This window comes from Streptomyces sp. NPDC102283 (assembly GCF_044766265.1).
GTDB lineage: Bacteria > Actinomycetota > Actinomycetes > Streptomycetales > Streptomycetaceae > Streptomyces.
This window is the reverse complement of sequence record NZ_JBIWLQ010000006.1, coordinates 128,387-359,072: the sequence shown is the minus strand read 5'-3', so window position 1 is coordinate 359,072 and position 230,686 is coordinate 128,387. Positions and strand designations below refer to the sequence as shown.

The 230,686-nt window shown below is 70.0% G+C and carries 179 protein-coding genes, 5 tRNA genes, 1 pseudogene and 2 riboswitches (1 of these 187 only partly in view); of the genes and pseudogenes, 76 read left to right on the top strand and 109 right to left on the bottom strand.

Features of this window, described 5'->3' with window-relative positions:
* Together ACIRJT_RS15045 and ACIRJT_RS15040 are read left to right on the top strand one after the other, a co-directional pair.
* Nucleotides 1–649, top strand: the 3' portion of a protein-coding gene (locus tag ACIRJT_RS15045) for a glycosyltransferase family 2 protein (RefSeq protein ID WP_403908745.1). 1,079 nt of this gene lie to the left of the window's left edge; 649 of the gene's 1,728 nt are visible here — the last part of the coding sequence; its start codon lies beyond the left edge, outside the window; its stop codon occupies nt 647–649.
* A gap of 23 nt (nt 650–672) precedes the next feature.
* Nucleotides 673–3,720 carry an SGNH hydrolase domain-containing protein gene (locus tag ACIRJT_RS15040; protein WP_403908969.1) on the top strand — a complete coding sequence of 1,016 codons (3,048 nt, stop codon included), beginning with the start codon at nt 673–675 and terminating at the stop codon, nt 3,718–3,720.
* Between the two features lie 54 nt (nt 3,721–3,774).
* On the opposite strand, the gene ACIRJT_RS15035 is transcribed toward ACIRJT_RS15040, so the two are convergent.
* Nucleotides 3,775–4,344, bottom strand: a complete 570-nt coding sequence (locus tag ACIRJT_RS15035; RefSeq protein ID WP_403908742.1) for a TetR/AcrR family transcriptional regulator — start codon at nt 4,342–4,344, stop codon at nt 3,775–3,777.
* A 105-nt stretch (nt 4,345–4,449) separates the two neighbouring features.
* Here ACIRJT_RS15035 and ACIRJT_RS15030 point away from each other — a divergent pair, with 105 nt between their 5' ends.
* A complete protein-coding gene (locus ACIRJT_RS15030; protein WP_403908740.1) occupies nt 4,450–5,361 on the top strand; it encodes an NmrA family NAD(P)-binding protein in 912 nt (303 codons plus the stop codon).
* A 73-nt stretch (nt 5,362–5,434) separates the two neighbouring features.
* Here ACIRJT_RS15030 and ACIRJT_RS15025 read toward each other — a convergent pair whose 3' ends face one another.
* Nucleotides 5,435–6,100, bottom strand: a complete 666-nt coding sequence (locus tag ACIRJT_RS15025; protein ID WP_403908737.1) for a GPP34 family phosphoprotein — start codon at nt 6,098–6,100, stop codon at nt 5,435–5,437.
* A gap of 113 nt (nt 6,101–6,213) precedes the next feature.
* Nucleotides 6,214–6,831, bottom strand: coding sequence for a TetR/AcrR family transcriptional regulator (locus tag ACIRJT_RS15020; RefSeq protein WP_265601486.1), 618 nt, complete (start codon nt 6,829–6,831; stop codon nt 6,214–6,216).
* A 139-nt stretch (nt 6,832–6,970) separates the two neighbouring features.
* Here ACIRJT_RS15020 and ACIRJT_RS15015 point away from each other — a divergent pair, with 139 nt between their 5' ends.
* Genes ACIRJT_RS15015 through ACIRJT_RS15000 form a run of 4 tightly spaced genes read left to right on the top strand, consistent with a single transcriptional unit; the run spans nt 6,971 to nt 12,693 of the window.
* Complete coding sequence (locus tag ACIRJT_RS15015; protein WP_403908734.1) at nt 6,971–8,593, top strand: carboxyl transferase domain-containing protein; 1,623 nt, start codon at nt 6,971–6,973, stop codon at nt 8,591–8,593.
* A 7-nt stretch (nt 8,594–8,600) separates the two neighbouring features.
* Entirely contained in the window at nt 8,601–10,544 is a 1,944-nt protein-coding gene (locus ACIRJT_RS15010) for a biotin carboxylase N-terminal domain-containing protein (protein WP_403908731.1), read from the top strand.
* A complete protein-coding gene (locus ACIRJT_RS15005; RefSeq protein WP_403908728.1) occupies nt 10,541–11,518 on the top strand; it encodes a hydroxymethylglutaryl-CoA lyase in 978 nt (325 codons plus the stop codon). The genes ACIRJT_RS15010 and ACIRJT_RS15005 overlap by 4 nt, the downstream gene beginning before the upstream one ends.
* 8 nt (nt 11,519–11,526) lie before the next feature.
* Entirely contained in the window at nt 11,527–12,693 is a 1,167-nt protein-coding gene (locus tag ACIRJT_RS15000; RefSeq protein ID WP_403908725.1) for an acyl-CoA dehydrogenase family protein, read from the top strand.
* 84 nt (nt 12,694–12,777) lie between these two features.
* Here the strand turns inward: ACIRJT_RS15000 and ACIRJT_RS14995 are convergent, their stop codons facing one another.
* Nucleotides 12,778–13,470 carry an alpha/beta hydrolase gene (locus ACIRJT_RS14995; RefSeq protein ID WP_403908723.1) on the bottom strand — a complete coding sequence of 231 codons (693 nt, stop codon included), beginning with the start codon at nt 13,468–13,470 and terminating at the stop codon, nt 12,778–12,780.
* Nucleotides 13,471–13,659: 189 nt separating this feature from the next.
* The gene (locus ACIRJT_RS14990) at nt 13,660–14,202 is read right to left on the bottom strand and encodes a DUF1707 domain-containing protein (protein WP_403908720.1); all 543 of its coding nucleotides are present in this window, start codon (nt 14,200–14,202) and stop codon (nt 13,660–13,662) included.
* Nucleotides 14,203–14,350: 148 nt separating this feature from the next.
* On the opposite strand from ACIRJT_RS14990, the gene ACIRJT_RS14985 reads away from it, so the two are divergent.
* Nucleotides 14,351–14,743, top strand: coding sequence for a DUF6281 family protein (locus ACIRJT_RS14985; protein WP_403908717.1), 393 nt, complete (start codon nt 14,351–14,353; stop codon nt 14,741–14,743).
* 38 nt (nt 14,744–14,781) lie between these two features.
* On the opposite strand, the gene ACIRJT_RS14980 is transcribed toward ACIRJT_RS14985, so the two are convergent.
* A complete protein-coding gene (locus ACIRJT_RS14980) occupies nt 14,782–15,225 on the bottom strand; it encodes a winged helix-turn-helix transcriptional regulator (protein WP_403908714.1) in 444 nt (147 codons plus the stop codon).
* A 216-nt stretch (nt 15,226–15,441) separates the two neighbouring features.
* On the opposite strand from ACIRJT_RS14980, the gene ACIRJT_RS14975 reads away from it, so the two are divergent.
* The 12 genes from ACIRJT_RS14975 to glmS all read left to right on the top strand — a co-directional run bounded on the left by ACIRJT_RS14975 (nt 15,442) and on the right by glmS (nt 29,908).
* On the top strand, nt 15,442–16,848 hold the full coding sequence (locus ACIRJT_RS14975; RefSeq protein ID WP_403908711.1) for an MFS transporter: 1,407 nt from the start codon (nt 15,442–15,444) through the stop codon (nt 16,846–16,848).
* Nucleotides 16,849–16,983: 135 nt separating this feature from the next.
* Nucleotides 16,984–17,634, top strand: a complete 651-nt coding sequence (locus ACIRJT_RS14970; RefSeq protein ID WP_403908709.1) for a GNAT family N-acetyltransferase — start codon at nt 16,984–16,986, stop codon at nt 17,632–17,634.
* Between the two features lie 120 nt (nt 17,635–17,754).
* Entirely contained in the window at nt 17,755–19,191 is a 1,437-nt protein-coding gene (locus ACIRJT_RS14965; protein ID WP_403908705.1) for an FG-GAP and VCBS repeat-containing protein, read from the top strand.
* 119 nt (nt 19,192–19,310) lie between these two features.
* Nucleotides 19,311–20,213 (top strand): siderophore-interacting protein, encoded by a 903-nt coding sequence (locus ACIRJT_RS14960; protein WP_403908702.1) that lies wholly within the window; start codon nt 19,311–19,313, stop codon nt 20,211–20,213.
* A gap of 709 nt (nt 20,214–20,922) precedes the next feature.
* Nucleotides 20,923–21,474, top strand: coding sequence for a hypothetical protein (locus tag ACIRJT_RS14955; RefSeq protein WP_403908699.1), 552 nt, complete (start codon nt 20,923–20,925; stop codon nt 21,472–21,474).
* A 93-nt stretch (nt 21,475–21,567) separates the two neighbouring features.
* On the top strand, nt 21,568–23,016 hold the full coding sequence (locus tag ACIRJT_RS14950; protein ID WP_403908696.1) for a pyridoxal phosphate-dependent decarboxylase family protein: 1,449 nt from the start codon (nt 21,568–21,570) through the stop codon (nt 23,014–23,016).
* Nucleotides 23,000–24,277, top strand: coding sequence for a lysine N(6)-hydroxylase/L-ornithine N(5)-oxygenase family protein (locus tag ACIRJT_RS14945; protein ID WP_403908693.1), 1,278 nt, complete (start codon nt 23,000–23,002; stop codon nt 24,275–24,277). The genes ACIRJT_RS14950 and ACIRJT_RS14945 overlap by 17 nt, the downstream gene beginning before the upstream one ends.
* Nucleotides 24,274–24,858 carry a GNAT family N-acetyltransferase gene (locus ACIRJT_RS14940; RefSeq protein WP_403908690.1) on the top strand — a complete coding sequence of 195 codons (585 nt, stop codon included), beginning with the start codon at nt 24,274–24,276 and terminating at the stop codon, nt 24,856–24,858. The genes ACIRJT_RS14945 and ACIRJT_RS14940 overlap by 4 nt, the downstream gene beginning before the upstream one ends.
* Nucleotides 24,855–26,633 carry an IucA/IucC family protein gene (locus ACIRJT_RS14935; protein ID WP_403908687.1) on the top strand — a complete coding sequence of 593 codons (1,779 nt, stop codon included), beginning with the start codon at nt 24,855–24,857 and terminating at the stop codon, nt 26,631–26,633. Before ACIRJT_RS14940 ends, ACIRJT_RS14935 begins: the two co-directional genes overlap by 4 nt.
* Before the next feature lie 117 nt (nt 26,634–26,750).
* A complete protein-coding gene (locus ACIRJT_RS14930; RefSeq protein WP_403908684.1) occupies nt 26,751–27,641 on the top strand; it encodes a DUF4429 domain-containing protein in 891 nt (296 codons plus the stop codon).
* A gap of 86 nt (nt 27,642–27,727) precedes the next feature.
* Nucleotides 27,728–28,003, top strand: a complete 276-nt coding sequence (locus tag ACIRJT_RS14925) for a hypothetical protein (RefSeq protein ID WP_003968990.1) — start codon at nt 27,728–27,730, stop codon at nt 28,001–28,003.
* 75 nt (nt 28,004–28,078) lie between these two features.
* Nucleotides 28,079–29,908, top strand: coding sequence for a glutamine--fructose-6-phosphate transaminase (isomerizing) (gene glmS, locus ACIRJT_RS14920; protein ID WP_403908681.1), 1,830 nt, complete (start codon nt 28,079–28,081; stop codon nt 29,906–29,908).
* Between the two features lie 125 nt (nt 29,909–30,033).
* Here the strand turns inward: glmS and ACIRJT_RS14915 are convergent, their stop codons facing one another.
* Complete coding sequence (locus ACIRJT_RS14915; RefSeq protein WP_026290787.1) at nt 30,034–30,555, bottom strand: universal stress protein; 522 nt, start codon at nt 30,553–30,555, stop codon at nt 30,034–30,036.
* 1,039 nt (nt 30,556–31,594) lie between these two features.
* Here ACIRJT_RS14915 and ACIRJT_RS14910 point away from each other — a divergent pair.
* The 5 genes from ACIRJT_RS14910 (at nt 31,595) to ACIRJT_RS14890 (ending at nt 34,737) form a co-directional block, all read left to right on the top strand.
* On the top strand, nt 31,595–32,812 hold the full coding sequence (locus ACIRJT_RS14910; protein ID WP_371623592.1) for a helix-turn-helix domain-containing protein: 1,218 nt from the start codon (nt 31,595–31,597) through the stop codon (nt 32,810–32,812).
* Between the two features lie 10 nt (nt 32,813–32,822).
* Nucleotides 32,823–33,428, top strand: a complete 606-nt coding sequence (gene orn / locus ACIRJT_RS14905) for an oligoribonuclease (RefSeq protein WP_403908678.1) — start codon at nt 32,823–32,825, stop codon at nt 33,426–33,428.
* Between the two features lie 120 nt (nt 33,429–33,548).
* Nucleotides 33,549–33,621, top strand: a tRNA-His gene (locus tag ACIRJT_RS14900).
* 112 nt (nt 33,622–33,733) lie between these two features.
* On the top strand, nt 33,734–34,084 hold the full coding sequence (locus ACIRJT_RS14895; protein WP_403908676.1) for a hypothetical protein: 351 nt from the start codon (nt 33,734–33,736) through the stop codon (nt 34,082–34,084).
* Complete coding sequence (locus ACIRJT_RS14890; protein WP_403908674.1) at nt 34,054–34,737, top strand: hypothetical protein; 684 nt, start codon at nt 34,054–34,056, stop codon at nt 34,735–34,737. The genes ACIRJT_RS14895 and ACIRJT_RS14890 overlap by 31 nt, the downstream gene beginning before the upstream one ends.
* A 300-nt stretch (nt 34,738–35,037) precedes the next feature.
* On the opposite strand, the gene ACIRJT_RS14885 is transcribed toward ACIRJT_RS14890, so the two are convergent.
* The 8 genes from ACIRJT_RS14885 to ACIRJT_RS14850 all read right to left on the bottom strand — a co-directional run bounded on the left by ACIRJT_RS14885 (nt 35,038) and on the right by ACIRJT_RS14850 (nt 47,516).
* A complete protein-coding gene (locus ACIRJT_RS14885) occupies nt 35,038–36,309 on the bottom strand; it encodes a valine--pyruvate transaminase (RefSeq protein ID WP_403908672.1) in 1,272 nt (423 codons plus the stop codon).
* A gap of 799 nt (nt 36,310–37,108) precedes the next feature.
* Complete coding sequence (locus ACIRJT_RS14880; RefSeq protein WP_403908670.1) at nt 37,109–38,272, bottom strand: acyl-CoA dehydrogenase family protein; 1,164 nt, start codon at nt 38,270–38,272, stop codon at nt 37,109–37,111.
* Nucleotides 38,269–39,243 (bottom strand): alpha/beta fold hydrolase, encoded by a 975-nt coding sequence (locus ACIRJT_RS14875; protein WP_403908668.1) that lies wholly within the window; start codon nt 39,241–39,243, stop codon nt 38,269–38,271. Before ACIRJT_RS14875 ends, ACIRJT_RS14880 begins: the two co-directional genes overlap by 4 nt.
* 51 nt (nt 39,244–39,294) lie before the next feature.
* The gene (locus ACIRJT_RS14870; RefSeq protein WP_403908666.1) at nt 39,295–40,701 is read right to left on the bottom strand and encodes an amino acid adenylation domain-containing protein; all 1,407 of its coding nucleotides are present in this window, start codon (nt 40,699–40,701) and stop codon (nt 39,295–39,297) included.
* A 2-nt stretch (nt 40,702–40,703) separates the two neighbouring features.
* Nucleotides 40,704–42,431 carry a non-ribosomal peptide synthetase gene (locus ACIRJT_RS14865; protein ID WP_403908664.1) on the bottom strand — a complete coding sequence of 576 codons (1,728 nt, stop codon included), beginning with the start codon at nt 42,429–42,431 and terminating at the stop codon, nt 40,704–40,706.
* Nucleotides 42,432–42,499: 68 nt separating this feature from the next.
* Nucleotides 42,500–43,639, bottom strand: coding sequence for a cytochrome P450 (locus ACIRJT_RS14860; RefSeq protein WP_403908662.1), 1,140 nt, complete (start codon nt 43,637–43,639; stop codon nt 42,500–42,502).
* Between the two features lie 1,101 nt (nt 43,640–44,740).
* Entirely contained in the window at nt 44,741–46,780 is a 2,040-nt protein-coding gene (locus ACIRJT_RS14855) for a condensation domain-containing protein (RefSeq protein WP_403908660.1), read from the bottom strand.
* 31 nt (nt 46,781–46,811) lie between these two features.
* Complete coding sequence (locus tag ACIRJT_RS14850; RefSeq protein WP_403908658.1) at nt 46,812–47,516, bottom strand: thioesterase II family protein; 705 nt, start codon at nt 47,514–47,516, stop codon at nt 46,812–46,814.
* A 560-nt stretch (nt 47,517–48,076) separates the two neighbouring features.
* On the opposite strand from ACIRJT_RS14850, the gene panD reads away from it, so the two are divergent.
* From panD to ACIRJT_RS14810, 8 genes and pseudogenes are all read left to right on the top strand, one after another.
* Nucleotides 48,077–48,493, top strand: coding sequence for an aspartate 1-decarboxylase (panD, locus tag ACIRJT_RS14845; protein WP_018958626.1), 417 nt, complete (start codon nt 48,077–48,079; stop codon nt 48,491–48,493).
* Nucleotides 48,494–49,034: 541 nt separating this feature from the next.
* On the top strand, nt 49,035–49,331 hold the full coding sequence (locus tag ACIRJT_RS14840; RefSeq protein WP_403908656.1) for a hypothetical protein: 297 nt from the start codon (nt 49,035–49,037) through the stop codon (nt 49,329–49,331).
* Between the two features lie 826 nt (nt 49,332–50,157).
* Complete coding sequence (locus ACIRJT_RS14835) at nt 50,158–51,774, top strand: ABC transporter ATP-binding protein (protein WP_403908654.1); 1,617 nt, start codon at nt 50,158–50,160, stop codon at nt 51,772–51,774.
* Nucleotides 51,771–53,531, top strand: a complete 1,761-nt coding sequence (locus ACIRJT_RS14830) for an ABC transporter ATP-binding protein (RefSeq protein ID WP_403908652.1) — start codon at nt 51,771–51,773, stop codon at nt 53,529–53,531. Before ACIRJT_RS14835 ends, ACIRJT_RS14830 begins: the two co-directional genes overlap by 4 nt.
* 118 nt (nt 53,532–53,649) lie before the next feature.
* The gene (locus ACIRJT_RS14825) at nt 53,650–54,813 is read left to right on the top strand and encodes a pyridoxal-phosphate dependent enzyme (protein WP_403908650.1); all 1,164 of its coding nucleotides are present in this window, start codon (nt 53,650–53,652) and stop codon (nt 54,811–54,813) included.
* Nucleotides 54,814–54,907: 94 nt separating this feature from the next.
* Nucleotides 54,908–56,386 (top strand): annotated as a pseudogene (locus ACIRJT_RS14820) (type I polyketide synthase); the annotation flags it as partial.
* Between the two features lie 117 nt (nt 56,387–56,503).
* Complete coding sequence (locus ACIRJT_RS14815; RefSeq protein ID WP_403908965.1) at nt 56,504–59,569, top strand: SDR family NAD(P)-dependent oxidoreductase; 3,066 nt, start codon at nt 56,504–56,506, stop codon at nt 59,567–59,569.
* 46 nt (nt 59,570–59,615) lie between these two features.
* Nucleotides 59,616–60,224, top strand: coding sequence for a hypothetical protein (locus tag ACIRJT_RS14810; protein ID WP_403908648.1), 609 nt, complete (start codon nt 59,616–59,618; stop codon nt 60,222–60,224).
* Between the two features lie 256 nt (nt 60,225–60,480).
* Here the strand turns inward: ACIRJT_RS14810 and ACIRJT_RS14805 are convergent, their stop codons facing one another.
* The 23 genes from ACIRJT_RS14805 to ACIRJT_RS14695 form a co-directional block, all read right to left on the bottom strand.
* Nucleotides 60,481–65,004 carry an amino acid adenylation domain-containing protein gene (locus tag ACIRJT_RS14805; protein ID WP_403908646.1) on the bottom strand — a complete coding sequence of 1,508 codons (4,524 nt, stop codon included), beginning with the start codon at nt 65,002–65,004 and terminating at the stop codon, nt 60,481–60,483.
* A gap of 5 nt (nt 65,005–65,009) precedes the next feature.
* The gene (locus ACIRJT_RS14800; RefSeq protein WP_403908644.1) at nt 65,010–68,159 is read right to left on the bottom strand and encodes a condensation domain-containing protein; all 3,150 of its coding nucleotides are present in this window, start codon (nt 68,157–68,159) and stop codon (nt 65,010–65,012) included.
* A 1-nt stretch (nt 68,160) separates the two neighbouring features.
* Nucleotides 68,161–69,366, bottom strand: coding sequence for a hypothetical protein (locus tag ACIRJT_RS14795; RefSeq protein WP_403908642.1), 1,206 nt, complete (start codon nt 69,364–69,366; stop codon nt 68,161–68,163).
* Between the two features lie 98 nt (nt 69,367–69,464).
* Nucleotides 69,465–69,716 carry an acyl carrier protein gene (locus ACIRJT_RS14790; protein ID WP_018958616.1) on the bottom strand — a complete coding sequence of 84 codons (252 nt, stop codon included), beginning with the start codon at nt 69,714–69,716 and terminating at the stop codon, nt 69,465–69,467.
* A 28-nt stretch (nt 69,717–69,744) separates the two neighbouring features.
* Entirely contained in the window at nt 69,745–70,590 is an 846-nt protein-coding gene (locus ACIRJT_RS14785) for a 3-hydroxyacyl-CoA dehydrogenase family protein (protein ID WP_403908962.1), read from the bottom strand.
* 91 nt (nt 70,591–70,681) lie between these two features.
* A complete protein-coding gene (locus ACIRJT_RS14780; protein WP_403908640.1) occupies nt 70,682–75,265 on the bottom strand; it encodes an SDR family NAD(P)-dependent oxidoreductase in 4,584 nt (1,527 codons plus the stop codon).
* Nucleotides 75,258–78,470: an amino acid adenylation domain-containing protein gene (locus tag ACIRJT_RS14775; protein WP_403908638.1), complete on the bottom strand. Its 3,213-nt coding sequence runs from the start codon at nt 78,468–78,470 to the stop codon at nt 75,258–75,260. Before ACIRJT_RS14775 ends, ACIRJT_RS14780 begins: the two co-directional genes overlap by 8 nt.
* Nucleotides 78,471–78,472: 2 nt before the next feature.
* Nucleotides 78,473–79,246 (bottom strand): hypothetical protein, encoded by a 774-nt coding sequence (locus tag ACIRJT_RS14770; protein ID WP_403908636.1) that lies wholly within the window; start codon nt 79,244–79,246, stop codon nt 78,473–78,475.
* Between the two features lie 42 nt (nt 79,247–79,288).
* The gene (locus ACIRJT_RS14765; protein WP_158688612.1) at nt 79,289–81,151 is read right to left on the bottom strand and encodes a CocE/NonD family hydrolase; all 1,863 of its coding nucleotides are present in this window, start codon (nt 81,149–81,151) and stop codon (nt 79,289–79,291) included.
* A gap of 53 nt (nt 81,152–81,204) precedes the next feature.
* Nucleotides 81,205–84,726 (bottom strand): amino acid adenylation domain-containing protein, encoded by a 3,522-nt coding sequence (locus ACIRJT_RS14760; RefSeq protein ID WP_403908634.1) that lies wholly within the window; start codon nt 84,724–84,726, stop codon nt 81,205–81,207.
* A 118-nt stretch (nt 84,727–84,844) separates the two neighbouring features.
* Nucleotides 84,845–85,600 carry a thioesterase II family protein gene (locus ACIRJT_RS14755; RefSeq protein WP_403908632.1) on the bottom strand — a complete coding sequence of 252 codons (756 nt, stop codon included), beginning with the start codon at nt 85,598–85,600 and terminating at the stop codon, nt 84,845–84,847.
* Nucleotides 85,597–85,809, bottom strand: coding sequence for an MbtH family NRPS accessory protein (locus ACIRJT_RS14750; protein WP_018958608.1), 213 nt, complete (start codon nt 85,807–85,809; stop codon nt 85,597–85,599). Before ACIRJT_RS14750 ends, ACIRJT_RS14755 begins: the two co-directional genes overlap by 4 nt.
* Nucleotides 85,810–85,904: 95 nt before the next feature.
* Nucleotides 85,905–92,669 carry an SDR family NAD(P)-dependent oxidoreductase gene (locus ACIRJT_RS14745; protein ID WP_403908630.1) on the bottom strand — a complete coding sequence of 2,255 codons (6,765 nt, stop codon included), beginning with the start codon at nt 92,667–92,669 and terminating at the stop codon, nt 85,905–85,907.
* 356 nt (nt 92,670–93,025) lie between these two features.
* Nucleotides 93,026–96,148 carry an amino acid adenylation domain-containing protein gene (locus ACIRJT_RS14740; RefSeq protein WP_403908628.1) on the bottom strand — a complete coding sequence of 1,041 codons (3,123 nt, stop codon included), beginning with the start codon at nt 96,146–96,148 and terminating at the stop codon, nt 93,026–93,028.
* A 43-nt stretch (nt 96,149–96,191) separates the two neighbouring features.
* Nucleotides 96,192–96,824 (bottom strand): helix-turn-helix domain-containing protein, encoded by a 633-nt coding sequence (locus tag ACIRJT_RS14735; protein WP_403908626.1) that lies wholly within the window; start codon nt 96,822–96,824, stop codon nt 96,192–96,194.
* A gap of 210 nt (nt 96,825–97,034) precedes the next feature.
* Nucleotides 97,035–97,694 carry a 4'-phosphopantetheinyl transferase gene (locus tag ACIRJT_RS14730; protein ID WP_403908624.1) on the bottom strand — a complete coding sequence of 220 codons (660 nt, stop codon included), beginning with the start codon at nt 97,692–97,694 and terminating at the stop codon, nt 97,035–97,037.
* Nucleotides 97,691–98,539 (bottom strand): metallophosphoesterase family protein, encoded by an 849-nt coding sequence (locus ACIRJT_RS14725; RefSeq protein ID WP_403908622.1) that lies wholly within the window; start codon nt 98,537–98,539, stop codon nt 97,691–97,693. The genes ACIRJT_RS14730 and ACIRJT_RS14725 overlap by 4 nt, the downstream gene beginning before the upstream one ends.
* 1,633 nt (nt 98,540–100,172) lie before the next feature.
* On the bottom strand, nt 100,173–100,763 hold the full coding sequence (locus tag ACIRJT_RS14720; protein WP_403908620.1) for a lytic polysaccharide monooxygenase: 591 nt from the start codon (nt 100,761–100,763) through the stop codon (nt 100,173–100,175).
* A 225-nt stretch (nt 100,764–100,988) separates the two neighbouring features.
* Nucleotides 100,989–102,026: a LacI family DNA-binding transcriptional regulator gene (locus ACIRJT_RS14715; RefSeq protein WP_403908618.1), complete on the bottom strand. Its 1,038-nt coding sequence runs from the start codon at nt 102,024–102,026 to the stop codon at nt 100,989–100,991.
* A 171-nt stretch (nt 102,027–102,197) separates the two neighbouring features.
* Complete coding sequence (locus ACIRJT_RS14710; protein WP_403908616.1) at nt 102,198–103,667, bottom strand: GH1 family beta-glucosidase; 1,470 nt, start codon at nt 103,665–103,667, stop codon at nt 102,198–102,200.
* A gap of 132 nt (nt 103,668–103,799) precedes the next feature.
* Nucleotides 103,800–104,720, bottom strand: coding sequence for a carbohydrate ABC transporter permease (locus ACIRJT_RS14705; protein WP_403908614.1), 921 nt, complete (start codon nt 104,718–104,720; stop codon nt 103,800–103,802).
* A 14-nt stretch (nt 104,721–104,734) separates the two neighbouring features.
* On the bottom strand, nt 104,735–105,733 hold the full coding sequence (locus tag ACIRJT_RS14700) for a carbohydrate ABC transporter permease (RefSeq protein ID WP_403908612.1): 999 nt from the start codon (nt 105,731–105,733) through the stop codon (nt 104,735–104,737).
* Between the two features lie 168 nt (nt 105,734–105,901).
* Nucleotides 105,902–107,224, bottom strand: a complete 1,323-nt coding sequence (locus ACIRJT_RS14695; RefSeq protein ID WP_403908610.1) for an extracellular solute-binding protein — start codon at nt 107,222–107,224, stop codon at nt 105,902–105,904.
* Between the two features lie 362 nt (nt 107,225–107,586).
* On the opposite strand from ACIRJT_RS14695, the gene aspT (ACIRJT_RS14690) reads away from it, so the two are divergent.
* The 3 genes from aspT (ACIRJT_RS14690) to ACIRJT_RS14680 are packed head-to-tail and all read left to right on the top strand — an operon-like array spanning nt 107,587 to nt 112,644.
* Nucleotides 107,587–109,263: an aspartate-alanine antiporter gene (gene aspT, locus ACIRJT_RS14690; protein WP_403908608.1), complete on the top strand. Its 1,677-nt coding sequence runs from the start codon at nt 107,587–107,589 to the stop codon at nt 109,261–109,263.
* 1 nt (nt 109,264) lies between these two features.
* A complete protein-coding gene (aspT, locus tag ACIRJT_RS14685) occupies nt 109,265–110,968 on the top strand; it encodes an aspartate-alanine antiporter (RefSeq protein ID WP_403908606.1) in 1,704 nt (567 codons plus the stop codon).
* Nucleotides 110,969–110,991: 23 nt separating this feature from the next.
* Nucleotides 110,992–112,644 carry a bifunctional aspartate transaminase/aspartate 4-decarboxylase gene (locus ACIRJT_RS14680; protein WP_403908604.1) on the top strand — a complete coding sequence of 551 codons (1,653 nt, stop codon included), beginning with the start codon at nt 110,992–110,994 and terminating at the stop codon, nt 112,642–112,644.
* Nucleotides 112,645–112,921: 277 nt separating this feature from the next.
* On the opposite strand, the gene ACIRJT_RS14675 is transcribed toward ACIRJT_RS14680, so the two are convergent.
* A complete protein-coding gene (locus tag ACIRJT_RS14675) occupies nt 112,922–114,355 on the bottom strand; it encodes an ATP-binding protein (protein ID WP_403908602.1) in 1,434 nt (477 codons plus the stop codon).
* Nucleotides 114,352–115,089, bottom strand: a complete 738-nt coding sequence (locus tag ACIRJT_RS14670; protein ID WP_403908600.1) for a response regulator transcription factor — start codon at nt 115,087–115,089, stop codon at nt 114,352–114,354. The genes ACIRJT_RS14675 and ACIRJT_RS14670 overlap by 4 nt, the downstream gene beginning before the upstream one ends.
* Nucleotides 115,090–115,242: 153 nt before the next feature.
* On the opposite strand from ACIRJT_RS14670, the gene ACIRJT_RS14665 reads away from it, so the two are divergent.
* Entirely contained in the window at nt 115,243–115,815 is a 573-nt protein-coding gene (locus ACIRJT_RS14665; protein ID WP_403908598.1) for a hypothetical protein, read from the top strand.
* 21 nt (nt 115,816–115,836) lie between these two features.
* Here the strand turns inward: ACIRJT_RS14665 and ACIRJT_RS14660 are convergent, their stop codons facing one another.
* Nucleotides 115,837–116,802 (bottom strand): spermidine synthase, encoded by a 966-nt coding sequence (locus ACIRJT_RS14660; protein ID WP_403908596.1) that lies wholly within the window; start codon nt 116,800–116,802, stop codon nt 115,837–115,839.
* Nucleotides 116,803–116,878: 76 nt separating this feature from the next.
* On the bottom strand, nt 116,879–117,247 hold the full coding sequence (locus tag ACIRJT_RS14655) for a hypothetical protein (protein ID WP_403908959.1): 369 nt from the start codon (nt 117,245–117,247) through the stop codon (nt 116,879–116,881).
* Nucleotides 117,248–117,540: 293 nt separating this feature from the next.
* On the opposite strand from ACIRJT_RS14655, the gene ACIRJT_RS14650 reads away from it, so the two are divergent.
* Complete coding sequence (locus ACIRJT_RS14650; RefSeq protein WP_403908594.1) at nt 117,541–119,037, top strand: tetratricopeptide repeat protein; 1,497 nt, start codon at nt 117,541–117,543, stop codon at nt 119,035–119,037.
* A 294-nt stretch (nt 119,038–119,331) separates the two neighbouring features.
* Here the strand turns inward: ACIRJT_RS14650 and ACIRJT_RS14645 are convergent, their stop codons facing one another.
* Nucleotides 119,332–119,928 carry a histidine phosphatase family protein gene (locus tag ACIRJT_RS14645; protein WP_403908592.1) on the bottom strand — a complete coding sequence of 199 codons (597 nt, stop codon included), beginning with the start codon at nt 119,926–119,928 and terminating at the stop codon, nt 119,332–119,334.
* Nucleotides 119,929–120,174: 246 nt separating this feature from the next.
* Between ACIRJT_RS14645 and ACIRJT_RS14640 the strand changes: the two genes are divergently transcribed.
* The 7 genes from ACIRJT_RS14640 to ACIRJT_RS14610 all read left to right on the top strand — a co-directional run bounded on the left by ACIRJT_RS14640 (nt 120,175) and on the right by ACIRJT_RS14610 (nt 126,889).
* Nucleotides 120,175–121,188, top strand: coding sequence for a phosphatase PAP2 family protein (locus ACIRJT_RS14640; protein WP_403908590.1), 1,014 nt, complete (start codon nt 120,175–120,177; stop codon nt 121,186–121,188).
* Between the two features lie 106 nt (nt 121,189–121,294).
* Complete coding sequence (locus ACIRJT_RS14635) at nt 121,295–122,329, top strand: hypothetical protein (protein WP_403908956.1); 1,035 nt, start codon at nt 121,295–121,297, stop codon at nt 122,327–122,329.
* The gene (locus ACIRJT_RS14630; RefSeq protein WP_403908588.1) at nt 122,320–123,939 is read left to right on the top strand and encodes a hypothetical protein; all 1,620 of its coding nucleotides are present in this window, start codon (nt 122,320–122,322) and stop codon (nt 123,937–123,939) included. Before ACIRJT_RS14635 ends, ACIRJT_RS14630 begins: the two co-directional genes overlap by 10 nt.
* Nucleotides 123,940–124,006: 67 nt before the next feature.
* Nucleotides 124,007–125,341: an AAA domain-containing protein gene (locus ACIRJT_RS14625; protein WP_403908586.1), complete on the top strand. Its 1,335-nt coding sequence runs from the start codon at nt 124,007–124,009 to the stop codon at nt 125,339–125,341.
* A gap of 133 nt (nt 125,342–125,474) precedes the next feature.
* On the top strand, nt 125,475–125,816 hold the full coding sequence (locus ACIRJT_RS14620) for a hypothetical protein (protein ID WP_403908584.1): 342 nt from the start codon (nt 125,475–125,477) through the stop codon (nt 125,814–125,816).
* A 313-nt stretch (nt 125,817–126,129) separates the two neighbouring features.
* Nucleotides 126,130–126,825, top strand: coding sequence for a bifunctional DNA primase/polymerase (locus tag ACIRJT_RS14615; RefSeq protein ID WP_403908582.1), 696 nt, complete (start codon nt 126,130–126,132; stop codon nt 126,823–126,825).
* A tRNA-Lys gene (locus ACIRJT_RS14610) sits at nt 126,816–126,889 on the top strand. The genes ACIRJT_RS14615 and ACIRJT_RS14610 overlap by 10 nt, the downstream gene beginning before the upstream one ends.
* Before the next feature lie 68 nt (nt 126,890–126,957).
* On the opposite strand, the gene ACIRJT_RS14605 is transcribed toward ACIRJT_RS14610, so the two are convergent.
* Entirely contained in the window at nt 126,958–128,199 is a 1,242-nt protein-coding gene (locus ACIRJT_RS14605; protein ID WP_403908953.1) for a M6 family metalloprotease domain-containing protein, read from the bottom strand.
* 386 nt (nt 128,200–128,585) lie between these two features.
* Here ACIRJT_RS14605 and ACIRJT_RS14600 point away from each other — a divergent pair, with 386 nt between their 5' ends.
* Nucleotides 128,586–130,532, top strand: coding sequence for an EAL domain-containing protein (locus tag ACIRJT_RS14600; protein WP_403908580.1), 1,947 nt, complete (start codon nt 128,586–128,588; stop codon nt 130,530–130,532).
* Between the two features lie 90 nt (nt 130,533–130,622).
* Here ACIRJT_RS14600 and ACIRJT_RS14595 read toward each other — a convergent pair whose 3' ends face one another.
* Both ACIRJT_RS14595 and ACIRJT_RS14590 read right to left on the bottom strand, forming a co-directional pair.
* A complete protein-coding gene (locus ACIRJT_RS14595) occupies nt 130,623–131,789 on the bottom strand; it encodes an LLM class flavin-dependent oxidoreductase (protein ID WP_403908578.1) in 1,167 nt (388 codons plus the stop codon).
* A 122-nt stretch (nt 131,790–131,911) separates the two neighbouring features.
* A complete protein-coding gene (locus ACIRJT_RS14590) occupies nt 131,912–132,676 on the bottom strand; it encodes a decarboxylase (protein ID WP_403908576.1) in 765 nt (254 codons plus the stop codon).
* Nucleotides 132,677–132,921: 245 nt separating this feature from the next.
* On the opposite strand from ACIRJT_RS14590, the gene ACIRJT_RS14585 reads away from it, so the two are divergent.
* From ACIRJT_RS14585 to ACIRJT_RS14550, 8 genes are all read left to right on the top strand, one after another.
* Nucleotides 132,922–133,896, top strand: a complete 975-nt coding sequence (locus tag ACIRJT_RS14585; RefSeq protein ID WP_403908574.1) for a D-2-hydroxyacid dehydrogenase — start codon at nt 132,922–132,924, stop codon at nt 133,894–133,896.
* A gap of 227 nt (nt 133,897–134,123) precedes the next feature.
* Nucleotides 134,124–135,026 (top strand): ectoine/hydroxyectoine ABC transporter substrate-binding protein EhuB, encoded by a 903-nt coding sequence (gene ehuB, locus ACIRJT_RS14580; protein ID WP_403908572.1) that lies wholly within the window; start codon nt 134,124–134,126, stop codon nt 135,024–135,026.
* A 22-nt stretch (nt 135,027–135,048) separates the two neighbouring features.
* The gene (ehuC, locus tag ACIRJT_RS14575; RefSeq protein WP_403908570.1) at nt 135,049–135,780 is read left to right on the top strand and encodes an ectoine/hydroxyectoine ABC transporter permease subunit EhuC; all 732 of its coding nucleotides are present in this window, start codon (nt 135,049–135,051) and stop codon (nt 135,778–135,780) included.
* Nucleotides 135,777–136,418 (top strand): ectoine/hydroxyectoine ABC transporter permease subunit EhuD, encoded by a 642-nt coding sequence (gene ehuD / locus ACIRJT_RS14570; protein WP_403908568.1) that lies wholly within the window; start codon nt 135,777–135,779, stop codon nt 136,416–136,418. Before ehuC ends, ehuD begins: the two co-directional genes overlap by 4 nt.
* A complete protein-coding gene (gene ehuA, locus ACIRJT_RS14565) occupies nt 136,408–137,265 on the top strand; it encodes an ectoine/hydroxyectoine ABC transporter ATP-binding protein EhuA (protein ID WP_403908566.1) in 858 nt (285 codons plus the stop codon). The genes ehuD and ehuA overlap by 11 nt, the downstream gene beginning before the upstream one ends.
* A gap of 167 nt (nt 137,266–137,432) precedes the next feature.
* Nucleotides 137,433–138,191: an IclR family transcriptional regulator gene (locus ACIRJT_RS14560; RefSeq protein ID WP_403908564.1), complete on the top strand. Its 759-nt coding sequence runs from the start codon at nt 137,433–137,435 to the stop codon at nt 138,189–138,191.
* Nucleotides 138,192–138,257: 66 nt separating this feature from the next.
* Entirely contained in the window at nt 138,258–138,800 is a 543-nt protein-coding gene (locus tag ACIRJT_RS14555; protein ID WP_403908562.1) for a hypothetical protein, read from the top strand.
* Between the two features lie 136 nt (nt 138,801–138,936).
* Nucleotides 138,937–139,010 (top strand) — tRNA-Lys (locus tag ACIRJT_RS14550).
* Nucleotides 139,011–139,065: 55 nt separating this feature from the next.
* On the opposite strand, the gene ACIRJT_RS14545 is transcribed toward ACIRJT_RS14550, so the two are convergent.
* From ACIRJT_RS14545 to ACIRJT_RS14530, 4 genes are all read right to left on the bottom strand, one after another.
* Complete coding sequence (locus ACIRJT_RS14545; protein WP_403908560.1) at nt 139,066–140,718, bottom strand: AMP-binding protein; 1,653 nt, start codon at nt 140,716–140,718, stop codon at nt 139,066–139,068.
* Between the two features lie 26 nt (nt 140,719–140,744).
* Nucleotides 140,745–141,335 carry a lytic polysaccharide monooxygenase gene (locus tag ACIRJT_RS14540; protein WP_403908558.1) on the bottom strand — a complete coding sequence of 197 codons (591 nt, stop codon included), beginning with the start codon at nt 141,333–141,335 and terminating at the stop codon, nt 140,745–140,747.
* Between the two features lie 238 nt (nt 141,336–141,573).
* Complete coding sequence (locus ACIRJT_RS14535; protein ID WP_403908556.1) at nt 141,574–143,835, bottom strand: SPFH domain-containing protein; 2,262 nt, start codon at nt 143,833–143,835, stop codon at nt 141,574–141,576.
* A 29-nt stretch (nt 143,836–143,864) separates the two neighbouring features.
* Nucleotides 143,865–145,157: a peptidoglycan-binding protein gene (locus ACIRJT_RS14530; RefSeq protein ID WP_403908554.1), complete on the bottom strand. Its 1,293-nt coding sequence runs from the start codon at nt 145,155–145,157 to the stop codon at nt 143,865–143,867.
* A 192-nt stretch (nt 145,158–145,349) separates the two neighbouring features.
* On the opposite strand from ACIRJT_RS14530, the gene ACIRJT_RS14525 reads away from it, so the two are divergent.
* The 3 genes from ACIRJT_RS14525 (at nt 145,350) to ACIRJT_RS14515 (ending at nt 149,821) form a co-directional block, all read left to right on the top strand.
* Nucleotides 145,350–145,423: transfer RNA gene (locus tag ACIRJT_RS14525), tRNA-Lys, on the top strand.
* Nucleotides 145,424–145,955: 532 nt separating this feature from the next.
* Nucleotides 145,956–147,887, top strand: coding sequence for a glycosyltransferase family 2 protein (locus tag ACIRJT_RS14520; RefSeq protein WP_403908552.1), 1,932 nt, complete (start codon nt 145,956–145,958; stop codon nt 147,885–147,887).
* Nucleotides 147,884–149,821, top strand: a complete 1,938-nt coding sequence (locus ACIRJT_RS14515; protein WP_403908550.1) for a galactose oxidase-like domain-containing protein — start codon at nt 147,884–147,886, stop codon at nt 149,819–149,821. Before ACIRJT_RS14520 ends, ACIRJT_RS14515 begins: the two co-directional genes overlap by 4 nt.
* 85 nt (nt 149,822–149,906) lie before the next feature.
* Here ACIRJT_RS14515 and ACIRJT_RS14510 read toward each other — a convergent pair whose 3' ends face one another.
* The 14 genes from ACIRJT_RS14510 to ACIRJT_RS14445 form a co-directional block, all read right to left on the bottom strand.
* Nucleotides 149,907–150,953, bottom strand: coding sequence for a glycoside hydrolase family 6 protein (locus ACIRJT_RS14510; RefSeq protein WP_403908548.1), 1,047 nt, complete (start codon nt 150,951–150,953; stop codon nt 149,907–149,909).
* A 362-nt stretch (nt 150,954–151,315) separates the two neighbouring features.
* Nucleotides 151,316–152,059, bottom strand: coding sequence for a class F sortase (locus ACIRJT_RS14505; RefSeq protein WP_403908546.1), 744 nt, complete (start codon nt 152,057–152,059; stop codon nt 151,316–151,318).
* Nucleotide 152,060: 1 nt separating this feature from the next.
* Entirely contained in the window at nt 152,061–152,636 is a 576-nt protein-coding gene (locus ACIRJT_RS14500) for a hypothetical protein (protein WP_403908544.1), read from the bottom strand.
* A 137-nt stretch (nt 152,637–152,773) separates the two neighbouring features.
* On the bottom strand, nt 152,774–153,619 hold the full coding sequence (locus ACIRJT_RS14495; protein WP_403908542.1) for an HAD-IIA family hydrolase: 846 nt from the start codon (nt 153,617–153,619) through the stop codon (nt 152,774–152,776).
* 74 nt (nt 153,620–153,693) lie between these two features.
* Nucleotides 153,694–155,235, bottom strand: coding sequence for an alkaline phosphatase family protein (locus ACIRJT_RS14490; RefSeq protein WP_403908540.1), 1,542 nt, complete (start codon nt 155,233–155,235; stop codon nt 153,694–153,696).
* A 208-nt stretch (nt 155,236–155,443) separates the two neighbouring features.
* The gene (locus ACIRJT_RS14485; RefSeq protein WP_403908950.1) at nt 155,444–156,466 is read right to left on the bottom strand and encodes a 2-aminoethylphosphonate ABC transporter substrate-binding protein; all 1,023 of its coding nucleotides are present in this window, start codon (nt 156,464–156,466) and stop codon (nt 155,444–155,446) included.
* A gap of 89 nt (nt 156,467–156,555) precedes the next feature.
* Nucleotides 156,556–157,353, bottom strand: coding sequence for an ABC transporter permease (locus ACIRJT_RS14480; protein ID WP_403908537.1), 798 nt, complete (start codon nt 157,351–157,353; stop codon nt 156,556–156,558).
* Nucleotides 157,340–158,272, bottom strand: a complete 933-nt coding sequence (locus tag ACIRJT_RS14475) for a 2-aminoethylphosphonate ABC transporter permease subunit (protein WP_403908535.1) — start codon at nt 158,270–158,272, stop codon at nt 157,340–157,342. The genes ACIRJT_RS14480 and ACIRJT_RS14475 overlap by 14 nt, the downstream gene beginning before the upstream one ends.
* The gene (locus ACIRJT_RS14470; protein WP_403908533.1) at nt 158,269–159,441 is read right to left on the bottom strand and encodes an ABC transporter ATP-binding protein; all 1,173 of its coding nucleotides are present in this window, start codon (nt 159,439–159,441) and stop codon (nt 158,269–158,271) included. The genes ACIRJT_RS14475 and ACIRJT_RS14470 overlap by 4 nt, the downstream gene beginning before the upstream one ends.
* Nucleotides 159,438–160,160: a phosphonatase-like hydrolase gene (locus ACIRJT_RS14465; protein WP_403908531.1), complete on the bottom strand. Its 723-nt coding sequence runs from the start codon at nt 160,158–160,160 to the stop codon at nt 159,438–159,440. The genes ACIRJT_RS14470 and ACIRJT_RS14465 overlap by 4 nt, the downstream gene beginning before the upstream one ends.
* Nucleotides 160,161–160,165: 5 nt before the next feature.
* Complete coding sequence (locus ACIRJT_RS14460; RefSeq protein ID WP_403908529.1) at nt 160,166–161,290, bottom strand: TIGR03364 family FAD-dependent oxidoreductase; 1,125 nt, start codon at nt 161,288–161,290, stop codon at nt 160,166–160,168.
* A gap of 213 nt (nt 161,291–161,503) precedes the next feature.
* A complete protein-coding gene (locus tag ACIRJT_RS14455) occupies nt 161,504–162,274 on the bottom strand; it encodes a GntR family transcriptional regulator (RefSeq protein ID WP_403908527.1) in 771 nt (256 codons plus the stop codon).
* Nucleotides 162,275–162,332: 58 nt separating this feature from the next.
* Nucleotides 162,333–163,622, bottom strand: a complete 1,290-nt coding sequence (locus ACIRJT_RS14450; protein WP_403908525.1) for a peptidase — start codon at nt 163,620–163,622, stop codon at nt 162,333–162,335.
* A gap of 200 nt (nt 163,623–163,822) precedes the next feature.
* Nucleotides 163,823–164,989, bottom strand: a complete 1,167-nt coding sequence (locus ACIRJT_RS14445; protein WP_403908523.1) for an ROK family protein — start codon at nt 164,987–164,989, stop codon at nt 163,823–163,825.
* A 73-nt stretch (nt 164,990–165,062) separates the two neighbouring features.
* Here ACIRJT_RS14445 and ACIRJT_RS14440 point away from each other — a divergent pair, with 73 nt between their 5' ends.
* Nucleotides 165,063–166,202: a Gfo/Idh/MocA family oxidoreductase gene (locus ACIRJT_RS14440; RefSeq protein ID WP_403908521.1), complete on the top strand. Its 1,140-nt coding sequence runs from the start codon at nt 165,063–165,065 to the stop codon at nt 166,200–166,202.
* Nucleotides 166,199–166,678, top strand: a complete 480-nt coding sequence (locus ACIRJT_RS14435; RefSeq protein WP_403908519.1) for a heme-degrading domain-containing protein — start codon at nt 166,199–166,201, stop codon at nt 166,676–166,678. The genes ACIRJT_RS14440 and ACIRJT_RS14435 overlap by 4 nt, the downstream gene beginning before the upstream one ends.
* Nucleotides 166,679–166,733: 55 nt before the next feature.
* Here the strand turns inward: ACIRJT_RS14435 and ACIRJT_RS14430 are convergent, their stop codons facing one another.
* From ACIRJT_RS14430 to ACIRJT_RS14405, 6 genes are all read right to left on the bottom strand, one after another.
* Complete coding sequence (locus ACIRJT_RS14430) at nt 166,734–167,594, bottom strand: fumarylacetoacetate hydrolase family protein (protein ID WP_403908517.1); 861 nt, start codon at nt 167,592–167,594, stop codon at nt 166,734–166,736.
* A 137-nt stretch (nt 167,595–167,731) separates the two neighbouring features.
* The gene (locus ACIRJT_RS14425) at nt 167,732–168,502 is read right to left on the bottom strand and encodes a YidC/Oxa1 family membrane protein insertase (RefSeq protein WP_403908515.1); all 771 of its coding nucleotides are present in this window, start codon (nt 168,500–168,502) and stop codon (nt 167,732–167,734) included.
* A gap of 182 nt (nt 168,503–168,684) precedes the next feature.
* Entirely contained in the window at nt 168,685–169,017 is a 333-nt protein-coding gene (locus ACIRJT_RS14420) for a DUF6412 domain-containing protein (RefSeq protein ID WP_403908947.1), read from the bottom strand.
* Between the two features lie 83 nt (nt 169,018–169,100).
* The gene (locus ACIRJT_RS14415) at nt 169,101–170,666 is read right to left on the bottom strand and encodes a sodium:solute symporter (RefSeq protein WP_403908513.1); all 1,566 of its coding nucleotides are present in this window, start codon (nt 170,664–170,666) and stop codon (nt 169,101–169,103) included.
* A complete protein-coding gene (locus tag ACIRJT_RS14410) occupies nt 170,663–170,860 on the bottom strand; it encodes a DUF3311 domain-containing protein (RefSeq protein ID WP_371623645.1) in 198 nt (65 codons plus the stop codon). Before ACIRJT_RS14410 ends, ACIRJT_RS14415 begins: the two co-directional genes overlap by 4 nt.
* A 37-nt stretch (nt 170,861–170,897) precedes the next feature.
* Nucleotides 170,898–171,632: a class E sortase gene (locus ACIRJT_RS14405; RefSeq protein ID WP_403908511.1), complete on the bottom strand. Its 735-nt coding sequence runs from the start codon at nt 171,630–171,632 to the stop codon at nt 170,898–170,900.
* Nucleotides 171,633–172,012: 380 nt separating this feature from the next.
* Here ACIRJT_RS14405 and ACIRJT_RS14400 point away from each other — a divergent pair, with 380 nt between their 5' ends.
* Complete coding sequence (locus ACIRJT_RS14400; protein WP_403908509.1) at nt 172,013–173,020, top strand: SEC-C domain-containing protein; 1,008 nt, start codon at nt 172,013–172,015, stop codon at nt 173,018–173,020.
* Between the two features lie 141 nt (nt 173,021–173,161).
* The gene (locus ACIRJT_RS14395; protein ID WP_403908507.1) at nt 173,162–176,299 is read left to right on the top strand and encodes a DUF3427 domain-containing protein; all 3,138 of its coding nucleotides are present in this window, start codon (nt 173,162–173,164) and stop codon (nt 176,297–176,299) included.
* A 120-nt stretch (nt 176,300–176,419) separates the two neighbouring features.
* On the opposite strand, the gene ACIRJT_RS14390 is transcribed toward ACIRJT_RS14395, so the two are convergent.
* Together ACIRJT_RS14390 and ACIRJT_RS14385 are read right to left on the bottom strand one after the other, a co-directional pair.
* The gene (locus ACIRJT_RS14390; protein WP_403908944.1) at nt 176,420–176,623 is read right to left on the bottom strand and encodes a DUF397 domain-containing protein; all 204 of its coding nucleotides are present in this window, start codon (nt 176,621–176,623) and stop codon (nt 176,420–176,422) included.
* Nucleotides 176,624–176,636: 13 nt separating this feature from the next.
* The gene (locus ACIRJT_RS14385) at nt 176,637–177,500 is read right to left on the bottom strand and encodes a helix-turn-helix domain-containing protein (protein ID WP_403908505.1); all 864 of its coding nucleotides are present in this window, start codon (nt 177,498–177,500) and stop codon (nt 176,637–176,639) included.
* Nucleotides 177,501–178,564: 1,064 nt separating this feature from the next.
* Here ACIRJT_RS14385 and ACIRJT_RS14380 point away from each other — a divergent pair.
* From ACIRJT_RS14380 to ACIRJT_RS14370, 3 genes are all read left to right on the top strand, one after another.
* Complete coding sequence (locus tag ACIRJT_RS14380; protein WP_403908504.1) at nt 178,565–178,807, top strand: DUF397 domain-containing protein; 243 nt, start codon at nt 178,565–178,567, stop codon at nt 178,805–178,807.
* 90 nt (nt 178,808–178,897) lie between these two features.
* Nucleotides 178,898–179,347, top strand: a complete 450-nt coding sequence (locus ACIRJT_RS14375; RefSeq protein ID WP_403908502.1) for a hypothetical protein — start codon at nt 178,898–178,900, stop codon at nt 179,345–179,347.
* Nucleotides 179,348–179,388: 41 nt separating this feature from the next.
* Nucleotides 179,389–180,288, top strand: a complete 900-nt coding sequence (locus tag ACIRJT_RS14370) for a JmjC domain-containing protein (RefSeq protein ID WP_403908500.1) — start codon at nt 179,389–179,391, stop codon at nt 180,286–180,288.
* An 86-nt stretch (nt 180,289–180,374) separates the two neighbouring features.
* Here the strand turns inward: ACIRJT_RS14370 and ACIRJT_RS14365 are convergent, their stop codons facing one another.
* From ACIRJT_RS14365 to ACIRJT_RS14355, 3 genes are all read right to left on the bottom strand, one after another.
* Nucleotides 180,375–180,770: a hypothetical protein gene (locus ACIRJT_RS14365; RefSeq protein WP_403908498.1), complete on the bottom strand. Its 396-nt coding sequence runs from the start codon at nt 180,768–180,770 to the stop codon at nt 180,375–180,377.
* Between the two features lie 241 nt (nt 180,771–181,011).
* Nucleotides 181,012–182,817: an alpha/beta hydrolase gene (locus tag ACIRJT_RS14360; RefSeq protein WP_403908496.1), complete on the bottom strand. Its 1,806-nt coding sequence runs from the start codon at nt 182,815–182,817 to the stop codon at nt 181,012–181,014.
* 8 nt (nt 182,818–182,825) lie between these two features.
* Complete coding sequence (locus tag ACIRJT_RS14355; protein WP_403908494.1) at nt 182,826–183,221, bottom strand: hypothetical protein; 396 nt, start codon at nt 183,219–183,221, stop codon at nt 182,826–182,828.
* A gap of 397 nt (nt 183,222–183,618) precedes the next feature.
* Here ACIRJT_RS14355 and ACIRJT_RS14350 point away from each other — a divergent pair, with 397 nt between their 5' ends.
* Nucleotides 183,619–184,488: an endonuclease/exonuclease/phosphatase family protein gene (locus ACIRJT_RS14350; protein ID WP_403908941.1), complete on the top strand. Its 870-nt coding sequence runs from the start codon at nt 183,619–183,621 to the stop codon at nt 184,486–184,488.
* A gap of 1,470 nt (nt 184,489–185,958) precedes the next feature.
* On the opposite strand, the gene ACIRJT_RS14345 is transcribed toward ACIRJT_RS14350, so the two are convergent.
* On the bottom strand, nt 185,959–186,600 hold the full coding sequence (locus ACIRJT_RS14345) for a nucleotidyltransferase domain-containing protein (protein WP_403908492.1): 642 nt from the start codon (nt 186,598–186,600) through the stop codon (nt 185,959–185,961).
* A 72-nt stretch (nt 186,601–186,672) separates the two neighbouring features.
* Nucleotides 186,673–187,671, bottom strand: a complete 999-nt coding sequence (locus tag ACIRJT_RS14340) for a phosphotransferase (RefSeq protein WP_403908490.1) — start codon at nt 187,669–187,671, stop codon at nt 186,673–186,675.
* 216 nt (nt 187,672–187,887) lie between these two features.
* Between ACIRJT_RS14340 and ACIRJT_RS14335 the strand changes: the two genes are divergently transcribed.
* On the top strand, nt 187,888–188,784 hold the full coding sequence (locus tag ACIRJT_RS14335; protein ID WP_403908488.1) for an excalibur calcium-binding domain-containing protein: 897 nt from the start codon (nt 187,888–187,890) through the stop codon (nt 188,782–188,784).
* Nucleotides 188,785–188,845: 61 nt separating this feature from the next.
* On the opposite strand, the gene ACIRJT_RS14330 is transcribed toward ACIRJT_RS14335, so the two are convergent.
* The 9 genes from ACIRJT_RS14330 to ACIRJT_RS14290 all read right to left on the bottom strand — a co-directional run bounded on the left by ACIRJT_RS14330 (nt 188,846) and on the right by ACIRJT_RS14290 (nt 200,941).
* Nucleotides 188,846–190,219: a benzoate/H(+) symporter BenE family transporter gene (locus ACIRJT_RS14330; RefSeq protein WP_403908486.1), complete on the bottom strand. Its 1,374-nt coding sequence runs from the start codon at nt 190,217–190,219 to the stop codon at nt 188,846–188,848.
* Between the two features lie 52 nt (nt 190,220–190,271).
* On the bottom strand, nt 190,272–191,414 hold the full coding sequence (locus ACIRJT_RS14325; protein WP_403908484.1) for a PLP-dependent aminotransferase family protein: 1,143 nt from the start codon (nt 191,412–191,414) through the stop codon (nt 190,272–190,274).
* 61 nt (nt 191,415–191,475) lie between these two features.
* Entirely contained in the window at nt 191,476–192,573 is a 1,098-nt protein-coding gene (locus ACIRJT_RS14320; protein ID WP_403908482.1) for an alpha-hydroxy acid oxidase, read from the bottom strand.
* Nucleotides 192,574–192,604: 31 nt separating this feature from the next.
* Nucleotides 192,605–193,372: a sulfite exporter TauE/SafE family protein gene (locus ACIRJT_RS14315; RefSeq protein ID WP_403908480.1), complete on the bottom strand. Its 768-nt coding sequence runs from the start codon at nt 193,370–193,372 to the stop codon at nt 192,605–192,607.
* A 59-nt stretch (nt 193,373–193,431) separates the two neighbouring features.
* A complete protein-coding gene (locus tag ACIRJT_RS14310; protein ID WP_403908478.1) occupies nt 193,432–194,265 on the bottom strand; it encodes a TauD/TfdA family dioxygenase in 834 nt (277 codons plus the stop codon).
* 546 nt (nt 194,266–194,811) lie between these two features.
* On the bottom strand, nt 194,812–195,651 hold the full coding sequence (locus tag ACIRJT_RS14305; RefSeq protein WP_403908476.1) for an alpha/beta fold hydrolase: 840 nt from the start codon (nt 195,649–195,651) through the stop codon (nt 194,812–194,814).
* 81 nt (nt 195,652–195,732) lie between these two features.
* Entirely contained in the window at nt 195,733–198,888 is a 3,156-nt protein-coding gene (locus tag ACIRJT_RS14300; protein ID WP_403908474.1) for a caspase family protein, read from the bottom strand.
* Nucleotides 198,889–199,344, bottom strand: coding sequence for a hypothetical protein (locus ACIRJT_RS14295; RefSeq protein WP_403908473.1), 456 nt, complete (start codon nt 199,342–199,344; stop codon nt 198,889–198,891).
* A gap of 127 nt (nt 199,345–199,471) precedes the next feature.
* Nucleotides 199,472–200,941, bottom strand: coding sequence for a DUF445 domain-containing protein (locus ACIRJT_RS14290; protein WP_403908471.1), 1,470 nt, complete (start codon nt 200,939–200,941; stop codon nt 199,472–199,474).
* 97 nt (nt 200,942–201,038) lie between these two features.
* On the opposite strand from ACIRJT_RS14290, the gene ACIRJT_RS14285 reads away from it, so the two are divergent.
* On the top strand, nt 201,039–202,286 hold the full coding sequence (locus tag ACIRJT_RS14285) for an SGNH/GDSL hydrolase family protein (RefSeq protein ID WP_403908469.1): 1,248 nt from the start codon (nt 201,039–201,041) through the stop codon (nt 202,284–202,286).
* A gap of 89 nt (nt 202,287–202,375) precedes the next feature.
* Here ACIRJT_RS14285 and ACIRJT_RS14280 read toward each other — a convergent pair whose 3' ends face one another.
* The 4 genes from ACIRJT_RS14280 to ACIRJT_RS14265 all read right to left on the bottom strand — a co-directional run bounded on the left by ACIRJT_RS14280 (nt 202,376) and on the right by ACIRJT_RS14265 (nt 205,940).
* The gene (locus tag ACIRJT_RS14280) at nt 202,376–203,089 is read right to left on the bottom strand and encodes a DUF1707 domain-containing protein (protein WP_403908937.1); all 714 of its coding nucleotides are present in this window, start codon (nt 203,087–203,089) and stop codon (nt 202,376–202,378) included.
* A 129-nt stretch (nt 203,090–203,218) separates the two neighbouring features.
* The gene (locus ACIRJT_RS14275; protein WP_403908467.1) at nt 203,219–204,229 is read right to left on the bottom strand and encodes an ATP-binding cassette domain-containing protein; all 1,011 of its coding nucleotides are present in this window, start codon (nt 204,227–204,229) and stop codon (nt 203,219–203,221) included.
* Between the two features lie 30 nt (nt 204,230–204,259).
* Complete coding sequence (locus tag ACIRJT_RS14270) at nt 204,260–205,147, bottom strand: ABC transporter permease (RefSeq protein WP_403908465.1); 888 nt, start codon at nt 205,145–205,147, stop codon at nt 204,260–204,262.
* Nucleotides 205,140–205,940 (bottom strand): ABC transporter permease, encoded by an 801-nt coding sequence (locus ACIRJT_RS14265; protein ID WP_403908463.1) that lies wholly within the window; start codon nt 205,938–205,940, stop codon nt 205,140–205,142. Before ACIRJT_RS14265 ends, ACIRJT_RS14270 begins: the two co-directional genes overlap by 8 nt.
* A gap of 197 nt (nt 205,941–206,137) precedes the next feature.
* Between ACIRJT_RS14265 and ACIRJT_RS14260 the strand changes: the two genes are divergently transcribed.
* Entirely contained in the window at nt 206,138–208,546 is a 2,409-nt protein-coding gene (locus ACIRJT_RS14260) for a transglycosylase domain-containing protein (RefSeq protein WP_403908461.1), read from the top strand.
* Nucleotides 208,547–208,570: 24 nt separating this feature from the next.
* Here ACIRJT_RS14260 and ACIRJT_RS14255 read toward each other — a convergent pair whose 3' ends face one another.
* From ACIRJT_RS14255 to ACIRJT_RS14245, 3 genes are all read right to left on the bottom strand, one after another.
* Nucleotides 208,571–208,891 (bottom strand): multidrug efflux SMR transporter, encoded by a 321-nt coding sequence (locus tag ACIRJT_RS14255; protein WP_073801016.1) that lies wholly within the window; start codon nt 208,889–208,891, stop codon nt 208,571–208,573.
* A 39-nt stretch (nt 208,892–208,930) separates the two neighbouring features.
* Nucleotides 208,931–209,001: riboswitch (guanidine-III (ykkC-III) riboswitch) on the bottom strand.
* A gap of 78 nt (nt 209,002–209,079) precedes the next feature.
* A complete protein-coding gene (locus tag ACIRJT_RS14250; RefSeq protein WP_007450657.1) occupies nt 209,080–209,454 on the bottom strand; it encodes a co-chaperone GroES in 375 nt (124 codons plus the stop codon).
* Between the two features lie 84 nt (nt 209,455–209,538).
* Complete coding sequence (locus ACIRJT_RS14245; RefSeq protein ID WP_403908459.1) at nt 209,539–209,856, bottom strand: DUF3618 domain-containing protein; 318 nt, start codon at nt 209,854–209,856, stop codon at nt 209,539–209,541.
* A 142-nt stretch (nt 209,857–209,998) separates the two neighbouring features.
* On the opposite strand from ACIRJT_RS14245, the gene bcp reads away from it, so the two are divergent.
* The 4 genes from bcp to ACIRJT_RS14225 all read left to right on the top strand — a co-directional run bounded on the left by bcp (nt 209,999) and on the right by ACIRJT_RS14225 (nt 213,457).
* Nucleotides 209,999–210,466: a thioredoxin-dependent thiol peroxidase gene (bcp, locus tag ACIRJT_RS14240; protein WP_007450654.1), complete on the top strand. Its 468-nt coding sequence runs from the start codon at nt 209,999–210,001 to the stop codon at nt 210,464–210,466.
* Between the two features lie 197 nt (nt 210,467–210,663).
* A complete protein-coding gene (gene proP, locus ACIRJT_RS14235; RefSeq protein ID WP_403908457.1) occupies nt 210,664–212,160 on the top strand; it encodes a glycine betaine/L-proline transporter ProP in 1,497 nt (498 codons plus the stop codon).
* Nucleotides 212,161–212,323: 163 nt separating this feature from the next.
* Nucleotides 212,324–213,328, top strand: coding sequence for an HNH endonuclease (locus tag ACIRJT_RS14230; RefSeq protein WP_403908455.1), 1,005 nt, complete (start codon nt 212,324–212,326; stop codon nt 213,326–213,328).
* A 42-nt stretch (nt 213,329–213,370) separates the two neighbouring features.
* Nucleotides 213,371–213,457: transfer RNA gene (locus ACIRJT_RS14225), tRNA-Leu, on the top strand.
* A gap of 108 nt (nt 213,458–213,565) precedes the next feature.
* Here ACIRJT_RS14225 and rdgB read toward each other — a convergent pair.
* The 4 genes from rdgB to ACIRJT_RS14205 all read right to left on the bottom strand — a co-directional run bounded on the left by rdgB (nt 213,566) and on the right by ACIRJT_RS14205 (nt 215,934).
* On the bottom strand, nt 213,566–214,168 hold the full coding sequence (gene rdgB / locus ACIRJT_RS14220) for an RdgB/HAM1 family non-canonical purine NTP pyrophosphatase (RefSeq protein WP_403908453.1): 603 nt from the start codon (nt 214,166–214,168) through the stop codon (nt 213,566–213,568).
* Between the two features lie 77 nt (nt 214,169–214,245).
* Entirely contained in the window at nt 214,246–214,635 is a 390-nt protein-coding gene (locus ACIRJT_RS14215) for a hypothetical protein (RefSeq protein WP_403908451.1), read from the bottom strand.
* 123 nt (nt 214,636–214,758) lie between these two features.
* The gene (gene rph, locus ACIRJT_RS14210) at nt 214,759–215,496 is read right to left on the bottom strand and encodes a ribonuclease PH (protein WP_018958495.1); all 738 of its coding nucleotides are present in this window, start codon (nt 215,494–215,496) and stop codon (nt 214,759–214,761) included.
* A gap of 147 nt (nt 215,497–215,643) precedes the next feature.
* Nucleotides 215,644–215,934, bottom strand: coding sequence for a glucose PTS transporter subunit EIIB (locus ACIRJT_RS14205; RefSeq protein ID WP_078625861.1), 291 nt, complete (start codon nt 215,932–215,934; stop codon nt 215,644–215,646).
* A 163-nt stretch (nt 215,935–216,097) separates the two neighbouring features.
* Here ACIRJT_RS14205 and ACIRJT_RS14200 point away from each other — a divergent pair, with 163 nt between their 5' ends.
* Both ACIRJT_RS14200 and ACIRJT_RS14195 read left to right on the top strand, forming a co-directional pair.
* Nucleotides 216,098–217,357, top strand: coding sequence for a PTS transporter subunit EIIC (locus ACIRJT_RS14200; RefSeq protein ID WP_403908449.1), 1,260 nt, complete (start codon nt 216,098–216,100; stop codon nt 217,355–217,357).
* Nucleotides 217,358–217,635: 278 nt separating this feature from the next.
* The gene (locus ACIRJT_RS14195; RefSeq protein WP_403908447.1) at nt 217,636–218,901 is read left to right on the top strand and encodes a PTS transporter subunit EIIC; all 1,266 of its coding nucleotides are present in this window, start codon (nt 217,636–217,638) and stop codon (nt 218,899–218,901) included.
* A gap of 93 nt (nt 218,902–218,994) precedes the next feature.
* On the opposite strand, the gene ACIRJT_RS14190 is transcribed toward ACIRJT_RS14195, so the two are convergent.
* On the bottom strand, nt 218,995–219,477 hold the full coding sequence (locus ACIRJT_RS14190) for a GNAT family N-acetyltransferase (protein WP_403908445.1): 483 nt from the start codon (nt 219,475–219,477) through the stop codon (nt 218,995–218,997).
* A 43-nt stretch (nt 219,478–219,520) separates the two neighbouring features.
* Nucleotides 219,521–220,273 carry an MBL fold metallo-hydrolase gene (locus ACIRJT_RS14185; protein ID WP_403908443.1) on the bottom strand — a complete coding sequence of 251 codons (753 nt, stop codon included), beginning with the start codon at nt 220,271–220,273 and terminating at the stop codon, nt 219,521–219,523.
* Nucleotides 220,274–220,510: 237 nt separating this feature from the next.
* Here ACIRJT_RS14185 and ACIRJT_RS14180 point away from each other — a divergent pair, with 237 nt between their 5' ends.
* On the top strand, nt 220,511–221,020 hold the full coding sequence (locus tag ACIRJT_RS14180) for a type II toxin-antitoxin system PemK/MazF family toxin (protein WP_403908441.1): 510 nt from the start codon (nt 220,511–220,513) through the stop codon (nt 221,018–221,020).
* A gap of 117 nt (nt 221,021–221,137) precedes the next feature.
* Here the strand turns inward: ACIRJT_RS14180 and ACIRJT_RS14175 are convergent, their stop codons facing one another.
* The 10 genes from ACIRJT_RS14175 to clpS all read right to left on the bottom strand — a co-directional run bounded on the left by ACIRJT_RS14175 (nt 221,138) and on the right by clpS (nt 229,162).
* Nucleotides 221,138–222,088, bottom strand: a complete 951-nt coding sequence (locus tag ACIRJT_RS14175) for a cysteine synthase (protein WP_365549457.1) — start codon at nt 222,086–222,088, stop codon at nt 221,138–221,140.
* On the bottom strand, nt 222,088–222,366 hold the full coding sequence (locus tag ACIRJT_RS14170; protein ID WP_006124874.1) for a MoaD/ThiS family protein: 279 nt from the start codon (nt 222,364–222,366) through the stop codon (nt 222,088–222,090). Before ACIRJT_RS14170 ends, ACIRJT_RS14175 begins: the two co-directional genes overlap by 1 nt.
* A 98-nt stretch (nt 222,367–222,464) precedes the next feature.
* Entirely contained in the window at nt 222,465–222,593 is a 129-nt protein-coding gene (locus ACIRJT_RS14165; protein WP_257002268.1) for a putative leader peptide, read from the bottom strand.
* Between the two features lie 69 nt (nt 222,594–222,662).
* Nucleotides 222,663–223,460, bottom strand: a complete 798-nt coding sequence (locus ACIRJT_RS14160; protein ID WP_403908439.1) for an ABC transporter ATP-binding protein — start codon at nt 223,458–223,460, stop codon at nt 222,663–222,665.
* Nucleotides 223,461–223,488: 28 nt separating this feature from the next.
* Nucleotides 223,489–224,529, bottom strand: a complete 1,041-nt coding sequence (locus ACIRJT_RS14155; RefSeq protein WP_403908437.1) for a FecCD family ABC transporter permease — start codon at nt 224,527–224,529, stop codon at nt 223,489–223,491.
* Nucleotides 224,526–225,521 carry an ABC transporter substrate-binding protein gene (locus tag ACIRJT_RS14150; protein WP_403908435.1) on the bottom strand — a complete coding sequence of 332 codons (996 nt, stop codon included), beginning with the start codon at nt 225,519–225,521 and terminating at the stop codon, nt 224,526–224,528. Before ACIRJT_RS14150 ends, ACIRJT_RS14155 begins: the two co-directional genes overlap by 4 nt.
* A 37-nt stretch (nt 225,522–225,558) precedes the next feature.
* Nucleotides 225,559–225,757, bottom strand: a riboswitch (cobalamin riboswitch).
* A gap of 37 nt (nt 225,758–225,794) precedes the next feature.
* Entirely contained in the window at nt 225,795–226,217 is a 423-nt protein-coding gene (locus ACIRJT_RS14145; protein ID WP_007450621.1) for a Mov34/MPN/PAD-1 family protein, read from the bottom strand.
* A 128-nt stretch (nt 226,218–226,345) separates the two neighbouring features.
* A complete protein-coding gene (locus tag ACIRJT_RS14140; RefSeq protein WP_403908433.1) occupies nt 226,346–227,794 on the bottom strand; it encodes an amino acid permease in 1,449 nt (482 codons plus the stop codon).
* A gap of 368 nt (nt 227,795–228,162) precedes the next feature.
* Nucleotides 228,163–228,774: a DUF2017 domain-containing protein gene (locus ACIRJT_RS14135; protein WP_403908431.1), complete on the bottom strand. Its 612-nt coding sequence runs from the start codon at nt 228,772–228,774 to the stop codon at nt 228,163–228,165.
* A gap of 70 nt (nt 228,775–228,844) precedes the next feature.
* A complete protein-coding gene (gene clpS, locus ACIRJT_RS14130) occupies nt 228,845–229,162 on the bottom strand; it encodes an ATP-dependent Clp protease adapter ClpS (protein WP_403908429.1) in 318 nt (105 codons plus the stop codon).
* 79 nt (nt 229,163–229,241) lie between these two features.
* Here clpS and ACIRJT_RS14125 point away from each other — a divergent pair, with 79 nt between their 5' ends.
* The gene (locus tag ACIRJT_RS14125) at nt 229,242–230,570 is read left to right on the top strand and encodes a nicotinate phosphoribosyltransferase (protein ID WP_403908427.1); all 1,329 of its coding nucleotides are present in this window, start codon (nt 229,242–229,244) and stop codon (nt 230,568–230,570) included.
* Nucleotides 230,571–230,686: the final 116 nt, after the last annotated feature.

Genomic DNA, 230,686 nt, shown 5'->3' with positions numbered 1-230,686 from the left:
GCTGCCGCCGCTGGTGATGATGTTCTGGTACCCGGACCACATCCGCCCCTGGCACGTGCTGCCGCTGCTCGCCCCGCTGTGGCTGTGGCATGTGCTGCTGCCCCGGATCAGCCGGACCCGGTGGCGGGTGGAGGTGATCCGCGCCAACGTCCTCACCAGCGTGGCCGCGGCCACCGCGTTCTGGCACACCCTGCGGGGCCGCAGCGCCGCCTGGGTGCCCACGGGCGTGCGGAGCAAGGGGAGTTCGGGCTCGATGGCCCGCCGGGTCGTGGGCGTCTCGCTGGTCTGGCTGGTCCTGTCCAACGGGGCCGCAGCCGGGGGCCTCGCGCTGGTGGTGGCCCGCAACGGCTGGGAGCCCGCCTGGGGCCTCGGCCTCTACCTCCTGGTCCAGCTCCAGATCAACGTCCCGCTGATCCGGGACCTGCTGACCGAACTGCGGCCGGACGGCCGAGCGCCCGTCGAGGCCGTCGAGTCGCCCGCCGAGGCCGTCGAGTCGCCCGCCGGCCACCGCTCGTGGCCCCGGCCCCGGCCCCGGGCGGGTGTGCTGCCCCGCCGCTGGCCCGAGGCCCTCGCCGCCTCCGCCGTCCTCCTGCTCACCGGCCTGCTCGCCTCCGGGTGGGTCGACCCGATGCTCCCGTGGCTGAGTTGAGCCACACCGAAAGGCGCCACCCGATGCCGTTCCTCCTCACCCACGGCCCCCGCCGGAAGCGGTCCGCTCCCCCGCCGCCATCGGCCACACCCCCGCGCCCGGGGGCCCCGGTCGGCCCGGGCAGCTCGGGCAGCGAGTCCGGGCCCAGTCCGCACCGGTCCACGTTCCGCCCCGACATCGAGGGGCTGCGCGCGGTCGCCGTCCTCGCGGTCCTCGCCTTCCACGCACAGATACCGGGGACCGCGGGCGGCTTCGTCGGTGTGGACGTCTTCTTCGTCATCTCCGGCTATCTGATCACCGGGCTCCTGGTCCGGGAGGCGATCACCACCGGCCGGATCCGGCTCGGTGACTTCTTCTCCCGTCGGGCCCGCCGACTGCTGCCCTCGGCCGCCGTCGTCCTCGCCGCGGTCGCGGTGGCCGGGGCGTGGCTGACCGTACCGCTGCTCCGCGCCGACCTGGAGCAGGACGTCCTGGCGGCCGCCCTGTCCGTCGCCAACTGGCGGTTCGTCTCCCAGCAGACCGACTATCTGGCCGCCGGGCACGACCAGAGCCCGCTGCTGCACTTCTGGTCGCTCGCCGTCGAGGAGCAGTTCTACCTGTTCTGGGCCCCGCTGCTGGCGGTGATCGTGCTGGTCGCCGCCCGTGCGGTCCGCCGGGGCCGGGCCGTGCGCGCGGTCGTCGCGCTCACCACCGCCGCCGTGGCGCTCGCCTCGTTCGCGCTGTCCCTGCACTGGACGCGGGACTCCGTCTCGCTCGCGTACCTCGGAACTCCCTCGCGGGTCTGGCAGTTCGCCGTCGGCGCGCTGCTGGCGCTGCTGCCCTGGCACCTGTTGCGCGGGCCGCGCCCGCTGCGGCTGGTCTGCGGGTGGGCGGGGGCCGCGGCGATCGTCTGGTGCGTCGTGTCGTACGACGCGTCGACCCCGTACCCCGGCCACGCGGCGCTCGTCCCCGCCCTGGGGACGGCCGCCATGATCCTCGCCGCGATCCCGGGCCGGGGCGAGCGCGAGGTCCAAGGGGCCCACGGAGTCGGCCGGTTGCTGAGCGGCCGGGCCCCTCGGGCTCTCGGGCGGCTCTCCTACAACCTCTACCTGTGGCACTGGCCGGTGCTCGTCCTCGCCGAGGCGCGGCTCGGGGCGCTCGGCTGGCCCGCGAAGACGGCGCTGACGCTGGCCGCCACGCTGCCCGCCCTCGCCACGATGCGCTGGGTCGAGCAACCACTGCGCCGCAGCCGTACGGTCTCCGAACTCCCGCGCCGGGGACTGGCGGTGGGGATCTCCGCCATCGTCCTGCCGGTCGGGCTCGCGCTGGTCGTCGGCACCACGACCCTGCACCTGATGGGCCCGGCCACCCCCGTCGACGCCAAGGGCCTCCCGCCGGGTGCGGCCGCCGGTCCCTCGCTGCTCGCCCGGGCCGACGGCTCCCCGCTCGCGGACGGCCCGCTCGTGCCGGGCCCGGCGCAGGCGCGCAAGGACTTCCCGCCGGACGGGGCCTGCCAGGTCGCACCTGCGGTGACCCGCAGCCCGGAGTGCCTGTTCGGGGCGGTGGACAGCCCCGACCGTGTCGTCCTGCTCGGCGACTCCCACGCCGGGCAGTGGTTCTCGCCGCTGCTCGCGCTGGCCTCCCAGCGCGGCTGGGCGCTCCAGGAACTGGTGAAGCAGGGGTGCCCGCTGCCGGAACTGACCGTCAAGAATCCCCAGCTGGGGCGCGAGTACCGGGAGTGCGACACCTGGCGGGCCGATGCCCTGGACCGGTTGCGTACGGGGCCGAAGCCCCGGCTCATCGTGATCGCCTCGCTCAACCGGTACACGGCCGACCGTGAAGTCCTGACCGCCGCCTGGGAGAAGACGCTGAAACCGCTGCGGGCGACCGGCGCGCCGATCGTGTACATCGAGGACACCCCCGTACCGGGGACGGACGTTCCCGCGTGCGTGTCCGGCGCTCCGAACGACGCCGCCGCCTGCGCGTTCAGCCGGGCGGAGGCGGTTGTGGCCGACCCGCTGGCGCGGCGGATCGCGGCGGGCGCGGTGCCGGGCGTGCGGTCCGTCAGCGTGAACCCGGTGCTGTGCCCGGGAGACGGCCCGACGTGCCCGGCGGTACGGGACCGGATCCTGCTCTACCGGGACGACGCCCATCTGACGAACGCGGCGGCCATCGTGCTGGCCCCCCGGCTGGAGCGGCTGCTGACGGAGTCGGGCGCACTTCCACCGGCCGGGTCCCTCACGCCCGCCGCTTCCGCCACACCCGGGGCGGACGGCTGGACCGAGCTGCTGCGGGACGAATTCGACGGCCCGGCGAACAGCCGCCCCTCCCCCGCGAACTGGAGTCACGACCTCGGCACCTGCTATCCCGGCTGCCCGGCACCGCGGTGGGGCACGGGCGAGATCGAGACGATGACCGACTCGACCGACAACGTACGCCTGGACGGGAAGGGCGCACTGGAGATCGTGCCCACCAGGAAGGGCGGGCAGTGGAGTTCGGGGCGGATCACGACCGTGCGGTCCGACTTCGCGCCGCCGCCCGGCGGGGTGCTGCGGATCGAGGCGTCGATCGCGCTGCCGGACGTGACGGGGCCGAAGGCTGCGGGCTACTGGCCGGCGTTCTGGACCCTGGGCGCGGACCTGCGCGACGGGTACACCGGCTGGCCCGGGGTCGGCGAGCTGGACGTGATGGAGTCGGTCAACGGCCGGGGCACCGTCTTCGGCTCGATGCACTGCGGGGTCCTGGACGGCGGCCCGTGCGAGGAGCCCGTGGGGCTGACGTCGGGACCTCAGCCGTGCGCGGACTGCCGTAAGGCGTTCCACACGTACGCCGTCGAGGTCGACCTCTCCCCCGGGGCGCGGGAGGTGCGCTGGTATCTGGACGACCGGGTGTACCACCGGGTGCGGGCCGACGCGATGGACGCCGGGACCTGGAAGCGGGCCGTGGACCACGGGGTGTTCCTGATCCTGAACGTGGCGGTCGGCGGCAAGCTGCCGGAGGCCGACGGGGCGACGGCGGGCCCCGCGACCGAGCCGGGTCACCCGATGCGGGTCGACCGGGTCAGGGTCTCCACCAGGGGCGCGGCGGGCTGATACGAAGCCACCCCCCTCAGGGGCGCGGCGGACCGACCGGGGAACCGCGCCCCCTCAGGGGCTGGGGCTGAGGCCCTCGACCGCGAGCGTGAAGAGGCGGTCGGCCTGGACCGAAGGTTCGGCGTGGTGCTCGGTGGCCAGGGCGATGCCGACGGCGAGGGTGATCAGGTCGTGGAAGGTGACGCCCGGCCTGACCGTCCCTTCGTCCAGCGCGCGCCGGAGCAGGGGTGCGGCCGCGCCTTCGAGCACCGCGCCACAGGAGTGCGGGGCGTCGCCGGCGGGTGCGTCGGTGGGCGGCTCGTAGGTCAGCGCGTCGGCGAGCCCCCGGGCGGAGACCGCGTACCCCACGAGGCCGCGCAGCCAGTCCAGCAGGGCGGCGCGGCTGTCCTCGGTCCGGCCCAGCTCGTCCGCGCGCCCGCGGAGGGCCTGGATGCGCTCCCGGAAGACGGCCTCCAGCAGGGCCTGGCGAGTGGGGAAGTGACGGCGCACGGTGGCGGAGCCGACGCCTGCCGTGCGGGCGACCTGTTCGAGGGAGGCGGCGGCTCCGTGCTGGGCGACCTCGGCCTCCGCCACGGCGAGGATGCGGCTGTAGTTGCGGCGGGCGTCCGCGCGCTGACCGGTCACGTTCTTACTCCAGTTGCTAAGTGGTGGGCCCCGCCATATCGTAGCCGGGAAGTAAACGGCGGGACCCGCCGTTTTGCGTTCCCCGGTTCGCGAGGAGACACCGCCATGGCACCACGATCCGCCCCCGTCCTGGTCACCGGCGCCACCGGCCGCCAGGGCGGGGCCACCGCCCGGGCCCTGCTGGCCGCCGGCATCCCGGTGCGCGCCCTGGTGCGCGACCCGCACACGCGGCGCGCGAAGGACGTCGAGGCGTTGGGTGTCGAGCTGGTGACCGGGGACCTGGCCGACCGGCCCTCGCTGGACGCGGCCTGCGCGGGCGTCCGGGCCGTGTTCTCGGTGCAGATGCCGCCGATGAGCGACAGCGGCGTCGACTTCGCCGGGGAGCTGGCGCAGGCGACGCACCTCATCGAGGCGGCGCGGGCCGCGGGCGTGCCGCAGTTCGTGCAGTCCTCGACCAGCGGGGCCGGACGGCACACGGAGACCCCGGGCTGGGCCGAGGGCCACTGGGCGGCGCTGGAGCCCTACTTCGACACCAAGCAGGCGATCCTGGAGAAGGTGCGCGGGGCGGGCTTCGCCCGCTGGGCCGTGGTCAAGCCCGCGTTCTTCATGGAGAACCTGCCCCAGCTGGCACCGGACGGCCCCGGCGGCGGTCTCGCGACGGTGATCCGGCCGGACACGACCCTGGCGCTGGTGGCCTGCGAGGACATCGGCACGGCCGTCGCCCACGCCGTACGGGACCCCGACCGCTTCCACGGGGTGGAGCTGGAACTCGCGGGCGACCGGCTCACGATGGAGCAGGTGGCCGGAGTGCTGTCGGACGTGTGGGGCGTCCCGGTGGAAGCGCCCTCGATGGATCTCGACGAGGCACTCGCGGCGGGGATGCCGGCCTGGGGCGCCGGACACCTGTGGAGCAACGCCATCACCCAGCCGGCCCGCCCCGAGTACGCCGCGGAGCTGGGGATTTTGGTGACCTCGTTCACCGACTGGGCGCACCGGAACCTGACGGCGGAGGCCTGACAGCCCCGGACCCCGCGAGCCCGGCACGATCCGAACGAGAGGCCCTACGTCACCACGGTCCGAACGAGAGGCCCTACGTCACCACGGTCAGGACCGTCACCATCGTCACCACGGAGATCGCCGCCTGGAGGTTGCCGATCGCCTCGCGCACGCTCACGCCCGCCCAGTGGCCTTCGGCGATGTGGGCCATGCGTGGGGCGACCTGCTTCTTCGGCAGGCCGGGGAAGGCCTGGGGGTGCATGCCCGTGGCGTGCAGCAGGGCGACGAGGGAGCTGGTGCGGACGTCCGGCTCGGCCCCGTGCAGCACCGCGTCGGCCAGCCGGGCGCGCAGCTCCCGCTCGACGGTCCCGTCGGCCTCCGGGTAGCGGCGGACAGGGAAGACGCCGAGGGCCCGGTGCTTCTCCTCGGTCACCAGGCCGCGGGCGACGAGGCTCTCCACGACGTCCTGCGAGCCCTTGGCGTGGTCCCGGGTCAGCCAGTCGGTGACCTTGCGACTGCTGGACGCCCCGTGGACCCAGCGCGCCAGCCGGTCGAGCCGCCCGTCCAGGAGCGGATCGCCCGTCGGGGACGGGTCGAAGACCTCGACACGGCCGCCCTTCACCGTGACGCGGCCCGCCATGACCAGCTCCAGGAGCATCCCGGCCGCCACGCCCCAGCGGGCAGCGGTCTCCCCCTTCGCCGCGCCGGTCGTGTCGTCCAGCGACAGCAGCATGATCTCTTCGCCCAGCGAGACGGCCATGGTGCGGCTCCCCGATTCCTTGCGTGTCGACCGGACGGGTGGGTGTCCACTCCCCGTCCACTGGACAGACGCGTGAACCCCGCCCGGGGTTGCTCGTGAGGCGAAACCGCTGCTCAGGAGGGCTCCGCGGCGGCGAAGGCACCCCGGGCCAGCCGGTGCAGCAGGGCGGCGGTCACGGCGCGGCCGGGCAGGGCCTCCGGGCGGGCCAGGTGCGGAGTGGAGTTCAGCAGGCCGAAGACGGCGTGCACGGTGACGCGGGCCCGGTTCTCGGCCAGCGACGGGTAGAGGGCGCGGACGACGCCGACCCAGACCTCGACGTACTCGCGCTGGAGCCGGCGCACCCGCTTGCGGTCCGTGTCGCGCAGCCGGTCCAGCTCGCGGTCGTGGAGGGTGATGAGGGGACGGTCGTCGAGCGCGAAGTCGATGTGTCCCTCGATGAGCGCGTCCAGGAGGGCCTCCGGGGAGCCGCCGCCCCGGGCGGCGTCCTCCGACACCCGCATCCGGCCGCCCTCCAGCAGCCGCTCGCTGATGCCCACCAGGAGCTCGGCGAGCATCGCGTCCTTGCCGGGGAAGTGGCGGTAGAGGCCGGGACCGCTGATCCCGACGGCGGCGCCTATCTCGTCGACGCCGACGCCGTGGAAGCCGCGCTCGGCGAAGAGGCGGGCGGCCTCCCGGAGGATCTGCTCGCGGCGGGTGGGGGCCGCGACGCGGGCGGCGGCATGGGTGCTCATGAGGATTCATTCTAGACAGGGTCGTTAGCGCTCGTTAACCTGAGGGAAACGCGTTAACGATCACTAACAGCAGTGACAGCACTAACCGCAGCGACAGCAGCGGTTGACTATCGCGGTACGGGCAAGGGGGCTCGACACGATGCAGCAGGCACCGGTCCTGGCGAGCGCGGCCGATCCCGCCTCGGAGGCCTGGCAGGCCAACGAGGCGGCTCATCGCGCGCTCTCCGACGAGCTGGCGGGACGCCTCGCCACGGCACGGCTGGGCGGGGGTGAGAAGGCCCGGGCCCGCCACGAGGCGCGCGGCAAGCTGCTCCCCCGGGACCGGGTGGACACCCTCCTCGACCCGGGCTCGCCGTTCCTGGAGCTGGCCCCGCTGGCCGCCGAGGGGCTGTACGGGGGCGCCGCCCCGGCCGCCGGCGTGATCGCCGGGATCGGGCGGGTCGGCGGCCGGGAGTGCGTGATCGTCGCCAACGACGCGACCGTCAAGGGCGGCACGTACTACCCGATGACCGTGAAGAAGCACCTGCGCGCCCAGGAAGTGGCGCTGGAGAATCGTCTTCCCTGCCTCTATCTGGTCGACTCGGGCGGCGCGTTCCTGCCGATGCAGGACGAGGTCTTCCCCGACCGGGACCACTTCGGGCGGATCTTCTACAACCAGGCCCGGATGTCGGGGGCCGGCATCCCGCAGATCGCGGCGGTGCTGGGCTCCTGCACGGCGGGCGGGGCGTACGTCCCGGCGATGAGCGACGAGGCCGTGATCGTCCGTGACCAGGGCACGATCTTCCTCGGCGGCCCGCCGCTGGTGAAGGCCGCCACCGGCGAGGTCGTCACGGCGGAGGAGCTGGGCGGCGGCGAGGTCCACTCCCGTACGTCGGGGGTCACCGACCATCTCGCGGAGGACGACGCGCACGCGCTGCGGATCGTCCGCAACATCGTCGCGACCCTCCCGGACCGCGCTCCGCTCCCCTGGTCGGTCAAGCCGGTCGAGGAGCCGAAGGTGGACCCGGCCGGGCTGTACGGGGCGGTGCCCGTGGACTCCCGGACGCCCTACGACGTACGCGAAGTGATCGCGCGCGTGGTCGACGGCTCGCGCTTCCAGGAGTTCAAGGCGGAGTACGGGCAGACGCTGATCACCGGCTTCGCCCGCATCCACGGCCACCCGGTCGGGATCGTCGCGAACAACGGGATCCTGTTCTCCGAGTCGGCCCAGAAGGGCGCGCACTTCATCGAGCTGTGCGACCAGCGCGGCATCCCGCTCGTCTTCCTCCAGAACATCTCCGGCTTCATGGTCGGCCGGGACTACGAGGCGGGCGGCATCGCCAAGCACGGCGCGAAGATGGTCACCGCCGTGGCCTGCACCCGGGTGCCGAAGCTGACGGTCGTGGTCGGCGGTTCGTACGGCGCGGGCAACTACTCGATGTGCGGCCGGGCCTACAGCCCCCGCTTCCTGTGGATGTGGCCGAACGCCAAGATCTCGGTGATGGGCGGCGAGCAGGCCGCCTCCGTGCTGGCCACCGTCAAGCGCGACCAGCTCGGCGACGACTGGAGCGCCGAGGACGAGGAGACGTTCAAGGCCCCGATCCGCGCCCAGTACGAGACCCAGGGCAACGCCTACTACGCGACCGCCCGGCTCTGGGACGACGGTGTGATCGACCCCGTGGACACCCGGCAGGTCCTGGGCCTCGCGCTCACGGCCTGCGCCAATGCCCCGCTGCCCCAGAAGGACCCGGCCGGGCCCGGCTTCGGCGTCTTCCGGATGTGAGGAACAGATGACGATGTTCGACACCGTTCTGGTCGCCAACCGCGGCGAGATCGCGGTCCGGGTGATCCGGACCCTGCGGGAGCAGGGCGTGCGCTCGGTCGCGGTCTTCAGCGACGCGGACGCGGACGCCCGGCATGTACGGGAGGCGGACACGGCGATCCGGATCGGCCCGCCGCCCGCGTCCGAGAGCTATCTCAACGTGCCCGCCCTCCTGGAGGCGGCCCGCCGCACCGGCGCGCAGGCCGTCCACCCCGGGTACGGATTCCTGGCGGAGAACGCCGGCTTCGCGCAGGCGTGCGCGGACGCCGGACTGGTCTTCATCGGCCCGCCCGCCTCCGCGATCTCCCTCATGGGCGACAAGATCCGGGCCAAGGAGACGGTCGCGGCGGCCGGTGTCCCGGTGGTCCCCGGGTCCTCCGGAAGCGGCCTGACCGACGCCCAACTGGAGCAAGCCGCCCGGGAGATCGGCACCCCGGTGCTGCTGAAGCCGAGCGCGGGCGGCGGCGGCAAGGGCATGCGCCTGGTCCGCGACGCCTCGGTGCTGGCGGAGGAGATCGCGGCGGCCCGCCGCGAGGCACGGGCCTCCTTCGGCGACGACACCCTCCTCGTGGAGCGGTGGATCGACCGGCCGCGCCACATCGAGATCCAGGTGCTGGCCGACACCCACGGCAACGTGATCCACCTCGGCGAGCGCGAGTGCTCGCTCCAGCGCCGCCACCAGAAGATCATCGAGGAGGCCCCTTCGGTCTTCCTCGACGAGGAGACCCGGGCGGCGATGGGCGAGGCGGCCGTGCAGGCGGCGCGCTCCTGCGGGTACGCGGGCGCGGGGACGGTGGAGTTCATCGTCCCGGGCGACGACCCGGCCTCGTACTTCTTCATGGAGATGAACACCCGCCTCCAGGTCGAGCACCCGGTCACCGAGCTGATCACCGGCCTGGACCTGGTGGAGTGGCAGCTGCGGGTGGCGTCCGGCGAGCGGCTGCCGTACGCGCAGGAGGACATCACCCTGACCGGCTGGGCGATCGAGGCCCGCGTCTGCGCGGAGGACCCCGCCCGGGGCTTCCTGCCCTCCGGCGGTACGGTGCTGGCGCTGCGCGAGCCGCAGGGCGGCGGGGCGCGGACGGACTCGGGTCTCAGCGAGGGCGTGCCGGTGGGCAGCCTGTACGACCCGATGCTGTCGAAGGTCATCGCGTACGGCCCCGACCGCGCGACGGCCATCCGCAAGCTGCGGGCGGCCCTCGCGGACACGGTCATCCTGGGTGTCCCGACCAACGCGGGCTTCCTGCGCCGCCTGCTGGCCCACCCGGACGTGGTCTCCGGCGACCTGGACACCGGGCTCGTGGAGCGCGAGGCGGAGGGCCTGGTGCCGGACGGGGTGCCGGACGAGGTGTACGCGGCGGCGGCCGCGGTCCGCCGGGAGGCGCTGGAGCCCCGGCCGGACGCGGGGGGCTGGACGGACCCGTTCTCGGTGCCGAGCGGGTGGCGGACGGGGGGTGCTCCGGCGCCGCTGCTCTTCCCGCTGCGGGTGGCGGGCGCGGACCCGGTGACGTACGGCGCTCCGGCCTCCGCGACGGTCACGGCCGACCGGGTCACGGTCGAACTCGACGGCGCGGTGGGCCACTTCCACCGCTCCGGGGACTGGCTCGGCCGGGACGGCGACACCTGGCACGTCCAGGACCACGATCCGGTGGAGGCGTCCCTGAGCGGGGCGGGGCGGAGCGGGGCGGACACCCTGGCGGCCCCGATGCCGGGCACGGTCACGGTGGTGAAGGTCGCCGTCGGGGACGCGGTCGAGGCGGGGCAGAGCCTGCTCGTGGTGGAGGCGATGAAGATGGAACACGTGATCTCCGCCCCGCACGCGGGGACCGTCACCGAGCTGGACATCACGGCGGGCGCGACGGTGGCGATGGACCAGATCCTGGCGGTAGTGGTCCCCCTGGAGGACTCATGACGGCGCGTGCACTGCCCATGCAGGTCCCGGCCCCGGGCCTCCCCGCCCGCGTCCGGATCCACGAGGTGGGGGCGCGCGACGGCCTCCAGAACGAGAAGGAGACCGTTCCCACGCAGGTGAAGGCGGAGTTCATCCGCCGCCTGGCCGTGGCCGGGCTGACCACCATCGAGGCGACGAGCTTCGTGCACCCGAAGTGGGTACCCCAACTGGCGGACGCGGAAGCGCTGTTCCCTCTCCTCGGGGACATCGCGGACGTGGGCGACGTCTCCCTCCCGGTCCTCGTGCCGAACGAACGCGGACTGGACCGGGCGCTGGCGCTCGGGGCCCGGTCGATCGCGGTGTTCGGCTCGGCGACGGAGACGTTCGCCGCGCGCAACCTGAACCGGACCGTTGACGAGTCGCTGGCCATGTTCGAGCCGGTGGTGGCCCGCGCCAAGGCGGAGAAGGCCCAGGTGCGCGGGTATCTGTCGATGTGCTTCGGCGACCCGTGGGAAGGCGCGGTGCCCGTGGCACAGGTGGTCCGGGTCGCGAAGGCGCTGATGGACCTGGGCTGCGACGAGCTGTCGCTGGGCGACACGATCGGGGTGGCGACGCCGGGCCACGTAACCGCCCTGCTGACAGCGCTGAACGAGGCGTCCGTCCCCACGGAGTCCATCGGCGTCCACTTCCACGACACGTACGGCCAGGCACTGTCCAACACCCTGGCGGCGCTCCAGCACGGGGTGAGCACCGTCGACGCCTCGGCGGGCGGCCTGGGCGGCTGCCCGTACGCGAAGAGCGCCACGGGCAATCTCGCCACCGAGGACCTCGTGTGGATGCTCGACGGCCTCGGCATCGAAACCGGCGTCGACCTCGACGAGTTGACCGCCACCAGTCTCTGGCTCGCCGGGCACCTGGGCCGACCGAGCCCATCCCGCACGGTCCGCGCCCTGACCTCTTCCTCTTCTCCCTCTTCCCCCTCCCACAAGGAGTGAGCCACACCATGTCCCTGGACCACCGGCTGACCGCCGAGCACGAGGAACTGCGCCGCACGGTCGAGGCGTTCGCGCACGACGTGGTCGCGCCGAAGATCGGCGACTTCTACGAGCGCCACGAATTCCCGTACGAGATCGTGCGCGAGATGGGCCGCATGGGCCTGTTCGGGCTGCCGTTCCCGGAGGAGTACGGCGGCATGGGCGGCGACTACCTGGCGCTCGGGATCGCCCTGGAGGAGCTGGCCCGGGTCGACTCCTCGGTGGCGATCACCCTGGAGGCCGGGGTCTCGCTGGGCGCGATGCCGCTGCACCTGTTCGGCACGGAGGAGCAGAAGCGGCAGTGGCTGCCGAAGCTGTGCGCGGGCGAGGCGCTCGGCGCGTTCGGCCTGACCGAGCCGGACGGCGGCTCGGACGCGGGCGGCACGCGCACGACGGCCGTCCTGGACGAGGCCAGAGACGAGTGGGTCATCAACGGCTCGAAGTGCTTCATCACCAACTCCGGTACGGACATCACCGAGTTGGTGACGGTGACGGCGGTGACCGGCCGCAAGGAGGACGGCCGCCCCCGGATCTCCGCGATCATCGTCCCCGCCGGCACCCCCGGCTTCACGGTCGCCGCCCCCTACTCCAAGGTCGGCTGGAACGCCTCGGACACCCGGGAGCTGTCCTTCACGGACGTCCGCGTCCCGGCGGCGAACCTCCTGGGCGAGGAGGGCCGCGGTTACGCGCAGTTCCTGCGGATCCTCGACGAGGGCCGGGTCGCGATCTCGGCGCTGGCCACGGGCCTGGCGCAGGGCTGCGTGGACGAGTCGGTGAAGTACGCGGCCGAGCGCCACGCGTTCGGCAGGCCGATCGGCGCGAACCAGGCGATCCAGTTCAAGATCGCCGACATGGAGATGCGCGCGCACATGGCCCGGGTGGGCTGGCGCGACGCTGCGTCGCGGCTGGTGGCCGGCGAACCGTTCAAGAAGGAGGCGGCGATCGCGAAGCTGTACTCCTCGACGGTCGCGGTGGACAACGCCCGGGAGGCGACGCAGATCCACGGCGGCTACGGCTTCATGAACGAGTACCCGGTGGCGCGGATGTGGCGCGACTCGAAGATCCTGGAGATCGGCGAGGGGACGAGCGAGGTGCAGCGGATGCTGATCGCACGGGAGTTGGGGCTGCCGGGCTGATCTCCCGCCTCCCGATGCTCCGAGCCCGCCGGCCCGGCCGCCGTGGATGTGTTCACGGCGGCCGGGCCGGCGGAAGGTCCGTCCTCAGGCCGAGGCGGCGGCCGCCTCCTCGATGAGGTCGGTGACCGGTCCGGGCTGCGAGGCGAGGGAGGCGTGACCGGCGTCCAGCTCGATCGTCCTGCGCGGCTGCATGCGTGTCGCCATGCGGCGCTCGTTGTCGGGGTGGATCATGCGGTCGGCGGAGGAGACCTGGTACCACGTGGGCTTGGACCGCCAGGCCGGGGCGGTGACGTTGTCGCCGAACGTCGAGGCCGGCGGCGCCTTCTGCGTCACCGCCATCACCAGGGCCTCTTCCTCGGACAGGTCCTGGGCGAAGCTCTCGTGGAACTTGTCCTGCTTGATCCACAGGTAGCCGTCGGAGTCCGGGGCGAGGTTCTCGAACGCCGCGGGGGGCTTCTCCTGGCTGATCTGTCCGGGGCTCTCCCCGGCGTCCGGGGCGAACGCGGCGATGTAGACGAGTCCGGTGACGCCTGGCAGGTCGCCGGCCTCCGTGATGACCGCACCGCCGTAGGAGTGGCCGACCAGGACCACCGGTCCGTCGATCTGCCGGACCATCTTGCGGGTGCGCTCGGCGTCCTCGGCCAGGGAGGTCAGCGGGTTCTCCACCGCGTGCAGGGAGCCGAAGCCGCGGCGGTGCAGTTCGGTGATGACTCCGGCCCAGTGGGCGGCGCCGCCCCAGAAGCCGTGGACCAGGACGATCGCGGGTTTGTCAGCCATCGGGCGGTGCCTTTCGAGGGGGCGTGGCCGAAGCCGTTCACCCCCAGCAGACGCCCGTCCGCCCGTCCCCGCATGCCGGAGCCGTCATTCAGGTGGCCGCCCGGGGCCCGGCCACGGTGGAGACCCGGTCACGGTGGAGGCCCGGTCCTGAGCCCGGTCGCGGTGAAGGACGGGGCCCGCCAGGCCGCCTCAGCGCCAGGCGTGGCGGATCTTCAGCCGTCCGTATCCCACCGCTCCCGAGAAGCGGATGCGCGGCGCTCCGGCGCGGGTCGGCTGCCGGGGCTTGTAGCGCAGGTCCTTCCAGCCGGTCGTCACTCCCTCGACCTCGACGATCGCGTCGCGCGGCACGGTGATGCTCGCGTTGCCGGTGCCCAGGCTCAGCTCGATGTCGACGACCGGCCATTCGATGATCGCCCGGGACAGGTCCAGCCGCACCCGCCCGAAGGCGGACTCGACCTTGAGGAAGCGGGGTACCCGCCATACGCCGCGCCGCTTGATCCGTCCGCCGGCGGCGGCGATCGTCGAGGTGGTGCCCGGGTCCTCCGCCGGGAGCTGGTCCAGCGCCGCCGCGAGCTCGCCGTGTGTCGTGGCGGCCAGCACCCGGCCGAGGCGCTCGTCCATCTCCTCGTGCGAGACGTGCTCGTCGGCGTACGCCTCACGCACGCGCCGCACGGCGCTCTCACGGTCGTCCTCGCTCACGCGCGAAGCGCCGTTCGGCTGGGGTGAGTTCACCGCATCACTCTAGGCCCTGCCGTCCGAATCCCGCTTGCCACGGGCTCGCGGACATGGCCGGGAAACCACCGCCGCGGAGGCCGGGGCAAGGATCCTTGGCAAGGGCGACGTCCTCGCCCTTCGCAGCGTCCACCGAGGGAGCGGGTACATGAGTTGGTGCGGAAGATCCGCGAGCGCGTTACTGGCGGCGGCCATGGTGATGACGGCGGCCGGGTGCACCGCCGGCGGCGACAGCGGCGAGGGGGAGGCGTCCTGCGCGTTCGAGGTCACCTACCAGGGGCGGGCCTATCGGGACGTCGCGAACGTGGAGTTCACGGTCACCGACAAGCTGGGCACCGCCACCCAGTCGCCCTGCGACGACACCGGCGGCGATGAGGCGACCGTGGAGAAGGCGACCCGGGAAAGCGCCTACGGGGTCAAGGGCCTGTCCCCTGAGACCGCCATCGCCGTGGGCGGTTCACCCAAGGACGCCGTGTTCGTCGTCTCCTACTCCGGCTCGACGCTCCCGCCCGAGATCCGGAAACTGATCGACAGCCCATGACGCGCCGCGGGGCCCGGACGCGTCCGGGCCCCGCGGTCTCAGGAGACCGACACCTCGGCGTCCTTGCGGGAGTCGTAGTCGGAACGGGCCTGCGCGATCTCCTGCTGATGGATCTCGGTCCAGTCGACCAGGGACCTGATCGTCGTGTGCAACGTCGCTCCCAGTTCGGTGAGTTCGTACTCCACGCGGGGCGGGACGACGGGATAGACCGTGCGCCGCACCAGGCCGTCGCGCTCCAACTGGCGCAGGGTCACCGTCAGCATGCGCTGGCTGATGCCTTCGATCAGCCGGCGCAGCTCGGAGAAGCGCAGCGTGCGGCGTTCCAGGTGGGCGATGGCCAGGAGCGACCACTTGTCCGCGACGCGGTCGAGGATCTGCCGCACCTCGCATCCCTCGCGGACGTCCCACTGGCTGATGTCGTAGTCCTGACCGGCTCCGGTATCCGCGCAGTTACTCGGTGACTTCGAAGTGCCTTCTTCCATACCTCCCCACGGTGCCGCAAGCTTCGAGTGGTTACAAGAGGGAACCGACCAGCACTTCGGTAACTCATCCTCGTTCCCCATCGCTTGACGCCACTGCACGCCAACCCTGTTACGGGCGACCGCTGTTGCGGCACCTCGTCATGCCTGTTCCGTCCGCGCTCAAGGAGAAGTCCCATGTCCTCATCACCGTCCCTTCCGAGATCGAGCAGTGACCGCATGACCGGCCGCGCCTGGGGCGTGCTGCTCGTCCTGTGCGGCGCGATCTTCCTGGAGGGCATCGATGTGGCCATGCTCAACGTGGCCCTGCCCGCGATCCGCGAGGACCTGGACCTGTCCACCGGCACGCTCCAGTGGGTGATGAGCGCGTACGTCCTCGGCTACGGCGGCTTCATGCTGCTGGGCGGACGGGCGGCCGACCTGTTCGGCCGTCGCCGGATGTTCGTCCTCTGGCTCGTGGTGTTCCTGCTCTTCTCCGGTCTGGGCGGGCTGGCCACCGAGGGCTGGATGCTGGTCGTCGCCCGCTTCGTCACCGGTATCGCCGCGGCCTTCATGACACCGGCCGGGCTGTCGATCATCACCACCGGCTTCCCGGAGGGGCCGCAGCGCGACAAGGCCCTGCTGGTCTACGCGGGCACCGCCGCCGGGGGCTTCTCGATCGGCCTGGTCGTCGGCGGGCTGCTCTCCGCCATCGACTGGCGCTGGGTGTTCTTCGCCCCGGTCGTCCTCTCGTTCGGCATCCTCCTCGCCGCGCTCGCCCTCATCCCGGCCTCGCCCCGTCCACAGCGCGCCGGGCAGGGCGTCGACCTGGCCGGAGCGGTCACCGTCACCGCCGGGATCCTGCTGCTCGTCTTCGGCGTCGAGCGGGCCACGCACGTCCCGGCCGTCCGGACCGTCGGCACGATCGGCGCGGCCCTGCTCCTCTTCCTCGCGTTCGTCCTGATCGAGCGCGCCTCGTCCTCACCGCTGGTGCGCCTGGACATCTTCCGCAGCGGGGCGCTGGTGCGCGCCAATGTGTCGGGGCTGTTGTTCGCCGCGGGGTTCTTCGGCTTCCAGTTCATCGCCGTCCTCTACCTCCAGGAACTGCGTGGCTGGTCGTCCCTGCAGACCAGTTTCGCGCTGATCGTGATCGGCGTGGACGCGGTCCTCTCGCCACTCCTCACCCCGAAGCTGGTGGCCCGGTACGGCAACGCCCGGGTCATCTTCGGCGGGCTGCTCCTCGCGTCGCTGTCGTACGCCCTGTTCCTGCCGATCGCGGCGGACTGGACGTACGCGGCGATGTTCCCGGGCCTGCTCCTGCTGGGCGTGGCCTTCTCCCTGGTCTACGGGCCCCTCACCATCGTGGCCACCGACGGCATCGCCGAGGAGGAGCAGGGTGTGGCGGGCGGGCTGCTCTACACGTCCTTCCAGTTCGGGGCCGCGCTGGGGCTGTCTGCGGTGGCCGCCGTCAACATCGCCGCCACGGACGGCACGTCCGCCGCCGCCCTGCTCGACGGATACCGGGCGGCCCTGGTCGTCCCGCTGGCCGCCGCCCTGACCGCCGCCGCCGTCAGCGCGTTCGGTCTCCGCACCCGGCGTGCGGCGGCGACGGGCGGTGTCGAGCGGCCCGCCACGATCGGAGTCTGAAGACGCCGGCGGGCGGTACGGCTGCGGGGTGCCGGGCGGGACCACCCGCCCGCACCCCGCAGCCGTACGCCGGCGCCCCCGCCCCACCTCGTATCTGGTTCGACACCTCGCGCGCGGGTCCGGCAGAGTCTCCTCATGGATCTCACCCACCACCAGCACTGGCCCCTCTACGGGCTTCGCCTCCGCACTCCGCGCCTCGAACTGCGGCTGCCCGACCTCGGACTCCTGGACGAGTTGTCCTCGGTGGCGGCGCACGGGGTGCACGACCCGGACCGCATGCCGTTCAACGTGCCGTGGACCGACGGGACCCCGGACGAGGTGGGGCGGGCGGTGTTCCAGCACGTGCTGGGGACCGTGGCCGGCTGGTCCGCGCAGGACTGGACGCTCGGCCTGGCCGTCCTCCACGAGGGGAAGGTCATCGGGCGGCAGGACCTGATGGGGCAGCGGTTCGGCGTGCGGCGGGAGGCCGAGACCGGATCGTGGCTCGGGCTCCCGCACCAAGGGCAGGGGCTCGGTACGGAGATGCGCGCCGCCGCCCTCCACCTCGCGTTCGCCGGGCTCGGCGCGCGGTACGCGGTCTCCGCCGCCATGACCGACAACCCCCGTTCGCTCGGGGTCTCACGTCGGCTCGGGTACACGGACGACGGCCTGAAGACGGAAGTCGTACGCGGGGTTTCCGTCGGCCTGCGGCGGCTGCGACTGGACCGGGCACGGTGGGAGGCGCACCGGCGCGTGGACGTGTCGGTGGAGGGACTCGACGCCTGCCGGGCACAGTTCGGGATCTGAACCTGCGGTTCCCGCTTCCCGGCGCACAACCCTTCGCCCCCGGTACGGGTCTTCGCTGTGCCGTCGACAGCCGTGCCCCGTCGCGGGCACGGCCCTCAAACGCAGGAGCAGCAGCCCTTCATGATCCAGACCTCTCCTCTCCCCCGCGCCCGCGCCTCCCGCGTGCGCCTCCCCCGCCTCCGTGCGGCGTCGGTCGCCGCGGGCGTCGTGCTGGCAGCCTGCCCGGCCCCGCTTCTGCTGGCCGCTCCGGCGTCGGCGGCCGCCGCCAAGCACTACGACGACTTCAACGGGGACGGCTACCGCGACCTGGCCGTGCCGTACGCGTACAACGCCGTCGACGACGGCACGCTCTCCTTCTCGGGCGGCGCGGTGCTCGTCACCTTCGGCGGGCCGAAGGGGCTGACCACGAAGACGCAGCTCGTCCACCAGGACTCGCCGGGGGTTCCCGGGGCCGGGGAGGAGAACGACCAGTTCGGTGCGGCGCTGGCCGGTGCGGACCTCGACCGGGACGGGTACGCGGACCTCGTCGTCGGCAACCCCGGCGAGGAGTCCGGCAAGACCCCCGTGGGCTCGGTCACCGTCGTCTGGGGCTCGACCAAGGGACTCAAGGGCGGAACGGCCCTGCCCCGTAAGGGTGGTGGGGCGTACGGCGCGTTCGGCAGGGACATCGCGACCGGCGACTTCGACGGGGACGGACGGCCCGACATCGCGACCGTCAACGCCGGTGACGTCCTGTTGTACCGGGGCGGGTTCACCAAGTCCGGCGGCCTCGGGAAGGTCACCGCGTACGACCGGTCGGGGCAGGGCTGGTACGCCGACAGCCTGGCGGCCGGGAAGGTCACGGGTGACGGGAGGACCGACCTGGTCGCCGTCGGGGTCCGAGGCATCGGCAGCACGTTCCGGACCGAGGCGTGGTTCCTGAAGGGCTCCGCCGCCGGCCTCTCCTCCGGCCCGGCCAAGGTCATCGACGGCAAGAACCAGCACGAGCGGCTCGACGCGGTCATCGGCGACTTCGACCGGAACGGTTACGGGGACATCGCCGTCGGCAATCCGTACGCGAGCGGCGGCCGGGGCTCGGTCACCCTCTGGTACGGGGCTTCGGCCGGGCCGGGTTCGCGGAGCGTCACGTTCAGCCAGTCGACGGCCGGGATCGCGGGGGCCTCGGAGGCGAACGACGAGTTCGGCGCGTCGCTGGCGGCGGGGGACGCCGACGGGGACGGCTACGCGGACCTCGCGGTCGGCGTACCGGGCGAGGCGGCCGGGAAGAAGAGCGCGGCCGGCGCGGCGTATGTGTTCCGCGGGGGATCGGGCGGGCTGAAGGGGTCGCGTTCGATCGTGTTCGACAAGACGCTGCCCGGCGTGGCCGGGGGCACGGTGGCCCAGGACTCCTTCGGCTACGACCTGCGGCTGCGGGACCTCGACCGGAACGGGCGCGCCGATCTGGCGGTCGCGGTGCCGGGCGAGAACACGGTGCGGATCCTGCCCGGGGCCAAGGGCGGGGTGACGGGGGCCGGTTCGGTCGTCCTGCGGGAGACCGGGGCGGATCTGCCGGAGTAGACGCGGGCGCCACACCCTCTTCAATCAAGCAAGGTTAGGCTAACCTTTCTTCGGATCACCCCAGCCGGAGCGCCGGGCCCGTCCGCCCGGCGCTCCGGCCCGTCCCGGAGGAGCCCCCGTTGACGCCGACGACCGCCACCGCCCCCGAAGTCGCCCCGTTCCGGCTCTTCGAGCTGACCGTTCTGCGGACCAGGCGGCTGGGCCCCTCCATCCTGCGGATCACGCTCGGCGGACCGGGGGCCGAGGGGTTCAACGGCGGGGGCCGCGACCAGAGCCTGTCGGTCCTGCTGCCCCGCCCGGGACAGAGCGCGGCGGTGGTCCCGGCGGGCGGGAGCGGGGCGTGGCACGAGAAAGGGCGGGCACTGCCCGAGGACGAACGGGCGGTGACGCGTTCGTACGCCGTGCGGGCCCAACGACTGCGGGCCGACGGCTCCACCGAGGTCGACGTCGACGTCGTGCTGCACGCCGCCGGCGGCCCCGGCTGCCGCTGGGCGCTGACGGCCTCCCCCGGCGACCGGCTCGCCGTGCTGGGCCCCGCCGCGGCGGACAACGCCGCCGTACGCTTCCGGCCGCCCGCCGACACCGACTGGGTGCTGATCCGGGCCGACGAGACCGCCCTGCCCGCCGCGGCCGCCGCCCTGGAATGGCTGCCGGCGGGGCTGCCGGCCCGGGTCTGGCTGGAGGTCCCGTGCACCGAGGACCGGCAGGCGCTGAACACCGCGGCGAAGGCCCGGATCAGCTGGCTCGTCCGGAACGAGGGGGCCGCCTGCGGCGTGGAGACCGTGCGCACCGCCGCGCTGCCCGGGGGCACTCCGTACGCGTGGATCGCGGGCGAGGCCTCCGGAGTGCGGGCACTGCGCCACCACCTCGTCCACGAGCGGGGCTTCGACCAGGAGCGGGTGACGTCCTCCGCGTACTGGCGGCGCGGTCTCCCCGAGGAGCAGTCGCGGAGGGCGGAAGCGGAAGTGACGGCCGGCGCCGCCAGCGGCGGTCCCGAAGAACCCACGGGCATGAAGACGTGAGTTGCTGACATCTTCGACGTGGTCCGACGTCGGACCCGTCCGAGGTTCACCCTTTCCGGTGGGCATCCGGGAACGCCGCCGACGCCCCCGGGTCACGCGTGATCACCCCGGTGACCGTACTGGCCCTTGCGGCACTGGTTCTGTCAGGTCCGGCGGTCGCCCCGACCGCGGCGGTAACCTCCTGGCCGGTCACCACGAGCGTGCACGGGCAGGCCGTCCTGGCGGGTCCGTCGGCCGACGAGGACCCGGGCTTCCTCAAGAGGCGTCAGAAGGCCCAGGCCGAGGGGCTCATCGATGCCGACGGCAGGGTCCCGGGAAGCCAGAGCGAGGGGGGCCGCGCATGGCCGGTCGATGACACGGGATACCGCATCCAGCCCCGGGACCTGGAATTCCTCGGGCTGACACAACAGCAGGTCAGGTGGTGGCGCCACTACCAGGCCCCGTTGGGTGCGAATCCCCACCAGTTCAAGCGCATGTCGGCTTCCCTGTTCAAGGTCCTGTGCTCCGCCTGCGAGCGCCCCCAGGACTATGACGTACGGCTCCAGGGATCATGGGCGTTCTTCTTCTCGGGCCGCCACAAGGACTTCCCGACCGAACGGGACCTGGCGGGGCAGTCGGTGGCGACGGCGCGGTCCAGGCGTGGATGGGCTCCACACCCACCGCCGAGCGCCCGGCACGCCGTCCGTTCGACGCGTTGCACAAACTGGGGATGCTCGACGAGAACGGGAAGCCGTTCGGACCCAGCGACGGGGACTTCCACATCTCGTCCGACGTCATGGTGGCTGAGGCCCGCGCGAAATGGGATGAGCTGAAGAGCACGGGAAAGCTCAGCGATGAGGACATCCGCAAGGGATTCGTTCATCAGAAATACAGCTTCATCAACCGGACGGCGGTTCGGGAGGCCTTCCCGGAGCTCGAGAAGTGGTCGACCGTATGGGAGGAGCGGCTGGGCCGGCCCATCGCGCCGTCGCTGTTCCCCAGCTCCGGTCCCCCCGACAAGTCCCAGGTGGGGACTCCCCGGACCCGAACGCCGTACACGCTCCTCGGCCGCCCGACGAGCCCCGTCGGTCCACGCCGAGAATCCCTCACGAGCTCGCGTGAACAGCGACAGACGCTCACCACCCGGCCCTGCGGACAGGGGAAGAAGGGGAAGTGGGGAGAGCGAGTGGAGGGACAAGGGAGGGAAGGGGCAGAGGAAGGGGAGGGGAGGGGGACAAACGGCGCACCCCCGGGGCGAGGGAAACGATCGAATCCAGGTTAGGTTAGGCTCGCCTTACTTCGGCATCGCGCCCTCGTCCCCCCTTCCTGCCCGGAGGGCCGCGATGAAGTTCCCCTCACCCGGGAGGACCCCTCCATGCGTTCGCACCTGCTCAACAACACGACCGCGGAGCACTATCGGCACACCGTCTCCGCAGGAGTGGAACGGGTCGCGGCCACGCTCGCCGCCACCGAGCGACCCTTCAGCGGGGTCGGGGTCGACGAGCTCTCCCCCGTCATCGACGCGATCGACCTCGACCGGCCGCTGGGCGACGCCGCCGCGGCCCTCGACGAGCTCGGCGAGGTCTACCTCCGTGACGCCGTCTACTTCCACCACCCCCGCTACCTGGGCCACCTCAACTGCCCGGTCGTCATACCCGCCGTGCTCGGAGAAGCCGTGCTCTCCGCGATCAACTCCTCCCTGGACACCTGGGACCAGAGCGCGGGCGGCACGCTCATCGAGCGCCGGCTGATCGACTGGACCACCGAGCGGATCGGGCTCGGTCCGGCCGCCGACGGGATCTTCACCAGCGGCGGCACGCAGTCCAACCTCCAGGCCCTGCTGCTGGCGCGGGAGGAGGCGAAGATCCGGCCGGAGCACTTCACCCGGCTGCGGATCCTCACCTCCGAGTGCAGCCACTTCAGCGTGCAGAAGTCGGCGGGGCTCCTCGGCCTCGGACCGGACGCCGTCGTCTCCGTGCCCGTGGACCGCGACAAGCGCATGCGGACCGTGGCCCTCGCCCGCGCCCTGGAGCGCTGTGTCGCCGAGGGCTCCGTCCCGATGGCCGTCGTCGCCACCGCCGGCACCACGGACTTCGGGTCCATCGACCCGCTGCCCGAGATCGCCGCGCTCTGCGAACAGTTCGCCGTCTGGATGCACGTGGACGCCGCGTACGGCTGCGGGCTGCTCGCCTCCCGTGAGCGCGGCGGCCTGCTGGAAGGCATCGCGCACGCCGACTCGGTCACCGTGGACTACCACAAGTCCTTCTTCCAGCCCGTCAGTTCATCGGCCGTGCTGGTCCGCGACCGGGCGACCCTGCGGCACGCGACGTACCACGCGGAGTATCTGAACCCGCGCCGGATGGCCGAGGAGCGGATACCCAACCAGGTCGACAAGTCCCTCCAGACGACCCGCCGGTTCGACGCGCTCAAGCTGTGGATGACGCTGCGCGTCATGGGCGCGGACGGCATCGGCGAACTGTTCGACGAGGTCTGCGACCTGGCCGCCGAGGGCTGGCAACTGCTCGCCGCCGACCCGCGCTTCGACGTGGTCGTCGAGCCGCAGCTCTCCACGCTCGTCTTCCGCTACATCCCCTCCGGCGTCACCTCCCCCGACGAGATCGATCGCGCCAACCTCCACGCCCGCAAGGCGCTGTTCGCCTCCGGCGAGGCCATCGTCGCGGGCACCAAGGTGGGCGACCGCCAGTACCTGAAGTTCACCCTGCTCAACCCCGAAACGACCGTGCACGACATCGCCGCGGTCCTCGATCTGATCTCCGGCCACGCCGAGAAGTACCTGGGAGACTCCCTTGACCGCGCTTCCTGAACCCCACGACTTCATCGGGATCGGGCTCGGCCCGTTCAACCTCGGCCTGGCCTGCCTGACCGAGCCGATCGACGAGCTGAACGGCGTCTTCCTGGAGTCCAAGCCGGACTTCGAGTGGCACGCCGGGATGTTCCTCGAAGGGGCCCATCTCCAGACGCCGTTCATGTCGGACCTGGTCACGATGGCCGACCCGACCTCGCCGTACTCGTTCCTGAACTATCTCAAGGAACGCGGCCGGCTCTACTCCTTCTACATCCGGGAGAACTTCTACCCGCTGCGGACCGAGTACAACGACTACTGCCGCTGGGCCGCCGCGAAACTGAGCAGCATCCGGTTCGACCGGACCGTCGAGACGGTGACGTACGAGGAGGGCTCCGCGCTCTACACCGTACGCACCGCCTCCGGTGAGCTGTTCCGGTCCCGGCACCTGGTCCTCGGCACCGGCACCCCGCCGCACCTCCCGGACGCCTGCCAGGGACTCGGCGGCGACTTCCTGCACAACTCCCGTTATCTGGAAGGGAAAGCGGAACTCCAGAAGAAGAAGTCGATCACCCTGGTCGGCAGCGGGCAGAGCGCGGCGGAGATCTACTACGACCTGCTCTCCGAGATCGACACCTACGGCTACCGGCTCACCTGGGTCACCCGCTCCCCGCGGTTCTTCCCGCTGGAGTACACCAAGCTGACGCTGGAGATGACCTCACCGGAGTACATCGACTACTTCCACGCGCTGCCCGAGGAGACCCGCTACCGGCTGGAGACCGGCCAGAAGGGGCTGTTCAAGGGCATCGACGGGGAGCTGATCGACGCGATCTTCGACCTGCTCTACCAGAAGAACATCGGCGGACCCGCGCCGACCCGGCTGCTCACCAACTCCGCCCTCGTCAGCGCGCGTCACGACGCGGAGGGCGGCGCGTACAGCCTGGGGCTGCGCCAGGAGGAGCAGGGCAAGGACTACTCCCTGACCACCGAGGGCCTGATCCTCGCCACCGGCTACCGGTACGAGGCGCCCGCCTTCCTCGCGCCCATAACCGGGCGGCTGCGCCACGACAGCCGGGGCCGCTTCGACGTGGCCCGCAACTACAGCATCGACACCACCGGGCGCGGGGTCTTCCTCCAGAACGCCTCGGTGCACACCCACTCGATCACCTCGCCCGACCTCGGCATGGGCGCCTACCGCAACGCGTACATCATCGGCGAGCTGCTCGGCCGTGAGGTCTACCCGGTCGAGAAGTCCATCGCCTTCCAGGAGTTCGCCGTATGAGCCGCCCCGACAAACACCGTCCCGACGAACGCCGCCCCGACGGGCTCGGCGCCTTCGCCGTCCGCCCGCTGGACCCCGCCGCCGACGCCGAACCGGTGCACCGCTGGGTGACCCATCCCAAGGCCGCGTTCTGGCTGATGGGCGACGCCGAACTCGCGGACGTGGAACGGGAGTACCGGTCCATCGCCGCCCACCCGCACCACGACGCGTTCATCGGGCTGCACGACGGCGCGCCCGCCTTCCTGATCGAGCGCTACGACCCGACCGAGGTCGAGCTGAAGGGGCTGTACGAGGCGGAGCCCGGCGACGTCGGGATGCACTTCCTGGTCGCCCCCACGGACACCCCGGTGCACGGCTTCACCCGGGCCGTGATCACCACCGTGATGGATTTCCTCTTCGCCGACCCATCGGTGCGCCGGGTCGTCGTCGAGCCCGACGTGACCAACAGCGCCGTGCAGGCACTCAACAAGGCCGTCGGCTTCGAGGTGCTCCGGGAGATCGCCAAGCCGGAGAAGGACGCCCTGCTCAGCGCCTGCACCCGTGCGCAGTTCGAAGCAGCAACCGGAGGTAACGACCGATGACGACCGCCCTCACCGACAGCGTCGCCCACCTCTCCCCGGAGCGCTGGGCCACAGCAAACCGACTGCTGGTACGCAAAGCACTGGCGGAATTCAGCCACGAACGACTCCTGACCCCAGCGCCACTCGGCGACGACCGCTACACCGTCCGTAGCGACGACGCCTCCACCGAGTACCGCTTCACCGCACGCCTCTTCGCCCTGGACCACTGGCAGATCGACGCCGGGACCATCACCCGACACCGACACGGCTCCGAACTCCCTCTGGACACGCTGGAGTTCTTCATCGATCTGCGGCACACGCTCGGGATCTCCGCGGAGGTCCTGCCGGTCTACCTGGAGGAGGTCTCCTCCACCCTGGCCGGAACCGCCTACAAACTCACCAAGGAACCGGCGACCTCCGGCCAGCTCGTCGCCGCGGGCTTCCAGGCCATCGAGACCGGGATGACCGAGGGCCACCCGTGCTTCGTCGCCAACAACGGGCGGCTCGGCTTCGGCGTGGACGAGTACCGCGCGTACGCCCCCGAGGCGGCCTCGGAGATCCGGCTCGTCTGGCTGGCCGCCCACCGGGACCGGGCCACCTTCACCGCCGGCGCCGGTCTCGACTACGACGCGCTGATCGAGGGCGAGCTGAGCGAGGCGGCCCGGAAGCGGTTCGACGGCGCGCTGCGCGGGCTCGGCCTCGACCCGGCCGACTACTTCCTGCTGCCCGTCCACCCCTGGCAATGGTGGAACAAGCTCGCGGTCACCTTCGCCGGTGAGCTGGCGGCACGGCATCTGGTGGTGCTCGGCGAGGGCGAGGACGGCTATCTCGCCCAGCAGTCGATCCGCACGTTCTTCAACACCGACCACCCGGAGAAGCACTACGTCAAAACGGCGCTGTCGGTCCTGAACATGGGCTTCATGCGCGGCCTGTCCGCCGCGTACATGGAGGCCACGCCCGCGATCAACGACTGGCTGGCCGGTCTGATCGAGCGCGACGCACTGCTGCGCGGGACCGGGTTCTCGATCATCCGGGAGCGGGCCGCGATCGGCTACCACCACCGGTCCTACGAGGCGGCCACCGCCAAGGGCTCCCCGTACCGGAAGATGCTGGCCGCCCTGTGGCGCGAGAGCCCCGTGCCGGGCCTCCGGTCCGGCGAGCGGGTCGCGACGATGGCCTCGCTGCTGCACACCGACCACGAGGGCGGCTCGGTGGCCGGGGCGCTGATCGCCGAGTCGGGTCTGGACCCGCGGGTGTGGCTGCGGCGCTACCTGGACGCCTACCTGGTGCCGGTGCTGCACAGCTTCTACGCCTACGACCTCGTCTACATGCCGCACGGCGAGAACGTGATCCTGGTCGTGGAGGACGGCGTCGTCACCCGCACGATCTTCAAGGACATCGCCGAGGAGATCGCGGTGATGGACCCGGACGCGGTGCTGCCGCCGCAGGTCGAACGGATCCGGGCCGACGTCCCCGAGGACATGAAACTGCTGTCGGTCCTCACCGACGTCTTCGACTGCTTCTTCCGCTTCCTGGGCGCGGGCCTGGACACCGAGGGCGTCCTGGACGAGGACACCTTCTGGCGGACGGTCGCCGCCTGTGTGCGCGACTACCAGGGATCGGTGCCGTATCTCGCGGACAAGTTCAAGCAGTACGACCTTTTCGAGCCGGAGTTCGCGCTCTCCTGCCTCAACCGCCTCCAACTGCGGAACAACCAGCAGATGGTCGACCTCAACGACCCTGCCGGAGCCCTTCAGTTGGTGGGCCGCCTGAAGAGCCCGATCGCCGGGTTCTGAGCCGGCCCCCGCCGCCGGACCGCGGCGGCCCTCCTGACCGGTGAGCGCCCGGGGACGGTCCCCCGGGCGCTCACCTTCTTCGGCGCGGCCCGCAGCCGGGCTGGCAGAATCACGGACATGGCAGAAATCATCCAGCGGGACGGCACATGGACATTCGACGGGGACACCGTGCGCATCGTGCCCGGCGGAAAGGCGCACCCCGTCCGGCAGGAGCTGGGTGAGACAGCCGTACCCGTGCAGGCGGTGGCGGGCATCTCGTTCGAACCGGACCGCAAGGGCGGACGGCTGCGGCTGCGCCTGCGCGGTGGCGCCTGCCCGGTGCTGCGGGCCGCCGACGGCCGCCTCAAGGACGGCGCCGACCCCTATGTGCTGACCGTGGAGAAGGACCGCACGGGGGTCGCGGAGTACTTCGTCGACGAGGTCCGCAACGCGCTGCTGATCGAGCAGGTGCCGGACGGCCCCGTGGACCGCTTCCTGCTGCCGGGCCCCGCGCTGCCGGTCTCCGGCGGGGGCGGCGACGGGACGGCGTCCTTCGACGGCGAGAGCGTCCGGCTGACCTGGAACTGGAAGGCGGAGGAGTCCAAGACCGCCGGGGGCCCGACCACCTTCCCGCTGTCGCGGATCGCCGGCGTGCGGTGGATGCCGTCGATCGGCCTGGAGAACGGCTATCTGCGCTTCGAGCCGGTCGAGGGGCCCGTCTCGGCCCCGCCGAAGTACGACGCGTACGCCCTGGACCTGTGGGGGATGTCCAGGAAGGAGCACACGGCGGTCCTGGTCGCGGCGGCGGTGCTGATGCGCCTGCCCGGGGCCCGTGCGGCACAGACCGCCCCGGAGGCGGCCCCGGCCCTGGCCGAGGCGGCCGATCCGGCCCCGGCAGCCGCCCCGCCCGCCGGTGACCACGACACGCTGCTGCGGCGGCTGCGGGAGCTGGGCGAGCTGCACCGGGCGGGAGTGCTCACCGACGAGGAGTTCAGCGTCGCGAAGCAGGCCGTTCTGCGTAGCATGTAACGCGTTCGGGCGGCCTTCCCCAGCACTCCTGCCCGATATCGGGCAGATTTCTTGCCTAAGCGCGCCTCGACAAGCAATATCGACGGGTGCTTGAACGCCGCTCGTCGCACGACGACCTCATCGATCACCTCGTACGCTCCACCGCGCTCCAGCGCGGCGAGGCGGCCCGGGTGATCCTCGACGTGCTGGCGTACTTCGACGAGAGCACCGACGACTTCGTCCGGCGCCGCCACCGCGAACTGCAGTCCGGCGGCCTGGTCAACACGGAGATCTTCGAGCGGATCGCGGCCGAGCTGCCGCACCGCGCCGTGGCGCCGCCGGAGCTGTCGCTCCGCCAGCTGCGCCGCATCGTCTACGGCTGACCCCCGGGTCCGCCGGGCGCCCGTGCGGGGCGCCGAACGGGAATGCGTGTACGTCGATGGAGGGGCAGAGAACACATGTGCGGAATCGTCGGATACATCGGTAGGCGTGACGTCGCTCCACTGCTGCTGGAGGGCCTGCAGCGGCTGGAGTACCGGGGGTACGACTCCGCGGGCATCGTCATCACCGGCAAGGTGGCGGCGGGCAAGCCGGGCGCGCTGAAGATGGTCAAGGCCAAGGGCCGGGTCCGCGAGCTGGAGGCCAAGGTCCCCAAGCGCTTCGCCGGCACCACCGGCATCGCCCACACCCGCTGGGCCACCCACGGCGCGCCGAGCGACGAGAACGCCCACCCGCACCTGGACGCGGAGAACAAGGTCGCCGTCGTCCACAACGGGATCATCGACAACGCCTCCGAGCTGCGCGCCAAGCTCACCGCCGACGGCATCGTCTTCCTCTCCGAGACCGACACCGAGGTGCTGGTCCACCTGATCGCCCGTGCGCAGGCCGACACCCTGGAGGAGAAGGTCCGCGAGGCGCTGCGCCACGTCGAGGGCACCTACGGCATCGCCGTGCTGCACGCCGACTTCAACGACCGCATCGTGGTCGCGCGCAACGGCTCCCCGGTCGTCCTCGGCATCGGCGAGAAGGAGATGTTCGTCGCCTCCGACGTCGCCGCCCTGGTCGCCCACACGCGCCAGGTCGTCACGCTGGACGACGGCGAGATGGCCACCCTGAAGGCCGACGACTTCCGTACGTACACCACGGAGGGCTCGACCACGACGGCCACACCGACCACCGTGGAGTGGGAGGCCGAGTCGTACGACATGGGCGGCCACGACACGTACATGCACAAGGAGATCTCCGAGCAGGCCGACGCCGTGGACCGCGTCCTGCGCGGCCGGATCGACGACCGGTTCTCCACCGTGCACCTGGGCGGCCTCAACCTGGACGCCCGCGAGGCGCGCGGGGTGCGCCGGATCAAGATCCTCGGCTGCGGCACCTCGTACCACGCGGGCCAGATCGGCGCCCAGCTGATCGAGGAGCTGGCCCGCATCCCCGCCGACGCCGAGCCGGCCTCCGAGTTCCGCTACCGCAACCCGGTCGTGGACCCCGACACCCTGTACGTCGCGGTCTCCCAGTCGGGCGAGACGTACGACGTCCTGGCGGCCGTCCAGGAGCTGAAGCGCAAGGGCGCCCGGGTCCTCGGCGTGGTCAACGTGGTCGGCTCCGCGATCGCCCGTGAGGCCGACGGCGGTACGTACGTCCACGCGGGGCCGGAGGTCTGCGTGGTCTCCACCAAGTGCTTCACCAACACCGTGGTCGCCTTCGCGCTGCTCGCCCTGCACCTGGGCCGGATCCGTGACCTGTCGGTCGCCGACGGCAAGCGGATCATCGACGGGCTGCGCCGGCTGCCGGACCAGATCAGCGAGATCCTGGGACAAGAGGACGAGATCAAGCGGCTCGCGGCGGAGTACGCGGACGCCAAGTCGATGATGTTCATCGGCCGGGTGCGCGGTTACCCGGTGGCCCGCGAGGCCTCCCTGAAGCTGAAGGAGGTCTCGTACATCCACGCCGAGGCCTACCCGGCCTCCGAGCTGAAGCACGGGCCGCTCGCGCTGATCGAGCCCGCGATGCCGACCGTGGCGATCGTGCCGGACGACGACCTGCTGGAGAAGAACCGCGCCGCGATGGAGGAGATCAAGGCCCGCAGCGGCCGCATCCTCGCCGTCGCCCACCAGGTGCAGGAGAAGGCCGACCACACCATCGTCGTGCCGAAGAACGAGAACGAGCTGGACCCGATCCTCATGGGCATCCCGCTCCAGCTGTTCGCCTACCACACGGCCCTCGCGATGGGCCGTGACATCGACAAGCCGCGCAACCTGGCGAAGTCCGTGACGGTCGAGTAGACGGCGGTACACAGACCTTGGGCCCCGTACCCGCCACGAAGGCGGTACGGGGCCCAACGCGTGCCGCTCCAGGACTTTCTGGCGACCCCTCAGGAAGCGCGGAAGCCCTCAGGCATGCGAGGCCTTCAGGGAATGACGATGACGGGGCGTTGCGCGCGGCGGGCGAGACGGCCGGCCACGGACCCGAAGATCCGGCCGACGATGCCGTGCGTGGAGCCCACGACGATCGCGTCGGCAGCGTACTCCCGGCCGACCTCCTCCAGTTCGTGACAGATGTCGCCACCGCGCTCGACGAGCACCCAGGGCACCTCGGAGAGGTAGTCCGCGCAGGCCAGTTCCAGGCCGAGGACCTCGGTGCGGTGATCGGGGACGTCGACGAAGACGGGGGGCTCGCAGCCCGCCCAGACCGTGGTCGGCAGCCGGTTGGCGACGTGGACGATGATCAGACCGGAGCCGGAGCGTCCGGCCATGCCGATGGCGTAGGCGAGAGCCCGCTCGCTGGACGTGGAGCCGTCGAAACCGACCACGACTCCGTGCCGGAAGGCGGGATCGCACGCATGGCGTGCTTCTTCGACCGTCCGCGGCTCCGACCCTGGGTCGGCTACCGGCTTGCGGTCTTTGGGTTCAGGGATTTCGTGACCGGCCATCGGTGTCTCGGCGAAGAGAGTCCTCGTGAGGAGGGAACGGTTTCGAGCGGTGCATCAGCTGGTGGTGAAGCTCTGTCCGGGAATCATCTTCCCAACCCCATACCCCCAAGGGTACGGCGCCACTCCTCCACCGCCCAGACCCCCGCAAAAGCGTGCGTGACGCTGGAGGGAGCATGCCCGAGCCTGTCCGCGATGGCAATGCCGGTTGTGTCGTACACGGGCCTCGGAGGGGGCGAACAAGGTCCGCCGTCCTGTTTTTCGGGTCGGCCGGCGACCACCCGGCACACCCGGCGGCGAGGCCCGCACCCGGTCCCTGTTGGCCACACCGCCACCGGGCCGTCACCCCGGGGCACGTCGCCGCGACGAGCCCGACGCGACTCCCGTTCGAGACGGACCCGGCGACAGCGCCCGGAGCGGCGGACGGCAAGGCCCTCCGGACGGCCCCCGGGCGGCGCCCGACCGGCGGCCGAGGCCCGCGGTTCTGGTGCCCCACGGCCCATCGGTCGGTAATCCGGCCCCCGAGAAGCCCCACCCCCGTCCCCGTCGCCACGGACCGCCGCATCCGTCCGAGGCGGCCCGAACACGCCATGACTCACGGCGTCGAGGGAGCGCACCGGCGCGGCCGTCAGGCGCCGGTTGTGCGCCCGGCGTGACCGGATACAGCACACACAACCGATGGTTTTCAGCCAACTTCACCTGGGTGCCCAACCCTTCCGGAGATGGCCGGACAACCCACCGCCCACCAGGCAGGAACGGACCGCGCGGTACGCTTTCACCCGACGCGGACGGGCCACGTTGTCGAAGGGCACTTCCCTGTGCGCTTCGCAGGTGAAACGCTTCGTGATCGAACGCTTCACGCCACGTTTCCTTATCGACATTGAGCTGGTGGGGGAAGGTGTCACGGCGGGACCACGCGACGCAGTAGATTCGATCTTGGAAATCGGAGACTGGGGACACGTGCGACACCGAGGGGAAACGTGCAGGAGCGACAGGCCCGTAAGGACCAGGGAGACGCGAACACCGAGGGGGGCTTAGCGTCATGAGCCAGGACTCCGCCGCCGCGACGGAGGCCGCACGCAAGCTGACCGGGCGGCGACGCCGGGAAGTCGTTGCCGTGCTGCTGTTCAGCGGCGGCCCTATCTTCGAGAGCTCCATCCCGCTCTCCGTTTTCGGAATCGACCGGCAGGACGCGGGAGTTCCCCGCTACCGCCTGCTGGTCTGCGGCGGCGAGGAAGGACCGCTGCGCACCACCGGTGGGCTCGAACTCACCGCGCCGTACGGCCTGGAGGCGATCAGCAGAGCCGGCACCGTGGTGGTGCCCGCCTGGCGGTCGATCACCTCGCCGCCGCCCGCCGAGGCTCTGGACGCGCTGCGGCGCGCCCACGAGGAGGGCGCCCGCATCGTCGGTCTGTGCACGGGAGCCTTCGTGCTCGCGGCCGCCGGCCTGCTGGACGGCCGGCCGGCCACCACACACTGGATGTACGCACCGACACTGGCCAAGCGCTATCCGTCGGTGCACGTCGATCCGCGCGAACTGTTCGTGGACGACGGTGATGTGCTCACCTCCGCCGGCACGGCCGCCGGGATCGATCTCTGCCTCCATATAGTCCGCACCGATCACGGCACGGAAGCCGCGGGGGCACTCGCCCGCCGGCTCGTCGTGCCGCCGCGGCGCAGTGGCGGGCAGGAGCGCTACCTGGACAGGTCTTTACCGGAGGAGATCGGCTCCGACCCGCTCGCCGAGGTCGTGGCCTGGGCCCTGGAGCATCTGCACGAGCAGTTCGACGTGGAGACGCTCGCCGCGCGCGCCTACATGAGCAGGCGGACCTTCGACCGCAGGTTCCGCTCGCTCACCGGCAGCGCACCGTTGCAGTGGCTGATCACCCAGCGGGTGCTGCAGGCGCAGCGGCTGCTGGAGACCTCCGACTATTCGGTCGACGAGGTCGCCGGACGCTGCGGCTTCCGCTCCCCGGTCGCGCTGCGCGGGCACTTCCGCCGCCAGCTCGGCTCCTCCCCCGCCGCGTACCGGGCCGCCTATCGGGCCCGCCGTCCGCAGGGGGTGGCGGAGAGCGCCGCGACGGTGGTCGAGACGATGGTGCCCAGCCAGGGGCCACCGTCCGGACGCCGGGGCTCGCCCCTGTCCTCCTCGGCCGTCGCCATGGCGGCGTCGGTGGGGTCCGGGGAGCTGTCCCTGCCGGGCCCCGACGCGTACGTTCCCGGACGCCCGGCCCTGCCGGGACAGCGGAGCGCCCCGTAGGGTGGGGCGCATGAACGACCGCATGGTGTGGATCGACTGCGAGATGACCGGGCTCTCGTTGACGGACGACGCACTCATCGAGGTGGCCGCCCTGGTCACCGACTCGGAGTTGAACGTGCTCGGCGAAGGGGTGGACATCGTGATCCGCCCGCCGGACACGGCCCTGGAGACCATGCCCGAGGTGGTGCGGCAGATGCACACCGCCTCGGGCCTCCTCGACGAGCTGGCCGGGGGCACCACCCTGGCGGACGCCGAGGAGCAGGTCCTGGCCTACGTCCGCGAGCATGTGAAGGAGCCCGGCAAGGCCCCGCTCTGCGGAAACTCGGTCGGCACCGACCGAGGGTTCCTGGCGCGGGACATGCGGGAGCTGGAGGGCTACCTCCACTACCGGATCGTGGACGTGTCCTCGGTCAAGGAGCTGGCCCGGCGCTGGTATCCCCGGGCCTACTTCAACAGCCCGGCCAAGAACGGCAACCACCGGGCGCTGGCGGACATCCGTGACTCCATCACGGAGCTCCGCTACTACCGGGAGGCGGTCTTCGTTCCGCAGCCCGGCCCGGACTCGGAGCGCGCCAAGGAGATCGCGGCGCGCCTGTCGGCCCCGGCCGCACCGTAGGAACCCGCTGGTCACGGGCGCGCGAGCGCCCGTGGACCGGCCCCGGGAAACGGGGGCGCGAGCACCCTCCCGGACCCTGTACACTTTTTCTCGGCCGGTCGGAAACGACCGGGCGACATGGTGGGTATAGCTCAGCTGGCAGAGCACCTGGTTGTGGTCCAGGATGTCGCGGGTTCAAGTCCCGTTACTCACCCTTGAAGGGGAAGCCCCTGACCTGCGGAAACGCAGGTCAGGGGCTTCTTCGTGTTCCAGGCTGGCCAAACCACGGCCAAACGCGGCCGGCTTTTCGACCTGACGTGCGCCCCATGGCAACGATCAGGAAGCGGGTCCGCAAGGACGGAACGGCGAGTTACCAGGTCCGCTGGCTCCAGGGAGGGCGCGGCGGTACCTGGGAAGCCGAAAGGTTCGAGGACGTGGAGCAGGCCGACGCGTTCAAGAAGCTCGTCGACGCCCACAAGCAGCAGTGGCCCTACGGGTGGGTCCCCGGCCGGGGCTTCGTCGAGCCCGAGGACCCTGACGACGTGCTCCTGACCGGCTGGGCCCGCGCTACGTCGACCGGCTCACCGGCATCGACCCGCGGACCCGGGACGACTACCGGCGCGAGGTGGACCGGCACATCTCCCTCGTGGTGCACACCACCCGATCGGGACTGGTGATGCCGGCCACGATCGGGAACATCACCGCTGACGACGTCCAGGACTGGGTTCGGCTTCAGGAAGCAGGCCAGCCGGACGCGAAGGCGGGTCGGTGGATCCGTCGACCGGCCTCGCCGAAGTCCGCAGCCAATCGCCACGCCCTGCTGTGGTGCATCGTGCAAGCGGCGATCGATGCCGATCCCCCGCTGCGCACCAAGAACTGCTGCGCGAGCACCCGCCTTCCACGCGTGGACGACGGGACGTCCGAGGAGATGGTTTTCCTGGAGCAGGAGGAGAACCAACTCCTCCGCAAGCACCTCCCCGACCCAGCGGCGCGAGACCTCGCCGACTGGTTGATCGGTACAGCAATGCGTTGGGGCGAGGCTACGGCCCTCCAGGTACAAGATCTTCGACTTGGCGGCCCCGTACCGACAGCCAACGTCCAGAGGGCCTGGAAGAGGTCCCCCAGGGGCGCGCAGAGCTCCTTCTTCCTCGGGCCCCCCAAGACCAAGAAGGCCCGCCGTTTGGTCGCTCTTGCCCCGACCCAGGTGGACCTCGCGCAGAAGCTGACGCATGGAATGCCATCGGAGGCCATCGTCTTCCGCACGCCGACGGGCAAAGCATGGAGGCATGCCAACTTCTACAACCGGAAATGGATACCCGAGGTCCGCTAGGGCTAGCTCGAAGAGCAGCGGCCCCCCATCACGCGTCACGGGAGTGTCACCGGCAGTCGGCGTCTGTCGCTGACAGCCGCATCATCGCCTCTTCTGCCGGCGCCGAGTACCGGAACTGCTCGTGTAGTAGTTGACCTGCTGCGGGGTGAACAGGTCGGTCACGTCGCCGCAGGTGTCGAGCTCGAGGGGGTAAGGGCTGAGTGATGTTCGCGGGCCCTGGCCCCCTTCTGCCTCGACCAGTGGCGGAACAAGGGCTGCAACGAGACCGGACGACGGCGTAGCGAACTGCTGCGGCACAGATCAGGCCACCGCCCCATCTCTCATCTCGCACAGCACGTCCGCGAGCCGGTGGATGCCCTCGGCAATCACCTTGTCGTGCGCGCTCAGGCTGAGGCGCAAGCACCGGGTTGCGTGGTCGGCGAGGCTGGTGGTCAGCAGCGGATCCACGAAGAAGTGCCGCCCCGGTACGACGAACACATACTTCTCCTTGAGCCGCTCGTACAGCGCAGTGTCCTCGAACCAAGGGTGGTTCACCCACAGCCAGCAGAACATGCCTCCGTCCCCAGAGTGCATGCGCCAGTCGACATCTGTTGGCATAAGTTCGTTGAGCAGTTCCTCAACGAAGTGCTTCTTTTCGCGGTAATGCGGCGAGATCGCATCGCGGGTGGTCTTGTCGAGGCGCCCATCGGCCAGTACCCGGGCAAGGGCATGCTGGGCAAGTTGGGGAGCATGGAGGACAGAGTTGGACATAAATGCTGCGAGAGGTGCTATGTATTTCGGGTTGCCGATCGCAAAACCAACTCGCTCGCCGGGCAGTCCGGCCTTCGATGCGGAGAAGCAGTTAACGACGCTGTCGTTCCACATCGGCTCAGTGTGTACCTCCGCGATCCGGGGGAAAGGCGCTCCGTAGGCGTTGTCGACGAACAGTGGCACCTCACGCTCCGCGGCAAGCGCCGTTAGCTCGTCCAAATCGGCTCTGCTCAGGGCGCGTCCCGTGGGGTTGCCCGGACTCGAGATCAGCAGCATGCCGATGTCCGAGCGCCGCCGCAGCGCCTCGATGTCCAGGGCGTAGCGGAAACGGTGGCCTTCCTCCCGATGGACCAGCGGGGCGACTCCGGCGATGCCGTCATCGTGCATGCACAATCCCTGGTAGCCGGTGTAGTCGGGCACCATGGGGAGCACGATCCGCCGCTCGCCGTGGGCTCCCGGGCCGGCGAAGAGGGCGGCCGCCGCAAAGCAGACCATCTGGCTACCGGGGCCGACGGCGATGTTCTCAGGGCCGAGCTGCCAGCCGTAAGCCCGGTGGAAGTAGTCGGCAACTGCCGCCACGAGGACATGGCTGCCACGGGATGGCCCGTAGCGGCAGCCAGCCTCATCGAAATCGTCGGCGATTGATTCCGTCAAGGCAGCCCGCCACATATCACGCACAGCGAGAATAGGGGCGGGATTACCCACGCTCAGGTTCAGCCATTCTTCAGCCGAAGCCTCGACCGTGCTCGCGGCGACGTCTTCCATGATGCTGCGCAGGCCGGAAAGCCCAGCCATCTTGGTTCCGCTGAGCGACAACTGCATTATTTTCTCCTCAACACCGTGTGACACGACCCATGACCTTGCGTCATGAGAGAGCCGAAATGTGCTCTGCCGCGTGAGAGGGAGGTCGGTCGAGGGAACCGCGGGGCGATACCTCACGACGACCGAGAGCACGGCAAGACGAAGGCAACGGCGGAAACCGTAAGAGCTGTTACGAGCTCTAAAGAACCCACCAAGGGAGATTGCTGCCGTGTGCCGACCAGAGGCACGAGGGCAACAGTGCCGACGCCGATCGACGAAACCCGAAGCGAGGCCATCTTGCCTCCTCGGCCCCTGCCTGCTCCTGCAACGTCGTGATCAGCCAGGCGACGCTGTTGAGGTTGCCAGTCCCGGCCACGAAGACGGCGGCGATCTGGTGGGACGGCACGTCCGCGACGGCAAACGCAAGGGGCGCCACGTTGAGCAGGCCGTTGAGGGGCACCGTGGCCGGCATCGACGTGTCACGCGGTGAACTTGAACAGCGCGGCCCGCCCCACGTTGTCCAAACGGCGAGCAGGATGACGGCCCGAAGTGGTACGGCCCCAGCCCATCGGCCAGTCCGACGATCGCGACACCGCGCCGCAGACAGCGACCGCCCGCAAGACGCTGCGCACCACGTAGACGTGCCCGGGAGTCGAGAATGTCGACGACTTTACAACCACCTGTGTTGCGCGGCTGTCAGGCGACCCGTCCAGCGCGGATCCAGTCGGCAACGGTCACCCATCACCGCCCGCGGCACCAAGGCACAGCCGAACATCCCGAGGTTCACGTCGTCCGCCGCCCAGCAGGCGGGCGCAACTGCTCAGGAGGCTGATGTGACACCGTCCGTGGGATGCTTCACGCTGGCACTCCAGTTGCCTAGCATTGCCTGCTGGAGCTGGGTGGTTCCTTCGATGATCTCCATCACCTTCGCGTCCCTGAACAGCCGCCCGACCGGCGAATCAGTACCGATGCCGTACGCCCCGAGGACCTGGACGGCGTCCGCCGCCACCCGGTTCGCCGTGGTCGAGGCGAAATACTTGGCCATGAGGGTCTGGTTCACGGCGCTCATGCCGCCCTCGGCCTTGACGGCTCCGGCCTCCAGGCACAGCAGCCGGGCCGCGGTGGTACTAGTCAGCATGTCGGCAAGCATCCGCTGGACCAACTGGTGGTCGATGATCGCTGTGCCGAACTGCATGCGGTCCTGTGCATACTGGGACGCCGTTTCGAGGCAGGCCTGAGCGAGCCCGACACAACCCCAGGCCGTGCTGTAGCGGCCGATGTCGAGCGCGGCGGACGCAACGAACATGAGCCCACCGCCGGGCATTCCCACCATGGCGCTCGCCGGTACGCGGCAGCCGTCGAGGGCGATCTCGCCGAGCGACGAACCTCGCAGCCCCAGCAGACCCCGCAGCGGCTCGACGCTGAGGCCGGGCGTATCACGTTCGACAAGGAAGGCCGTGTGCTTCTCTTCGTACTGAGCGAAGACCAGGTACACGTCGGCGATCTCACCAAAGCTGATCCACTTCTTACCGCCCGTCAGGACGATGTCGGAGCCGTCGGCCACCGCCACCGTTTCCACGCTCTTGGCGTCGCTGCCGACCTTCGGCTCAGTCAGCGCGAACGCCGCGATGGTCTCACCCGAGGCGATGCTCTTGAGCCACCGGTTCTTCAGCTCCGGGGCGCCCCACTTCCACACAGAGTACGAGACCATGTCCGCGCAGGCCACGAAGTTGCGAACGTTTTGGCAGGTACGCCCCATCTCCTCCGCCATCAGGCCGTAGCTCACCATGTCCAGCGAGGAACCGCCCCACTCCTCAGGGAGGAGCGAGGATATCCAGCCTGCGCTGCCGAGTTCCTTGATGAGTCCGCGCCGCATGCCTTCCTGCACATCCGCGGCTTGGGCTTCCGGCGCAATGAACGCATCGGCGAACTTACGAAAGGATGCCCAGGACTGTCGCTGCTGGGTCGTGAGCTGAGTGGTCATCCGGACAGTTCCTTACTATCGAGTAGTTTACTGCTCTTCGGTCGACTCGCCCCGAGATGAAAGCACAACTTCTCCAGGAACTCTTCCTCGGAGTCACGCAGGAAAAAGTGGTCGCCAAAAATCCCCTCGACGACGACCTCGTCATCGCTGTAGCTACCCCATGCGTCCATCGATTCCCTGGCCGCATCCTGGTCATCAACGCCGTAGAAGACAGATATCGGACATTCCAATGGGGCGATCGGGGGCGCCTCGTATAGGTCCAGGACCGTGTAATCTGCGCGAATCGTGGGAATGTAGAGCTCCATGAGCTCCTCGTTCTCCAGTAGTTCCTCTGGTGTGCCGCGCACCCTCCGAAGGCTTTCGATGAAATCGGCGTCTGAAAGGTCGTAGTTGGTTTCGGTCGGAGTGGCCTCGTGCGGGGCCAGACACGCGGAGACGAACAGCCGCTGCGGCGTCGGAAAACCCTGACTCATCAGGTGCCGGACGAGCTCGAAGGCCAGTACGCCACCGAAGCTGTGGCCAAGCACGGCGTAGGGCGCGTGACGCGCCTCGTCCATGGCGCCTATCAGGTCATCGAGCAGCGGGGCAAGCTCGGTCAGCGCCGGCTCGGACCAGCGGGAGCCTCGTCCCGGAAGTTCCAGCGGCACCACCTTCACCGAGGCGGGCAGCAGGTCCTTCCAATGGTCGTACATTCGGGCCGATGCCCCGGCGTACGGCAGGCAATAGAGTGTCAGGCCCGGTGGCAGGACCTCGGTCTCAGGCTCCGCCGGAGACAGGAGCGAGGTCCCGAGCCCGAGCAGCCCGCCGACCGTCGGGTCGTCGTGAATCTGCCGCAGCGAGACCGGACGGCCGAGCGCTTTGGCGAGCCTGCGCTGTAGCTGGACAACTAGAATGGAATTTCCCCCCGCCGCGAAGAAATCCTCGTCGTCCGACGCAGGTTCGGCTTCCAGGGTCTCCTGCCAGGCTCGCACTACCGTACCGCGTAGGGATTCTGTTTCAGAGTTCATTCACAGGCGCTTTCGCTACAGGTCAGCATGGGCCAGACCGGCGCGGTCGATCTTCCCCGAGGTGTTCCGGGGGAGCGACCGCACGAAACGGATTCGGCTCGGGCAGTGGCTGACCGGCAGCCGGGTACGTATCCAGGCGTTCATCTCGTCAGCAGTCACTCCTTCGTCGGTGACGACGAAAGCGGCCATAAATGCACGCTCCGCGCGATCCGCGTCCCGTACGAGCACCACCGCCTCTGTCACCGAGGGGTGTTCCTCGATCACGCATTCCACTTCGCCAAGTTCAATTCGGTGGCCGCGCAGTTTGATCTGCCCATCGACGCGCCCCAGGTATGTCAGTGATCCGTCAGCAGCCCACCGGCCCCGGTCACCAGTGCGGTAGGCGAGCTCCGGGCCTCGCGGGGTGTTCTGTACGGAGAACCGCTCGGCGGTGACCTTCTCCTGTCCCAAGTATCCGGAGGCTAGGCCCTCGCCGTAGAGGAATATCTCCTCCTCCTCGTTCAAGAAGAGCCCACAGCCCGGCAATGGGTCGCCCAGCGAGATGGCGTCCGGGCGCTCGATGTGCGCCGCGGTGGCCCAGATCGTCGCTTCGGTGGGCCCGTAGAGGTTCCACAGTTCGCCGCCACGAGTGAGCAGGTCGGCGGCGAGGGTTGAGGTGAGCGGCTCTCCGCCGCACCAGATGCGGTGCGGGTACATGGCGTCGTCGTCACTACCGGCAAGCAATAGCCGCCAGAAACTCGGGGTCGCCTGGATGACGTCCGGCGCATGCCGTGCCACGAACTCCGCGAAGACCTCGGGGTCCCGCCGGGCCTCGCCCGGCACCGCGACGAACTTGCCTCCCACTACCAGCGGCACCAACATCTCGGCCAGAGAGATGTCAAAGGACAGCGCCGTCATGGCGAGGATGGTCTCCCCCGCCTGCAGCCCGGGTACCTCCGCCAGCGCACGGATTCGCGACGCGAGAGAGTCATGCGGAACCATCACGCCCTTGGGCTTGCCAGTCGAGCCCGAGGTGTACATGACGTAGGCCACGTCACGGAGTTCCCGCCCGCCTCCCTCGTTCACCGCCTCCGTCCCGGGGTTGGCGACCGTGAACACGGCCTCCTTCACCGCTCGGATCACTGCGACGGGGCGGGCGTCCGCAAGGATGCGCTCTCGATGCGTCGGCGGGGAGTCGAGGTTGAGCGGCAGGATCGCACAGCCGGATCGCGCGCCCGCCAACAGTGCCAGTGCCCCGCTCACCGGGCTGGATGTCTCAAGTGCCAGCAGGGACCCCGCTTCGGCCGACTGCCGGATCAGTGCCGCGAGGGCATCGGCTCGCTGCACGATGTCCCGGTAGGAGTAATCCTGTTCGCCGACTGCGGCGGGAGCATCGGGCGTACGCGACGCCTGTTCGAGCACCAGGTCCCAGATTGTCTCCACGGTCAGAGCCCCTTGATCCGGACCTGCTCGCCGACCTGCGCGACGAAGTCCTCAAAAACCGGGCTGCTGAATATCACGTCGAACGGCAGCGGGATGCCGAAGGCCTTGCGAGTCGAGCCCAGCATGCGGGCGGCCTTCAGCGAATGGCCGCCGATCTCGAAGAAGTTGTCCTTGGGGGCGGGCACGCGGCCGAGGACCCCGCTCCAGATTTCCGACAGCTTCACCTGAACGGCGTCGTCGGCCGGAGGACCTTCCGGGTCCGGCGTCCTGGAGGGCTCAGCCAGCAGTGCGAGCAGGGCGGGACGGTTGATCTTGCCGCTGGCGTTCAGAGGGATCTCCTCCAGCTTGAGCAGAGTGTTCGGCACCATGTATCCCGGCAGTACGAGCGTGAGTTCGCGGCGTACTGCGTCCTCCGCCTTCTCGCCCGAGTAGAAGCCCACCAGCTCTCCGCCGTCCGCGTCCGAGCGCGCCGCTACCGCAGCCTGCTGGACGCCGGCGATGCGCAGGAATGCCTGCTCGATTTCCGTGAGCTCGATCCGGTATCCGCGCAGGCTGACCTGCGAGTCTCGGCGGCCGACGAACTCCAGCTCTCCGTCCGTGGTCCAGCGGCAGATGTCCCCCGAGGAGTACCACCTGCTGCCATCCGTCTCTCGTACGAACTGCTTCCGGGTCAACGGTTCGTCACGCCTGTAGCCGATGGCGAGGATGCTGCCCCCGATGAGCAGCTCTCCCGCTTCGCCCGGCCCGGTGACTGTTGCCCCGTCGTCGTTGATCAGCCGGACCTCGGCGCCTGATATGGGGCGCCCGATGGCAGGCGCCTCATGGGCCGCCCACTTACGCAGGTCGTCGCTGGCCGTCGTCACGACGGTCGCCTCCGTGGGGCCGTAGTGGTTGTACACGGCAGCCGGGAATCCGATGGGGGGAGCGACCCGGAGCTTGTCCCCCCCGGTGGTAAGGATCTTGAGCGACCGGGGCGGCTCGTCCACCCCGAACATCTGCTCCGCCAGCGGGGTGCTCAGAAAGCTCTGCTCTATCGACCAGTCATCCATGAAGCGGCACACGGCGAGGATATCCGCCGTACCAACGCCGACGGGCAGCACCAACGTGGCGCCGCTCGCGAGCGTCGACCACACCTCCCACACGGAAGCGTCAAATCCCAGTCCAGCGAAAGCCGCGATCCGCACGCCGGGTCCAGTCGGATAAGTGTCCCGGTGCCAGCGTGCGAGGTTGCCGAGACTCGCGTGGCCAACCTCGATCCCCTTGGGGGTGCCGGTCGAGCCCGAAGTGTAGATGACATACGCGACCTCGGCGTCGGCCTTCTCGATGGAGCCCGGCTCTGTGGCGGTTTCCACCAGCACCCCTGCTGGCCCGGCTCCGGGGGACAGCACGGCGAAGGGCCGAGCATCGCTCAGGATGGCGTTGCGTCGAGCCTCGGGCAGTGATCCGTCCAGCGGCAGATAAGCGGCGCCCGCACGCCATGCGCCAAGTTGGCTGATCACTCCCTGGATCCCGCGCGGGAACAGGGTCGCAATAAGCGCGCCGGTGGAGAAGCCCGGTAGCGGTGTCAGTCGATCCGCGACGGATCCGGCGGCGTCCCAGAGCTCCCGGTAGGTCAGCCGGACAGAATCGGCGCTCGGCCCCCCGAGGACCACGGCCACTGTGTCAGGGGTAAGGCGCGCTCTCTCCTCCACCATCTGCGGCACAGTGCCCTGCGCGGTCTCCGTAGTCACAACCACTCCTGTCTGAAGCCTCTTTGAGGTTCTTGGAACTGCGTTTCGGCAAGCTGCGGCTGCTCATCTCAGTTGCGGATGCTCAGCCTCAGGTGCTCAAGGACAGTGACACCGTTGTGGGGCCGCAGCACCGGGGGTTCGGCCAGTTCTGCGTGGCTGAATCGCTTCACGAGGCCGTTCAACGCCGCGCTGACCTCCATCCGAGCCAGCCCAGCGCCCAGGCAGTAGTGCGCGCCGTAGCCGAAGGCCAGGTGTCTGCTGGACTGCCGCCCGGGGTCCAGCACGTCCGAATTCGTAAAGGCGTCGGTATCGCGGTTCGCCACACCGAGCATCATCAGAACCAACTCGCCGCGTTCGATTCGGTGCCCCTCGATCTCGACGGGCTCGACCGCGATGCGCGCCACCTGTTGCACCGAGGTGTCAAACCGCAAGAGTTCCTCCACGAGCGAAGTAATCCGCTCGGATGCCGCAGCACTCCACTGCTCGGTGTGCATGAGTGCGCGGACGGCCTTGCCGATGAACGTGGAAGTGGTGTCGAACCCGGCGAAGATCAACAGGCTCGCCGTGGCGGCGATGTCCAGCTCCTCGATCAGTCCTGTTCCGAACGCATGCGACAGGATCTCCAGCGCGGACCCCGCGGGTACTTCCGATCCGGCCCTGGCTGTGGCCACCGCCTGCTCGATCTCCTCCAGCGCTCTGGTTCCCCGCTCCACAACCTCGGGCAGGTAGTCGGCAACCAGCAGCGCGTCGATCTCCGAGGCCCAGGCCGCGATGCGCGGGGCCACCTCTGGCGGTAGCCCGATCTGCCGGCATACGACCCGGCTCGCCAGAGGCACCGCCAGGTCCAGCATGACGTCGATCTGCCCGGCGACACCGTGGAGCAGCTGATCCACCGACTCCTCAACAAAGGGCTGGAGTTCGGCAAGCCTGGAAGTGGAGAACAGCGGTGCGATCAGGCCACGCAGCCGTTGATGCCTCGGGGCATCATTGAACATGAACCAGCGCCGAACAATGTCGGAGGTGCGTCGAACGCCGTCTCTGCTCTCCTGCTGGTCGTGAAGATGCGTGGTGCCGTTCTCCGGCCATGCCGAGGAGAGCGCGGGATTCCGCAGCAGCTTTCTCACCTGTTCGAACCCCGTGACGATCCAGACGCCGAGGTCGTCGTCCCGCCGGATAGGCTCGGTCTCTTGGAGCGCGAGGTAGTCCATGCAAGGGTCCACCGGCACCATCCCGTTGTTCCGCCGGTACGGACAGGTGGGTTCCATATGTGTTGACGCCTCTTTCATGAGTGGTGAGGGCGGGCTGCGGCTCGCCGGTCTACCGGCCAGCCGGTCAGCCGGTTCCATCCGGTAGGGGCCGGACGACGCGTACCGTCCGGTCAGAAGGAGGCAGCCGGCAACGCCCGGCAACGGATTCCACGACCTCGGAACCCGCCACAGGGTCCGCGGGAAGCGATACACCTCGCCAGCCCGCGCGTCATCCCATTCGCCCTCGTCGCTAAGCAGTACGCACGTCGGATTCGTGAGCATGCTGCCGCCGTGGACATCCGCGAGGCCGGCCCCGGAGCAGTAACCGAGTACCCCAGTCGGCATCGCAGGGCATCGGCCCAGCTCAGCGTCGAAATGCGTCTACCGCGGCGACAGGTACCGGAGCGGGCTTGGGAGTTCTTGGGCGGTTGACCTTTCCCGTCGCCGACGGCGGGATAGCGCCGGGCCCTATGGAGACGGCACGCAACATGACCACGGGTGGTATATCTCGACAAGTAGGACTGCCCGCCCTGCGGTGCCGATCCCGCTGCCAAGAGCCGCCACGTCGTAGGGACGCCGACCCGAGTCGCAGCATCGCCACGGCAGTGGTCACGCCCGAGCAGCCGCGCGCATCCAGGCGATTCTTGAGGTGGCTGTCGGCCCCGAGCCGGAATTCAGCAACCGCGCACGTGCTCCCCAGTGCGGTCTAGGTGACGGCCCGGTTTGATGAGGTCGGTGGGCAAACGATCGGCGGTCAGTCGACAGCCGGTTGTGGTAATCAGAGGCAAGACCGTCCCGGACGATCCAAAGTTCGCCCGGGGCGCTGACGGGCTGCGCGTTCCACCAACAATCGACGCCCGTGTGGGACGTGTTCGACATCAGCTCCCCCAGAAGTGTGGAGGAGTGCTTCTCTGGCCAATGCGGGATGTCCCAGAGTTACGTAATACAACTATTCGGCGACACACCGCAACTACTGTGGGCTACATATTCTTAGCCCGCCCAGCCATTGTCAAGAGCCAGAAGCAACCTCACCGTCAGCCCGTGAATAGGCAAGCTGCCTGCTCAGAACGTCTCCAGGTGGTCGAGCTGGGCCAGCATCCTCGATCCCAGGAGACGGGCACAGTCGGCCGACACGCGGTTGGGCCGATAGCTGACGACCAAGTGCGGGCCGTCAACCCGAAACGGCCATAGTTCGGCAACGAGTTCGGTAGGCAGTCCGAGGGGCGCGGGGCGGAAGGGCTCCGACCGCGCCCCGGGCAGGTCCAGCACCGCGGGGGCGGTGTTCTGCAACGCGAACATGTTCTGGAACAGCGGCGGACGCTGGCCGCGGGGCGGGTTTACCTCTTGCACCACCTCGGCCAACGGCACGTCTTGCGCGGCAAACGCGCGGCGGACCGTAGCGGCAACCTGCCCGATCTCCTCTGTGTACGACGTCCCGCCCGTAACACGCAATCGGATGCATACAACGTCGATCAGGCACGACACCGCACCGTCAAGCACGCTGTCACCGCGCAGAGCGACGGGAGTACCGACACCAAAGTCCCTCTGCCCTGTCACCTGCGCCAGTGCCCGGCCGTAGGCGGTCAACAGGACGATGTACGGCGTGACGCCCAGCGCCTCGGCATGCCGTTCGACCCGATCGAGGCAGCCCGTCGGCAACGGGATTTCCAGCACCTCCGGGGCACAGGTGACGTGCCCGGCCGGCGCTCCCGGGTATTCCAGCAAGGGAATGCCAGCCAACTCATCTTGCCAGTAAGCGCGTTGCCTCTCAAGCTCGGCGGCATCCACCGACGCCAGGCTCGCCGAGGCCACCTGAGCCATGGTCGGCGCAGGCTCGTCCAGCACGAGGGCGTTGGTGAGAACCGCGTGGTAGGCCCGGCTGAGATCCCTTGCGAGGATCGACTCGGACCAGCCGTCCACCGCGACGTGGTGCGCGGCGATGCCGATCAGATGGGACGTAGTCCCGCCGACCGCAATGGTCACCACCCGCCAAATCTCGCCGTTCTCCAGGCAGAAGGGCTCGGCCAGGGTGGCGCGGAGGAGGGCGTCGGCGTCGGCGGGCGTCTGCGCCGCCAGCATGGTCACGTCCGGTGCGGGCGCGTTGAGCGGTTCGGCCACCGCCTCCTCCTCGAGCCGGTAAGAGGCGCGCAGGGATTCGTGCCGCTGGTGGACATGGCGGACGGCACCTCGCATCGCGTCGTGGTTCAGGTCGCCCGCGACCCTCCAGCCCATCGTGCAATGTTGGTTGAGCCCCTGAGGGTCGAAGACGTACTGCACGAGCATGTCGGCCTGTTGTGGATTCAGCGGTACGGGCCCCTCCCCCGACCACCCGGGTGCCGGAGCGGTCTCGGCCGCGGCACCCTCCAACCACTGCGCGAGCTCTGCCACGGTGGAGGTGCGGTATATCTGGGAGAACGGCAGCTTGCGGTACTGAGGTTCCTTGAAGGCAGCTCGAACCCTTTGCAGCAGGTCAGTGGCAAGAAGCGAGTGACCGCCCATGAGGAAGAAGTCGTCGTCGACGCCGACCGAATCGCGCTCCAGCACCTCGGCGAAGATGGAACACAGTGCCGACTCCGTCGTCGTCTGGGCGACGCTGCCGGGGGCAATGAGTTCACAGTCACCACTAAGGAGGCCGCCCCACATTCCTGGGAGAATGCCTTGGTGGGAGACTTCCACGGCCAGCCCGGACGGACGACCGTCCTCTACCAAGAACCGCTCGACGCCCGACGATACGCGGTCCGCCAGTTGGGCGGAGGTCACCACGACGGACGGTCCTTCCTCGCCGAGGAGGGACTGGGACCAGGCTGCCGTAGAGGAAGGGTCGAGGTGAAGCGGGAAGAATCCAGCCTTGCGGACGGCCGCCGCGGCGACCACCAGGCCCGCGGAGCGCCTCAGGAGGACGCCGATGGGCTGCCCTGGCGACAGCGTCGGGTTCTGCAGCCCCAAGGCCATGACCGAAGACTCTCGGTCCAGTTCGGCATAGGTGAACTCTTGGTTGTTGCACTTGACCGCGACCTGGCCCGGACATTTGGCAACGGAGCTCAAAAAGACATCCACCAGGGAAGCCAAGTGCGCCGCGTTCCAGGATTGCAGTTCTTTCATTTTCCCGCCTGGCTTCCTTAGTAGCAAGTCTTCACGGTGACGTCCGGGTGGCCTGGCGAACGACGCGCAGCACCTCGGACGCCGACTCGTTCAGATACATGTGACCGCCCTCCATCTCCACGAACTCGAAGTCGTCGCTGGTGACTTCCGACCAGTCTTGCGCCTCGGCGAGGCTCACGTGGTCGTCTTCCCGGCCACGTAGCGACGTGATCGGCACAGGCAGCTCGACAGCAGGATCGTGGACGAACCCTTCGTACATCTCCACATCGGCGCGAAGCGCGGGCAGGATCAGCTCTCGCATCTCGGGGTTTTCCAGAGCCACATGCCGGTATCCCGCGAAGTCCTCGATGCGCTCGATGAACTCCCTGTCCGGAAGACCTGTCGCGCGCTGGTTTCGCCGGCTGCCGGGCCCCGGCGCTCCGCTCACGAAGAGCCGGATCACCTCGACGTTGGTCCGAGTAGCGAGCTCCTGAGCCAGAGCCAAAGCCAGCACGCCCCCACTGCTGTGCCCGAAGAGTGCCACTCTCGTTCCCCCGACGCTCGGCAGCAGTTGAGGGAGGACGGTGGCCACCGCCTCGCGGACGCTCCGCACCGGCTCATGGTCGATCAGCCGCCCACGCCCTGGCATCTGCACCGGTACCAACTCAATATCGGGCGCCGCGTGAACCCGCCACGAATGGAAGTAGGAAGCGCTGGCGCCTGCGAAAGGGACACAGATAAGAGACAACTTGGACACTGTGGAACTTCCTGGTCATTAGAGAGCTTTCGGCCCATGAGAAATCCATGCCGATCTCCCGGACTCACGGGCAGCCGCAACTGCGGCAGGAGGACCAAAGCCAGTGCAGGGGTCGGAGGCTCCCGACGGGCCCACTCTCCGACCCAATAGCACTCCGCGAGTGGGACTATCCATGCTGGGCGCCACTGAACGGCGGCACACTTCAGCCACTTTGACCTGCATCCTCTTAGGCCGTCCCGCGCCTTGTCAAGGAGTTCAGCACTCTGGTCGAGCCACCAAGGCAGACCGGACGCACGCGGGGCAGCGAGCCGAGTGACGCCTCCGGTTATAGTCGGCCCGTGCCTCTATGGTCGTCCACGATCGTCTTGCCGTCATTTACTGAGTCTCGGTGCCGAGTTCAACGGCGGCCTGATAATCGGCGCGCATACCTAGAGGCAGCGCAATTCCACTCAGCGGCACATCCCATGAGTTCTCTATTGGGGGCGTGCTGCGTCTTTCACGCCGTCGCCATCTAGCACGCCGACTCATTCATCCCAGCTACGATTCGAGGGTTGACCAGCATGTATCGCACCATGATGAAGTCCAAAATCCACCGGGCGACCGTCACGCAGGCCGACCTCCACTATGTGGGGTCCCTGACCATCAGCGCCGACTTGATGGAGGAAGCCGACCTGCTACCCGGCGAAAAGGTTGACATCGTCGACATCAATAACGGTGCCCGGCTGTCCACTTATGTCATCGAAGGGCCGCGGAACTCCGGAATAATCGGTATCAATGGTGCCGCAGCACGGCTCATCAGCCCCGGAGACCTCGTCATTATCATCGCCTACGCCCAGATGTCTGAAAAGGACGCTCGTGGACTCAAGCCGCGGGTCGTCTTCGTCGATGAGCGGAACCAGGTGTCCTTGACCGGGCACGATCCTGCGGAAGCACCTGAAGGGAGCGGGCTGCTGCGTGGTGACTTCCCTCGGGGGTGACCCTCCTCGTCCGAGCCACGCGGCGAACAGCGAACAGTCCAGGACCTCGTGGCAGGGCCCGCGCGGTGACAGCGCGGGCCCTGCCATTGACTGCTTCGCACCCGACTCTCGGCCCGCACGGGAATCAGACATTGACAAGCCCGGGTTGCCCTAAGAATATAGATCGCACGATGGCGCATTGTGCGTAGCGCAAGGGCACTCCGCCCCTTCTGACCGCATCTCCAGCAGTCCAGGGCTCTGTTGATCCGCGCTGTCGGAGCGGCCTCCTTCCACCGGGCATTACCCGCGCCTCTCCTGGTCTCCGTGAGTCGTTAGGCGGCCGAGGAGAGCCGGGTTTGGCATATGGGTCTCTGCGATCAGTAGCTCCGAAGGAGCCGCCGTCCGGTTCTCTGGGGCGCCTTGGCTGCTGCTTGATTTTCACGAAGATGACAGCGGGGTGTTCCTCAGGCCCACCGCACGCTCTGCGGGGCAAGGAGGGCGAGTGCGTGAGCGAGCGTGAGGCCCGAGCATCGACGCAGGCGAGGGGCGTCACTGGGCCTCGATGGTCGATGAGACCGGTGGGACGTCGGGGTCAGAGAAGGTCGACAGTGGCGAGATCCTCGACCTGGCGCTGACGAGGTCCATCAGGCGGTGCCCTCCGAGCTGTTGCGGGCTCTGGCTCTCAGCCCCCGGCGAGCAGGCCGTCCACGTGCCCGGACGCGCCATCAAACGTATGGTCGGCGCCGGCCGGGGCGAGACCGGGACCGACGCCTACGTCTTCGCCGAAACGGCGCGCAACCGCCAGGACTTCGCAGCGATCGACGCACCTGCCGGCTCGTCGCCGACCTCTCGCTTCTGACGGGGTACCGCTCCGCCCTCGTGACCGAGCGAGGCCGAAGGATCAACCAGTGGAGCGGGCCTTGCACCTCGCAGAAGGATGCGCTCGTGTTGCTGACGGCCTATCAGGCGTCGGCATCCCTCCACTGCCGCGGCCGGGTGAGGCTGACGGCATGGCTGGCCGAACGTGGCGTTCAGGATTCTGGTCGCTGTCGCCGCGACGGCGCTGGAGGGTGGCCAAGCCCAGCAGACCGCCCTGGCCGGTGGATATGTCGCCGTCCAGATCGTTGGCGACCTGGCCACTCAGATCCCGACACGATCGACTCAGCCGGATCGACCAGCAGATCCGGGTTCCCAGCACGTTCAAGTCGTCGTCGCCCTGGCACGGCAAGGGGCCGGCGTGTTGCGGGCGCTCCTGCGCGACAGCCGGGTCTTCACCCCGAACTGCCCGTAGCGCGGGCGGCTTGAAGACGTAATTGAGACTCCGTCGGCCTCATCGTCTTCACCCGGGATGAGGCGACCGGGGGCGTCCTCATATTCCCCTGCCATTTCTCAGCAGTCGCTGCCAGTCTCCGTTCTCTCCGGCGTAGGGAAGGACCGCCGCCCAGACAGATTCGATCCCGCAACGAGTGCCGACACAGTGGTATCCGCCGATTTAAACCGAAACAAGGACGACCGAGATGACCGACGGACCAGACCCATCCCCATTGGCGCGCCGAGTCCCCTACAGCGATCCCGGGGAGCCAGACCACCGGAGCCCGCTGCGTTTCCTGTGGTGGCTGGTAGTGAGGCAGCGCAAACGGGTCCTTCTCGGCTCCTTGTGGGGCAGCACCTGGATGTGTGCCCTGATGCTGCCGCCTTACCTCATGTCCAGGACGATCGACGAAGGGCTGCGCGCGCGGGACACCGGCGCGCTGGTCGGCTGGGTCGGGGCGGTTCTCGCCGCCGGGGCCACCATCGCGTGTCTCGGGATCCTGCGCCATCGCACCATGACCTTCATACGGGTGGACGCGGCCTACCGGACAGTTCAGGTCACCGCCCGGCACGTCACCAAACTCGGCTCCACCCTGCCGCGCCAGGTGTCGGCGGGTGAGCTGACCCAGCTCCAGGCCGGGGACATCAGCCGAATCGCACAGACCCTGACCATTACGGGCCCCGGAGTCGGCGCAGCCGTCGCCTACATCGCCACCGCCGTACTGCTGTTCAACATCTCAGCCATCTTGGCGGGCATGGTCCTGCTCGGTGTCCCGCTCCTCGCGGTCACAGTCGGCCCAGTCCTGGAAAGGCTGCACGGAGCCGAAGGCAATTACCGGGAACAGCAGGGGACGCTCACCGCCCTGGCCAGCGACATGGTCACCGGACTGAGCGTGCTGAACGGCATCGGCGGCAAGTCGCTCTTCGCCCGGCGCTACCGCGAGCGCTCACAGGCCCTGGTCCCCCTGGGGTACCGGGTGGCCTCGCTCACCAGCTGGGTCCAGGCGCTCGGCGCCTGCCTGCCACTCCTCTTCCTGGCACTCGTGACATGGATCGGTGCACGCATGGCGGCCGACGGTTCCATCACGGTTGGTGAGCTGGTGGCGGTGTACGGTTACGTGGCGGCGCTCCTGGTCCCGGTGTCCTTCTTCATCGAGGGAGCAGACGACCTCCCCCGGGGCCTTGTGTCCGCGCGGCGCGTGGTCGACATCCTCGCACTCACGCCGGACCTCGAGCCGCAGCGCGCACGAGTGACGGCGCCCAGTGGCCCCGCCCTGCTTCACGACCCTGATTCCGGCCTGATGCTGCGGCCGGGGCTGCTGACCGCCCTCGTCAGCGCGCGGCCCGATGAGATGCGCGATGTGGTCGACCGCATCGGGGGGTACAAGGACTCCGACGCCACCTGGGGTGGCACCAGGCTGTCCGACATGGAGCTCACCTCTCTGCGACGCCAACTGCTGGTGTCCGACAACGACTCCTACCTCTTCAGCGGCCCGCTGAGATCCGTTCTTTCCGCTCGCGACGACCGCTCCCCCAAGGAGATCGAACATGCGCTGCACGCCGCGGTGGCACGGGACGTCGTCGCGTTGATGCCCGACGGTCTGGACTCCCGTCTGGACAGTCAGGGCCGCAACGTCTCGGGAGGGCAGCGACAGCGACTCCGGCTGGTGCGTGCGTTGCTCGCCGACCCCGAAGTACTGGTCCTCGTCGAGCCCACATCAGCCTTGGACGCTCACACCGAGGCCACGGTCGCGTCCCGGGTCGGAGAGTTCCGTCAGGGCCGCACCACCCTCGTCGTCAGCACGTCTCCGCTTCTGCTCGGCCACGCGGACGAAGTGGTCTACCTCGTGGACGGCAAGGTGACGGCCACCGGCAGTCACGGCGAACTGCTCGCCACCCAGCCTAATTACGCGGCGCTCGTGTTCCGTGGCAACAGCGACAGCGCACAGGCGGCCGGCCCAGCGCACTCCCGGGAAGGAGACACCCGATGAGTCATTCCAACGAGGCCAGGAGCCTCCCGGTCGCCGACGCCGCAGCGGTGCGACGGGCCAGCTGGCAACTGCTGAAGGACGACAGGCGTTCCGTGGTGGGCGTCCTGGTCCTCACCTGCCTCGCCTCTCTCGCAGGACTGGCCGGCCCCTGGCTGCTGGGCCGCATCATTACCCGCATTGAGGCCGGAAACATGACGGTCTCTCAGGTCGACGCAATAGCCGCCGCGGTCCTTGCCTTCGCGCTGGCGCAGTTGGTACTGACGCGCTACGCCCGCTACTTCTCGCACCGCTTCGGCGAGCGCGCTCTCGCCCGGCTCCGCGAGGAGGTCATCGACAGTGCTCTCGCACTGCCGGGGCGCGTCGTGGAACAGGTCAGCACCGGCGACCTGGTGACACGCTCGTCGTTGGACGTCGGCGTTGTGGCTGCCACGCTGCGCAACGCGGCGCCCGATGTCTTCATCGCGGCCGTGCAGGTGCTGTTCATCTTCGTTGCGGTCTTCCTCCTCGACCCCCTCGTGGGACTGTGTTCGCTAGCTGGCCTGCCCATCGTGTGGTTCGTCAGCCGTTGGTACCTCGCCCGGGCACGAGACGCATACCTCGCAGAGGGTGCCGCCGCGGGCGGCGTGGCCGAAGCCCTGAACGCCACCGCCCACGGTGCCCGGACCATCGAGGCCTTCGGTCTGCGCCATCGGCAGAACCGCGCGATCGACAGAACCATCGACACGACGTACGGCGCGGGTGTACGAACCCTGCGCCTGCGAACCGTGCTGTTCCCCAGCACCGAGTTCGCGCACTCGCTGCCCATGGCGCTGATCTTGCTGGTGGGCGGGCTCAGCTACCTGAACGGGGCATTGAGCCTGGGCACGGTGGTGACGGGCAGCCTGTACATGTGGCAGTTGGTCGACCCCCTCGACCGAGCGCTTACCTGGGTCGAGCAGCTTCAGCGCAGTGGAGCGTCATTCGCCCGGGTCAAGGGCGTCGGCCTGGTGGCGGAGCCACAACGGTCCGCAGTCCAGCAGCCCGAAGACGATCGCATCACGGTCAGCGGAGTCCGGTACTCCTACACCGGCACGCAGGACGTGCTGACCGATGTCGGTCTCGTGGTACAGCCGGGCGAGCGACTGGCGGTGGTCGGCCCTTCGGGAGCCGGCAAGTCCACTCTCGGCAAGCTGATGTCCGGTGTGGACCTGCCGGACGCTGGTGACATCCTGGTCGGCGGTGTGAAGGTCGCCGACCTGGCCGCGGCGGGCAAGCTGGGTAACCGCATCGTCCTGATCACACAGGATCACCACGTGTTCATCGGAACCCTCCGGGACAACATGACGATGGCGGCTCCGGACGCCCAGGACGAAGCCATCCTCGCGGCGCTCGCCATGATGGAAGCCGACTGGGTACGGGATCTCCCCGATGGGCTCGACACCCTGCTGGGCGCCGGCGGCTTCGAACTGGAGGCCGCACAGGCCCAGCAGCTCACGCTCGCCAGGGTCCAGCTCGCAGATCCGCACACGCTGATCCTCGACGAGGCAACGGCGCTGCTGGATCCCACGACCGCACGTCAGGCCGAGAGAGCCATGGCCGCCGTTCGCTCTGACCGCACGGTCATTGCCATCGCGCACCGGCTACAGACGGCCCACGATGCCGACCGCGTCGCGGTCATGGAGGCGGGCCGCATCGTCGAGCTAGGCACCCACGAGGAACTGGCGGCCGCGAACGGGCCGTACGCGTCCCTATGGCGGTCATGGAACGGCGAAGGCTGACCTACATCCCACGAGAACGCCTCCCAAGCCTGTCCGGGGGGCGTTCTCGCATCCGTACCGCTCTTGTCGCCCGCTGCTCCCAACGGGCTGAAAGGACCTTGCGTTGTCTACGGTTGCCATGACACACAATGACGAAGACGAAGCTGAGAAGTTCGTACTGGTCTGTCTGCGCTGCGAGAGTACGTTCGCGCCTGCTCTGATATACCGATGTCCGGACTGCTCGGGTGCGCTGGAACCCCGGTACTCGCTGACACGACTGAACCGGTACGACCACGTGGATCCGGAACAGGTCTACTTCGACCTCCTGCCGCTGATGTCGAGGGACTTCCTGGACAGCGGTGTGACCAAGAGAACACCCTGCCGGCCGGCGCCCCGGCTCGGAGCCGCCATCGGAGTCCCTGGCCTGTGGGTCAAGGACGAATCCCAGCAGCCGACTCGTACCACCAAGGACCGTCTCGCCTCGCTCGTACTCGCCGTGCTGCGCCAGTTCGGCGTCAAGGAGTTCGTCGCGTCGAGCACGGGAAACAGCTCGACTGCCCTCGCCCGGGCGGTGCGGATGGATCCCGCGATGCGCGGACACTTCTTCTGCGGCGAGGACTTCGTCCCCAACCATTCCGTGGAGGAGGACGAGCGAACCTCGCTGACCGTGGTCCCCGGAAACTACGTAGAGGCCTCCGCTGCGGCCCGCCGGTTCGCCACCGCGCACGGGCTCCACTTGGACGCCGGCTTCTTCAACTGGGCCCGACGGGAAGGTCTCAAGCTGGCCTACCTGGAGGCCCTCGACGCGATGGACGGCACTCCTGACATCGTGGTGCAGGCGATCAGCAGCGGTATGGGCATGCTTGCCGCGCACAAGGGCATGCGGGAGTACCTGGCCCTCGCCGGGCTCAACCGGATGCCGCAATTTCTCATGGTGCAGGAGGAGTCTTGCGCGCCGGCGGCCAACGGCTGGAGCGCAGGACATACGGAACTCACCGCGGACGACCGGATCGAGAAGCCGACGGGACTGGCCACCGCGATCCTCCTCGGTGACGGCTCGCCCTACTACCCATACCTGCATGCGATCGCCACTGAGTCCGGTGGTTCGATCGTCTCCGCTCCCCGCAAGGAGCTCGTCGAGGCACGGCACATGCTCGCGGAGCTCGAAAAGATCGACGTGTGCTATGCCTCGGCAGCCACTATCGCGGCAGTGCGCAACGAAGCAGCGGCCGGCCGGATCCGGCCGGACCAGACAGTGCTCGTCAACCTGACCGGACGCAGCCGAATGGTCGGACCCGCCTGACCCCTCCCGCGCATGGGCCCCTCGCCTCTCGGCCGCCGCCGGGGCGGGCTCGGTGACGACGGGACACCCCTTCTTGTTCTGATACGGAGAAACAGTGGCAGACCACGAGTTCGGGCAGCATGCGGGCCGCGACATCGCGATTGTCGGAATGGCTGGGCGCTTTCCCGGCGCCCGCAATCTGGACGAGTTCTGGGCGAACGTCCGCAGCGGGGTGGAATCCGTCTCGTTCTTCACCGAGGAGCAGCTGATCGCGGCTGGTGCGTCGCGCGAGGCCATCAACCAGCCGAACTTCGTGCCGGCGGGCGCCTGTCTCGAGGACGTCACCGGGTTCGACGCCGGATTCTTCGGGTACACCGCGCGCGAGGCTGAGACGATGGACCCGCAGCACCGCGTATTCCTGGAGACCGCTTGGGAGGCCCTGGAGCACTCCGGCTACGTCCCCGACCAAGCGGGTGGGCGCGTCGGTGTCTTCGGGGGTGCCGGCACCAACAATTACCTGGCCAATATCTACTCCAACCCCGAGATCGTCGACGCCACCGGCGGAACCCAGGTCCTCCTGGGAAACGAATTGAGCTTCCTGGCGTCCCGTGTCTCGTACAAGCTCGATCTGCGCGGCCCGAGTGTGTCGCTGCGCACCGCGTGTTCGACCTCGCTCGTCGCCGTCCACCTCGCTTGCCGCTCACTGCGCGATAGGGAATGTGACGTGGCCCTGTCCGGCGGAGTTTTCATCAATGCCGAACAGAACCAGGGCTACCTGCACCAGGAGGGCTCCTTCCTCTCTCCCGACGGCCACTGCAGGCCGTTCGACGCACGAGCCGCCGGAACGTTGTTCGGCAGCGGGGCGGGGGTGATCACACTCAAGCGCCTCAGCGACGCGCTGACGGCGGGCGACACCGTCTACGCGGTCATCAAGGGATCCGCCGTCAACAACGACGGCGCGGTCAAGGTCGGTTTCACCGCGCCGACGGTGACCGGGCAGGCGGAGGTGATCCGTGATGCTCTGCGTGACGCAGGCACCCCGCCTTCGGCCATCGGCTACGTCGAGGCACACGGCACGGGTACGACCTTGGGCGACCCGATCGAGATCCGCGCCCTGACTCAGGCGTACGACGGGGTGCTGCCCGGCACCGTGGCCCTGGGCTCCCTCAAGTCGAACATCGGCCACCTGGACGCGGCAGCGGGCATCGCCGGGTTGCTGAAGACGGTGCTATCCCTGTGGCACGAGACGCTGCCGCCGACCCTGCACTTCGACTCCCCCAACCCTGCAATCGACTTCGCGGGCGGCCCGTTCGTCGTGCAGCGCGAGCGTGCCCCGTGGCCTCGCTCGGAGCGGCCTCGGCTGGCCGGGGTGAGTGCCTTCGGCTTCGGGGGAAGCAATGCTCATATCGTGCTGGAGGAAGCGCCGGCCGCACTCGCCACCGGGGCCTCGGCTCGCTCCTCGCAGCTGCTCGTCCTCTCCGCCCGCAGTAGGGAGGCGCTGGAGGAGCTCAGTGAACGCATGGCGGGGGCCTTGCGCGCGGGCGAGGCGCCGCCCCTGCCCGACGCCGCCTACACCGCAGCAGTGGGGCGCCACGCGTTTCCGGTACGCCGCATCGTCACGGGCCCAGACGGTCCGACCGTCGCGGAGGCCCTGGTCGCCGCCGACCCGGCACGCGTCGTCGGTGGCCACTACGAGGGTGCCCGGCCGGACGTGGCCTTCCTGCTCAGCGGCCAGGGTGGCCAGTACCCGGGTATGGCGGCCGAGCTGTACGCCGAGGAACCGATGTTCCGCCAGGCCGTCGACGCCTGTACGCAGGCTTTGGCAGAGGGTCGGACCGGTGTGACCATACGGGCCCACCTTCTCGGTGACCGGGATTCAGCGCAATCGGCGACCGCGCTGAACCAGACGGAGGCCGCGCAGCCCGCATTGTTCGTTCTGGAGTACGCCCTGGCCCGCATGTGGGAGTCGTGGGGCATCGAGCCCGTGGCACTGCTCGGGCACAGCCTCGGCGAACTCGTCGCGGCCTGCCTGGCAGGTGTGTTCACTCTGCCGGACGCCTTGCGTCTGGTCGTGCTCCGCGGAGCGCTGATGCAGCGCCAGGTACAGGGCTCCATGCTGAGCGTGGTGGCGGACCGCGAGTCCATCCTGGCCCTGCTCCCGGAGGGCCTTTCGCTGGCCGCCCACAACGGCCCGAAGGACTGTGTGGTGGCAGGCCCGGAGCCCAAGGTGACGGCGTTCGCCGGGCAGCTCGCGGTCCGTGGAATCCCCACTCACCCGGTGGCAACGTCGCACGCCTTTCACTCGGCCCTCATGGCACCGATGGTCGAGGAGTTCGTGGCGGCCGTCGCGGCAGTCCCCCGTCAGGCGCCCCGGGTGCGCTTCGTGTCGAATGTGACCGGTACCTGGATCACCGCCGAACAGGCACAGGACCCGGAGTACTGGGGCCGGCAGATCCTGAGTCCGGTCGATTTCGTCGCCGGGGTGAACACCCTGGCCGGCGAACCGAATCTGGTATATCTCGAGGTTGGTCCTGGGCCCACGCTCAGCAGCCTGGTCCGACGCATCCTCCCCGGTGGCACCGCACGGCTGGTCACCGCGACACTGCCCCACCGGCGGGACGGGCGGCATCCTCTGGAGGCCGCACAGCGTGCGCTCGGCCAACTGTGGTTGCACGGCTGCGAACCGGACTGGACCGGATTCTACGGACACGAGCGGCGCCGCCGCGTCGGCCTGCCCACCTACCCGTTCCAGCGGCAGCGGTACTGGCTGGAGAGGCGCACTCCCTCGACCACGGAGCGACCACCCGTGAGACGGCCCGATGTCTCGAACTGGTTCCAGGTCCCGTCCTGGGAGCGCACCGCGCTGCCATCCGCACGGCCTGACCGCGAGGGCGAGCGCTGGCTGGTGTTCACCGATGCCCTCGGTCTCGGTGCGGCGGTGGCGGCTCGTCTGCGGGCAGCCGGTGCCGCGGTCATGACGGTCTCGGCGAGCCCGACGTGGAATCGGTGGGCCGGCGGCCACTTCACGATCGACCCGCAGAGTTCGTCCCACTACGGCCGTCTCCTGCAGGCCCTTGCCGAGGACGGACCCGTACCCTCGCGAATCGCCCACTGCTGGACGGTCACTGACGCTCCCGCGCCACAGGAGACGCCGCAGGACGACGCCACGTCGCTACAGCTCGGTTTCAACAGTCTGTTGTTGCTCTCCCAAGCCTTCAACGGGCTCTTCGACCAAGCCGACCGCGCCGTGTGGGTGGTGAGCAACGGGATCCACGACGTGGTCGGATCCGAACCGCTCATGCCGCTCAAGGCCACTGTGCTCGGGCCGTGCCGGGTCATACCGCGGGAACACCCCGGCTTGGCCTTCCGCAGCATCGATATCGTCCTGGACGGTTCGCCCGTCGATGCGCACGCCGCACGGCTGGTCGCCGAGTTCGCCGTGCCGCCGGCACATGCCGCGGTGGCACACCGGGGGCCGCACCGCTGGGCCCAGACCTATGCTCCGGCTCCGCTGCCTCCCTCGGAAGACGGGGCTTCGGCCTTGCGCGACGACGGCGTCTACCTGATCACAGGTGGTACCGGAGGCCTTGGGCTCGTGCTGGCGGCTCATCTGTCCCGGCCGGGCCGCAAGCTCGCCCTCATGGCCCGCACCGCAGTCCCGGTGGAGGGCGACGGAGAGCTGCTCGCCACCCGGCCCGGGGGCCCCGGTGCGACGGGGACGGCTCGGAAACTGCGTGAGATCAAGCAGCGGGGATCCGAGGTGCTGATAATCGCGGCCGACGTCTGCGATCCCGCGCAGACCGAAGCGGCGGTGACCCGGGTGACGGACGCGTGGGGGCGGATCGACGGCGTGTTCCATGCCGCGGGAGTCGCCGGCGGTGGGCTCGCACAGCTCAAGACCTTGGAGGAGGCCGCCGCGGTCATGGGTCCGAAGGTCGCGGGAACGCTCAATCTCGAACGGGCACTGACTCCGCTAGAGCCGGACTTCATCGCACTCTTCGGTTCCAACGCCGCCAACGTGGGCGACTTCGGGCTCGTGGACTACGTGGCGGCCAACTGCTTCCTCGACGCCTACGCCCATTCCCGTGCGTCGACCGCAGAGTCCTCACCTCGCGTGGTCACGGTGGACTGGGGACCCTGGCAGGAGGTTGGCATGGCCGTCACCACTGATCTGGGCAACGGCCTGGCGCACGCGCGAGGCAAGGACGTCGCCGAGCGCGGAATGGCTCCCGCCGACGCGATCGAGGCGCTGGAGCGCGGTCTGTCCGCCTCGCGCGAGCCCCAGCTGATCGTGACGCCCGTGGACGCGCGTCACTTGATCGAGCAGGCATTCACCCTGCGCGGCCAGGGGCAGAACGCCGATGGACGGCTGAGCGGCCTGGGCGCACCCCAGACCGTGCACCCGCGCCCCGAGGTGTCCAGCGCCTACGTGGCACCGCACGGCACGGTCCAGCGCCAACTCTGCACCATGTGGCAGGAGCTGTTGGGCATCGAGCAGATCGGAATCGACGACAGCTTCTTCGACCTGGGCGGGAGCTCCCTTGTCGCCATTCAGCTCATCTCGACCATCAACAAGTCCCTCGACACCGCGCTGACGGTGGCTCAGCTCTACGAGGCCCTGACGATCGCCCGCTTGGCGGCGCTGGTCGACGAGGGTGGCGTCGATCCTGTCGAGAGCGCCAGAACCTCGCTGGAGGAAGTGAGGAACCGCGCGGGTTCACGACGCCGTCAGCAGCAGAACCGTATGGTCCGCTCGCGTAGCCGCCGTCAGCAGTGAAGCGAAAGGAGGCAGCAATGCCGGTGAACGCAATGCAGGGGCCACTGTGAGCACGGAACCGGAGTACTTGGCCACCCAGCCCCGCAACCCTCGCCTGATCCGGCTCATTACGGATGTCCGCGGCGCTGTGCGCACCCGGCTGAAAGGGTCGGCCGAGGAGATCAGTCAGCGGGTGGCCGCGGCGCTCGCCCCACACATCGGCCTCGACGACCTCCTGACACCCGCCCAGCAGGAAGCCGACCGGGATGGATACAAGCAGCACATCCTGTACGTCGCGGCGGACGGTTCCTTCTCCGTCGTCGCGCTCGTCTGGCTGGCGGGTCAGCGCACTCCGATACATGATCACGTCTCCTGGTGCGTCATCGGGATCCATGAGGGTGCCGAGCAGGAGACTGTCTATCGCCTCACTGGCGATCCGGAGCAGCGGCACCTCCTCGCCGTGGACACCACCACCACCGGAGTCGGCGCGGTGACGGCCCTCGCTCCCCCGGGCGACATCCACGACGTGCGCAGCACAGCCGTCGGAAGGACCGTCTCCCTCCACGTGTACGGAGCGGACGTCAGCCAACTCGGCACCAGCATCCGAAGGGTCTACAACCTGCCGGTAAGGGAGACGCAGGCTGCAGACGGCGGAGAGCCCGTTCCCGGGCGGTGACGGCCGGAAAGGGTCCAGAAGCGTCGGCCGGTGAACCGGGCCCGGTGCCCGTCGGGCTCGCAGACAGTCCGGCCACGGACCGGGTCCCGGCTCCGGGACCGGCAGGCACCAGGCCTATCCGTGCTGTCTGGTTCTCGCCCGTCGGAATCCGGCCCGTACCCGCCACCCGGCGCGGAGAAGCCCGTCGCCCGAGATCGAAAAGGTGACGGCCCGCCGAACGCGTCGGCGGGCCGTCACCTCAATTCTTCCGGGGCCGTCAGCCACCTGCCGTCGCACCTACGACGGTATCGGGGTCCCGAGCCACCCGTTCCAGCAGGATGGTGTAACGGCTGAGCAGGTCCTGCGCCGCTTCGGCGGTGAAGGTGTCGAGCGCGTAGGCGAGACGGACCTCGATCCCGTCCGGCGTGCCGTCCGCGGCTCGGCGCTCCGCTAGCTCGAACCGCAAGTCGAACCGTGCCGGCTGTTCGCCCAGCGGTTCGGGTCGCACGACGAGGCCGGGCAGCGATAGGTCCGGCACACCGTGGTTCTGGAAAGCGAGCATGACCTGGAAGAGCGGATGCCTGCCGACCGAGCGGGCCGGGTTGACCGCCAGAACGATGTGGTCGAACGGCACGTCCTGGTTGGCGTACGCCGCGAGGTCGGTGGCGCGGACCCTCGACAGCAGCTCCCGGAAGGTAGGGCTTCCGTCCGTCCTGGTCCTCAGAACCAGCGTGTTGACGAAGAACCCCACGAGGTCGTCGAGGGCCTCGTCCGTGCGTCCGGCGATCGGTGTTCCGATCGCTATGTCTGTGCCCGCGCCCTGCTCGGTGAGCAGGGCAGCCACTGCGCTCTGGCACACCATGAACAGGCTGGCACTGCAGTCGTGCGCCAGCGCCTGCAGCGGTTCCTGAACGGACGCGGGAAGCCGGGCGAGGAGGTGCCCGGCCCGGTACGAGGGGGTCTGCGGCCGTTCGGTCGCGCCGGGAAGCACCAACTGGTCCGGCAGTTCCGCCAGTTCCCGCACCCAGAATCTGGTCTGCCGGTTGAACTCGGACTCCGGGCGGTCGGCTCCGCCGAGCACCTCGTGGCACCACAGGGTGTAGTCCGGGTACTGCACGGCGAGGTCGGGCCACATAGGCCGGGTGCACGCGGCCGATGCGGCGTAGCCCCGGGCTATGTCCCTGGCCAGCGGCGTGAGCGACCAACCGTCACAGACGATGTGGTGCAGCACGAGCAGGAGTACGTGCTCCTCCTCCGCGATCCTGAACAAGCGTGCCTGCACCGGTGTTTCCTCGGTGAGGTCGAACGGGTACCTGGCCTCGGAGGCGAGTCGGCCCGGCAGGTCCTCCTCGGCCGTGTCGAAGAGCGGTAGCTCGACACGAGCCTCGTCCGGTTCCAGCACCACCTGCTGGGGAGCGCCGTCCCAGTCCGGGAAGGCGGTGCGCAGGCTCTCGTGCCGGGCGACGACATCATTGATCGCCTGGTGCAGGGCCCCGCGGAGGAGAGGTCCGGTCAGTCTGAGGGCCAACGGCATGTTGTAGTTGCCGTTCGAGCCGTCCAGCCTGTTCTGGAACCAGAGACGGCGCTGCACCGGAGCCAGCGGCACGTCCTCCGGCCGGTCCATCGGCTTCAGCGCAGGACGCGTGGCCGCGGGCTGCTCCGCCAGTCTTTCGGCGAGGAGGGCGACTGTCGGAGTCTCGAAGAGTGCCCGCAGCGGTACTTCCACACCCGTTTCCAGCCGGATCCGGCCGATGAGCCGGGTAGCCAGCAGCGAGTGCCCACCCAGGTGGAAGAAGGAATCGTCGATCGTGACCCGGTCAAGCCCCAGCACCTGGGCGAACAGCTTGCACAGGAGTTCTTCCCGTTGTGTCCGCGCGGTGCGGCCGGACGAGGCCGACTGGAAGTCGGGGGCGGGCAGAGCCTTGCGGTCGATCTTGCCGCTGGCGGTCAGCGGCACCTCGGAGAGCGGGAGAACCAGAGCAGGAACCATGTAGTCAGGCAGCTGCCCGAGTAGGTGTGCGCGTAGTTCCGCTCCGTCGAGTCCACTACCGGGGCGCGCGGGGACGACGTACGCGATGAGCCGCGGCCCGCCCTCGGGACCGGGGCGGTCGACGACCACCGCCGTTTCCACGTCCGGGTGGGCCGCCAAGGCCGCCTCAATCTCACCGGGTTCGATCCGGAAGCCGCGGATCTTGATCTGTCCGTCGACGCGCCCGTGGAATTCGAGCTGTCCGTCGGGGCGACGCCTGACCAGGTCGCCCGTGCGGTACATCCGCCCGTCGCCTTCGTTCCCGAAGGGGCACGGCGGAAAGCGTTCTGCCGTCAGTTCCCCCTGATTGAGGTACTCGTCGGCGAGGCAGTCGCCCGCGAGGTGCAGTTCGCCCACCACGCCCACCGGAACCGGGCGCTGCCAGGCGTCGAGCACGTAGGTCCTGGTGTTCCACACAGGGCGGCCGAGAAGGACCTCGGGGCCGTCAACCTCGGCGTAGAGGCTGTCCGCGCCGGCCTCGGACGAGCCGTAGAAATTGATCAGGCGCGAAGCCGGTAGGTGGGAGGCGAACTGTTGTACCAGCTCCGGGGCGAGGGCCTCACCACTGGATACCCAGAGCCCGCAGGTCGTCAGGTCACGCCGACCCGCCTCTTCCAGCAGGGCTCTCAGCAGACTCGGAACGACCGTGATGCGGCACGGGCCCGCACTCTCGATCAGCGCCGCGAGTGCAACCGCGCTCCGGGCGGTCTCGCCGTCGGCGAGCGCGATCCGGGCGCCGTTCAGCAGAGCTCCCAGCAGTTCGACGGAGCCGTCGACGAAGCTGAGGGTCGTCTTGGCGATCACCGTCTCGTCGGGACCGTACGGAAACTCAGCGGCGTACCAGGCAATCCTGTTCAGGATGGAGCGGTGGCTGCCGACAACGCCCTTGGGCCGACCGGTGGATCCCGAGGTGTAGACGACCCATGCCGGGTCGGCAGCCGTCGGTGCGGCGAGGAGGCCACCATCCTTCAGGTTGTCGGCGGACAGCCCCTCCGTCAGCGTACGAAAGCCGTCGTCGCCCTCCACCGCCGTGAGGGACGGAACGTCCGCTCCGACGACGGACAGCAGTTCCTCCGTGGTGAGCACGACATCGGGCGCCGCATCGCCCAGCATGAAGCGCACACGCTCCGCCGGAAGGTGCGGGTCCACCGGTACGTATGCGGCGCCGGACTTCAGGGTCGCGAGCAGCGCGACCACCATGTCGGTCGAGCGGGGGAGCATCAGGGCGACGCGCCCCCGGGAGCCCACCCCGCGGCCGACGAGAAGCCGCGCCAACCGGTTGGCCCTGTTGTTGAGTTCACGGTACGAGACGGCGGTCTCGCCGTACACCACCGCGTGCGCTTCGGGGGTGCGCTCGGCCTGCGCTTCGAAGCGGTCGGACAGGGTTCCCGCCGGAACGTCGCGCACCGGTCCGTGCCAGCGCTCCAGGAGGGTCTCCCGCTCGCCCGGGAGCAGGGGAACCAGATCCCGGACACTGCTCCCGTATCCAGCGGCCATCATCGACAGCAGCGCGGCCAGCCGGTCGGACCAAGACTGCGCCTCCTCGGCCGTCATGAGGTGGGGCTGGTAGCCGAGGCGTATCTCCAGCGTGGCGCCGGGGACTACGGTGAGGGAGAGGGCGTAGTGGGTGGCGTCCGCGATGTCCGCGCCGGTGAGCCGGATCCCCGGGGCCAGCTCGTCCCCCACGGTGGCATCGACCGGATAGTTCTCGAAGGCGGTCACCGTGTCGAAGAGGGCGGGCAGTCCGGTCAGTTCGTGCAGATCCTGAAGCCCCAGATGGTGGTGGGGCGTCAGTCGGGCCTGCTCGTCGCGCAACCGGCCGAGATAGGCGGGCACGGACTCGTCGGCGTCGAGCCTCACCCGGACCGGGACGGTGTTGGTGAGCAGTCCGACCATGGACTCGACACCGGGGAGTTCCGGCGGCCGGCCTGACACGACGGTCCCCAGGATCACGTCCTGGCTTCCCGTCAGCCACCCGAGCAGCAGACCCCATGCTCCCTGCACCACGGTGTTCAACGTGACCTGACCACTGTGTGCGAGATCGCCCAGCGCCTCGGTCCCGGCCTCCGGCAGCACAGATACGACGGTGCGGGGCAGCTCCTGATGCCGCAGAGACGCCACCGGCGCGCTGGATGCCACCATGGCCGGCTGATCGAAGCCCTCCAAGGACTCTCCCCAGGCCGCGACCGCTTGCGGGTGGTCCTGGTCCGCCAACCACTCCAGGTACGAGCGATACGAGGCGGGTTCCGGGAGGGTGGAGGCATCCCCGCCCACGGCGTAAACGCGGAAGATCTCCTGGACCAGTACCGGGAACGACCAGCCGTCGAGCACCAGGTGGTGATTGGTCATCACCAGGGTCCACTGCCCGTCGCCGGTCCGAATCAGCCTGAAGCGCACAAGCGGAGGGCGGGCGAGGTCGAAGGGGGCGCACCGGTCGGCGGCGACCAGTCGGTCTCGGTGGGTGGCCCTTCGGGCCTGTTCCACCGCACGCAGATCGGACGTGGACCAGGCGGGCGCGGCGTCGCGCACGACGAACTGCAAGGGGTCGCCGCCCGCGCGGCGGGCCTTGAATCCGGCGCGCAGCGAGGTGTGGCGCTGCACGACGGTCGTACACGAACGGGCGAGGAGTTCCACGTCCAGCGGACCCGACAGATCAAGGGTCAGCTGCGCGGTGTACAGGTCGGCCGCCGCCCCGGCCAGCTGGGCGTGGAAGTACAGCCCGGACTGCAGGGGGGTAAGCGGGTAGACGTCTTCCAGTCGGGATGTGCGCATCGGTTCTAGGCCCACCGTTCCAGTTCGGCTTCCAGATCATCGACCTCGTCCTGACCAAGCCCGGTGAGAAAGAGGTCGGATGGGGTGTGCCTGCTGACCTGTCGGCCCGCGGCATCGGCGGCGAGTGAGTCCAGGGCTTTTCCCCAGAGCGTGCACAGCCGGTCCAGGTCTCCATCGCGAAGCCATCCGGCCGGCGCGCTCCAGCCGGCCTCCAGCTGAGGCCCGTCACTCCCGTCCCGGACCAGAACGTCAACGGTGAGCCCGTGGTCCACCGGGGTGCGAGGGTCACGCCCGTCCCTCAGGACGTCGGCGGCGGAGACCGGGGTCCAGTCGGCGTCCTCACGGCCCGGGAGACGCCCCACGTAGTTGAAGAGGATCTGCGGCCTTGCCAGATCGCGCAGCTCCCGTCCGGTGTCCACGTTGAGGTGACGCAGCAACCCGAATCCGAGCCCGTCCCCCGGGGCAGCACGCAGCTGTTCCTTGACCCGCGCAAGTGCATCTGTGGTGTCCCGGGGGATTCTGTCGGTGGCGTCCGCGGGGTTCAGCCGCACGGGGTGCATGCTGGTGAACCAGCCGACCGTGCGGGACAGATCGGCCTCGTAGCCGCCGTCCGCCCTGCCGTGCCCTTCCAGGTCGACCAGCACGTCGTGGGAGGCGGGGAGTCCGCGTTCGCTGCGCCACGTGTGGAGCGCCAGGGTCAGGGCGGTGAGCAGCACATCGGGAATCGTGCCGTGCACGACGGCGGGCACCGAGGCCAGCAGGGGAGCACTGCGCGCGGAGTCGAGGACAACGTATCTCCGCGTGCTGCTGCCGGCAGTGTCCGCCGCCGGATCCAGAGGACGTTCCCCGAACGACGGGCCATCCGCGGCAAGCACGGAGCGCCAGTACGGCAGTTCCGCCAGCCTGCCAGGGTCGTGGGCGGAATCCCGCAGGAGCTCGCTCCACCGCTTGAACGAGGTTCTGACCGGGGGTAGTTCGATGTCGCGGCCGGCCTGGTGGGCATCCCAGGCGAGGGCCAGGTCACGCAGGAGCGTGTACCAGGACGCGCCGTCCACGGCGAGGTGGTGAACCACGAGCAGCAACATGCCCCGCCGGTCGGGTCCGCCGTCGAAGAGGCGCGCCTGGAGCAGGATGCCGGCCCAGGGGTCGAGCCGCTCGGCGGCCTGCCGGACGTGAGCAGCGGCGAGCACGCCGGCCTCCTCGGCCGAGCGGTCCTCCACGTCGACACGCTCGACGAGGCCCGCCACGGCGACGCTGCCGACCGGGCCGATACGCAGGCGCCACCCGTCGCCCTCATCCACCAGCCGCGCCCGCAGAACATCATGATGGTCTACCAGGAAGGTCAGCAGCGTGTGCAGGATGTCCGGCGTGAGCCCGGCTGGGGTGCGGATCAGCAGGGACTGCTGGTACGCGTCCACCGGGCCGCCGAGCTCCTCGAGCCATCGCAGGATCGGACTCGCCGGGACCACGCCGGTGGCGCTGTCGTGCACGGCGCGCCGTTCCGCCGTCCCGTCCTCCTGGGACACGGGGACCGCGACCCTCGCAAGCTCTCCCGGCGTCTCTCGGGCGAAGACTTGCTTGAGGGTGATGACCCACCCGTTCTCCCGGGCTCGGGAGACAAGCTGGATCGCGGTGATGCTGTCGCCGCCGAGGTCGAAGAAGGCGTCGTCCGAGGCCACCTCCGCGACCTTGAGGACGCTCCGGAACAGTTGGACGAGCGCCTCCTGTGCGGACTCGGTCCCGCCATCCGCGTCCTGGTCCGGTGCGGCGCAGCGCGGCGCACCCGCCCGGGCCGTCGGCTGTGCCTCCTGCCCGACCGTGTCAGGGGTACCGGCCCTGAGCGCTCGCGGGGCCGGGGACACCACGACGGATCCTATGGCGGTCTGCGGCCCGTCGGCCGCGGCACGGAGTAGGCCGAGCAGCACCTGCTCGTGATGGGAAAGCTCCTCGGCCCCGTACCGGGCGGAACTCGCGTCCGTGTCCACGCTCAGACCCGCCCCGTCCTGGCGCCCGCAGACCGCGACGGCGATGTCGCCGACCGGGCCATTGGACAGGTTGTGGGCGACGGCGGTGTGGCCTCCGACGAGAAAGGTGTAGGGGAACGTCATGACGTTCACCATCGGGCCGACGACCCCGCGCTCGCCGCGGGCGTAGCCTAGGTCACGGTGCAGGTCCTCGGCACGGTAACGCTGGTGCGGCAGTGCTTTCTTGATCGCCAGGGCTGCCTGGCGGGTCAGCCCGGCGAAGGTCATGCCGCCGTGCACGGTAAGACGCAGGGGCACGGAGTTGGACAGCATGCCGGGGGTGCGCCGTGCGACGTCTCCTCGCCGGGCCGTGACGGGGAGCGAGACGACGACGTCTTCGGCTCCCGTCGTCAGGTGCAGCTGGGCGGCCACGGCCGCCACCATCGTCGGGGCCAGGGACCGGCCGAGACCGGCGCGCAGCCGGTCCGCCTGGTCCGCGGGGATCCGTGCGTTGCGACGCAGCACAGGCGCGGCCGGCTGCCAGGAACGGTCGGAGAGCGACACGGGGCGGGGCCGGTCAGCGAACTGATGATGCCAGAAAGCCCGGTCCGCCTCGAAGGCCGCCGACGCCCGGTACGTCTCCTCGACCGCAAGCAGGTCGGCCAACGAGGCAAAGGAGGGCGGGGCCGCCCGCGGGCCGCCCATCTCCTGCGTGTAGAGGTCGGCGACGCGCTGGGCGAAGAGCGCCGCCCCGAATCCGTCCACGGCCAGGTGGTGGGCGCGCTGGTACCAAAGGAATCGCCGGGCGGAGAGCTTGAGCAGGCACACGGTGAAGACCGGTTCCCGGGTCACGTCGAGGGGCCGGGCCAGATCGTCCCTCATCCAGCCGAGCGCTGCGGGTTCGGGGTCCTGCGCGATGGTGAGGTCCAGGAAGCGGATGTCGGGCGATGGCGCGAGCAGTACCGACTGGCGTGGGCCTCCCGGCGTGTCGGTGACCGTCACTCGCAGCGCCTCAGTCTCCTCCCAGGCCCGGATCCAGGCGGTACGAAAGGCTGTGGCATCGACCGGTCCGGCTATGTCGAAGTATTCCGCTATCTGGTAACGGCCCGCGTGAGTCTCGTCCTGGTCCGCGAACCAGATCCCGAGCTGTGCCCGGGAAAGGGGGAAGCCGGTGCTCAAGTTGTCGCTCATGTCAGATCTCGCTCAGCCCTTCGACGCCGGCGCGTACCGCGGCGGGCCAGCCCTCGGCGTCCACCCCGTACTGGCACAGGAACGCATACACGAGACGCTCCAGGCCGAATCCCACACAGGCGCTCCTGACGGGGCCGTCCGTGCCGTGCTGGATGCCGAAGTTCCGGCCGAAGAGGTCGTCGTGGAAGTTGAAGGATCCGACTGCGACGGTCCGGTCGGGTCCGACGGCGAGGTGAAGTTCGTACTTGAGCTCCAGCAACCGCTGCGACCAGATGCGCTCGGATGTGTCGGTGCCGCAGAAGAAGGGATCGTTGCCCACCTCGCAGAACCCGGACAGCCCGAGCTCCTCGACGAGCGCGAACACATTCCGCATGAACGTCTCGCGTGCCGAGAGCACCTCGTCGCGCGCGCCCATGAACACGATCTCGCGGATGGTGAAGTCCCAGAGCCGTTCGAGCGTGGTGGCGTAGTCGGACTCGTACCGGAACGACTTGCCGCGGGCGGTCACCACGTGGAGCCGCTCCGCGCTCAGCTCCCGCCCGCTGTACTGGTGGAACGTGTGGTAGCACATCGTGGGCGGCAGGCAGTAGTCCACATTTTCGCACAACTCGAGTACGCCGGAGTCGATCCCGGCTACCGCGTACTTCTCCTGGAACCCCTGATACACGTCGATGTCGTTGTGCAGGCGCGTCACGAACATGAGGTGCTGCGGGAAGGACTTGAAGTATCCGGCCGTCTCCAGCGCCCGAGTGCTGATGAGCGTCGGGTAGCGATACTCGTTCACCTGGAAGTCCTGGCGGAGGAGTTTCCTGACCGTCCGGTCGAAGTACTCCAGCAGGGAAAGGAACGGCTCACCGACCGCCACCTGGCCTTCACCGGCCTCGCTGGCCGCTCCGGCACGGACAAGAAGGTCGAAGGTCCCCTCCCCCACCTCGTGCAGGCGGGAGGACTGCCACACGCGTTTGGAGGCGGTCGGCCTCTGCGGTCGTACGTCGCTGTCGACCACGCGATTGATCTTGTCGGCCAGGACAGCAGATTCGAGGGGCTCCGACGACCGGATCACCACACCGTGCACCTTGCCCTCGTCAACAACAAGCTCGAACATGTCGATGTCGCTGGAAACGAAGAAGATGCGCCGCTCGATCTCGGACGCGAGCTGGTCCGGCACTGGAGTGTGCAGATCAATTCGGGCACTGAATTGGGTCATGGTCGTTCACTCCTGGCCGGATGGTAAGCGGGACGTTCCGAGAGCTGCTCACAGGCACCCCATGCACGGCCCCCCGGGGACCCCGGGGGGCCACGCGGTCAAACCGCCGTGGCGGTCTTCGCTTTGACGAGGTCAACGAGGCCCGAAACGGTACGGAAGTTGTCGAACTCCATGTCCTCCGCACCGAGCTGCAGAGAAAACTCCTTTTCGATAAAGAGGACGAGCTGCATAGCGAAGAGGGAATTGACGTATCCCAGGGCGAAGATGTCGTCTCCGTCCGCGACTTCCTGTCCACCCAGGTGAGGGGCGAGGAATGCACGAATACGAGCCTTCACTTCGTTGTGCGTCATGTCGTTCTCCTGATAGCTGGGAAGAATTTCAGTAGGTGTAGAAACCGCGGGACGTCTTGCGCCCGAGCAGCCTGGCGTCGACCATCTTCTGCAGCAGCGGGGCAGGCCGGTACTTGGGGTCCTTGAAGCTCTCGTACATGACCGTGAGCGAGTTCAGGATGGTGTCCAGACCGATCAGGTCACCCGTCTCCAGGGGGCCCATCTTGTGGCCGAAGCACCCCTTGAACATCCGGTCGACGTCCTCGGCAGTGGCGACCTGGTCCTGCACGCAGAAGACGGCTTCGTTGATGGTGAGCATCAGGACTCGGTTGGTCACGAACCCTGGTGCATCCTGGACGACGATTCCCTCCTTCCCTACGCCCTTGAGGAGACGCAGGGCGATGTCGAGCGTCTGGTCCGACGTGAAGTACCCACGGATGACCTCGACGGTATCCATGAGCGGCACGGGATTCATGAAGTGCAGTCCCAGCACCTCAGCGGGCCGCTCGGTGACCGACGCCACGCGAGTAATGGGAACGGCGGACGTGTTGACCGCGAACACCACGCCCGGACGGCAGATCTTGTCGATCTTCTCGTAAACATCACGCTTGATGTCCCAGTTCTCGGTGACATTCTCAACGACGAAGTCGACGTCGGCCAGAGCTGTCAGTTCGGTGCTCGCAACGATGCGACCCAGGATGGTCTCTGTATCGCCCGCGAGCTTCTCCGCGCGGAACAGGCCCCGCATGCGCAGGTCCCTCTCCATCTGGCTCCTGGCATCGGCGAGCTGGCGCTCCACATTGTCGACGAGGATCACCTCGAACGACGACTGTGCTAGGGATTGCGCCACCCCGCGGCCGATCGTTCCGGCTCCGATGACACCTATCTTGCTCATGCTCACGCGTGCCGCCTTCGGTTGTTCAAAGCAAATAGAGGGTATGGATTGTCAGCCCAGCCCGGTGGAGGAGGACCGGAACCTTGATTCGTTACTGGCCTACGGCCTCGCGAAGGTCATCAACGAGCCGGCCGAGGGCGCGCACGGTGGGACCTTCATAGACGACCGTCAGCGGCACCGCCAGAGACAGCTCATGGCGCAGCCGGTGCACGACCTGCAGGCCGAGGAGGGAACTTCCGCCGAGTTCGAAGAAGTTGTCGTGTACGCCGACGCTCTGGACCCCCAGCAACTCCTGCCAGATCTCCGCGACCTGCCGTTCGGTGTCGGTGTCGGGCGCCACGTAGGGGTTGCGCAGGTTGGGCCGCTCATGCTGCTGCCGCGGCATGGCGACCTCCGCGGCAGGCGCGGCCCACTGCTCGCGCCGCCTGACCGGATCGGAGGTGGAGACCACGACCTGCGCCTGCGGGACCCCCGCAAGCAGGGCTTCCGTCACCCGGCGTCCTTCGGCGGGGTCCAGGGCCAGAGCTTGGATCGCCGAACCTATACCGGCCTCGTCCCTCGGCTCCGCCGAGAAGCGCCAGGCTTCCCAGTTGACGCTGCACCACGGCTGCCCAGCGCCGTGACGGTGCTGGGCGAAGGCGTCGAGCACCGCGTTCGCGGCCGCATAGGCGGCGAACCCAAGCCCTCCGAGGAGGGAGGCGATAGAGGAGCAGAGGATCGCGAAGTCCAGCTTCTGGTCCACCAGTACGTCGTCGAGGACATACGTGCCGTACAGCTTCGGGTCGAAGTGCCAGGCGCTCTCGCGCTCGCCGAGGTCGGCCACCACGCGGTGGGCCGCACCACCAGTCGTTCCGGCACAGTGCAGCAGCCCGTCGACCCGGCCGTACGCCTGGACCACCGTCTCCTTCACCTCTCGCATGCGGACGAGGTCGGAGACGTCGGCAGCAAACACCATGACCTCAGAGCCCAGCTCTTCGAGGGCCCGGACGCCGCGGATCAGGTCCAGGGTGGCCGCAGGATGGTCCGGCGATTCCCAGGTCTCCCGCGGCGGCAGCCCGGTGCGTCCCAGGAGGACCAGCCGCACCCGTTCCTGCTCGGCTATGGCCCGTGCCATCAGCATGCCAATCTTCCCCAGCCCACCCGTGATCAGGTAGACCCCGTCGGCCCGGACCGGGGCGGAATCACGGTGCGGCTGCTCGGCGGCCACGAAGGTGGGAGCCCACCAACGCCGCCCGCGCAGCGCGAGCGTCCGCTCACTGGCGGGACGGGAAAGCTGCGCCAGGAGACCGTCGAGGACCTCCGGTGCGGCGTGCCCGTCGGCGAGGTCGAGTTGGATGCAGGTGAGCGACGGGTACTCCTGCGGGAGTACCCGAGCGATGCCCTGGACCGCCGCCTTGGGAGGGCACAGCGCCTCTGCCCCGGTCACCGAGTAGATCTCGCTGGACACGACGTCCCAGCGTTGCGGCAGCCTCATCACTTCCGGCTCGGTGGCCTGGGCCCAGTGCAGCAGCGAGTAGAACCCCCGGTCGAGGAGAGCCCGCACATCCTGCGGGGCTGTGCTGTGGTCCGAGTCGTTGCCCACGCTCCAGCAATGGAGCACACGGTCCGGCGGCGCCCCGTCCTCCCGCAGGGCCTCGGCCAGCTTGGCGTAGTGCTCAGGGCTGCCTGGGTCGAGCACGTAAACGCCCTCCCCCTTGCGGCTCCACTCGCTGCCCGCCCGGACGGTGTGCACCGTCGCACCGAGGCCTACGAGCCGTTCCGCCAGTCCACCGCCGACTCCGGCCTCGTCCGCGAAGACGAGCCAGCTGTGCGCCGCCAGCTCGGCCGTGCGGGCCGGGGGCACCGGAGCTGTCTGTTGCCAGGAGGGCGCGTAGAACCACTCCTTCGACTCCTTGTATCGGCGGGCTTCGGCAGATGCCCCGGCCTGGACCGTGCTGCGCTCCACCCAGTAGCGGCGGCGCTCGAACGGGTAGGTGGGCAGCGGGGTCCGTCGTGCTCCCTCCAGCTCCGGGAACGGTTGCGCACGTCCTGCCAGCCACAGCCTCGCGGCGGCGCGGAGCATGGTGGCACGGTCGCTCTGCCCATCGAAGAACCCGGGGAGCGAGTGCACCACGACCCGGTCGGCCACGGCGGCCGCTCCGGGGTGCTGCACGACGCCGGGGACCATGCTCTGGCCGGGACCGACCTCGACCACGATGACGTCGGGAACAGACCAGAGGGTGCCTATACCGTCGGCGAATCGGACCGGCTGCCGCATGTGCTCGGCCCAGTACTCCGGGCTGGTGGCCTCTTCGGGCGTGATCCAGGTGCCGGACATGTTGGAGACGAAGGGCGTGGCGGGTGGGTTCAGCCGAACAGTCCGGACCAATTCCGCATACGGCTCGACGACCGGGTCCATCATCGGCGAGTGGAAGGCGAACCTGGTAGTGAGGCGGCGCGAGGCGATGCCGTCCGCCATGAGGTCGCGGCCCACGGCTTCGATACCTTCGACCGTGCCGGAGAGCACGCAGGTCTGCGGTCCGTTCACGGCCGCGAGGCAGATGTCGTCGTTCGTGTAGCGGGCTACCGCTGTTTCCGGCAACGGCACCGCGAGCATCGCGCCCTCGCCCTGCCCCTCGATGAGCCTCGCGCGCTCCACCACCAGGCGCAGCACGTCCGGCAGTGAGAAGACGCCGGCCAGGCAGGCTGCCACGTACTCTCCGAGGCTGTGCCCGATCATGCCTTCCGGCACGACGCCCCAGGCGCGCCAGAGCCTGGCCAGGGAGTACTCCAGAGCGAACACCGCGGCGTAGCCCAGGAGGGGGCTGTCGAGCGGGTGATCACTGCGCTCCGGCTGGCGCAGCATGCTACGGAGGTCCATGCCTCCCGAGTCCCCTCTTCCGCTAGCCGCGGAGTCGGTGTCAGGGGTGAGCATGGCGGGGCGGATATCCTGTCCGAGCAGGGGCAGCAGGATCTCCGCACATTCGTCCAGTGCCTCCCGGAAAACCTGCTCCTGCTGGTAGAGGCCGGCGGCCATGCCAGGGTACTGCGCGCCGAAGCCGGTGAAGACGAAGGCGACAGGCCTGTTGGAGGTCTGCGGGCCAGATGCGGTGAGGAGTCTGCCGTCGTCCGGCGCGCCGAGGATGCCCGATGCGTCGTCGACACTCCCGCACAGCAGCGCTCGCCGGTACGGGAATTCCCTGCGGCCTCGTTGCAGGGTGAACGCGACGTCCTCGAGTGGCACCTCGGGGTGGGTGCGCAGGTGGTCGAGGAGGTCACCTGTCGCCACGTCGAGGGCCTCGGGCGACTTGGCCGAGAGGACCAGCAGCTGTTCCGTGTCCGGGCCGGGCGGGGCGGCCCTGGGGATCTCCGGGGGCTCCTCGACGATCAGATGGGCGTTGGTGCCGCCGAGGCCGAACGAACTGACGGCGGCGCGGCGCGGCCCCGTGTCCTGGGGCCAGGGCAGGAGCTCGCTGTTGACGTAGAACGGGCTGTCTTCCAGACCGAGCCGCGGGTTGGGCTGCTCGAAGTGCAGGGTGGGAGGGATCTCCCCGCGTTCCACTACCAGGGCAGTCTTGATCAGACCGGCCACGCCCGCGGCGGAGTCGAGGTGTCCGATGTTGGTCTTGACGGAACCGAGGGCAGTCCGGGCAGCGGGGACATCGCCGTATGCCGAGGTGAGTGCCGACACCTCGATCGGGTCGCCGAGGAGGGTGGCGGTCCCGTGCGCCTCGACGTAGCGAATGCTCTCCGGTTCCGCGTCCGCGTTGGCGAGCGCGGTAGCGATGACGTCGGCCTGGGAAGCGGCGCTCGGAGCGCTGAAGCCCGCTCGTGCGGCGCCGTCGTTGTTCACGGCGCTGCCCTTGATCACGGCATGGATGTGGTCGTTGTCGTTGACGGCGTCCTGAAGGCGCTTGAGCACCACCACGCCGACGCCGTCGCCCCCGACGGTGCCCTGGGCCCGGGCGTCGAAGGTGCGGCAGTATCCGTCCGGCGAGTAGATCCCGTCCTCGCGGTAGAGGTAACCGTCGCGCCGCATGACATCGACGGCGACCCCCCCGGCGAGGGCAGTGTCGCACTGGTAGGAGAGCAGCGCCTGGCACGCCTGGGCGACCGCGACCAGGGACGTCGAACAGGCGGACTGCACGTTGATGCTGGGGCCGCGCAGGTCCAGCTTGTAGGAGACCCTGCTGCTGAGGAAGTCCGACCGGTTCCCGATCACCAGCTGGTTTCCGCCCATCACCTCCACCGCGTCGGGGTGGGAGGCGACGTTGACAAGTAGGTAGGTGTTGTTTCCGGCACCGGCGTAAACGCCGGTCAGGCCCTCGTAGCGGTCGGGGTCGTACCCCGCACTCTCCAAGGCTGACCAGGCGCACTCCAGGAACACGCGGTGTTGAGGGTCCATCAGCTCGGCTTCACGGGGCGAGTAGCCGAAGAATGCCGCGTCGAACTTGTCGCTGTCCTCCAGCAGGTAACCGGCAGGCACGAAGTCCGGGTCGTTCAGGGTTTCGGGGTCCGCGCCAAGCTCGGCGAGGTGCCCTTCGTCGAACTGGGTAACGGCGCAGTTACCGGCCTTGAGGTTGCTCCAGAACTCCTCGACCGTCCGGGCCTTGGGGAACCGGCCCGCCATCCCCACAATGGCTATGTCGAGGCTGTCCTCGAACAGACCGGAATCATTGGGGAGTTGCTCATTCATGGCGGCCTCGCTTCGCTCGCAACTGCTGCTGACGGCGCTTCATGAGCGCGTTCTGCTGGGCACCCCTGGTCTTGCGGCTGGGATCGGGCGGGGAGGCTTCCCGTCCCGCGGACAGGAAAGCGGCCTGTGTACGGACGGACGTGTGCTGGAACAGGTCCAGGAGATCGATGTCGCATCCCGCGACGGCCTGGAGGCGGTGCTGGAGTTCGACCAGGAGCAGGGAATGCCCTCCGATGTCGAAGAAGTTCTGGTCGACACCCACGGCATCGAGCCGCAGCACCTCCTGCCACGCCCGCGCGACCTGGCGCTCGACCTCCCCCTGGGGCAGGGAACCGGCCGCCCCTGCCCGTTCGGCCACCACCGCCGGGGCGGGCAGCGCGGAACGGTCGACCTTTCCGTGCGGGGTCAGCGGCAGGGCGTCCAGCACCACCGTCGCCTGCGGGACCATGTGCGGGGACACCCGCTCCCGCACGTGGGCTTCGAGGTCCCCGGCGGTGACCGCCCGCGGTTCGGGCACCTCCGCGTAGCCGACGATCCGCCGGTCCCCCGGATTGTCCTCACGGACGACGACCACGGCTCCGCGTACGGCGTCATGGCTGGTGAGCGCGGCTTCTACCTCTCCCAGGGTCACGCGGAAGCCCCGTATCTTGATTTGGTCGTCGCGCCGTCCCAGGAAGGCCAGAGATCCGTCGGCCAGACGTCGCACGATGTCTCCGGTCCGGTAGAGACGCGCGCTCTCCGAACCGCCAAGGCTGTCCGGCACGAAGGCCTCCGCGGTCAGTTCGTCCCGGCCGTGGTAGCCGCGGGCCAGATTCGTGCCGCCGACGAGCAGTTCGCCAGCCACCCCGAAGGGCACGGGGTTGCCTTCGATGTCGACCACATGTGCCTGGGAGTTCGGAAGCGGAACGCCGATCGGCGCCGTGCCCCACGGCGCCTCCAGGTGCTCGGCGACGGTCAAGGTGAGCACGCCCACCGTTGCCTCGGTCGGACCGTAGTGGTTGAAGACCCGGCAGTGCGGCACCAAGCGCTGGATACCGGTCATCCACCGCCAGTCGGATGCCTCGCCCCCGATCACCAGCAGACGGCGAGGAAGAAGCTCCTCGAACCGGGCCGACGCCTGCAGCGTCCGCAGGTGCGAGGGAGCGATCTTCAAGCAGTCCACTTCGTGTCTCTGCATCCAGTCCGCCAGCTTTGTCGCGTCCAGGGCGTGCTCGCGTGACAGCAGATGGACCTCGCCGCCTGTGGACAGCGGCGGCATCAGAGCCGTGACGCTGGAATCCACGGTGAGGGGCTGGACCATCGCCCAGCTCAGCGGGGTCTCGATGCCCAGTCGCTCAATGACTGCGCTTGTGTAGCTGACTAGTTGACGGTTCTCCACGACCACGCCCTTGGGCTTGCCGGTCGAGCCCGAGGTATAGAGCAGGTAGGCGGCGTCCGCCGACGCCGAGGGCGGTGCGGTCCGGTTGTGCACCGGGCGGCCTGCCAGCTCCGTCCAGTCCGCGTCCAGCACAATCGTCTCGTACCCGCTGGCCATCGTGGGATCGGTGCAGACCACGACGCGGACCTGAGCATCCGAGAGGATCGTCTTCCTGCGCTCCGCCGGATCCCGGGGGTCCAGCGGGACATAGGCTCCTCCGGCCTTGAGTACGCCCAGTAGTGCCACGACCATCCGCCTGCCTCGGTCCATGCATATGCCGACGGTGATCTCGGGGCAGACACCCAGCTGCCGCAGCAGGTCAGCCTGCTGGTTGGCCAGTGCGTTCAGTTCCCGGTACGTGAGTGTCCCGTCGTGCGACCGGACCGCGACTGCGTCGGGTGTCTTGTCCGCCTGCTCCTCGAAGAGCTGGTGGAAAGTCCTGTCCGGAAGGTCTGCCCGTACGCCGTTCAGTTCGGCGATCGTGCGTTCCTCTTCCTCCGTGAGGAGAGGGGGCGCGGAGCTGGCCCGATGCGGGTTCTCGACGGCGGCGTCCAGCAGCTTCAGGTAGTGCCGTACTGCCCGCTGGCCTGTGGTGCGGTCGAACACGTCCTTCGCGAACAGCAGTCGTCCGGTTATCCCGGTGTCCCCCTCGACGAAATCCAGGGTGAGGTCACCGAGCACGCTCTCGGCCGGGGCGTCCAGGAACCAGGTCCGGACACCGGGCAGTTCACCTATCCGGGGAGCGGTCCGGTAGGCGAACGCCGGCCTGCCGAGCAGCTCTGCCGCAGACGGCCGGGCGGTGGAGAGGGCGGCCTCGACGTCCGTCCCCGTCCGGGTGATCAGCTCCGTCAGGAGGGCGCCCGGGACGACTTCGGACCGGACGACGGCCGTCGTCTCGGAGGCCTCCCCCGCGACGCCCTTCACGGGGACGGTCACGGCTTGTGCGGCCTGTCCGCTGTAGCGGTGCAGGAGGACGAGGTACATCGCGAGCAGTACGTGGTGGAGCTCGGCACCCTGCCGTGCGCCGAGCGTACGCAGCGCAGCGGCGGTCTCATCCGGGACCTCGAACGCCACGCATCCGGCGTCGAGGTCGCGCCGGGCCGGGCGTGGCCGGTCCAGGGGGAGCTCAGGAACCGGCGGTAGCGCGGCCAGGCGGTCCACCGCCTCACCGGAAGGCAGGGCCACTGCCTGTGCTCCTGGGAGTCCACCGGTTCCCTCCTCCTCCCGGACCACCGATGTCGGGGCTTCTTCCGTGGTCACCCCTCCGGTCAGGGCCCGGTATGTGGCCGTCATATCCCGCAGAACCCGCTCGACGAGGGCGTGGTCGGCGACCAGCCGGTGCGCGACGAGGACAAGGAGGTGTTCGGCGGCTCCGCTCCGAATCAGCAGGGCACGGGCGAGCGGGCCACTCTCCACGCCGAAGGGGGCGCGGAGCGCTTCGGCCGCCAGATCCCGTATCCGGCAGTTCCGTTCGTCACCTTCGAGTGCACTCACGTCGGGGTACTGCAGCGGCAGTTCCACCGGGTCCGCCGAGATGCGCACGGGCACACCATCGGACACGGTGAAGCGCGCACCGGGTGACAGGTGGGCAGCGGTGGCCCTGCGCAATGCCGCCAGGAGCGCCGCCCGGTCCGGCTCACCGGCCAGCCCGATGGTGGCGGACACGTGGGTTGCCGGGCAGCCCGGTACAAGCCTGCCGAGGAGCCAGGTCTGATGCTGGGCGGTGGTCAGGGGTGCGGGCTCGGCGAACCCGATCGGCTCGCCGGGCGTCCGTGCGTGTTCGTCCATCGTTACCGCCTCTGCGTGGAACGGATCGGGCTGGCGGATGGGCGCCGGAGCCCGTCCGGCCGGGTCCTGCCGTCGAGCAAGCCGGCGATCACCGCCGTGGCCTCCGCGAAGCCGAACAACTCCACGTCGCCGACGGGGAACCGGTGCACCCGGGCACGGCCGGTGTACTCCCAGCCTGCGTCTTCGCTGAGGAGCACATGGTCAGGTTCGGCCCGCAGGACGCCACCGTGGGCGCCTGCCGCCAGGGTGTAGCTCAGCCAGGCGCGCTGGTGCTCGGTGAGCGAGTCGGTGATATCGGGCGGTAGGTCCGGAGCGCAGCGTTCGACGACCGAGCGCAGGAAGTCACTGACCAGGGCCAGGGCTTCGGCCGGATCGTGGTCAAGAATGTCCGGCACGTCCCCGGGCAGAAGATCCTCGTCCATTCCCGTGGCCAGGTCGACCAGCAGTTCCTGGGCGTCCCCTGCCGCGGGGGCGGCCGGGTCGATCACGACCAGGGTGGTGTCCGCCCCGACCCTCGACACCAACTCGGATGCGACTGCTGCTCCGGAGCAGTAGCCCAGCACCACGACGGGCCCTGTCATTACACCGAGTCGCCGTGCCCAGTACTCGGCCTGTTCCTCAACGGTCGGCACGCTCTGGCGGATGTCCGGATGGGTAAGCAGGTCAATGCGGTGGTAGCCGTCCCGCCAGGGCGGTGGGAGCAGCGTGGCAAAGGAGCGGGGTGGGGTCTCCTTGCCGAACTCGACCCCGACGACCCGGTACTGAAGTGCAGGCAACGCACTACCTTTCTGGTACTTCGACACACCAGCGACGATCGGTCAGCGCCTCGGCACGACGGGCAGAACCACCCGGGACGCGTGGCGCGCACCACGGTGGACGGTGATGACGGGGGCGGGGATGTCCTCCTCCACGTGCGCGTTGTCGCTGTCACAGCACGTGATGCTGATCCTCAGCCGCCGACCCGCCGAGAAGGCGTAGGACGTCGGGTGGAGATCCACGACAAGTTCGACGGGTTCACCCGGCGGCAGCGGCGTGATCGCGTCCCCTGTCCCCGGGTAGTAGGGCAGCCCCATCCTGTCGAAGGGTGCGGGAGCGCCGCCGCGGCACGAAGCCCGCAGGACACCCTCGGACACGTAGTGGGACGCCCCCTGCTCGTCGACCTCGCTGAGGTAGACGAAGAAGGCACCGTCCGGATGGGTCGACGTCACCCAGAGGTGTACGAGGGGGTGACCTGTCACCTCGAGGTCCTCGGAAAGGACCGCCGACGTGTAGGTCAGGGCCTTGCGGTCGTTCACCGTGAGCTCGTAGTGAAACCCGCCCGCGTACCCGTCCGACCACCGGGACGTCCGGCCTGACGTCGTGGAGTAGTCGACCGTATACGAATCCTGTCCACCGCCGGTCGCCCCCGCTCCGTCGGCCGACGCCTCGGGCAACCTCAGCACTCCGTCGTTGACGGACCGGATGGTGCCACTGGATCCGTCGCCGAAGGACAGCGCCTTGGGGCACGCCGCTGCCGGCGGCCACGTGTCCGCCGATTTCCATCCGGTTGCCGCCCCCGCGCCCATGGTGAAGTACCGCACTGGCGGCTCGGCCATGACCCCGTTGTCGATGCCCTTCAGCCAGTGGTCGTACCAGCGCAGGTGCTCGCGGGCCAAGTCCTCGTTCGTCCAGTTGTTGTGGCTCCACGGGCCGATGACCAGGCGCTGCGGGTTGGCCAGATTACGAAACCACAGTGTGGTGTCGCGGACCCAGATGTCATGCCAGCCGCCCAGGTGGCACACCGGGATATCCGAAGCGCTCACCGCGTTGCGGGCGGCTGCCGGATTGATGTCCTGATAGGGAGCGAGGCCGGTTGCCAGATCGACGCTGTCGCGGAATTCCAACGCCGCGGCCTGGCCGAAGACGTCCGCGTTGTCCTGGTGTCCCGCCAGGTAGCCCGCCGTACCCACCGGGCCGTCGCCGGTGCCGGCGGCTCCTGACTGGGTATCCAGCCTACGCACCAGATCGCTCCAGTTGCGGGCGAAGTCGTCACGGAACACACCGCCCGGGCGGAGGAACTCGTACAGGTCGAACATCGCCATCTGCGGCAGGATCGCCGCGAGGTGAGGCGGTGCCGTAGCCGCCGCCAGCAGCTGGTTGATCCCCGAGTAGGAGAGGCCGAACATCCCGACACGACCGCTTGACCAGGGCTGGACCGCGAGCCATTCGGTCACCTCGAAAGCGTCCTGCGCCTCTTCGTGGCTGAACTCGATCCGTCGGCTCCCCTCCGAGGCGCCGCTGCCGCGCGAGTCGACAACGACGACCACATACTCGTTCCGTAGCATCTCCTTCAACCACGGCTGGGAGTCGAGTTTGGTAAGCAGGCCGCCGTCCACCGTCTCGGCACGCCGGTAGCGTTCGTGGCACCAGAGCACCGGCAGGGCTTCCTCGATGACGGCGCCGCGCCGCCTGGGCCGGAACACATCAGCAGCCAGTCTGGTCCCGTCACGCGTCGTGATCCGTACCGTCGAACGCTCCGCGACGTCAACGTCCGCCAGGAAGGCAACGATCTCGCCCTTGCGAGCTCCCAGTTCGGCACGGAGAGTGTCCGTCATCACGCCGGCAGGTGCGTCGAAGCGCAGCTTTCCCTCCTCCGCCCACAGGACGATGTTCAGCGAGCGCACCTCCAACAGGAGATCCACCACGCCACGGGCCGCCGGCCCGTGTTCCTCTGCAACGTGCTGTGCGGTTCCCGTCACAGCTCGCCCACCTCGCGCTCACCGCTGCTGTCGACGTCGGATACTTGGGATTGCAGCGCCCAGCGCAAGGACTCGAGGTAGATAGCAAGGCCGGCGATCGTCGGACTGTCGACGACGGCACGCACCGGGATATCGAGCCCGAGGTCCTTGCGGAGAGAGCTGACGACGGAGAGCAGGGAGAACGAATCGCCCCCGATCTCGAAGAAGTTGGCCTCGACGCTGAGAACGTCCTGTTTCAGGACCTCCGTCCAGGCCGCGGCGACTAGGTGCTCCATCGCGGTGGACGGTGGCACGGCCGCCGGCTCCGTCGGCGCAGCCGCCGAAGTGGGACGTGGAAGCCGGGAGCGGTCGACCTTGCCAGTCGCCGCGGAAGGGATCGACGCCATCACGACGAAGACAGAGGGCTGCATCACGATGGGCAGCTTCGGAGCCAGGTAGGAACGTACCGATGCTTCGTCGGCGCTTGCTCCGGGGGCAGGCTCCACATAGGCGACGAGCCGCTGATCGGGCTCCAGCACGACGACCGCGTTCGCCACGTCGGGATGGCCGCGCAGCACTGACTCGATCTCCTCCAGCTCGACACGCACACCTCGGATCTTCACCTGGCTGTCGATCCGGCCGAGAAACTGCATCTCGCCGTTCGGCAGCCACCTCACCAGGTCGCCGGTGCGGTACAGGCGGTGCCCCGGGTTCGAAGGGTCGGCGGTGAAGCGCTCTGCGGTCAGGCCAGGCAGATTGCGGTATCCCCGCGCCACTCCGTCACCGCCGATCCACAGCTCTCCCGGTACGCCGATCGGCTGAGGGTTCCCCCAGCGGTCCACCACGGAGCAGGTGGCATTGGCGGTCAGCTCGCCCAGGGGCATGGAAGTGCGCTCCCGAGGCTCGTCGTCCATCCGGCCGGACACCGCGACGCCGGCCGTCTCCGTCGGTCCGTACTCGTTCCAGATCTCGCAGTCCGAGGACACCACCTTGCGGGTTCGCGCGACCAGCTCGGCGTCCAGGTTCTCGCCACCCATGGAGAGGTGCCGTAGGGACGGCATGGATATGCCGGTGTCCGCGATACCGCGCATCTGGGTAGGTGTCAGGTAGAGCATGTTGATCGTGCGGTCGTTGATGAACCGGGCTGTGGCCGCCGGATCCGCGCGGATCTCGCTAGGCAGCATCACTAGGGCCGCACCACTGGTCAGAGCGTGGAACATCTGCTCGACGGACCAGTCGAAGTGGTAGAAGAGGTTGTGCACCACCCGGATGCCCGGGCCGATCGGCCGGACATCCTGCGCCCACTGGATCCACGGTGTGATCGCCCGGTGCGGCAGGCCAACACCCTTGGGCCGGCCAGTGGTTCCGGATGTGTACATGAGGTAGGCGAGCTGTGAGGAATCGACCTCGGCGGAAGGCCGTCGGCGGGGCTCCCATGCAGCCACGTCCTGTCCGGGTGCCTTCGCGTCGACGGTCACCAGCGTCACGCCGACGGCAACCGTGGCTGGCAGCTGTTCCCGCAATGCGGGGGTGGTGAGCACCACCGTCATCCCGCTGTCGGCCACGACGAATGCCATGCGGTCGGCCGGCGCGATGGGATCAAGCGGCACGTAACCGGCACCCGCCTTGATGATGCCGAGGATGCCGACCATCAGCTCCAGGGAGGGCTCCGCACACAGTCCGACCAGGTCGTCGGTGCCGATGCCCCGCTGCGAGAGATCGGCCGCCAGCCGCTCGGCGAGGGCGTCGAGCTCGGCATAGGTGAGCGTGTCCGCGCCGCTCTCCAGCGCAGCGGCATCCGGTGTCCTGAGCACCTGCTCCTCAAAGAGCTGATGCAGGAATAGGTCCGTCGCATAGGGGCCGTGGGTCGACGCCGACCACTTCTCGATCTGGCGCCGCTCCTCCTCCGGGACGACAGTGAGCTGCGAAACCCGCTTCTCGGGAGCGTCTACGGCGTCGGCGATCAGGACGCCCAGGTGGTCCAGGAGTCGCCAGGCCGTGTCCTCGACGAAGAGGTCGGTGTCGTACTCGAGAGACACACGATAAGTGGACTCAGCCTCCGTCACCGCAAACACCAGGTCGAACTTGACCGCTTCGAGGCCGAGCTGCACGTCGCTGATCGTGATGCCCGCCAGGTCCGGCGGCGCGATCTCGTGATGGAAGGCCAACATGACCCGGAACAGCCCCTGGCGGGACGCGTGGTTCGTCGTGACGGCGTTGACGACGCGTTCGTACGGCACGTCCTGATGGGCGTAGGCAGCCAGCGCGGTCTCGCGCACCCGGCTGAGGACCTCCGTCAGGCTTGGGTCACCGGAAAGGTCGCTGCGGATCGCGAGTGTGTTGAGGAAACAACCGAGCATACCGTCCAGCTCGGGCAGTTCACGGTTGGCACTAGGTGTGCCGATCACGATGTCGCTCTGACCGCTGTACCTGTGCATCAGGACGTTGAGCAACGCGAGCATCGTCATGAAGGGCGTGCAGTCATGCTCCTTGGACAGCTCCTTGAGCCGCCGAGAGACCGCCCGGGGCAACTCGGCCGTCACGGAGGCCCCTTGCCCGGAGGTCCGGTCGCTGTACGGCATGTCGGTTGGCAGGTCGAGTACCGGCAGGGGCGCCCTCAACTGGTCCTTCCAGTAGGCCAGCTGCTCATCCACCTCAGCATCACCGATGGTGCGGCGCTGCCATGCAGCGTAGTCCGCGTATTGGACGGACGGCTGCCGCGCGTCGGCGGACGTGGCGCCCTTCTGTGAGTAGAGCCTGAGCAGCTCGGATACGACGAGTTCGAAGGAGCGGACGTCCGTGATGATGTGGTGCAGGTTGATGAGAAGGACGTGCCAGTCCTCCTCCAGCTGGTAAAGCTCGACCCGGAGCAGTGGACCGTGCTCGATGTCGAAGGGGCGACGGGCGGACGAGGTCAGCCGGTCCGCCAGAGTCTCCTCTCGCAGGTCCGCCGGCTCAGAGCGCAGATCGACGATATGCAAGGCCAGGTCCGAGTGCGGTGCCACGACCTGTTGGGGAACTCCGTCCAGGGCACGGATGGTGGTACGGAAGACCTCGTGCCGCTCCACCAGCAACCGTACGGCGCCCTTTAGGGCCTCGACATCGAGCGGGCCCTCCATCTCGATGGCCGAGGGGCTGCTGTACCGGGAGCTTGGCCCCTTGATGTGCTCTTCCACCCACATGCGCTGCTGCACGAATGACGTCGGGGCGTGGAAAACCTCGTCAGCCCGCTGTGCCAGAGGTTCGATGGTCGGCGCGGCGGTGGAGGTCGTCGTCCCCAGAGCCTGGATAGCTCCGGCGAGTTCACTCACCGTCTGGTTCTCGAAAAGCACAGTGAGGGGAATCTGAATGCCCAGTTCCTCGCGGAGCCTGCCGATCACACGGGCGCCCTGCAGCGAATTCCCTCCCAGCGCGAAGAAGTTGGCGTCCGGCCCGGGAGTGCCGGCCCGCAGGACAGCGGCCCACGTCGCCGAAACGACATCAATCAGAGAGGCGAGCGCCTGGCCGTCGTTCGGTTCGGCTCCGGTCTGCAGAGTCATGTCGTTCCACCAAGTTCCATCAGTCAGAAGGTGCGGAAAGCCGCATTGCGGGACCTTGCCGAGGCAATGCGTGAAGAGGGTTCGGCCGCGTGCGGAGGTGCCCGCACCCCCGCCGACGTCAGTCGATGCGCGAGACCAGCGCTTGGTGGAGCCCTGCGGACACTGCGGCGACGACGGTCTCGCGCGCCGAGTTCAGGAAGAAGTGACCGCCCGGAAACATACGCAGGTCGGACTGGCTGCTCGTCAGTTCCCCCCAGCGCGCCAGGACCGAGGGGTCCGCATTGTCCTCGGTACCGCCGAATGCGGTGATCGGACAGTCGAGCAGCGGGCCGTCTGTGAACGTATGGGTCTCGATGACGGAGAGATCCGCACGGATCACGGGAAGGAGAAGCCGCATGAGTTCCCGGTCCGCCAGCACGGCCTCGGGGGTGGCCTGCCAGCTGCGGAGCACCTCGGTGAGCTCCGCGTCGGACCGCTGGTGCAGCGGCGAGTTCACCACTTCCACCGCGTGGGGAGGCAGCCGGCCCGAAACGAAGAGATGGTCCGGCGATCCGGCCTCCAGTCGCTGCAAGGTGCGCGTCAGCTCCAGTGCGACGACGGATCCCATACTGTGCCCGAAGAAGGCGAACGGACGGTCGAGTTGCGGGATGATCGCCGGAACCAGCGCGTTGAGAACATCGCTCATGCTCTGGAACGGAGGTGTACCGATCCGGTCCTCGCGCCCGGGCAGCTGAATCGCCCACGGCTCGACCTCGCCAGGGAGCCCGGCGCTCCACCCTCGGAACACCGAGATGCCACCGCCGGCGTAGGGGAAGCAGAACAGCCTCAGGCTCGCGTGAGGACGGCTGACGAGCGGCCTGACCAGCAAAGTCACAGGGACAACCCGTCGGCCATCTGGCGGCGCAGGGTCAAGGGACGCAGGTCAGCCCACGTCTCCTCGACATAAGCGAGGCACTCACCCTTCGTACCGCGCCTGCCGACTTCGCGCCAGCCCGCGGGCAGTTCCAGGCCCGTCCGCCAGATCGAGTACTGCTCCTCGGCATTCACCAGCACGGTGAACTCGCTGCCGTCCTGCTCGTCCATCTGTTTCTTCCTTCTGGAACGACCGGCTCTCACCGGGTACCGAACTCATGGACCATGAAGGCGTTTTGCCCCTCGCCCCCTGGCGTGGACACGCCTCAGGGGCGCGGCCGCGAGGACCTCAGAGCGCCCAGCCTGCGGCCTCCCCCGGACGACGTCCGCATCGCCTTCCGCGCTTGGCGCAGCGGTTCACCGAGGAGTTCCAGACGCACCTGCGGGTCGTCCACGGCCTGGCTCAGGACCGCGAGGAAGCTCACCTGGATGTCGACGATTTCACTCTTCGACAGCCGGACGGAGTTGTAGTTGAAGCGCAGGCTGAGGGCGTCGCCACTCGGCTTCCCGTACAGACAGACATCGAGCTGCGAGGTCTGGTAAGCGGGAGGCAGGAAGTCTGTGAACTGGAACGCGCTTGAGAACACCGGGTTCTGCCCCGGACGCACCGGAATAGCGAGGCGTTCGAAGAGGCGGGTGAAGGGGTACCGGCTGTTCGCGTACGCACCCACGCTCTTGCGCTGGGCGCGCCGGACCACGTCACCGAACGAGTCGGACCCGGTCAGTGAGACGCGCACGGACAGCGGGTTCAGGAACGCGCCGACCATACCCTCCATCTCCTTGGTGTCCCTGCCCGAGAACGGAACGCACATCACGATGTCCTCATCGGACCCGATGTCGTGCAGCGCGACCACGAAAGCGCTGAGAAGTACCACGTGGAGCGTGGCATCGAGCCGCCTGGCCAGCTGTGCCAGAGCCGTCGCCATGTCCGCACCGATGCCGAAATCCAGTGTTTCGTTGGCCACGTCCACCGAGCGCGCGTCGTGATCGCCGATCCTCAGCCGGGGCAGCGGCGTCTGGAGTTCGTCAAGCCAGTAGGACTCCATCGCCGCGCTCTCCGGCCCCGACAGCCACTTCTGGCGGTCGCGGACGAAGCTGCTGAACGTCAACGGCAACGGTTCCAGTTCGGGCGACTTCCCCTCCACTCGGGCGCGGTAGGCCACTAGCAGGTCACGGAGCAGATTCCCCATGCTGGTGCCGTCCGCCACGATGTGGTGCACGTTCAGGTAGGCGCAGTAGTGGTCCTCCGCCAGTCGGTAGAGCTTCGCCCGCACGGGCGGTACCGAGAGGTCATCGAAGGGCACGGCGTTGTCGGCCTGGATGAGACGCTCGTTCTCCCCCTCCGGATCGCTTGAGCCTGTCAGGTCCACCAAGGGCACGTCGAGGTCGAATCGGGCCAGCACGCGCTGACGCGGTCCCTGCTCAGTGTCCTGGAGGGCCAGGCGAAGGGCGTCGTGACGCTCGACCAGGAACCCGACGGCTTCGCGGAAGGCCGCAACATCGATCGCCTCGTGAACGTGATGCCACACCGGCAGGTTCAGCTCGGCCCGGCCCTCGCCGAGCTGGTGCTGAAGCCACATTCCCTGCTGGCCGTTCCACAGTTCGAACCATGTCCCGTCAGAGGCCTCCGGTCCACTCCGGTTCCCGGCCGTCGAACTCTCCGGTAGTTCGCCCACGGCAGGCGCTTTCTCCTCCGGAGCCAGATGCCCGGCGAGATCGGCGATGGTCGGGTGGGCAAACAGGTCGGCGATCGTCAGTTTGACACCAAGCGCCTTCTGCAGGCTGTTGGCCAGTCTCAGAGCGAGCAGCGAGTCCCCGCCCAGGTCGAAGAGGCTGGCGAAGACGTTGATGTCGGGGATGCCGAACTCGGCTGCCCACAGGCTTCCGAGAGCGTGTTCGAACTCGGTGTACTCGCCGTCCGTGCGCCCCGTGAGCCGTACGGATGCCGTGCTCGGCGTCCGGGGCACGACCTGGCCGGCGGGCGAGGGGGAGCGGGCAGATACCGCCCGCTGGATCGATGCGCCGAGAAGCAAGGGCGCCGTCGCCATCCGGGACCGAAGCACGGCGGGATTGAGGGAACTCAGCATGTCGTAGTTGATCTCACCGACGATCACCTGCGTGGATGTTCCGCGTAGGACCGCGTCATAGGTGGCGATGCCGTCCTCGATACCGATGGACCGGAAGAACCCCTGGTCCTGCCGGACACCATGGTCCGCCGCCATGCCCGTGCCGATCCAGTCGGTCCAGTTCACCGTGGACGTGCGCAGGCCGGCCTTGCTCCGCCACCAGGCGAAACCGTCGAGGTACTGGTTGGCCGCGGTGTAGTCGCTCTGTCCGGCAGAACCGAACAGCGCCGTGGTGGAGCTGAACAGCAACATCGTGGGTCGATCGGCAAGAGTCGCCTCGTGCAGCGCCACCGCCCCGTCCACCTTGGGAGCAAGAGTGGCGCGGAAGGTCTCGGCCGTCTTGCGCATGAGGAATCCGTCGCCGGCGGTCCCCGCGGCATGGATCGCATGGGTGATTGCGCCGAGATCAGACCTCACGATTGAGACGACTCGGTCCATGTCACGCGAGTCCGTGACATCGCCCTGGAGGCACAGGACGTGCGTGCCTCTCGCTTCCATCTCCTGGATCAGCGCGATGCGGTCGGCGCTCTTGCCTCCCTCACGCAACACGTCGTCCCAATCGGCTCGCGCAGGGAGCGCGCTTCTGCCGACCAGCGCGATCCCGGCCTTGGGCTGCCGCCGACTGATCGATCGGGCCACCTCCAAGCCGATACCGCCCAGACCCCCGGTGATCAGGTGCACTTCGCCGGGAGGCGTGTCATGCATGGAGGAAGCCTCGGCCAGCTCCACCGCCACCAGTTCCGCGGCGTACCGTTCCGCTCCCCTGAGAGCTACCTGCCCGATGGGGTCAGCGCAGAGGATCTCCTCGACCCATGCCGCGGGTGCCACGTCGTCGGCCACGTCCAGGCACCGGCAGCTGATCTCCTGGTGTTCCTGGCCGATGACCTTGGCGAGTCCGAACAGCGCCGAGTGCGCAGGCACGAGGTGGGTCTCATCCCCGGTGACATGGTGCACGTGCCCTGCGACGACGGTAATCCGATGGGCACCGGCGCCCGCCTCCGCCAGGGCCCGGGCAAGTTCGAGGAGCCCCATGACGCCGTCGTCGAGGAGCCTGTCCTGATCATGCACGCCATCGCCGACGGCTGCCCCATGGCCAGCCACGTAGACGATCTCCGACGGCAAAAAGTCCGGCCGCGACACCCAGAGCGTGTCCACGGGTGCCGTCTCGACGGTGACACCCGCCGCACGCAGCCCCTTGGCCGTCGCCTCGAGCAGGGCCGATCCGGCACCGACGACCAGAGCCGTGCGGACGTCGCGTCGTCCCTCCTGCTCGCGGTTCGCACGCACCCAGTTCAGCGTGTGGTGTGCGGCCGCGCCCCGGGCGCTGTCGATGGTTCGTCGCGGGCTGTTGACCCGCTTCGCCGTGAAGCCCTTGATCTCCAGGACGACGGCACCCTCGGTGTCACAGACCAGTACGTCGACCTTGCGAATCTCGCCGCTCTGTTGGAAGCGGGCGTCCGGTTCAATCAGGCTGACGCACGACGCGGGCATCGGACCGTGCACCACCAGACGGTCGTAGGTCAGAGGCAGGTAGAAGTCTCCGTTCGCCTCCTGCTGCACGTCCTCCCCGTCGAACATGGCCCACCGGTGGAATCCGGTGGCAAGATCCAGGAGTGCGGGATGCAGCACATAGTCGGCGGTCTCCTCCTGGAAGCGGGCGGGCAAGGCCATCGATCCCAGGGCGCACTGGACGCCTACGTCCACACTGCGCAGGCTCTCCTGCCAACGGCTGCCGAACTCCATCACTTGGTGTCCGGCCTGGAGCGAGCCACCGTCCATACTGGCGAGCCCACAGCGGGCGGCAAGCTCTGCAGGGTCAGTCCCCGCGCACGGCGTCTGCGGGGCCGCGGACAATCGGCCCCGTACGTGAAGAGTCCACTGCCGACCGATGGCCGCGTCCGGGTCGTGGCTGAGGACCCGGAACTGGGCCCCCTCCTCGTCCCCCCGTACGATCATATGTGCTATTCGGGGTCGGTCCGCCGTCACCAAGAGCGGGACCTGGAACTCAACTTCGCTGACCACGGTCACTGGCGCGCCGAAGAGTACGGATCCTGCCGCCCGGGCCATCTCCAGATAGGTCGTACCCGGCACGATCGCCTCCGACAGCATCCGGTGCTCGCTGAGAACCCAGTGCCGTTCGAGGTCGAAGTCGGTGCGGAACACGACCTCATCGACCGTGTGGACGAGCAGCTCGTCCAACAGGGCGTGGGGTGCGGGACCGGCCGGGGAGGCGGGTACCGCGGGCGTGGGATCGAGCCAGTACCGTCGACGCTCGAACGGGTAGGTGGGCAGGGCTACCCGTCGTGGGTTCTCGTCGCGGTGGTACGCCGACCAGTCCGGTGCGACTCCGGACTGCCACAGCAGTCCGAGGGCCCGCTGAACGGCCGCCAGCTGGCCACGACTGTCGCCGGCGTGGGGTAGGGACCCCACCACCACGCGGGCTTCGCCTTCGGCGAGCTGCCGTGTGACGAGGCTCCGCAGCGTCTGGCCCGGCCCGACCTCGAGGAACACCAAGCCGTCGTCCGCGCGCAGGGTCTCGATCCCCCTGGCGAACTCGACGGTGGAAAGTATGTGCGTTCCCCAGTAGAAGGGGTCGGTCGCTTCTGCGGCGGAGATCCAGTCGCCGGTGACGTTGGAGATGAACGGCAAGCGCGGGGCGGACAGGGGGACCTTCGAGACCGCCTGCACGAACTCCTCGACCATGGGGGCCATCAGCGGTGTGTGAAAAGCGTGCGAGGTCGCTACGCACCTGGAGCCGATGCCCTCGTCCGCCAGGGCGGCGGCAAAGTCCGCTACCGCGTGGGCCTCACCCGCGACCACACAGTCGACCGGTCCGTTGTGTGCCGCCAGGGTCAGCCCTTCGGGCAGCTGGGCCACGACGGTACTGCGCTCGGCCGACACGCTCAGCATGGTGCCAGGGGCCTGCTTCTGCATCAGCCTTCCTCGCAGGGCGACCAGTCGGAGCGCGTCGCCGAGTTCGAAGACCCCTGCCAGACAAGCTGCGACGTACTCCCCGAGGCTGTGACCGGCCATGACCGCCGGGGCCACCCCCCAGGACGCCCACAGCATGGCCAGCGCGTACTCGACGGTGAACAGAGCAGGTTGGGCAAACTCGGTCCTGCTCAGGAGCGCGGCGGCGTCTGTGTCATCCGGCGGATACAGCAGCAGGTCCCGCACATCCAGACCAAGAACTTCCCGCAGCTCGGCCGCGCAGTGGTCCACTGCGAGCCGGAACTCCGGTTCCTGTGCGTAAAGTTCACCCGCCATCCCGGGATGCTGGGAACCCTGACCAGTGAACAGCATCGCCACCTTCATAGAGGTGCGATGCGCCACCCCGCTAGCCAGTGCGGTGGGGTCACGGTCTTCCAGGGCCCGGGCCGCCTCCCCCGGCGAAGAAGCGACGACGGTCCGACGGTGCCGGAACTCCTCGCGCCCCTCTGCCAGGGTGAACGCAACATCGACAAGCGCCTCCGGCTCCTGGCGGAGGTGCACTGCCAACCGGTCGGTCGCCCGTTCCAGCGCCTCGGGTGTACGAGCCGAGAGCACAAGGACCTGAGAGGGACGCGCGGACTCCGAGGGTCGGCGCTGCGGGGCCTCCTCCAGGACGACGTGCGCGTTGGTGCCGCCGAATCCGAATGCGCTCACACCTGCCCTTCGCGGTCCGTCGTGCGATTCCCAGTAGGTCAGGTCCTGCTGAACGCGGAACGGCGTCCGGTCGAAGTCGATCTGCGGGTTGGCCTCATGGAAATGCAAGGTCGGGGGCAGCATGCCGTGCCGCAGCGACAGCGTCGTCTTCAGGAGGCCCGCCATGCCGGAAGCCGCGTCGAGGTGCCCGATGTTGGACTTGACGGAGCCGATCGCGCAGTAGTTCGTGCGATCAGTACTCTGGGAGAACGCCCTGGTCAGTGCGTCAACCTCGATGGAGTCACCGATCTGCGTGCCGCTGCCATGCGCCTCCACGTAGCTGATGGTGTCGGCTTCGACGCCTGCGACATCCAGTGCTTCCAGAACGACGGAGGACTGGCCTGCCACTGCGGGGGCCGAAAAACTTGCCTTCGTGGACCCGTCGTTGTTGACCGCCGTGCCCTTGATCACGGCGTGAACGGTGTCGTTGTCGGCGAGCGCGTCAGCGAGCCGCTTCAGGAGGACCACGCCTACGCCGTTGTTGAAGACCGTCCCTGCGCTGTCAGCGTCGAAGGGCCGACAGTGCCCGTCCGGCGACATGATGCCGCTCTTCTGGAACCGGTACCCCTTCTGCGGGCTCACCTTGAAGGCCACTCCTCCCGCGAGTGCCATGCCCGATTCGTGGTTGAGCAGGCTCTGGCATGCGAGATGGACCGCGACTAGCGAGCTGGAACAGGCCGTGTGCACGGGGATACTCGGCCCCTGGAGGCCGAGCTTGTAAGAGACGCGGGTAGTCAGGAAGCCCAGCTCGTTGCCCAGGCCTACATGGGAGTCGCCGATCGCGGCGCCGTCGTTGAGGTTGGCGAAGACGTGGGAGAGGTAGGCGCTGGTTCCGGCCCCACCGAACACGCCGACAGCGGTGCCTAGGCGGCTCGGGCTGTACCCCGCGTTCTCCAGGGCCTCCCAGGCCGTTTCGAGGAAGACCCGGTGCTGCGGGTCCATGATCGTGGCCTCCCGTGGCGTATATCCGAAGAACTCCGCATCGAAGAGGTCGATTCCCTCCGTTCGGGCGCCGGCCTTCACGTAGTCGGGCTGGGAGAACTCCTCCATGGGGACGCCTGCGGAGATCAGCTCGTCGTCGTCGAAAAAGCTGATGGATTCCACGCCATTGCGTAGGTTCTGCCAGAATTGGCCCAGATCAGGGGCTCCCGGGAAACGTCCCGCGATGCCGACGATGGCTACATCGCAGCCGAATTCCTGCATCGCGCTGGCATCTTCCACTGGGTTACCCAATCTGTCGCGTTACCGCACTGATTCGCCGCACCGGCACCTCACCGAGGAGGAAGCAGCGGCAACTCGCACCCAGCGGGCAGCCGCACAGCGCGTGCGGTTGAGTACGGAGAAGGCCAGCTGAATCAGAAATGAGAAAAAAGGGGCCACGCACGGACGGGAGATCAACTCACCGTGGACTTGCGTCGTGCCCGGGCCGAATCGCATAGTTCGACCACTGTGAGGTACATATTCTTAGTCGATCTCCACCGTGTCAAGAGGGATCCTCGTACGGTCTCCGCTGGCCAGGGATCTGCCGCAGACCAGAAGGAAGAGTCCGGCAGGCTACTTGCCAGGACGCCGAGCCTTCAGATCGCCGTAAGGTCTTCCAGGACCGCCAGGAAGCGAGCACCCAACTCCCTGACGAAGGAGGCAGGCACCTGGTGAGGGCGGTAACTGATGGCCAGCTGCGGCCCATTGGCTTCGTGCGGGCGCACCTCGGCGACGAGTTTGGTTGGCAGACCGAAGGGTGCCGGACGGAAGAACTCGGTCCGCGTCCCGGAAAGCTCCAGCTGCGCCGGGTCGTTCTGCAGCGTGAACATGGTCTGGAACAGCGACGCGCGTGGGCCACAGGCCGAATTTGTCGTCCAGACGACTTCACTGAAGGGGCCACCCTGCGCCGCGAAAGCTTGGCGCAAATTGTCTGCGACACGTGTCAGATCGTTCTTCCCTGGCGCATCCCCGGAGAATCGCATCCGAACGCCCAGCACGTCGACGAGACACGCCACCGCCCGGTCCACCCGCTCGTCCCCACGCAGGTCGAACAGGGTGCCGACGGTGATGTCATCGTCTCCCGAAACCTCCGCCAGGGCTCTGCCATAGGCCGTCAGGAGTACGGCAAAGGGAGTGACGCCCGCCTCAACCGCACGTCCTTCCAAAGGTTGCAGCGCGTACTCTGACAATGAAAAGACCTGGCATTCCGGTCCGTTGACCGCCTGAGGGGGCGGGGGCTCCGGAATCGTCAGGCTGGATGCTCCGGCGAACTCACCGAGCCAATGGATACGTTGTTGCTCCAGAGTTCCGCATTCGGCACGGGCCCGCTGAGCCGCTGCCATCACCTGTAGTGTCGGAGCCGGCGCTCCTTGCGGGTGGCGGCCGTGCCTCAGCGCGTTGTAAGCGTCCGCGAGCTCCACTGCCAGAATGGACTCGGACCGGCTGTCGAGGGCTACACGGTGAGCGACGACGCCTATGAGATGTGACGCGCCGGAGCCGACCGTCACCATGACCGCACGCCAGATCTCGCCCTCCTTTAGCCGGAAGGGCTGGGCGAGGGCCTGGAGAAGGAGTGCGTGGGCCTCCTCGGAAGCCGACGCCCACAGCATGGCGGTCCGGGGCGGGGGCACCTCGAGCGGAACGGCGGCCGGTACTAGCTCCGCGTCAAAACGGTACGAAGAGCGCAGGGATTCGTGCCTGCGATGGACATACTCGACGGCACCGACCAGAGCCTCCGGATCCACATCGCCCTCTACGCGCCATCCCATCATGCAGTGATGCGCGAGGTCGTCCGGAGCCAAGCCGTACTGCATCAGCATGTCGCCCTGGTGCGCGTTGAGCGGTACGGGGCTAACGTCCGGCCGGACAGCCGGAACGGGAAGATCGTGACCCGACCGTTCAAGCCATTGCGCGAGCCCCGCGGGGGTGGGCGTCCTGTAGACCTGGGAAAGCGGCAGCGGCTGCCGACGGTCCCCCTGAACGGCGCGCACTCGGTTCTGCAGATTTATGGCCAGCAGGGAATGCCCGCCCAGCTCGAAGAAATCATCCTGCGGGCCCACCTCTTCATGTTCGAGGAGCTCGGCGAAAAGCCGGCAGAGCGCTTCCTCCGTTGCAGACCGCGGGGCTTCCACCCATCGAGCAGCGGGTGCGGAGATCTCCGGCAGGGCGGCCCGGTCCAGCTTGCCGTTGCCTGTGAGAGGCATGGCCTCCAGCAGTCCGATCGCAGAAGGGATCATGTAGTGCGGCAGCACTTCGGCAAGGTGCTGCCGCATCTCCGCGATGTCCGGCTGGGGGCCCGCTTCCGGAACGACGTGGGCCACCAGTGTGGCTGCCCCGGTGCGGGACTCACGTATGGTGGCCGCCGCGTGGCGCACCGCCGGATGACCGGCCAGCGCTGCCTCGACTTCGCCCAGCTCGATCCGGAAGCCCCGGATCTTCACCTGGCTGTCGGCGCGGCCCAGGTAAACCAGCAGCCCGTCAGGGCGCCGGCGGGCGAGATCGCCTGAACGGTAGCCCCGGACCGTCCGGCCCGCAGCGTCGTTGAGGGTGATGAAGCGCGTCGCCGTCAGATCGGGCCGTCCGAGGTAGCCCAGGGCCACTCCGGGACCCACGACCACGATCTCACCGGTCTCCCCGGGCTCGACGCAGCGGAGGTACTCGTCGACAAGGATGAGGTCGGCGTCGGGCAACGGCCGACCGATGACGCTGTCGCCGTCGTCCAGGTCCGAGCGCCTTACCTCGTGGTAGGAAGTGTGCACCGTCGTTTCGGTGATTCCGTACATGTTGACAAGAACGGGCCGGTCGACACCGTACTTGGCCGTCCAGGGCTTCAGATCCGAGTAGCGCAGTGCCTCTCCGCCGAAGACGACGAGCCGCAGCGGGAGGCGTTCCTGGTACCGGCTGTCCTCGTTCGCCAGTTGCTGAAATGCGGAGGGTGTCTGGTTCAGCACTGTCACCCGCTCCTGCCTGAGCAGCCGGTGGAAGGACGCGGGATCCGTGGCGACATCAGCGGGCACGAAGACCGCGCATCCTCCGTGTAGCAGAGCGCCCCACATCTCCCAGACCGAGAAGTCGAACGCGAACGAGTGGAAGACCGTCCAAACATCCTCGGAGGTGAACCGGAATACGGGGGCAGCTTCTGAGAACAATCGGAGCACGTTGCGGTGGGTGACCTCAACGCCCTTCGGCCTTCCGGTCGTTCCCGAAGTGAAGATCACGTATGCCCGAGATTCGGGCGATATCTGCTCTGGAGGGAATGCGGCGAACTGCCGGTCGGCCAAGGGGGCGTCGACCAGGCAGCGATCGATGCCTGGTGGTACTCGGTTCGCCAGACTCCCGGACGTCAAGACCGCTACCGGCTCGGCGTCTTCGAGGATGATGCCATTCCGTGCCACTGGAGCCGCAGGATCCAACGGGAGGTAGAACGAGCCCGCTTTCAACACGGCGAGTGCCGCCACCGCCATCTCGACCGATCGATCGAGCAGAATGCCGACAGGGCGCTCCGAGATTTGCGTGAGGTGCGACAGCTCCATCGAAAGACGCGCAGACCGTCGGTCCAGCTCGGCGTAAGTCAGGCTCTGCGTACCACACTTGACCGCGACGCGATCCGGGTAAGCGCCCGCAGTGCTCTGAAACGCTTCGACGAGTGAGGCCGGAGCATTCCATTCTTCTGATTCTCTCATGTCTCGCTCGCTCATCCGAAGGGTGACCCCAACCATGGGCCCGGGCCGGCAATGTGGGTGCATCACTGCAATCGCTCTGTCAGCCGACGGATGCGAGGACGTCCGCCTTGGCGTAATAGACGCGACGCCCATTCGTCCGGCGCCGCCAGCCGTTCTCCGAGGCGAGTCGATAGACATTGCTCATCGAGATGCGGCACAGTTCTGCCACGTCCTTGGCAGCAAGCCATGGCAGCCCGGTCTGGTGCTGGTGGCTCACCCGGCGGTCCAGCTCTCGCCACTCGTACGCGGACCAGGCGTGCCCCGGGTCGTTGTCGCACCGAACCTCACTGGGCAGCTGGCCGTCTGACTGGATCGCCGCGATCAGCGATCCCTCACAATCGAGTTCGATGCAGGCTCCGACACGGAAGCGCCGTATCCGCTCCGGGCTGACGGCACGTTGTGCCATCGTGGCGGTTTCGGCCATTTCGCTGATGGCGTCACCCGCTGCCGGGTGGTGGCACAGCCAGCGTGCATGCTGGTGCAGGAACTCCGCCATCACTTCCACGGACTGCCCTACAGGGGCACATCCGTGTTCCGCGTTCACCAGGTCACACCATGCCCGAAGTCGCGCCCGCAGGGTGTCGCGGGCTTCGACGGCGACCGCGTTCAGCTTGATTCCGAACGAGCGCGTACCGGAGACTCTCTGCCCGTCCTGGGGGGCGGTGGCGAGCATGCTCTCGCATTCCCTGTAAAGATCCGGAATTGATCTCAGATCCCGCTGGAATCGTTCAAAGCATCCCGCGCAGACAATCATGTCGCCAGGTCCCCCATCAGCTGCTCGGACGCGACTGTAGCGACACTCCCCGTTCCGACAACCATCCATAATAAAGAAATACCTCGCTGTACATTTCTAGCAATAGCCAGATAAAATGGCTCGGTCACTTCAAGCGGGGACGGCGATCGCCGTCACGAGAAGTCCTTGCTGGGCAGTCCAGCGCCCCCGCAAAACACTCAGCCTGACGCCATTCACCACAGGGCCAGAGCTCAGCAAATGGGCGGTGAAAGTCTCGGATTCCGGCTCCAAGACCACTGCGGCATCTTCGAAACCCAGCCAACGGCGGGCGAGCGGGTACCAAGCCTTATACACGCACTCTTTGGCACTGAACAGCAGCCTGTCCCACGCGATGTCCGGGTGGCGCGCGTCGAGCTCGACCAGCATTGCGAGTTCCCCCGGCCCCGCGATCAGCTCCCGAATACCGTCGGGGCAAGGCTCGTTGGGTTCGGCGTCGACTCCGACCATGGCAACTTCCTCGGCTCTGGCCAGGGCCGCCACACGGTATCCCTCACAGTGGGCCATGCTCCCCACGAGGCCGCCGGGCCACAACGGCTCACCTTGCGCGCCGTGCAGAATGGGCGCTGGCGGGAAGCCCAGCCTGCTCATGGCTTCCCGGGCGCACGCACGCACCGTAGAGAACTCCCTGCGGCGGGAGAGCAGAGCACGCTCAATGAGTGCGGCCTCCTGGGCGAACACAGGAGGCGTGGCATCGGGCTCGCCGAAAGACTGAGCCGCAGCCACCGCGGCGGGCATCAACTCTGCTATCACGCCACGGCACCAACAGAGGGCCGACCCGAGAGGACGGTCACGGGCTGCCCGGGCTGCGCAGCCCGCGTCCTCCATTCACGCGGGTACCCCAGGGAAACCTCGTAGTGCGGTATCCCGTCTATGCGCATGGATCTGGGTATGTGGAGGTGGCCGTAGACCACGGAGGCGGCGCGGAACCTCTGCGGCCAGTCCTCCGTGGCCGAGGTGCCGCACCACAGCTCGAACTGCGGATGGCGCAGCATGCGCGTTGGTTCGCGAACAAGCGGGAAATGATTGATGAGCACGGTCGGCAGATCGTCCGGAAGCAGAGAAAGGCGCGCTTCGGACACGGCGAGCCGCGCACTGCACCACGCCTCACGGCTGGGGTACGGATCAGGATGGAGCATGAATTCGTCTGTGCAGACCACGCCCGATTCCTGTGCCAGTGCGAGCGCCTGCGCCTTATCATGAATTCCAGGCGGCCGGAAGGAATAGTCATACAGGACGAAGAGCGGAGCTATCGCAACCGGGCCTCCCCTCGTCTCCCAGGTGGCGAATGGATCCTCTGGGGTGAGAACCCCCATCCCCCGGCACATCTCTACGAGAGATTGGTATCGGGCCTCACCGCGCAATGCGAGTGGATCGTCCGGACGGGTCCAGAGTTCGTGGTTCCCCGGGACCCAAACCACTTGCGCAAAATTGCTACTCAATACATCGAGACCCCATCTGACATCGTCACTGTGGTCGCCGATATCACCGGCCACCACGAGCCAGTCGTCGTCCGTCCCAGGTCGAAGCTTTCTGACTATTTCCCGGTTCTCTTCGTGCTGCACATGCAGATCACTGATGGCTAAAAGATCGCCCATTTTTTGTACACACCTAAGAGTCTCAGACCGCAGGATCAGCCGGGCGAGTGGCGCTGTACGGGTCGGCACGACCGCCTCACCCAATAGGCGACTCCGGCGGCCCCGCCACCGGGATGCGCCACTCCGACGAGCTTCACTGAGCTCGCACCTCAGCACAGACGCTCACCGCGCCTAGACCTCACAGAGACGTATGAACATCTCGGCAGATAGCTGGGCGATGGAGATCGGCACGACGCTTGCCCGATCCCGAGAGCCGCCTGCCCGTTTCGGTACTTTGAGGCCGATTAGAAGCGCTTCCGCCGCATTCCTCGATATAAATCCATACAGCTGTACTCATACAGAAACCCCCGTGCAAAAGTCGATGCGAGTTGCGAAGCGCGTGTTCGGCGACTCCCCAGCAAGCTATCTTTAAGTAGGCCTGGAGTGGCTCACAATGGATCTCATCGTGAGATAGATCACCGGCGAGGTGCGGCCGCCCCGCAGGGCGGTTGCAAGTTCCGGGGCCATGCGGTTGGTCGGGGCGTGACCGGTTGTTGGGATGCGTAGCAGGGCAGGCATAGGTTTCTTGATCATTGTGGTCTCTAAGTGAACCGCCCCGGGTTCGGTAGAGACTCGATTCCGTGAAAGGGGTTGACTCATGGCACGCCCTTCCTCCTATCCCTCTGAGCTGCGCAAACGAGCGGTCCGTATGGTCACCGAGGTCCGTGGTGACTACTGAGCTTGATTGGGTGATGTCGGGCCGTTCGCCTGACAGCGGCTGAGCCGGGTCGGTAGCTGTGTGGTGTGAGATACGCGCAGGATGGCGGTTTGACCGACGCCAAGAGGACGGCGAGGGAACGGATCCGGCTGGAGGCAATCGGCCGCTTCGAGGATGGCGCGAAGAACCGCCGCCTCCTGTGCACATTCCTCTCCTGGTGGCGACCCGCCCCTCGATCAGTCAACTCCAGGAGGAAGCCCGAGCGATCCTGGCGGTCGGCGCCCCGATGCCGCTCCCCCCGCCCGTCCGTCACCTGCAACGCAGGCTCTTGGAACGGATGAGGCAAGAGCCGGCCGAAACTGGAGCCCGCCTCCACCGTCTATACGTTCTGGAGATCGCTGGGCCCCACTCCCCGAATCAAGACTGGGCGCAGCGGGAATCCTTGGGGACGCATCCACCAGCACCTCCGAGGGATGAACCGCTATCAGTACGGCCTGGTCGACATGCACCTCACCGACCCGGTCCCCGCCGACGCAATAGAGCGAGCCGAGACGGAGGCGCTCCGCTTCATGGCCAAGTTCGGCATCCCTATTCACACAGGAAGATTTCACGAACGGCGACTTCGCCTCTGCGGTCACCTGCGCCGACATCGCCGCTACCCTCGCGCCCCTTGACTCCGACTGATGCAGCCGCGACGACCGGCCGTCGACTTGGGCAAGGAGAGGGGCCGCGTTCATGCCCTATGACAGTCCTGAAGAGGAGATTCGCTCCCGGGGATTGGTACCCCTGGAACCGTCCAGCAAAGCCGCAGGTCACCATCGGAACCCAGAGCAGGTTCAAGTCCCGTTACTCACCCTGAGGGAAGGGCCCCGGTCTTCGGACCGGGGCCCTTCTTCATGTGGTGCGGAACGATGTGCAGCTCGGGCGCCCGAGCGCTCAGAAGGTGACGTCGGAGCAGGCGTAGAAGGCGTTGCCGGTGTCCGCGACGGTCCAGACGCCGAGGATCAGGTGCTTGCCGGACTTCTGCGGCAGGTTGCCGGCGTGCGTGACCGTCGATCCCGGCTGCCGCCCGCCGAAGGGCACGGTGAGGAAGGGCTGCGGGTCCAGGTCGGCCCGGGTCAGGGGCTTCGCGGGGTCGTAGCCGTCCTTGGTGACGTAGTACCGGAAGTCGGTCGTGGCGTGCCGGGCGGTGATCCGCCAGCGGAAGGTGTGGCTCGCCCCTGCGGTCACGTCGGACGCGGGCCAGGCTCCGCCGCGCGGGTCGTCCAGCTCGGCGAACCGCTGGTTGCCCCCGGCGCAGATGAGACCGTCGCGGGGACCGCGCGCCGGGAAGCCCTTGAGGCCTTCGACGCTCGGCGGCTCCCACTGGATCTGCCCGCAGTTGCGGACGGTGCCGTTGCCGCAGAGCTGCTGCCTGCTGACCGGCGAGTCGGTGTACCCGTGGCTCTGCGCGCTGCCGGAGGTGGCCAGCAGGGAGGCTCCGGCGATGCCGAGGCCGAGGAGTAAGGAGGTGATCTTTCTGCGCATGTGGTGCTCCTGGGGTGAGGGGTGGAGCTTGCGGACAGACGGACCGGGCGCGGCGGCTCACCGCATCCTGGTCTAGACCAAGACGGAGGCTAGTCCTGTCTTTTGGTCATGTCCATACCACTGAAAGGCCCCGGTCCGAGGACCGGGGCCGACCTGTTCGCTCCGGACCCGCCCGTCAGCGCGGCGACCCCGGAGCGCCCGGGGCCGCTCCGGTCCCGCCCGGTCTCACGACGAGTCGCGGACCACCAGCTCCGTGGGCAGTACCAGCGAAGGGCGCTCGTCGCCCGGGGCCCGGCCCGCGATCTCGTCCAGGAGGAGCCGCGTCATGCGGCGGCCCATCTCCTCGATGGGCTGGCGGACGCTGGTGAGGGCCGGGTGCATGTGGCGGGCGACCACCGAGTCGTCGAAGCCGATCAGGGCCACGTCCTCGGGGATGCGGCGGTCCGCCTCGCGCAGGACCTGGCGGGCGCCGGCGGCCATCACGTCGGAGGCGACGAAGACCGCGTCGAGGCCGGGGCGGCGGGCCAGGAGGTCGCGCATGGCCCGCGCACCGCCCTCCTCGGTGAAGTCGGCGGGGGCGATGAGGCGCTCGTCCGGGGCCAGGCCGGCGGCGGAGACCGCCGCGCGGTAGCCGTCCAGGCGGCGCTGGGCGCCGTAGACCTCCAGGCGGCCGGTGATCGTGGCCACCTGGCGCCGCCCCCGGGAGACCAGGTGCTCGACGGCGGCCCGCGCACCACCGAAGTTGTCCGAGTCGACCGAGGGCAGCGTCTCGGCCGCGTGCCGGGCGCCGCTGATCACGCAGGGCATGCCCAGCTGCTCCAGCAGCTCCGGCAGCGGGTCGTCGGCGTGCACGGCGACCAGGAGGACCCCGTCGACGCGGTGGGCGGTGAGGTACTGGGCGAGCCGGCGGCGCTCACGGTCGTTGCCCACGAGGGTGAGGAGCAGCTGCATCTCGGTGTCGGCCAGGGCCGCGCCGACGCCGCGCACGATCGCCGAGAAGTACGGCTCGGCGAAGAAGCGGGTCTCCGGCTCGGGCACCACCAGCGCGATGGCGTCGGTGCGGTTGCCCGCCAGGGCGCGGGCCGCGCGGTTGGGGACGTACCCCAGCTCGACCACGGCCGCCTCGACAGCCTGCCGGGTCGCGTCGCTGACCCGGGGCGAGCCGTTGATGACCCGTGAGGCGGTGCCCCGGCCGACCCCGGCCCGTGCCGCCACCTCTTCGAGCGTGGGCCGCCCGCCGCTCCGTACTCGCGCTGCCGCCATGGCCGCCTCCCCGTTCCCGGTCAATTTCTCACAGCCGTACAGTCAATCCAAGTCCTGGACCGATCACCCCGACGAGCGTACGGGCAGTGTATTGGGAGCGCTCCCAAGCACGGGACGGAAAGTGCGGTGGGCCCGGTCGGGGAGACGACCGGGCCCACCGCACTCACGAGGTCAGGCGTCCGGGCCGGTGGCCGGAGGCAGGGCGTGGCGGGCGATCACGTCGCCGTACCAGTGGGCGCTGGACTTCGGCGTACGGCGCTGGGTCGCGTAGTCGACGTACACCGCGCCGAAACGCTTCGCGTAGCCGTAGCCCCACTCGAAGTTGTCCATCAGGGACCAGAGGAAGTAACCCCGCACGTCCGCCCCGTCGGCCGCCGCCCGGCGTACCGCCTCCAGGTGGCCCCGCAGATAGGCGATCCGCTCCGGGTCGTGGACCCGCCCGTCCGCGTCCGGGGCGTCGTCGAAGGCCGCGCCGTTCTCGGTGACCATCAGCGGCAGTTCCGGGTGCTCGCGCGAGACGTCCATGAGGAGGTCGTAGAGGCCCTCCGGCTTGACCGACCAGTTCATCGCGGTGACCGGCCGGCCCTCGGCGAGGTGGAAGGCGACGTGCTCCGAGCCGGGCCACGGGGAGTGTTCGCTGCTGCCGTGGCCGTCGTTGCGGGTGTCCCCGGCACCGGACACGGGTGTGCTGACGATGGTGGGCGTGTAGTAGTTGACGCCGAGCACGTCGATCGGGGCGGCGATGGCGGCGAGGTCGCCCGGACGGATCAACTCGTCCCAGTTCACGATGCGTTCGGTGTCGGCGAGCAGGTCCTGCGGGTACGCGCCCTTCAGCATCGGCCCGGTGAAGACGCGGTTGCCCACCGCGTCGATCCGGCGGGCCGCGTCCGCGTCCGCCTCGCTGCCGGTCAGCGGGCGCACCTGGTGGAGATTGAGGGTGACCGAGGTCTGCGCGGCAGCGGGGAGGTTCGCGCGCAGCGCCTCGGCCGCCCGGCCGTGGGCGAGGTTGAGATGGTGGGCGGCCCGCAGCGCGGCGGCCGGTTCGGTGCGGCCGGGGGCGTGGACCCCGGAGCCGTAGCCCAGGAAGGCCGAGCACCAGGGCTCGTTCAGCGTGGTCCACATGCCCACGCGGTCGCCCAGGGCGCGGGCCATGATGGCCGCGTAGTCCGCGAACCGTTCGGCCGTCGCGCGCTCGGGCCAGCCGCCCGCGTCCTCCAACTCCTGGGGCAGGTCCCAGTGATAGAGCGTGGCGACGGGCTTGATGCCGGCGAGAAGCAGTTCGTCGACGAGCGACCGGTAGAAGTCGAGACCGCGCTCCACCGCGGGTCCCCGGCCGGTGGGCTGGACGCGGGACCAGGAGACCGAGAAGCGGTACGCCTGGAGCCCGAGGCGCTTCATCAGGGCGACGTCGTCGCGGTAGCGGTGGAAGTGGTCGGCCGCCACGTCCCCGGTGTCCCCGCCCAGGGTCCGGCCGGGCGTGTGACTGAAGGTGTCCCAGATGGAGGGCGTGCGGCCCATCTCGGCGGCCGCGCCCTCCACCTGGTACGCGGCGGTGGCCGCGCCCCAGAGGAAACCGGTCGGGAAGGGGGCCGTGGCGGCGGGGGCCTGCTGCGGCACCGTGTCAGGTCGGACGGCTGTCATGTGGGAGCGCTCCCTTGAGAAAAGTGAGGGGTGAGAGGAAGAAGGACGAGGAAGAAGGACGGGACGAGGCAGGAGAGGCGGGAAGACGTCGGGAGGGGAAGGCCGGTCGGACCTTCCCCTCCGGAAGGACCGTCAGCCCTTCACCGCGCCGGACATGATCCCGCCGACGATCTTCTTGCCGAAGACCACGAACACCACCAGGAGCGGCAGCGTGCTGATCAGCGCGCCCGCCATCACGATGGACTGGTCGGGGGTGTAGGAGGCGCTGAGCTGGCCGAGGGCCACCTGAAGGGTCGGGTTCTGCTGGTTGAGGGCGAGGTAGGGCCAGAAGAAGTCGTTCCACGCCTGTACGAAGGTGAGCATCCCGAGCACCATCATCGCGGGGCGGGCCACCGGCAGCACCACGCTCACCACGATGCGGAGGTTGTTCGCGCCGTCGATCTTGGCCGCCTCGATCAGCTCGTACGGCAGCGCCTCGATCAGGTACTGGCGCATGAAGAACACGCCGAACGCGCTCACCAGCGTCGGGAAGATCACCGATTCGAGCTGCCCGCCCCAGCCGAGGCCGGACATCATCATGAACAGCGGGACGACGCTGAGCTGCGGCGGGATGGTGAGGGTGGCGATGACCGCGGTCATCAGCCAGCCCCGGCCCCGGAAGCGCATCTTGGCGAACGCGTATCCGGCGAGCGTGCAGAAGAAGAGCGTCGCGAGGGTGATCGAGGACGAGACGATGAAGCTGTTGAGGATCGCCTTGCCGAGGTTGGCCTGTTCCCAGGCGGTCTGGACGTTCTCCAGCAGCTTTCCGCCCGGCAGGAACGGCGGGGTGGAGGCGAGGACCTCGTCCTGGGTGCGGGAGGCCGCGACCAGGGTCCAGTAGAGCGGCAACAGTGATCCGAAGCCGACGACGGCGAGCGCGATGTACGCGAACGGGCCGCCCTTCATCTGCTGTCCCGCGCCCATCCGGAAGCGGCTCGGGCGCCGCGGGGCACCGCCCTTCGGGGCGGGCGCGAGCTTCACGGGGGCGGTGTGCGTGGGGCTGGTCATGGTCATGGAGGCGCTCCCGGTCAGACCGCGGACTTGCGGACGAATCGGCCGATGAACCAGTTGGCCGCGGCGATGATCAGCAGGAGGGCGAGCATCGCCCAGGCGACGGCGGCGGCCGGACCGAGATGTCCGAGGTTCCAGCCGTAGTTGTAGAGGTAGATGCTGAGCGTCTCGTACTGGTTCTCGTTGCCTCCGGTGGCGCCCAGCGCACCGCCCTCCAGCAGCAGCGGCTCGCCGAAGAGCTGCATGGAGCCGATGGTGGAGATGACGATGGTGAACAGGATCGTCGGCCGCAGCGAGGGGATGGTGACCTTGCGGAACTGCTGCCAGCGCGAGGCGCCGTCCAACGAGGCCGCTTCGTAAAGATCGTTGGGGACCGCCTGCATCGCCGCGAGGTAGATCAGCGCGTTGTAGCCGGTCCAGCGCCAGATGACGATGACGGAGATGGCGATCTTCGATGTCCAGTGCCCGTTGGCCCAGTTGGTGTCGTCGAAGCCGACGAGGCCGAGCGCCCAGTTCAGCAGTCCGCCGTCGGCCCGGAACACCAGGGCGAAGACGAGGGCGGCCGAGGCGACCGAGGTCGCGTACGGGGTGAGGATGATCGTGCGCCAGAACGTGCTGGCCCGCAGGCGGTAGTTGAGGAGGTGGGCCAGGCCGAGGGCCACCAGGAGCTGCGGGACGGTGGAGATGACGCCGATCAGGAAGGTGTTGCTGACCGAGGTCCAGAACTCGGGGTCGTGCAGGATCTTGTCGAAGTTCTCCCAGCCCACCCACTCCATCGAGTCCAGGCCGGTCATCTCCACCCGGTGCAGGGCGATCCAGCCGGTGTAGAGGAGCGGGTAGAGCCCGAAGGCCCCGAAGACGAGGAAGAACGGGGCGATGTACGCGTACGGGGACGCCTTGTCGTCGAACCGCCACAGCCGGCTGCGCCACAACTGCCGCCGTTCGCTGGGCGGTTCCTTCTGCGGCTGACGGGGCGGAGGTACGTACGCATCCCGGGTGGGGGTCGAGGTTGCCACGGGCGGGGAGTCCTTCCCTGGGTGCGCCGACGGACGGCCGGGGCGGCTGGAGGGTGGGGCGGCTGGAGGGGTGGGCGGGCGGCGGGGCGGGCGGGTGTCGCCCGCCCACCCCGGCGCGGGTCCGGTCCGGCCAGGCCGGGCCGGGCCGATGTCAGCAGGTGCCGGAGGTCAGCCGATGGCCTTGTCGATCGTCCGCACGGCCGCGTCCCAGGCGTCGTCGGGGCTGGTGCCGCGCTGCTCCATGTTGTTGATCTGGGTGGAGATGGAGTCCTTGATCACGCCGTCCTTCGGGCCGAGCACCGCCTCGGGAATGGACTTCGCGCCGTCGGCGTAGATCTGGCCGATGGGGGCGTCGTTGAAGTACGGCAGGGTCGCGTTCTTCACGTCCGGCAGGTCGTAGGCGCCCTGGTTGGACGGGAAGACGCCGATCGCCTTGAAGACGGCGGCCTGCTGCTCGGGGGCGGTCAGCCACTTGACGAGCTTGGTCGCCTCGGCGACGTTCTTCCCGGACTTCGGGACGGCGAGGAAGGAGCCGCCCCAGTTGGCGGAGGTGTCGCCGGGGGCGCTGGTGATGTCCCACTTGCCCTTGTTGGCGTCACCGGCGTAGGTGGAGATCTGGCCGGCCATCCAGGCGGGACAGACGACGGTGGCGACGGTGCTCTTGCGCAGGGCCGCCTGCCACTGGTCCTCGAACTGGGCCAGGCCCTGCGTCAGCTTCTTGGACGCGGCCTCGGCGGCGAGCTTCCAGCCCTTCTCGACGCTGGCGCTCTCCTCGTAGATCGGTTTGCCGCTCGCGTCGTAGTACTGCTCGGGGCTGGAGCTGACCACGGCGTTGAACATGGCGCTCGCGGAGTCCATGAAGTACGTGCCCTCGGGGGCCTTCTTCTTGTACTGCTCCCCCAGTGCGAGGAAGTCCTCCCAGCCACCCTCGGTCAGCTTCGCGACCTCGGCGCGGTCGGTGGGCAGTCCGGCCTTCTCGAACAGCTCACGGTTGTAGCAGAGGGACATGGGGCCGATGTCGGTGCCCGCGCCGATGACCGCGCCGCTGGGGGCGGTGGCCTGCTTCGCCTTCCACGACACCCACTCGTCCACGCCGATGGTCTTGGAGAGGTCGGCGAAGGAGTCCGCCTTGGTGTCGACGATCTCCTTGATCCGGCCGACCTCGATGCCCTGGACGTCGGCGAGGCCGCTGCCGGAGTTCAGCTGCTGGAGGAGCTTGGGGTAGTAGTTCTTCTCCTCGGCGGTGGTGTCCTCCTTGACCGTGATCTTCGGGTTCAGCTCGTGGTACTTCTCGAAGAGCCCGGCCTCCTTGTACCCGAACTGCCCGAAGTCGGCGAGGGTCAGGGTGATGTTGCCGTCCGCGTCGGCTCCCTTGTCCGAGTCGGACGAGCCGCCACATCCGGTGAGGAGGAGGGCGGTGACCGTGAGGCCCGTGGTGGCCACGAGGGCGGTTCTCCTGCGTCGACCGGCAACGCTGCGGGTGATGCGCATTCCACTGCTCCTTGTTCCGGGGTGGTACCGGCGCTGTTCCGCGAGACAGGGCGGAGGGCGTCGGGTCTGGTGCGGGAAGAGGAAGCGCGCGAGACCTTCCCCCAGAGTGGGAGCGCTCCCATGCGCCGTTGCCGGAAGGTTGCTGCCTGAAGGGGGTAGGTGTCAAGAGTTGAAGACGATTCCGTTGCCGAGGGATGTCCGGCGGGTCACCGAGGGGGCGCTGGGTCGCCTTCCCATCGGAAGGTGAACGGGGGCAGGCCGGGCCGGGCGAGCTGCCAGGGCGCTCGACCCCTGTTAATTTCTCCTTTATGTACCTTTTGATCATCCTGGTCGCCGACCCCAGCCCCGGTGAGTGAGGCGGGATGGGCGTACTGCGCGACCATCCCGAACTGGCCCTCTTCTTCTGCCTCGCGGCCGGCTATCTCGTCGGCAAGCTCCGCGTCGGCCCGATCACGCTCGGCGGCATCTGCGGCACCCTGATCGTGTCGCTGCTGCTCGGCACCCGGCACGTCAGCGTCGACGACGACGTCAAGACGGTCTTCTTCGCGCTGTTCATCTTCTCGCTCGGCTACATGGCCGGGCCGCAGTTCTTCGCCAACCTCAACCGCAAGAGCCTGCGCTTCTTCACGCTCTGTCTGATCGAGCTGGTCTGCGTCCTGGGCATCGCCTACGGGCTCGCCAAGGCCTTCGACCTGGACGTGGGCACGGCATCCGGAATCCTCGCGGGAGCGGCCACCGAGTCCGCCGTCGTGGGGACGGCGACCGAGGCCATCGGCAAGCTGGAGGACCTGACCTCCGAGCAGATCAGCCAGTACCAGGGGCACGTCGCCACCGCGTACACGGTCTGCTACCTGTTCGGCCTGATCACCATCGTGCTCTACACCAGCCAGATCATGCCGATGCTGATGCGCATCAACCTGGCGGACGCCTCGCGCGAACTGTGGGAGAAGATGCGCGGCGGCCAGGGCGGGCTGGAGTCCGACGAGCGCGAGGCGCTGCCCGGCATGGTCGGCCGCACCTACCTGGTGACGCTGGCCGACGGGCGGACCGTCGGTGCTCTGGAGAGCGCCCTGGGCGGCCGGATCACCGTCGAGGGCGTCAAACGCGGCAGCAAGCTGCTGACGCCCGCCCCCGGTCTGGAGCTGACGCTCAGCGACCTGATCCAGGTGGTCGGGGAGCGGGCGGCCATCATCGAGGCGGGCCGGGAGATCGGCCCGGAGACCCCGGCCGTGCCGGGGCTCGACGCCCCGCTGGCCACCAGTCAGGTCGCCGTCACCGAGAAGGAGACGATCGGCGCCACGATCGACCGGCTGGAGAAGCGCCATCCGGAGTTCCGCAAGGACGGCGTCTACGTCACCGACGTGCTGCGCAACGACCAGCATCTGCCCGCCAGCGGGGAGACGGTCCTCGCCCGGGGCGACGTCCTCACCCTGGTCGGCGCCCGGGGCGGGCTGAACCGGCTCGTCGCGAAGCTCGGCGCGGTGGTGAAGAACGACGCCACCGACTTCATCTACCTCGGTTTCGGCATCGTGGCGGGCTCCCTGCTCGGCCAGATCGTCGTGAAGCTCGGGGACATCCCGATGTCGCTCGGCACCGGCGGCGGCTGTCTGATCTCCGGCTTGGTCTTCGGCTGGTTCCGCTCCCGCAGCCAGACGTTCGGCGCGTTCCCGCCGCAGGCCGCGAGCACGCTCAAGGACATGGGCCTGGCCGTCTTCATCGCCTGTACGGGGCTGGCGGCGGGGCCCCAGGCCTGGCCACTGCTGAAGGAGTACGGGGCGCTGCTGCCGTTCGCGGGCATCGCCATGGTGCTGGTCCCGGCGACGATCTCCCTGATCGTCGGGCGCAAGCTGCTGAAGATCGAGAAGCCGCTGCTGATCGGCGCGATCGCCGGACAGCAGTGCTCGACCCCGGCGATCACCTCCATCACCCAGGTGGCCCAGAGCTCCGTACCGCTTCTCGGCTACACGATCACGTACACGCTCTCCAACTTCCTGCTGCCGCTGACCGGGCCCATCCTCGTCGGCGTACTGGGGGCGTGACGTGATCGACTTCCTGAACCGGAACGTCTTCCAGCCCCACCCCGAGCTGCTCGTCTTCCTCGTGGTCGCGTTCGGCTTCCTGCTCGGGAAGGTCCGCTACCGGACGATCGCGCTGGGCGCGGTGACGGGCTGTCTGGTGGCCGGGCTGCTGCTCGGGGCCCAGTTCGAGGTCCAGATCGACGACACGGTGAAGAACCTGTTCTTCATCATGTTCCTGTTCGCCCTGGGCTACCGGGTCGGCCCGCAGTTCTTCCGGGGGCTGCGGAAGGACGGCCTGCCGCAGGTCGTCAACGCGGTGGTCGTCTGCGTGACCGGGCTGCTGGTGTCGTGGCTCTTCGCGCACCTGCTCGGTTACGGTCCCGGGCTCGGCGCCGGCCTGATGAGCGGGGCGCTGACCCAGTCGGCCGCGATCGGTGTCGCCCAGGACGCGATCGGCACCCTGCCCGGCCTCTCCCCCGCCGAGGTGAAGACCGAGGAGAATCTGGTCGCCGTCGGGTACGCGGTGACGTATCCGCTCGGCACCATCCTGTGCGCGATGCTCCTGGCCAACGTGCTGCCGAGGCTCTACCGCCGTGACCTGGCGAAGGAGAGCGCGGAGCTGGCGGCGGAGCTGGACGCGCCGGACGAGAACCCGGACGAGGGCGAGGGCTACTACGAGGTGGTGCTGCGCGCGTACAGCGTTCAGCGGCCCGATCTGGTGGGCCGCTCGGTGGCGGACTTCGAGGAGCAGCAGAAGGCGCTGGGCCGCCGGGTCTACCTCACCGGGATCCGCCGCGACGGCACGGTCCTGGAGCACGACCAGTCCCGCGTCCTGCGCCGCGGCGACACCGTCGCGGTCAGCGCGATCCGGGGCGATCTGGTGGCGTTCGACGCGGTGACGCACATCGGGCCCGAGGCCGACGACGTGACGCTGCTGGGCTACCGCACCGAGACGCTGCACGTCGTCGTCTCGGAGAAGGCGCAGCTGGGCCGGACCGTGGAGGAGGTGCGGCGGGAGCCGTTCATGGTCGGTGTGTACATCGACAAGCTGTACCGGGCGGGGGCGGTCTTCCCCTACCGGCTGTCCACGAAGCTGGAGCGCGGCGACACACTCGTCCTCACCGGCCCGGAACGCCTGGTCGGACCGGCGGGGAAGGCGCTGGGCAAGCCCGTCCCGACGAGCTTCGCGACGGACATGGTCTGGGTCGGCCTCGGCATCTTCCTCGGCGGATGCGTCGGCATCCCGGCGCTGACGGCGGGCGGGGTGCCGATCTCCCTGTCGACCTCGGGCGGTGGCCTGATCATGGGGCTCGTCTTCGGCTGGATCCGCGGCAAGTACCCGACGTACGGGAATGTGCCGCCCGGCGCGCAGTGGTTCATGGACACGCTCGGGCTCTGCCTGTTCGTGGCCGTCGTCGGCATCAACGCCGGGCCCGGTTTCACCAGCGGTCTTTCCACGGCCGGCTGGGGGCTGCTTCTCCTCGGCGCGGTCGCCACCGTCGTGCCACTGCTCGTCGGGTTCCTGGTCGGGCACTACGTGCAGAGGATCCGCTTCCCGATCCTGATGGGCGTCCTGGCGGGCGGCCAGACCACCACGGCGGCGATCGGCGCCGTCAACGAGACCTCGAAGTCCCAGATCCCCACCCTCGGCTACACCATCCCGTACGCCGTCGGCAACGTCCTGCTCACCGTGTGGGGCGCCGTGATCGTCCTGCTCAACCACTGACCTGCTACGGAGTGGACACCACCATGCCCAAGACCAGCATCAGCCGTGAAGAGATCCGCTCGTTCGCCCAGCTCTCCCCGTTCGAGCTGAAGGACAAGTTCATCCAGATCGCGACGGCCGCGCAGAGCGATCAGCCGGGCCAGAAGGGGAAGTCGACCCGGACGATGCTCAACGCGGGCCGCGGGAACCCGAACTGGGTGGCCACGGGGCCCCGGGAGGCGTACCACGCGCTCGGCTACTTCGCGATCTCGGAGTCCCGGCGGGTGTGGACGGCCGACAACCTGGGCGGCATGCCGGAGGAGTCGGGATGTGCGGAGCGCTTCGAGCACTTCGTCCGTACGCACCCGGAGCTGCCGGGCATCGAGCTGCTGAAGGCGAGCGTGGACCTGGCGGTGAAGCGGTTCGGTTTTGACCGGGACGCGTTCGTGCACGAGCTGGCGGACTCCTCGATCGGCGACAACTATCCCGTCCCGGACCGGATCCTGCACCACACGGAGCAGATCGTGCGCGGCTACATCGCGGACGAGATGTTCGACCACCGGCCGCCGGAGGGGCAGACGTTGAGCCTGTTCGCGACCGAGGGCGGCACGGCGGCGATGTGCTACGTCTTCGACTCGCTGATGAAGAACGGGATCCTGAGGAAGGGCGACCGGATCGCGCTGATGGTGCCGGTGTTCACCCCGTACCTGGAGATCCCGGAGCTGGACACGTACGACTTCGACGTGGTGCGGGTGGAGGCGAGCCTGTTCACGGAGACCGGGGTGCGGCAGTGGCGCTATCCGGAGGAGGAGATCGCCAAGCTGGCGGACCCGTCGGTGAAGCTGGTCTGCTGTGTGAACCCGAGCAACCCGCCCTCCCTGGCGCTCTCCACCCGGGTCGCCGAGCAGATCGTCTCCATCGTCGGGGAGCGGAACCCGAACCTGATCATCGTGACCGACGACGTGTACGGGACCTTCGTGGAGGGCTTCCGCTCGCTCGCGGCGGACCTGCCGCGCAACACGCTCCTCGTCTACTCCTACTCCAAGCACTACGGGGCGACCGGCTGGCGGCTCGGGGTGATCGCACTGCACGACGACAACGTGATCGACGCGATGCTGGCGGAGCAGGACCGGGCGCAGAAGGACCGGTTGAACAGGCGTTACGGGACACTGTCGTTGGAGCCGGAGAAGATCCGGTTCATCGACCGGCTGGTGGCGGACTCCCGGCAGGTGGCGCTGAACCACACAGCGGGTCTGTCGCTGCCGCAGCAGACGATGATGGTGCTGTTCTCGCTGTTCGACATGCTGGACGAGGGCCAGGCCTACAAGCACCGGATCCGGGCGATCGTCCAGCAGCGGCTCGAACTCCTGCTGGAGGGAGTGCACATGAAGGTCTCGGAGGACCCGAAGCGGGCGGCGTACTACATCGAGCTGGATCTGCTGGCCGAGGCGGAGCGGGTGCACGGAAAGCCGTTCGCCGACTTCCTGGAGAAGAACTACGAACCGGTCGACCCGCTGTTCCGGCTGGCGGAGCAGACGTCGGTGGTGCTGCTCAACGGCGGTGGCTTCGACGGCCCGGAGTGGTCGGTGCGGGTCTCGCTGGCCAACCTGGACGACCTGGACTACCTGAAGATCGGCCACCACCTGCGGGCGATCTTCGACGCGTACGCGCAGGAGTGGCGGGCTCAGGCCGGGTGAGGTGCACGCCCCGGCCGGAGGTGGGGTGGGGTCCGGCCGGAGCGCGCGGTGGGGGGCATACGTGCGGTTCTGGGCCCGAGGGGGGCGTTCGGGCTGCCGGCCGCCGGTTTCCCCGCCGCCACCGGGGCGACCGGTGGCGGTGGGGGCCGGCGTGGGGGTCCGTACCGCCGACGAGGAGGTACGACGATCACGCTAGCGGCAACGGAACGGGCGAAGAGGGCATTGCGGGCCGCGGCCGGTGTTCTTAGGGCGGGCTTAAGGAACCCATGGGCGGGGGTTAATGCTGAGGGCCGGGGACGGCCGGGGACCGGGGCTCCTTGCGCCGCTGCCAGCCGGTCCGGCGGCCGACCCGCCGGCCGTGTCCGCGTCGGCCGCGCTCGGGACGGCTGCCGTGCAGGCCGATCCAGATCCGGACCTCCGTGCCACCGAGGACGGACCGGCCGATGCGCAGGTCGCCGCCGGTGGACTCGGCGACCCGGCGCACGATGTCGAGGCCGAGCCCGGTGGAGCCGACGGACCCGCTCGCCGCGTCGCGCCCGCTGGCGCCCCGGGCGAGGGCGGCCTTCGGGTCCGAGATCCCCGGACCGGCGTCGGAGACGAGCACGATGACCGCGTCGCCGCTGTGGTGGACGTCGACGGAGAAGGCGGTGCCCTCGGGGGTGTGGCGGAAGACGTTGCCGAGCAAAGCGTCCAGGGCTGCGGCCAGTTCGGGCCGGGCCACGGGGATGCGCACCGTACGGTCGACTCCGGCGAGGCGCACCTCGCGGCCCTCGTCCTCCGCGAGCGCCGACCAGAAACCCATGCGTTCGCGAATCACCTCGGAGGCGTCGCAGCCCGCCCCCGCCTGCCCGTTCTGGGGCTGCGGGCGCTGCTCGCGGGCGGTGCGGATGATCGTGTCGACCTCGTGCTCCAGCTGCAGGACCGCCGCGCGGGTCTGTTCGGCCGCCGGGCCCTCGCCGAGGGACGCGGCGTTCAGCCGGAGCACGGTGAGCGGGGTGCGGAGCCGGTGCGAGAGGTCGGCGGCCAGCTCGCGCTCGTTGGCCAGGAGCTGGACGACCTGGTCGGCCATGGAGTTGAACGCGACGGCGGCGGACCGCAGTTCGGTGGGTCCTTCCTCGGGGACCCGGGTGCCGAGGCGCCCCTCCCCCAGGTCCTGGGCGGCGTTCGCGAGGCGCTGGGCGGGCTGCACCATCCGGATACCGAGCCGGTCGGCGACCGCGACCGAGCCGACGATCAGCGCGAGGCCCACGCCCGCCAGCGTCAGCCAGGCGGTGGCGACCCCGTGGGAGACCTCGCCCTCGGGGACGAACACCTCGACGACGGCGATGTCCCCGGTGCCCAGCGCGGTCGGCTGGAGGAGTGCGAAGCCTCCGGTGACCTCGGTGATGGAGGCGCGGCCGGCCTTGCGCACGGTGGCCACGTCCTTGGAGGTGGCGCGGCGGGTACCGATGTCCAAAGGCCCGCCCTCGGCGGGGACATGGACGGCGAGGCGTCCCCGGTCGCCCGGTTCGGTGGACAGGACGGCCCGGGTCAGCTCCTCGCGGTCGGTGGTGATGGAGAGCGTCGGGGCGATCATCGCGGCCTGGCGTTCGGCGTCGGAGAACGCCCGGTCGCTGGCCATCTCCCGGATGACGAGTCCGAGCGGCACGGCGAAGGCGATGACGACCATGGCGGTGACCGCCAGGCAGACCTTGACCAAGGCCCATCTCATCCGGGCGGCTCCGTGACCGGCGTATCGGCCGCAGTGCCGACCGGGGCGTCGGCCGGCGGCTGGAGTTTCACGCCGACGCCGCGCAGCGTGTGCAGATAGCGCGGCCGGGCGGCGGTCTCGCCGAGCTTGCGGCGCAGCCAGGACAGATGGACGTCGATGGTCTGGTCGTCGCCGTAGGACTGCTGCCAGACCTCGGCCAGCAGCTCCTTGCGGGCGACGACCACGCCGGGCCGCCCGGCCAGGAAGGTGAGCAGGTCGAACTCGCGTCGCGTCAGGTCGAGTTCGGATCCGTCCAGCTCGGCGCTGCGACGCAGCGGGTCGATGGAGAGCCCGCCGACGCGGATGACCCCGGGCGGCGGCGCCCCGCCGGCGGCGCGCGAGCGGCGCAGCACGGCGGCCATCCGGGCGGAGAGGTGCTCGACGGAGAACGGCTTGGTCAGGTAGTCGTCGGCGCCGTCGTTGAGCAGCCGGACGATCTCGCTCTCGTCGTCCCGGGCGGTGGCGATGATCACGGGCACATCGGTGATGGACCGCAGCATCTTCAGCGCCTCGGCGCCGTCCAGGTCGGGCAGCCCGAGGTCGAGGATGACCACGTCGAAGCGGAAGTGCGCGACCTCGCGCAGCGCTTCGAGGGCGGTGCCCACGCTCCGTACCGTGTGGGAGGCCTCACTGAGGTGCCGGATGAGGGCGGAACGTACGAACTGGTCGTCCTCGACCACGAGCACACTTGCCATGGGCGGCACCGTACGCCATGCCGGCGGGCCCGGTCCCGGTCCCGCCGGAAACCTCCGCAAAGGACCGGAGAAGAGCGGTTGTCCGGGGCCCGGGAGAAGAGTGGATGCGGGCCGGAACGGGCCAGGACGGGCCGGGTGGTGCAGGATGTGCCGATGCAACGAGGACTCGTACACGCACTGGCGTGGTTGCTCGCCACCGGTGCGGCGGTCACGCTCTCCTGGTGGGGCGTGCACACGGTCATGACGGGCACGGCCTACGACCCGCCCCGGGCCGTGCCGGTCTCGGTGGGTTCGGGGCCTCCTCAGCGCATCGGGCAGAGCACCGGGGCGCCGCTCGTCTCCTCGACGCACCGGACCTCGCCCGCGCCGTCCGCCTCCGCCTCGTCGCGCAGCGGCGGGGGTAGCCCCTCGCCGTCGGCCCCGCGCCCCTCGCGTACGCCGTCGGCCACGCCGAAGAAGCCGCCCGCGCCGTCGGCCCCGGACAAGGCGCGGAGCGAGGTGAAGAGCTATCGCACCGACGGCGGCCGGGTGGTGTTCGAGCTCGGCGCGCGCTCGGCGAAGCTCGTCTCGGCGACGCCCGAGCCGGGCTGGTCGATGCAGGTGTGGCCGAACGACGCCTGGATCCGGGTGGACTTCAGCGACGGGGGCGGGAAGGACGGGACGACGTACTCGGTGTTCTGCACCTGGAACGGGACGCGGCCGACGGTGCAGGTCGTCGAACCGTGATCCGGGCCGGGCCGGGAGTGGTCACGGGTTCTCGAAGACGGACGGCGGCGGCGCGGGCGACGGCTTGGCCGCCGCGTCGGTGACGACGGCCGCGCCGCCGGTGAAGTCGGTGAGCGCGCGGCCGTGTTCGACGCGGCCGGGGTGCGGGTCGCTCGCCACCCGCCGGGTGAACTCCGAGACCGGGAGCGCCACGGCCGAGGCGAGCAGGACCGCGTTGCCGAAGCGGCGGCCCCGCCACACCACCGGGTCGGCGGCCAGCGCCAGTTCGGGGAAGACGGCGGCGGCGGTGGCGACCTGGCCGCGCAGATGGGCGAGCGGGGGGCCGTCGGCGAGGTTGGCGGCGTACCGCCCTTCGGGTTTCAGGACCCGGCGCACCTCCGCGAGGAATTCGACGGAGGTCAGGTGGGCGGGGGTGCGGGCCCCGCTGAACACGTCCGCGATGATCAGGTCCGCCCAGCCGTCCGGGAACCTGCCGAGCCCTTCGCGGGCGTCGGCGGCCCGGACCCGGACCCGGGCCTGGGGGTCCAGCGGGAGGCGGTCGCGCACGAGCTGTACGAGGGGCGCGTCGAGCTCGACGATCTGCTGGGTGGAGCGGGGGCGGGTCGCGGCGGTGTAGCGGGCGAGGGTGAAGGCGCCGCCGCCCAGATGCAGGACGTGCAGCGGCTGGAGCGGTGGTGCGGCGAGGTCGATGACGTGGCCGAGGCGGCGCTGATAGGCGAACGAGAGGTGCGCGGGGTCGCCGAGGTCCACATGGGACTGCGGGGCGCCGTCGATCAGGAGCGTCCAGGCGCCCGGGCGTTCCCGGTCGGGTATGAGCTCGGCGAGCCCGCCGCCGACCTGCTGGGAGACCGGCTCCCGCTCGGCCCGGCCGGCCCCCCGGCCGCCGCCCTGACGCCCCTTCGCGCCTTCGGCTCCGACCTTGCCCGCGGCGTTGTTCTTGCCCGCGGCTCTGTTCTTGCCCTGGGCCGACGCTCCTCGACGTGCCACGTTCGCTGGTCCTTGGTGGTGGGGGCCCGGTTCGCCGGCCGCGCGGAGGTGTTCCGCCCGTCCCGCCATTATGGGCTCAGCAGCAGTTGTCGGCCGCCTCGATGATCCGCGCGGCCTGGTCGAGGGCGGCACGGAGCACGGCCGGATCGGTGACCGGGGCGTCCTCGGCGGGCGGAAGCAGCCAGCCGGAGCCGGAGAGGGGCGGCTCGGTGGGGATGCGCAGCCCGCGGCCGTCGGTCCGCGTGCAGGCGCTGCCCGGTACGTCCCAGGCGTCGGCGGTGCCCGGCGGGACGAGGAAGCCGAGGGTGTCGCAGGCGCCGTCGTGCAGGACCGGGCCGACGGCCTCCTGGTCCCGTCCGCGGCGGAGGATGTCGACGGCCTCCAGCCCCTGCCGCGCCGGGACCGTGACGAGGTCGCAGGCCTGGTCCCCCTGCGCCGGGGCCATGGGTTTCGTCGCGGTCGTCCGTGAGCCGGTCTCCCTGCCGAGATGCAACAAGGGAACCCCTCCTCTCATCGCCGAACGGAGCCACGCTCCGTCTCCGCATGGACCAACGCCCCTGGTGCGTCAAGGGCTACGGCCCCACACCGCCGCAAAGGGTGGCAGTTCATGGCAGATCGCGGGCGGTATGCCCCTTTCGCAACGAAACGCTGCGTGTGCGACCTGTCACAGAAGGTACGTTCTTGCTCCGCCGGGCACCGAGACCCACGGGCGCCGGCCGCACCAGAGAGGGGCCGGCCATGGTGTCGACAGCGGCAGTTCCCAACCTCGCCTTCCGTCAGCTGCGCGGACAGCGCTCCGCCGGGGAGTTCGCGGCGGCCGTCCGCAGAGCGGCGCGGGAGATCGGGGAGCAGGTCGCGTGCGACGCCCGCTACATCGGGCGGGTGGAGTCGGGGGAGATCCGCTGCCCCAACTACGCCTACGAACGCGTGTTCCTGCACATGTTTCCCGGGGCGTCCCTGGCCGACCTGGGGTTCTCGGCCCGCGAGAGCGTACGGGGGCGGGGCGCGCGGGTCGTGTCCGAACCTCCGCCCACGACGGGTCCGACCACTTCCGCCCCTTCCACTTCCGCCTCTTCCGCGTTCCCCCCTTCCACCTCCGCCTCTTCCGCATTCCCTCCCTCCCCTTCCCGTCCCGCCCTTCTCCCCCGCGACACCGAAACCGACGACTTCCCCGAGGAGAGCGACGTGCTGCGTCGCGTGTTCATGACGAGCGGGACCACCACGGTGGCGGCCGCTTCCCTGTGTCTCGGCGGGGCGCCCGCCTCCGCCGCCCGGGTCTCTCTGCCCACGCAGCGCCGGGTCGGCGAGACGGAGGTGAACGCCGTCGAGAAGGCCGTACGGCAGATCCGGCTGCTGGACGACCGGCACGGCGCGGACGGGCTCTACCGGCGGGCCGCCCAGCCGCTGCGCGAGGCCTACGAGCTGCTGGACGCCGGGACCACCGCACGGCGCGCCACCTCGGACCGGCTGCACGCGGGCGCGGGCGAGCTGGCCATCTCGGTGGGCTGGCTGGCCCACGACTCGGGCCGCTACGACGACGCCCGCTCGCACTACGCGGAGGCGCTGGCCACGGCGCGGCTGGCCGGGGACGCGGGTCTTGAGGCGCACGCGTTCTGCAACACCTCGTTCCTGGCCCGGGACGCGGGGCGGCCCCGGGAGGCGGTGCGGGCGGCGGAGGCCGGCCAGCGGGCCGCCCGCACGCTGGGGTCGCCCCGGCTGCTGGCGCTGCTCGCCCTGCGGGAGGCGGGGGGCCGGGCGGGGCTCGGGGACCGGACGGGGTGCGACCGGGCGATCGGGCGGGCCCGTGCGGCGTTCGACCGGGGCATGGCGGCGGGTGATCCGGAGTGGATGAACTTCTTCCGGGAGGCGGAGCTGGAGCTGCTGGAGGCGCAGTGCTGGTCGGCGCTGGGCGACTGGTCCCGGGCGGCGCGGCACGGGCGGCGGGCGACGGCGCTCCAGGACGCGCGCTTCACCCGGAACCTGGCGCTGTACCGGGCCCAGCTCACGGGCGACCTGGCCCGGGCGGGCCGGGTCGACGAGGCGGCGGCGACGGGGCACCAGGTGCTGGACCTGCTGACCCGGGTCCAGTCCGCGCGGATCCGGGGGATGCTGGCGGGGGCGGCGCGGGTGCTGGAGCCGCGGGCCGGGGCGGGCCCGGTGGCGGGCTTCCTGACCCGCCACCAGGAGTCGCCGCCGGCCCCGCCCGGCAGCCCGGTCGGCCCGGTAGGGCGGTAGGGCGGGCTGCCCTGGCCCGTCGGGGGCCACCCAAGCCAGTCCGGCGGTCGTCCCGGCCCGTCCGGCGTTTGAGGACGGAACCGGCAAGCACGTTCCGGGGTGCGAGAACCCAGCCCGTCCGGCGCTTGAGGACGGAACCGATCAGCAGGTTCCAGGGTGCTGATCAGGGCCTCCCGCGCCACGGGATCCGTGAAGATCCCGCCCACCGGACGGAGGGTTCCGTCCTCGAACGCCGGACGGGCTCGGGTGGGCCGGGCTTCGGCCTCTGGGGCCCGGGTGGGCCCGGGCGGGGCGCTAGCGGTCCAGGTGGCCCGTGTCGTTCCAGCGTTCCACGGCCGGCAGGCCGTACGCCCAGCCCAGGACCGACAGCGACGTCGGCTCCAGGCGGATGCGGGCGCCGAAGGACAGGTCCTCGCCCAGCCACCGCGCGCCCAGCGCCCGCAGGATGTGGCCGTGGGCGAAGACCAGGACGTCCCGGTCCGCCGACCGGGCCCAGGCGACGATCTCGTCCGCGCGGGCGGTGACGTCGGCGACGGACTCCCCGTCCGGCACCCCGTCGCGCCAGATCAGCCAGTCGGGGCGGTCCGCCTTGATCTGGGCCGGGGTCAGGCCCTCGTACGCCCCGTAGTCCCATTCCATCAGCGCGTCCCACGGCTCGGCCCGCTTCCCGAACCCGGCGAGTTCGCAGGTCTCGGCGGCCCGGACGAGCGGGCTGGTGCGGACCTCGACGCCGGGCAGCCCCGCCCACGGCGCCCGGTGCAGCCGCTCGCCGAGGAGCTTCGCGCCCTCGCGCCCGTCGTCCAGGAGCGGGATGTCCGTCCTGCCGGTGTGGTTGCCCCGGACCGACCACTGGGTCTGGCCGTGCCGGGCGAGCAGGATGCGCGATGCCATGAAGGCTCTCCCTGGAACGTTGGTGCTGTTGGGACCTTCCATCATCCCGTACCTCCCCGGCAGGCAACCTCCCGGGCCGTGCGGGCGTCCCACCCTGAGCAGCGCCCCGGACGGGAGTTCGGACCAGGGCGGGGACCGCTGCGTACGGGGCGTCCGGAAGGGGACCCCCGGGGGAGACGGCGGCACGGTGCCGCCGTACGGTTGAACGTTCGTCGTCGGCCGCATGAACATGGGGAGAGCTACCGGATGCCGCACGCCACCGCGCCGCCCGCGACCGGTCATCGGCCCCGCTGGTGGACGGAGCTGCCACTGATCGCGGTGGTGTACGCGCTGTATTCGGTGGGCCGGCTCCTGGTGCGCGGCGACGTGTCCACGGCGGTCGACCACGGCCTGGCGATACTGCGGCTGGAGCAGGCGCTGTACCTCAACGCCGAGCACCCGCTGAACCGTCTCTTCACCAGCACCCCGTCCCTCGGGATACCCGCCGACTTCGCGTACGCGTCCCTGCACTACCTGGTCACCCCGGCGGTCCTCATATGGATGTTCCGGCGCAGGTCGGCCGCGTACCGCGCGGCCCGGGTCTGGCTGATGAACTCCACGCTGCTGGGGCTGGTCGGCTTCACGCTGATGCCGACCTGTCCGCCCCGGCTGCTGGACGCGAGCCACGGGTTCGTCGACACGATGGCGCAGTACAGCGCGTACGGCTGGTGGGGCGAGGGGGCGAGCGCCCCGCGCGGGCTGAGCGGGATGACCAACCAGTACGCGGCGATGCCCAGCCTGCACGTCGGATGGTCCCTCTGGTGCGGGATCCTGCTGTGGCGGCACGGCCGCCACCCCCTCGTACGGGCGGCGGGCATCGCCTATCCGCTGATCACCACGATCATCGTGATGGGCACCGCCAACCACTACTTCCTGGACGCCGTCGCGGGCGCCGCGGTGATGGGCGTCGGAGCCCTGCTGGTCAGGCCCGTCATGCGGACCGCCGACCTGTTCAAGGCGTGGGGCGCGGCGCGGTTCACCGGGCCCGCCGCCGTCCTGTTCGCGGGCCGCGGCGAGGGCGGCCGGAGCATCGTCGCCGGGTCCGTATCCGCGACCGCGCCCCCGAATGTCAGTACCGGATGCAAGACTTCCCCGGGTGAGCGAATCCCCGGCCAGCGGACCACCTCCGCAGATCCCCCCGGCCCGGCAGTCAGCGGCACAACAGCCGGCGACGACGCCGACGCGGCCGCGAGCGACGACGCTCCGGCAGCGGCTCGCTGAGCTGCGCGGCCCGTCCGTCCCACCGCATCCGCTCGACGCGAGAGCCCTGGCCGCCCTCGCCGCCAACCCCGGCTGCAAACGGCGGGCCCTGCTCGACGGCGCCGGGGTGGACAAGAGCGTGCTGGCCACCGCGCTCGGCTCCCCCGCTCCCTTCGGGCAGTCCCAGTTCGCCTTCATGCGGGGGAACGCGTTCGAGGCGAAGGTCAAGGCCGACGGCGGGGCGGAACTGCTGCGCCTGCTGTACGAACGGCTCGGCGGCGGGGCCGAGGCCCCGGCCGGGGACGCCGCCACGCCCGATCTGAGCGCCGCCGGTCCCGAGGGCCGTGCCGCGCGCACCGCGCTCGCGCTGCGGGAGGCCACGGCGGCGGGCGGCTGGGCGCTGCTGGACCACCCGATGCTGGCCCTGGAGGTGGCGGGCTCCCCCGCCTATCTGGAGCCCGACGCGGTCGTGGTGCACCCCGACGGGCGGTGGACGGTCGTCGAGATCAAGTCGTTCCCCATGATCGACGCGTCGGCCGACCCGTCGAAGGTCGGCGCGGCCGCCCGGCAGGCGGCGGTGTACGTGCTGGCGCTGGAGCGGGTCGCCGCGGTGACCGAGGGCGCGGAGGTCGGACACCGGGTGCTGCTGGTCTGCCCCAAGGACTTCTCGAACCTGCCGACCGCCTCCGTCGTGGACGTACGCAAGCAGCGCGCCGTGACCCGCAGGCAGCTGACCCGGCTCACGCGCGTCGAGGACATCGCGGCGGGGCTGCCGGAGGGGACGACGTTCGATCCGGAGTGCCCGCCCGAGGACCTGGACGCCGCCGTGGCTGCGGTGCCCCCGGCGTACGCCCCGGAGTGCCTGGCCGCCTGCGAGCTGGCCTTCCACTGTCGGGCCAAGTCCCGGGCCGAGGGGGCCGTGGAGGCGCTGGGCCGGAGCGTGCGCGGCGAGCTGGGCGGGCTGACCACGGTGGCCGGGGTGCTGGCCGCCGCCGCGGGCAAGGAGGGCGATCCCGCCGATCCGACGGTCGCCGCGCTGCGCCGGGCCGCGGCCCTGCGCGCGGAGGCGCTGGAGAGCGCCTCCGCCGCACGCGCCGGGGCGCTGGACGGTGGCTCCCTTCCGCGTGACGGGGCGCCGGAGGGTGCGGCCGCATGTCGCTGATCACCACCCTGGCCCGGCTGGAGGCCGTCGACACGGGCCGCGCCCAGCCGCTGGCGACCGTACGGCACCGCCATCTCAGCGACCGGCCGCTCGTGCTGGTGCCGCTGACCACCGCCGGTGAGGCCGGGGCCCCGCTCGGGGCGCTGGTCGGCACGGACCGGGAGGCGCCCCGGCTGCTGGCCGTCGCCCAGCCGCGCGACCGGGACCTGCGGTTCGCGTTCCTGGCCGAGCTGGCGGAGGCGGTCCTGCCGCACATCGAGGCGTACGCGGACGTCGTCGAGCCCGCCGAGCGCAACGAGAGCGATCCGGCGACCGGCAAGAAGACCAAGGTCGAGGTCGAGCTGTGCACGGACGCCGCCCAGTTGATCGTGCCGAGCCGGGCGGGCGTCGAGTTCGTCCGGCTGCTGGGCCGGTCCATGCGGTTCCGCCGCACCGCCGAGGACGATCCGGACACGCCGTATCCGGCCCCGGCGCGGGTGCCGCTGCTCGGCCGCTGGCTGACGCACTACGGGGAGCGGGCCCGGGTTCCCGGCTCCGCCCTGCTGCCCGCCGTCACGGATCTGCTGAACCGGCACTGGGCGACCGGGCAGAGCAGCCTGGAGGACCAGCACCTGGGCGCTCTGCTGTCCTGGGTCGACCCGCCGGCCGGCTCCTCGGGGGCCGAGGCCGCGCTCCGGGCCGAGCTGGCCCGGGACGGGGAGGGCCAGTTGCTGTGTCCGCCCGCGGGCCCGGCCACCGACCCGGACTTCGACAACCGCTTCCTCGCCCCGGCGATCGAGCGGTACGACCGGGCGCGCACGGCGCTCGCGTCCGCCGAGGACGGCCTCGCCGCCGACGCCCGCCTCGGTGAGCTGAGCGCCGCCGAGCGGGAGATCCGCTCGCTGCTGGCGCGGGTCATGCTGCCGACCTGGGACGCGGTCTGGCGGGGTCTCGACCTGCTGCGGGAGCTGCCCGAGGGGTCGCGGGCCGAGGACCGCTGGACCCGGGACCGGTGGTCGTTCACCGGGCACCGGGACCGGGTGCGCTCGGGCGAGCCGCCGCAGCCGCGCCGTGACGACGCGGTGACGGCGGCCCAGAAGCTGGCCTCCCGCGAGACCGCCCAGGCCCAGTTGGAGGCGCAGGAGGCGCTGGACGATCCGCTGGTGCTGGCGGGGCGGCGGCTGGCGGGCGAGGCCTTCCTCGCCACGGTGTCCGAGGTGGAGATGGCGTACACCGATTCCAAGCGGCCCTCCCCGCGCCCGCTGGTCACCGTCCGCACGGACGAGCGTCCGCACCTGGCCGAGCGGACGAAGGTCTACCGCTCGCTGGAGGGCAAGCCGCAGACGGCGGAGTTCGTGCGGTACGCGGACGGGCCCCCGGCCGACGACGGGGTGATCCCGCTGGTGCTGCGGATCCTGGACCGGATGGGCCGGGGCAAGGAGCCCGCGCCCGGTTCGGTGCCGGAGCCCGGTGAGCGGATCGCCTGGACCCTGTTCGAGCACGACCAGCGCGGCGGCCCCAAGCTGCCGGACCCGGAGGAGACGCCGTGGACCCACGGCGGCCCGCCGGGCGCGGACGCCGCCGCGCGCGCGGAGCGACCCGACCCCGTGACCCCGGAGGACCTGCTGTGATCCCGACCGCCGTCGCCACCGCCATGGGGGGACCGCTGTGACGACCGGCCATCTCGGAGGACCCGCCGTGGGAGCCGTCTTCGACCCGGGCGCGGCGGCGGCGCGCGCGACCGGCGCGATCCTCGACGACACCCTGCGCGGCACCGCCCGGGGCATCGTCGTGGACTCGCCCCCGGGTGCGGGGAAGTCGACGCTGGTGGTCCGGGCGGCCCTGGAGCTGGCCGCCGCCGGGCACCCGCTGATGGTGATCGCGCAGACCAACGCCCAGGTCGACGACCTGGTGGTGCGGCTCGCGGAGAAGGACCCGGAGCTGCCGGTCGGCCGGCTGCACAGCAACGACTCCGACCCGTACGACAAGGTCCTGGACGGGCTGGGCAACGTACGGAAGTCGGCGAAGGCGGCGGATCTGGCCGGGCTCGACGTGGTGATCTCGACGGCCGCCAAGTGGGCGCACGTGAAGAACGTGGAGCCGTGGGGGCACGCGATCGTCGACGAGGCGTACCAGATGCGCTCGGACGCACTGCTGGCCGTGGCCGGGCTGTTCGAGCGGGCGCTGTTCGTCGGGGACCCGGGCCAGCTGGACCCGTTCTCGATCGTCGGCGCGGACCAGTGGGCGGGGCTGAGCTACGACCCGTCGGCGAGCGCGGTGTCCACGCTGCTCGCGCACAATCCGGAGCTGCCGCAGCACCGGCTGCCGGTGTCGTGGCGGCTCCCGGCGTCGGCGGCCCCGCTGGTGTCGGACGCGTTCTACCCGTACACGCCGTTCCGCAGCGGTACGGACCACGGGGACCGGCAGCTCTCCTTCGGGGTGGCGTCGGACGGTTCGGGGCCCGACCGGGTGCTGGACGAGGCGGCGGAGTCCGGGTGGGGGCTGCTGGAGCTGCCCGCCCGGCACACCCCGCGCACCGACCCCGAGGCGGTACGGGCGGTGGCCCTGGTGGTCCGGCGGCTGCTGGACCGGGGAGGGGTCGCGACGAGCGAGCGGGCCGAGGAGCCGGTGCCGGTGACGGCGGACCGGGTGGCGGTCGGCACGGCCCACCGGGACCAGGCGGCGGCGGTGCGGGCGGCCCTCACGGAGCTGGGCGTCACCGGGGTCGCGGTGGACACGGCGAACCGGCTCCAGGGCCGCGAGTTCGACGTCACGGTGGTGCTGCACCCGCTGTCGGGGCGGCCCGACGCGACCGCGTTCCACCTGGAGACGGGCCGCCTGTGCGTGCTGGCCTCACGGCACCGGCACGCCTGCGTCGTGGTGTGCCGGGAGGGGGTGGCGGACCTGCTGGACGAGCACCCGTCCACGGAGCCGGTCCAGCTGGGCGTCACGGTGAAGTTCCCCGACGGCTGGGAGGCGAACCACGCGGTGCTGGCCCACCTGACGGAACGGCGGGTGCGGTGGCGGCCCTGAGCCGGGGACCCGTGGCGGCTCAGGGGGAGGCGTGCCCCCGACGCACGCCCCGGCCCCCTTGCGCGGGGTTGGACAATGGAGGGTGGCCGTCCGGATCCTCCGGTCATCAGGTCGTCCGAGGGAGGAACACCACATGACACAGTCCGAGCGGAACGAACGGCAGCGGCTGCGCCCCGCGCCGCTGCTTTTCGAGCCGTCTCAGGCCACGGCGGATCCGGAACACTTCTTCGACCTGGAGTCGGTGGAAGACCCCCGTGAGCTGCTGGCCCGTGCGACCGAGCTGACGCAGGCCTTCCGGGCGGCGGCGGACCGGTCGGTGGAGTTCCAGGCGATGGCGGCGGCGCAGCTCGCCGACCCGCGCCGGTTCGACCGGCTGACCGCGGCGGACGTCGCGGAGCGCGCGGAGTGGACCGAGGACTACGCGAAGAAGATGATCGAGTTCGGCCGCTCCCTGCTGGACGCGCCGAGAGCCTGACCTACGGGCCCTGGGGAGTTTCCGGGGCCCACGGGGGCCCAGGTGCGGTCCGGTCCCAGGGGGAGGAGTCCACCGGGACCGGGACCAGGGCGTCGGCATCGGGTGCTGTGTGGCCCATGAGACAGATGTGGCCCACAGGGCCGTTGGGGCCGGAGGGGCGGCCGGGGCGGCCGGGGCAGATGCTGTCACGCCAGACCGGGGGTCAGGTCCCGTGGCATATTCCGGCGGGCAAGATACCCCTTCCCCTCCCGGCCTGTCCTGGTTTCCGGCAACTCTCGGAATCCTTTCCGTCACTCCCGGTAGACATTGCTCCATGAGCGCATGGCTGAAAGACGAAACGACCCTGCAGGCCGGTGCCGCCCCGCACCACGGCGTCGACATCTTCGCCCTGCTGCGGGACCAGTCCGGCCCCCAGGCCGCACAGGTCACGGCGGCCGGCGCCGCCTGGCTGGCGGGGGCCGCTCCCTACCCGCGCAGCACGCTCGCCCACTGGGAGGAGCGCCCCAAGGCCCCTGGAGTGCTCCCCTGCGGTTCCGCCTTCGACGTCGTGAACGTGCCGGCGCTGTTCGGGCGGCGGATGCTGGAGCAGCTCTGGGCCGAGGGGCCCGGCTCCGGCCCTGTCGCCACGCACCGGGGCCGGATGCTGCTGTTCGCCGCCCCCGGAACGGCCCAGCGACTGCCCTCACTGCTCGCCTGGGAGGAGTGGGGAACCAACGGTTCCGGAGGCGCCTCGGACTCCGGGAAGCAGCGCGGCACGGTACCGCCGCTGCTCTGCCACGGCACCGGCGACGCCGTGACCGTACCGCCGCTGACCTGCGCTTCGTCCGAGGGCGGGCCACGCTGGGTGGTCGCCCCCGACACCCGTAATCCGTGGCTTCCGGGACCCGATGTGCTGCTCTGGGCGTGTGTGCGGGTGAGCCGGTCCGCGCCCTGTCCGGGTGCCGCGCATTCGATTTTTCCTCGGGCGGATCAGGGTGCTAATGTCTACGACGTCACCAGGCGCCGTTAGCTCAGTTGGTTAGAGCAGCTGACTCTTAATCAGCGGGTCCGGGGTTCGAGTCCCTGACGGCGCACAGACGGTAGAAGCCCCCCGCGGAAGCGGGGGGCTTCTTCGTGTCCGGAGGCCACTGCTCGGGCCGTTTCAGACGCCGGTGGTGATCCGGACGGTCCAGGAGCCGGACGGGGTGCGGTCGGCGACCTCGACGCGGGTGTCGTCGCCCGGCACGGTGAAGGTCTCCCCGACCCCGAGCGGAGCGTCGGCCAGCGGCGGGTAGACCGAGCGGTCCCAGCAGGCCCCGGTGTCCGGGTGGGTGTCGACCACCTCGACGGGCCCGCCGCCGGAGGCCGTCCCGCCGCGGACGCGGTAGATCAGGATGCCCTCGGCGCAGGTGCCCCGGTCGTTCCCGGTGGCGCTGCGGGCCTCGATGGCCAGGGCGCTGTCGGCGCCGGTACGGACGACGGCGAGCCGGGTCCCGATCGACCCGCCGGGCACCGGGGCCGCGGCGACCGGTTCCAGGGTGAGGTCGGCCGAGCCCTGGACGCAGACGACCTGGCGTCCGCCGAGCCAGCCGAGCTTCCACTTGTGCCAGCCGAACAGGTCCGGGGCGAGGCCGAACTGACTGCCCATGACGTCCCAGTCGCCCACGTGGGTGTCCCAGTCGCCCTTGCCGTCGGTGGGCCGGTGGTAGAGATCGGCGAGGTCGAAGACGTGCCCGGTCTCGTGGGCGAGGACGTTGCGGTCGGGCGGGTGCTGCTCGAAGACCGTGACGACGCGCCGGATGTCGCTGTCGTCGGCACGCAACGGCCGGTCGAAGTTGACGACCTTGGTGGCGTCGGAGTCGACGCCGGGGGCGTCCGGGTCGGCCACCAGGTAGACGACGTCGTACCGGGAGAAGTCCACCTCCGGGTCGGCGGCGTCGATGGCGTCGCGCAGATAGGCGGTGCGCCGCTCCGCGTTCCAGTCACGCTCTATGCCGTACCAGGTGGAGTCGCGCGGCATCTGCGTCCAGGTCCGCTGCGGATGGGGGCGCAGGGTGAACCGGCCATAACTGGCGCGCTCGAAGAAGCGGGTCGTGGCGGGGAAGTGGTCGGCGGTGAGCGCCTCGGGGGTGAGCGCGGGCTCGGAGTCCGGGAAGGACAGGAAGATCATGATCGCGTCGAGGCCCCGGTCGGGGCGCGGGTACGCCGCGTTCCAGGTGTTCAGCCCGATCGAGTGGTGCGCCGCCGTCCGGGGCAGGGCGCACGGAGCGGCGTCCCTCGCGGCGGCCGCGGCGGGGCCCGCGACGAGGGACGTGGCGGCGAGCGCCAGGAGGGAGGTGGCGGCGGCGGCCAGACTGCGCAGTGGCGGCCGTTCCGCTCCCCCGGGTCCGCGACGGCACGGCACATCGACCTCCGGGTGGGGAAACACGGTCCATCCCGTCCACCCTGTGCCGCATCACCCCGCCACGCCCTGTTGTGCTGCCCCACACGGGTAAGCGGTCAGAATCGTCGCCCATACCTTCACGGAACGTCACCACCAGCCATTTCAGCCACCCAACGAAACAGATCCGCACAGAAATGACCAGGATCGGGCAAAGCGGAACGCCTGCTCCCGTCCCCTCGCGGACCCGCGCGATGGCCCGGACCGAACGGTGAGCTGGAACGGCCGACGCGGCACCCTCTATGCTTCACCACGCTTTCCCGCGTGGAACGGGCCCGTTCACGGGACCGCCACCCGGTGGCCAGTCCGACCCCACCAGTTCACGACGACCTTCACAGCGGGAGCGAGCGGTGAGCGGAACCTCCGAAGGGCTGAGCGCCCCGGCAGGCACGGCCTCCGGCGCGCCCCCCGCGCCGGTCACGGAGCGTCATACGACGGCGATGGACCCGCCGGTCGCGGACGCACCGGTCACGGCCCCGTCGCCCGGGGACCCGGCCGCCGGGGCGCCGCCCCCCACCGGCGACGGCGACGACCCCACCGCCTTGGAGCTGCGCGACTGCCGGGCAGCCTTCAACGCCGCCGCACTCCCCATGGGCGTCGTCGACGGCCGGGGCCACGTCGTGCGGGCCAACGAGGCGCTCGGGGGGCTGCTGGGCACCGCGGCGGCGGTCCTCGTCGGCCGGCGGGCGAGCGAACTTCTCGACCTCGCGTCCGACGACCGCACCTGGCACGCCTATCGCGAAGTCCTCCTGGGCCGCCGCTCCCGGTTCCGCTGCACCCGACGCCTCAAGCACCCCGACGGGCGCGCCCTGTGGGCCGAGATCACCGTCGTTCCGATGACCGGCGCATCGGCGGCGGAGCCCGCCCGGGTCCTGCTGACGGTCACGGACGTCAGCGACCGGCGCGAGCTCCAGGAGCGGCTGCGCCACCTCCAGATGCACGACCCGGTGACCCGGCTGCCCAACCGGACGCTGTTCTTCGAACGCCTCGCCTCGGCGCTGGAGACCCCGCCGTACCAGGACGACACGATGCCGCCGCGGCAGCACGCCCGGATCGGGCTCTGCTATCTGGACCTGGACGGCTTCAAGGCGATCAACGACACGCTGGGGCACCGGACCGGGGACCGGCTGCTGGCCGCCGTCGCCGCACGGCTCACCAACTGTGCCGAGAACGACGCCTCCCGCCACGCCGGGGGCAGTCGGCTGGTGGCACGCCTGGGCGGCGACGAGTTCGCGATCCTGGTCGAGGACTCGACGGGCACCGAGGAGCTCACCGAGCTGGCCCGCTCGGTCCTCGCCGCGCTCCAGCAGCCGTTCGACCTCGCCGGACAGCGACTTTCGGTCTCCGCGTCGATCGGCGTGGTCGAACGGACCGCGGCGGGCACCTCGCCCACCGGTCTCATGCAGGCCGCCGACACCACGCTGTACTGGGCGAAGGCGGACGGCAAGGCCCGCTGGACCCTGTTCGACCCCGAGCGCAACGCCCACCGCATGACCCGGCAGTCCCTCTCCTCCACGCTCCGGCCCGCCGTGGAGCGCGGCGAGTTCACCCTGGAGTACCAGCCGCTGGTCGGGATGGCGGACGGGGTGCTGCGCGGCGTCGAGGCGCTGGTGCGCTGGAACCATCCGCAGTTCGGCGTGCTGCCGCCGAATCGGTTCGTCCAGATCGCCGAGGAGGACGGCTCGATCGTCCAGCTCGGCCGGTGGGTGCTGCGCACCGCTTGCCGGCAGGCTCGGCGCTGGCAGCTGGACCACCCGGACGACCCGCCGCTGTTCATCAGCGTCAACGTCGCCGTACGGCAGGTCTGGGACTCCGACCTGGTCGCCGACGTGGCCGAGATCCTGGCCGAGACCGGGCTGGCCCCCGGGCTGCTCCAGCTGGAGTTGACCGAGTCGGCGGTGATGGGTTCGGGTGGCCGTCCGCTGCGGGCGCTCCAGGCGCTCAGCGACATGGGCGTACGGATCGCCATCGACGACTTCGGGACCGGCTATTCGAACCTCGCCTACCTCAGCAGGCTGCCCGTCTCCGTACTGAAGCTGGACGGGGCGTTCGTGAAGGGCTTCCGGTACGAGGACGGTACGCACCCGAGCCCGGCCGACGAGACGATCGTGGAGGCCATGGTGCAGCTGGCGCACCGCCTGGGCCTGACCGTGACCGCGGAGTGCGTGGAGACGGCCGGGCAGGCGGAGCGGCTGCGGCGGATCGGCTGCGACACCGGGCAGGGCTGGCTGTACTCGCGGGCCGTGGCGCCGGAGCAGATCGCCGGGCTGATCGGCTCCCGCCCGCTGGAGGGCTGAGCAGGACCGGTCGGGTCCCGGCGGCTGGAGGGCCGAGCAGGGCCGATCGGATCCCGGCGGGCCGGAGGGCCGGCCGGGACCCCGCACGGTCTACGGGGCGGTCGGCAGGCCGTACGCGTCCGCGATCAGGTCGTAGCTGCGCAGCCGCGCCTCGCCGCCGTGCGCGTTGGCGGTGATCATCAGCTCGTCGGCGCCGGTCCGCTTGGCCAGGTCGTCGAGGCCGCCGCGGACCTCGTCGGCGGTGCCGTGGACGACGTTGGAGAGCCAGCCGTCGACGAACTCCCGCTCCATCGGGGAGAAGTCGTAGGCCTCGGCCTCCTCGGGGCTCGGGATCAGCCCCGGGCGGCCGGTGCGCAGCCGGACCATGGACAGGGCTCCGGTCAGCACCTCGCGGCGGGCCTCGCGCTCGTCGTCGGCGGCCAGCGCCGAGACCCCGATCAGGGCGTACGGGGCGTCCAGCGCGGCGGAGGGCCGGAAGGACTCGCGGTACAGGTCGAGCGCGGGGATGGTGTTCTGCGCCGAGAAGTGGTGCGCGAAGGCGAACGGCAGCCCCAGCGTCCCGGCCAGCCGCGCGCTGAAGCCGGAGGAGCCCAGCAGCCAGACGGGCGGCCGGTGCGCGGACTGCACGCCGCCGGGGGCGGTCGCCTGGACCGGGCCCGGCACGGCGTGGATCCGGGCGTAGGGGTGGCCGTCGGGGAAGTCGTCGTCCAGGAACCGGATCAGCTCCATGAGCTGCTGCGGAAAGTCGTCCGCGCCCTCGTTCAGCCGGTCGCTGCGGCGCAGGGCCGCCGCCGTCGCCCCGTCGGTTCCGGGGGCCCGGCCGAGGCCGAGGTCGACGCGGCCCGGGGCCATCGCCTCCAGGGTGCCGAACTGCTCGGCGATCACCAGCGGCGCGTGATTGGGCAGCATCACTCCGCCGGAGCCGAGCCGGATGCGCTCGGTGTGGGCGGCGATGTGCGCCAGGATCACGGCCGGGGAGGACGAGGCGACCCCGGGCATGGAGTGGTGCTCGGCGACCCAGAAGCGGTGGAAGCCGCGGCTCTCGGTGAGCTTCGCGATGTCCACGCTGGTGCGCAGGGCCCGCGTCGCGGTACTGCCCTGCCCCACGGTCACGAGATCCAGGACGGACAGTGGAACGGCGGCCGTTCCGGCTGCGGCGCCCCGGATCCCGTCCGCGTCGGCCGGGCCGCCGCTCGCGCCCCCGGTCGCGTCACCACGCGTGTCGCTGCGGGTCTCGTCGCCTCGGATCTCGTCCACGTGTCGGCCTCTCCCGGTGCTGCTGTCGTACGGCTGCGTGTCGGAGGGGTACAACAGGAGGTTGACTCCGTTTATTCCCGCACCTGACCCGGTCGCCGCGTCGCGGCGACCGGACGCCGAACCTACTCCCGTACCTCGATGCCCTTCGGCTCCAGCGACCTCAGCACCGGCTCGCGGGTGGCGAACAGGGTGCCCAGCGTGGGTGCCCAGGTCCGGCGGTCGGTGAGGCGCAGCCCCTCCCACACCGTCACCTGGTTCGCCGTGAGGACGGGCTTGCCGAGGAGTTCCTCCAGCTCGGGGACGTACGCGGTGGTGTGCAGGGAGGTATCCGGGATGAGCACCACCTCGGCGTCCGGGTGGTCGGCCTCCCGCGCCAGGCGTTTCACCCGCTCCGGGGCCCAGGACCCGGCCTCGGCCGACGACGCGGCCCCGCCGGAGGCGGCGGCCACCACGTCCACGCCCGCCGACGCCAGGAACTCCGCGAAGAGCCCGGTGACCTCCTCGGGATAGGGGGCGGCGACCGCGACCCGGCCGGCGCCCAGCTCCCGTACCGCGTGGACGAAGCCGATCGAGGTGCTGGAGGCGGGCAGGCCCGCGCTCCGGGCGAGCGTGGCGACCTGCTCGTGGGCGCCCTCCCAGCCCTGCCCGAAGCTGCCGCCGCTGGAGGCCCACAGCAGGGCCTCGGCCCCGGCGAGACGCAGTTCCTCGACGCCCTCGGCGATCCGGGCGGGGGCGCCCTGCTCGCGCAGCGCGTCGGCGCGGTAGGCGTCCTCCCCCGTCTCGGTGGAGAACAGGGGCAGCCGGATGTCGGTGTCGAGCAGGATCTCGGTCCGTGGGAAGTCGTCCTCGGCGGCGTGGCCCGGGTAGAGAAGTCCTACGGTCGTCATGTCCACCCTTCCTGTGCGTCGACGGCTCGCCGCACGGCGGGCGACCCCGCTACGGGGTCGCTGCGGGCCCTCCGGACGCTCCGGCGGCCGTGACCGCGCGACCGGTCACTCTTGCCCCGACTTGTTCCCAGTATTCCCCCGGGCGCGCACCCCGGCGCGCGGCCGGGCCTCGTTGACGAAGGGAGGGCCTGCTGCGAGCGTGGGCGGAACCGTACGTCCGCTCCGCCGCGGAGGGCCGACCAGTGGTGCCGGATCCCGTCCTGCTCGTCCTCGACGCCGCACCCTCCCCGCGGCTCGGCCGGCTGACCGGCCGGGTGGACGTGCGCTACGCGGACGCCTCATCCCTCGCCGGGCTGCTCCCGGACGCCGATGTGCTGCTCGTGTGGGACCTGGCGTCCGACGCGGTGCGGCGCGCCTGGCCCGGGCCGGGGGCGCGGCCGCGCTGGGTGCACACGGCGAGCGCGGGCGTGGACAGGCTGCTCTGCCCGGAGCTGGTCGCGTCCGACACGGTCCTCACCAACGCGCGGGGCGTCTTCGAACGGCCGGTCGCGGAGTGCGTGGCGGGGCTGGTGCTGGCCTTCGCCACGGATCTGCCCGGCGTCCTGGAGTGCCGGCGGGAGCGGCGCGCGTACGACCGGGAGGGGCAGCGGGTCGCCGGTTCGCGGGCGCTGGTGGTGGGCGCGGGGCCGATCGGCCGGGAGATCACCCGGCTGCTGCACGGCCTGGGGCTCACGGTGGCGCTGGTGGGGCGGACGGCCCGGCGCACGATCCACGGGGTGGCGGATCTGGACCGGCTGGCGGCGCGAGCGGACTGGGTGATCGCGGCGGTCCCGCTCACCGAGTCGACGCGCGGCATGTTCGACAGCCGGTTCTTCGGGCTGCTCCAGCCGTCGGCACGGTTCATCGACGCGGGGCGCGCGGCGACGGTGGTCGAGGCGGACCTGGTGGACGCGCTGAACCGCCGCTGGCTCGCGGGGGCGGCGCTCAGCACCTTCCAGGAGGAGACGCCGGTCCCCGGGAGCCCGTTGTGGGACGCCCCGGGGCTCGTCCTGGCACCGGCCCTGGGCGGGAACACCGCGGGCTGGCGGGACCGGCTGGGCGAGCGCTTCGTGGCGATGTACGAACAGTGGTCGCGCGGGGCGCCGTTGCCGAACACGGTGGACAAGAAGCTCGGTTACGTTCCGTCGAGCGACCTCTCCGAGGACGGCCCCGCGCACTGACGCGCCGCACGGAGTGACCGGCCTCTCACTGACTCGCTGTCATGAATCCTTCGCCACCGGGGAACACGCCCCGCACTCCCCCGGTCGCACTCTGCCCCGTTCGGGCACGGGAAGGTCACCTTCCGGCCACTGTTGGGTTACATGACTCCGGCCTCCTGCATAGACGTACGGGATCGGGCATGCGCTAACCCTGTCCGGACTGTTCGACCTCCAGGAGATTGCGAACCATGGCTGACTTCCCGAACCTGTCCCGCCGGGGCTTCCTCAACGGATCGGCTGCCGTGGGCGGCCTCCTCGTCGTTCCCGGCCTCCTCACCGCGTGCAGCAAGACCGACTCCGGCTCCGCGACCGGCGAAGGCGCCCTGGACAAGCTCCGCAAGCAGGGCTTCGTACGGGTGGCGTACGCGAACGAGGCCCCGTACGGGTACCTGGAGGGCAAGGAGCTCAAGGGCGAGGCCCCGACGCTGCACCGGGAGATCTTCAAGGCGCTCGGGGTGGACGAGCTGAAGCCGACGCTCTCCGAGTGGGACGGGCTGATCCCCGGACTCCAGGCCGGGAAGTACGACGTGGTCAGCGCGGGCATGGCCATCACCCCGGAGCGCTGCGGCAACGCGATCTTCTCCGAGCCGGAGTTCATCTCGCCGACCGCGCTGATGGTGAAGAAGGGCAACCCGAAGAAGATCACCGATCTGGCCTCCGCGAAGGAGGCGGGCATCACCGTCGGCGTGATGTCGGGCGCGGTCGAGGGCAGTTACGCCAAGGGCGCCGGCATAGCCGAGGACAGGATCAAGACGCTGCAGAAGCCGCAGGACGGGGCCGACGCCGTCAAGGGCGGCCGGATCGACGCCTTCCTGCTCACCGGCATCTCGCTGCGCTGGCTGGCGAAGACCAACCCGGACACCGAGGTCACCGAGGCGTTCGTGCCGGAGCTGGACGGCAAGGAGCAGTTCTCCCCCGGCGGCGCGGTGTTCCGCAAGGGCAACGAGGACCTGCGCGACTCCTTCAACCGCGAGCTGAAGAAGATCGTGTCGGACCGCTCCCGCTATGTGCAGCTGCTGGAGCCGTACGGCTTCGGGGAGACGGAGATCCCGCCCGCCGATCTGAAGACGGCGGATCTGTGCGAGGGCTGACGGGGCGGACGGACGCGCACGCATGAGCGACTTCTTCTCCCTCCTCGTCGAGGAGTTCCCCAGAGTCCGATCGGGCCTGTGGGTGACGCTCCAGGCCACGGTCCTGGGCGCACTGCTGGCCGGGGTGCTGGCCTTCGCGCTCGGCCTGATGGCGGGCGGCCGGCTACTCCTGGCCCGGGGGTTCTCCCGGGTGGTCGTGGAGTTCTTCCGGGGCACCTCCCTCTACATCCAGCTGTTCTGGCTCTACTACGCGATGCCGCTGCTGACCGGCTACGAACTGACCCCGGTCGTCTGCGGGGTGGTCGCGTTCGGTCTCAACTTCGGTGCGTACGGCGCCGAAGTGGTGCGCGGCGCGATCAACTCCGTGCCGCGCGGGCAGTACGAGGCTGCCATCGCGCTCAACCTCAGCCCGACCAGGCGGCTGTGGAAGGTGATCCTGCCGCAGGCCTGGGTGCAGATGATCCCGAGCTTCACCAACCTGCTGATCCAGCTGCTGAAGGCGACCCCGCTGCTGTGGCTGATCTCCGCCGCCGATCTGATGACGGTGATCCAGCAGCTGCGCGACCGTACCGGTGAGACCCTCACCGCCTATCTGACCCTGCTGGCCGCCTACTTCGTCCTGGCCTACGCGCTCACGATGCTGATGAACCTGCTGGAGCGGAGCGCCAAGCGGCGGCTCGGCCTGGACACCGGCGCGAAGAGCCTGTTCAAGAGCCGCAGCGCGTCCACGACCGCCGTGGGAGGTACCCGGTGAACGGCTTCGACTGGAACGCCGTCGGGGAGTCCCTGCCCCTCCTCCTGGAGGGGTTCAAGGTCACCCTGCTCGCCACGGTGCTCGGCACCCTGGTGGCGGCCGTGCTGGGACTGGCCGTCGCGATGGCCGGGCGCGCGCCCAGCAGGTTCGTGACGGTCCCGGTGCGCCTCGTCACGGAGTTCGTCCGCTCCACCCCACTGCTGGTCCAACTGGTGGGGGCGGCAGCCCTGTTCAACTCGGTGGAGCCGCTGTACATCGGCATCACCGTGCTGGGCGTCCACTACGCCGCGTACACCTCCGAGGTCTACCGGGCCGGGATCGACGGCGTACCGAAGGGACAGTGGGAGGCGTCCCGCGCGCTGTCGCTGTCGCCCCGGCGCACCTGGCAGGCCGTGATCCTGCCGCAGGCGGTGCGCAACGTGCTGCCCGCGCTGGGGAACTACGCGATCTCGATGTTCAAGGAGACGCCGTTCCTCGCCGTGATCACGGTGCAGGAGATGGTCTTCGAGGCCCGGAAGTACGGGGCCGAGCAGTTCGCGTACACCGAGGTGTTCACCCTCGCCGGCCTGATCTTCCTGGTCGCGAGCTACCCCACGTCGCTGTTGATGAGAAAGCTGGAGAAGCGCCTTGGCCACTGAACCCCTCCCCCTGAAGAAGCCGGAGTCGCCGGGGCCGGCCACAGCTCCGAAGGACGCCGCGCCGGCCACCGTACGCACGGGTGAGCCGCTGGTGCGCTTCGACAAGGTGGTGAAGCGCTACGGCGACCATGTGGTGCTGGACGAGCTGGACTTCACCGTGGACCGCGGCGAGCACGTCACGCTGATCGGGCCCAGCGGCTCGGGCAAGACCACGATCCTGCGGCTGCTGATGACGCTGGAGAAGGTCAGCGGCGGGGTGATCTGGGTCAACGGCTCGCCCCTGACCCACGTACGGGCCCCGGACGGTTCGCTGAAGCCCGCGGGCGAGAAACAGCTGCGCGAGTCCCGGAAGAAGATCGGGATGGTCTTCCAGCAGTTCAACCTCTTCCCGAACATGAAGGTGATCGAGAACATCACCGAGGCCCCGGTCAGCGTGCTCGGCAAGAGCCGCGAGGAGGCCGAGGTGCGGGCCCGGGAGCTGCTGGACCTGGTCGGGCTCTCCGCGAAGGTCGACGCCCACCCCTCGCAGCTCTCCGGCGGCCAGCAGCAGCGGGTCGCCATCGCCCGCGCCCTGGCGATGGAGCCGGAGATCCTGCTCCTGGACGAGGTGACGTCGGCGCTCGACCCGGAGCTGGTGGCGGGCGTGCTGGAGCTGCTGGGGGACATCGCCCGGAACACCGACATCACCATGCTCTGCGTGACCCACGAGATGAACTTCGCCCGGGACGTCTCACAGAAGGTGCTGATGTTCGACGCGGGACGGGTCGTGGAGTCCGGATCCCCGGAGAAAATCTTCTCCGATCCGTCACACGAACGTACGCGCGAGTTCCTCAACGCGGTGCTGTGACCTCGCAGTTGCACCCCTGCCCATGACGGTGGCATATGTCAGGCGGGTGCGCCCCAGATGACAGCTCCGGGGCGCGCCCACCGGCCCGTCAACTGCCGCCCCGCAACGGCGTTCCGGCGGCTATCGTGGGGCGAAAGCTTGCGGTCACAACCTGGTAGGGGGACACCGTGGCGTTGAAGCCCGAGCCGACCGCACCGTTCCATTCGGTGCAGTACGCCCTTCGCGTGCTCGAAACGGTTTCCAAGCACGGCAACGGCGTGACCGATGCCCAGATCTCCCGCGAGACGGGGCTGCCGACCGGCCACCTCGCCTCCCTGCTCCTCACGCTGCGCCGCGAGGGGTATGTGGAGCAGGTGAGCGACGGCGCGTACGTCATCGGCGCCTCGCTGCTGCTGCTCGGCTCCGGGGCGGCCCGCCGCCAGGCCCTGGAGGACCGCCTCCAGCACACCCTGAGCGAGCTGCGCGACTCCGTCGGCGCGGCGGTCTATCTCAGCCGCTACGTCGACGGCGAGATCAGCGTGCAGCAGGTCGCGGACGGACCGCTGACCCCGGCGGTCAACGAGTGGGTGGACTTCCGCTCCTCCGCGCACGCCAGCGCGGTCGGCAAGTGCCTGCTGGCCCAGCTCGACCACGACGGCCGGCGCGACCACATCTCCCGGCACCGGACGGCCCGGCTCACCTCCCGGACGATCACCAACGAGAAGATCCTCTTCTCCCAGCTGGACGCGCAGTCCGTCACGGTCCCGGTGCTGGATCTCCAGGAGTACGCGGTGGGCACCGTCTGCGCGGCCGTGCCGCTGACGGCCGGCTCCGCCGCGGGCTGTCTCGCCCTGTCGCTGCCGATCGAGGACGCGCACCGGCTGCGGGCGGCGGCCGACACCCTCAGCCGCCGGGCGGCGCCGGTTCTGCTGTCGCTGGCGCTGTAGCGGCCGGAAGCGGGTGCGTGCCGCATCGGCCGGGGGCCGGTGCCCGCGGGCGGTAGCGTCACCGCCATGTACGCACCGATTCCCGCGCTGAACCTCCTCAAGGAGTTCGAGGACGGCGTCGACGACTACTTCGCGCCCGGCTTCGAGCTGATCGCCTTCGGCGAGGACGACGGCGGCTATCCGCGGCTCTCCGACCGGATCCGCCCCTTCGCCCGGGCCACCGGCTCCGGCTCGACGTACGCGATCTGGCTGCTGGACGACCGGGCCGACCTCGCCACGCTTCCGGTGCTCCTCCTGGGGGACGAGGGAGGCGTCCACGTCGTCGCCCGCGATCTGCCCGAGCTGCTGCGCGTCCTCGCCTCCGGCTGGTCCCCGATGTGCGGCTGGGACGACGTGGACTACGACGACGAGCGCGCGGAGGAGGACGAGTACGACCCCTGTCCACGGAACCCCGCTTTCCGGGCCTGGCTGCGCGAGCGCTTCGGCCTGGAGCCCGCCGAGGATCCGAACGCCGTCGCCCGTGCGGCCGGAGCCGAGCTGGGGGACGCCTTCGCCGCCTGGATCGGTCCGCTGGTCCCGGACGCGGTCGCCGACCGCGGGACGGCGTAGGGCGCGCGGGGCGGCGGCCTTTCCCAGGACCTTTCCCAGGGCCTCTCCCAGGGCCTCTCCCGGGCCCTCGGAAGGCGGGGCGACGAGGGGTGTCATCAGCACTCATCCGGACCAGGTATTATTTTCGAGTCAGCAGGCGCCGTTAGCTCAGTTGGTTAGAGCAGCTGACTCTTAATCAGCGGGTCCGGGGTTCGAGTCCCTGACGGCGCACGACACGCAGTGGGCGGTCTCCTTCACGGAGACCGCCCACTGCGCTTTTCCCTGGTCAGAGCGGTCTGCCGTGCTCGGCGTACCGGGCGAGCAGGCCCTTTGCGCTGTCGGCGTCCAGCAGCGCGTAGGTGCCGTCGCCGTCCCGGTCCCACCACACCGGGTCCGGGCAGCGGAAGCCCGCCCGGCGCAGCTCCACCCGGTGGATCTTGTTCGTCGCGGTGACCGGCATCCGGTCGAGGATCCGGACGAACCGGGGCGCCATCTTCGTTCCCAGGTCCGGCTGGGCGCGCAGGAACGCGGCGAAGGCCGCCGGGTCGAAGACCGCGTCCGCCCGGAGCGCCAGGGCTGCCATCACCTGGTCGCCGGTGACCGGGTCCGGGACCGCGTAGACGGCGGTGGCGGCCGCCTCCTCCCAGCGGGCCAGGATGTGCTCGATCGTCGCGGCGGCCAGGTTCTCGCTGTCGACGCGGAGCCGGTCGTCGGTGCGGCCGGCGAAGTAGAGGAAGCCGTCGGCGTCCCGGTAGAAGAGGTCCCCGGTCCAGTACCAGCCGCGGCGCGCCCGCTCCGCGTCCGCCTCCGGGTTGCGCCAGTAGCCCTCGAAGGGCGTCGGGCCCCGGTTGACCAGCTCGCCGATGGCCTCGTCGCCGTTGATCAGGCGCCCGCCCGGGCCGAAGCGGGCCGGGGCCCGCTCCGCGCCGGTCTCCGGGTCGACGACGGCGAGATCGTCGGCGGGGGCGGCCCGGCCGATCGCGCCCGGCGGGGTGCCGGAGGTGCGCCGGATGGCTGCGCCGCCCTCGGAGGAGCCGTATCCCTCCACGAGGCGCACCCCGAACCGTTCCCGGAACCGGGCCGCGTCCACCGCGCCGGCCTCGGTCCCGAAGCCGAGGCGCAGCGGGTGGTTCCGGTCGTCCGGGCGCTCGGGGGTGGCCAGCAGATACTGCACGGCCCGCCCCACGTAGGTGAAGTACGTCGCCCCGTAGGCGCGTACGTCGTCGAGGAAGGCGGAGGCGGAGAAGCGGGGGCGCAGCGCGATCGCGGCCCCGGCGGCGAGCGCGGGGGCCCAGTCGGCGAGCACCGCGTTGCCGTGGAACATCGGCATGCAGATGTAGTGGACGTCGTCCGGCCGTACGCCGAAGTGTCCGGCGAGCGACGCTCCGGCCCCGGCGAGCCGGCCCTGGGTGCAGATCGCGGCCTTGGGTGCGCCGGTGGAGCCGGAGGTGAAGTAGAGGAGCATGCGGCTGTCGCGGCCGACCGGAGCGACGACGGCTTCGCCGGGCCGGGCGCCCGCGTAGGGGGCGAGCAGGGCGGCGTACGCCTCGGTGTCGGTGACCAGGACCCGTACACCCGGCAGCTCCAGGCCGTCGAGGAGCGGCAGATGGGCGCGCTCGGTGATCAGGACCGGGGCTTGGGTGTGCAGGATGTCGCGGGCCAGCTCGGGACCGCGCCGGGTCGGGTTGATCCCCGCGACGGCGGCCCCGGCCAGGGCCGCCGCGCTGAGCCACAGGGGGAACTCAGGGGTGTTGTCGAGCAGTACGCCGAGATGCGGCTCACCGCCTCGCGGAAGAAGGTCCGCGAGGAGCGCCGCCCGTGCGGCGGCGCCCTCGACCACCTGGTGATGACTGAGCACGGTGGGGCCGTGCTTCAGGGCGGGCCGGTGGTCACCCCATTGACGTTCTACGAGTTCCGCGACGGTGCCGGTACCTCTCATGGCGCCGCACGATAACTGAAGGAGCGTCAGAACTTAACGTCGGAGCAGGCGTAGAACGCGTTGGGGGTGTCCGCGACGTTCCAGACGGCGAGGATGACGTGCTTGCCGTTCTTCTGCGTGGGAATCGTGCCCTGGTGGGTCAGGGTCGACGGAGGCTGCTTGTTGCCGTACGGCACGGTCATGAAGGGCTGCGATTCGAGCGCGGCCCGGGTGAGCGGCTTGGTGGAGTCCCAGCCGTCCTTGGTGATGTAGTAGCGGAAGTCGCTGGTGGAGTGGCGGGCGGTGAACTGCCAGCGGAAGCTGTAGCCCTGTCCGCCGGTGACCTGGGTGGCGGGCCAGTTGCCGCCCCGCGGGTCGTCGAGCTGGGCGAACTGCCCGTTGCCGCCGGCACAGATCTTGCCGTCCGCCGGTCCTGCCGCCGGGAAGCCCTTGAGCCCCTCGACGCTCTGCGGCTCCCACTGGATGTTGCCGCAACCGGTCACCGTGCCGTTGGCACAGAGTTTCTGACGGCTGATCGGGGAGTCCGTGTAGCCGTGGCTGCTGGCGCTCGTGGTCGCGAGCACCGAGACGCCCGCTATCGCCAGACCGATCACTGCCGCGCTTGCCTTTTTCCGCATGGGTTGTCGCTCCTCTAGAACGTGGGGGAGGTTCCATGAGCATTGCTCGACTGCTGCGCGCTTGGTACGTGTGCGTGGTGCTGTGCATGCGAGGTACTGCGGTCTAGACCAAGTCTTAGATTATTGACGAGACGTGAACATGTCCAGACCAATGAGGGTCATATTCCGGCGGGTCGGCGAACTGCCCCGGACCGCCCCCACGCCCCTCTCCGACCTCGCACGGCCCTCCCCCGCCCCCTCAGGCCCCGTCTCCTCCTCCGCTGCGACCGGTGTAGAAGGCGACCGTCAAGTCCTTGACGAGTGCCTTGCGTTCGTAGTCGTCGAGTTCGACGATGCCGCGCGTGGTGAGCCGGTTGACCGTGTCGTCGACCGCGTCCACGACGGAGGTGAGCACGCTGTCCCGGTGCCGGGAGTCGATCGCGGCGATCCGCCGCCGCTGCATCGCCGCCGCGACCTCGGGGGCGTACTCGATGCCGGTCGGCTGCGCCGAGTACACCTCCACGCCCACGGGTTCGCAGTCCGCCTTCAGCATGCGGGTCAGCGCGTCGCCGACCGCCTCGGCGTCGCGCAGGCTCGGGGCGTCCTCGTGGAAGGCGTCGGCGGGCAGTTGGGAGAGGACCCGGGCCATCGCGGCCTCGACCTGTGCGCTCAGGTACGCCTCGTGGTCCTCGATGCCGAGGACCGCCCGGACCGTGTCCTCGATCCGCCACACCACGAGGACGACCACGCGCAACGCGGTGCCGTTCGCGTCGACGGCGGGCAGCGGCTCGCTGCGCCAGTGCCGCAGCCGTACGTCGACGCGGCGGCGCAGCAGCAGGGGCGAGACCCAGACGAGGCCGGTGCGCCGGACGCTGCCCCGGTAGTCGCCGAAGAGCGTCAGCACCCACGCGTACCCGACCCGGCCCCGGCCGAGGCCGCCGAGCGCGAGGAGGACCACGGTGGCGAGGAGGACGAGGAGGGCCCCGGCGCCGAAGCCGACGCCGAGGTCGGCCCGGGGGGCGAGGCCGACGGCCGTCTGCCAGGTGGCGGGCAGCGCGCCGCGCCACCACAGGACGGCCAGCCCGCCGACGATGCCGGCCGCGCCGACGAGGAGTGCGGCGGAGCCGGGCAGGGCGGGCCCGGGGCGTTCGGCGAGGCGGGGGTCGGCGGGAGGGGCGGGCCGGGTCGACGGCTCGACCCGGGCCCGCGGCGAACGCGGCACGGGGGGACGCCGTGTGGCGGGCGAGCGGTCCCCGTTGACGGGACGGCGGACGACGGCCGCGGGCAGCCCCGCCGCCGTGCCCGGTTCGGCAGACTCCTGGTCGTCGCGGAAGAGGAGGTGTACGGGGATGGAGGCGGTGGTCTCGTTGGCGATGACGGAGTGGCGGCGGCCGGGGTACGGGGGCGTCTGCGGGGCCGGAGCGGGTGTCGCGGCGGCGGTCGGGGCCGCGGGTACGGGAAGGGGCACGGGCACGGAGAACGTGGCGGAGGCGGTCCGGCCGCCGGGGGCCAGGTCCAGGACGAGGTCCAGCTCGGTGTCGGGCCCGGGATCGTCCACGGGTCCCCCGGCGGGGGCGTCCTGGGTCCCGCGTCCGACCGGGCTCGTCCGGGCGGGCCTCTTTCCGCCCTCGGGCTCAGCCCCGTAGGAGGGGTGCGGGGTCCACTCCGCCGAGGGTTCCGTCCTCAAACGCCGGACGGGCTTGAGGTGGAGGTTCCCGTCGAGCGGCACGGCACGCGCGGGGGCGGGGCGCTCGGGGGTGGCGGCGGGGGTCGGACGGTCGGGGTGCCGGTCCGAGGGCGGCCGGTCCGAGGGCGAGCGGTCCGAAGCCGGGCGGTCCGCAGCAGCGCCATCCGGGTGCCGCCCCGGGGTGGGCCGGTCCGAAGTCGGGCGGTCCGAAGCCGGCCGGTCCGAGGGCGGGCGGTCCGAAGCCGGCCGGTCCGAGGGCGGGGCGAGGTGCAGGCTCACGTTCGGGGGTTCCGCGGCCGTCCGGGGCGGCGTGGGCGGGGTCTTGTCCGTTTCCGGCGGCCGGGACTTGTCCCCGATGGGGCGGAAGAGCGGCGGCGGAAGCCTGTCGCCCGACGGCAGACCACCGCCACCCCCCGACGGCGGCGGAAGCTCGCCGTCGGGGGGCAGGACGCTGCCGCCCTCCGACAGCGGCGCGCTGCTGCCACCGGTCGGCGGGGCCGCCTCCCCGCCCACCCGGCCGAACAGCGGAGGCGGAGGCTCACCCGCCGGTGACCGGGAGTCCCCACCCGCGTGGTCGGACAGCGGAGACGGAAGCCCGGCGTCCAGGCGCGGCGGAGGGTCAGCCTCCGGCGTCGGGGCCGCGTCGACGGCGGAACCGAAGAGCGGGGGCGGGCTCCCCTCGCCCGGTGGGGCGAAGAGGGACGGCGGGAGCTGGTCGCCCAGAGGGTGGGGACTGGGGGTGGAAGTGGGGGTGGGGGTGGGGGTGGGGGTGGGGGTGGGGGTGGGGGTGGGGGTGGGGGTGGTCCGGGGGGTCTGGTCGTCGTTGGGGGTCACCGGTTGCCTATTCCTTTCCGTCACGTCCGTCACGCGAAGAGCCGGCGCCAGGTCTCCGGCCCCGGATAACCGTCGGCCGCTCCGCCGCGCCAGCCCTGGGCCCGCTGGAACGCCTCGACGTTGCGGCGGTCGGCCTCGGTCCAGCGCGGGTCGGGGCCCGACACGTAGTGCTTGCCGTATCCCTTCTTCACCAACTGTTCGCCGAGCCGGTCGACATGGCTGTTGGACTGCCCCGGCTTGAAATAGCCGCGTCCGGGGAACGCGACGGCTGTACCAGGGCTGCCGCCCGCGCCGGTGGCCGGAATGTTCCGTCCGCCGCCGGTCGCCAGCAGGCGCCAGGTGTCCGGGCCCGGGATGCCGTCGGCCTCCTTGCCCTGCCAGCCCTGCGCCCGCTGGAACGCCTGGGTCGCACGCCTGTCGGCCGCGCTCCACCCGGGCCCGGGGCCGACCGCGTAGAAACGCTTGCCACCCCGCTGGACCAGCATCCGGCCGAGCTCGGTGACGTGCGTGTTGTCCGCGCCGGGGCCGAACTGCCCGGCCCCGGGGAAGGCGATGGAGGATCCGGAGCCGGGCGAACCGCCCGTGACCCCCTTGTACCGGTAGGCGACGTAGCGGTCGGAGTTGTTCCAGTACGCCAGGGGCGTCGACTGCTTCCGCGTCTGCGGGCGGGCCTGCTCGTAGGCGACGTACTGAGCGCGCGTGGAGTCGGTCCAGCCGCCGAAGATCGTGACGTGCGAACCCTTGGAGGGGTCGGCCGGGTTGTGGAAGAGGAGGATGTCGCCGGGCTGGAGGTCGGCGCGGGCGATCCGGGTCCCGTAGGCGGCGAGGCTGCCGGTCCACTCGTTGCTGCCGAGGTTCCAGGCCATCGAGACATAGCCCGAGCAGTCCTGGCGGTAACCGTCCGACCAGTACTTCTCCATGCTGTACGGGACCTTCGCGCTCACCCAGCGCTTGGCCCGGTCGATGATGTCGGCCCTGGTCGTCTTCGGCACGGCCGATCCGGCGGACGGCGGGCCCGAGGCGCCGGTGCCCCGCAGCGGCCCCTGTTCACCCTGCGGGGTCGCCGGTTCGGGATCGGCTCCCCCGTCGGCGCGCGGGGGCCCGGGGGCGTGGCCGGCGACCGCGGCCGCCCCCGCGGCTCCGCAGGAGAGGACCACCCCGGCGGCCGTGGCCAGCACCAGGGCGCGGCGCGCACCGTGCGCGGCGGGGTGGCCGCCGCGCCGCACCGGCAGGGCCCGTGCGGCGGAGCGCCGCCGCACGGCGCACCCCGCGCATCCGCAGTCGATGGCGGGTTCGTACTCCTCGAAGACCGGCACAGTCATGCGATTCCCCTCCGCACTCGTCATTCGTCAAGATCTTTGGGCGCAGCCGTAACGGGCGTCAGTCTCTCAACTCTCCTGACATATCGCATTTTGACGGAACAAAGGAAAAAAACGACTATCTGACGGGGCGTGGCGTCCGGTAAATGGTTCGGAGCACCCCTGGGAGTCGGGTAAAGTTCTCCAGGTCAGCAGGCGCCGTTAGCTCAGTTGGTTAGAGCAGCTGACTCTTAATCAGCGGGTCCGGGGTTCGAGTCCCTGACGGCGCACGCACAGTCAAAGCCCTCTCACGTTCAGTGAGGGGGCTTTGATCATTCCCCGTCCGGGATCCGACAACACCCGTTGACCGCACACGCACAGCTACCCACCCGGCACCGGACCGTCACGGATCAGTGACGGAGGGGAGTCGAGTGAGAGGGTGAGCGTCGGCCTCCACTTCGTCACACCCTCTCCACAAGGTGGGGTCAAATCGTACGTATGACCGACAAACAGCCTGTTTCACCCTTGCGATCCCGTTCGGTGTCGGACAATCTGTCTGAGGACCGTCAGGTCCAAGAGGGCTGCTGATCCGTACAGTTGGCGCAGCAGAGCGTGACGTTCCGGTTGTCTGCGCCGCGGGGTGGGGGTCCCGCTCAAGGGCGGACGCCGAGGGGGCATCATGCAACCGGAAGGCTGCCGTTCCATGTCTGTGGGGACGGTGGCCCGCCACCGTGTGCGTGCCCGGTGAAGAACGGGGGCCCACCGCGCACGAAGAGAGAGACCGAACAGCACGCACCAGCATGCGTGCGGGGGGATGTACCCATGACGTCGACGCCGCCAGGCGACCGGCAGGAGAACGACGCTTCCCGGACGACGCAGCTCCGGATACCCGCGGGGCTGCGGGCCGGCGCGGCGCGGCGGCGCGCCAAGAAGGAGCTGCCGCGCTACGACTACGAGCACTACAGCCGGCTCGCCGGACCGCTGACGCAGCCCCCCGCGGGCAAGCCGTACAAGGTCCGGTACCGCTCGCTCATATCGCAGGAGCCGCACCGGGTGCGCGCGGCACTCCTGCTCGGCGCGGCTCCCCTCGTCTCGCTCGGCCTCTTCGCCTGGCTGATGCAGCCCAGCCACTGGACGGACCGCGATCCGAACCTGGACAACGACCTCCTGCTGGTCCTCGACATCGTCATGCTGGTCTCGATCGGTCTGATCGAGCTGTTCCGCACGATGAACGTCCTGTCGAACGCGCACGCCACCCTGGTCGCCCGCGACCCGGTCCCGGTGATCCCGGAGTCCGGCACCAAGGTCGCCTTCCTCACCTCCTTCGTCCCCGGCAAGGAGCCGCTGGAGATGGTGACGAAGACCCTGGAGGCGGCCGTGAAGATCCGCCACCGCGGTCTGATGCACGTGTGGCTGCTGGACGAGGGCGATGACCCGGCGGTCAAGGAGGTCTGCGCCCGGCTCGGCGTGCACCACTTCTCCCGCAAGGGCGTGGCGCACTGGAACCAGGCCAAGGGCCCGCACCGCGCCAAGACCAAGCACGGCAACTACAACGCCTGGCTGGACGCGCACGGCGGCGACTACGACTTCTTCGCCTCGGTCGACACCGACCACATCCCGATGGCGAACTACCTGGAGCGGATGCTCGGCTACTTCCGCGACCCGGACGTCGGCTTCGTCATCGGCCCGCAGGTCTACGGCAACTACGACACCTTCGTCACCAAGGCCGCCGAGTCGCAGCAGTTCCTCTTCCACGCCCTGATCCAGCGCGCGGGCAACCGCTACGGCTCGCCCATGTTCGTCGGCACCAGCAACGCGGTCCGCATCTCGGCGCTCAAGCAGATCGGCGGCCTGTACGACTCGATCACCGAGGACATGGCCACCGGCTTCGAGATCCACCGCCACCGCAACCCGGCCACGGGGAAGAAGTGGCGCTCGGTCTACACCCCGGACGTGCTGGCCGTCGGCGAGGGCCCGACCGCGTGGACGGACTTCTTCACCCAGCAGCTGCGCTGGTCCCGGGGCACCTACGAGACGATCATCGGGCAGTTCTGGAAGGGCTTCGGGACCATGCCGCCCGGCAAGCTCTTCAACTACACGATGATGATCATCTTCTATCCGATGTCGGCCCTGAACTGGATCCTCGCGGCCCTCAGTTGCGCGCTGTTCCTCGGCATGGGCGCCTCCGGCGTGCAGATCGATCCGACGATCTGGATGATGCTGTACGGCAACGCCTCGGCGCTCCAGATCGGCCTGTACATCTGGAACCGCCGCCACAACGTCTCGCCGCACGAGCCCGAGGGCTCCGGCGGTCTGGCCGGCATGGTGATGTCCGCGCTCTCCGCGCCGATCTACGCCCGCTCGCTGATGGACGCGGTGCTGCGCCGCAAGAGCTCGTTCGTGGTGACCCCCAAGGGCGACTCGTCGAGCCCGGACACGCTGTTCGGCACCTTCCGCATCCACCTGTTCTTCATCGTCGTCTTCGGCGCGTCGATGATCTCCTCGTTCTTCCTGGGCCACAGCCACCCCGCGATGATCACCTGGGCCACGCTGGCACTGCTGATCACCGCGGCGCCGATCATCGGCTGGCGGTACACGATCCGTGCGGAGAAGAAGAAGCGCCGGTCGGGCGGCGGATCGCACCGCAGCGGCGGACCGGCCCCGGAGCCGAGGCCCCAGCCCCTGCCCGGTGCGCCGGGCAATGACCAGACCATGCAGATCGCCCGGATCGCCCTTGGGGGACGTAAGAAATGAAGTACCGTCCGAGCCGCCGTACCCGCCGCCTGGCGATCAGTACGGCGGTGGTTCTCGCGCTCGCGGGGGCGAACGGGCCGTGGCTGTACCGCTTCAGCACCGAGCGCTACCACGAGTACAGGATCAACCAGCCGGAGTACAAAGCGGCCAACGGCCACTGGGACTTCCTGGACATCCCCTCCGAGCACCGGATCAACACGATCCACGCGGCGCTGCTGCACACCGGCAAGGTGCTGCTCGTCGCGGGCTCCGGGAACAACCAGAAGAACTTCGACGCGAAGAGCTTCCGTTCGGTGCTGTGGGACCCGAAGACCAACGTCTTCAAGGACATCCCCACGCCCAAGGACATGTTCTGCGCCGGGCACACCCAACTGCCCGACGGCAAACTCCTCATAGCCGGCGGCACCAAGCGCTACGAGAAGCTCCAGGGCGACGTCACCAAGGCCGGCGGCCTGATGATCGTCCACAACGAGGACCCGGACAAGCCGATCACCCTGCCCGCGGGCACCCGGTTCACCGGGAAGGAGAACGGCAAGACGTACGTCTCCAAGGACCCGGTGCTGGTGGAGAAGGCGAAGAAGGTCTTCGACAAGCAGACCGGCGCGTTCCTGCGCAACGACCCCGGGCTCGGCCGGATCTACGTCGAGGCGCAGAGGACCGGCAAGAAGTACGAGACCGGCACCGAGGACAACTACCGGGTGGCGGGCCTGTCCGGCTCGGACACCCGCAACGTCTACGGCATCGCGCAGAAGCTGGCCCTGGACAAGAAGGACTTCCAGGGGATCAAGGACGCCTTCGAGTTCGACCCGGTCGCGGAGAAGTACATACCCGTCGACCCGATGAACGAGGCCCGCTGGTACCCGACGCTGACGACGCTGGAGGACGGCAAGGTCCTCGCGCTGTCGGGTCTGGACGAGATCGGGCAGATCGTCCCCGGCAAGGACGAGATCTACGACCCGGAGACCAAGGAGTGGGAGTACACCGGCATCGTCCGGAAGTTCCCCACCTATCCGGCGGTCTTCCTGCTGAACGACGGCAAGCTCTTCTACTCCGGCTCCAACGCCGGGTACGGTCCGGCGGACGTGGGACGTGACCCGGGCGTCTGGGACCTGTCGACGAACAAGTTCGAGAAGATCCCCGGGCTGAGCGACCCGGACCGGATGGAGACCTCCGCGACCGTGCGGCTGCCCCCGGCCCAGGACGAGAAGTTCATGGTGATCGGCGGCGGCGGGGTCGGCGAGTCGGAGAATTCCAGCGAGAAGTCACGGCTGGTCGACCTCGGGGAGAAGAACCCGCGGTTCACCGACGGCGCGTCCCTCTCCGAGGGCACCCGCTACCCGAGCGCCTCTCTGCTGCCCGACGACTCCCTGCTGGTCACCGGCGGCTCCAGCGACTACCGGGGGCGCGGCGGCTCGGACGTGCTCCAGGCCCGGCTGTACGACGCGGAGAGCGACACGTACAAGAAGGTCGCCGACCCGGCGGTCGGCCGGAACTACCACTCGGGCTCCCTGCTGCTGCCGGACGGCCGGGTCATGATCTTCGGCTCGGACTCGCTCTACTCCGACAGGGCCAACACCCGGCCCGGCGTCTTCGAGCAGCGCATCGAGATCTACACCCCGCCCTACCTCTACCGGGACTCCAAGCCGGAGCTGACGGCCGGGCCCAAGAAGATCGAGCGCGGCGGTACGGGCCTGTTCACCACCCAGCACGCCTCGAAGATCACCTCGGCGAAGCTGATGCGGCCCTCGGCGGTCACCCATGTCACCGACACCGACCAACGCACCATCGCGCTGGAGATGGAGAAGTCGGAGGACGGCATCACCGTCACCGTGCCGGAGAACCGGGCGCTGGTGCCGTCCGGTTGGTACATGCTGTTCGTCACCGACGACCAGGGCACCCCGTCGGAGGGCATGTGGGTGGAGGTGCCCGAGTAGGGCGCGTCGCGCACCTGGCGTACGTGGCGAGGGCCGCGCGCGGGAAGAGGTCCCCTTCCCGCGCGCGGCCCTCGTCGCGTTCCGCCTACTTCGTGGCGGCGGCCAGGCCCAGCGCGTACTCCGGCCACCAGGCGCCGGCCTTCGGGCCGCCCTTGCAGTCGCCGTCGGACTCTCCGGGGCGCTTGATCCACAGGTAGGCGTCGACCCGTTCGTCGCCGGTCCGCGTGGTCGGGGTCTCGCCCAGCGCGCGGCCGGGGGGGTTGCACCAGCTCTCGGCGGGGTCGCCGCCCTCGTAGGGGCCGTTGCCGTTGCGGCTGGTGTCGATGACGAAGGGCTTGTCGCCGATCTTCTCCGACAGCTTCTTGCCGAACTCCGTGGAGACGGCTGTCGTCTGGAAGTTGGAGACGTTCAGCGAGAAGCCGTCCGCCTCGGCGATCCCGGCCCGCTGGAGCGGCTGGTACAGGGCGTCGGGCGACTGCCAGCCCGCGTTGCCCGCGTCCAGGTAGACCTTGGTGGCGGGCTGCTGCTTCAGCCGCTGGATCGCGCCCTTGAGGAGGTCGTAGCGCTCCTCGTGGAACTCCTGGGGCGTGCAGCCGTCGACCAGGTGGAGCAGGGCGTCCGGCTCCAGGATCACGGTGGCGCCGCGGTCCCCGATGCCCTTGGCGACGCTGTCCAGCCAGGTCCGGTAGGCGTTGCCGTCGGAGGCGCCGCCCTTGGAGAACTGGCCGCAGTCGCGGTGCGGGATGTTGTAGAGGACCAGCAGGGCGTCCCGGTCGGCGGCGGCCGCCGCCTCGGTGACGCCCTCGACCTCGGCCTCGGGGTTGTCGGGGCCGATCCACTCGCCGACCGGCTGCCGCGCTATTCTCCGGATCAGCTCGGCGTTCTTCTCGTCGCCGTCCTCGCTGTACGCGGCGACCTGACGGGCCGCGTTGCCGTCGGGGTTGACCCAGTACGGATCCTTGTCCTTGGGCTGCTGCTCGACGGTCGGCGCGCTCTTCTTCTCGTCGCCCTCCCCGTCGCCGGAGCATCCCGCCAGCAGCAGGACCGCTCCGAGCGCCGCCGCCGTACCGGTCGTCCGCAGGCCCGCCGCGCGCCCGCGCGTCCGGGACCGGCCGGTGTAACTGCCGTACATCCACTCCCCCTTGGGTGCACTGCCTGCACTGTTCATCACTGGTTGCACCGATGTGCTGCCGGTCCGATCCATCCTGGCACAGCGGCCGGACGCCCACGCTCCCACCCGTACAACGGTCACACAGGGACACCGGTTCCGGACATCCTGTTCCAAAGTCGGTCATCCGTCCGACGTCTTCCCTCTACAGTGGCGGGCAACCCGACCCGGCCCACCCCTCACCACACCGACCTCCCGTACCGCGCCGGGCGACTCCCGCGGCCGGGCGCACGCGGTCGAGGACCGGCCCGGCCCGCACGCCCCGTGAGAGGCGTTCGGCCGGGCCGGGTTGACGGCGTGACGCCTGGTGCACGTGGTGCGTCGGGTCAGCCGCGGCTTCCGTGGCCCACGGTTTGTACGCGCTCCCCGCCGTCCCCGTCGTTCTGCGCGTCCTGCGCGTCCTGCGCGTCCTGCGCGCCGGTGAGGTAGGCGGAGACGACCACGTTCGCGGTGTAGGAGCGGGTCCTGTGGTCGTACGTTCCGCCGCAGGTGATCAGCCGCAACTCGGCCCGGCCGTCCTCGCGGGGCCCGTAGGCCTTCTGCGCGTCGAAGCGTTCGCGGGTGACGAGCTGGACGTCGTCCACGGTGAACTCCGCGACGCTGCCGTCGGTCCGGGCGACCTCGATCCGGGCGCCCGGCTTCACCGCGCTGAGCCCGTAGAAGACGGCCGGCTTCGTGTCGGTGTCGACGTGGCCGACGAACAGGGCCGCGCCCTTCGCTCCGGGCCGGGCGCCGTCGCCGTACCAGCCGGCGGTCTTCGGCATTCCGTACGGGGGCGGGTCGACGGCACCGTCCCGGTCGAGGCCGCGCGCGATGACGGGGGCCGAGATCCCCACGGAGGGGACCTCGACGCGTTCGGGGGCCGCCCCGTCGAGCGGGTCGTGGGCCGGGGGCAGCTCCGCCCCGAGCGGGCGGCCGACCGCGGCGACGTCGCCGGTGGTGGGCCCCGACAGGCCGCCGAGCCCGCCGCCGGCCTCCCGGCCCCAGATCCACAGACCGAGCAGCAGCACGGCCCAGGTCACTCCGGTGAGCAGTCGCCCGTTGCCTGCCGGGCGGTCCGGGGCTCCCATGTCAGCTGCCGGCCGGGCCGCGGCGCCGGCGCGAGCTGCGCAGGGCGACGGCGACGGCCGCGACGGCCGCGAGCACCAGGCCGATCACCGTGTGCCGGGTGCCGGGGCCCTCGGCCTCGGTGGCCCGTTCGGCGAGGGTGGCGGAGCCTCCGCCGCCCGCCTTGACGGGTGCGGCGGGCGAGGGGCGGTTGTGGTGGACGACGGTGAGGGTGCCGGTCGCCTTGCCCCGCCCGTCCTTGCACGTCACCCAGACGTCGTAGGAGCGGGGTTCGGCGTTGTCCCGGATCCGGGCCTCGGCGAAGAGGCCCTCGTCGTCGGCGGGGCGGAAGCGGGCCTCCGAGGAGAAGGCGTCGGAGTTGCCCGTCGCCTCGCGGCCCTTGCCGCAGACGTCGACCCACAGCTCCACCCTCCCGCCGGGGGCGATGGTGGACGGGGTGACCGAGACGGTGCCGGTGCGCCGGTCGTCGTCTCCGGCCGGGGCGGCCGGGGCGACCGGGGACGCCAGAGCGGCGGGGGCGGGCAAGGCTATGAGTGCGGCCGCCGCTGCGGCACAGAATGTGAGGGGCATTGAACGCATCGTGAACCTCCTACGGGAAGGTTCACGCCTGCGGCGGCGGCCCGCATCCGCAGTCCTCCATTCGAGCGACGCCCGGGCGACGGCTCGAACGGCTGCGGATACGGTCCGCGCAGGTCAGCGGCTGTCCAGCTGCCCGACTACGCGGACTTATCCGCCTTATCCGCCTTGTCCGCCTGCTTGCCCCGGTCCACCTGGTCCGGCAGGTCGATGAGGTCGACCAGGTCGGCGATGGACTCGACGACGTGCGAGGGACCGTACGGGTAGCGGTCGATGTCGGCGACGGACGTCAGCCCGGTGAGGACCAGGAAGGTCTGCATCCCCGCTTCCAGGCCCGCGAGGACGTCGGTGTCCATCCGGTCGCCGATCATCGCGCTGGTCTCGCTGTGCGCGCCGATGGCGTTGAGACCGGTCCGCATCATCAGGGGGTTCGGCTTGCCCGCGAAGTACGGGTCCTTGCCGGTGGCCTTGGTGATGAGGGCGGCGACCGAACCGGTGGCGGGCAGCGGGCCCTCGGCGGACGGGCCGGTCTCGTCGGGGTTGGTGCAGATGAAGCGGGCGCCCGCGTTGATCAGCCGGATCGCCTTGGTGAGCGCCTCGAAGCTGTACGTCCGGGTCTCGCCGAGCACCACGTAGTCCGGGTCGTGGTCGGTGAGGACGTACCCGATGTCGTGGAGGGCGGTGGTGAGGCCGGCCTCCCCGATGACGTACGCCGTGCCGCCGGGGCGCTGGTCGTCGAGGAACTGGGCGGTGGCGAGCGCGGAGGTCCAGATGTTCTCCACGGGCACGTCCAGGCCCATGCGCTTCAGCCGGGCGTGCAGGTCGCGCGCGGTGTAGATGGAGTTGTTGGTGAGGACGAGGAAGGGCAGCCCGGAATCCCGCAGCCGCTTGATGAAGGCATCGGCACCGGGGATCGGGGTGCCCTCGTGGATGAGGACGCCGTCCATGTCGGTGAGCCAGGATGAGATGGGCTTGCGCTCTGCCATGTGTCGGGACTCCTGCCGTACGCACTGCGTGCTGGGGGTGCCCGGACCACGCCGTCCCGGCACCCCCAGCATAATTAAGCAGTCGTGATCTTGACCCCGTCGATCACCCAGTACCAGTTGTTGCTGCCGGTGTAGTGGAACCGGAAGCTCACGTTGGCGGCCCCGGACGGGATGTCCAGGGTGAGCGACTGGGGCTGCGAGATCACGTCGGACGTGTAGCGCTTCACCTCGACGGGCGTTCCGCCGTTCCAGGAGGCGAGGACGCGGGCGCTCTGGCCGCCCTCCTGCCGGTAGAGCGTGGTGAGGCCGAGCGTGACGGTGGACCTGCCGCCGACCGCGTACGCCGGGGTGACGAGCGTGGAGTCGTACGGGCCCGAGGAGGCCTTGTCGTCCCACTCGTCGGAGTCGGCGACCGCGAAGATCCCGCGCGAGCGGACGTTCAGCTCACGGGACTGGTCGCGCTGGCTGCGGCTCCAGAACTCGTCGGTGGCGAAGGACCAGCCGCGCCACTCGGCCACGCCCCCGGTGCCCATCGCGGAGTTCACGACCGACCAGCCGCTGGGCGCGGTGTGGGTCCAGCCGAGGACGCCGGCCGGGATGCCGGTCTCGTCCGCGCGGGCGGCGAGGGAGGGGTACAGGGCCTCGAACGGGTCGGTGGAGCGCTCCTGGATCGGCTTGCCGTCCAGGCCCCAGGCGGGGTCGGGTGTGATGCCGAGCTGCTTGAAGACGGTGGCGGCGACGTCCACGAGGCGGGTGTCGGCGGGGCGGGCGCCGGCCGCGATGCCGGGGCCCTGGGCGAGGACGAAGGTGCGCCGCTCCTCGATCGCGCTGCCGCCGTGGCCGCCGGAGTCGGTGTGGCCGTGGTCGGTGGTGACGATGACGGTCCACCGCTCGGTGGCGTACGAGGGACGGGCCCTGATCGCGGTCAGGAGGCGGCCGAGGTAGCCGTCCTGGACGTCGATCGCCGCGCGGTAGGCGGCGCTGGCGGCACCGGAGTTGTGGCCGGCGATGTCGGTCTGGCCGAAGTAGACGAACAGGACGTCCGGGTTCTGGTTCCGGAGGATCGACTCGGTCTCGGCGGCGATGGTGGCGTCGTGGCCGGTGTAGCCGTCGGCGTCGCCGTCGAGGACGAGCTTGGCGTCGGCGCCCGGGGTGACCGTGCCCTGGGCGTCCAGCGGCTTCCAGTCGACGGCGGCGTAGGTGGAGAGCTGGGGGCGGACCTGGGCGAGGCGGGCGAGGAACCCGGGGTACTTCCCGTAGTTCTTCCCGGCGAAGGAGTTCTCCTTGACACCGTGCTTGTCGGGCCAGACGCCGGTGGCGATGGTCGACCAGCCGGGGCCGGAGGAGGTGGCTGCCATCGGGTTGGCGTACAGCAGCGAGGTGCCGTACGTCCCGTTCGCCATCATCGACTTGAGGTGCGGAGCCTTGGCGGCGGCGATGACGTCGTGGCGCAGCCCGTCCATGCCGACGACGAGCACCTTGTCCTTGCTGGTGCCGTCGGGGAGGGCGGGCACGGCGTACGCGGGGGTGGCGGTGGCGAGGGGGCCGACGGCGGCGGCCGTGGCCGCGGCGGCGGTGGTGGCGAGCACGGAGCGGCGGGACAGGGACCGGGACACGTGATCCTCCAGGACGGAGACGGGTCGGACGGGGCTGGGCTGGGCTGGGCTGGGCTGGGCTGGGCTGGGCTGGGCTGGGCGTGAACGGCCTTCTGGGCCTTCTGGGCCTTCTGAGGCTTTTGGCCTTCTGGACCAGACCCGTTACCTTCGCGAGACAACCGGGTCGGGTCCAGACCTTCGCAGGAATCCGTGGCGGAGAGGTGGCCGGTCAGCTTCCGGTGGCCGACTTCCAGGCGTCGATGTACGTGTCCAGGTTGGCGCCGATGTCCGCCCAGTCGGGCTCGAAGATCTCCACGCCCTCCATCAGCCCGGCCAGTTCGACGGCGTTGGCGTCGGTGGCCTCGATGTCCTTGCGCGCGGCGAAGCCCCCGCCGACGGCGCTGACGTCGCGCTGGGCCTGCTCGGAGAGCATGAAGTCGAGCAGCTTCTTGCCGTTCTCGCTGTGCGGGGCCTTCGCGACGAGGCCGGCGGCGTACGGCAGGGCGAAGCTGGTGGGCTTCCCGTCGCCCTTGGCGGGGAACCAGATGCCGAGGTTGGGCATGTCCTTGGACTGGGCGAAGTTCATCTGGACGTCCCCGTTGGCGGCGAGAAGTTCCCCCTTGTCGACCTTGGGGGCGAGCTTGCCGGTGGAGGCGGACGGGCCGACGTTGTTCGTCTGGAGCTTCTTCAGGTACGCCATGGCCGGCTCCTGCCCGCCGAAGTCGTGCATGGCCTTGATGAGGACGGCGGTGCCGTCGCCCGCGACGCCGGGGGTGGAGTACTGGACCTTCTCCTTGTACGCGGGGTCGAGCAGGTCCTCCCAGGTGCTGGGCGGGTTCTTCAGCTCCTTCTTGTTGTGGATGAACCCGAAGTAGTTGTTCACGACGGACGTCCACTTCCCGTCGGCCGCCCGGTCGGCGCCGTCGACCTGGTCGGCGCCCTTCGGCTCGTACGCGGTGAGGAGGCCCTTGGCGTCGGCCTGCTGGATGAAGGGCGGCAGGGTGACGAGCACGTCGGCCTGGGTGTTGGACTTCTCGCGGACGGCGCGCTGCACCATCTCGCCGGAGCCGCCCTCCACGTACTTCACCTCGATGCCGGTCTTCTTCTCGAAGTCCTTGAAGACCTTGTCGTACCAGCCGTCGCCGTTCTCGCCCTTGAGGCCGTCGGCGCTGTAGACGGTGACGGACTTCTCGTCGGACGCGGCGGAGGAGCCGCCGCAGGCGGTGAGGGTGACGGCGGCGAGGCCGGCCATGGGGAGGGCGAGGGCACGGGCACGGTTGCGGTTGCGGTTGCGGTTGTGGTTGCGCATGGGGTTTCTCCAGGGGAAGTACGGGGCGGGGATCAGCGGTAGGAGGCGCGGGTCCGGATGCGGGAGACGGCGGCCAGGACGAGGAGCGTCGTCGCCATCAGGACCACGGCGAGGGCGGCGCCGGTGAAGAGCGAGCCCCGGTCGGTGGCGGCGAAGATCTGCACCGGCAGCGGGGTCCAGTCCGGCGGGTAGAGCATCATCGTGGCGCTCAACTCCCCCATGGACAGGGCGAAGCAGAGCCCGGCGGCCGAGGTGAGCGAGGGCAGCAGGAGCGGCAGCCGGATCCGCCACAGGACCCGGGCGGGGCTCGCCCCGAGGCCGGCGGCGGCCTGTTCGTACATCGGGTCCAGGCGCCGGATCGCGGCGGCGACCGACTGGTAGGCGAACGCGGTGACCAGGACGGTGTGGGCGAGGATCACGATCCAGCGCGTCCCGTTGAGCAGCACGGGCGGCTGACTGTAGGCCACCAGCACCGCGAGGCCGACGACCACCGGGGGCACGGCGACCGGCAGGATGAACAGGGCGTCCAGAAGCCGCTTCCCGCGTTTGCGGAGAGAGGCGGCGGCGAGGGCGGCCCAGCCGCCGAGGACGAGCGCCAGCACGCTCGCGGCCACGGCCGTGACCAGGCTGGTGGTCAGCGCCTGGAGGGAGTCGCCGCTCGTCGCGGCGGAGTAGCGCTCGACGGTGGGTCCGGAGGGGAAGGCGCCGGACCAGTTGGTGGCGAGGGACGCGGCGAGGATGACGAGCAGCGGCACCGCGAACAGAGGGACGAAGAGGAGGAGGAAGACGGCCCAGGTGGCCCACTTCCCGGCCCGGCTATGCACCAGCACGACGGCTCACCACCCGGTAGAGGCTGTAGAGGCCCACGGAGATCGCGATGTTGACGACGGCGACGACGCAGGCGGCCGGGTAGTCCGACTCCAGGATCGCCTTGCTGTAGACGAGCATCGGCAGGGTCGTCACGTCCTTCGCCCCGGTGAACAGGACGATCCCGAACTCGTTGAGGCACATCACCAGGACGAGGCTGCCGCCCGCCGCGAGGGCCGGGAGCGCCTCGGGCAGGATGACCTGCCGGATGATCCGGACGGGCCCGGCGCCGAGCGAGGAGGCGACCTCCAGCTGTCCGGTGTCGAGCTGGGAGAACGCGGCGAGCAGCGGGCGCATCACGAACGGCGTGAAGTAGGTGATCTCGGCGAGCAGGACGCCCCAGGGGGTGGTCAGGAAGTGGAAGGGCCCCTCGGCCGCCCCGGTGACGTCGGTCCAGAGCCCGTTGGCCATCCCGACGGAGCCGTAGATGAACAGCAGGGCGAGCGTGATGAGGAAGGACGGGAAGGAGAGGAACACGTCGACGAACCGGGCGACCGCCTTCCCGCCGGGGAACGGGACGAACGCGATGACCAGCGCGAGGACGAACCCGAGGACGAGGCATCCCACGGTCGAGCCGACGGCGAGCCACACGGTGGTGGTGAGCGCGTCACGGAAGGCCTCGGAGGCGAAGACGTCGGCGTACGGGTCGAGCGAGACGCCGCCCTCGTCGGGGGTGACGGACTGCTGGACGACGAGGGCCAGCGGGTAGAGGAACGCGAGCGCGAGGACGGCGACGGGCGGCAGCGCCCAGACCCAGGCGGGGACGGAGCGGGTCCGCGCGGGGGCGGGGCCGGGGGCCGTGCCGGGGGACTTCCCGGTGGCGGAGGTCGCTGTGGCGGGGATGCCGGGGGCGGAGGCGGGTGCGGGCGTGGCTGTGGTCATGCGGCGACTCCCGCCGGTTCGCTCGCCCCGGCTGTTCCCGCCGCACCCTCTGTTCCCGCCGCACCCTCTGTTCCCGCCGGGAGCAGCACCGCGTCCTCGGGGGCGAAGTGCAGGGTGACCGGGTCACCGAGGGCCGGGGGCTCGCGCAGTTCGCGGAGGTCGGCCATGAGGCGGTGGCCGTCGACGTCGGCGTGGACGCGGTGGGTGGAGCCGCGCCACTGGACCTCGGTGACGCTTCCGGTGAGCGCGTTGGGCCCGTCGCCGAGGCCGACCAGGTGCGGCCGGACGCAGAGGGTCGCGCCGGCCCCGGGGGCGGCGGTGTCGGTGGGGACGGTGAGCGCGTGGCCGCCGAACTCGACGGCTCCGTCCGCGGTGACCGTGACCGGGAGGAGGTTGGCGTTGCCGACGAACGAGGCGGTGAACTCCGTACGGGGGCGGCGGTAGAGCTCCTGGGGAGTGCCGCAGTCCTGGAGACGGGCCCGGTCCATGACGGCGATCCGGTCGGCGAGGGTGAGTGCCTCGACCTGGTCGTGGGTGACGTACAGGATGGACACGTCGGGCAACTCGCGGTGCAGACGCGCCAGTTCGGCGAGCATTCCGGAGCGGAGCCGGGCGTCGAGGGCGGAGAGCGGTTCGTCGAGGAGCAGGACGCCGGGGCGGATGGCGAGCGCGCGGGCGATGGCGACGCGCTGCTGCTGGCCGCCGGAGAGTTCGCGCGGGTGGCGATCCGCGTACGCGGCCATGCCGACGAGTTCGAGGGCCTCGGTGACCCGGCCGGGGATCTCCGCCTTCGGGGTGCGGTGGGCCTTCAGCCCGAAGGCCACGTTGTCCTTGACCTTGAGGTGCGGGAAGAGGGCGTAACTCTGGACGACCATGCCGATGCCGCGCCGGTGCGGAGGCAGGGCGGTGACGTCCCGGCCGCCGAGGAACACCCGCCCGGAGGCGGGCCGGACGAACCCGGCGACGGCGCGCAGGGCGGTGGTCTTGCCCGAGCCGGACGGCCCGAGGAGGGCCATCACCTCGCCGGGTTCGACGGTGAGGTCGAGCCGGTCGAGGACGACGTTGCCGCCGTAGGCGACGGTGACGCCCTCGAAGCGGATGCCGCTGGGTGCGGCGGGGGCGGTCCGACCGGCGCCGCGCCCACCGGCGGCGGGGGCCGGGGCGCTCACGCCTCGGCCCGCGCGATGAGGTCGGGCAGCTCCGCGACGGACCCGAGGACGTGGGTCGCGCCGTGCCGGGTGAGCTGGTCCGTGTCGTGGGCGCCGGTGAGGACCCCGGCGACGATCCCGGCGCCGGAGCGTATGCCGCTGAGCATGTCGTAGGAGGTGTCGCCGGCCACCACGGTCCGCCGGACGTCGTCCACGGCCGCGGTGCGCAGGAACGCGGCCAGCACCATGTCCGGGAAGGGCCGGCCCCGGCCGCCCGCGTCGGCGGGGCAGAGGGTGAGCGGGACGAGGTCCTGCCAGCCGAGGGCGGCGAGGATGGCGTCCTGGGTGGTGCGGGCGAAGCCGGTGGTCAGGACGACGGTGCGGCCCTCGGACGCGAGCCGTTCGATGGCCTCGCGGGCGCCGGGGAGCGGGGCGATGCGGCCGCCGTCGACGAGTTCCCCGTACGCCTCCTCGAAGGCGATGTTGGCCTGCTGGGCCCTTTCCTCGCCGTCTTCGCCGGCGAAGAGGTGCCGGAAGACGGTGATCTTGGATTCACCCATGGTGGCGCGTACGTAGGCGAGTTGCCGGGCGTGCTCGTCGGATCCGGGCCGCACGCCGAGGCGTTGGGCGGCCGCGGAGAAGGCCTGCTCGACGAGGCCGCCGTCGGCGACGGTGGTCCCGGCCATGTCGAGGACGACGAGGCGGTAGGGGTCGCGCGTGATGTCGGTCGGGGAAGTCATGTGGTTCACCAGCCCAGTTGGTCGGCGGTCGTTTCGGCGATGGCGGGCGAGCACGTCATACCGCGCCCGCCGGGTCCGGTGACGAGCCAGACCCCGTCGCGCACCTGCTGCCGGTGGACGACGCGTGAGGTGTCGGTGCACTGGGCGTAGACGCCGGCCCAGCGGTGGCGGACACGCGGCAGCGGGCGGCCGAGGAAGGCCTCGACGACCCTGGTGAGGTGCTCGTACGGCTCCTCGACGGTGTCGAAGGCGAAGGGGTGCTCGTACTCGTGGGTGTCGCCGATGGTCAGCCCGCCGTCGCGGCGCTGGACCATGAGCAGTTGCATGCGGTGCTCGGCGGCGATCGGATCCTGGGCCTGCCCGGCGTTGAGCGCGTCGAGCGCCTCGCCCCGGTAGGCGGGGTAGTAGCGGAAGCTGTCGGCGTCGGCGACGGAGGTGGTGAGCGGCTCGCCGAGCGGGTCGGTCTGCATCATCTGGAGGCGGACGCGACGGACGGGCAGCTCGGGCCCGGCGAGTTCGCGGATCAGCCCGCCGAGCCAGGCACCGGTCGCGAGGACCACGGCGTCACCGGTGTGGACGTCGCCGTGGTCGTCGCGCACCGAGGCGGTCCCGACGACCTCACGCACTTCGCGGCCGCCGAGGTAGCTGTACCGGCCGGATGCCAGCAGATGTTCCTTCAGGGCGAGTTGGGCGGTGCGGGGTTCGACCGCGGCGTCCCGCTCGCACCACAGCGCGGCGGTGAACGCGCCACGCAGGGCGGGGTTGAGTGCCCGGGCCTCGTCGGCGGTGAGAAGCTTGTAGCCGCGCGCCGCCGCGTCGGGCCGGGCGACGGCCGCCTCGGCGACGGCGACCTCGCGTGCGGTGCGCAGCGGGGTGAGCGAACCGCAGGCCCGGAAGCCGAGTCCGGGCACCCGTTCCCCGACCGCCTCCCACAGCTCACGGGCGCGGAGGGCGGCCTCCAACTCCTCGCCACCGGCCCGGCCGCTGACCCATATCTGTCCGAAATTGCGGAGGGATGCCCCGCGCGCCTCGCTCTCGCGCTCGATCTGTACGACCTCGTGGCCGCGGCTGACTGCGTGCCAGGCGTGCATGGTTCCCACCACGCCGGCTCCTACGACGATGACTCTCACGCCGGACACGCTCCTCGGGGCGGGTGTCCCGCACGCGTCCGTTCACCGACGGGACGGTGAACGACCTCGCAAGTTTGGACCAGACCCGTTATGTTTACGTGACCTTCAGGGCGGTGCGGGGAAGCGGTGCGGGGAAGCAGGGAACGAGCCCTCTCAGTTCCGCTCCGCAGCTCCCAGCTCCCCCTCGGCCCTCAGCCCCCTCCCCATCTGCTCTCAGCTCCGGTCCTCGCCTCGCAGATGGGCGGAGAAGGAGAAGCGATCACCCCGGAACAGGGTCCGTACGCGCTCCAGCGGGCGGCCGCCGGCGTCCCGGGACAGCCGGTGGATCAGGAGCATCGGCAGGGCGGGCGGGGCCCCGATGAGCAGGGCCTCGCGGGGGGTCGCGAGCACCGTCTCGATCCGCTCGTCGGCGTCGCCGAAGGCGATTCCGAGGCGGTCGCGGAGGTAGGCGTAGAAGGAGGAGTCCGGGTCGAAGGCCGTGTCCAGATCCGGGACCCGGGCGACGCCGACGTACGTGCTCTCCAGGCCGACGCGCTCGTCGTCGGCGAGCAGCACCCGCTCCAGGTGCCAGACCGGCTCGCCCCGCTCGACCGCGATCTCGGCGGCGAGCGCCTCGGGGCAGGGGAAGCGGTCCAGGCCGATGAGGTGGCGGCCGGGCCGACGGCCCTGGCGGCGGACGCCCTCGGTGTAGCTGGCCAGGGAGAGCGGCTGCTCCAGCTTGGGCCCGGCGACGACCGTGCCGCGCCCCTGTCGACGCAGCCGCCCCTCCAGGAGGAGTTCGCGCAGGGCCTGGCGGACGGTCTCGCGCGCGACCTCGTGCCGCTGGGCCAGCTCCCGCTCGGTGGGCAGGAGCCCGCCCTCGCCCAACTCGTCCAGCAGCACCGCGATTCGGGCCTTGACCGCGTAGTACTTCGGGATACGGCCGTGCTCCGGGATGCCGGAGCGGATCGGTGCGCCAGGTGCCTGGTCGTTCGGGTAGTCCACGGCCCGATGGTTGCAGACGCGGGTGAACGGACGGCGCTACGGTCTCCGCCGCGACCGGTCAGTCGGTGGTGCGGCGGAAGCGGCGGGCATGCCGCACCAGAGCCACCCCGCCGATCAGCAGCGCCCCGGCGGCGGCCCCGGTCCAGGCCAGTGACTCCGTTCCGGTGCGGGCGAGTTCGGGGAGCGGGTGGCCCGGGCGGTCGCGGGGCGGGCGTCCGGGGCGGTCCTCGTCGGCGCCCCTTCCCTCCTCCCCGGTTCCAGGGCGGGTCGGCGGCCGGGAGCCGGGGTCGCGTTCCGGGGACGGGTCCCGGCCCGTGCCGGGGTCGGTGCCGTCGCCCGGGGCCGTTCCGGTGCCGTCGCCCGGATCGGTGCGGGTGCCATCGCCCGGGTCGGCGCGTTCCGGATCGGGACGTTCCGACCGATGACTGTCCGGCTGCGGGCGCTCCGCCCGGGGCCGCTCAGGCCGGGGCTGCTCGGACCGGGGCCGCTCGGGCCGGGGCTGCTCGGACCGGGGCCGCTCGGGCCGGGGCTGTTCCGGTTCGCGGATGCCGCCCGTGGCGCCGTCGACGATCACGAAGGGGTAGTTCTCCGACTCCCCCACCCATTCGCCGTCCTCGCGCCCACCGCCCTTGGCCTTGTCCTGGTGGCGGCGCTGGACGACGGCGGCGTGGGCGGTGACCGGACCGGGAGCGGTGTCGGAGGTGAAGGCCATCCGCACGCGTACGGAGACGGTTTCGCCGGCGGGAACGGTGAACCCGAGGAACTCGTCGGCGGAGCTGTCGGTACCGGTGCTGTCGCTACCAGCGCCGGTGCCGGTGCCGGTGCCGGTGCCGCTCGACGTCCCCGCCTCGCCTTCTTCCCCACCCCCCGCCTTCTCGCGCCTGCCGTCCCGCCCGCCGCCGAAGACGCCGATCTGCTCGTCGCGGTCGGTGCTCTCCCAGGTGACCCGGTGTTCGACGTCGGGGCGGCCGGGCTCGGAGAACTCCAGCTGGATCTGGTCCGACGTCAGCCTGCGGTCGCGGTCGGCGAGGACGAGGACGGGGTGCAGCGCCCGGCAGGACGTGTCGGTGGTGTTGGTGAGGTCGAGGAACCAGGTGCCGTAGCCGCCGCCGGAGGCGTATCTGTCCGGGGCGTCCTGGATCCGGGTCTCGATGGGGAAGTCCTTGGCGTCCGGATCGCCACAGACGGGCTGCCGGTCGGCGGCTAAGGAGGCGGGTAGGGACGCGGCCGGCAGGGCGGCGGCCTGCGGGCCGCCCAGGAGCGCGGCGGGCACCGTGATCCCGGCGGCCAGCCCGAGGGCGGCGAGCGCACGGGCGTCACGCAGCCGTGCGCAGGAGGTGGGAGGCATGGAGGTCACCCTTCACTGCTCGCGGACGACCGGGGCGGGGGCCTCGGAGGTGGCCTCCGACACCACCACGCGCGCGCGGACTCTAGAGAGTCGACATGCCGACTTGATTCATAGGATCACCCGACTGCTCCCCGTCCCGCACCTCTACCTTTACCTTGCTCGCCCCGCCCCTACCCTGCTCGCGCCTCCCCGCCTCGCCCCTACCCTGCTCGCCCCGTCTCGCCCGCCGCCTTGCTCGCCCGCCCGACTCCCGCACCCGGCTCCCCGACCCGCCCGAAGACCGGCGCGAGCACCAGTTGCGCCGCGCCCTCCGCGACCGGCCGGTCGCCGCCCCGGGCGACCGTGACTCTCACGCCCGCGCCCGCCCCGCCCCGCGCGGCCCTCTCCTCGATCACGGCCCGGACGCCCCGTACGTACGCGTCCTCGTCGGCGGCCACCGTCCTGCCGCCCAGGACCACGCGGTCGACGCCGAGCAGGCCGACCAGGTTCGCCGCGCCCGCGCCCAGGACCCGGGCGGCCTCCCCCCGGTCGCCGCGCGCCTCGGCTGCCAGGCACAGCGCCTCGATGCAGCCGCGCCCGCCACAGCCGCAGAGCGGGCCGTCCAACTGGAGGGTCTGGTGGCCGAATTCGCCCGCCCCGGTCCGCGCGCCCCGGTGCACCTCGCCGCCGAGGACCAGGCCCGCGCCGAGCCCCGTACCGAGGTGGAGGTAGGCGAAGTCGCCGCGCGGCTCGTCGAGCGTCAGGGCCAGGGCGAGGGCGGCGGCGTTGGTGTCCTTGTCCAGCACCACCGGCAGCCCGGTCCGTTCGGCCAGGGCGGCGCGCAGCGGGTATCCGTCCCACTGCGGGAATCCGGTGACCCGGCGCAGGACGCCGTCCCGGTGGTCCAGCGGGCCGGGCACGGCGACGCCGACGCCGAGCACCGGTTTGTGCGGTTCGGCCGCGCACAGGTCCCGTACCGCGTCCGCCGCCTCCGCGAGGACCCGGTCCGCCGGAGCGCCGAGGTCGAACGGTGCGCGGGTGACCGCGACCGGCCGGCCGGCGAGGTCGACCAGGACGGCGGTGAGCCCGTCGCGGTCCAGGTGCAGGCCGACGGCGAACTGCGCGTCGGGGACCAGCCGCAGCACGGTGCGCGGCTTGCCGCCGGTGGAGGGGCGCAGACCCGCGCCGGCGGCGAGTCCGTCCTCCCGCAGCCGGGCGGTGATCTTGCTGACGGCCTGCGGGGTGAGGCCGGTGCCCTCGGCCAGCTCCAGCCTGCTGATGCCCTCCGTCCCGGCGGCCCGCAGCAGATCCAGCACCAGCGCGGCGTTGTGGTGGCGCAGCGCCGGCAGACCCACCCCGGCCTGCGTCTTCGTACGGCTCCCGTTCACGGTTCGCTCCTCTTCACCGCCCCATTGTGCCGGTCGCTTGCACTTTGGCAACAGCGTTGCTTAAGTGGATCGCATGACCTCCAACGCCCCCAACGCCTCCGACGCCCCGCTCCGCGTCGCCCTCGTCGGCTACGGCCTGGCCGGCTCCGTCTTCCACGCCCCGCTGGTCTCCGCGACCGGCGGGCTGGTCCTCGACACGGTCGTCACGTCGAACGAGGAGCGCCGGGCCGAGGCCCTCGCCGCGTTCCCCGACGTCCGCCTCGCCGCCTCGCCGGACGAGCTGTGGGAGCGCGCCGACGAGCTGGACCTCGTCGTGATCGCCACCCCGAACAGGACGCACGTCCCGCTGGCGACGGCCGCGCTGAAGGCCGGGCTTCCGGTGGTCGTGGACAAGCCGGTCGCCGGGACGGCCGCCGAGGCGCGCGAGCTGGCGGCCCTCGCCGAGGAGCGCGGGCTGCTGCTCTCGGTCTTCCAGAACCGCCGCTGGGACAACGACTTCCGCACCCTGGCCGGGCTGATCGCCGAGGGCGAGCTGGGCGAGGTGCAGCGCTTCGAGTCCCGGTTCGAACGCTGGCGGCCGCAGCCGAAGGGCGGCTGGCGCGAGTCGGGCGACCCGGAGGAGATCGGCGGCCTGCTGTACGACCTGGGCAGCCATGTCGTCGACCAGGCGCTGGTGCTGTTCGGCCCGGCCGTCCAGGTGTACGCCGAGTCCGACGTACGGCGTCCCGGCGCGGCGGCGGACGACGACACGTTCATCGCGATCACCCACGTCGGCGGGGTCCGCTCGCATCTGTACGTCAGTGCCACCACGGCCCAGCTCGGCCCGCGCTTCCGGGTGCTGGGCTCGAAGGCGGGCTATGTGAAGTACGGCCTGGACCCGCAGGAGGCGGCCCTGCGCGAGGGCCTGCGCCCGGTGGCCGGTGAGCCGTGGGGCGAGGAGGCTCAGGAGCTGTGGGGCTGCCTCGGCTCCGGGGAGTCCCCGCTGACCGGCGGCGGCGACCCGGTCCGTACGCTGCCCGGCGACTACCCCGCGTACTACGCCGCCGTCGCCGCGGCGGTGCGCGGCACCGGCCGGAACCCGGTCACCGCGCTCCAGGCCGCCGCCGCGCTGGACGTCCTGGAGGCCGCCCGCCGTTCGGCCCGCGAAGGCGTCTCCGTCACCCTCCTCCCCCATCACGACGAGGACCAGCGGGCGAAGGAGCAGCGCGCATGAGCACCGCATCCCCCACTCTCTCCGAGCTGATCGCCCAGGAGCGCCGGCTCACCCTCCCGCACTTCTCCTACGACGACGCGTTCGCGCTGGGCAGCCTGCTGGTCGCGCTGGCCCGGGAGCGGCAGGCACCGGTCGCGATCGACATCCGGCGCGGCGCGCAGCAGCTCTTCCACGCGGCGCTGCCGGGTTCGAGTGCGGACAACGACGCGTGGATCGACCGCAAGCGCAAGGTCGTCGAGCGGTACGGCGAGAGCTCGTATCTGGTGGGCACCCGGTTCCGGGCGAAGGGCACGACGTTCGAGGAGTCCTCGCGCCTGGACCCGGACACGTACGCGGCGCACGGCGGTTCGTTCCCGATCGCGGTGGAGGGCGCGGGCGTGATCGGCTCGGTCACGGTGTCCGGGCTGCCGCAGGCCGAGGACCACGCGATGGTGGTCGAGGCGCTGGAGCGGTTCACGGCGGCGCCGGGCGACTGAGGAGCGTGCGGACGGGGCCGGGGGCGCGGTCACAGCGCTCCCGGCCCGCTCCGGCTTACGCCCCCTTCAGCTCCTGCCGCTGCCGGCCGAGCCCCTCCACCTCCAACTCCACCACATCGCCCGCCCTCAGGTACGGCTTCGGCTCGGGCTGCCCCATCGCGACCCCGGCGGGCGTACCGGTGTTGATCACGTCGCCCGGGTAGAGCGTCATGAAATGGCTGAGGTAGCGGACGACCTCGCCGACCGGGAAGATCTGCTCGGCCGTGGTGCCGTTCTGCTTCAGCTCGCCGTTGACCCAGAGCCGCAGCGGCAGGGCCTGCGGGTCGGGCACCTCGTCGGCGGTGACCAGCCAGGGGCCCAGCGGGTTGAACGTCTCGCAGTTCTTGCCCTTGTCCCAGGTGCCGCCGCGCTCGATCTGGAACTCGCGCTCGGACACGTCGTGCGCCGTCGCGTACCCGGCGACGTGCGCGAGACCCTCCTCCGCCGTCTCCAGGTAGCGGGCGGTGCGCCCGACGACGACGGCCAGCTCGACCTCCCAGTCGGTCTTGCGGCTGCCACGCGGCACCAGGACCGTGTCGTCGGGCCCGACGACGGTGTCGGGGGCCTTGAAGAACAGGATCGGCTCCGCCGGAATCTCCGCACCCGTCTCGGCGGCGTGGTCGTGGTAGTTCAGCCCGATGCACACGATCTTGCCGATGCGCCCCAGCGGCGGGCCGATCCGCAGCCCCGTCGCGTCCAGGGCGGGCAGCACGCCGGGCGCGTCGGCGGCCGCCCGTACCCGGGCGAGCGCGGAAGCGTCGGCGAGCAGCTCGCCGTCGATGTCGGGGACGATCCCCGACAGATCACGCAGAGTCCCGTCGCGGTCGAGAAGTGCGGGGCGCTCCGCGCCCGCCGTACCCACTCGAAGCAGCTTCAACGGTCCAACTCCTCTTGGTCGAGGTGGTGGCCCTCCGGCGGGTTGCGGCCGACGGAGGACTTGGTCGATCGTCCAAGAGATGCGATCACTCCGCAAGACCTCGTTCACACACTGGACCGGCGTGGTGGACGGGCCGATTACGCCGCCGTGGCCATGGCGCTGCCGGCGACCGGCAGGTCGCGGTACAGCCAGGCCCGCTCGACGGCGGTCCAGGTGGTCGTGGTGACGACGTACAGGGCGGCGGCCAGCGGCACGACGGCCACGGTGATCAGCGTGAAGAACGACATCAGCGGCATCACCTTCGCCATCGCGCCCATGCCGGGCACGGCCTGTCCGTCCGGGCCCGCGGCGGGCGTCATCGGGTTGGCGGCCAGCTGCCGCTTGGTGCGTCCGTAGTTGAACGTGGCGACGGCGGTGACGATCGCGAAGAGCCCCAGGTAGACCCATCCCTGCGCACCGAACATCCCGCCGTCCGCGAGCGCGTCGTGCCAGCGCCCGCCGAGCGGTGCGCCGAGCAGGTCGTGGCTGAGCAGCGCGTTGGGCTCGCCGCCGATGGAGCTGCTGGAGAACAGGTGGTAGAGCAGGAAGAACGCGGGCATCTGGAGCAGGCTCGGCAGGCAGCCGGAGAGCGGCGACACCTTCTCGGCGGCGTGCAGCTCCATGATCGCCTTCTGCATCCGCTCCGGGTTCTTGCCGTGCTTCCTGCGGAGTTCGGCGATCTGCGGCTGGAGCCGGCCGCGGGCCTTCTGGCCGCGTGCGGCGGCCCGCGACAGAGGGTGGACGGCCAGCCGGACGAGCGCGGTGAACAGGACGATCGCGGCGGCGGTGGACGCGGTCTGGAAGAACGGCTGGAGCAGGTCGGCGAGGGAGCCGACCAGGCCGGCGAAAGCGGACATGAAGGCGGACATGGGTGAGCCCTCCGGGGGTCTCGTCGTGCCGGGAGGTACCTGCGAGGAGGTACGGGGTGATCACTCGGCATGACGACCGGCGCGGGACGCACCGCCCGCACGGGACGTACGTACGCGGGAGGCGTGAGAGGCCCGGGAGGTACGTACGGGAAGGCGTGCGGGAGAAGGAGGTGCGGGGTTCGCTACGCGGCGGCCGTCAGGAGGGCGCGCCCGGGCGCTCGGGGCCTGGTGCGGCCCCGGGCGTCGGGGTCGCGTTGCGGGAGGAACGCGGTGCGCTGCTCCCGGTCCCTGATGGCCGTACGGACCCGGGTGCGGGGCACCGGGGGCGCGCAGCGGGCGCTGATGACGGAGCAGGCGAGGAGCGCGGAGCCGGCGGCCGCGGTGGCGGCGAGCGCGACGGCGGCGGAGAGGCTGCCGCCCTCGGCGAGGAGGACCTCGGTGAGGAAGAGGACGAGGAGTCCGGCGGGCCGGAGCAGCCGGGCGAAGGCACGGCGCAGGGTGTTGGCGTCCCTCACGGTGTGCACCTCCTGCCCCTTCGTCAGCGCCTCCGCGTGAGGCTCATCGCCGCCGTACGTGCATGCGTACGGCACTCCATTCGTTATACACGATGATCGGATGCGCTTCGGGCGCTCCGGGCGCTCCGGGCGGTGGCGAGGGGCTCGTCCTCCTCCCCCACCGGATCATGGGCCAGCACCTCGGCGTCGGGCCGCGGGTCCGCGTCGCGGGGCCCGGCGAAGGTGACGGCGAGCGCGACGGCCAGATTGGCGGCGAGGGCGACGAGCCCGGCGTTCACGCCCCCCAGCGGATCGTTCCCGCTGAAGACGAGGACGCAGACCACCGCGACGCCCACGATCAGCCCGCTGAACGCGCCCCGGAAGGTGAGCCGCCGCCAGACCAGGGCGAGGAGCACCATCGGGAGCAGCTGCGCCATCCCCTCGTACGAGATGAGGGAGAGGCGTACGAGGGTGTTGGGCGCGGTGTACGTGAGGAGCAGCGCGAGTGCGCCCGCGACGACCACGACGACCTGGGCGGCGGACTTCTGCCGCTCGGCGAGACGCGGCACGAGCGACAGCACGCTGCGCCCCCACATCGTCCCGATGACCAGCATGAACACGGCCATGGGCACGATGGAGGAGAGCCCCGCGGCGACCCCGATGACGCCGACCGCCCAGGCGGGCAGCGAGTCGACGACCAGCTTGAACAGCGCGAGGTTCGACTCCGCTCCGGCCAGCCCCGGCACCACGAACAGGGCGGCGAGGCCGAGCAGCATCGGGACGAAGAGCAGGACGTTGTACGCGGGCAGGTACATGGCGTTGCGGCGCAGCGCGTCGGCGTTCCGGGCCCCGAGGTATCCGGCGACGGTGGTCGGGAAGATGACGACGGTCAGCGAGTTCAGGAAGGTGGTGCTGATGAACCACAGCTCCCCGAGCCCGCTCCCGTCACCGCCCCCGCTCCCGCCGCCCCCGTGTCCCGGCAGGGTCAGCCAGTCGCTCTTCTCGGTGACGAGCCGGTCGAGGAAGGGCCCGTACCCGTCGAAGTAGTGCAGCGGGACGTACAGCGCGAGGAACCCGAGGGTGGCGATGACCAGGACGTCCTTCAGCACGGACACCCAGGCGCTGCCGCGCAGCCCGCTGACCACGACGAAGCCGGTGGTGACGGCGAAGGCGACGAAGTAGGCCCAGTTCAGGCTGACGGCCCCGTAGGAGATGACGGAGAGGACCACCCCCATGCCGGTGATCTGGAGCTGGATGTACGGCAGCAGGAAGACGGTGGCCAGCACCGCGACCACCGCGCCGAGCCAGGGCCGGCCGAAGCGGTGGGCGACCATGTCGGTGATCCCGACGAGGCCGTGCCGGCGGGCGTACCCCCAGAGCATCGGCCCGACGACGTACCCGATCGCGTAACCGCAGGACATGTACGCGACGACGTACAGGACGGGCGACCCGTAGTTGTAGCCCCAGCCGGCGGCCCCCAGATAGCTGAAGCTGGTGTAGCCCTCGCCCGCCATCAGCACCCAGATGAAGACGGGCCCCAGACTCCGCCCGCCCACGGACCACTCGGCGAGCCCGCCGCCTTTGCCGCGCCCGCGCAGGGCGAGGAGGCCGAGGGCGACGGTGGCGACCATGAAGACGGCGAAGACGGAGGTGGCGACGACGGCGTTCACCGGCGGTCCCCTCTCCGCGCGAGCCACACGGCGACGGGGGTGAGGAGGGTCGCCCCGAGAAGCCACACGAAGAGGAAGGGCACGCCGAACACGAGGGGGGTGACCCGGTTCACGAACGGCAGCGCACCGAGGTACAGGACATAAGGGACGAGCAGCCACAGCAACTGGGGGCGTCGTCTGATCACTCCGGGCACCCAGGGACCCTACGCCCCCCGATGCCCGGCGTCTCCGTCACCGCGGGCGCATCGAGGTGAGCTTCCCCCAGACGATGAGCCGGTAGCGGGAGCTGAACTCGGGCGTGCAGGTGGTCAGGGTGAGGTAGTAGCCGGGCGCGCTGTAGCCGACGGAGGTCGTGATGTTGCTGCGCGGCACGGGCGCGATGACCCCGCTGTCCGACGGCGCGGTCCGCGCGAGGCGTCTGCCGACGGTGTACGTGTAGACGGCGTCCCGGGTCTCGACGGTGATCCGGTCCCCGTTCCGCAGCCGGTCGATGCGCCGGAAGGGCTCGCCATGGGTGTTGCGGTGCCCGGCGAGCGCGAAGTTCCCGGCCTGCCCGGCCTGCGCGGTGCGGGCGTAGTGCCCGACGTACCCCCGGTCGAGCACCCCGCCCTTGCTGGTGCCCTCGGCGACGGGTGCGGTGAGCCCGATCCGGGGGATGCGCAGCACGGCGTACGCCTGGTCCCAGCGGGGTGCGGACCCGGTGCGGGCAGGGGCGCCGGACGCCCCCGGTCGTGGAGCCGGCGCGGCCTCGGCCCCACGACCGGGGGCCGAGGGGCGGGGGCTCCCTTCCCGCGCACCGGCGTCGCCGTCGACGCCCTCCGGAGCGAGCGGCTCGTCCCACTCCCGTTGCAGGGTCTGCACGGTGCGCCCGGCCTCGGCGCGGGCCTCGCGGTTGGTCCACCACAGCTGATGGGCGACGAGGAGCAGCAGCACGACGCCGAGGGTCACGACGAACTCGGCCGACACCCACAGCCCCCGGGCGAGGAGACGTGCCGCACCGCCCCCGCCGCTTCGCACGGCCGACCGGCGCCGAACCCCTCGCCCCCGTCCCGGCACGGCTCCCCACTCCCGCGGCATCGACGTCACCTCTCCTCTCCGCCTCGGCGGGCACGGCCCCGTACGGCGGGCACGGTCCCGTACGGGCATGGGCGCACGACGACCCCGCACGGGCATGGGGCGCACCGCGACGCCGTACGGGCATGACGCGCACGGCGACCCCGTACGGGCATGGCGCGCACGGTAGGGGCAAACCTCACAACTCTCCAGACTTCTCCCCCTCCTCATCCCCTCTTCTCATCCCCGCCCTCTCCTCCACGCCGTCGCCGTCCGGCAGTACCGTGTGGTCCATGCGCCCCGACACGCCTGCCGACCACACCACCGAAGCCGAGCGCCTGCTCCGCACCGCGGCGCAGTACCCCGAGGACCACGAACCGCTGATCCTCCAGGCCGCGGCCCACCTGGAACTCGCGGGCGACCGCGCCCGCGCGAGCACGCTCTACGACGACCTGCTCGGGGCCCCCGAGGCCACCGTCGACAACCCGCACCTGATCAAGTCCCTGAAGGCGGCCAACCTCTGGGAGTACGGCCACGAGGCCGAGGCCCGAGCGATCATCGACGGCGTCCGAACCGCGGGCCCGCTGGACGCGGCGCCCTGGCAGGTGGCCGCGGAGACCCTGGAGGCGCACGACGAGCTGGAGTCGGCGCACGACTTCCTCTCGACCGCGCTGACCCTGCTGCTGGCCCCCGGCGAGGAGGTCCCGTACGCCGTCCAGTCCCTGCTGACCGGCCGCCACCGGGTGCGCAGGCTGATGGGCCTGGACCACGACGCCTGGGACGAGCTGGCCGGCGCGCTGCACACGGCCCCGGTCCCCCTGGACGAACTCCACGACCCCAAGCGCCTGTGGGCGCTGGGTTCCTCGGACCCGGTCGAGCTGAAGGCGGAGATCACCCGCCTCCGCGCGGAGCTGGGCACCTACCGCACGGCCCTCTCCCGCCCGTTCCCGGTCGCCGTCCTGCACTGGCCCGAGGACGAACTGCGCGAACTGCTCACCGCGTACCCGGCGTTGACCGAGGAGTACGTGGACCGCGCCACGCACCTGGACCGCCTGGAGGCCGCACTCCGCGACCTCCACGCGGCGGGCACCCCCAACCTGGGCATCGTGACGGGCACGGTCCCCTCGTACGAGGCGTTCGCCGCCTCCGAGGCCACGCCCCCGGCCGCCCCGGGCCTGCTCCCCCAGTACGCCACCACCCTCGCCGCCCGGGGCCGCGCCGTCCCCTGGCCCCCGTCCCGCACCGCTGCCTGCTGGTGCGGCGGCGGGGAGGCCTACGGGCGGTGCCACGGGGTCGGATGACCCCGAACGCCTCCCTCGTCGAGGCCGCCAGCCGCAACTTCGTGGCTGGCGGCCTCGACGGTTTCTGTGGTCATCGCTCCAGCTGGCAGACCCCCTTGATACAACTGCACATGTACGCAGCGAGATAAGGGGAACTCGGCCATGCCCAAAAACATTTCGGACGACGCACCAGTTGCTGGGCTGTACGAATCGCTCATCACGCATCGGCTCGCCGAACGGATGAAGCAACTCGACACCACCGGCTGGCACCCCATCGATGCCGCGGTCGGCCAGGAATCAGCGCCCCATGTACTCGCTCGCCACATCGGCGCCACCGTGCGGCAGGTCTTCCAGAGACTGTCGCCAGCCGAGCAAGTGATTGCTGCCAATCACATCCTGGAATCGCTCAATACGATCGAAGGTGCCAAAGAGTGGGTCGACCTCGTCGTTGAAGGGCCACGACAGCTGCTCGCTGTTGCGGAGCAGGAGGCACCTGGTGTGTATGCCATACGCCCTGCGACGCCACTGTCCGAAACGGCACTGATCACGAACTCCCCCGAGGACCCCAGCCTCGGCTTCGAGCTGCGCGCCGAGCTAGCTACCGCCGACCGAGTCGATCTCCTCTGTGCATTCGTCAAGTGGCACGGCCTCCGAGTCCTGGAAAAGTCCCTAACGTCTGCGCGCGAGCGCGGTATCCCCATCCGTGTACTCACGACGACCTACATCGGCGCCACCGAACGGCGTGCTCTGGACCGCCTAGTACGAGACTTCGGCGCCGAGGTAAAGGTCAACTACGAACTGCGCTCCACCCGCCTACACGCCAAGGCATGGCTCTTCCGGCGCTCCAGCGGTTTCGACACGGCGTACGTCGGCAGCTCCAACCTGTCCAAGGCAGCGCTCCTCGATGGACTCGAATGGAACGTCCGTCTGTCTTCCATCGCAACGCCCTCGGTAATCCGCAAGTTCGAGGCGACCTTCGATGCCTACTGGAGCGAGCCTGCTTTCGAGCCGTACGACCCTGACACGGACGCGCAACGACTCGACGATGCCTTGTCGCATGCCGGCAGCAGCACCCGCCCCGGGGAACGAAGCATCACGCTGTCCGGCCTTGAGGTTCGCCCGTACCCGCACCAGCGGGACATGCTGGAGCGGCTGCAAGTAGAACGCACTGTGCATGACCGTCACCAGAACCTCCTTGTCGCGGCCACTGGGACCGGTAAGACCGTTATGGCAGCCTTGGATTACAAGCACCTGCGCCAGACACTCGGCCGCGATCCTCGTCTACTCTTCGTGGCTCATCGCAAGGAGATCCTTGAACAATCCTTGCGCGTCTATCAGAACGTTCTCGTCGATGCGAACTTCGGCGAGCTCCTCTTCGCTGAAGAGAACCCCGGTCGCTGGACCCATGTGTTTGCCAGCGTCCAGTCACTGACTTCGAAAGCACTAGAGCGATTCACCCCCGATCATTTCGACGTGATCGTGATCGACGAGTTCCATCACGGCACGTCACCTACGTACCGCAAGATCTTGGACCACTTCAGGCCACACGAGCTCCTTGGCCTCACGGCTACTCCCGAGCGCATGGATGGACTGAACATTCAAGATGAGTTCTTCGACGGGCGGATCGCCGCCGAGATGCGGCTCTGGGAAGCCCTGGAGAACGAACTCCTCAGCCCGTTCCACTACTTCGGGATCACGGACAACACGGACATGAGCGCCATCGCATGGAAACGCGGCGCCTATGATTCGACAGCCTTGGGTAATCTCTTCACTGGTAATGAAGCTCGCGCACGCCTCGTCGTGCAGGCGGCGAAGGACAAGGTAACAGACCCAGGTTCCATGAAGGCCCTCGGCTTTTGTGTGTCCGTCGCGCACGCCCACTTCATGGCCGACTTCTTCCGACGTGCAGGACTGAATGCGGTAGCACTCTCCGGCGAAACTCCGCGCCACGAACGTAAAGCCGCTCTCGATGACTTGCGCACCGGGAATCTACAAGTCATTTTTTCCGTGGACCTCTTCAATGAGGGGCTCGACATTCCCGACGTTGACACCTTGCTCCTCCTCCGCCCCACCTCAAGCGCCACGGTGTTCTTGCAGCAACTGGGACGCGGGCTACGGCGCACCGAAGACAAGGCGGTCCTTACCGTCCTGGACTTCATCGGCCAGCATCGCAAGGAGTTCCGCTTCGAGGAACAGTTTCGCGCTCTGACCAACCTGACGCGAAACCGCTTGCTCAGCAATGTCGAGCAGGATTTCCCTCAGCTTCCTTCCGGCTGTCAGATCATCCTTGAGTCAAAGGCCAAGGAGTTGATCATAGACAACATCCGCGCGCAGATCGCGGTCAACGTAACGCAGTTGGCGCGCGAAGTGGCTGCCTACGCAGAGCCTCGGCTTGCGGACTTCCTTCGGGAGAGCGGCCGGGAGCTCAAGGAGCTGTACCGCGGCAATGGAAATTCTTGGACCGGACTGTTGCGCCGGTCCAAGCTCCTCGAACCGACGAGCCCTGAAGGGGAGACGGCTCTCCTGAAACGGGTTTCGGCGTTCCTTCACGTCGACGACCCACTGCGGGTTGCCGCGTACTGCAAGCTTCTGGCCGATGACGCTCCTACCTACGAAAACCTCAGTGAGCAGGAACAGGGATACGCCCGCATGTTCTTCTTCTCCCTCTGGCCACTAGGAGGGGAATTCACGAGCTACCAGGAGGGGTTGGACACGCTCCGCCGTCAGCAAGCGTTCCGAGACGAGCTCCGCCAGGTGCTGACTCACGTCCTGGAGCAAGCTGACCATGTACCGGTCCCTCTTCTCGGTACGCACGCCGGCATCCCGCTGACCGTGCATGCTTCGTACAGCAGGGAAGAGATCCTTCCTGCACTTGGCCAGGCTGCCGTAGACGGGTTCAAGCCCGGTCACTTCCGCGAGGGCGTGAAGTGGTGCGAGAGCATCCAGACCGACGCCCTATTCGTCACCCTGGAAAAGGATGAGAAAGACTTCTCCCCCGAAACCCGGTACAAGGACTACGCCCTCAATGACTCCTTGTTCCACTGGGAGTCACAGAACCAGACCTCGGAGAGCTCTCCTACAGGCCTCCGCTATCAAACACACAGGGAGGAGGACACTCATGTCCTCCTCTTCGTCCGCCGCTATAAGAAGACGGACATCGGTGGGCCTCAGCCCTGGATACTGTTGGGTACCGCTGAGTATATTGAGCACTCGGGTAGCAAGCCCATGGGAATCACGTGGAAGCTCACTCAGCAGATGCCGGCTGACGTATGGACCTACTCAGCGGTCGCGACAGCGTAGACCGGACGCGGAAAATACTCACCGGCTTCATGCATGTTGACAAAGTCTTGAATAGCAAGCAGGCGCCCGCCAGATGTTAGTGCGTCAGCCGCCCAGAGCCGGGCGGCTGACGCACTAAGGTTAGATGCCGCTAGCGCTCTTCACTCCGGCCATAAATGCCCCCCATGCAGCAGACGGGAAAACGAAGGCTCCACGGTCGCGGTCCTTGGAGTCACCCACCGCGACACCTCCGTCCGGTACTGCCTGGAACTCGACACACTGGCCCTGGGTGTCGCCACTGTAGGACGACTTGATCCATGCTTCGGTCGGGAGATCGTGCCGCATCATCGTGAGCCTCTTACTTGTTCTCAAGATCCCGCGCAACGCGTGAGATCACATCCATGGACTGTCGCGAAGATAGAGCGGCTGCACGTAGCTGGTCAAAGGCACTGCGATAGTTCTCTACAGCCCCAGTCTCTTCGAGGTACAGGCCCCCATCAAGATTGTCGAGGCCGACCACGTCCAGCTCCATCGGGTCCGGATACGAGTACACGGTGAACGGACCGTCCATGCCTACGTAGGCTCCCTGGGCGTACGGGATCACCTGCACCGCGATGCCAGGGCGGTCAGACACCTCAACGAGGTTCCGTAGCTGTGCGGCGGTCACGGCAGGGCCTCCTACCTGACGATGAAGCACCGACTCGTCCAGTATGCAGAGGTACTGAGGCGCATCATCTCGGTCAAAAATCGCCTGCCGAGCAAGGCGGAGGTCGACGAGCGTCCGCACTTCCTCGTCGGTCATCCGCTTGCTCCCCGTACCGCGGATGACCGCCTCGGCGTACGCGTCGATCTGAAGCAAGCCCGGAACTACGACACTTTGGTAGGCGTAGATCCGGACGGCGTCTGACTCCAGCGTGAGTCGCTCCTGGAAGTCTGGTTTGAGCTTGTCCGAGTGCTGCGACCACCAGCCCTTCTGCTTGCTCTGCCGCTGAAGGGCAAGCAGCGCCTCCTTCATAGGTAGATCGACCTGGTACATGTCAAGGAGAGTCTTCAGCTCCAGGGGCCGCAGCCCCTGCCTGCCGTTCTCGATACGACTCATCTTCGTCTTGTCGCCGTCGATGGTCTCACCGGCCTGCTGAAGGCTGACGCCGGACTCCTCCCGGAGTCGGCGCAGTTCAGACCCGAGCCTCTTCTTTCGCACCTTCGGTTCCGGATGTGCCACCCGTCATCCCTTCCTTCGCCGCGGACCAGTGTGCCGCATAGGTCTGATCAGCCTTCGTCATATGCCTGTTGAGCTTTCCAACTCTACTGAAATCTCAACGTTGAGCTTTCTCGTGTTGCACACAGTCGTCGTTTGGGTGCAGTCTGTTGAGCGGCAGCAGCAGCCCGCGAGTCTGAACTGAGCAGCCGTAGGGGCTTGGTGACGGGTCACAACCGCTGCGCTGCCACAGCACATGGGTGGCCCGCACGTGGGTCTCGCCACCTTTGCGCGCACATCCAATGCGCTACGCGCCTGGGCACAGGAGATCGTGATGACTCACCCCCCGATCAACAGTCCGCAAGACGTGGCTGCCAACTCGACGACTGGCAGACCACCTCTGGACCTGATCACCGCAGAGCTCGACGTACGCCGAGTCCTTGCGTTCACCTTGGGTACAACCACCCGCTCAGCGCTGGACGAGGCGGCTTCTTCGCTGCGCACGGTGATCATCGCCTTCGTTGACGAAGTCTTCGCCGTGGAAGCGGATATGACCTCCGCCGATCGCAGCTTCCGGCTCGAAGCAGTCCACCTCGTCAGCAACCCGCCACGTCCGGACGCCTTGTCTCACGAGCTCTACGCTCACGTCCGTGCGCAGGCACGCGTACTACGGAAGCTCATTGCCATGAAGCGGCAGCCAAGAGAGCACTCTCCTTGGTCGGCTACGGATCGCCCTCCGCTCCCAGTTCGACCTCGGCCTACTCGCAGGGCAGCTACGACTGAGCGCACTGGGCCATACACGGTGCCTAGCGGACTCACCACGCCCCTTCGGGAGGCTGACACCGATGAGTGAACGCGCCCGGCAAATCGCCTACGTCGTCTGCCTTGCCGCTATCGGCTCGTCGATCGTGGCGGCGGTGTGTTTCGAGCGGTGACGCCGTCGGCGTCGGCGCGAACAGGCCCACCCCATGTAGGGCCGCAGACTCCCGCCCGGCTGTCTCCATGGACGGTCGGCAGCCGGGCGGGGCCACAAGCACGACGGTGCGGAGACCGTATCTCCGCGACATCAGCGCCGAAGGGACTCTCCCATGAACGGAAATCTCTATGCCCTGTCGGCCCCCGCAGCCGACGCCTTCGCCACCTACTGCGGCGGCAACGCCGGCGGCTCCAACGAGACCTGCGTGAGCCTCGCCGCCATCCCCGGCGCTGAGGCCTCCTTCGTCATCCGTGACAGCAAGCCCGAGGGCGCGGGCAAGGAGTTGCGCTTCACCGAGGCCGAGCTCGACGACTTCGCCGCCGGGTGGGTCAGGACGAGGGGCCTGACGCTCTAACCTGGCCCCCTTCCTGAGCAGGAAGCACTACACAGTGGGCCGGACCGGACAGGCTCCGGGCCGGCCCGTCTCCCCTAGCGAAGGGCGCAGATGACCTGGTCAGGGCACTGGCACGGATACGGTCCGTGGACCGGTAGCAGGGACGCGTACGGCCAGGAGGCGCTACGCCGTCCGGGTGGGGAACTGAACTCCGAGCAGACTCGCGCCTTCGTCGCCTCGGCGCTGCCGCCCCTCATGACCGGGCACTGGCTCATGCGGCAGGACCAGACGGCTACGGACCGCACCTGGACCTGTGCGGTGGCCGCCGCCACGTGGCTGAAGAGCACGTACGAGGCGAATCCTCCTGCCGAGAGGGACGACGGCGGCCGTGCCTACGTCACCCTCGAAGACAAGATCGCGCACGCGATGGACTCCCTCCCCCGAGGGGTCGACGTCTGCTGGGTCCACTACACCAAGTCCCAGAGCCTGATCTCCTTCTCGGTGGTGTGCTGCCTCAACCACCACCATCCAGGCCTTGCATGCCCCCTCCCGCCCGCCTGACCTCCGTGCCCCTTCGGTGACGTGAAGCGAGGAAGCCTTCCGTGTCGCTCAACCTCTTACTGACCGAGCCGGGCGTAACAGCGCTCCTGACCTCCTGGCCGGACAAGCCATGCGTGTACGAACGCGAGGCCGGCGAGCTCGACCGTGTGATCAACGCGGAGACCATCGACCATTACCTGGACACCGGGTGCGTGCCCGCCGACGAGATCGCCGTCGTGAGTGACGGTACGGCGCTGCACCCCGACCGCCACCGCACGGCGGGCCGGACCGACCCGGCGAAGCTGCGGAGCCTCTACGAGGACGGCCACACGATCCGGCTCGGCAACCTCCAGCGGGTCGTCCCCTTCCTGGCGGACGTCTCCCGCGGCATTCAGCGGGAGACCGGCTACAGCAACTACCTGCACGCCTTCGTGACACCACCCGGCCGTCAGGGCCTGCTCCACCACTGGGACCAGCAGATGGCCGTCATCGTGCAGATCGCGGGCATCAAGCGCTGGCAGCTCTGGCGCCCGATGTTTCCCTCCCCGATGCGGGAGTACCAGGAATCCTTCCGCGTCCGGGACCCCGACTTCATCCCGCAGTGGGAGGCCGCTGGCCCCGATCTGGAGGTCGATCCGCGGCCGGGTCAGTCCCTGGTCCTGCCGAGAGGGTGGGTGCACCACCCTCATACGCTCGACGCGAAGGCCCGCAGCATCCACCTGACGTTCGCGATCCGGGAACGCACGCCGGTCTGGATCGCGGAGAAGCTCGTCGGCGGCGTGATCGAGAGGGACGCCTTCCGGCGCGTCATCCTTCCCCGCGAGATCACGGGGCGGCTGCTGCCCCAACGTGTGCGGGACGTCCGTCAGGCGCTGGTCGAGCATCTGGCCGGTCTCGATGTGGACGAGTTCGCCCGGTTCCTGGTCCGGGCCGCCGTATCGGAGAAGGAATACACCACGTGATCCGCTGAGCGAGGAGCCGACCGCCCCGGGCGGCGTGATCGGCAGCACGAGCTGCCTCACGCCGCTCCGGTGTCACCGCGGCGTCCTCAGAACCGGTCGACCTTCTCGCCGTCCGGGACCTGGTAGCAGCCGGAGACAACCATCAAGTTCAGGCTTGGCGTCTTGCCCTTCGCGAAATGGGTGATCTTGACACTGTGCTTCTTCTTGTCGTTGTCGGCCGTGAGCTGCATGCTCTTGTTCTTGCTCGTGTTGGGGCCGTACTCGACGACTTTCCAACCGTGCTTGGGGAGTTCTTCCTTGAGCCGGCCCATCACGCCATCAAGCTGGTCGGCCGCTGCCGGGGTGAAGCTCCAAGGGTGGAAGATCTGGAAGTATCTTTCCGGATCCTTGCCGCCGCACTCCGTGACGCCCGCTCCACTGTTGGACGCCTCTCCCTTGATTCCGATCAGGTCGTAGAGCTCACTGGAGACCTTCTTGGTCATTTCAACGGCTTCCCTCGACGTGCTGGTTCCAGCGGAGGGGACGGAGTCGGAGTCGTTGGCATCATCCATGCTGCATCCAGTGAGAGTGGTAAGAGTGATGGATCCGAACAGCGCCAATGCGCCCATTCTTGTCTTCACGTCGAAAAGCCTCGGTGGGTCGGACCGGATCGCAAGCCGGTCATCTCGGTTGGATGGCGGGCAGCCGCACGTTCGGCTGCCTCTTCAGGAATGCCACACATCACTACCGCCCTCTTGAGTACGCCGGGGGAACAGGCTTCAACTCGACTTCATCACCGTGGCCTGCCACAACCATGCCTTGATTCCACAGGCTTTCCGTTCCCTCTTTCCAGTAATCGCTATGTCCTTCTGTGTCCGTGGTCATCTGGTTGGCACCGAAGAGCGGGTCACTGGGAATCACCCAGGCACCGTCCCAGTCTGTTCCGCCGTGCCCGAATCGCCCGATGTCCGGGACCACGTCCCCGTCTGCTTCCTGGTTCCATACGTGTCCTTCGGGAACGTCCAGATGTTCAGCTTTGCTCACTTGGACACCAGGGCTGCCTGCGAGGATCACGTCGTCCACGTTCAGCTCGCCCTGCCGAGCCGCCGAGCCGATCAGCGTCGTACCGTACGAGTGGCCGATTGCCGTGCGGTGCGGGTCCGAATCGGAGGTACGCGAGGCGTCCAAGCCCTCGAGAAAGCGGTTGTATGCGGGAGCGCCGTCATTCGCGTAATGGCTGAAGGGCGAGTCCTTCACGATACTCTGCGGCGCGTCGTAGCCGAGCCAGGTGATCGTGGAAATGGAGTCATTTCCAGGGGCGCCGTCCGCTGCACGCCACACGTTGACCATTCGGTTGATGTCACCATTGATGCTCCCCAGGTTCGACGTCGTACCTGGCACATACACCGCTTGGTGATCAGCTGTGTCCGGGTTGCCGTTAGCAAGAATTGCTCTGCCGTTGCCTTCCGAGCTGAATCCCAGCAGGTACGCCTCCGGCAAGCCTTCCTCGCCCGTCTTGTCGAACCGCGCCTGGATACTCTTCATGCCTTCATTCGACTTGGTGAGCTCCGCGTGCCGCTCACCGTGCTTCTCGTTCCACTTGGTCCAACTGTCGTTCTGGATGACAGCTGGATACTGCCCGTTGGGGTTGGGCGAGTACCTGGCCGGCTCTGGGATCTTGGCGAGTTCCGTCTCCACGTGCCCCCTGGTCTGTGCCAGCACCATGCGGTTGGCCTCGTCACGCGTCACGGCGGGCAGCCCGTCCAGCGCCCCGACCGCAGCAGCGTTCAAGGCCAGGTGCGCCGACTGCTCCTCCGCGCTGAGGCCCTTCCACCAGGCCGCGTTGTCCTTCGGGGTGCCGTCCTTCGGGGGCTCCGGGAGGGAGTCGATGTAGGCCTTGCCCGCCTCGCGGACGCCGCCGGTGTCCGACTGCGCGTCCGCCCAGTCGCGGTGGGAGACCGTCAAGTCGTCGTCGGCCTTCAGTGCGCGCAGCTTCGGCGCCCACTTCGTGTCCGCTTCCGTGGCCTCTTCCAGAGCGTCGGCGATGCGGTTCGCGTAGGCCATCGCCCTGCCGTAGTACGGGTTCGGGTGGATGTTCACCGCCTGGCGCTCCAGCGCGTCGGACGTCGCGCTGCCGCCGGCGCTCCCGGTCACCGTGCCGCCGTCCGCCGTCTTCTCGTCGCCGGGCTTGCTGCCCGCCGGGAAGGAGATGGAGCCGTTCGCGTTCACCGTGCAGCCGCCGGCCCGCGCGTCCTCCATGGCCGCTTCCAGCTTGCGCTTGGCCACCGCGATGTCGAAGGCGAAGCCGTTCAGCGCGGTGCTCACCAGGCCGCACTCGGTCTGCGTGTAGTGGAAGTTCTTCGAGAGGCTCTTCAGTTCCTCGACTGCCGCCTTCGCCGCTTCGCCCTCCAGCTGGTTGCGGAGTTCCACACTGATCCGGTTGTCGAGCGCGTCCTTGGCCTCGGAGGCCATGTCCCCGGTCGTCCGATATCCGTCCGCGGCCTCTTCGTACTCCGACGGCTTGAAGGCCTTGAGCGTCGCAAGGTCCATGACCGGGCTCACTTCTCCCTCGCCTGGCCACCGACGGGCTCGGTGTCCCCGTATTTCACCTTGAGCTTCTCCAGCTCCGCCTTGGCCTCCTCTTCGGACTTCGACAGATCGTGGCCCGCTCCCCGCAGAAGTCCGCCCAATGCTTCACAGCGGCCGCTCACATCGCTCACGTACTTCTTCCACGAGGCGTAGAGCTCCTTCTGTGCCGCCGCGCTCTGCGACCCGCTGGTGTCCCCCAGCCCCGTCTGACCGTCGGCCAGCTTCGTCAGCGCCTTGCCGACGCCCTCCTTGAGGCCGGTGACTCCCTCACCGGCCTTGACCCACGTCTTCCTGTTCGACTTCAGATCCCCCGAAGTCGAACCGCCCGTGGGACCGCCCTCCGCCGGGGCCTGGTTCAGCTGCATCTGCGCCGACCCATTCACCGCGACGTCAGCTTTGATTTGTTCCCATTCGTCCCACGCCACCGTAGAAATGCTCCCCGTTTTCCCCGATATCCCCGTTCCCCGCGGCCCCGTTCCCGGACGCCTCGGGTTGAGCCGACATGATCTCCGGCTGCCGTGGGCCAAATCAAATGCGGCCCTCATCTCCGGCTCCTCAGCTCCCTCTTCCAGATCGTGAGGGGCGGCAGGAACCCTGTCCGCCTGGTCACTCGTCCTGTAAGCGGGACCGAGCGGATGGGAAGACATGGTGGAGCAGGCAGACCCCGGTGTGGCGTCGGTGGCGGGGCGGGAGGTCCCCGGCGCGGGCGGCGGACGGCGGGGGCGGGTCCTCGCTGGGCTTGCCGTGGTGCTGGCCGGGGTGATGGCGTTTCACCGGGGGGTGCCCAACACTGTCGGGCGGGTCGGGAGTCTGCTGGAGTCCTTTCTGCCGTGGGCCGGCGTGATCGTCGTCCTGTTGCTGGTGCTCGCTCTGGTGCGGCGGTCCGCCGTCGCCCTGGTGGCGGTGCTGCTCCCCGTGGGGGTCTGGGTGCATCTCTTCGGTGGGTTGCTCCTGCCCGGTGCGGAGGGCGAGGGGCGCGAGCTCGTCGTCGTCCAGCACAACGTCAGTGATGAGAACCCTGATCCCGCGGGGACCGCCCGGGCGCTGATCGAGGCCGGGGCCGATCTCGTCGCGCTGGAGGAGCTGGTGGTCCCGCACCTGTCCGTGTACGAGAAGGCTCTCGCCGCGGACTATCCGCATCATGTCGTCCGGGGCACCGTCGGGCTCTGGTCCAAGTACCCGCTCAGCGGGGAGCGGGTCGTCGACATCAGGCCGCCGAGCATCGCGGAAGGGTGGAGTCGTGGTGTGCGTGCCGTCGTCGATTCGCCGTACGGGGACGTCGCCGCGTACGTCGCCCATCTGCCCTCCGTCCGGGTCGGGGCGGGTGGGCTCGCGTCCGACCGGAGGGACGAGAGTGCCGAGCTGCTCGGGCGCGCCGTCGCCGCCGAAAGCGTCGATGCGGTGATCCTGCTCGGGGATCTCAACGGGGCCGTGGAGGACCGGGGATTGGAGCCTCTCACCTCACGCCTGAACGTGGCCGAGCGCGGCTTCGCCTTCAGCTTCCCCGCCTCCCTCCCGCTGGCCCGGATCGATCAGGTCATGGCCCGCTCCGCCACCGTCGGCCACATCCGCACCCTGCCCGCCACCGGCAGCGACCATCTGCCCGTCGCCGCCCGCGTCGTCCTGGGGTGAGTGCGCGGCTCGGAGCGCGTCGGCCCTCCGTACCGCCTCGACGCGTTGCCTCCAGGTCATGTCCTCGGGGAAGTCGTACGTGTCCGTGTCGACCATCCAGCTCGCGTACGCCTCCGCCCTGCGGCAGTCCGCGCACAGCGTCTCGTCGCCCAGCGGGCGGAAGACGTGTTCCTCCCCCGCGCCCGCGCAGGCGATCAGGTCCCTGGCGGGCGGTGGGGGCGGCGGCGCCGGCAGCGGGGTCACCGGGCACTTCTGGATCAGGCGGTGGCGCAGGAATCCCACCGCCGAGCGCACCCCGTTCTCGGGCGGGTCGGCCAGGAGCGCCTGCCGCACGTCCCCTTCCGGCAAGCCGCCCTCCAACCACTTGACCGCCTCCACCGCCAGCCCGCGCGCCTCCCGCACCCCCAGCAACAAGTCACGGCGTGTGTGGCGCAGTGACAGCAGCAGCCTCTCCGCCTTGGCCAGTTGGGAGGCGGGGTGAGGTGCCGGGGCGGAGTGAGGAGTCGGGGCGCGGTGGGGAGGTGGTGGGGCTGCTTCGGCCGCGTCGGGGTGGAGATCCGGGAGATCCGGTGTCGGCTCCCTCAGCAGTTCCGGTTCCGGTTCCGGTTGCGGTTCTGGTTGCGGTTCTGGTTCCGATTCCGGTTCCGGTTGCGGTTGCGGTTCCAGCTCCGGTTGCGGTTCTGCCGCCTGCCTCGTTTGCCGTTCCGCTTCGGAGGGTGGGCGGGGAGTGGTCTCATCACTGTGGTCTTCCTCCGGTTCATAGCCACCGGCCGTCCGGGACGTCGGCCCGCCGACCGCCGGATGCCGCGTACCCGGCAGCGGCGGCGGAGCCGCAGCCGCCACTCCCGGCGGGCGCCCGGCGTCCGGCTCCAGCGTCGCCCGTACGATCCTCGCCTCGGCACTCGTCAGCGGCGTGTTCGTGAACAGCTGGTCCGTCGCCCAGCGTCCGCCGTCGCTCTGGGTCCGCCACTCGTGGACGTAACCGTGCTCCACCAGTTGCTTCTTGGCCAGTTGGTACGGGCGGCCCTTCATCTCCAGCTTCCGTGCCAGTTCGCCGAGCGGGCGGTTCGTGGCGGAGTCGGGGAGGCCCTGGACGTACAGGAGGAGGACCTTCGCATCGCTGTTCATCCGCCGGTCGCGTACGACCGTGTGCGGGGCTTTGGTCCAGCCCGAAGAGGGCGCGATAACATGACGCAGCATTTCTAGTGGGCTCCTGCCACTGGGGGTGTTAGGCCCTCGGGTGGGTGTTGTCGCACCTCCGGGGGCCGCCCTGTGCCCGCCTACGTGCGCGCACAGAGCGTGATGTCGTCGTCACGGTACCGCACGGTTTCGCCCTGTTCCGCCGTCCGGGAAGAGTGCGCCCCCGCTCACCACCCCTCTCACAACCTGACTACCACCGCGCGCCGTTGAACCGCCCGCCGTTGAACCGTCCGACGCTGCAATGTCCGACGTTGAACTGTCCGGCCCCTGCTACAGGTCCGTGAGCCAGGCATGCCCCGGGTGCACCCGGGCCAGCAGCTCCGCCAGGGTCGTGCGCTGGGTTCGGGTCAGATGCGGGACGGTCGCGTCGAAGTCCCTCTGATCCTTCGGGCGGACGTGCTTGGCCTTGAACAGGAGCACCAGTTCGGGCGCCAGATACGGGATGCCGTCCTGGGTGTGGTGGATGATCTCGCTGTAGGGCAGCCGGATCCTCTCGTCGCGCCGGCAGATCCAGGTGTCGCCGTCGTGCGGTTCCCGGAACACGTCGAGCAGGTAGTTGCCGGTCGCGGGATCACGGAGCCAGGTCTGGTGCACAGCGGCCAGCGTCTCCGGCCGGGCGTCCTCCCAGATCCGGCCGCTGCCCGCCGCATCGAAGACGTAGCCGGGGAAGCGGCGGCGGACCTCGGGAAAGCCTGCCTCCGGAATCGCGATCTCGATGTCCCCGTGAACGCGTGTCCGTCCGCCCCGGAACAGGTCCAGCGCCCAGCCCGCGGCCACACACCAGGGCACGCGGACCCCGGTCAGCCGCTGCGCGACCTCGACCGGAGTCCAACTGGACGACCACCTCGCGTCGAGGGCCTCGATCTCGTCGGGTGACAGTTCGGTGCCGCCGCTCGGCAGTCGCTCGCTCATCGCAGGAAGCTATCAGCGCACGCCGGCGCCTTTGCCTCTGGCCGACGGACGGAAAGTGGGCCGACTGGCCGACTAGCCTCGACCGTCCGCCAGTGCGGCCACCGCGTCGACCAGGCCCTCCCACGCCTGACGCGTGTCGGCCGTGTCCGGGTGCCGCGTGCCGAAGACGTCGAGCGCGGCCGCCATGTCGTCCAGTGTCCAGCGGAGTTCGTAGTACGCCAGCAACGTCGGGTCCGGGCGGTGGCCGGTGAGTTCGGCGTAGTGGGACAGGTCCTCCGGGGCGTCGGTGGCGAGCCAGAGGTCGCGCTCCGGCGGTGCGAGGGCGACGGTGTCCCAGTCGACCAGGAGGGTGCGGCCTCCGGGGTCCAGGACGTTACCGGGGTGGGGTTCGCCGTGGGTGACCACGGTGGCGGCGGTCGACGCGTCGGACGTGAGCCGCGCCGTACCGCTGTCGTAGTGCTCCAAGATCGCCCGCAGCGCCGTGCAGTTGTCGGTCAGCAGGGCTCGGCACGTTTGCGCGTACGGTCCCGACCCCGCGCGGAAGCGCCGCGGATCGGTCAGGGACTCTTCGATCACCGAGCGCCCCGGCACTTCCGGTTGATGGACCGGTGTCGTCAACGGGGCCTTCGCACGGTGGAGTTGAGCGAGTCGCTCCACCAGCATCCGGCGCGCCCCGGGGGCGAGCACCTGGCCGAAGTGGCCCGTGGGCGCGTCCACGTACGGGAAGACGCTCACGGCGTACCGGTCGGTCAGGCGGAGCAGCGTCTCGCCACCGCCGGTACGCAGGGGTGCCACCAACGCCGGTTCACCGAGGGCCGGTTCGAGCGTCGCGGCCGTGTCCATGGCACGGCTCAGCCCCGTCCAGGCACTGGCCTCGTCCGGTCCGCAGTGCGGCTTGTGCGCGAGGTCGGCGACCGTGACGAAGGTCCGTCGGCCTTCCGCGTCGGCCACGGTCCAGTGGTGGTCGCCGAAGCCGACCGGGGCGTGGGTGAGCGTGACGGGCACGATCCCCCAGGCTCCGAGGGCGGCGGCCAGGACGGTTTCGTCGATATCGGTCGGGCGGTCCTTCATACGGGACACCGTAGTGGCCTTCCATGAAGGATCGGGGTGGCCGGCTCCGCCCGCTCCAGGGTTGTGACTCCTCCACCCCTTCCGGTCGCCCCTCCACGCTTTGTACACGCTTTCATCACAATTCCGCTTCGCTTCCGACATGCCCCTGATGTAAGTCCGGGCACGCTGCGAACATCGGCTGCTCCACAGCACAGAGTTCGGCGTTGGGGGCAACACATGCAGACGAGGAAGCAGTCACAGCGGCCCAGGCGCGGGTTCCTCCGCATACGGATATCGGCCGGGGCAGGCGTGCTCGCGCTGGTCCTGGCGGGTTGCGGGGGCGACGACGGCAGCACGGACGACCAGGGTGGGAAGGTCGCCGCATCGGTCGGTCCGTCGGCCTCCGTGGAACGGGCGCTGGCGCTCATGGACGACGAGCAGAGCGCGGACGCGGGCAACAGCCTGGACGTGGACGTCCTCGACAACGACTCCCTCACCCTGGAGAACGGGGACCGGGCAGCACTGCTCGACACCTACGACCCCGCCGAACTGACCCTGAGCATCGACACCGAGCCCGGCCATGGTTCCGCGTCGGTGTCCGGGACCACGGTCACGTACACCGCCCGGGACGGGTACGCCGGCGAGGACGAGCTCACGTACAAGGTCCTCGTGAAGGGCACCGAGGTACCCGCCGCCAGCGCCGTCGTCCGCATCACCGTCACCGCGGCCACCACGGAACCGACTCCGACTTCCGCCTCGAACGCCTCGGACTCCGACCCGAGGACGACGGACCCGGCACCCGCGTACTACGAGAACTGCGACGCCGCCCACGACGCCGGGGCCGCTCCGGTCGAGGAGGGCGATCCCGGCTACGCGCCCCATCTGGACCGCGACGGCGACGGCGTGGGCTGCGAGCCGTGGGGCGAGTCCGCCTCGTCCTCCGGCGAGGGCGAGGGCGAAAGCGGAGGCGGAGGCGGAGCCGGAGCCGGTACGCGTGGTGGGGGCGGTGGCGGCAGCACCTCGTACGCGAACTGCACCGCCGTAAGGAACGCGGGCGCCGCGCCCATCCGGACCGGGGACCCGGGCTACGGGCGGCACTTGGACCGTGACGGGGACGGCGTCGGCTGCGAGTGACCGCCGCACCGCCTCCGGGCCGCGGGGCGCGCCTGCCCTGAAGGTCGCGCCGCCCGGTCGTTCACACCGCCTCGTCCTGGACATCGCGCCGCCTCCTGGCGGTCAGCGCCAGGTGCGTCACCAGGCCCAGGACGAGGCCCCAGCAAGCGGACCCGATACCGCCCAGGGTGACGCCCGAGGCCGTGGTGAGGAAGGTGACCACCGCCGCGTCCCGGCCCCGCTCGTCCGCCACCGCCTGGGCGAGGCTCGTGGAGAACGTGGCGAGCAGGGCGATGCCCGCGATGACGGCGATGAGTTCGGGCGGCAGCGCGGCGAACAGCCCGACGAGGGCCGCTCCGCAGACGCCCGCCAGCAGATAGAAGACGCCGCACGCCAGACCGGCCACATAACGGCGTCGCGGGTCGCGGTGGGCCTCTTCGCCCGTGCTGATCGCGGCCGTGATCGCCGCCAGGTTCACGGCGTGACCGCCCAGCGGCGCGAGCGCCGTCGAGGCGAGCCCGGTGGCGGTGATGAGCAGCCGGTCGTTCGGACGGTAGCCACAGGCCGCCAGCACCGCGAGCCCGGGCGCGTTCTGCGAGGCCATCGTCACCACGGCCAGCGGGACGGCCAGGCCCACCACCGCCGATCCGGTGAGCTCCGGGGCCGTGAACACGGGAAGGGTCAGCCCGATGTCGACGGACGAGGCGTGGATGCCCGGGGCGACGGCGGTGGCGAGCACGGCCGCGAGCAGGGCCCAGGCCACCGCGTATCTCGGCGACCGCTGCTTGACGGCCAGGTAGACGGCCAGGGAGGCCAGCACCGGGAGCGGCGCACCGTCCAGTGCCGAGAACAGGTCGACGCCGAAGGAGAACAGCACGCCCGCCAGCATGGCCGCCACGATTCCGGGCGGTACGCGGCGCATGACCCGCCCGAAGACGCCCGTCAGGCCGACCAGCGCCATGAGGAGACCGCTGACCAGGAAGGCTCCGATGGCCTGCGGGTACGCGTAGTCCCCGAGGCTGCCGACGAGGACCGCGGCGCCCGGCGTCGAGAACGCGGTGATCACCGGCATCCGGGTCCACCAGCTGAGAACGGCACACGTCACGCCGCTGCCCACGCACGCCGCCCACACCCAGGACGCGGTCTGCTCGTCGGTCAGGTGGCCGGCGGACGCCGCCGCGAGAACCACGAGGAGGGGGCCGGAGCACGAGACCACGACGGTGATCAGGCCCGCGAGGACGGCGGAGAGCGAGGCGTCCGCCAGGAGACCGCGCCGCCCGGACACCACCTGGGCGCGCTCGCCCCCGGCCCCCGCGTTCCCGGCCCCCGCGTCCCCGGGCACCGCATCCGGGGCGTCCGCGGCCCGGGTCCCCTCACCGGTTCCGGTCCGGGTGCCCGTATCCGGCCCGGGCGCCTCGTCCGTGTCGTCCTCGGCGCCCTGTTCGGCCGTGGCCATCGTGTCCCTCTCCCCGTCTCGTCTCCCCGCGGCTCCGCCGTCCTCGCCGCTCCTACTCCGCCCGCTGCGCCACCGTGGCGAGCCGTGCGACGCCCTCGGCGAACTCCTCGCCGCCCAGGGCCTGGAACGGCAGCCGCAGGAACACCGTTCCGGACGGCGGCGCCGCGTCCGCGGGATAGAACGCCGAGCCGCGAGTGAGGGCGATGCCCTCGGCCGCCGCCGCCGCGAGGAACTTCTCCTCCGCGGACCGTACCGGCAGATGCACGCTGATGTAGTAGCCGCCCTCGGGCACACACAGCGCGACGTCGCCGAGCGACTTCCGCACCGCCTCGACCGCCGCGTCGTGCCGCGGCCGCAGCAGGTCGCGGACCTCGTCGATGTTCCGCCGGACCAGGCCGCTCGCGAAGGCGCGCGCCGCGACCGCCTGGAGCAGCGGGGCCGGCGAGAGGTAGGTGCTCTCCGCGAGTGCCGCCAGGGCCCTCGGCGTACCGGGCGCGCCGATGACGTAACCGACGCGCAGTCCCGGGCTGAGGACCTTGCTCAGCGAGCCGATGGTCAGCACCCGGGCGCCCTCGACGGAGTCCGCGAGCTCACCGAGGAGCGTGGGGGCCGTGCCGGCGAAGCGGAGTTCCCGGTACGGGATGTCCTCCAGGATCGTGAAGCCGAACTCCGCCGAGAGCCGCACCAGTTCGCGCCGCTTGTCCTCGCTCGTCGTCACCCCGGCGGGGTTCTGGAAGTCCGGGATCACATAGACGAACGCGGGCACCTCCGTACGAAGGCGTTCGCGCAGAACGTCCAGGTCGAGACCGTCGTGCCGCAGCGGTATCCCGGACACCTGCCCCCCGTGCCGCTCGAAGATCTGGACGGCGCGGTCGTACGTCGGCGCCTCCGCGAGGACCTTCTTGCCGGGTGCGTCCTTGAGGAGATGGGCGGCGAGCAGGTCGAGGGCCTGGAGCGAGCCGTTGGTGACGAAGATCCGGTCGGGGTCGACGGAGTGGAACAGGCCGAGCTGGTCGCGCAGTTCGCGGTCGCCGGTGTGGTGGCCGATGGGCGCGTACTGGAAGACCCGGTCCGGTTCGGAGGCGAGGATCGAACCGGTCAGCTCGGCGATGCCGGCGGACGGGATCGCTTCGAGCGGAGGGATGCCACGCGAGAAGTGGACGGTCGCGGAAGTCGCTGAGGTAGCAGCGGTCACTGAGAAGGCTCCTTGCCAAGTGCCGTATATGGAGGAAGTGTTCGAGGGCTGCGCGTACGCCTCACCGCGCGGCCGTGCTCATGGTTCCGCGGGCGTCGACGGCGAAGTCGGCACCGATGTCGGCGACGGAGTCCGCGCCGAGCTGGAGCAGCGTGTCCTCGATCTCGCCCCTGAGGAGGTCGAGGACCGCTTCCACGCCCTGCTGTCCGGCCAGACCGAGGCCCCAGAGGTAGGGGCGGCCGATGCACACCGCGTCCGCGCCGTACGCGAGGGCCTTGACGACGTGGACGCCGGAGCGGATGCCGCCGTCCATGAGGACCAGGCCGCGGCCGTCGACGGCGGCCGCCACCTGCTCCAGGGCGAACAGGCTGGGTACCGCGCCGTCGAGCTGGCGGCCGCCGTGGTTGGAGACGATGACGCCGTCGAGGCCCAGGTCGACGCAGCGTTCGGCGTCCTCGGCCCGCAGGATGCCCTTGACCACGATCGGCAACCGCGTACGGGACCGGATCCATTCCAGGTCGTCCCAGGTCAGCGGCAGGCGCTCGATGCGCGCGCCGTCCGGGATGTCGCCGGTGAGCACGCCCAGCGCGCGCAGGTTGCCGAAGTCGACGTTCGCGGGGGTGCGGAAGCCCGCGCGCCGGGTGCTGATGCGGCGGGCCGCGTAGCTGGCGTCGACCGTGACCACGAGCGCGGTCGCGCCGGCGTCCTCCGCCAGGGCGATCGTCGCGGCGACGTCGTCGCGGGACCGGTAGGCGTAGAGCTGGAACCAGCTGTCACTGCCGACCGCGCCGGTCACCCGGGAGATGGCGTAGTGGCTGTCGGTGCTGACGATCGACACGGTGCCCGTCGACTCGGCGGCGCGGGCGGTCGCGATCTCGGCGTCCTCGTGGAGGAGGCGCTGCGGGCTCGTCGGGGCGAGCAGGACGGGCAGGGCGAGCCGCTGCCCGAGGACGGTCACCGAGGTGTCGGGCTTGACGCCCGTCCCGCCGAGGGCGCGGGGGCGCAGCCAGACCTGGTCGAAGGCCTCCGCGTTGGCACGGACCGTGAGCTGCGTGTCGGCGCCGCCCGCCACGTACGCCCAGGAAGCGGCGTCGAGAACGGACGCGGCGGCCTGCTCGTAATCGGTCAGCGTGAACAGACCGGATAATTCCCTTGCCATGGAACCTCTTCCGTCGTCGGATGAATTTCCGTCAGGCGAACTGGTCGAATCCCATCTTGGCCACCATTCCGGTGACCACCAGGACCAGGACGACCCGGACGAATCCGGATCCCCTTTTCATTGCGGTGCGCGACCCGATCATCGCGCCGGCGATGTTGCCCACGGCCATTCCCAGACCGAGGGTCCACAGGACGTTTCCCTGCCAGGCGAAGACCGCGAGTGCCCCCAGGTTGGAGGAGGCGTTGATCACCTTCGCCATGGCCGCGCTTTCCAGGAACTGTGTCGCGAGGAGCGTGGTGAAGGAAATGATGAGGAAGGTACCGACGCCGGGCCCGAACACCCCGTCGTAGAAACCGATGCCGACGCCCGCGATGAGGATGGCCGCATTACGGCGGCGCGGGGTGACGACGACGTCCGACTGCTGGACCCCGAAACTCGGCCGGAAGGCCACGAAAAGCGCCACCGTGATGAGGAGGCCCATGATGACGGGTCGGAAATAGCTCGTGGGAACGCTCGACGCGGACAGTGCGCCGAGCGCGCCGAAGGGGACCGCGAGCCCGGCGGCCGGCAGCAGGACCGAGCGGTCCAGCTTGGTGCGCCGCTGGTACATGTACGCGGCGGTCGCGGTGCCCATGACCGCCGCGATCTTGTTCGTGCCCAGCGCCACCGCCGGCGCGTACCCGGGAAAGGCCAGCAGGAGCACCGGGATGAGCAGCACCCCGCCACCGCCGACCACCGCGTCCACCCAGCCGGCCGCTGTCGCGGCGAGGAGCAGGCCGAGCACTTCGTACAGTTCCACTGTTCCTCATTCACGTGACATGGCCCCGGCTCCCGGGGCCGGGTCCTGTCGCCGCCGGGTCAGACGACCCCGCGGATCTCCGTCATCGCGGGCAGTACCCGCGGGTGCCGCATCATGCGCTGGGCCCACAGCGGGGCGCTGCGCAGCGAGTAGAACCGGCGCAGCCAGCGGTCCTGGCCGTCGTAGCGGGGGGTGAACGCGCTGCGGCCGTGGACCACGACGTGGTTGTCCAGGACGACGAGGTCGCCCGGAGCGAGCACCAGGTCGTGGCAGACCTGCTCCAGCGCCGAGGCCAGGGCCCGCAGCGCGGCCCGCGCCCGGGGGTGATCGCCCGCGGTGTTGTGCGAGTTGAAGCGCATGAACGGGCGGTCGGCCGGGCCGAAGATCACCGGATGAGGGCCGGCCGAGGGGCGGGGGCCCGGGATGTTCCGGGTGAACGAGGTCGGGTAGAGGCTGTGGAACTGCGGCTTCCGCAGCTCCGCCAGCTCGCCGTCCGTCAGCAGCGGCAGCGCGTCGCGCACGGAGGAGACACGGGTCGCGGCGATCTGCTCGTGGTCCTGGCGCAGGCAGAGCAGGCCCAGGTAGTCGGGGCGGAGCGGATGGTGCACGTTCTCGGTGTGGAAGTCGAAGGCGACCGATCCACTGTTCTCGATCCGGCTCTCCTCGCCGCGTACGGGATGTACGTCGTGGAAGAGCGCGCCGGATTGCTCGTCCTGATATCCGGTCAGCGAGCCGAGGAGGTCCGCGACGAGGACGAGGGTTCCGTTGGTCGGGTGACCGTCGAGGACATGGGCCTCGTGTGCCTGCGGAGTCTTCGGCAGTTCTCCCACCGGAACGCCGCGCAGCAAGCAGTATCCGTTGGATTCCACGTCGGCGGCGAAATCCAGGACCATTCTTCGCATTCCGTCGGGGAGGTCCATGAGGAGCCCCGATACGACGATGGGTATCGAGTCCGATAAGCGTGCGGCGAGGGAGGACAACTCGCCTACTTTCTCCGCCTCCGACTCGCTCAATCGGTAGTCGTTCAGAGCCTGGATAACCATTCCCATGATTCCTCACCGATATCCGCGTGCTGGATTTAGCATTACGGTCGGAAACTTATCCTGCGCCGATTCTCTCCGTCAACAATCGGTTTCGGACAGTGACGACTTTGGTTAACGGGCCCGACATCGGTGAGGTATTGCGCGGATAGCCGTGACACCACGCAAAGCGCGGCAAACCACCCCTCCGGGCCAGGGGTACGCGTTCGGCCGCTTCCTCCCGTTCACCGACCTGAGCTGCCTCTATGGCTCCAGATGACCGGGAGATGAACGGCCCGTACGGTCCCGCCGGACACCCTCGGGACCGCGCCACAGGGGTCACGAAGGCCCCCTGGGGTCCATTTCCCGCCACCCGAATCGACGGAAGCAGCGGTGGTGACAGGTGTGAATGGGGTCACATCAGGCCGCGAGGAAGGCCGCCATCTCCCCGTACACCGCAGCCGTGTTGTCCAGGTGGGCGTCGTGACCGGCTCCCGGAATCACACCGATCCGGGTCCCCGGGTGCCGGGCTCGCATCCGGTCCGCCTCGTCCGGCTTCATCGTGCCGTTCTCGCCCCGTACCACCAGCACCGGGCAGCGCACCCGGTCCCAGTCGTCCCAGAAGTGCCGCTGCGCGTTCTCCTGGACGGTGGCCACCATCACGTCCCGGTCGACACGGGGGCGCAGACCGCCGGGGCCCGGCACGAGCCCCGCCGCCCATGCCCGGCCCGCCGGCCCACCGCCGAAGAACGCCTCGGCCGCCTCCGCGTCCGGGAACGGCACCGGCCACGAGTCGAGCCAGTCGCCTGTCTCCTGCGGCAGTCGGGGACTCGGCCCCGCCGGGCCCGCCTCGATCAGGACCAGCGCGCGGCACACCTCCGGGTGGGCCGCCGCCGTCAGCAGCGCGGTGAGGCCGCCCATCGACTGGCCGACCAGGACCGTTTCCTCCCCGGCCAGACCGAACCGGTGCGCGACGGCGAGGACATCGCGGACGTGTGCCGCCCGCGTCACGTCCCCGGGGCGACGGGTGCTCGCCCCGCTGCCCCGGGCATCGAAGGCGACCACCCGGTGCGTGGCGGCGAACCGGGCCGCCAGCGCCTCCCACTCACCGGAATGCCCGGCCAGGCCGTGCAGCAGGAGCAGGGGCGGGCCGTCGCCGCCGTGGTCGGTGCAGAAGAGACGTACGGGACCGGTCCCGCCCGCCGCACCTCCGTCCTCCTCGCCCGTAGCGGCCGCTGCCGCTGTCGCTGTAACCGTCACCGTCGTCGTCGTGACCGCTCCCACCCGGCACCCCCGCTTCGCCGTTATGCCGTACCGCCCACCGGCCCGCCCTCGCCGCCCTCAGCTCAGCAGCTTGTTCAAGCTTCTGCGCTCACGGAAACTCCGTGTTTCGCCGAACCTGGACACGAGCGCATCGGCCTCGGCGGCCATCTTCTCCTCTCGCAGCACCTGCCACACCTCCGCCACCTCCCGCACGGGGGCGAGGAGACCGACACCGTCCAGCAGCGCGGCGAGGTGGCTCTCCCGCCCCTGCACGCTCAGCGCGGACAGAAACTCGGGAAGCCACCCGTCCGGCGACCGCTGCGCCAGCAACAGGACCGGAAGCGCGGTGGCGTCCACTGCCGGAACCACGTCCATCAGGAGAGCCAGGTCCCTCCCGGTCAGATGGGGGGCGGCACCGTGGAGAACGTCGGTGTGCCCGCCGTACGCCGATGTCCAGCCGTACCGCCGCACTTGGGAAGCGACCTCCTCCCAAGGGCTGTTCGCCCCGTAGATCCTCCGTGACTCCCAGAGCGCAAGAAGCACGGCGAGAACCGGCAGGCCGACATCGTCCCGCAGCAGTTCCTCCGACCGTCGTTGCCGAATGAACCCCGCGAAGACGCTCTCGGCGAGCAGTTCGTCGACGGGGTGGAGACGCAGATAGAGCGCGAGTACCCGCTCCGGGTCGAATCTCGCGCCCCTGCCGAACACCTGCGTCGTCAGCCAGTCGCGGTCCTGCCGACGGTCCAGCCCCGCAAGGAGCACGGACAGGTCCTGGTGGGAGAGCAGCAGCAGGTCGAGCAGCCATGTGCCGACCTCCGCCGACTCACTGCCGAGGAAGCCGTGCAGCAGGGCGGCCAGGCGATCGGGCGCATAGAAGCGCACGAACCCGTCGTTGATCCACCTCAGGTGTTCACTTCCGCGCGCTTCTTCGGCATGACCCACGCACGCCAGGGCGTGAAGCGTCGTAGAGGCGAGCCTCGGCATCGCCGAGGGCATCTCGTGCGCGAGCAGGCGGCTGCCGCCCGGCATCCCGCGGACCTCGTCGAGCACAGCGAGGAGGCCCTCCGGGCGCGCGTCGTCCGAGAACACGGAGACCTGTGAGACCGACCCTGAGCCGACGGAAGCGAGGTCAAGAACGAGATCTGCCTCGGTCTGACGCCCTGCCTCCCAGAGGCGGCACAGAAGTGGGGCGAGCCCCTTGGACGATCCACGTTTCCTGAAGAAGGGAAGCAACTTCTCCACGCTCACCACGTCCGAGAGGGTGGCAGCCTCCGCACACACCTCCTCGGCAGGGCGTTCCCAGATCGCCTCGACGAGGCGGGACGACTCGGCGGTCAGCCATGCCAGGCGAAGCTGGGCCGCCACGACCGCCGTGAGCGACACCGGTTGCTGGACCAGCCACGACAGAAGCGCTTCCGCGGCCCCCGGAACGGAGGGGCGCAGCGCGGAGATCAGGTATGCCGCGTCGGTGGGCCGTCGCCGCACCTCCTGTATCAGCAGATTCGACGCGTCGAGCGGCCGGCCGGTCTCCTGAAGTGCCTGGGTGAAGAAGACGACCTCGCCCGCCCCGCGCGCCGCGCACGCCCATCCGGCCACCGTCCGCAGCCCGGTGGTGTACGACATGCGCAGCCGTTGTGCCGCGTCGCGCAACGCGTCGTTCCTCGCATCCGCGACGGCCAGGCGTCCGATGTCGTCGGCGCCGCTGACCGCGGCACCGTGCACGGCGAGGGCCAGGTGGACCCGGCGGTGAACGGATGACTCACGGCCGAGGATTTCTTCGAGAAGCTGACGGGCCGCCTGTCTGCGTCCCGTTTCACCCATCCCCCGGAGCAGTACCGCGATCTCTTCGGGTGACTTCGACCGGCTGATCGCCGCCGGTACGGTCAGGTAGAGGGGGTAGGCCTGCTCGGTGAGCCCGTCGGCGAGCAGATGGTCGGCCATCTCCAGGCACTCCTGGGCTCGCCCGCTCACGTCGTAGATCCGGATCAGCGTGGCGAGGGCTTCGTCGCCGCCGGGCACGATGTGCATCCTCGCCAGAAGCGCGGCGACCCCCGAGGGGTCATGCTGTTCGAACGCGTGGACAAGTAACGCGTTCCGTAGGGACGGGTGCTCCCCCATGGCCAGGAACGCCTGTACCACCGCCGCTGTCGGACGCCTGCCGAGAAGGCGCATGAGGTCGTCCGAGGAGCCGTCAGCACGCAGCGCCGACAGGGCGGTCGCACAGGTCACGGCCTCCGCGGCCGGGCGCGAGGCGACCCGGTCGAGAACGAGGACCGCCGCCTCGGCTCTGTCCGCCGCCCGGAGCCGGGACACCAGCGCCGCGGTCTCCTGGACGGGCCAGGTCGTGCCCGCCACGCTCAGCAGCCTGGCCGCCTCCGCCTCCAGCCCTCCTTCGTACAGGCCGATGACGTACACGGTCAGATCGTGGACCGTCCCTCGCAGCGCGCTCTCGTGCCCGGCCGGTGACGCGGGGGCCGTCTCCCCCACCTCGGCGACCGCGGCCGGCCTGTGGCGGTTGCGTACGAGGGCGATCTTCCGGCCGTCGTTCCTCGCCCGCTGCTGCGGGACGGTGCGGCCCTTCTCCTCCAGCACGCCCCGGACGTGCCAGTAGATCGACTCCATCTCCAGGAGATCAGGACCGCCGGGAATCCCAGCGCTCAGCGTCTTGATCAGCTCACCGGTGAACGCGGTGAACCGCTCCCCCTGGTAGGCCCAGGACTGTGCTGTCTCGGACGACGCGGTCATCAGGTAGCTGCCGTCTACGCGGGCCCGCTCGATCATCGAACCCGGCGCCCCCATGTACCCGTCCATCGCGCGCCCGCTGTAGCAGCAGTCCAGCAGCACGACCTTGCTGGGGGCATGGCGGGCATCCAGCAGCACCGAGCGCAGGTCGGCGAACGGGAGTGCCCGGTAGAGGCGGTCCGCCGAGGTCCCCGGCAGCGCCAGGAACAACTCGCCCCGCAGGGAGACGAGGCCGTGCCCCGCGAAGTACAGGAGGAACGCGTCCTCGGCCCGGCCCACGGCCTCGTGGACGATGTCCAGCACCTCCGTGGGCGAGCGCGGGTCCGGCACGATGTGGCAGTTCTCCTCGGGGAGGCCCCAGAGGTCGCGGTCGGTCAGCAGCGCGGCCAGCTCTTCGATGTTGTTGGACGTCGCGGGCAGAGAGGGCAGCGACTCGTACGTGCTGACCCCGATCAGCACGGCGTGGGAGGAGGCCGGGTCGGGGAGCGGCATCTATGCGTCGTCCGTCGCGGCCGCGCGGGAGCCGTCCGCCGGCTCGCCCGCGCCCTGGACCGCCTCGCCTCCGCCCGTGTCCTCGCCTCCGCCCGTGTCCTCGCTCTCCCCGTCCTCGGCGGCCGCTCGCCGGAGCGCGGCCTCGATGCGGCGCACGGTCTCCTCGCTCCCGTCCTGGACGGTGATCGAGCCTCCCGGGTAGGTGATGGTCACCTGGGGTGCGGCCGGGCGGGTGTTGCGCCACGCCGCATAGGCGACGGCCAGATTCAGTGCCGCGATGCCCTGGGCGATGACCAGTTCGATGATTTCCAGCGTCCCCATGGCCTCGGCGTCCGGCCGGGAGACGAGACCGATCTCGGCCGACCGGCGGAGATCGGCGTCCATACGGAGCCATCGGTAGAGGTCCTGTACCTCCTGACCGTCCCGACTCTCCTCGAAGTCCAGGCCGACGCGCATACCGACTCCTCGCTGACGTACCGTCATGACATGTGGTGAACAGGTCGCACGGTCGATCTCTTCCCTGAGCCGCCGCCGACAACGACTCGGAGCGGGCTCCGGACCCGGGCCCCAGCGGCCCGGCCCCTCAGCCGCTCAACGCGTGCGACACCGTGTAGATCGCCAGGCCCGCCAGCGCGCCGACCACCGTGCCGTTGATCCGGATGAACTGGAGGTCGCGGCCGATGTGCGCCTCGATCTTCTTCGAGGTCTGGTCCGCGTCCCAGCCCGCCACCGTCTCACTGATCAGCGAGGTGATCTCCGCGCGGTACGTCGTCACGACGTACACCGCGGCGTCCTCCAGCCAACCGTCCAGCTTGCCCTGGAGCCGTTCGTCGCTCGACAGCCGCGCACCCAGCGACATCAGCGAGGCGCGCGCCCGCAGGCGCAGTTCGCTGCGCTCGTCCTCCGCCGCCGAGAGGATCATCGTCCGCACGGAGGACCAGGCCGAGGCGATGACGTCCTGGACCTCCCCGCGGCCCAGGATCTCCGACTTCAGCCGCTCCACCCGGGCCCGGGTGTCGGCGTCGCTCTGGAGGTCGGACGCGAAGTCGGTCAGGAACGTGTCGATCGAGCCGCGCGCCGGGTGCTCCGGCATGTCCCGCATCTCCGTGACGAACCGCAGCAGTTCCTTGTAGACCCGCTCCCCCACCCGCTTGTCCACGAACCGCGGCGTCCAGCCGGGGGCTCCGCCCTGCACCGCGTTCATCACCGAGTCGCCGTGCTCCACCAGCCAGTCGTGCGCCCGTACGCAGACGAGGTCGACGACCTTGCGGTGGCCTCCGTCCGTGACGACCTTCTCCAGCATCTTGCCGAGGCCCGGGCCGACCTCCACCGCGTCCGCGCGCCGGGTGATGGCCTCGCCGACCACCGCCTGCACATCGGAATCCCGAAGGACCGTCAGCGCACCGCGCAGGGCGGTCGCCAGCTCGGCGGTGACCCGGTCGGCGTGGGCCGGCTCCGCGAGCCACACACCGAGCCTCCGACCGACCCCCAGAGCGTGAATTCGGTCACGAATGACGTCTCCGGAGAGAAAGTTCTCGCCAACGAAGGAACCGAGGGACTGTCCCAGCTGATCCTTCTTGGTGGGGATGATGGCTGTGTGCGGAATGGGCAGGCCGAGCGGGCGCCGGAAGAGCGCCGTCACGGCGAACCAGTCCGCCAGCGCACCCACCATCCCCGCCTCGGCAGCCGCCGCGACGTAGCCCGGCCAGCCCCCCACGCCTGAGTTCTTCGCCCAGGTGGCCAGGACGTAGACGAGCGCGACGAGCAGAAGGAGGCCGGTGGCCGTGAGTTTCATGCGCCGTACGCCGCGCTGTTTCTCCTCGTCGGCGGCGGTGTACGCGAACGAGGCCAGCGGGCCCGCCCCCGGCCCCCGTGTCCGCTCCGACGGGTCCTGCGCCGGGTCCTGTGCCCGCAACGCCGTACGCTCCGACGGGTCCTGCGACTGCTGCTCCACCTCCTGCACCGCGTCCTCGCCCTGCTCCTGCTCGCCGGATCCGGTCCGTTCCATCCGCTCCACCCGTCCGCGTGCGCCTCGCCCCCGTGACGTACGCATTGTCCCTACCTCCCCTACTCCCGGGCCGCACGTCGAGTTCCCGACGGCCTGTCGCATCATGGGACCAGCACGATCATCACAAGGAGAAACACCGCACATGCCCAGGCGCCAGGGGTATGCCCTGCTCATCGCCCTAGTGGCGGGCACAGCCGTGCTCGCCGCCGCCGTCGCCTTCGCCACGACGCTGCTCTCCGGCCCCCGGTCGACACCGCTCCCACCCTCCGAGACGCAGGCCGCGGCCCGTAACCCGGTCGACCCCGCCACCTCGGGCGGCAAGTGGATCGCCACCTGGGCCGCCGCGCCCGTCGGCGCCGAACCGGGCACCGAGGACGGACTGCCCGGGCGCACCATCCGTAACGTCGTGCACACCAGCATCGGCGGAGAGGTCGCCCGCATCACCCTGTCGAACCTCTTCGGCACGGGACCCCTGGTCGTCGACCAGGCCACCGTCAACACCCGGCCGGTGACCTTCGAGGGCGCCTCCGCCGTCACCGTCGCGGCGGGCGGACAGGTCATCAGCGACCCGGTCGTCGTACCCGTGGCCCCCGACTCCGACCTCCAGGTCAGCTTCCGCACCCCGCGGGCGGGCGGGCCGGTCACCTACCACCCCTACACGCACCAGACCTCGTACCTGATCGACGAACGCGGCACCTGGTCCACCACCAACTGGCGCTACCTGACCGCCGTGGACGTCCGCAGTGCGAGCGCGCGCGGCGCGATCGTCGCCCTCGGCGACTCCCTGACCGCGGGCAGCGGCTCCACCACCGACGCCAACGCGCGCTGGAGCGACGTCCTCGCCGACCGGCTGGGCGGCCGGTACGGGGTCGCCAACGCGGGCATCGCGGGCAACCGGATCGTGGGCATCGGCCGCGGCACCGGGGGCCAGTCGGGCACCGACCGCTACGACCGCGACGTCCTGGCGGTCGCCGGGGCCCGGACGGTCGTCGTGGCGCTCGGCATCAACGACGTACAGCAGTACCCGCAGGAGGCCGACCCGCAGCGCGTCGTGGACAGCCTGCGCGCCCTCACCGACCGGGCGCACGCCCGAGGGCTGAGCGTCGTCGGCGCGACGCTGACCCCGTTCGAGGGCTTCGCCACCTGGACGCCCCAGCGCGAAGCCGTGCGCCAGGCGGTCAACCAGCAGATCCGGGCGGGCACGGTCTTCGACGCGTACGTGGACTTCGACGCGGCGGTCCGCGACCCCGCCGCGCCGAACCGGCTCCTCTTCTCGTACGACTCCGGCGACCACCTGCACCTCAACGACGACGGGTACCGCGCACTCGGCGACCGGCTGGACCTGAAGGTCCTGGACCGGGCAGGCGCCCCCCGGTCCGACGCGCTGTGAGGCGCTGAGGGGCGCCAAGGGGCGCTGTGAGGCGCTGAAGGGCGAGGGAGCCGATGAGCCCGTATACGGCGGACCTGGGGCCCGGCCTGTCAGAGTTCCTTGCGGCCGCCGCCCGCCGCGCCGCCGTCCGGGCCCTCCAGCTCGCGCCGGCGGCGCGCCTCCCGTTCGGCCTCCTTCGCCTCCTTCAGCCGGCGGCGCTCCGCCTTGGTCCGCTTGCGGTCCACGCCGACGCCGCCCATCAGCGCGAAGCCGGTGATCCGCACGTACGGGGCGTCCGGGGCGGGCTCGCCGTCCTCGTTGGAGCCCTCCCCGAAACCTCCCATGATGCCGACGCCCCTGACATCGACGTTCAGCTCGGGCGGCGCGGTCACCTGGATGCCGCCCATGACGGTGATGCAGCGGATGACGGTCTCGCGGTCCTCGAAGTTCGCCTCGCGCAGATCGATCTCGCCGCCGCCCCACATCGCGAACGCGGTGAACGTCCGGCCGACCGTCCAGCGGCCCCTGCGGTTGAACGCGCCCCACAGGGCGAACGCCCCCTTCGAGGTGGCGTTGCCGCCGATCCTCGCGGGCCAGTTCGCGGCGGAGCCCCGCAGCGGGGCGGGCGCGGACGAGCCGACCGGAGCGACCACCGAGCCCGGCGCCGGAAGGTCCTGGACCAACGGCTCCAACTCTCCGTGCGTGCGGGCCTTGTAGGCCGTTTCGAGGCGCTGGTCGAACTCGTCCATATCCAGTCGGCCCTCGGCCACCGCCTCGCGCAGCAGTTCCGCGATCCGCTCACGTTCGGCATCGGAGGCGCGCATGTCCGGACTCTCACTTGTCATACCGCGCAGCCTATTGAACGCACCCGTTCCCGGCACAGACATGCAGGCCCACGACCTGCGCGCGCCGCACCGGGAGAGTGCCCGCCGCGCCGCCCGGGTCGGTGCCCGTCACGGCGCGGACTCGTACATCCTCGCGATCACGGCCTCGATGTCCGGCTCCCGTACCGAGAGGTCGACCAGCGGGTAGTCCGCGGCGATCCTCGCCACCAGCGGGGCCGCCGACGCGGCGGCGGGGAACGCCAGCCACTGGCGCGGGCCCTCCACCTTGACCGCCCGCAGGACCGGCCCACCGCCCGCGCCCTCCGAATCCAGCACGATCGGAGGCAGTTCGCTCTCCAGGTCCACCACGAGCATGCGCTCGCTCTCCCCCACCTCGTGGAGGCCCGCCAGCGAACCGTCGTACATCAGACGGCCGTGGTCGATCACCATCACCCGGTTGCACAACTGCTCGATGTCGGTGAGGTCGTGCGTCGTCAGCAGGACCGTCGTCCCGCGCTCGGTGTTCAACTCCTTCAGGAACTGCCGCACCTTGGCCTTGGAGATCACATCGAGGCCGATCGTCGGCTCGTCCAGGTAGAGCACCTCCGGATCGTGCAGCAGCGCCGCCGCGATGTCGCCGCGCATCCGCTGCCCCAGCGAGAGCTGCCGTACGGGGACTTCCAACAGCTCGCCCAGATCGAGGAGTTCGACGCAGCGGTCCAGATTCTCCCGGTAACGCCGGTCGGGGATCCGGTACATGCGGTGCATCAGCCGGTACGAGTCGCGCAGCGGCAGGTCCCACCAGAGGGTGGTCCGCTGGCCGAAGACGACACCGATGCGGTGCGCCAGACGCGTACGTTCGCGGGAGGGGTCGATGCCCGCGACCCGCAGCCGGCCGCCGCTCGGGGTGAGGATGCCCGTCAGCATCTTGATCGTGGTCGACTTCCCGGCCCCGTTGGGGCCGATGTAGCCGACCATCTCGCCGCGCGCGACCTGGAAGCTGATCCCGTCCACCGCCCGCACCTCGCGGCGCTCGCGGCGCAGCGGTCCGGTGCGGCGGCGGACCTGGAAGACCTTCTCGACGCCTTCGAGGGTGATGAAGCCTTCGCCGCCGGTGCCCGTGGTCGTGCCGTCACCCATGCCCGTACCCTCCTCCGTGATCATTCCCGCTCAACTTCCCGTGCTCCGGTACGCCCGCAGCCCCGCCCGCCACGCGAGCCCCGCCAGCCCCCAGCAGGCCACCGCCACCAGCGGCGGCAGGAACGCCACCCACTCCGGCAGATCGACGGGGTACTCCCGGTCCAGCACGTACAGCGCGGGCAGCCAGCTGACGAAGGCCAGCGGCACCACGAACGTCACCCCGCGCACGAGGTCCTTCGCGAAGATCGTGGGCGGGTACTGGAGCAGCGTCGTCCCGCCGTACGTGAAGGAGTTCTGCACCTCCGAGGCGTCCTGCGCGATGAACTGGAACGCCGCCCCCGCGACGAAGATCGCCCCGAAGATCGCCGCGCCGCTCACCACCATCATCGGCAGCATCAGCACCTTCAGCGGCGTCCACGCGATGTCCAGGGAGACCAGCGCGTAGCCGAGGACCAGCAGCCCCTGCGTGATCCGCCCCAGCCGGCGCAGCGCGAACCGGTCCGCCGCGACCTGCGCCAGCACCGGGACCGGCCGCACCAGCAGGGTGTCGAGCGTCCCGTCCCGGACCCGGCGGCCCACCCGGTCCATCGAGCCCAGCAGCAGATCGCAGAGCCCGAACGCGGTGGCCGACAGCCCGTACAGCAGGGCGATCTCGGGCAGGGTGTAGCCGCCCAGCGCGTCGACGTGCGTGAACATCAGCAGGATCGTCACGAAGTCGAAGGCCGTCACCGCGAAGTCCCCGAACACCGTCATGGCGAACGAGGCCCGGTACGCCATCGTCGAGCGCACCCACATGGCCATGATCAGCCCGTACGCCCGGACGCCCTCCAGCAGCCGGGGCCGCTCCGGGAACGGGAACACCTCCGGCACCTCGGGCGCTCCGGCCTTCCCGTCCGTCCGCACCACGCTCTCAGCCACCCTGCACCACCACCCTCCTGGTCGCCGCGGTCTGCAGCAGGCGGCCCGCCAGCAGCAGCACCACCGCCCAGCCGCCCTGGAACGCGTACGCCTCCACCAGCCCCCACCCCGTGTGCTTGCCGAGGAACACATCGGCCGGGACCTGGAGCAGCGAGGACCACGGCAGCGTCCGCGCCACCTCCCCCAGCAGCCCGGGGAACAGGTTCAGCGGCAGCAGCATCCCGGAGAAGAACAGCCCGGCCAGCGACACGATCCGCATCGCGCCCGCCCCGTCCATCAGCCAGAACGCCGACATCGCGACCAGATAGCGCAGCGCGAAGCTGACCACCACACCCAGGAACACCGAGACGAAGAACGCCGGCCAGGTCCACAGCGATCCCGGGAGCGCCAGATCGAAGGCGAGCGCCCCCAGGAACATCGGTACGACACCGCGCCCCAGGAGATGGAAAGCCGCCCGGCCCAGGTCGCTCGCCATCCACCACAGCTGGAGGTCGACCGGACGGTACAGGTCGACGGCGATGTCCCCCGTGCGGATACGCTCCGTCAACTCGTCCTCGAAGCCGCCGCCCATCATGGCGCAGGCCATCAGCAGGGCCTGCCCGAGCCAGACGTAGGTCAGCGCCTGGGACGTGTCGTACCCGCCGAGCTGCGGACGTGCGTCCCACAGGGCGATGTAGGTGTACGCCATGATGAAACCGAAGACCGTGTTGGTGAACACCCCCGCGGCCGTAGCCGTCCGGTAGGTGGCGTAGCGCCGGAACGCACCCCCCGCCACCACCGCGTAGAGCCGCACGTCGTCCCCTCTCCCCCGCCACCACCGGCTCCCGACACCAAAGCGCACGAGCCTAGTGCAGGCGCCCCGGCCCCCGCGACCGTGTTTCCGGGACGGCGGTGACGACCGGTGGAGGGAACGACCCGGGGAGAACCGAAGGTTTCCGGACGAAACGGGCACTATGGGGTAACTGACCACGCCCGAGGAGCCCCACGGACATGAGCGACGAGTCACAGCACTGGGCCCCCCGCGACCCCTCGGGCGCGGCGGCCGCACCCGGGAGCCACCGGGGAGAGCCGCCGGGGAACGGCGGGAAGAACCGGAAGGACCGGGACCGGAAGGACCGGGACCGGAAGGACCGGAAGAACCGCGGGGAGCGGCGCACCGGCTGGCGGCGCGCCATCCCCACCTGGCGGATGGCGCTCGGCACCGTCCTGGGCCTCGCCCTCCTCCTCATCGGCGGATTCGTCGCCGGATACCAGTTCGTCGACATCCCGGCCGCCAACGCCGCGGCCACCGCCCAGTCCAACGTCTACCTCTACAGCGACGGCAGCGTCATCGCCCGGGACGGCGACGTGAACCGGGAGAAGGTCAAGCTCTCCCAGGTCCCCGCGACCGTCCAGCACGCCGTGCTGGCCGCCGAGGACCGGGACTTCTACTCCGATCGCGCCGTGGACGTGAAGGCGATGGTCCGGGCCGGCTGGAACACCATGACCGGCAAGGGCAAGCAGGGCGGCTCGACGATCACCCAGCAGTACGTGAAGAACTACTACCTCGGCCAGGAGCGGACCGTCGTGCGCAAGGCCAAGGAGTTCTTCATCGCGGTCAAGCTCAACCGCGAGGAGACCAAGGACCAGATCTTCGAGGGCTACCTCAACACCAGCTACTTCGGACGCAACGCCTACGGCATCCAGGCCGCCGCCCAGGCGTACTACGGCAAGAACGTCGAGGACCTCAGCACCGCCGAGGGCGCCTACCTCGCCTCCCTGCTGAACGCCCCCAGCGCCTACGACGTCGTCGCCCACCCCGAGAACAAGCCCGCCGCCCAGCACCGCTGGAACTACGTCCTGGACGGCATGGTCAAGGAGAACTGGCTCGACTCGGCCGAACGGGCGACGACGGACTTCCCCACCCCCGGCGAGGCCAGACCGCCGACCGGACTCTCCGGACAGCGCGGCTACATCGTGCAGGCCGTCGAGGACCACCTGAACCGGCGCGGCATCCTCGACGAGAAGACCCTCGCCACCGGCGGCTACCGCATCACCACGACCCTCGACAAGGCCAAGCAGGACGCCTTCGTCAAGGCCGTCGACACCAACGTGATGTCCAGGACCAGCGCCCGACGCAAGGCCGACCGCAACGTCCGCGTCGGCGGGGCCTCGATCGTCCCCGCCACCGGCGAGGTCGTCGCCCTGTACGGCGGCATCGACTACACGAAGCAGTACGTCAGCAACGCGACCCGCCGCGACTACCAGGTCGGCTCCGTCTTCAAACCGTTCGTCCTCACCTCCGCCGTCGTCAACGACTCCACCACCCAGGACGGCGAACGCATCACGCCCAACACCGTCTACGACGGCGCCAACAAACGCATGGTCGTCGGCGTGCAGGGCCCCACCGACTACGCCCCCGCCAACGAGGACGACGTCGACTACGGCGACATCACCGTGCGCACCGCCACCGACAAGTCCGTCAACTCCGTCTACGCGCAGATGGCCCAGGACGTCGGCCCCGGAAAGGTCCGGGACACCGCCGTCGCCCTCGGCATCCCCACCGACACCCCCGACCTCACCGCCTCCCCCTCCATCGCGCTCGGCACCGCCAACGCCAGTGTCCTGGACATGACCGAGGCGTACGCCACCCTCGCCGACCACGGCCGGCACGGCAGACACGTCCTCGTCGGCAAGGTCACCAAGGACGGCACGGAGATCGAGCTGCCCGAGCGCACGACCGACCAGGCCGTCAGCCGCGAGGCCGCCGACACCACCACCGCCGTGCTGCGCGGCGTCGTGGAGGGCGGCACCGGCACGGCGGCCCAGGCCGTGGGCCGCCCCGCCGCGGGCAAGACCGGCACCGCCGAGGAGGACCGGGCCGCCTGGTTCGCCGGGTACACCCCCGACCTCGCGACCGTCGTCGCCGTGATGGGCCAGAACCCGGACACGGGCGCCCAGACCCCGCTGTACGGAGCCTTCGGCCTGCCCCGCGTCAACGGCGGCGGCGCCCCGGCCGAGACCTGGGCCGCCTACACGGAAGCGGCGCTGCGCTCCTCCCCGGCCAAGGAGTTCGACCTGGAGACGGCACCCGGCTCCGACGAGGAGGACGAACCCCCGCTCGACGAGAACCCCGACGGCGGCACGGACCCGCCCTCCTCGTCGGAGCCCACCACCGGCCCCTCCGACACCACCGAGAGCGATCCGGCCGGCAGCATCCCGCCCACGTCCGGCACGGACACCGGCGGGACGGGCGGCACCGACGGCGGAACGAACGACACCGCCGGCGCCACGGGTGGCTCCGGAGAAACAAGGAGCACCAGCGGCACCGGCGGTGACGGGGATGGTGACAGCGGGGGCGGCGGAGGCGCCGTCGAGGGCGCCTCCGGCCCCGGCCTGCCCGGGGACCGCCCGGTATGACCGGGGACCGCCCGAGCGCGTACGTCAGTGCCCGGAGGTCGCCTTCAGGCCGACCACGGCCACCAGCAGCAGACAGACGAAGAAGATCCGGGCAGCGGTCGCCGGCTCGTTCAACGCGACCATGCCCACGATCGCCGCACCGGCCGCGCCGATACCGACCCACACCCCGTACGCCGTACCGATCGGCAGCGTCTTCGCCGCATGGGACAGCAACACCATGCTCGCCACGATCCCGAGGCCGGTGAACACGCTCGGCCACAGCCGGGTGAACCCCTCGGTGTACTTCATGCCGATCGACCAGCCCACTTCGAGCACACCGGCAATGATCAACAGAACCCAGGCCATGACTGGCACCTCCGACGACGAACCACGTGAACAGAAACGGGTGCGTCGTCTTTGCAGGCCCGGTACGGCGCGTCTCGTCGGGATGGTCCCACCGTAGCAAAGAACAGGGAAAGGGCCTGGTGACACCGGTCACCAGGCCCCGAACAGCCACGGCCGCCCACGGACCCCCAAGGAGCCGTCAGCGAGCCCTACAGATACAACCCGGTCGAATCCACCGAACCCTCGAACCGGTCGGCGGCCACCGCGTGCAGATCGCGCTCCCGCATCAGGACGTACGCCACGCCCCGCACCTCGACCTCGGCGCGGTCCTCGGGGTCGTACAGCACACGGTCGCCGGGCTCCACCGTCCGCACGTTCTGCCCGACCGCGACGACGACGGCCCAGGCGAGGCGCCGGCCCACCGCGGCCGTGGCCGGGATCAGGATGCCGCCGCCGGAGCGCCGCTCGCCCTCGGAGGCGTCGTTCCGCACCAGCACCCGGTCGTGCAGCATCCGGATGGGCAGCTTGTCGTCGTCGGCGGAGCCGGTGGCGCCGCGATGGCCCTCGTGGGTGTTGTCGCTCACGACCGCAACCTACCTGCCGGGCCCCGGACCGTACGCCTCCGGGTGCGGAACGCCACCGGACGCGCACCGGCCGACCACCACCGGCTACCTGCGGCGGCGGCTGGACACGGTGAGCAGCCCCACCACACCGACCACCAGCAGAGCCGCGGGAATCACCCGCTCAAGCCGCGGAGAGCCGTCCTCCGCGACGAACTGCGCCTTCACCTCCGACACCGAGCGGTTCACCGCGACGAAGGCACGGCCGGCCGTCCGGTCCACGGACTGGGCCGCCTTCGCCTTGGCGTCTCCGATGATCGTCTTCGGGTGTACCCGCACCCCGATCTCGTCGAGCACCACAGCGAGCTGCTCGCGCCTGCTGATGATGTCCGCCTCGATCTGCGCAGGGGTCCTGGCATCCGACACTGCGCCGCCTCCGTGGTCGTCGTCCGGTAAACCTTCGTCTGAACCTTCATCGACAGTCTGTCAGCTCGAACCCCCGCACACCCGGCGGCACCCCTATTACCCTCGGTCCCGTCCGACCCGCGCACCACCCGAGGAGAACCACATGAGCGAGCGACTGAAGCCCGGCGACACCGCTCCCGCCTTCACCCTTCCCGACGCCGACGGCAACGAGGTGTCGCTCGCGGACCACAAGGGCCGCAAGGTCATCGTGTACTTCTACCCGGCCGCTCTTACCCCCGGATGCACCAAGCAGGCCTGCGACTTCACGGACAACCTCGACCTCCTGACGAGCGCCGGGTACGACGTCATCGGCGTCTCCCCCGACAAGCCGGAGAAGCTCGCGAAGTTCCGCGACACGGAGAACCTCAAGGTCACTCTGGTGGGCGACCCGGCCAAGGAAACTTTGGAGGCCTACGGCGCCTTCGGCGAGAAGAAGCTTTACGGCAAAGTGGTGACGGGCGTGATCCGCTCCACCGTCGTCGTCGACGAGGACGGCAAGGTCGAGCACGCGTTCTACAACGTGAAGGCGACCGGCCACGTGGCCAAGATCATCAGGGATCTGGGCATCTGACACCCGCCGCCCGGGGCGCCGGCCCCGGGCCACCCCTCACAGGATTCCGGCGATAACGGCGATTCCGACCGGCGGCCGACCGGAGAACGTGTTCAGATCATGTGAGGGAGATCGCATCGGCCCACGAAGTCGGTTTGCGACCGCCATGACTGCGCAGAAGCTTTTCCTGGAACGCACTCCGAGGAAAGGACCCGGCCATGGCGGCCTCCGACCCCCACCAGGCGGCCGACCCCGAAGCGGTCAAACGCCACCCCACGCTCTTCCGGGCCATCAGGAAGCGGCGGAACCCGCGGCTGCGCCGGACGGACATCACGGTCACCGACGACGCCGCGGTCAAGCGCGCCGTGAAAGCCGCCTCCCTGGGTAACGCCATGGAGTGGTTCGACTTCGGGATCTACTCCTACCTCGCCGTGACGATCGGACAGGTCTTCTTCCCGTCCGACAACGAGACCACGCAGCTCCTCTCCTCCTTCGCGACCTTCGCGGTGGCCTTCCTCGTACGGCCGCTCGGCGGCATGTTCTTCGGCCCGATGGGCGACAAGGTCGGCCGCAAGAAGGTCCTCGCGCTGACGATGATCCTGATGGCCGTCGGCACGTTCGCGATCGGCCTGATCCCCTCGCACGACACGATCGGCGTCTGGGCCGCGGTCCTGCTGATCTTCTTCCGGATGCTCCAGGGCTTCTCGACGGGCGGTGAGTACGGCGGCGCCTCGACGTTCATCGCCGAGTACGCCCCCGACAAACGACGCGGCTTCTTCGGCAGCTTCCTGGAGTTCGGCACCCTGGCCGGCTACGTCGGCGCCGCGGGCCTCGTGACCGCCCTGTACGCCCTGCTGACCGACGCGCAGATGGAGGCCTGGGGGTGGAGGATCCCGTTCCTCGTCGCGGGCCCGCTGGGCCTGGTCGGCCTCTACCTGCGACTGCGCCTGGACGAGACCCCGGCCTTCCAGAAGCTGGAGGGCGGCACGGCGCACGCGAGCGAGGCGGCGGACGGCGTCGAGTCGACGGCCAAGGGCGACCTCGCGAAGATCTTCCGGCAGTACTGGCCGACGCTGATCCTCTGCATCTGCCTCGTCGGCGCGTACAACATCACCGACTACATGCTGCTGTCGTACATGCCGACGTACCTCTCCGACGAGCTCGGCTACAGCGAGACCCACGGTCTGCTGATCCTGCTGGCGGTGATGGTGTTCCTGATGACGATCATCAGCCAGGTCGGCAAGCTGTCCGACCGCTTCGGTCGCAAACCGCTGCTGATGGCGGGGATGCTGGGCTTCCTGTTCCTCTCCCTCCCCGCGTTCCTCCTCATCCGGGTGGACGGCATCCTCCCGATCACCATCGGCATGCTGATGCTGGGCCTCTCCCTGGTCTGCATGCTCGGCACGATGTCGGCGGCGCTTCCGGCCCTGTTCCCGACGAACGTCCGCTACGGGTCCCTGTCGGTCGGCTACAACCTCTCCGCGTCGATCTTCGGCGGCACGACCCCGCTGGTCATCACGGCCCTGATCAGCTGGACCGGCTCCAACCTGATGCCCGCGTACTACGCGATGGCGGCGGCCCTGGTCGGCCTGATCGCGGTCGCCTGCATGAAGGAGACGGCCCAGCAGCCGCTGATCGGCTCCCCGCCGTCGGTCGAGACGGACGAGGAGGCGGCGGAACTGGTCCAGTCCCAGGCACCGGACCCGAAGTTCTGACCCGCTCCCTTCCGGCCTCCTCGGAGGAACGGCCCGTACCGCTCACGTCGAGCGGTACGGGCCGTTCCGCGTCCTCACCGAATGTCGGGCGTGACTGTCCGATAAACGGTTCGTTACTCCGTACGGGGCTGCGAACGCGCGCCCGGGACGGAGGGGGCAGCTCATGGGGAACAGCCCGTACACACGGGAGCGGCTGGCGGAGGGCATAGCCGCATCGGCGAACTGGACAGACCTGATGCGCCGCCTGGGGCTGCCGGAGAACGGCGGCAGGCGACGCACACTCCAGCGGAAGGCGACGGAGTACGGGCTGGCCACTTCGCACTTCAAGCAGCGGAGCCCGTGGAAGAAGTACCCGGACTCGGCGATCGCAGCAGCGGTGAAACGCAGCACCTCGCTGCGCGAGGTCGTCAACGAACTCGGTGCCCCACCGGCCAGCGGCACTCTCTCCCACATCGGCCGCCGTATCGCCGCCGCTGGAATCGATGTCGACCACTTCCCGGGGCTTAACCGCTCCCAGCCGGATCTCTCCTTCACCACCGATGAGTTACGGGCGGCGGCAGCGTCGGCCACGAGCATCCGGGGTACAGCGTGCAGTCTGGGGATACCCGACGACAGCCGGTCACGCTCTGCGCTGGCCGGCCTGCTGCGGAGGCGCGGCATCGACACTTCGCACTTTCGCAACGCGCGCTTGGCGATTCCGGAGGACGCCCTGCGGAATGCGGTTCCCAGCAGCACCAGTTATGCGGACGTCATGCGGGCGCTCTGCCTCGAAGTCAACGACACCAACCACCGCCGCGTGCGACGCAAGGTTGTCCAGCTGAAGCTCGACACCGGCCACTTCACCCGACGCTCCTGGACAGCGGCGAGGGTCCCCGAGCCCCGCGCGATCGCGCCGACCACCCTCATCGTCAGACCGCCCGGATCAACCCGCACACACCGCACTCGGCTCCACCGCGCCCTGCAGGAGCTCGGTGTCGCGTACCGCTGCGTGTCCTGCGGCAACCCGGGCCAATGGCTGGGTCAGTCGTTCACGCTCCAGATCGATCACATCAATGGCGACTGGCTGGACAACCGGGCTGAGAACCTGCGGTACCTGTGTCCCAACTGTCATGCGCTGACCGAAACGTGGTGCGGTAAAGGACGTCGTGCGAGGTCGGGCACCCCATAACTCACAGGACTGGCGGCCCCTCCCTTGTAGACTGCGGAGGACGCGCGAGTGCTGGAATTGGTTAGACAGGCTGGCCTTAGAAGCCAGTGTCCTAGTGGCGTGAGGGTTCGAGTCCCTCCTCGCGCACCACGCGGACAGGCCCGGCCCGCAGGAATGCGGGCCGGGCCTGTCGGTTTCGAGGAGCCGCCGTGCGGGGCAGCGGGCAGCGCCCTGGCACGCGCGGGCGGGTAGGTGGCGCTACCCCGCCAACTCCCGCACCACCGGCACCAACGCCCGGAACGCTTTCCCCCGGTGGCTGATCGCGTTCTTCTCCGCCGGGGTCAGCTCCGCGCAGGTGCGGGTCTCGCCCTCCGGCTGGAGGATCGGGTCGTAGCCGAAGCCGCCGGTGCCGGAGGGGGTGTGGCGCAGGATGCCGTTCAGGCGGCCCTCGACCACGTGTTCCGTGCCGTCGGGGAGGGCCAGGGCGGCGGCGCAGGCGAAGTAGGCGCCGCGGTGTCCGTCGGCGATGTCGCCGAGCTGGGCCAGGAGCAGGTTCAGGTTGGCCGCGTCGTCGCCGTGGGTGCCGGACCAGCGGGCCGAGAAGATGCCGGGGGCGCCGCCGAGGACGTCCACGCAGAGGCCCGAGTCGTCGGCGACGGCGGGGAGGCCGGTGGCGCTCGCCAGGGCGTGGGCCTTGAGGAGCGCGTTCTCGGCGAAGGTGACGCCGGTTTCCTTGACGTCGGGGATGTCGGGGTACGCGTCCGCGCCGACGAGGTCGAGGTCGAGTCCCGCGTCGGCGAGGATGGCGTGGAGTTCGGTGATTTTCCCGGCGTTGCGGGTGGCGAGGATCAAGCGCTTCATGGGGCGATTATCGCCCCGGGCGGCCTGGGCGGGCCGTGCCCTCGGCCCGGGCCGCCCGTGATCGGCGAGGCGCCGCCCTACGGGCTGCAGACCTTGCCGATCTCCGTCGCCGCGTCCGTCACCGGGGTGATGTCGGGGGTGGCGTCGCCGGCCTCGATGGACTTGCGGACGCCTGTGACGCCCGCCTGGAGGTCGTCGACGGCCTTGGAGAGGTCGGCGTTGTCCGTGGTGTCGTCGAGCTTCTTCAGCTCGCGGTCGATCTCGTCCAGGGACTCGGAGGCCTGGGTGATGTCCTCGGAGGCGTTGGAGACGGCCTGCTGGAGGTTGCCGACGCTGGTGGCGATCGCGTCGGCGGTGCGGACGCAGTCGAGCGCCTTGTCGAGGCCGGCGCAGCCCGCGGCCGTGGTCAGCGTCAGCAGGGTGGCGGCGGTGGCGAGTGCGAGGCGTTGGTGACGGCGCGAAGCCATGGTTCGGTCCCTCCCCGGGGATCGTTACGTGGACGGACGCACGGTTCGACCCGTGCGCCCGTGTCCGTAACGACGCTCTGTGGTGCGTATTTGGTTGCTTCTTTACCCGTGGAGGGCGGGTCGCTACGCGTCCTGGGTGCGGGCGAGTGCGTCGCGCTGGAGTGCGGCGAGGTCGACGCAGCCGGCGGTGGCGAGATCGAGGAGCGCGCCGAGTTCCTTCCGGTCGAAGGGTGCGCCCTCGGCGGTGCCCTGGACCTCGACGAAGCGGCCGTCCCCGGTGCAGACGACGTTCATGTCGGTCTCGGCGCGGACGTCCTCCTCGTAGCAGAGGTCGAGGAGCGGGGTGCCGTCGACGATGCCGACGCTGATGGCGGCGACGGTGTCGGTGAGCGGCTTGCGGCCGGCCTTGACGATCTTCTTGCCCTGCGCCCAGGCGACGGCGTCGGCCAGGGCGACGTAGGCGCCGGTGATGGCGGCCGTACGGGTGCCGCCGTCGGCCTGGAGGACGTCGCAGTCCAGGACGATGGTGTTCTCGCCGAGAGCCTTGTAGTCGATGACGGCGCGCAGCGAACGGCCGATCAGGCGGCTGATCTCGTGGGTGCGTCCGCCGATCTTGCCGCGTACGGCTTCGCGGTCGCCCCGGGTGTTGGTGGAGCGGGGCAGCATGGAGTATTCGGCGGTGACCCAGCCTTCGCCGCTGCCCTTGCGCCAGCGCGGGACGCCTTCGGTGACGGAGGCGGTGCAGAAGACTTTGGTGTCGCCGAAGGAGATGAGGACTGAGCCCTCGGCGTGCTTGCTCCAGCCGCGTTCGATGGTGACGGGGCGGAGCTGTTCGGGGGTGCGGCCGTCGATGCGAGACATGGGCCCGACCTTATCCGGTGGCGGGGGTGGCTCCGTTCGGGTGCCGTGGCGGCCGCCGTGGACCGGATGCGCGAGGACGTCGGGCACGGCGCGGCCCCGTCCTCCGGTGGAGGACGGGGCCCGCGGTTCCGGCGTGGGGTCAGCCGGTCACATCATGTCTTCGATGTCGGCGGCGATGGGGTCCGCGTCGGTGCCGATGACGACCTGGATCGCGGTGCCCATCTTGACGACGCCGTGGGCGCCTGCGGCCTTGAGGGCGGCTTCGTCGACCTTGCTGGGGTCGTGGACCTCGGTGCGGAGGCGGGTGATGCAGCCTTCGATCTCGTCGATGTTGTCGATACCGCCGAGCCCGGCGACGATCTTCTCAGCCTTGGTGGCCATGTCCTTCTCCCTGGTTTCGCGCGCAGACGGCCGCCCGCTGCGGGTCCGTTTCGTCACGGTAACGCACGGTTGGCCCAACTTCACGAGCGGGTAACCGGACGATCCCGAAAGATGACGATCACCGGCGCCCTGCCTTCGGGACGGACCCCGGACCGTGACGCAACTGGTCTACACCAGTTTGCAACGACCGCCAAACGTGAAGTGTTCCGGGAGGACGCCCATGAGTTCGAGCGCCGCTGCGGTACCGCAGCGAAAATGGTGGAACGGACCGGTCCAGGGCCTGCAGAAGGTCGGGCGGAGCCTTCAGCTCCCGGTGGCCGTCCTCCCCGCCGCAGGCCTGCTCGTCAGTCTCGGCAACCTCTTCAGCTCGTACCTGGACGGCGCCTTCTGGGACAAGACCTCCAAGGTCCTGCTCAACGGCGGCGGCGCGATCCTCGACGGCGAACTGGGCCTGCCCCTGCTGTTCTGCATCGGCGTCGCCATCGGCTTCGCGAAGAAGGCGGACGGCTCCACCGCGCTGGCGGCCGTCGTCGGCTTCCTGGTCTACCGGGGCGTGCTGACCGCCTTCCCCATGGACGGCACCGTGACGGAGGCCCTGCCCGACGGTGAGCCGCAGAACCCGGGCGTGCTCGGCGGCATCCTGATCGGGCTGCTGACCGCGGTCGTCTGGCAGCGCTACCACCGCACCAAGCTGGTCGACTGGCTCGGGTTCTTCAACGGGCGACGCCTGGTGCCGATCCTGATGGCATTCCTCTGCGTGGTCCTCGGCGTGCTGTTCGGCCTGCTGTGGCAGCCGGTGGGCGACGGGCTGACCTGGTTCTCCAAGCAGCTGATCGACCTCGGCTCCTGGGGTGCGGCCATCTTCGGCTTCGCGAACAGGTTGCTGATCCCCATCGGCATGCACCAGTTCCTGAACACGTTCTTCTGGTTCCAGGCGGGCGAGTTCACCGGGGCGGACGGCCAGACCGTGCAGGGCGACATCTCCCGGTTCTTCGCCGGGGACCCGTCGGCCGGCCAGTTCACCTCCGGCTTCTTCCCGATCATGATGTTCGGCCTGCCGGCCGCCGCTCTGGCCATCACCCACTGCGCGCGGCCCGAGCGCCGCAAGGAGGTGGCGGGCCTGATGGTCTCGGTGGCGCTGACCTCGTTCGTCACGGGGGTGACCGAGCCGCTCGAGTTCTCTTTCATGTTCGTCGCGCCGCTGCTGTACGGCGTGCACGCGGTGCTCACCGGGGCGTCGATGGGCATCACCTGGCTGCTGGGGGTGCACGCGGGGTTCAGCTTCTCGGCCGGGTTGATCGACTACGTCGTCAACTGGCATCTGGATACGAAACCCTGGCTGATCATCCCGATCGGCGCGTGCTTCGCGGTGATCTACTACGTGGTCTTCCGTTTCGCGATCATCAAGTTCGACCTCAAGACACCCGGGCGGGAACCGGAGGAGATCGAGAAGGAGATGGAGAAGGACCTCACCAAGTAGCGCTGAGGCGCAGGCCTGCGGGCCTTCGACCCGGCGCGGACGGCACGCACAAGGCCCTCGGACCACCCGGTCCGGGGGCCTTCGGCATGTCACCGAACGTACCGGATCTGCTACTGCGAATAAGCAGGGAATTGCAGGTTCCTTATCTAACCCTCACCGTGCTAAAACTGGTCTACACCACTGAGTGGTCCAGACCACGGCTGTCTGCCGGCGTCTGTCGAGTCGCCGCCTCCCCGCATCAACGACCTGGGCGGCACCGTGCCCCATGGAGGAAGTTGATGACCACGGCTGAGACCGCACCCGCGGCCGAGAAGAAGAGGGGCGCCGGCGTGATGGCCGTCATGCAGCGCATCGGCCGCAGCATCATGCTGCCGGTCGCCGTGCTGCCGGCCGCCGCGCTCCTGGTCCGCCTCGGCGACAGCGACATGCTGGGCCGCGAGTCGTTCCCGACCTTCATCACGAAGCTCGCCGGCTACATGAGCGCCGGAGGCAGCGCGCTCCTCGACAACATGGCGCTGCTGTTCGCCGTCGGCATCGCGATCGGCTTCGCGAAGAAGTCGGACGGCTCCACCGCCCTGGCCGCCGTCACCGGCTACCTGGTCTTCAAGAACGTGCTGGCCACGTTCACGGACCCGAACCTGGACAAGGTCGCCGAGGTCATCGACGGCAAGATCGTCATGACCGAGGCGCCGGTGGACGCCAAGGTCCTCGGCGGTGTCGTGATGGGCATCGTCGTGGCCCTGCTCTACCAGAAGTTCTACCGGACCAAGCTGCCCGACTGGGCCGGCTTCTTCAGCGGCCGCCGCCTGGTCCCGATCCTCTCCGCCCTCGCGGGTCTGCTCATCGGTATCGTCTTCGGTCTGATCTGGCCGGTCCTCGGCACGGGTCTGCACAACTTCGGCGAGTGGCTGGTCGGCTCCGGCGCGGTCGGCGCGGGCATCTTCGGTGTCGCCAACCGTGCGCTGATCCCGGTCGGCATGCACCACCTGCTGAACTCCTTCCCGTGGTTCCAGGCGGGCGAGTACAACGGCAAGAACGGCGACATCGCCCGCTTCCTGGAGGGCGACCCCACCGCCGGACAGTTCATGACCGGCTTCTTCCCGATCATGATGTTCGCCCTCCCGGCGGCCTGCCTCGCGATCGTCCACTGCGCCCGCCCCGAGCGCCGCAAGGTCGTCGGCGGCATGATGTTCTCCCTCGCGCTCACCTCGTTCGTCACCGGTGTGACCGAGCCGATCGAGTTCACGTTCATGTTCATCGCCCCGGTGCTGTACGCGATCCACGCGGTGCTGACGGGTGTGTCGATGGCCCTGACCTGGGCGCTCGGCATGAAGGACGGCTTCGGCTTCTCGGCCGGTCTGGTCGACTTCGGGCTCAACCTGGGCATCGCCACCAAGCCCTGGATGCTGGTGCTGGTCGGCCTCTGCTTCGCGGTGGTCTACTACGTGATCTTCCGGTTCGCGATCACCAAGTTCAACCTGCCGACTCCCGGCCGGGAGTCGGACGAGGAGCTCGCCGAGCTTCAGAAGGCCGAGGCGAAGTAGCCTCCGCCACCCCCGTATGCCGCAGCCCCCGCCTCCCGAAGACGTCTTTCGGGAGGCGGGGGCTTCGGCATGCCCGCGGTACGTACGGTCGTGTCACCTCCGGCGTACGGGCACGTCCAGCCGGAAGAGCTGGCGGGAACCGCCCTCCGGTCCCGGTTCGACGGGCTCGCCGGGGCGGAAGCCGAGCCGCTCGTAGAAGACGCGGGCCCCGCTCTCCACCGCCCCCGGGTGGTCGGGCCCGAAGGTCACCACCTCGACGGTGCCGGGCCCGGTGACGTAACGGCGCATCGCCTCCGCCATCAGGAGGCGGCCCACGCCCGCGCCGCGGAGGTGCTCGGAGGTGACGAGCCAGTGCACGTGGTACGTGGGCGGTTCGGCGCCGAACAGCAGGCCGCCGACGGGACCGGGCGCGTCGGCGGACTCGGCGACCAGGGCCGCCCCGTCCCGGATGTGGTCTTCCACCGCGCGGTGGAAGCCCGGCTCCTCGACCATCGGCCCGAACCAGTGCTCGACCTGGGACGCCAGGGACAGGAAGCCGTCGAGATCGCCCTCCCGGGCGGGTCTGATCGTGATCATCCCGGGAGTCTCGCAGAGCGGGCCGCGGCTCGGTGCCCGGCTCTCAGATCTCGTACACCGCGCCCGGGGCGGCCAGTTCCACCGGGCCCGGGTAGACCGCACGGGCGTCGGCGGCGTTGCGGTCGGCGTCGGTCCACGGCGGGATGTGGGTGAGGACGAGCCGGCGCGCTCCGGCGCGGGCCGCCGCCTCGCCGGCCTCGCGGCCGTTGAGGTGCAGGTCCGGGATGTCCTCCTTGCCGTCGACGAACGACGCCTCGCAGAGGAACAGGTCCGCGTCCCGGGCCAGCTCCTCCAGCGCCTCGCACGTCCCCGTGTCGCCGGAGTAGGCGAGGACGGAGCCGCCGTGCTCGATCCGGATGCCGAAGGTGTCGACGGGGTGGCGGAGCTGCTCCGTACGGACCGAGAAGGGGCCGATCCCGAAGGACTGGGACTTGAGGGTGTGGAAGTCGAAGACCTCGCTCATCGCCCGGTCGGACGGGGTGTCCCCGTGGGCGGCGGTCAGGCGCTGCTCGGTGCCCTCGGGCCCGTAGACCGGGAGGGGGACGGGGCGGGCGCCGTCGTGGCGGTAGTAGCGCACGACGAAATACGCGCACATGTCGATGCAGTGGTCGGCGTGCAGATGGCTGAGGAAGATCGCGTCGAGGTCGTAGAGACCGACGTGGCGCTGCAGCTCTCCGAGGGCGCCGTTGCCCATGTCGAGGAGCAGCCGGAAGCCGTCGGCCTCTACGAGGTAGCTCGAGCATGCCGAACCCGTGGAGGGGAACGAGCCGGAGCAGCCGACGACGGTGAGCTTCATGGAGCGTGAACCTCCGGTGCGCGGGAACGGGGAGGGTTCGTGCGATTCCGCCGGAGCTTCGTACGGGTGCCTGCGGAATGGGTTCTGCGGTTTGTCGAGCGTAAGGCGCGAAACTCCGCGTCGCTCCTTTGCTGCCCTCCGTTGTGGGGGAACTCACCTGCTCTGTCACCGGTTCGATGGAAGCGCGCCCACCGGCCGCCCCGTCGTGCCCGTCCCGGCCGCCGGTACGGTCGGGGGATGAACACGTTCTGGTGGGTGGCGCTGGTCGCCGTGGTTCTGCTGGCACTCGTGGCCGCGGTGGTGGACGGCCGGGGGCGCTCGGACCGCGGTCCGCGCTCGCGCAGGCCCCGGCGGCCGGTGGGGTCGACCCGGCCGCCGTCCCGGCCGCGGCCTTCCGGTCCGGAGGGGCGGGGGGACGGGCGTACGCCTCGGGCCGGTGAGGTGTGGTGGGCCGATGTGCCGTACGAGGACGGGCCCGGGTCGAAGGACCGGCCGTGTCTGGTGATCTCGGTACGGGGGCGGGGCCGGGGGCGCACGGCGCTGGTCGCGAAGATCACCAGCAAGCACCACGAGGAGCGGCCCGGGGTGATCGCGCTGCCTTCGGGGACGGTCGGGGACCGGCAGGGGCGGCAGAGTTTCCTGGAGACGGACGAGCTGCGGGAGGTCCGGATCGCCGGGTTCCGGCGGCGGGTGGGTGCGGTGGACCCGGGGCTGTGGGAGCGGGTGCGCGGGCTGGGTGCGGAGTGAGGGGCGGGGCCTTTCGGGGCGCTGCCCCGGGCCCCGCTCCTCAGTCGCCGGAGGGGCTTGGAAGACGTCCTCGAGCGCCGGACGGGCTGCATGGGTGCGCCCGGCCGGGGCCCGGGGTTACGCCCAGAGCTGGCCCTGAAGCGTTTCGATCGCCGCTTCTGTCGTCTCCGCCGTGTAGACGCCGGTCGACAGGTACTTCCAGCCGCCGTCCGCGACGACGAAGGCGATGTCCGCGCTCTCCCCCGCCTTGACCGCCTTGTTGCCCACGCCGATCGCCGCGTGGAGGGCGGCGCCGGTGGAGACGCCCGCGAAGATGCCCTCCTGCTGGAGGAGTTCGCGGGTGCGGGTGACCGCGTCGGCGGAGCCCACGGAGAAGCGGGTGGTGAGGACCGAGGCGTCGTAGAGCTCGGGGACGAAGCCCTCGTCGAGGTTGCGCAGGCCGTAGACCAGGTCGTCGTAGCGCGGTTCGGCGGCGACGATCTGGATGCCGGGGCGGTTCTCACGGAGGTAGCGGCCGACGCCCATGAGGGTGCCGGTGGTGCCGAGGCCCGCGACGAAGTGGGTGATGGACGGGAGGTCGGTGAGGATCTCGGGTCCGGTGGTGGCGTAGTGGGCGCCCGCGTTGTCCGGGTTGCCGTACTGGTAGAGCATCACCCAGTCCGGGTGCTCGGCCGACAGCTCCTTCGCGACGCGGACGGCGGTGTTGGAGCCGCCCGCGGCCGGGGAGGAGATGATCTCGGCGCCCCACATGGCGAGCAGGTCGCGCCGCTCCTGGGAGGTGTTCTCCGGCATGACGCAGACGATCCGGTAGCCCTTGAGCCTGGCCGCCATGGCGAGCGAGATGCCGGTGTTGCCGCTGGTGGGCTCCAGGATGGTGCAGCCGGGTGTCAGGCGGCCGTCCTTCTCCGCCTGTTCGACCATGTGGAGCGCGGGGCGGTCCTTGATCGAGCCGGTGGGGTTGCGGTCCTCCAGCTTGGCCCAGATCCGTACGTCCTCGGACGGGGACAGCCGGGGCAGACGCACCAGAGGTGTGTTGCCCACGGCTGCCAGCGGGGAGTCGTACCGCATCAGCGCATGCCGCCGGCGACGGCCGGGAGGATCGTGACGTTGTCGCCGTCGCTGAGCTTGGTGGAGATGCCGTCGAGGAAGCGGACGTCCTCGTCGTTGAGGTAGACGTTCACGAAGCGGCGGAGCTGTTCGCCGTCGACAATGCGCTCACGGATGCCGGTGTGGCGGCTCTCCAGGTCGGCGAAGAGGTCGGCGAGGGTGTCCCCGTTGCCTTCGACGGCCTTCGCGCCGTCGGTGTAGGTGCGGAGGATGGTCGGGATGCGGACCTCGATGGCCATGGCGTGGGCTCCTGTCGAAAGCGTGGAGGTGGCGTGGGGCGCGCGTTTCTGCCCCCGCGCAGGGGGTGGTGCGTGTGGGTGGGCGCGCGGACCGCGGCTCAGGCCGGGCGGCTCACGGGCAGGCTGCGGGCGGGACAGATCGCGCTGGCGAGCCTGCACAGGTCGACGTGCAGCCGCGCTACGAGCAGCGTGCCCGGCGTCCTGTTGCTCACGTCATGGGGAACCATGCGGGCATCGTATCGATTCCCGGTGCGGAAACCCGAGTGTCGTATCAGATGGTGGATGGTGAGCGACCGTTATGTGGACATCGCGGGGCGGGTGAGCCCTTCCGGCAGGTAGACGACCGTGGGTGCGCCGGTCTTCGGGTGGGTGCTGACCTCGGCGGCGACGCCGTACACCTCGCCCAGCAGTTCGGCCGTGAGGACCTCTTCCGGAGTGCCGGAGGCGACGACCCCGCCGTCCTTGAGGACGTAGAGGCGGTCGCAGTAGTACGCGGCGAGGTTGAGGTCGTGCAGGGCAAGGAGGTTGGTGGTGCCGAGGTCGCGGACCAGGGAGAGGATCTCCAGCTGGTAGCGGATGTCCAGGTGGTTGGTCGGCTCGTCCAGGACGACGAGCGACGGCTGCTGGACCAGGGCGCGGGCGACCAGGGCGCGCTGGCGTTCACCGCCGGAGAGGGAGGCGAACGTACGGGGTTCGAGGGCGGCGATGCCGACCCGGGCGAGGGCCTCGGTGACCAGGGCGGTGTCGGCGGCGGTGTCCGCCTCCCAGAACCGCTTGTGCGGGGCGCGGCCCATCGCGACGACCTGGCCGACGGTGAGCTCGAAGCCGGCGTGGCCGTCCTGCGGGACGGTGGCGATGCGCTGGGCGCGGGCCTTCACGGGGAGGGCGGCGAGGTCGTCGCCGTCGAGGAGGACACGGCCGTGGGTGGGGCGCAGGGTGCCGTAGACGCAGCGCAGGAGGGTGGTCTTGCCGCTGCCGTTGGGGCCGACGAGGCCGACGGTCTCGCCGTCGGCGGCGGTGAGGTCGACGGAGTCGACGAGGTGGCGGCCCTCGCCGACGCCGTACGAGAGGCCCTCGGTGCGCAGGGTGGTCACGGGCGGGCTCCCTCGACGGGTGGTGTCTTCATGCGGGCGCTCCTTCGGGGCGGCGGCGGAGCATCCAGAGGAAGAACGGGCCGCCGGTCAGCGCGGTGAGGACGCCGACCGGGATGTCCTGCGGGGCGGCGAGCGTCCGGGCGGCCAGGTCGGCGAGGACCAGGAACACCGCCCCGCCGAGGGCGACGACCGGGAGCAGGGCGCGGTGCGCGGCGCCGACGGCCATCCGGGCCATGTGCGGGACCATCAGCCCGACGAAGCCGATCGCCCCGCTGTAGGCGACGAGCGCCCCGGTCATCAGGGAGGCGAGGACGAAGACGGCGGCCCGGAAGCGGGCGGTGTCGAGGCCGAGGACGGTCGCGCCCTCCTCCCCCACCAGGAGCAGGTCGAGCGGGCGGGCCAGGGTGAGGAGGACGGCGGTGCCGACGACCAGGGTGACGGTGGGGAGCGCGAGCATGTCCCAGCGGGCCGCGCCGAGGCCGCCGAGGGTCCAGTAGAGGACTTCCTGGAGGTGGTCGGCGCGGGCGGAGGTGACCAGGATCAGGCTGGTCAGGGCGGAGAGGACGTAGGAGACGGCGACTCCGGCGAGGACGAGCCGGTTGGTGGTGAGGCCGCCTCCGCCGCGCGCCAGGGTGTAGACGAGCAGCAGCGAGAGCAGCGCGCCGGCGAAGGCGGCGGCGGGGATGGTGACGGTGGTGGCGAGGGTCGCGCCGATGCCGAGGACGATCACGAGGACGGCGCCGGTGGAGGCTCCGGAGGAGACGCCGAGGAGGAACGGGTCGGCGAGCTGGTTGCGTACGAGGGCCTGGAGGACGGTGCCGATGACGGCGAGTCCGGCGCCGACGACGATGCCGAGCAGCACCCGGGGCAGCCGGACGTCCAGGACGATCGTGCGGAAGGGGCTCGCCTCGGCCCGCCCGGTCAGGATGTCGAGGACCTGGCCGGGCGGGATGCGGACGGAGCCGAGGGCGAGTGCGGCGAGCACGGCGGCGGCGAGGAGCGCGGCGAGGGCGCCGAGCACCAGGGTGTAGCGGAGCAGCCGCCGCGGTGCGGGGGTGCGGCAGCTCACGGGGTGGTGGCCCCCGGGTGGAGCTGGGCGGCGAGCTTGTCGACGGCGGCGGGGACGCGGACGCCGAGGACGGCGTCGGAGAGCGGCATGACCGCGAAGCGCTCGTTCTTGATGGCGGGGACGTCGGCGAGGGCCGGGTCGGTGAGGAGGCGCTTCTTCTTCTGTTCGACGGTGGTCGCGCCGTAGTCGTAGATCACGATGACCTCGGGCTTGCGGTCGACGACGTTCTCCCAGGAGGCGTCGCCGAAGGGCTTGTCGAGGTCGGCGAAGACGTTGGTGCCGCCGGCCCGTTCGATCAGTTCGTTGCCGATGCCCTCACCGCCCGCGGTGAAGGCGGTCTTGTCACCGCTGTCGTAGACGAAGACGGAGACGGGCTTCAGGTCGGCGAGCTTCTTCGCGGTGGCGGCGTTGTCGGCCTTGGCCTGCTTGATCCAGGCCTCGGCGCGGTCGGGGACGCCGAAGGTGCGGCCGACCTCGCGGATCTCCTCGTAGAGGGTGTCCATGGGCTGGTCGCCCTTGGTGCAGCTCTCGGTGTTGAGCCGGGTCTCGATGCCGGACTTCCTCAGCGCCTCGCGGCCGCGGCCGTCGGCGGCGGTGAAGGCGCTGCTGTAGCCGCCGTAGACGAAGTCGGGGTCGGCGGCGAGGACCTGCTCGTAGGAGGGGTACTCCTTGGCGATGACCGGGACGGACGCGTAGTCCTCCGCGTACTTCGGCAGGACCTGGTCGTCGAGGAAGGCGGTGCCGACGAGGGACTTCTTCAGGCCCAGTTCCAGCATGATCTCGGTGACGTGCTGGTTCATGGTGACGACGCGCTTCGGCGGGGCGTCGAACGTGGTGGTGACACCGCAGTTCTTCACGGTGTACGGGAAGCCGTCGCTCTTCGCCGCGGCCTTCTCCCCGGTGGCGGCGTCGCCGTCCGGGGTGGAGCAGGCGGTGAGGGCGAGCGGGAGCAGCACGGCGGCGGCTATGAGCGCGGGGGTGCGCCGGGACATGGCGAGGCCTCTCCGGGGGATTTCCGCGTCCCCTGGTCGATGCGAGAAGGCGGCGGGCCAGTTCCTGACTTCCGGGCCGCCCTCCGGTGCGTCGTCGTCCTCTTGAGGAGTCCGTCCGCGTGGGAGGGGGCCCGGTCACAGTGGCGGGACCGTGCCGGATTCGCACCGGCTTCCTGGTTCCTGCTGCCTTGATGGGTCTGGGGGCAGTGTGCCAGACCCGCACGGGGGCCCTGCGGGGGCACCCGGGTGGGTTCCTGGTGGGTCCCTGGTGGGTCAGTACGCCTCGACGACCCGCACGTCTTCCTCGGTGATCTCGCCGTCCACGATGCGGTACGAGCGGAACTGGAAGGGTCCGGCGTCGTCGGTGTCGGCGGTGGAGACCAGGACGTAGTGGGCGCCGGGTTCGTTGGCGTAGGTGACGTCGGTGCGGGAGGGGTAGGCCTCGGTCGCCGTGTGCGAGTGGTAGACGATCACGGGCTCCTCGTCGCGGTCGTCCATCTCGCGGTAGAGCTTGAGGAGGTCGGCCGAGTCGAACTCGTAGAACGTGGGCGAGCGGGCGGCGTTGAGCATCGGGATGAAGCGCTCGGGGCGGTCCGTCCCGGCCGGGCCCGCGACCACTCCGCACGCCTCGTCGGGGTGGTCGGCGCGGGAGTGGGCGACGATCTGGTCGTGGAGCGCCTGGGTGATGGTCAGCATGGCGCCAGGATATGCAGGCGGCCCCCGCGTACCAGTAAGTGGTACGCGGGGGCCGCATGCTGGACGCGTCGGCCGTTGGGGCGGCCGGGGCGGTCCGGGAGGAGGGCGGTGTGGGGCCCGCCCTCGGGTCAGTGGGTGTCGGCGGTGTTCCTCTTCTCCGCGGTGCGCGACTGGATCACCCGGTAGGAGACGAAGAGGAGGAGCGCCCACAGCGGTGCGCAGTAGAGCGAGACCCTGGTGTCCTCGTCGATCGCCATCATCACGATGACCAGGCCGATGAACAGGAGCGCGAACCAGCTCGTGTACGGGGCTCCGGGGGCCTTGAACGAGGACTGCGGGAGCAGACCGGCGTCGGCCGCGCGGCGGTAGCGGATCTGGCTGATCAGGATCATGATCCAGGCCCACATGCCGGAGATGGTCGCGAAGGAGACGACGTAGGTGAACGCCTTGCCGGGCCACTGGTAGTTGATCCACACGCCGACGAGCATCAGGGCGGCGGAGAAGGTGGTGCCCACCAGCGGCAGGCCGTTCTTCGTCAGCTTGGTGAAGGCGCGGGGGCCCTGGCCGTTGAGGGCGAGGTCGCGGAGCATGCGGCCGGTGGAGTACATGCCGGAGTTGCAGGAGGAGAGCGCGGCGGTGAGGACGACGAAGTTGACGATGGCGGCGCCGACGCCGAGCCCCATCTCCTCGAAGGCCTTCACGAACGGGGAGGCGTCGGGCTCGAAGGTGGACCACGGCACGACCGAGAGGATCATGATCAGCGCGCCGACGTAGAAGACGGCGATGCGCCACGGCACGGTGTTGATGGCCTTGGGCAGCACGGTCTTGGGGTCCTTGGACTCCCCGGCGGTGACGCCGACGAGTTCGACCGCGAGGAAGGCGAACATGACGATCTGGAGCGTCATGAGCGTGCCGGTGATGCCGTTGGGGAAGAAGCCGCCGTCGTTCCAGAGGTTGGCGACGGTGGCGGTGTCGCCGGCGTCGGAGAATCCGACGGTGAGCACGCCCGCGCAGATCAGGATCATACCGATGATCGCGGTGACCTTGACCATGGAGAACCAGAACTCCAGCTCACCGAAGAGCTTCACGGAGATCAGGTTGGCGCCGTACAGAATGACGGTGAACACCAGGGCCGAGAGCCACTGCGGAATGTTCCACCAGTACGTCATATAGGTGGCGGCGGCGGTGACTTCGGTGATTCCGGTGACGACCCAGAAGAGCCAGTAGGTCCAGCCGGTCACGAATCCGAAGAACGGGCCGAGGAATTCCCGGGCGTACTCCGAGAAGGAGCCGGAGACCGGGCGGTACATGAGGAGTTCGCCCAGGGCCCGCATGATGAAGAAGATGACCAGGCCCGCGACGACGTAGGCCAGGATGAGGCTGGGTCCGGCCCGGTCGATGGCTTTGCCCGCGCCGAGGAAGAGCCCGGTGCCGATGGCTCCGCCGATGGCGATCATCTGAATCTGACGAGCGCCCAGACCGCGCTGGTATCCCTCGCCACCGGTCCCGGAGTCCCCGGCGTCGCCGCCGGGCCGACCCTTGTCGATGTGTCCCTCGTCGACCTGTGCCGATGTCATGGTGGTGCGCCTTTCTCCACGCCGATCCGCGCCTCACAAAGCCGCGGATCAGGTCCTGATCCCCCCGGATATGGATGGAGTGCCGCCGGCGTTCGGCCGGTTCGTGGCGCCCCCGGGAACAGGGGTGGCGTCCCCGGGCGGTCGTGAAGATTTATCACGGCCGCCACCGGACACCGTGGGACATTCTGTGGCGCACGACACAGGAAAAAGCGGGCAAGGGGTTCCGTCCGGCACGAAAAGGCCGGATCACTTGGTGCGATCGTTATGCGGATCTGAGCGTCCGTTGAGCGAACGGAGGGTGCCCGCCCCGGTGTGACGGGCGGGCGCCCTCCGCGTTCACGGCCTTACCGCATTACGGCATTACGGCATTACGGCATGAGCGTTTCGACGAGCGTTTCCTGGAGTGCGCCGAGCCAGAGGTAGGCCATCACCATGGGCTTGCGCGGATCGGCGTCGGGGAGCCGGTAGAGCGAGCCCTCCTGGCCCTCGTCCTCGTCGGAGACCTCCAGCCGGGTGCCGATGGTCAGGCGCAGGTCGTTGAGGGAGCGCAGCCAGCTGCGGCACTCGTCGCCGGTGAGGGTGAGGACGGCGCCGCCCTCCCCGGTGGGCGAGAGCGCGTCCAGGGTGCGGACGACGGCGACGGCGTCCTCGCGCTTGCCCGAGCGCAGGTCGTTCTCGGTGAAGCGGCGGAACTCGGAGGACAGCTCGCGCAGCTCCTCCTCAGGCTTTCCGCCCTCGGCGGGCCGGTCGGGGCCGCCGTAGGCGTCGGGGAAGAGCCGGGCGAGCGCCGGGTCGGACGGCGGCTTGCTGGGGCCCTCGGCGAAGAGGGCGGCGAGCGGGTCCTCGCCGTCGGCGGGCGTCTCGCCCGGGCCGATCAGTTCGAGCAGCTGGACGACGAGGGAGCGCAGGATGGAGATCTCGACCTCGTCGAGCGCGACGGCCGCGCCGCCGCCTGGGGTGGCCTCGAAATGGCCGGCCATGGATTCTCCGATGGTGGGTCGAACGGGGCGGGTGAGGGCGGGGCGAGGGGCGGGCCGAGCCCTGAAGGGGTCAGTCGCGGTCCTGGGTGAGGGTGGCCCACAGCCCGTATCCGTGCATGGCCTGGACGTCGCGTTCCATCTCCTCGCGGCTCCCGCTGGAGACGACGGCGCGGCCCTTGTGGTGCACGTCCATCATGAGCCGGCGGGCCTTGTCCTTCGGGTAGCCGAAGTAGGCCTGGAAGACATAGGTCACGTAGCTCATGAGGTTGACCGGGTCATTGTGGACGAGCGTCACCCACGGGACGTCCGGCTCGGGGACCACGAAGGTCTCCTCGGCCGAATCGGGACGTTCGATCTCTAGCGGGGTAGCAACGCTCACCTGTCCCATGCTGCCACCCGGGCGGGTCCCGTGCACAAACGGACCCCACATCTCGTCACTTTGACGAATAGGGGGTAGCATCCCAGCCATGAACTCAGCGGACCTCGGGCGACGGGTCGGCGTTCCGTCGACCGCGCTCTTCACCGACCAGTACGAGCTGACCATGGTGCAGGCGGCCCTCAAGGCCGGCACCGCCGACCGGCACTCGGTCTTCGAAGCGTTCACCCGCCGACTGCCCGAGGGGCGGCGCTACGGAGTCGTCGCGGGCACCGGCCGGGTGCTGGACGCGGTGGAGAACTTCCACTTCGACGACGAGATGATCGGCTTCCTGCGGCAGCAGGGGATCGTCGACGAGCCCACCCTCGAATGGCTGGCCGACTACCGCTTCAGCGGCGATATCTGGGGCTACCCGGAGGGCGAGGTCTACTTCCCCGGCTCCCCGATCCTGCGGGTGGAGGGCTCCTTCGCCGAGTGCGTGCTGCTGGAGACGGTGATCCTCTCCATCCTCAACCACGACTCCGCCATCGCCGCCGCCGCCTCGCGGATGTCGGCCGCCGCCGGGGGCCGCCGGCTGATCGAGATGGGCGCGCGCCGCACCCACGAGCTGTCCGCGGTCGCCTCGGCCCGCGCCGCGTACGTCGGCGGCTTCGACGCCACCTCCGACCTGGCGGCGGGCTTCCGCTGGGCGATGCCGACCGTCGGCACGAGCGCGCACGCCTTCACCCTGCTGCACGACACCGAGCGCGACGCGTTCCGGGCGCAGGTGGACTCGCTGGGCCGGGGCACGACACTGCTGGTCGACACGTACGACGTGACCGAGGCGGTCCGGGCGGCCGTCGAGATCGCGGGGCCCGAGCTGGGCGCCGTACGGATCGACTCCGGCGACCTGCTGCTGGTCGCGCACCGGGTGCGGCAGCAGCTGGACGAGCTGGGGGCGACGGGCACGAAGATCGTGGTGACCTCGGACCTGGACGAGTACGCCATCGCCTCGCTGGCCGCCGCACCGGTGGACGCGTACGGGGTCGGCACCCAGCTGGTCACCGGGAGCGGGCACCCCACCTGCTCGATGGTCTACAAGCTGGTGGCCCGCGCCGGCTCGGCGGAGCCGGACGCCCCGCTGGTGCCGGTGGCGAAGAAGTCGCTCGGCGCGAAGTCGTCCAAGGGCGGCCGCAAGTGGGCCGCCCGACGGACCGACGCGCACGGCGTCGCCGAGGCCGAGGTGATCGGCACCGGTCCGGTCCCCGAGGAGCTGGCCGGCCGGCAGCTGCTGGTGGAGCTGGTCCGGGACGGCGAGGTGGTCGCCCGCGAGCCGCTGGAAGCGGTGCGGGAGCGGCACGTGGCCGCGCGCGCGGGGCTGCCGATGTCGGCCATCCAGCTGTCCCGGGGCGAGCCGGTGATCCCGACCGAGTACGCCTGAGAGCGGCCCGGTCCGGACGCCGGGGCGGCCCCCGGCGGGCCGCCCCCGCGGGCGGGCCCCCCGGGGGCGCAAACCCGGGTTTGGCGGGCGGGGGTGGTTGTGTCGGGCCCGTGCCC

Bases quoted from the DNA above. Each gene is read 5' to 3' on its own strand.
- ACIRJT_RS14540 (WP_403908558.1), bottom strand. From the start codon at position 141,335: ATGCGGAAAAAGGCAAGCGCGGCAGTGATCGGTCTGGCGATAGCGGGC.
- ACIRJT_RS14395 (WP_403908507.1), top strand. From the start codon at position 173,162: ATGCCCAAAAACATTTCGGACGACGCACCAGTTGCTGGGCTGTACGAA.
- ACIRJT_RS14310 (WP_403908478.1), bottom strand. From the start codon at position 194,265: ATGGTCCTGGATTTCGCCGCCGACGTGGAATCCAACGGATACTGCTTG.
- ACIRJT_RS14185 (WP_403908443.1), bottom strand. From the start codon at position 220,273: ATGAAGCTCACCGTCGTCGGCTGCTCCGGCTCGTTCCCCTCCACGGGT.
- ACIRJT_RS14150 (WP_403908435.1), bottom strand. From the start codon at position 225,521: ATGTCCCGGCGCACCCCCGCGCTCATAGCCGCCGCCGTGCTGCTCCCG.
- ACIRJT_RS14645 (WP_403908592.1), bottom strand. From the start codon at position 119,928: ATGGCATCGCGCATCCTGCTCGCCCGGCACGGCCAGACCCAGTGGTCG.
- ACIRJT_RS14970 (WP_403908709.1), top strand. From the start codon at position 16,984: ATGGATCTCACCCACCACCAGCACTGGCCCCTCTACGGGCTTCGCCTC.
- ACIRJT_RS14860 (WP_403908662.1), bottom strand. From the start codon at position 43,639: ATGGACTACCTCGCGCTCCAAGAGACCGAGCCTATCCGGCGGGACGAC.
- ACIRJT_RS14320 (WP_403908482.1), bottom strand. From the start codon at position 192,573: ATGGCAAGGGAATTATCCGGTCTGTTCACGCTGACCGATTACGAGCAG.
- ACIRJT_RS14125 (WP_403908427.1), top strand. From the start codon at position 229,242: ATGAACTCAGCGGACCTCGGGCGACGGGTCGGCGTTCCGTCGACCGCG.
- bcp (WP_007450654.1), top strand. From the start codon at position 209,999: ATGAGCGAGCGACTGAAGCCCGGCGACACCGCTCCCGCCTTCACCCTT.
- ACIRJT_RS14350 (WP_403908941.1), top strand. From the start codon at position 183,619: ATGGCGTTTCACCGGGGGGTGCCCAACACTGTCGGGCGGGTCGGGAGT.
- ACIRJT_RS14295 (WP_403908473.1), bottom strand. From the start codon at position 199,344: ATGCGCGTCGGCCTGGACTTCGAGGAGAGTCGGGACGGTCAGGAGGTA.
- ACIRJT_RS14360 (WP_403908496.1), bottom strand. From the start codon at position 182,817: ATGGACCTTGCGACGCTCAAGGCCTTCAAGCCGTCGGAGTACGAAGAG.
- ACIRJT_RS14675 (WP_403908602.1), bottom strand. From the start codon at position 114,355: ATGAGATGGGCCTTGGTCAAGGTCTGCCTGGCGGTCACCGCCATGGTC.
- ACIRJT_RS14520 (WP_403908552.1), top strand. From the start codon at position 145,956: ATGACGTCGACGCCGCCAGGCGACCGGCAGGAGAACGACGCTTCCCGG.
- ACIRJT_RS14710 (WP_403908616.1), bottom strand. From the start codon at position 103,667: ATGACAGCCGTCCGACCTGACACGGTGCCGCAGCAGGCCCCCGCCGCC.
- ACIRJT_RS14665 (WP_403908598.1), top strand. From the start codon at position 115,243: ATGCAACGAGGACTCGTACACGCACTGGCGTGGTTGCTCGCCACCGGT.
- ACIRJT_RS14885 (WP_403908672.1), bottom strand. From the start codon at position 36,309: ATGCAGTTGTCGCTCAGCGGAACCAAGATGGCTGGGCTTTCCGGCCTG.
- ACIRJT_RS14620 (WP_403908584.1), top strand. From the start codon at position 125,475: ATGACACAGTCCGAGCGGAACGAACGGCAGCGGCTGCGCCCCGCGCCG.
- ACIRJT_RS14830 (WP_403908652.1), top strand. From the start codon at position 51,771: ATGAGTCATTCCAACGAGGCCAGGAGCCTCCCGGTCGCCGACGCCGCA.
- ACIRJT_RS14750 (WP_018958608.1), bottom strand. From the start codon at position 85,809: ATGGACGAGCAGGACGGCAGCGAGTTCACCGTGCTGGTGAATGCCGAG.
- glmS (WP_403908681.1), top strand. From the start codon at position 28,079: ATGTGCGGAATCGTCGGATACATCGGTAGGCGTGACGTCGCTCCACTG.
- ACIRJT_RS14145 (WP_007450621.1), bottom strand. From the start codon at position 226,217: ATGCTGACCATCACCCAGGCGCTCCACGACCAGATCGTCGCCCACTCC.
- ACIRJT_RS14840 (WP_403908656.1), top strand. From the start codon at position 49,035: ATGGTCGATGAGACCGGTGGGACGTCGGGGTCAGAGAAGGTCGACAGT.
- ACIRJT_RS14230 (WP_403908455.1), top strand. From the start codon at position 212,324: ATGGGGAACAGCCCGTACACACGGGAGCGGCTGGCGGAGGGCATAGCC.
- ACIRJT_RS14425 (WP_403908515.1), bottom strand. From the start codon at position 168,502: ATGTCCGCCTTCATGTCCGCTTTCGCCGGCCTGGTCGGCTCCCTCGCC.
- ACIRJT_RS14555 (WP_403908562.1), top strand. From the start codon at position 138,258: ATGTACGCACCGATTCCCGCGCTGAACCTCCTCAAGGAGTTCGAGGAC.
- ACIRJT_RS14735 (WP_403908626.1), bottom strand. From the start codon at position 96,824: ATGCTCGCCACCGCCCCCCAGGACGGGCAGAGAGTCTCCGGTACGCGC.
- ACIRJT_RS14400 (WP_403908509.1), top strand. From the start codon at position 172,013: ATGCGCCCCGACACGCCTGCCGACCACACCACCGAAGCCGAGCGCCTG.
- panD (WP_018958626.1), top strand. From the start codon at position 48,077: ATGTATCGCACCATGATGAAGTCCAAAATCCACCGGGCGACCGTCACG.
- ACIRJT_RS14785 (WP_403908962.1), bottom strand. From the start codon at position 70,590: ATGAGCAAGATAGGTGTCATCGGAGCCGGAACGATCGGCCGCGGGGTG.
- ACIRJT_RS14780 (WP_403908640.1), bottom strand. From the start codon at position 75,265: ATGAATGAGCAACTCCCCAATGATTCCGGTCTGTTCGAGGACAGCCTC.
- ACIRJT_RS14280 (WP_403908937.1), bottom strand. From the start codon at position 203,089: ATGCGCGCCTCCGATGCCGAACGTGAGCGGATCGCGGAACTGCTGCGC.
- ACIRJT_RS14715 (WP_403908618.1), bottom strand. From the start codon at position 102,026: ATGGCGGCAGCGCGAGTACGGAGCGGCGGGCGGCCCACGCTCGAAGAG.
- ACIRJT_RS14475 (WP_403908535.1), bottom strand. From the start codon at position 158,272: ATGACCACAGCCACGCCCGCACCCGCCTCCGCCCCCGGCATCCCCGCC.
- ACIRJT_RS14880 (WP_403908670.1), bottom strand. From the start codon at position 38,272: ATGACCACTCAGCTCACGACCCAGCAGCGACAGTCCTGGGCATCCTTT.
- ACIRJT_RS14345 (WP_403908492.1), bottom strand. From the start codon at position 186,600: ATGAGCGAGCGACTGCCGAGCGGCGGCACCGAACTGTCACCCGACGAG.
- ACIRJT_RS14175 (WP_365549457.1), bottom strand. From the start codon at position 222,088: ATGCGGTACGACTCCCCGCTGGCAGCCGTGGGCAACACACCTCTGGTG.
- ACIRJT_RS14825 (WP_403908650.1), top strand. From the start codon at position 53,650: ATGACACACAATGACGAAGACGAAGCTGAGAAGTTCGTACTGGTCTGT.
- ACIRJT_RS15005 (WP_403908728.1), top strand. From the start codon at position 10,541: ATGACGGCGCGTGCACTGCCCATGCAGGTCCCGGCCCCGGGCCTCCCC.
- ACIRJT_RS14515 (WP_403908550.1), top strand. From the start codon at position 147,884: ATGAAGTACCGTCCGAGCCGCCGTACCCGCCGCCTGGCGATCAGTACG.
- ACIRJT_RS15020 (WP_265601486.1), bottom strand. From the start codon at position 6,831: ATGAGCACCCATGCCGCCGCCCGCGTCGCGGCCCCCACCCGCCGCGAG.
- ACIRJT_RS15010 (WP_403908731.1), top strand. From the start codon at position 8,601: ATGACGATGTTCGACACCGTTCTGGTCGCCAACCGCGGCGAGATCGCG.
- ACIRJT_RS14440 (WP_403908521.1), top strand. From the start codon at position 165,063: ATGACCTCCAACGCCCCCAACGCCTCCGACGCCCCGCTCCGCGTCGCC.
- ACIRJT_RS14775 (WP_403908638.1), bottom strand. From the start codon at position 78,470: ATGGACGAACACGCACGGACGCCCGGCGAGCCGATCGGGTTCGCCGAG.
- ACIRJT_RS14760 (WP_403908634.1), bottom strand. From the start codon at position 84,726: ATGACTCTGCAGACCGGAGCCGAACCGAACGACGGCCAGGCGCTCGCC.
- ACIRJT_RS14835 (WP_403908654.1), top strand. From the start codon at position 50,158: ATGCTGCCGCCTTACCTCATGTCCAGGACGATCGACGAAGGGCTGCGC.
- ACIRJT_RS14615 (WP_403908582.1), top strand. From the start codon at position 126,130: ATGAGCGCATGGCTGAAAGACGAAACGACCCTGCAGGCCGGTGCCGCC.
- ACIRJT_RS14975 (WP_403908711.1), top strand. From the start codon at position 15,442: ATGACCGGCCGCGCCTGGGGCGTGCTGCTCGTCCTGTGCGGCGCGATC.
- ACIRJT_RS14640 (WP_403908590.1), top strand. From the start codon at position 120,175: ATGCCGCACGCCACCGCGCCGCCCGCGACCGGTCATCGGCCCCGCTGG.
- ACIRJT_RS14545 (WP_403908560.1), bottom strand. From the start codon at position 140,718: ATGAGAGGTACCGGCACCGTCGCGGAACTCGTAGAACGTCAATGGGGT.
- ACIRJT_RS14590 (WP_403908576.1), bottom strand. From the start codon at position 132,676: ATGACGACCGTAGGACTTCTCTACCCGGGCCACGCCGCCGAGGACGAC.
- ACIRJT_RS14340 (WP_403908490.1), bottom strand. From the start codon at position 187,671: ATGAAGGACCGCCCGACCGATATCGACGAAACCGTCCTGGCCGCCGCC.
- ACIRJT_RS14695 (WP_403908610.1), bottom strand. From the start codon at position 107,224: ATGCGCATCACCCGCAGCGTTGCCGGTCGACGCAGGAGAACCGCCCTC.
- ACIRJT_RS14330 (WP_403908486.1), bottom strand. From the start codon at position 190,219: ATGGCCACGGCCGAACAGGGCGCCGAGGACGACACGGACGAGGCGCCC.
- ACIRJT_RS14215 (WP_403908451.1), bottom strand. From the start codon at position 214,635: ATGGCTTCGCGCCGTCACCAACGCCTCGCACTCGCCACCGCCGCCACC.
- ACIRJT_RS14500 (WP_403908544.1), bottom strand. From the start codon at position 152,636: ATGCGTTCAATGCCCCTCACATTCTGTGCCGCAGCGGCGGCCGCACTC.
- orn (WP_403908678.1), top strand. From the start codon at position 32,823: ATGAACGACCGCATGGTGTGGATCGACTGCGAGATGACCGGGCTCTCG.
- ACIRJT_RS14180 (WP_403908441.1), top strand. From the start codon at position 220,511: ATGAACACGTTCTGGTGGGTGGCGCTGGTCGCCGTGGTTCTGCTGGCA.
- ACIRJT_RS14510 (WP_403908548.1), bottom strand. From the start codon at position 150,953: ATGTACGGCAGTTACACCGGCCGGTCCCGGACGCGCGGGCGCGCGGCG.
- ACIRJT_RS14300 (WP_403908474.1), bottom strand. From the start codon at position 198,888: ATGCCGCTCCCCGACCCGGCCTCCTCCCACGCCGTGCTGATCGGGGTC.
- ACIRJT_RS14255 (WP_073801016.1), bottom strand. From the start codon at position 208,891: ATGGCCTGGGTTCTGTTGATCATTGCCGGTGTGCTCGAAGTGGGCTGG.
- ACIRJT_RS15030 (WP_403908740.1), top strand. From the start codon at position 4,450: ATGGCACCACGATCCGCCCCCGTCCTGGTCACCGGCGCCACCGGCCGC.
- clpS (WP_403908429.1), bottom strand. From the start codon at position 229,162: ATGGGACAGGTGAGCGTTGCTACCCCGCTAGAGATCGAACGTCCCGAT.
- ACIRJT_RS14800 (WP_403908644.1), bottom strand. From the start codon at position 68,159: ATGAGCGACAACTTGAGCACCGGCTTCCCCCTTTCCCGGGCACAGCTC.
- ACIRJT_RS14895 (WP_403908676.1), top strand. From the start codon at position 33,734: ATGGCAACGATCAGGAAGCGGGTCCGCAAGGACGGAACGGCGAGTTAC.
- rdgB (WP_403908453.1), bottom strand. From the start codon at position 214,168: ATGAAGCGCTTGATCCTCGCCACCCGCAACGCCGGGAAAATCACCGAA.
- ACIRJT_RS14380 (WP_403908504.1), top strand. From the start codon at position 178,565: ATGAACGGAAATCTCTATGCCCTGTCGGCCCCCGCAGCCGACGCCTTC.
- ACIRJT_RS14790 (WP_018958616.1), bottom strand. From the start codon at position 69,716: ATGACGCACAACGAAGTGAAGGCTCGTATTCGTGCATTCCTCGCCCCT.
- ACIRJT_RS14485 (WP_403908950.1), bottom strand. From the start codon at position 156,466: ATGGCCGGCCTCGCCGCCGTCACCCTCACCGCCTGCGGCGGCTCCTCC.
- ACIRJT_RS14985 (WP_403908717.1), top strand. From the start codon at position 14,351: ATGAGTTGGTGCGGAAGATCCGCGAGCGCGTTACTGGCGGCGGCCATG.
- ACIRJT_RS14995 (WP_403908723.1), bottom strand. From the start codon at position 13,470: ATGGCTGACAAACCCGCGATCGTCCTGGTCCACGGCTTCTGGGGCGGC.
- ACIRJT_RS14140 (WP_403908433.1), bottom strand. From the start codon at position 227,794: ATGACATCGGCACAGGTCGACGAGGGACACATCGACAAGGGTCGGCCC.
- ACIRJT_RS14435 (WP_403908519.1), top strand. From the start codon at position 166,199: ATGAGCACCGCATCCCCCACTCTCTCCGAGCTGATCGCCCAGGAGCGC.
- ACIRJT_RS15000 (WP_403908725.1), top strand. From the start codon at position 11,527: ATGTCCCTGGACCACCGGCTGACCGCCGAGCACGAGGAACTGCGCCGC.
- ehuB (WP_403908572.1), top strand. From the start codon at position 134,124: ATGGCTGACTTCCCGAACCTGTCCCGCCGGGGCTTCCTCAACGGATCG.
- ehuC (WP_403908570.1), top strand. From the start codon at position 135,049: ATGAGCGACTTCTTCTCCCTCCTCGTCGAGGAGTTCCCCAGAGTCCGA.
- ACIRJT_RS14940 (WP_403908690.1), top strand. From the start codon at position 24,274: ATGAGCCGCCCCGACAAACACCGTCCCGACGAACGCCGCCCCGACGGG.
- rph (WP_018958495.1), bottom strand. From the start codon at position 215,496: ATGTCTCGCATCGACGGCCGCACCCCCGAACAGCTCCGCCCCGTCACC.
- ACIRJT_RS14805 (WP_403908646.1), bottom strand. From the start codon at position 65,004: ATGCGCACATCCCGACTGGAAGACGTCTACCCGCTTACCCCCCTGCAG.
- ACIRJT_RS14285 (WP_403908469.1), top strand. From the start codon at position 201,039: ATGCCCAGGCGCCAGGGGTATGCCCTGCTCATCGCCCTAGTGGCGGGC.
- ACIRJT_RS14980 (WP_403908714.1), bottom strand. From the start codon at position 15,225: ATGGAAGAAGGCACTTCGAAGTCACCGAGTAACTGCGCGGATACCGGA.
- ACIRJT_RS15040 (WP_403908969.1), top strand. From the start codon at position 673: ATGCCGTTCCTCCTCACCCACGGCCCCCGCCGGAAGCGGTCCGCTCCC.
- ACIRJT_RS14335 (WP_403908488.1), top strand. From the start codon at position 187,888: ATGCAGACGAGGAAGCAGTCACAGCGGCCCAGGCGCGGGTTCCTCCGC.
- ACIRJT_RS14505 (WP_403908546.1), bottom strand. From the start codon at position 152,059: ATGGGAGCCCCGGACCGCCCGGCAGGCAACGGGCGACTGCTCACCGGA.
- ACIRJT_RS15025 (WP_403908737.1), bottom strand. From the start codon at position 6,100: ATGGCCGTCTCGCTGGGCGAAGAGATCATGCTGCTGTCGCTGGACGAC.
- ACIRJT_RS14950 (WP_403908696.1), top strand. From the start codon at position 21,568: ATGCGTTCGCACCTGCTCAACAACACGACCGCGGAGCACTATCGGCAC.
- ACIRJT_RS14930 (WP_403908684.1), top strand. From the start codon at position 26,751: ATGGCAGAAATCATCCAGCGGGACGGCACATGGACATTCGACGGGGAC.
- ACIRJT_RS14915 (WP_026290787.1), bottom strand. From the start codon at position 30,555: ATGGCCGGTCACGAAATCCCTGAACCCAAAGACCGCAAGCCGGTAGCC.
- ACIRJT_RS14355 (WP_403908494.1), bottom strand. From the start codon at position 183,221: ATGCAGCTGAACCAGGCCCCGGCGGAGGGCGGTCCCACGGGCGGTTCG.
- ACIRJT_RS14680 (WP_403908604.1), top strand. From the start codon at position 110,992: ATGCCCAAGACCAGCATCAGCCGTGAAGAGATCCGCTCGTTCGCCCAG.
- ACIRJT_RS14955 (WP_403908699.1), top strand. From the start codon at position 20,923: ATGCTCGACGAGAACGGGAAGCCGTTCGGACCCAGCGACGGGGACTTC.
- ACIRJT_RS14260 (WP_403908461.1), top strand. From the start codon at position 206,138: ATGAGCGACGAGTCACAGCACTGGGCCCCCCGCGACCCCTCGGGCGCG.
- ACIRJT_RS14170 (WP_006124874.1), bottom strand. From the start codon at position 222,366: ATGGCCATCGAGGTCCGCATCCCGACCATCCTCCGCACCTACACCGAC.
- ACIRJT_RS14465 (WP_403908531.1), bottom strand. From the start codon at position 160,160: ATGACTTCCCCGACCGACATCACGCGCGACCCCTACCGCCTCGTCGTC.
- ACIRJT_RS14495 (WP_403908542.1), bottom strand. From the start codon at position 153,619: ATGGCAGAGCGCAAGCCCATCTCATCCTGGCTCACCGACATGGACGGC.
- ACIRJT_RS14390 (WP_403908944.1), bottom strand. From the start codon at position 176,623: ATGCGGCACGATCTCCCGACCGAAGCATGGATCAAGTCGTCCTACAGT.
- aspT (WP_403908608.1), top strand. From the start codon at position 107,587: ATGGGCGTACTGCGCGACCATCCCGAACTGGCCCTCTTCTTCTGCCTC.
- ACIRJT_RS14650 (WP_403908594.1), top strand. From the start codon at position 117,541: ATGGTGTCGACAGCGGCAGTTCCCAACCTCGCCTTCCGTCAGCTGCGC.
- ACIRJT_RS14725 (WP_403908622.1), bottom strand. From the start codon at position 98,539: ATGGGCGATCTTTTAGCCATCAGTGATCTGCATGTGCAGCACGAAGAG.
- ACIRJT_RS14655 (WP_403908959.1), bottom strand. From the start codon at position 117,247: ATGGCCCCGGCGCAGGGGGACCAGGCCTGCGACCTCGTCACGGTCCCG.
- ACIRJT_RS14365 (WP_403908498.1), bottom strand. From the start codon at position 180,770: ATGACCAAGAAGGTCTCCAGTGAGCTCTACGACCTGATCGGAATCAAG.
- ACIRJT_RS14855 (WP_403908660.1), bottom strand. From the start codon at position 46,780: ATGAAAGAACTGCAATCCTGGAACGCGGCGCACTTGGCTTCCCTGGTG.
- ACIRJT_RS14375 (WP_403908502.1), top strand. From the start codon at position 178,898: ATGACCTGGTCAGGGCACTGGCACGGATACGGTCCGTGGACCGGTAGC.
- ACIRJT_RS14200 (WP_403908449.1), top strand. From the start codon at position 216,098: ATGAGTTCGAGCGCCGCTGCGGTACCGCAGCGAAAATGGTGGAACGGA.
- ACIRJT_RS14965 (WP_403908705.1), top strand. From the start codon at position 17,755: ATGATCCAGACCTCTCCTCTCCCCCGCGCCCGCGCCTCCCGCGTGCGC.
- ACIRJT_RS14705 (WP_403908614.1), bottom strand. From the start codon at position 104,720: ATGACCATGACCAGCCCCACGCACACCGCCCCCGTGAAGCTCGCGCCC.
- ACIRJT_RS14165 (WP_257002268.1), bottom strand. From the start codon at position 222,593: ATGGTTCCCCATGACGTGAGCAACAGGACGCCGGGCACGCTGCTCGTA.
- ACIRJT_RS14135 (WP_403908431.1), bottom strand. From the start codon at position 228,774: ATGGCCGGCCATTTCGAGGCCACCCCAGGCGGCGGCGCGGCCGTCGCG.
- ACIRJT_RS14670 (WP_403908600.1), bottom strand. From the start codon at position 115,089: ATGGCAAGTGTGCTCGTGGTCGAGGACGACCAGTTCGTACGTTCCGCC.
- ACIRJT_RS14190 (WP_403908445.1), bottom strand. From the start codon at position 219,477: ATGATCACGATCAGACCCGCCCGGGAGGGCGATCTCGACGGCTTCCTG.
- ACIRJT_RS14740 (WP_403908628.1), bottom strand. From the start codon at position 96,148: ATGGTTGGGGTCACCCTTCGGATGAGCGAGCGAGACATGAGAGAATCA.
- ACIRJT_RS15015 (WP_403908734.1), top strand. From the start codon at position 6,971: ATGCAGCAGGCACCGGTCCTGGCGAGCGCGGCCGATCCCGCCTCGGAG.
- ACIRJT_RS14910 (WP_371623592.1), top strand. From the start codon at position 31,595: ATGAGCCAGGACTCCGCCGCCGCGACGGAGGCCGCACGCAAGCTGACC.
- ACIRJT_RS14275 (WP_403908467.1), bottom strand. From the start codon at position 204,229: ATGGGTGACGGCACGACCACGGGCACCGGCGGCGAAGGCTTCATCACC.
- ACIRJT_RS14290 (WP_403908471.1), bottom strand. From the start codon at position 200,941: ATGCGTACGTCACGGGGGCGAGGCGCACGCGGACGGGTGGAGCGGATG.
- ACIRJT_RS14935 (WP_403908687.1), top strand. From the start codon at position 24,855: ATGACGACCGCCCTCACCGACAGCGTCGCCCACCTCTCCCCGGAGCGC.
- ACIRJT_RS14795 (WP_403908642.1), bottom strand. From the start codon at position 69,366: ATGACCCAATTCAGTGCCCGAATTGATCTGCACACTCCAGTGCCGGAC.
- proP (WP_403908457.1), top strand. From the start codon at position 210,664: ATGGCGGCCTCCGACCCCCACCAGGCGGCCGACCCCGAAGCGGTCAAA.
- ACIRJT_RS14630 (WP_403908588.1), top strand. From the start codon at position 122,320: ATGTCGCTGATCACCACCCTGGCCCGGCTGGAGGCCGTCGACACGGGC.
- ACIRJT_RS14450 (WP_403908525.1), bottom strand. From the start codon at position 163,622: ATGCCTCCCACCTCCTGCGCACGGCTGCGTGACGCCCGTGCGCTCGCC.
- ACIRJT_RS14720 (WP_403908620.1), bottom strand. From the start codon at position 100,763: ATGCGCAGAAAGATCACCTCCTTACTCCTCGGCCTCGGCATCGCCGGA.
- ACIRJT_RS14195 (WP_403908447.1), top strand. From the start codon at position 217,636: ATGACCACGGCTGAGACCGCACCCGCGGCCGAGAAGAAGAGGGGCGCC.
- ACIRJT_RS14530 (WP_403908554.1), bottom strand. From the start codon at position 145,157: ATGACTGTGCCGGTCTTCGAGGAGTACGAACCCGCCATCGACTGCGGA.